Source organism: Luteimonas mephitis DSM 12574, from assembly GCF_000422305.1.
In the GTDB taxonomy this organism is placed as follows: Bacteria; Pseudomonadota; Gammaproteobacteria; order Xanthomonadales; family Xanthomonadaceae; genus Luteimonas; species Luteimonas mephitis.
This window is the reverse complement of record NZ_AULN01000014.1, coordinates 1-227461: the sequence shown is the minus strand read 5'-3', so window position 1 is coordinate 227461 and position 227461 is coordinate 1. Positions and strand designations below refer to the sequence as shown.

The window sequence follows — 227461 nt, the reverse complement described above, 5'->3', positions numbered from 1 at the left end:
GCTTCAACTCCGCCGCGCCCACCCGCATCCGCAACCTGCCGCTGGACCGCGAGTTGCACCAGCTTTCATTAGGCGGCGACTGGCGCCTGGGCGACAAGAACACGCTGGACGCCACCTACACGTTCGAGCGCACCGAACGCACGCATCGCGAGGTCGCGACCACCAACGACAACTCGCTGAAGATCAGCTGGCACAACCGCGCGCTTGACTGGCTGACCTTCCGCGCCAACTACACCTGGCTGCGGCGCACCGGCAGCGAGTACGACTACGATCCGTACGAGTTCACTTTCTCCAGTGCCCTGCCCGGCTATACCGGAGGGGAAGTCGCGCATACCGTCTCGGCGCTGCGCAAGTACGACGTCGGCAGCCGCACGCAGAACAAGCTCGACCTGATGGCGACTTTCACCCTGCCGCGCGAGATGACCCTTTACGCGTCGGTGCGCGGCGACTGGAACGATTACGACGCCATCCTGGGCCGCCGTGGCTACGACACCCTGGGCGGCAGCCTGCAATGGGAATGGCAACCCACGACCTCCACCGTGGCAAGCGCCTGGTACGGCTATGACCGCTCGGTGCTGGACATTGCCAACGTCAATGACGCGGCGCTGACCGCGGATCCGACACTCGGCGGCACCACGTATCCGGATGCCAACCGCTGGTGGGTCAACGATCGCCAGCGCAACCATTACGCCGGTGCCAACCTGACCCAGCGCATGGGCCGGGTGACACTGGACGCGGCGTGGGACTGGACCTATTCGCGCGGCACCACAGGCTATCGCTACAACTCGCCTGGCGCGCTCACCCTGCCGACGCTGGACCCGCTGCTGACCGGGCAGTTCGCGCCGATGATCCATCGCGTCAACGCGCTGACCGTCGGCGTGACGATCCCGCTGCATCCACGTGTAAGCCTGCGCATCTTCGATCGCTATCAGCGCGGCCGGTTGTTCGACTGGCACTACGCTGGTTTCGAGGATGGCCAGGTCTATGACCACCGCGTCTACATCGACGGCGGCCCCGAGAACTACAGCGTCAACATGGTCGGCGCACTGCTGGAGATGCGGCTATGACGCGCCTGCCTCGCCTGCTTGCGTTCATTGCCGCGTGCACCATCAGTGCGCTCGCCATCGCCCAGTCGCAGGACCCGCCAGCAACGGCGGAAGCCGCGGAAGCCGTTGAAACCCCTGCACCCCAAGCGGAACAGGATGCACCCGCTGCCGATCCGGCCGGCGAATCGACCGGCAAGCCGTCCAGCAAGCCTTATGTCGACCTGCGCCGCGCAAAGCCGATTGCCGGCAACGCCGCGGCGGGCCAGGCCAAGTCCGAACTTTGCGCGGCCTGCCACGGACCGCAGGGCATCTCGCCCGTGCCCACGTTCCCGAACCTCGCCGGCCAGCGCGCCGACTTCCTGTATTGGCAACTGGTGGAGTTCAAGCGCAATCCCGATTCGCCGATGTCGCCGCTGGTCGCCGAATTGAGCAACCAGGACATGCTCGACTTCGCCGCCTATTACGCCGGCCTTGCACCAACCGCCACGCCTGCCGAGCCTGATGCCGATGTGGAAGCCGAAGCCGCTCCAGCAGATGCGACGCTGGCCCGGCGTGGGGAACAGATCTACATGTCCGGCGACCCGTCCAGGGGCATTCCCCCGTGCCAGGGCTGCCATGGTCCGGATGCGGGCGGGCATGTCAACGCGCTCCACGCCGATCGCGACGGCCACGCGCCATATGCGGCCTACCCCGCCCTGCGCGGCCAGCAGGCGATCTACCTGCAAACCAAGCTTGCCGAATACCGCAACGGCAAGATGCGCGACTCGACCACGGATTTCGTGATGACCGGCGTCGGCGAACGGCTGGACGACGACAGCATCGACGCGCTGTCCGCATGGCTTTCATCACTGCCGCCCGGGCCATAGAGCGGGCGGAAAACGAACCCTCGCAGCAGAACCATATCGAAGCGGACCGGTGCCGTTTCGGCGGCAGTGGGATTGGCGATCGGGAGGTGTCCACGGTCCCCTGCGCGCATCAAGCCCCGAATCGGGATCGCGGGCTGCCATTACAACCACGAAGTGACTTGCAGCACCTCGCATCGCGGGCATGCGTTGCTAACCTCGCCGTTCCCGGAACGCGAATCACTCCCGATGCTCACCGACCTGCTCCTGGCGTCCATGCATCACCTGCTGGTCTTCGGCCTGGTTGCGATGCTCGTCGCCCAGTCCGTGCTGCTGCGCGGACACATCGACGCGATCGCGCTGGCGAAGCTCGGCGGCATCGACCGCGGCTACGGTATCATCGCGCTGCTGCTGTTGGTGGTCGGATCACTGCGCGTCTTCCAGGGCCTCATGGGCGCGGACTTCTACCTGCACAACCCGTGGTTCCACGCCAAGCTCGGCGCCTTCCTGCTGGTCGGCCTGCTGTCGGTGTGGCCCACGCTGCGCTTCCTGCGCTGGCGCAAGGCGCTCAAGGCCGACCCCGCATTCCTCCCCGCCCAGGACGAGGTCCGCCACCTGCGGCACATCGTCCGCTTCGAGCTGATCCTGATCGCGGTGATCTTCGTCTGCGCCGCCGCCATGGCCCGCTACGGCGGATTCTGAGCCCCATCCATCCGCTATAATCCGCCTCCGCGCCGAAGTGGCGGAATCGGTAGACGCAGCGGACTCAAAATCCGCCGGCCTTAAAACCGTGTGGGTTCGAGTCCCACCTTCGGCACCACGCACGAGGCCACGCCGCAAAGCGTGGCCTTTTTGCTGGCGGCCTAGCCGTATTGCACGGCGGTGACGCTGGTCGTGCTGTCCACGAAAACCGTCAGCGCACTCGGGGTGCCGCCAAACAGGAACAGCGCATAGGCCTTCACTTCCCCGATGGCCACGGCACTGCGCATGGTCCGGAACCATTCGATCGGCCGGTCCTCGTCGGCAAGCACCCAACCGCCGCGGTCGGGCTTGACACTGAGCATGTGACGCTGCATTTCGCACTCCGCAATGCGGAAGATGTGCCCCGGCCCGGCGACGACTTGCTCAAGGTCGCACCCGATGTCCGTTGCTGAGCGGCATCCAATGCCGTTGCATGGGTGGGCCGCCGGGGCGAAGCCAGCATCGCCGGTTCCGCGGGCGAATACAGTCGGTGAACGGCGCGTCGTCGGGTAGGAAAAACCCTACCCCGCGTGGTCCGTGCCGACGGCGACGCGTGCGGGTACTTCATCCGGAGCGCAGTGGACCCGGCTGCACCGCCCGTTGCCGGGCCGGCCGGGCCCGGCAAGGCCATTCGCCTGCGCGGACGGCGCCGCCCCCGGTGCGCTGGAGGGCACCGAACTAGCGGATTTCCTGGATATCGACGACGCGGCCGTCGCGGATCTCGAAATTGACCTGCTTGTTGTCGAGGTAGTACTCCCAGCGCTCGCCGACCGCGGCGCCGTGGCGGTTCTCGAGGGTGACGATGCGGTCCGGCTTGCGCCCCGCCTTGCGGATCACGGTTGCGCCGCTGTCGCCGGTGGCGACCACGGCGTCGCCGAAACGGAACGAGAAATCAGCCATCGCCGGCGCCATGGCGAGCACGAGAAGCATTGCAAGCAACCATCGCATGGATTTTCTCCCTGGCCCGACCACCGGACCCTGCACCTGCGGAACGTCGCGGCAGGCGGCCCGTTGACGAGCACCTCGCAATCATTGTCCCGCTGTCAGGTTACATTGGGCATCACAAGGGGGCAGCACGATGCAACGACAGAACGGTCGGGAACGTCAGTTCCAATGGTTCGCCGGCGCGGCGATCGCGCTGGCAGCCTTTGCCGCGCTTGCGCGGGAGGACTCGCCTGCACCGAGCGTCGACGCGCTCGCGGCAGCGGAAGACGGCACTGGATGCGCGGACCGGTTACGCGCCCTGCTGGCCGCGCAGCGATGGCCGCTGCCGGGCACGCACCTGCGCGCCGCGCGCTGCCTGGTGCGCGCCGGCGACACCGCTGGCGCGTTGGCCGAAGTGCGGCACGCGATCGACCATCCCGCCTTTCGCGAGCACGACAACCTGGTCGCCGACCCCGACCTGGCGCCGCTGCACGAATCGCCCGAATGGCCGGGCCTGGTGGAACAGGCCTCGTCGAAAGCAGCGCTGCCCGAACCCATGGGATCCGGCGTGCACATTGCCTACATGCGTCGCCACCCGCCGCGCGCGCCGCCGAGGGGCCTCCTCGACAGGACGGGGCCGGTGAACGTGGTACTCGTCGTCTGGGTAGCCCCCGATGCCTCGCCTGCGCAGGTGGACGTCGAGGAATCGAGCGGCTTCGCCGAAGTCGACGCGCGCGCCGTCGCGGCCGCCGGGAAGTGGCGCTACCTGCCTGCCCACGCGGGCGGAGAAACCTTCGGCTACCCGATGCGCATTCCGGTCAGATTCGACCCCTGACCTGGTCGCGGCGCCGCGCCGCGCTACCTCAGCTGCCCAGCCGGTCCAGCACCGCCAGCAGTTCCGGTGCCAGCGGCGCACTGAGCACATAGGGAACGCGGCCGGCGTCGAGTGCGAACTCCATCGAGGCCGCGTGCAGGAACAGGCGCTTGAGCCCGATCTGTTCGCGCAGTCGCCTGTTGACGTCCAGGTCACCGTACTTGTCGTCGCCTGCAACGGGGTGGCCGATGTGCTGCGCATGCACGCGGATCTGGTGGGTGCGGCCGGTTTCGATGCGCACCTCGCAATACGAATGCCCACCGCGGCGCTCGAGCACGCGGAAATGGCTCATCGATGCCTTGCCGGCGTCGTTGACCTGGACGTGGCGTTCGCCGCCCTGCCGCAGGCCGACGTGCAGCGGTGCGTCGACGCTCATTACCCCGTCGGGCATGCGCCCGGCCAGCAGCGCGAGGTAACGCTTGCGAAGGCCGGCGCCGTCCTCGCGCATCAGCGCCTGCAGTTCGGCCAGCGCGGAGCGCTTCTTGGCCACCACCATCAGCCCGGACGTGTCGCGGTCGAGCCGATGCACCAGTTCCATCGGCTGGTTGGGACGCAGCGCGCGCAGGGTTTCGATCACGCCGAAACTGATCCCGCTGCCGCCGTGGCTGGCGATGCCCGATGGCTTGCTGATCGCAAGCAGCCTCGTGTCCTCGAACACGATGCTGGCCGCCATCGCCTCGAGCAGGCTCTTGCCCGGCTGGCCCTTGTCGCCAGGCTCGGTGAGACGAACCGGCGGAATCCGCACCTCGTCCCCACCCTCGAGCCGCGTCTCGGCCCTGGCGCGGCCGCCGTTCACCCGCACCTGGCCGCTGCGCACGATCTTGTAGACCAATGACTTGGGCGCGCCCTTGAGCTGGCCCAGCAGGAAATTGTCCAGCCGCTGGCCGGCGCGGTCGTCCGGCACCCGCACCAGGCGCACGCCGCCGCCCGCGCCGGCTCGCGGCGCGCCGGGCGTCACCGGGGAATCTGAATGGGCCATCGGCTCTCTTGGTCTGATACACTCGCGACGCGAGGTAAGGTTCTGATTTCGCGGGGAGTTACTGCCACACGCCAAGTCTCCGGCAAGCGGCAAACCGGGCCGAAAGCCCACCTCCCGGCGGATAGGTCCGCGCGACACCACTGCCCCCGGGGCATTGATGTTACCAGCGACGGCCCATCGGCTCCGCACCCCCGCCCGGCTTGTCAGAGGCCGGTGGCTGAACATGTCCCGTGTGGCGCCGAGGTCCTGCCAATGCAGGTTCGAAGCCGCCGCCGGTCCCGCAACACATTCGAACAGAACAAGCGCTCCCGCGGTCCGCCGTGGTGTCGTAGCGCTGGAAAACCAGGCCGGGGGCTGCGCATGCGCGGCCGCCGGCACGAAGTCTCCAGGCGAAACGCCCCGGCGTTCCGTGCGCCTGCCGTTTTCGGCAGGATCAAAGCGCGCAAGGAACGATCATGAAACGCATGCTGATCAACGCGACGCAGGCTGAAGAACTGCGCGTGGCCATCGTCGACGGACAGGCGCTCTACGACATCGATATCGAGCAGCCGTCGAAGGAACAGAAGAAGTCCAACATCTACAAGGGCCGCATCACCCGGCTCGAACCCTCGCTCGAGGCCGCCTTCGTCGAGTATGGCGGCGATCGCCACGGCTTCCTGCCGCTGAAGGAAATCTCCCGCGACTACTTCCAGGCCGGCGTCGACCACAGCAAGGCCGGGCTGAAGGAACTGCTGCGCGAGGGCCAGGAGGTCGTCGTCCAGGTCGACAAGGACGAGCGCGGCAACAAGGGCGCGGCCCTGACCACGTTCATCTCGCTGGCCGGTCGCTACATGGTGCTGATGCCCAACTCGCCCACCGCGGGCGGCGTCTCGCGCCGGATCGAGGGCGACGACCGCGCCGAGCTGAAGAAGGCGATGGACGCGCTGGAAATCCCGGACGACATGGGCGTGATCATCCGCACCGCCGGCGTCGGCCGCGATGCCGAAGAACTGCAGTGGGACCTGGACTACCTGCTGAGCGTGTGGCGGGCGATCGCCGAGGCCGCGCTGAAGAAGCCGGCCCCGTTCCTGATCTACCAGGAATCGCGCCTGATCATCCGCGCGCTGCGCGACTACATGCGCGCCGACATCGGCGAGATCCTGGTCGACACGCCGGAGATGTACGCCGAGGCGAAGGAGTTCGTCGAGCAGGTGATGCCGCACAACCTGCGCAAGCTCAAGCATTACACCGACGACACGCCGCTGTTCAACCGCTTCCAGATCGAGTCGCAGATCGAGAGCGCCTACGAGCGCACCGTGCGCTTGCCGTCGGGCGGCGCGCTGGTGATCGACCAGACCGAGGCGCTGACCGCGATCGACGTCAACTCCGCGCGCGCCACCAAGGGCGGCGACATCGAAGAGACCGCGTTCAACACCAACCTGGAGGCAGCGGAGGAAGTCGCACGCCAGATGCGCATCCGCGACCTCGGTGGCTTGGTGGTGATCGACTTCATCGACATGTCGAGCAACAAGCACCAGCGCGACGTCGAGAACAAGCTGCAGAACGCGCTGAAGTTCGACCGCGCGCGCGTGCAGCTGGGCCGCATCTCGCGCTTCGGCCTGCTGGAGCTGTCGCGCCAGCGCCTGCGCGCGAGCCTGGGCGAATCCAGCCAGATCGTCTGCCCGCGCTGCGAAGGCCACGGCCGCATGCGCAGCATCGAATCGCTGTCGCTGTCGATCGTCCGCGTCGCCGAAGAGCACGCGATGAAGGAGAACACCGGGCAGGTGCTGGTGCAGGCGCCGGTCGACATCGCCAACTACCTGCTCAACGAGAAGCGTAGCGCGCTGCGCGAGATCGAGCAGCGCCACGAGGCGCCAATCGTGATCGTCGCCGACGAACAGCTGCACACGCCGCACTACGAAGTCACGCGCCTGCGCGAGAACGAGCTGGGCGAGGAAAGCAGCAAGCCCAGCTACCGCCGCGGCACGCCGCGCAAGGCAGCCACCATTGCGCTGACCAAGGCCAACCTCAACGTGCCGCCGCCGGCCGCGGTGACCAACGTGCGTCCGGCCCAGCCAGCGCCGCTGCGCGAGCAGCGTCCCGAGCCGATGCCCGAGCAGGCCGCGGCGCGCCAGGCACCGGCACCCGTGGCGGCACCCGCAAGCAGCGGTGGCGTGATCGGCTGGTTGAAGAGCCTGTTCGGCGGCGACGCGCCCGCCCGCCCCACGCCGGCCGATCGCGATCGCTCGCAGGGCGGACGCGGTGAGCGCAACGAACGCGGCGGCCAGCGCCGCGACGGCCGCGGCGGCAAGCAGGGGCAGGGTCGCGACCGCGATCGCTCGCGCCGTGACGAGCCGCGCCGCGACGAGCCACGCAGCGATGGCCAGCGCCAGCAGGCGCAGGATGGCCAGGGCAAGGCACCGCGACAGAACAAGCAGGCCGGCACCCGCCAGAAGCAGCCGAAGCAGAACCAGCCAAGGCAGCAGGGCCAGTCGCAATCGCCCAGGGCACGGTCCGACGAGCAGCGCAGCGACACCGCCCAGGAAGCCGCAGCTGCCGAGAAGATCGAGAAGATTGCTTCCGTCCCGGAGACGACGCAGGCAGTCGCGATCACGGCCGCGACGACGGCCGCAGCGATCGCCGCCCCGCTCGCGACGGGCGAGGCAAATGCGGCACCGGATCACGACACTGCGCTGCAGTCCGACGCACAGGCCAGTGCGGATCATCCTGATTCAACCGACGCCAAGGCCGAGGAAGGCGAAGGCACGGGTCGCCGCCGTCGCGGACGTCGTGGTGGTCGCCGCCGCCGCCGTGGCAACGGTGACGCGGTTGCCGCGATGCCGGTCGACGACGATCAGGCCGCAGGCGACGATGGTGCCAAGGCCGCCGATCGCTCGCAGCCCGAGTTCGACTTCGACGACGACGTGAAGACGCCACCGCAATCCGCCGCAGAGCCGCAGGCCGCCTTGCAGCAGCCCGGGAAGGCCGCCAGTGCTCCCGCACGCGAGGAAATGCCGGCTGCCGTGGTCGAGACCGGGACCCGCGAATCCGCCGATGCGATCACCCGGACGGCCGAAGAAGCCGCACCGCAGGTGCAGCCGCCGGAGAACGTTGCGACGCAATCCGACGCGCCCCCGGCCGATGCGCCCGCACCCGCGTCTCCGGCCGCGGCAACCGGAAGCGAGCCCCAGGCGCAGGCCATGCCGCAGATCCTGCACGGCAATGCCGATCTCGCCGCGCCGATCACCTCGTCCTCGCAGGACGCTGCCGCCGCAACCGTCGCGGAGGTCGATGCGCCGGCGTCGCAGCCAGCCACCGCCGTCGTGGAACCTGAAATCGTGCCACCGCCTGCAGTGATCCAGGATCCGGCACCGGTCGCCGCATCCACGCCAATCGTCCAGGTGCCTGCAGCGACGACAGCGAGCAGCGACATCCGCACGCCCGGCCTGTTCGACGAGCCCGCCCATGCGGCGCCGTTGCAGCAGGAAGCTGTGGACGACGAGACGGTTGCCGCGACAACGAAGGCAGGCGAACAGGACGACGCCGACAAGCCCGAAGACAAGGCGGCTTCGCACAGCGCCTGAACACGCGGTCGCCCCGAGGTGGAGAGACCATCCACCTCGGGGTGCCGCTCGCCGCAAAGTGACGATGTACCCGGGGAGTACTAGGCGGAAATATCCGCTACGGACTCGACGCAGCGTCGAGTTACCCCGGGCTTGCCGAAGGCCCGCTTCCCGCTGAAGCGGGCTGGCCGGTTCACCAACTCCAGCCAGCCGCCCACGCCCGGAGCGCGGGCATGCTGTGGACCGCGTCAGGCCGCCTGCGTGGGGTCGGTGAGTCCGTACTGCTGCGCCAGCCGCGCCAGCGATATCCCGTCGTGGATTCCCAGCTTCGCGAACAGCCTGGACTTGTGCGTATTGACGGTCTTCGCGCTCAGGCTCAGGCGCCTGGCGATATCTTCCTGGCGCAGCCCCTGCAGCAGCAGCATCGCCACTTCGAGTTCGCGCCGCGTCAATGCATCGAAAGGCGTGGCGCCGCCGCCGTTCAGACCGGCGAGGGCAAGGTTCTGCGCGACTCCGCTGGCGAGATAGCGCTTGCCCTGCGCGGCCTCCCGCACCGCGTTCACCAGTTCCATCGGATTGCCACCCTTGCCGACGTAGGCCGATGCACCGGCCGCGATCACCCGTTTCGGGATCGGTCCATCCTCCAGCACCGACACGATCACCACCCGCGCACCGCACCGGCCCTTCATGAGCCGCTCGGTCACCTCCAGCCCGCTGATGCCGGGCAGGTGCATGTCGCACACCACCACGTCGGGCCGCAATTCGCGGATCCGCGGCAGCGCCGCCTCCCCGGACTCCGCTTCACCGACGACGTCGATGTCCACGGTATCCGACAGGATCAACCGGATGCCCGTGCGCACCAGCGCGTGGTCATCCACGAGGAATGTCCGTATCGCCATTGTCTTCCCTCTCCGTGCCGCTCCCCAGCGGTTGCAACCCAGACTAAGCGTCGCGGGCGGCCCGGACAAGCGCGGTTCGCCGCGACATCCTGTCGGGAATTTCTGACAGGCGCCGCTCCCGGGCGCCCAGCGGGGCAACCGCTTGCCTCTGCGGTCGGCGGCGCCGGCGCCCGCCTTCACGCCTTCCTTGCCCGGGCGTTGCTAGCGTCCCGCGGATTGGCATGCGAGCAAGGGGGAGTGGATGGCGCGCGATTCGGTATCGACGCTGGGCGAGGCGCAACAGTTGCAGATCCTGATCCATGGCGTCGTGGATTACGCGATCTACCTGCTGGAACCGGACGGCACGATCGCGAGCTGGAACACCGGTGGCGAGCGCATCAAGGGATACTCCGCGAAAGAGGTCCTGGGGCGCAACTTCTCGATGTTCTACACCCCCGAGGACAACGAGAGGGGCGAGCCTGCGCGGGCATTGCAGACGGCCGCGATCGAGGGCAAGTACGAGCGCGAAGGCTGGCGGATGCGCAGGGACGGCAGCCGGTTCTGGGCCAGCGTGGTGATCGATCCGATCCGGGATGGCGACGAACTGATCGGCTTCGCCAAGGTCACGCGCGACATGTCCGAGCGGCGCGAAGCGACCCTGGCCATCCAGAAGGCGCAGGATGCGTTCATGCAGTCGCAGAAGGCCGAGGCGATCGGCAGGCTCACGCTCGGGCTGGCGCACGATTTCAACAACATCCTGACGGTCATTACCAACTCCATTGATCGCATCGTCGCCTGCGATGGCGATGTCGCGAAGATCGCGCGTTCGGCCAGCATCGCCCAGCGCGCCGCAGATCGGGGCGCCCTGCTGACCAGGCAGCTGCTGGCGTTTTCGCGCGGCGACCTGACGCGCACCAAGGTGCAGGACGTCAATGCGGTCATCGTCGCCAGCAAGCCCATGCTGTATCGCGCCTGCGACGCCACCATCGAATTCGGGTTCGACCTCGAGCCCAACCTGCCGCAGGTATCGCTCGAGGCTTCGCAGTTCGATGCCGCGCTGCTCAACCTTGTGATCAACGCGCGCGACGCCCTGCCCGAAGGCGGCCGCATCGACGTCAACTCCAGGCTCCGGACCGCGCCGGGCGGGACCCAGAGCGTCGTCGTCAGCGTGCGCGACAACGGCACCGGCATGTCGCCCGATGTCCTGAGCAAGGCGATGGATCCATTCTTCACCACCAAGGAAGTCGGCAAGGGCAGCGGCCTGGGTTTGAGCCAGGTATATGGCACCGTTGCGCACCTGGGCGGAACCGTGGCCATCGAAAGCGAGGAAGGCAAGGGGACCAACGTGATCCTGTCGTTTCCAGTCAATCCCGCGGATGGGTCGGGCGACGGCGAGACGCCTGTCAAGATCCTCATGGTCGACGACGACAAGCCGATCCTCGAAGTGGTTTCCGAAGCGCTGGCCGACGAGGGCTATGCGGTGCTCACCGCGACGAACGGCGAGGAAGCGCTGGAAAAGATCCACAATGATGCGAGCATCGACATCCTGTTTTCCGATGTCGTCATGCCCGGCCTGTCCGGCGTGGACCTGGCAAAGCGGGCAGCCAGCCTGCGTCCGGAGCTCAAGATCGTGCTGGCCTCCGGGCATGCGGAAGGCTGGATCGAGGGATTGCCGCAGGACGTGCACTTCATCGCCAAGCCCTACCGCCTGGGCGAGATCCTGCAAACCCTTTCCAGGCGCGTCGACGGCTGAAAGGCGGCAGGCGCGGAACACGACCTGCGCCAGGCATACCATCCACCGACGAGCATCCGGCGCGACCGATCCCCCGGGAACGCGCGAAAGCTCCGGAAAACGCGTCCCGATCCCCCCGGAACGAGCAGCGCGAGGGAATGCCTCTACCGGAACCCATTCCGGAACGCGTTGGCGGGGCGGGTTGGCGGGTTGGCGGAGAGAGTGTCTGCGCGGAGGGCTCACAAGACCTGCCAAGACCACACAAAATTACGTCACAACAAATTGATATTTATCAAGTTGTGAGATTTTGTGATGGCAAATCGTCACAAGCTCAACCAATGCAAGCGAATTTTCTTTGGTAGAGTTGATGGTAGAAGAGAAAAGTCTCCGCCATATGCCGAAGAAAGCTAAAGAGCTCAGCGCACTTGAAGTCAGTCGCCTGACACGCCCTGGCAATCATGCTGCTGGTGGAGTCACGGGTCTATACCTCTACGTGAACGAGGCAGATGGGCGATCCTGGGTGTTGCGCACCATGGTGGGCGGCAAGAGGAAACATCTCGGCCTCGGGGGGTATCCGTCGGTCACCCTTGCACAGGCACGTGAAAAGGCCAGAGAGGCTCGAGAACAGATAGCCAAGGGCATCGACCCTGTCCACGGGCGTCGGCTGGCGGCCAATGCGCTTCGTGCGCAGCAGGCTTCCCGCCGCACGTTCGATGAGGTGGCAAGCGCTTACATCTCCTTTCAGGAGTCGGGCTGGAAGAACGCAAAGCACCGTAAGCAGTGGAGCAGCACGCTGGAGACCTACGCGTATCCCGTCCTTGGACAAATGTCGGTCGATGCCATCACTGAGCACCATGTCATCGCCGTGCTTGAGCCGATCTGGACTGAAAAGAGCGAAACTGCGTCGCGGCTCAGGGGACGTATCGAGAGCATTCTCGACTGGGCACGTGTCCGGGGGCATCGCGAGGGCGAGAACCCGGCCCGCTGGAAAGGCCATCTCGACAAGGTCTTTCCCGCGCAGAGCAAGATCCATCGGGTCCGGCACTTCAAGGCCATGGCAGCGACGGCCACGCCTGCGTTCGTCCGGCAGTTGGTCGGTCAACATGGATCAAGCGCGCTGGCACTGCGGTTCCTGATCCTCACTGCAGCACGCAGCGGCGAAGTTCGCGGTGCCGAATGGGCAGAGATCGACTTTGAACAGTCCATCTGGACCATCCCCGCCTTGCGCATGAAAGCCAAGCGGGAACATCGCGTCCCCCTCAGCAAGGCCGCGCTTGATGTTCTGGCCGTAGCCAAATCCCTTCCAAGACCCGGCAAACAGATCCTGATCTTCAGCAATCCCAAAGGCGGAATGCTTTCGGACATGAGCCTGATCGCCGTAATGCGCCGGATGGAAGTGGAAGCCGTTCCACACGGATTCCGATCCACGTTTCGGGACTGGGTTGGCGAGTCCACGCAGTTCCAGAGCGAACTGGCGGAGATGGCGCTCGCGCACGTACTTCCGAACAAGACCGAGGCTGCCTATCGGCGAGGAGATGCGCTTGAGAAAAGGCGGGCCCTGATGGATGCTTGGGCGAACCACTGCCAGTCTGAAATTTCCCATGGGTGAGATGTCTGACCGCCACTTCCTTTTCCCTCGCCAGCTCTTTGCGAAAGACAGGATCAATATCTACGACGCGATCAGCCTCGTCGTATACGCCAAGCTGCCTATGAAAGGCGTGTTAAGCGGAAAAGCGCTGGTAGCGGGCTTCTTCGAGCGTGACGGAACCGGGGCCACCAGTGCCCTTGTCGGCAAGCAACAAAGTGAAGAGATTCTCGCCAGATACGCCAAGACGCTCTCCCCCTTACGCTATCCCGTTCCCCCATCCCAATACGAATCCCTACTGGAAGCGATGCTGGAAGCAGGTGAGAACATCTTTCCATTCTTCATCCACGAGCACCATTTGCTGCTCGACAGGCGCACCAGAGCAGCCATGTTCTTGCAGTTCCATCGAGAGCTTATGGAAGATGCCCGGAAAGGCGCCCTGATCCTCCAAATATCGGACGCGAAGCGAACCACTCTGCTGACAGCGGAAGCCTGGATGACGCAAAGCACCCTCAAGACTTTCCTCGACAACCATGGAGTGACGCCGTGGTGGAAGAATGACGGGAATCTCGCCACGCATTCTCGCCTTGAGCCTATTCTGCCCAGCGATTCACTGGATCTGCCGAGCAACTACGCTCAGGAAGCCTACGACGTCCAGCAGCTTCCCTCGTTCGTGTTCGGGAGGATGCTGCTGAAAAGTTCGTACTTGCCGCCCGGCTACAAACGACCAAGCCGGGCTGCGCAGGCATCCCTGGAGTCCACCGAGAAAACGGCCGACTCCAGGGCCTCATTGCCAGAGAGATTAAAAGAGCCTCGGAAAGCGCCCCAGTCTCCAACCACACCTTCCTTGCCAGCTCCTGTTGTCGACAAAACACCAGCAGAACCCACGCTAGCATCACGGCCAAGCACGGCAGATTCGCCACCTGACGGCTTGGACCAGAAGAACACGAGAGATCCGGCCGCACCAGACGAAAACATGCTGGACAAGAGGGGAGTAGCCAAACTCCTTGACGTATCCGTAGGTACAGTCGACAACTATAGAAAAAGACCAGACTTCCCCAAGGAAGTTACCTACGGACCGACCACAATCCGTTGGAAGAGACGCGAAGTGATCGAATGGCGTGACCAGCCAGATTCCAGAAAGAGCCGCTGATCTCGATCAACGTGAAAGAAGGACTCATTGCGAAGCTTCGGACTCCTCACGTCTCATAGCGACGTGAACAGCCTTCTCTTCGGGGAGCATGTTCCTGATGTGCTCTTGCCCTAGATGCAGTTCCGGCTCCCGCTTGATTCCCTGCTCCCTCAAGGTGCGATGATCCACGCGGGCCGAGTGCCCGTTCATCCTCAGATGATCATTGATCGTGTCTGCGACAGTTCTTCGCAAGTCGATGATCTCGCCCAATCGCTGTTCCTTCTCGTACCCGCACCTCGCTTTTCTCCGCCCACCTTTCTCGGGTTGCTTGCTGTTGTATCTGGAGAAGAACTTTTCAGCAGGCCGATCGATCCCATCCGCCATGCGTTCGCATGTCATTACGTGAGCATGAGGATTCGGCTCACCTTGCAGCGATGACTTCGGCGCGTGAATCGCAACCTGATGCGGCCTTTCTGGTGCAACTTTCTCCACCAGATCATTCACCAGTGCAATGTTCTGCTCCAGCGTCAACTCATTGGGCAGAGCAATGATCGCCTCTCGGAACGCGGTACCGTTCTTGCGCTCGTATTGATCGGAAGCTTTCCACAGTTTGGTTGGAGCCCCTCCTGTCCATTCCGGCAGATTTCCATGTCCGGAATAGACCAGATCTCTCCTTGCTCCATGAGATCCAGCCCTGGCTATGTAGTCTGCGTGAGACTTCGCCTCCCCTCTATACCCGTGCTTGAACTCCACATGAAAGCTAGCCATGTCTGCACCATCCATCCTCTGTTCTGATTAAAAACAAGAAAGCCGACGAATCTGCATCCGTCGGCTTGGGTGATGAGGTTTTGGTGCTTCAATGAGAAACGGTTAACTGCGCGCAGTTAAATCCCCCCCATATATCCAGAGCAATTCAACCACTTGCAACACCTTTATCGTCTATCGAATCCAACCACCTCAGAACATAGTGATGGTGGAGTAAAAAAACATCATGCCGTCATAATCATCTGCGAAGACAAGCACAACCATAACGGGAGCGAGACGAACGCTTCACATCAATGGAGAACACGCGCACTACTGATGACGCTTGCATGGAGATAGGCGAACACCGCATCCCGCTTGCTCATCACCTCGTCCTCCGAATAGCCCATATCGGCGATTCCACTGGCCCACAGGTGGTTCTCGATCTCGCCGCGCAACTGCGCCTGCCTGACCGTCACATCTCATGCCACAACGGCAACGGGGCTGAAGCCGGATGGCGGCATCGGGAGGACCTCGCGCTCTCCCACTGGGACCGGTAGGCGGCGGATCAGGTAGGCAGATTCCAAGCGATCGATGAAGTCGTTGACAGGGACATAGAAGCCGGGGATTCGGTCGTTCTCTTCGTCCGTGAACACCCAGTAGGCGAGCCGCCACTTGAAGTAACCGGCTCTGCGAGTCTCGGCCCGATTGGCGTACTGGGCGACGAACAGGCGATACAGGGCCATCTCAGGATGGAAGCTGCGCCGAACCCAGGTGGCGACATCCTTCTGGTTGAATCGGCTGCCCGAGGGTTGACTGGCCACGAAGTGCTCGTACGTGAGGAGTTGCCAGAGGGCCGGATCCACGCCAAAGACCCAGGCGTGTTCATGCGCCCGCAGGCAGGCCGACCGCACTGCAGGCGGTACAGCATCCAGAAGTTCGCCGACGCGCTCCTCTGCGCTGGCCTGGTATTCGCGCAGGATTCGTGCGATCCGGTCTGGCGAGGTGAGTTCGGGGAGCTGGGCCAGGTCTTCGGCATGCTTCGCGCGCATCAATCGCCGCATGTAGACCTTTCGACCTTCCTTGTCCTTGGAATCCTGAGCTTCGCGCATCTTTCGCGCCTCGGCCGCCTTTGCCTGCTGCTCGCGCAATTGGGCGATTTCCCGGTTGCGTGCCACAACCTGCCCGTCCAGCTCTTGCTTGGACGCCTGCCAATCGGCTACCGCCTCGGGACACGAGATCCAAATGCGGTTGGCCGGCTCGCCGAGCACCGCGTGCTCGAAGCCCGCCAGGTCGTGGGGCGTGTCGCGATCCAGTCGGGACAGGTCGATTTCGACCATCCGCCGTCCATGAGCCTGGACTCGCTCAGCCTTACGGTCACCGACAGCGTGGGTCACGTAGATTTCGATCAGCAGCTCGCCCTCCTCATCCCGGGCGTAGACATCTGGCTGATAGGTGCCGAACGATCGCTCGACTTCAAGATCGCGCAGATCAACACGACGGGCCGGACGATCGATTGGCCGACCCCAGTGGAGCTGCCCCTCATCGTCCCGAGCGTGCGGCGGATTGGGCATATCGATCAGATCGCCGTCCCAAGCTGGGATCAGCAATTCCTGGCGTTCGACGATCAACTGCTTGGCGCGCATGTGAATGCCGCTCTCCCGCCCGGTCTGGCATCCGGTATCGATCAGGTGGGCGAAGTGGGGCCGCTTGCGCCGACTCTCCTGAGCTTTGGCGACCAAGGGGGCATGGCATCCAGGGCAGACGCAGCCACATGCCCTGCCCTTCGCGACCTCGCTGGGCGCCCACACGCGGCCGTCCTTTAGTCCGAACGGGACGCGGAACCCGCGGCGCTGGATGTTTGATCCTGCCGGCGCATTGCCAAGCCTGAACGGCTCTGGGATGGTGTCCATTGTGCTTTCCTTGATTGGAGGGAAAGCAAAACTTCGCCTTACGCCATGGACAGAAACAGCCCAAAACCCGTCGAAACAGGTAATCCGCAGGCTGATGCCCTGCGGTTGGGGATTGATTGGCTGGATAGAGAGGGTGGCCAGCAGCGCAATCCGCGGGCATTGCGGGAGGTGATGGGGATCACCCTGACATCCGTATCACGAGGTGAAGCACCTCCCGAGACCGAGGCCACGATCCTTCGGAAGATCCTGCAGCACGAAGACGGAACCAGCGCACCGGCGAAACCTCTCCGAGCAACCGAACTGGAGAATTGGTGGAAGGCCCGGGAGGAGCAACTTCGACAGATGTGCGCCCGCGAAGGCTGCTCCCTGACACCGCGTCTCGTGGTCAAGACGGGCGGCGGGCGCGGCCTCCCTTCCCGCCTGTCCTTCGACTTTTACCCGACGCTTGGAGCAGAGCCGGAAGCGGATACCTCGACGCAGGAGACCACGAATGAGCTCCTGCGCTACCAAATGGATCCAGTCAAGCCGGCCCTGTGGCTCCGCCTGCTCGTCGGCAGCCGACCGTTTCCGATTCAGTCATGGCGCGGCTATCTGCTTTTGGGTACGGCCGCTCTGGACATGGTGCTGATTGGACTTCTCTGGCTGGGGGTATATGCCTTGTGGATGCAGGGTCAGGCAATCACCACCGCCACGCTTGCCCAACTTGGCCTCGCTTTGCTTGTGACGGCGGGGCTCTGGTGGCTGTCGAAGCCGGTTTTCCAACTGCCCACACAGCGAGTCACGATAGCCGGACCTTCGTTCCTGGCGTTGGGTGAGCTCTATGGTCAGCTCCGCACGATGCCGGCGCTCGGTCGAAAGCTGAAATCCCGCGAGTTTGCCGTTGTACGCCACTGGGGCATTTGCCCGATCTGCTCGGCCGAAGTCGACTTGGACTCCGGACGAACAGCGTTTCCAGACCGGCTGGTCGGCCGCTGCCATGATGCTCCGCTGGAGCACGTGTTCTCGTTCGACCCGGTTCGCCTGGTGGGGAAGCCGCTGATCACAACAACGCGCGACGAGACTGCGACGCCTTCCTAAGACCAAGAAAGGAGGTTTGTAGATCGATGCTGATGGAACGCCTGATCCGTCCACGACTACGGAATGATCCGGGCTCTCTATTACCTGGGGTAGAGCTGGATCGCGGCCTCGGCCAGATCCTTTCCTCGTGCGACGATCCCATCCTCGTCCCAGTTCGTACGACCCATGAAGGCCCCGTTGAGACGCAGCACCGTATGGTCGATGAACAGGCCCCTCTTGGTTGCGAAGTCTTTGTTCTGCGCCTGACGATTGACCGACAGGTTCAGTAGCGTCAGGTTGCCAAGGGTGGTGATGGCTCTACCGCGGTGTAGGACAGCTTGTTGGTGATGGGAAAGCGCTCCCCCTGTCTGCTCAAGGTTGCGAGACAACGCGCTTCCATTGAATCTGCCGTTTCCGGTATCGCCCACGAGCTGTCTAGGTTGCAGTGTTTCTGGCAGCGTTCCGGGCTCGAAGTCCCCCATACACTCACCACGAGCCAAAAAAAGAAGGTCCGGCCACAGCCCGCCAGCCCCTATTGGCTGGCGAGCGACTTGATCGCGAGGTATCCCATTGGCTCTCGCCCGTGGCCGTCACACCCAGCCACGCTCAGCCAAAGCCATGGTCTGGTTGCCGCCCACAACGATGTGGTCAAGCAGCCGTACATCCACCAAGGAAAGCACCTGTTTGAGCCGCGCCGTGACGGCTCGATCCGCGGCGGAAGGTTCAACCGACCCAGAGGGGTGGTTATGCCCAACGATGATCGCGGCGCAGTTCGTCTGGATCGCCTGTCGAACCACTTCCCTCGGGTGTACTTCAGCCCCGTCGATCGTTCCGTAGAACAGCTCCGCGTACTCAATGAGGCGGTGACGGCTGTCCAGGAAAGCGGCGGCGAACACCTCCCGCTGAAGCCCCGACAACTTGTCCCGAAAGAAGTCTTTGGCGGTCTTTGGGTCAGAGAACGATGCGCCCCGACTCATCCGCTGCCCCACGACGGTCCGAGCCGCCTCAAGTACTTCGTCAGGGGAGGCCGCCTTGTAGCGCCTGGTTGAGCTTCGAATGTACAACCGTGACTCATGTCCTTTCTCAGCATCCATCATCAACTCCTGTCCATCTTTTTTGATCACACAGAAAGACGGAGGGGCGCCATTGCGCCCCTGCCTGTCTGACTCAACGCTTGCAGATCGGCTACATCAGGGGAGCCGTGAAGGAAGCAGCCTGCTGCACCGCTTCCGGATCCGATGCATCCAGACCCACCGGCTCCAACGGTTCGTGTCCGACCTTGCCGCGGGCAAAATCAGAACCGCCGAAGATTCCCGTGGCCTCTGCGAACTTGACCACGCCATACATGGCAAATCCGCCCACCACCAAGCCGCCGATTACTCGAAGCACCATGTTGTTCACCTCTCTGTTCGTTATTGGCCGCTCACCAGAGCAACCTTGCCCTGCAGGCGCTCCCGCAGATTCGATGGCGCAGCCGGGCTTCCTTTCCCTTCTGCTGCCGGCGCACTTCCTTCCGGGTAGAACTCTTCGACAACGGCCGGAACATCCTCCACAAGATCCTCGAAGGCTCCGCTGGCAAATCCCCGTTTGGCCGCCTCATCCAGAGCGACCTGATCGAACCCCGCCTCTTTGCGGGCCTCATCGACCGCCCTCGCGTCACTGATGGCTTCCTCCAGCGTCTTGCCGTTCCGGACCACCAGGTCGACGTAGTAGATGGCCGCTCGGTAGCTCATCGTCGTGGACTTCCCCCGGAGCTTGAGCTCCAGCGGCATGCACGACAGCCGCCCGCCCGAGACTGCGTCGAAGTACGCGAGCCGAGCCGTGAGGGTCCGGATTGTGTTGTAGGACGTGGTTCTCAGCACGAAGCTGCCCAGCTCGTCGTCGTCCCCGACCCGGACATTCAGCCGGGCGTAGGCCTTGCACTCGCCCATGGCGAAGGAACAACCATCCGGTCCAGGGCAAAGCTCCTGGGTCATGCCTTCCTTGCCAACGCGCCGCGATGTTTCGCCGTTGCCCACGCACACCGGCCTGCCAGTGGACCGATCGAAGAGCGAGTAGTCCGCCCGCAAGTTCAGGGCCGGCTCGTTGAACAGCAGCCGGACCGGGATCGAGCGCAGCTTCCCGCCGGCACCCTTGCGCAGCGTCTCGTCCAGTGGATGTAGCACCCAGCCGTCGCGGTTCTGGACCTGGCTGGTCAGCGTGAACTGGTCGTCCTTCTCCGGCAGCCGCTTGCCGTTGCGCTCGATCACACGACCAATGGAGATCCGCCCGACCACGGGCGGTGTAATCGCCAATCCTTTCAACATGACTTTGCTCCTTCCTCGGTGTACGGGACGATCCGGAATCGGCGTGATCCGGGCCGTTCGACGGTGAACTCGGCCACGATGGCCGGATGGGTCTGGGCGAGCCGCTTGAGATCGACGCTAGTACCGTCCTTGGAACGCCGATAGGTAATCTCTCCCTTGGCAAAGAGCGCCTTGGAAGCGTCACCCATGGATTCCTCCAGTCGCTGGCGCAGCTGCTCGGCCTGCTTGTCCAGCTGGCCGATCTGATCCCGAAGCGAAACCAAGTCGGCAAAGGTGGCGGAGAGCTCGGCATCCCCCGTGAAGTCGACGCTGGTGTCATTGCCCACGTAAAGGCTGCGCAGAGCCCTGGCAGCCGACTCACTGCCGTCTGCCGGCGGCGGCGTGTCCTGCTCCACGTGCTCCCAGAACCGGGCCTCCAACACGATCAAACGAGAGATCACGTCTTCGTCCCGCTCGATCCGGTGGACCTCAAGCTTCTGGCCGCACAGCAGCACTGCCACATCTGCGGCCTGCTTGCCCGTCACCGTCAGCTGGTGCTGGACCTGGATCTGGACGTACTCCGGCACGCCGTCGCGCCATAGCCGGGAGCCATATTCCCCCGCCGTCTTGCACTCCAGGATCTGGACATCCTCCGCACCCACCACCTCACGGTCGATGTTGGCCAGCATGAAGCTGTACGTCGGATGCTGGAGTACGGCATTGAGCCGCCGGACCTTGCGCTCGGTCCGCTCGGCGTAGGCCGCCGCGACGAAGGGTTCCAGCAAGGTGCCCCAGTACATGGGATCGTCCTGCCCCGGCTCTTCGCTCCGGACGATCCGCCCGGTCTTGTCCATCCACAGCTCCAGCTGGCTCTTGTAGGGGCACAGCCCCACCGCGGCTGCGGCGTCGGAGCTCCCGATGCCTCGCTTGCGGACTTCCAACCACTCCTCGCGCTCCATCGAACGCGTGTCGACCAGGCGTACCGCTGCCGATCTGCTCATTTCAGTTCCTCCAAAGTGAAAAGGCCCAGCCTCCTTGCGGAGACCGGGCCTTGTGGGTTGCCAAGCGGGACGCGCCTACGCTGGCGAGACTTTCATCGCGGACGCCACGATTCCCTCCAGGATGGACTGGGCTCGCCCGCACTCCCCGCGCAGCAGCAGATGCCTGCCAAAGGCCTGCCCGAATGGCTCGGCCACTTCGTAGCACCACACGCCGGGAAACTCATTACTGCAGTCCTGCCACGCCTTCCCCAGCAGTGGAGCTTGATCAATGCAGGCCTGGATGTAGGCCAGCTCACCCTCGAATGGCATCTCCGAGTAGCCGATTGCACTCTTGTCCAGCGCTTGCCTGGCTCCGATGGCGATATAGGCGACATCGAGATCGTCGACCGTCATCGCTCAAGCCACCAGCTTCATGGCTTCGTCCCAAGCCCGTTGCTTGAGCTGGGCACCGGCACCGAACCACGCGGCATCCCTGCGGTGGTCATCACTACGGGCCCGTCGATGGTGATCGACGAACTCCGTGACGCTGCTCAGGACGCCCCAGGCCGTTCCACGGGCACTCGCGAGCTCCGAGCCCTTGCCGGCTCCGTCATACAAGGCTCGTGCGACCTTGAAGGCCTGCTCGTTGACCGAGACACCCTGCCCATCCGGGTTGGGATAGGTCAGCACGCGACGCAGAAGACCGTCCACAGAGTCCGGATCCACCGGGCACTCGACCAGGGCCTTCATACGGGCCACGAATCCGTCCCAGGTCGACACGGTGATCCCGAGCTGACGCTTGACCGCGTCCGGGTCGAACTGGCTGCGGTGCGGCACCTTGATGGCGCCCGCGTTGCTGCCCAGGGCGATGGCCAGAGTGTTGTTGCAAACCACCCGCACCGAGGTGAACTGGGCAGTCGTGGCCAGCGTACCGTCGCAGGCAGTGGCCAACAGCAGATAGCCCTCAACCCGGTCCTTCCGTTTCAGGACAGTGCTCTGTCCGGTCCTGGCAAGCGCCCAGAACTTGCGGCCTTCCCGGAGAACGCCGGCCGTTTCGAGCTCGAAGCCGCCAACCTCAGTCAGGTCGCGGTAGAACTCGAGGATCTCGCCGGGCTGGACCACTTGATAGCGCTTGGACACGACAGACAGCGGCGCATGGGTGTCGGAGCGGTACAGGACCTTCTGCTCCGGAAAAGCATTGATCGCACCGATGCCGTTCTTGCCGACGACGTAGCGGACTTCGGACTCTTCGATCTCCCAATCCATGCCCGCCTGCTTGCGCCAGACATCGATCGGCTGTTGCGGTGCCAGCTTGTTGCCGAGGCCGTGCCAAGGCTTCTCGCCGGCGTAGGCCATTGTTTCAACCAAATGCATGGTCGTTTACTCCTTTGGTGACGGCATAAACGCACAAAGCCCGGACATGTCCGGGCCTTGTGGTCTTGGCGCTTGTTGATCAGGTTTCCTTGATGTCTCCGCAGCTACATTTGACGATGCCTACCAACACCGCCGCGGTCACGACAAGGACGCAATAGAAGGGATTGAGCTTCTCGGGGAACACATTCACTCCTCGAATCGACGCATCAGAGCGGATGCGTCAAGCGCGAAGCTGGATTCTTCCAGATTCAAGAGAGTGATAAAGGTTTGAAATATCTTTGGATAGCAGTGCCCCGGGAAGCATGCAGAATCGGCTGCTTCCGGCCATCGGCACTGACAACAGGCTTGGCCGATGACTCAGGATCGGCTGGATCTTACCAATGTCTGCCAGAGCGCAGTGACCCCAATACCTGGCCTCCGACCCATATGGTCCTGTATGGTCCTGCTGCGCGCCGACGAAGGAATGAATTAAGCTCTTTTCAGCTTTTGGGGGAAGGGCATGCTGAGAGCTCATGAATCATGTTCGCAGCGGGCCACCCGTGCAGCCGTTTAAGGCTTCGCGATTCCTCCGAGAACGAAGCTCTTTGGAATGGGAGGAATAGCCTCCCTATCCGGGAAAGGAAGCGCTGAGCTTGCCCAATGAGTTGACCATCCGCTGGACGATGGCAATCTCAAAATCCTCACCGTCTCCGTCGTGAGTGCCTTTGTTCAAGTAGCGCCACGGTAGTTGCAATAGCTCGGTGAAAGCTTCTTGCCGCTGAGCCCATGCCTCCCCAGGGAGGCGCGCTTGTTCGATACCAGTGGCGACGGCCTTAGACAAGCCATCCACCAGATTCCTGAGTTCAGGCTCGCCAGTGGGACCGCGTAGGAGAAGATTGATCTGGCCTAGGTCAGCGTCCCGATTGGTCAAAGACTTCCACGTCTTGGCCGTGAGGTTCTCCAATGCTTGCCGGCTCGATGCCAGAGCCTGGCGTTCGTCGTTATTTTCCAAGCGTTCGATGGCTCGTCGCAGATAGTGCCGATCTGTGCCCCCAAACACACGGGGTTGATGATCACCGTCATGATGCTTGAGTATGTAAAGCGCTGAGGCGCCTTGGCCCAACCTCTGTTGGACCTGATTGATGAACTCGTTGCCATGACAGGTAATCACCATCTGCTTCTCACGCAGACGCGCATCGCCGAAAAGCGTGTCGCGGATGCCTTCGCGGTGGTCATGATCGATAGCATTCACCGCGTCATCGAAGACCAGCAGCGGCAAGTTCAGCTTGATGTTCTTGGCCAACAAGATAGCCAGGCCCAAGCAGCGCAAATGTCCTTCACTCAAGACCGCCAAGGCATCGTGGCTCTTTGCAGGTGTGCCAGCGAAAGAGACCATGATTCGCTCGCCGCCGCGTTGTGGAAGCGTCAGGTCTGCCAAGATGTCGTTCGCGTGGTCTTGAGGGTTGAAGCTGTTGTAAAGCTCCTTGGTGGTATCGCTCAAGTCCGCAAGCAAGCCAGCAGGCAACCCATCGCGATACGCCCTTATGGCTGTTAGGTAGTGCTCATAGCTCACCTGGATACGCACCTCGAGCTCGAGGGCCGTGGCCTCTGCTTCCACTTCCGCAATCAGTTCAGCGTTGGCCTCGGCGAACCCGTCAATCTTGGCTTGCTCTTCCACCACGTGGACATCATGAAGCCGCCTGCGGGTGCGCAGTTCCTCAACCTGCTCTCTCACGTCTTCTAGCTGCTCAACTTCCGCTTGAAGGAGCGCTCTTTGGTTCTGCCGGTGACGGATACCCGCATCACGATCTTCCAGTGCCCGGATGTTTCGCAACACTGCCCGCCAGGTGGCTGGCGTCATCAGTGCAGTGGTCCAGACAGGCACCTCTTCTTCCTGCTCAATCCATTGCACCAGGTCCGCCATATCGTCACCGGTGAATGGCCTGAACCTATGGGCAGTTTTCAGTTGGTCGCGAAGCCACTTTGAGACTCGCGTGCACTTTCCAGCAAGGTCCCGCTGCTCTTGCTGGAGTTGAGCCAAGTCGCGCAACAGCTCAATGCCAGCTGCTGCCTTCTCAAAGGGGTTGCGGGTGACATTGTCCAGCGGTGTTTCGCACGCGGGGCACGCGGCGTGCTCACCTTGGAGGGCGTGCACTGCTCGATAGAGCTCGAGGAAGGACACCTGCTCCGCTCTGCCTGCCAAGTTGGCTGCACTCTGGGTGCGGTTCTTTAGATGCGACCGCAGAGACTTTCTGAACATGGCCACGCCACTGGCGTCAGCTTCAGACAATGCGGGCAACTGTTCTTGCAATGCAGCATGGATTTGCTGCAAGCGCCCATCTTGCCCATGGAGTCCCAACCGCTCTAGAAGTAGAGCCCACGTAAATCCAGCCTCGAAACTTTGCGCCAGCGCTTCTTGCTCCTCGTTGAACGCTTGAAGCGCGGCACCGTTCCCCTTGATCTTCTGCCTTGCCGTCTCCAACGCTGCATTTTTGAGAGCCAGCTCGCCGGCCTTGGGCGTCGCCAGGCGAAGCCTGCTGTCGAGGTCACCAGTGAAGTTCCCCACAAAGCTGTTGAAGCCGTCCAAGCCGAACAGCGCAGCAATGAGCGCGCTCGCCTGCGCGGGTGGCCGTGAGGCTAGGCGTGCGAAGCCTTCAATGCGGTTTTTTTCGATGATGGTGAAGCGCAGTATCTCGGGATTGGGTTCCACGAGCACGCCATCGTCGGCGCCGGCAGACCACAGCCGTGGCGCGACGTGCTCACCAGCATGAAAATTGTTGAAGTAGCCGTCCAGGTTCTCAATGCGCTTGGCGGTGGCCTCCTCGACATAGCCCAGCAGGGCGAACTCGATGGCTTCGCACAAGCTGCTTTTGCCACTGCCATTGGGCCCCAGGAACAACACAATGTTCTTGGACAAGTCGAACTGCTCTTCCCGTCGGAAGCCCCGGAAGGGGCCAACCGAGAGCTTCTTCAGTCGCGTCCAAGGGAGCGGCGCTGCCGCCCCGTTTGCAGGGGTCTCTTCGATGACATCCGTGGTGCCTGCGAGATCTCGCCGAAGGATTGGCGTGAGCGTGGCTGCACGCTGCCCGCCGTTGTTAACGGTGGGAATGATGGTGTCCAGGTTCGCATGCACAATCTTGGCAATGCGCCTGGCGTCTTCACTTGCTTGAGCGTCTCGCAGCCACTGCAAGAAACGTCCATATTCCTCATGCACTGCTGCCATCGACCAATGCCCCTTAGCGAATCCAAATACAAGCATGCGCTACGAGGGACCCGCCCAAGTCGCACCCTTGATACTAGCCCTTGACCAAACGCAAGTTAGCCCTTCCCGCAGTGGGCTCAGCCATTCTCGGCGCTCCACCCTTCAATGCATTGAGCATCAGCCCAAACGTGAGCTCGTTAATCTCGTCAGAAAAGATGGCTAGCTGCTGGGCAACGTCCGCTTTCGACAAGCCTTCTTCGCGAAGTGCACCGAATACCTTTTCAAGCACTAGTGACTTCTCGTGCGGCACGCCTTCAGGCTCCGACTTGCGGTAGCCCGCTTGCGCCAGCTGGATGCAAAGCGTGCGGTAGGTCCAGTCAGTTGTCAGGCCAAGGGCATGCATCCGGTAGTTCAGCGCTGCCACGGAGACTGCCCAGTGCTTCTTGTGCCGGATGAGACTCGATAGCGTCGGGGCACGCGGCGCCATGGCAAGCACGCTCGCCCGCGGCATGAGGAAAGCGGACGCGAAGGCATTTGCCTCGCGCTCCAGGTCGGGACCATGGGGTTGGGCATGTTGGTGCAGCACCAGGTGGCCCAGCTCATGCGCGGCATCAAACCGGCAGTGTTCGGCTGACTTGAACGTATTGAGGAACACGTAGGGCCGGCCGCCACTCCACATCGAAAAGGCATCCACTTCCTTGGCATCGATTGCCAGGGAATAGACCCGGATGCCCTTGGATTCCAGCAGGGCAATCATGTTCTTGACCGGCAACTCGCCGATGCCCCAGTGAGCGCGCAGCATTTCTGCCGCCGTCTCCGGGGTCTGGGAAGAAGACGATGTCGGATAGGCTTCTGGCTCTTGAGCGTGCTTGTGCACGCTAACGGGGCGACTGTCCCCGCCTTCGCGCCCCAAATCCGGAACGTCCGGGTCTGGCAGGTCGAACCGCGCCTCAATCCATTCGTTCAACAGCAGGGCAACAGCGCCCGCACCAAGCGCGGTGTCGCGCTGGCTGGCTGTCATCTTCGAAAGCGAACGGAAGCTCGCCACATCGGGGTGAGGAACTTCCGGGTCCACACCAAAGAAAAAGGCTTCGGGGAACCGAAGCGCTTCTGAAAGTTTTCTAAGCGTGTTGGCCTCTGGTTCTTGGGAGCCCGTCTCGTAGTTGGAGACGGATTTTTCTGTTACCCCAATCTTCTCGGCCAACTCACGCTTCTTCATCCCCCGCCGTTTGCGGGCGAGGGTGAGCCGTAGAGCATTGAACATGGCAGCCTCGTCAAGCTTTGCGGCGGATCTCAATGTCGATGTCAGGACCACCCGGCTGGAGGATTTCCACAAGGTCATCATCAAACGAAATGCTACCGAGCAAGATGCGTTCCGACCACGACGTGATCTTGCCGTCGTTACCGATTTCAGCCGGCAATGACAGTTCGAAGCGGATCTCACCCTTGGACGTATCCGTGTGGTGCATCAAAATCCAGGTCTGGTTGCCTTCCACATCCTCTTTGACTTCCTGCATGAACTCTTCAAAGAGCAGCACCATCTGTCGGTTCGACTCGATGGCATCGACGGTGTGGCGGCCCTTCTTCGAACGATTGGACGGATGGGCATACGGATTTCCCGTTGCCTCGTCCCCGGAAGCAACCGCAATCGCCAGGTTCAAGGTCTCGTTGACGGTTACCGGGAAGCTGCCCACGTCCTGCCGGATCCAATCCAGCGGCCTGAGCTGATCCCGCAATGCGGCAACGACCTCGCCCCACATAACCAAGCCCGGAAAGTTACGGGGATGGTTCAAGGTCAACCGGGTGCGCTGCAGGTGACCCTGATAGATGGCTTCGCGGAGCGCCACCTCGGTGACCCCCAACTGGTCCAGGCGGCTGGCTATTTCTTCGGGAGCGTCGTAAAGGATGTTCGGGAGCATCGGGAGCGCGCCTCAGGGGGACTTCCGATAATCCTCCCTCATTTGAGGAAGGAAAACAAGAAGTTTGAGCTGCACGCTGACCAGAGCCCTGCCATGCTCCGCCAGCATGTCACGCACCCTCACCGCCACGTAGGCCCCATGGTCGTCGCCCGCCTCGACTTCCAGCATGTCCGCCTCGGCGGCGAAGATCCGCCAGAAGTCCGCTGGGCCGGATTCTCGGCGATTAGGACCGGCAATGAGGCCTCCAAGGCGTCAAGGCGGCGGGTCAGTTCGGGCAGGTCCAGGGGCATGGGAGGGTCCTTGGCAAGTCCTAGCTACGCCGACCCAGGCCAGGGCTGCCACCTTGAACCACTGGACTGCCACCCCGACGTCGCTTCCCATCATCTGGGCCAAGCGCCCTTTCTAATCGTTGCAAGGCCGTCTTGGGCTTAGGTCGTGGCGGATCCTTAGGTAAGGCGCTATCCAGTCTATCGAGCTTCTTCTTTACAGATGCAACGTCTGCAGGACCATGCACGCGGGCAAGCTTCTTCTTTGCGCCGCCTCTGCGCGCTTGCGTGTCCACCGCATCCGCTGCATACCTTCTTGGATAAGTTGTTCCAACAGCGTCAGCACTGCGTATTTTCGATCACTTCTTGAAGGCAAAAACTTCCTCCAGTTTCGGCAACCCCTTTAGGATCCTCACCGTCTCGACGCTCACGCGAACGATGCGTTTGACCAAGTTAACGATGTAGGCAGGGTCATTGGACCACTCGTTGGGATCGTTAACGATGCCAGATGGTTTGTCAGTGCCGTATTGGTAGCGCTCCATCACCCACTCAATCGCCGGTTTTCCGTTGACCACGTAATCGTATGCCTCAGGGGGAATGCCTGTAAGCGTGAGGTGGCTGTTGTAGATGATCACAGAGCGATCCTCTACTTTATCCTTCTTACCGAATCGCATCTTGGCCACACGGAAATCAGATTTCGGATCCAAACCGAGTTGACCGGTCGTTTCACCAAGTGGATACGGCTCAACCGTCTCATAATTCAGGTGCCAATGTGACAACTCTCGCCCTGCTTGACTGAAGGACCAGAAATCCTTTGCCATCGGAATCCTTGGCAGGACCTTTGTGAGATCGGCTTGATACCTCTCCCTGTATTCCGAACTGCTCAATACACCATAGACGTAGAAGAAGAGGTCCTCTTTCGAGATGTCAGAGCCATATGCCTTCTGGAACATCTTCAGCGTTCCGTCCGTGATGGCCTCACGCTTGACATAGCCCTCAGAATCCGGGCTGTCGAACAGCTCCTTGTCCTTACCTTCCGCCTTCTCGTAGAAGTAGAGAGGGAAGCACTGGGCGCCATCAGGAGCCAAGTGCAGGTCCGGAAGAACGTTCACCATGAGAGGAGAGAAGTCTTGGCGAGCACCCGGCCCCACGATGGTAATAGCCATATTCTTGTGCCGGGGCGTGGGGAACAAGCGCGGAATCTGCAGAACCATCTCATTCATCGTTTTATCGAAATACATCCACTGCTTGCAAAACGGACGATAGATGGCGGGCACCACACCTGCAGGATTAAACTCGGCCTTCTGCAAGCTGACCAGCCTGTTCTTCAAACCTCGCGACCAGCTAATTTTCTTCGGGTCCTTATTTATGAAAGAGTCGGCAGTCTGACGTTCATCCTTGGCGAGCTTTGCGTTTTTCTTTCCGTAGGCCTCAACTTGGGAGTTATAGAACTCCGTCATGGACTCCATGTTGGACTCGACGGTTTGCTTGTTGGAGTTGGCCACCCATGCATCCCGGTTTGAGACCAAACCCAACGAGTAAAGGGAGAAGATCACAGACTCGCCGCCCACCCCTTTTTCGCCCATGGGCAAGTATTTCTTGAACTCGGGCGTTCTCTGATCCACCCAGTCGTGGGACTCATTGGGCTTGATGTTCTTCCATTGAATGCCGTCCATGCTCGCGAAGTCGGCAATGATTCGAAGCTTGTCGGCTTGGCTGAGGTAGTCGCCAATGTCGTGGTAATGGACAGTCTTCGCAGCGGGCTTGGCAGGATTCTTGACCAGCAGGGTTATCGCCACGCTGGTCTTTGACCCCTCACCAAACACGTTGCCTCGTTCCTTTCGACGACGCTCTCCGGAGGTGCGAGCGTCACCGCGCAAATTGAAGCAATACACCGAACTGAACTCTTCAGATAGACACTTACGCACGCCATCAAACGTATTTTTGTTAACGAATGAGCCATTGCTAACGAAACAGATGACCCCTTTGTCCTTGATCCGATCGCTTGCCCACCGAAGGGCGCGAACGTAGGAGTCATACAGATTTCGCTTCAGCCCCGCGGTGGAGCCGGCCGCATACGTTTTTTCAATGCGTGAGTCCAAAGTCTTGTATCTAATTTTCGCTTGCCCATCATTCGCGGAGTCTTGACCCACTGAATAAGGTGGGTTACCAATGATCACCCGGATGTCGGTCTTCTTCTGACGCGCGGCGCGCTTGTTGTTCTCTGGGAACACTTCTTCAAACTGTCCTTCGCCTTCCATGAGCTGAAAGGTGTCTGTCAGCACGATCCCATCAAAGGGTTGGTAGTCGCCCCCAGCCAGGCCGTGGTAGGCCTCTTCGATATTGATGGCGGCGATGTAATAGGCCAGCAGCACCAACTCGTTGGCGTGCAGCTCGTCTTTGTATTTGCGCCTGGCATCGGCCGGGGAAATCAGGCCCGATTGCAGCAAGCGCACCATGAAGGTGCCCGTGCCCGTGAAAGGGTCCAGCACGTGCACGCCCTTGTCTGCCAGGCCCACGCCGAACTCCTGGCGCAAGGCTGCGTCAGCGGATTTGATGATGAAGTCCACTACCTGCACTGGGGTGTAGACAATGCCCAACCGGTCGGACATCTTCTTGAAAGCACTCTTGAAGAACGTTTCGTAAAGCTCGTAGATGACCCGTTGCTTGCCTTCGGCGTTGTCGATCTTCTCGGCGCGCTTGCGTACCTGGTCATAGAACTTGGCCAGCCCCTCGGTCTCTTTCTCCAATGCTTGCCCTTCCAGGACCTTGAGCATCTTGTCCATGGAGATGGACACGGGGTTATGCTCAGCGAAGGAATAGTCCTCGAACAAGGCTTCGAACACCGGCTTGGTGATAAGGTGTTGGGAGAGCATGTCAATGGCATCTTCCTTCTCAATGGAAGGATTGATGTTCTTGCGCAGACCCTTGAGGAACTTGTCGAAGGCCCTGTGCTCCTTGGAGTTGGGATCCTCGAGCAAAGCCTTGATGCGAGTCGTGTGGCGCTCGGCAATCTGCGCTACGTCCTCGGCCCACTTCTCCCAGTAACGCCGGTCGCCTACCTTCTGGACAATCTTGGCGTAGATGGCATTGCGCCACTCTTCGAGATGCGGGAAGGCAAAGCCAATTTGGGTGGGCGTGCCGGGCTTGCCCTCGCCGTCTTCTCCAGGGCCACCGCCCACACCGATGATCTGCAGGTGGTCATCACGGCTCTTGTTGAGCTCGATCTTGTTGATCAGCGCATTGAAGCGGTCATCGTGAGCTCGCAGGGCTTGCAGCACCTGCCAGACCACTTTGTATTTTTTGTTGTCCTTCAGGGCCTCTTCTGGGGTGAGTTCAGCCGGGATGCCGATGGGCAAGATAATGTAGCCGTATTTCTTGCCATCGGCCTTGCGCATGACGCGGCCCACGGACTGCACCACGTCCACCACCGAATCGCGGGGGTTGAGGAACAGCACGGCGTCCAGCGCCGGCACGTCGACGCCTTCCGACAAGCAGCGAGCGTTAGTGAGGATGCGGCAAATGTTGCCTTCGTCGCTCGTGTCCTCTTTGAGCCAGTCCAACTTGGCATTGCGCCTGAGCACGTTAAACGTGCCATCCACATGCTCAACCTCACACCGAAGCAGTGAGTCGTCGTCCTGACCGTCGATGTATTGGTTGACGATGACCGGGAACTGTTCGGACACCTTGATGCTGGCCTTGATGTCTTTGGCAAAGGCCACGGCCCGGTGCATGGGGTTGGGGTCGGTCTCAGCGGTGTTGTCGCCCTCAACAGGCGCGATGCGCTTGGACAGCCCGTTCCAGCAGCCCACAATCTTCACCGCGTCATCTAGGGTCAGCTCGTTGTTGGCATCGGCCAACTGCGACTGGAATGTCTTGCTCACCGATTTCTCATCGACGGCAAGCACCATTACTTTGTAGTCGGACAGCAGGTCCAAGCCGACGGCTTCGCCGAAGCCCAAGCGATGGAACTCGGGCCCAAACAGGTTCAGGTCATCCATGGACGCGATTTCTGCCCCGCCCTCTTCGGCCTTGGACTTGCTTTCGTCGGCATAAATGCGTGGGGTGGCCGTCATGTAAAGACGCTTGGCCGCCTTGAGGAACTTCTGATCGTGCACGCGCACGAACGCCGACTCGTCGTCATCGGCCAAGGTAACACCTGTGGTGCGATGGGCTTCGTCGCACACCACCAGATCAAAATCGCCCAAGCCCTTCTTCTGGGCCCCTGCCACTACTTCGATGGACTGGTAGGTGGAGAAGATGACGGTGACGCGCTTATCACCCTTGGGCCGCGCTGTAATGGCTTGGATGAGCCGCTTGGTGTCGGTGGTGGCGGGGAAAGCTAGGTCGTGGGCTGAAGAGTCCTCGTTGTGCTTGCCCACCTTGGTGTCAGAGCACACCGCAAAGCTGCGGAAGTCCATGGCGGCTTGCGCGGTCCACTCCTTCAGCGTCTGTGAAAGCAGAGAGATGGAAGGCACCAAGAACAGCACCAGCCCGTCTTTGGGCACCAAGTGCTCCACGATCTTCAAGCTCGTGAAGGTTTTGCCCGTGCCGCAGGCCATGATGAGCTTGCCGCGATCGTGTTCCTCAAAGCCTGCCGAAACTTTCTTCAGTGCCTCAGCTTGGTGCTTGCGAAGCTTGTTCTTCGTGCGCAGCTTCACCACATCAGGCTTCGCCAGCGAGAACTTGGACCAGTCCACAGAAGACTCATCCAAGTCCTGCACACGCAAGCGGGTGACGGGGAGCTGCTGGTCGGTCAAAGCGTCTTCGGCGTGCTTACTCCACCTATCGGTAGTGGAGACCACGATACGGCTGGAGAACCCGGCCTTACCCGACGCCGTAAAAAAGCTGTCGATGTCACCCTTTTGCAGGGTGTAGGTCGGCGCATAGAACTTGCACTGGATGGCAACGAGGTTGCCCGTGTCCCGCTCCTTGGCCACCAGGTCAATGCCGGTGTCGGGCTTGCCCTTGCGGTCGGGCCAGTCGGTCCACAGCCACACATGAGAGAACCGGGCGACGTAGAGGGGGTCGGTGGTGAGGTAGGCCCTGATGAGACGTTCGAACCGGTCGCCCTTGTCCCGGTGGTCGCTGGCAGCCGCAGCCAGTTCCTCCAGAATGTCGTGGATCGTCGTCTCAGCCATGAGGTCCCCAGTCGGTGCACGCAAGTTAGACCCCGATTATGCCCTGCCGCCCCCAGTCTCCAAAGGTGGGGAGACTCGGTCGGCGAGCGGTAGACTGGATCCCTAGTGCCACGGGGGTTGCATGGGGATCGTCGCTGAGTTCGTACGCTACAAGGCCAAGCTGGCCAACCACTTTTGGGCCGTCTCTGCGCTGACTGACACCGAGATGGTGGCCAGCCTGTGGGAGCACCGAATCAAGGTCGTGGGCAGCCGGTGGGTCTACAAGGACCATCTGTCTCGTTGGATCGGAAACGGCAGCAAACTCATGGGCCAGCACCTGGCCACGGCCCTAGCCGAAGGCAGGCCAGTGCGCATCATAAAAGCCACCACGAACAACATCCCGCTCATCGAGGGCGGCGGGGATGGTTCGAAGGCCAACAACACCTTCAAGGCGCGGCCTGAATGGGTGGGCAAGGTGACGGCGTTCGATGGGGACAACTTCACCATCGTTTCCGTTAGGACCTGAAACCTTGAGCAACACACCCGAATCCAAAAGAATTGTCGCTTTCAAGAACGCCCTCATCAAAGAGATTCCGAAAATCCCGAATAACAAGGAATCTGTTGACGCTCTCAAGTCACTACCGCTATCGAGCCTGTTGATCCACTACATCAACTGGAAGATCAGACTCATAGGGCAAAGGCCGAGAGCGATCTCGGGTAGATCACGCTTGCGAAAGGACACTCGTTACATTCTTCTCAAAGAGAACATAAAATCTTTCTTAACGCAGGTAGAGATTGGCGGCGACCTGACCCCTTACCTGTCTTTAAGGGCGTTGAGCAATGGATTTGCCCCGGGCGCCTATGTCTACGACGGGAAAACCGATCCAGATGAGGACAAGGACCATATCCTCAACATCATGGGGCTACATCATTTTCACTTAGGTCTGATTCGCGAAGTGAAGGGTCATCAGAATCGGACGGACACGGTGCTTCTAGCCTTCGTGGACCGTGAGAGGTTTAGCATTCTTGGTCTCTTTGACCATTCGGTCTTTGAACATCTAGATGATGGAACCATGTCTCCCGAGAGGAAACAGCTCTGGAAGTTCTATGACGCCTACCAGTCCAGGATGTTGCCACAAGGTGGATTTGAGCTTGGCGGCTATGGCAGCATGGGCATTACAACCGCTGGCACAGCTGGGATTGCCACAATCGCCGCTCTTCGGCATGCAAAAGTCATTCGCTATGTGGATGAGAAACTTGATGACCGCGATTTCGTTCGCTCTCTTTATGGAAACACGCCTCAGCCAAAGAACCCGAAGCTAGATTGGATTTACCGGAATCTAGATCTAGGTCTGGTTGATGTAAAGGCCAGTTTTTTCGGACACTTCGAGCTTGGTCCCACTTAGCGCTAGCCACCGATAGCCACGCCCGAGAGACTCAGTATGAATGTTGAACGTCACACCGCCCTGGATCTAATGCGCGCCTTCTCTCGTCTCGAGTTCGCCCTCAAGCAGATCCCGGAGTTCGTCAACGGCGCCGTGGGGGAGACGCCGGAAACGCAATGGTCAGCGTTCTACGTCCACGTTCGCCGGCACATCGAGAACAACCTGTCACGGAAGAGCAAGGATCTTCTGTTGGGAACCGGTCCCAACGATCCACCGCCCATGAGGATGCAGGTTAATGCTCAGCGGCGTATCGAGTTCGTGGATGCACCACTGGGAAACGGCCCTGAGGGTGACCGCTTGATGGATGCTGCTCGACGGGTGCGCAACAATTTGGTCCATGGTGGCAAGGAGCATGCTCGGCAACAGCGATACCCAGGCAATGACGATGAGCTGGCACGCGCCGCCATTGACGTCATGTATTTGGCCATGGCATCGCATCAGGAAGTGTCCCAACTGGCCTATTACGATTAATGCCCCTGCTCGACCTTTCCCAACCTGGAACTTGGCCAAGCCGGCTGCGCGAGGTCCTCAACGAGTTGCGCCCGGTGTTCCGCTCCTGGGAGTTGGACCTACCAGACCGCGCCGCGCCTGCGTTCGATGCAGCTATTCGCACGCTGGGCGAAGCTCTCATGCCGCATGCCCTACGTGGTTACCACTTCACCCGCTTGACCGAAGAAGAAGCGGTGCACATTCGCGAAAACGGGCTGGAGGTGCTCAGCGCCGGGTTGCTGGAAAGACGCATTGCGTCCCAGGTCACGCGAGGCAAGCTTGCCGAAGAGCACGCGCAACGTTTGCTTGCGAACAACCAGGTGCGCGATAGCAACCGGTCTGGCAAGGCTTGGTTCTGCTTTTACCCTGCGCACGAAGTCAGCGAGTCTGGCGTTCGCTCCTTACTCGGACACTGGGGCGGTGAAGCACTCTACAACTTCAACGCCGAAGACACGGAGCTTGGCCCTATTCTCAAGTCCTTGGGCAGCCCTGCACTGATTGAAGCGGAAGTGCCCGTGGCGTTCCTTTCCACGACGAATTGCCTGGCAATAGCCGTATCACGACTTGACCTGATTCACCAAGACATCAGGTCAAGTGAGTATCCGGACAAGTTTGAGGACTACTCCACACAAACCTTGGAAGCCTCCATGGTGCGTCGCGTTGTGCTCCATCCTGGCAGCGAGTTCCTTGAGCTCACCCAGTGCCAGCAATGGTATGAGCCGTTGACCTAGGGCCAAGGCGGGTCATCAGACCCACCCTTGGCCGCCATCGAAGTCGTGCCAGTGCCGGCAACGATAAGGTGATCAAGCACCCGGCAGTCTATGTGGAGGTGGATCTTGACCACGGCCGGACCGCGTTCCCGGACCGTCTCGTGGGCCGTTGCCATGACGCGCCGCTGGAGCACGTCTTCTCTTTCGATCCGGTACGCCTTGTCGGATGGCCTCTGCTGGGTGCGCAAGATACTTGCCGGTGTTCAAGACTTTAAGCCCCAGCCTACCCCCGATAAATCAATCTAATCCCCTGCCCTCAGCGAATCCAACGTTTGACCAAGACCGAAAGCGGACTCCGGGACAGATGCAGGCCACCTCCACGCCCGGTCCGGCGCTCTGGATTTGAAACAGCCAAGTGGCGCTAACGTGCGCCTACTCAAACAGATCCATGAATCCACGTTGGGCAGTGTTTTTACGGACGATCGTATTAAGGACCAAGGCAAAGAAGCTGTCTGAGTGGCGCAGCACCTCTTCATTCAGCCTAACGGCATCTGCCGCGGGCCCTCGGTAGTAGTCGCTATGGTGGCCGTCAACGGTGGAGGTGCAGACGATATCCACCCCAATCATCTGTATCACGTGCCGAGATGGTACTTCCTGGTTCCCAGTGATGTGCTTAAAGCGCACGGTCGTAACCCACGATTCGCCTTCGCGGAGGGGGCTGCCCGCCATCATTACCGGAACGAGATGCTGCGCTTCGCTAAGTGAGCGAGTACGCTGTTCAAAGGCAACCGCAGCTTCTCGCATGGAGATGAGAATCGAGTGGCGCTGCGCCGTTTCGCGCTCTTGCATCATCTCTTGATATCGCCCCACGGCTTCCGTCACATCAGCTTGCGCGTTTTCGCGGGGAGTCTGAATCTCATCGAGACGCTCGATGAGATCACCGATCGATTGAAAGCGTAGGTTTGGCGCGTACTGGAAGCCGACATCAAAGAGGCTGCGTATCCGTACCATTCTAGGGTCGTCGCGTGTAGTGGCCGGAAAGGCACTCCACAGGTGCTTATGCGGTGCTTCGCCGTTCCCACCGAACGACAACGTTCGCGGGTACTCCCCTGTCAGGAGATAGAAAAGGATTGCGACCACGAAGGTAACGTCCGACCTCGGATCGTTGCGTTGCTGACCAGCGGTCATCTCCGGCAGACGCATAAAGCGATTTCCAAGCTCCTGCCCCAATCGCGTGTCGCAGCCTTCCCCGCGATCCTCAGGAGGAAGCCAGGCAATTCCAAAGTCGACAAGATACAGCTTCCCCTTCTTATCGATAATAATGTTCTCCGGCTTGATGTCGCGATGCAGGACATTGTTGCCGTGACATCGTTCAACTATTCGCGATAGCGACAACGCAAGTTCCAACGATTCCTCGATCGACAGGGATCTCTTCACGTATTGCTGCAGATTTCTGCCATCAACCCAAGCCTGGACGAGGTATAGCTCTTCGTCATCGGCGGCTTCGCTAACGTTCGAGTCAAAGACTTCGGGCACCCCGTCTCCTTGGACCTTGGTCAGCCCTGCGACCTCCTGCTTCATCCGCCTACGGCGCTCGTCGCGATCCAGCGGGTCAGGGAGCATTTCTTTGAGTGCGCCAAGCCGACCACAGCCGTGTCCACGGACTTGAGTGATGGAACCCTGTCCGCCACCGCGCTTTTCGACGCTTACAACGGCGACCCATCGATCATTCCAAGGGAGAGACAGAGCCTGTGATTCCACGAGGTTTCCAAGGTGCGACGTATAAATGCCATTCTATCGAACTAACAGCTGAGAGAGGCTCGGCGTGAGGTATTGCTATGATGAAATTGAGTACCCGACGTCGATTTAGGCTCTCTGCGGTCACTCCTCTACCCGCGATAAACACCCCTTATCCGCTGCCAGGCCAGCCTGCACTTCTCTGTCAAAAGCTGACGATGGCACTTTTCACAGAAAGGGCCCTAAACCAAACCAATTGTTGCCCATACGCCGCTTGCATGTTAATCGCTCGTGACTCAAGTAGATCTAACATCATCAGCTTTGAAGCGAAATTTAATCCCTTCCCTCTAGCAATTCGATCACAAACGAAATCACGGGCAAGGCAGGTGGCTGATCACCGTCTGGGGAGCGCCCTTCGAAATCGAAGTGGTCCGGCGGATCGCCACTGGCTTCAATCCTGCGGGCCCATCTCGCCTGCCCGGGCATCTTCCGCGTGTCAATCATGAAGGATGCGATCTCGCTTGATTGAAGATGGCGATCAAATCCATTAAAGCGTTTCATCCGCTTCTTCGCGTAGTAACCTAGCAAGTCTTCGATCATATCTGTCCATTCATCTGGACTGGCGCTATTCATTGGATGACCGACGGATCCTAACCATAGGTCTACTGGTAAACTCTTAAACAGTTCCAGATTTTTGAGGCGACTTGACTTAGTACTGCTCGGCCAGCCAGTGACGAAGGGCGCGAACCTCTCAAAAACTACTGGCCCAAGCGATACCGGCATCACCATGTACCGCGCGTAGTCCCTTAGCCCGAATCCACTTGAACGCAACTGGTATTCGCCGATCAGAGATTTCGCTTGGGTATCCCGATAAAGACTTAGTTTTTTCGAATGATCCATCTCCTCCAAAAGGGATCGCTCTTTCTTGGTGGAGTCTCCTCCGGGAATTATGTCGACAGCGGTCCCCACTTTTGCTTGAATTAAAACAGCGGAGCGTTTGGTGACTCGGCTGTTCTTAGTGACAGTCATTAAAATAAGAAGATCTGCCAACTCACACTGCACAGATGCAGTTCGAGTTGTTGCCTTGGCTTGGGGAGTTCCATCAATCCACACTGACTCTGTTCGAACGACAGCGTGCTGATTTTCTGAGGACAGATAGTCCGCCAGATGCAACGTCAGTTCATTAAGCGTCTGTCTGTCATGCAGATGATGCAAGGCGCGCCGTTCAAGGGCTTTAGATTGAGCATAATTCTTGAGAATTTCTCGCCATGCCTTGTTATCAATTCGTGACATATTTAGCTCCTGATTGGGCGCGTGGCCTGGCCCGCGCCTGCTTCGCCAACGGCTGCATCGGTTCGTTTCGTCCTAGCTTACCTCTGATAACTTGGCCTAATCACTGGATCGCGCAGCCTGCTTTCAGCGGCGGTCTACCTTGGCAGCATCGGAGCGATCCGTCATGGATCCCGGCTCAACGTATGGATTGCGTCGATTCAAATAATTCGGTCAGCTGAGTCGAATCACTCGATGACGGAACGCCATTTCTGGCAGTTGACTCAAGCACAAGGGGCCGGTACGTTGTCGTTGCGCTGGCACGCGCACGATACCGTCTTGCGAAGCTCCTAGAGCAGTGCTTGTAATCCTCTGGCCGATGCCTTCATCCCGGCCTACAGCAGTGGCGACGGTGACGCTGCGGACTAGGCCTTGAGGATTGAAGCGCATGGTTATCGCCAGCATTCGACCGTCCACCGTGGACGGCATCAAACAGCTCGCCAAGAAGATTTGCCGCGAGCGCAACATCACCCACACTGAAGCCCTCGAAGCTGCCAGCCGTCAGGCGGGTTACGAGAACTTCGTGCATGCCAAGCGTCGGCTCGTATGGGCCGGCGCACCGCAGGACTTTCCCGTCTACCTCTCCGTGCACTGGCGGGCTCCGCGCGCGCGCAATGGCAAGCCCAAGCACGACGGTCCGCGCGCCGGCCGGGAGATCCTGTGCGTGAATCTCGCTCGCGCCCTGCCCCAAATCGTGGCCAAGCACCGTGTTTCGTACGGCCGTGGTCTCCACGGGTTCCGCATGGAGTACGAAGACCACTTGGAACACCGCACCGACGTGAAGGGGCAGGACGAGGCCCGCAATGCGCTGCTGACCGCGGCACGCAGCTTGCGCTTCATGGAGGCGACAGGCTTACAACCGGTATCAACCCAGAGGTATTACGACCTCCTGCGGAAGTTGGAAAACATGCCCGGCCGAGACCACGAGTCCCAGTGGTTCGATCCTGCGACTGAAGACTATGTTTTTCTCGATGAACCCTATGCCGCTGCGCTCGAGAACCACTCAGCGGAACGCCAGCATTGGCTCGAACGCAACGGCCTGCAGATGATCGCGCCAGAGTGGGAAGGAATTTACTACCCGGGTGCGTGCCTGCCTCGCCTTATTGGCCATGACGTCGCTCTGCTGCAGCATGTCGCCAGTGTGCTAGCCAAGATTCAGCCGGTGACGGAACCGGAGACGTGGCCACACGAAACGGGCCTCTGTGGCGACGACTTCGTTAGTCCGAAGCGTCAGGCTGATGCGAAGCCTCGTCGGCCGCGGCCCGGGCCGTCCTGGCGGGAACACAAAGGCGCTACGCCTTACGGTGGCGCCGCAGGTGTTCCCTCGCGCTGGCGGCCTACAAAGCCGATGCCGCTCCATCTGCACCAGCAACTCGGCCCCTTGATGCAGAAGCTGTGCTCGGGCTTCTCGTGGCGCGTGAGCCAGAAGCTGGGTAACGCACGGTCGCAGTTGGAGGACTGGTCGATCATGGAGCACAAGCATCAGCACGAGGATGCGGTGTATGACCTCTACTACGGCGGATCGAGTACGTCGATCTGCAACACGGACGCCGAACGTCTGGCGGCGCTTACGGCGGCACGGGCAATCGTCGAGCGGGGCTATGACGACTGCAAGCCGCGGCGCGGTCTACTCGTCGTCCTCGATGCCGCTATTGATGAAATAAAGAAGCACTAACGCGACTGACCAACGCCAGCGCCGTGCCCGGCGTCAGCCGGCGCAGCGCTCAGCTGATACCAGCGCCTGGAACCCATATTCCAGCGTAGCCCGCTTATCCAATGCCATCAGACGTCCTTGATGGCGTCCCCGCCCAGGTCGTCCAGGATCGGGCAGTCGGGCCGCTGGTTGCCGTGGCACCGGCGGGCCAGTTCTTCGAGCGTACGCTGCATCGCCTGCATTTCGGCAATGCGCGTGCCCAAGTCCTGGGCATGTTCGAGCGCCAGCGACTTGACCTCGGCGCTGGCGCGCGAGCGGTCCGACCACAGCGCCAGCAGGATGCCGATCTGCTTCATCGAGAAACCCAGTGCGCGCGCCCGCTTGACGAAGCGCAGCCGGTGCACGTCCTCGTCGCTGTAGAGGCGGTAGCCGGCAGCCGTCCGTGCCGCCTCGGGGATCAGCCCGATGCTCTCGTAGTGGCGGATCATCTTGGCAGTCACGCCGGAAAGCGCGGCGGCCTCGCCGATGTTGTGGAAGCCCTGTTCGCGCGCTTCGCCGAGCTCTGGTGCTGGTGGTTTACGCGGCATGATTGGTCTCCCGATCGGTGTGTGACGGCGCCGGACGCCATCGCTTGAGCAACAGCGTATTGCCCAGCACGCTCACTGACGAGAATGCCATGGCGGCACCGGCGAAAATCGGGTTGAGCAGGCCGATCGCGGCTAGCGGAATGCCGACCACGTTGTAGCCAAAGGCCCAGAACAGATTCTGGTGGATCTTGCTGGTGGTGCGCCGGGAGACGTCGATGGCGTCGGCCACCAGCGTGATTTCCGGGCGCATCAGCGTCACCGCCGCGGCGTGCATGGCCACGTCGGTGCCCGAGCCCATCGCGATGCCGACGTCGCTGGCCGCCAGCGCCGGGGCATCGTTGATGCCGTCACCGACCATGGCGACCACGCCTTGCGCCTTCAGCTCGCGGACCACCTCGACCTTCTGCTCCGGTCGGACGTTGGCGTACACCTCGTCGATGCCCAGGCTGCCGGCGATGCTGCGCGCGGCACCTTCGTTGTCGCCCGAGATCATGACCGTGCGGATGCCAAGCCGGTGCAGGCGCGCAACGGCTTCGCGCGCGCCGACACGGGGTTCGTCGCGGAAGGCCAGCAGGCCGTGTACCCGGACCGCATCGCCATCACCGGCCGCGAGCCAGGACAGGGTGTGGCCATTGCTCTCCAGCTCATTCGCGCGGGTGCGCAGTTCGCCGACATCGGCCTGTATCTCCTGCATCAGCGCCAGGTTGCCGAGCCACACTTCGCGGCCGTCGACAAACCCCTTCAGGCCGCGTCCCGGCAGCGCCTGCGTGTCGGATGCCACTGCTGCCGGCGTCGCTTCGCGCAAGACGGCGCGCGCCAGCGGGTGTTCGCTGCCGCTTTGCAGCGCCGCCGCCAGCGAGACCAGCGCGTCGCGTTCGCCCGCGAGCGGGAGCGCCTCGACCAGGCGCGGTTCGCCCGCGGTGAGAGTGCCGGTCTTGTCAAAGGCGACGACCTGGACCTTGTGAGCGAGTTCGAGCGCTTCGGCGTCCTTGATCAGGATGCCCGAGCGCGCCGCGACGCCGGTGCCGGCCATGATCGCAGTGGGCGTGGCCAGACCGAGTGCACAGGGGCAGGCGATCACCAGCACCGCCACGGCGTTGAGGATCGCGGCGTTCCAATCCTGCGTCGCAAGGCCCCAGGCGAGCATCGTCAACAGCGCGACCGCGACCACGACGGGCACGAAGATCGCGCTGACCCGGTCGACGGTCTTCTGGATCGGCGCCTTCTTCGCCTGCGCGTCCTCGACCAAGCGGATGATGCGGGCCAGCGCGGTCTCGCTGCCAATGGCCAGGGTCTCGACTACCACCACGCCTTCGCCGTTGACGGCGCCGCCGGTGACGCGGTCGCCGGCGTCCTTGGCGACGGGGATTGACTCGCCGGTGATGAGCGATTCGTCGGCGTGGGTGCGCCCTTCGCGCACTTCGCCGTCGACGGGGAAGCGTTCGCCGGGACGCACGACCACCAGGTCGCCGACTTTGACGCGTTCGACCGCAACATCCGTATCGCCGGTGGCGGTTCGCACGCGCGCGGTGGTGGGTTTGAGCGCCTGCAGCGCGCGGATGGCCTCGGTGGTCTGGCGCTTGGCGCGCGCCTCCAGGAACTTGCCGAGCAGGATCAGGGTGATGATCGCCGCGGAGGCTTCGAAGTACAGCGCGCTGGAGCCCTGCAGCAGGTGGTAAACGCTCAGGCCGTAGCCGGCCGACGTGCCCAGCGCGACCAGCAGGTCCATGTTGCCGGTGCCGGCGCGCAGGGCATGCCAGCCGGCGCGGTAGAAGCGCGCACCGAGCCAGAACTGCACGGGCGTGGCCAGTGCGAACTGCAGCCAGCCGGGCAGCATCCAGTGCTGGCCGAACAGCATGCCGGCCATGGGCAGCACCAGCGGCGCGGTCAGGATCGCGGCGATGAGCAGGTGGCGGGCTTCCTTCGGCAGCGCGCCGCGGTCGCTGGCGGACGTGGCCGTTGCATCCGGCACCTCCTGCAACGACCGCGCGATGTAGCCCGCGGCCTCCAAGGCGGCGATGAGCTTGGCCGTGTCGGCGTTGCCGGCGGTGCGCACCCGGGCGTGCTCGGTAGCCAGGTTCACCGAAACGTCGAGTACGCCCGGCACCTGCCGCAGGGCGCGCTCGACCCGGCCCACGCAGGATGCGCAGGTCATGCCCTCTATGGCCAGCTCCGTTTCCCCAGCGCCCACGGCGTAGCCCGCCGCCTCGATCGCGCGGGCGATGTCCGCGGCGGACGGCAGTGCGGAACCCCGGACTTCGGCGATTTCCGTGGCGAGGTTGACGCTGGCGTCCTCGACACCGGGTATTTGCTTCAGGGCGCGCTCGACCCGGCCCGCGCACGACGCGCAGGTCATCCCCTCGATGGGCAGACGCAGATCGGCGGCGGCAATGGCGGTGTTCACGGGAAGATTCTCCAGACTGGATGCGCGCAGCCTAATCCTTCCCATAATGGGAGGGTCAAGAGGTGGCCCTGTATTCCCGTCAACCCGACCGGTGAAGTCCAACCGTCGGATGCCGGCATCTGTTGACCTTCCCATGGGGGAAACCCCGAGACTGGCCACCACACCGGAATGGTCCGGTCACGGGAGTAAGACGATGCGAGTCAAGGTAAAGGGCATGACATGCGGACACTGCGAACGCGCGGTCAAAGAAGCCATCGAAACCCACGGCGGCACCGGCGTGGTGGACCTGGCTGCCGGCACCGTGGATATCGTCGGGATCACTGATCCGGCAGTCATCCGTGATGCGATCGAGGCCGCAGGCTACGAGGTGGTGGGGAATGCGTATCAGGCAGAACCCGTGGAGTAGGCACGGCCTTCTACATGTCGGTCGCCTTCCCGGTCTGGCACGCTCTACACTGGGTCGGGTTCTTGTTCGCAGCTGGATGACCAGGCCTGACGAGGAGGATGCATATGCCCCACCAAGAGCACCATCATCAACCGGCGTCTTCCGGGACGACCGTGGACCCGGTCTGCGGGATGGACGTCGATCCTTCCAGCACTCCCCATCACGCGGAGCATCAGGGACACACGTATCACTTCTGTTCGGCAGGCTGCCGCGCGAAGTTCGTCGCTACCCCTGACAAGTACCTGTCGCCGCAAGCGGCTGACATGGACGCCGCGCCTGCTCTTGCAGGCGCGATGTACACCTGCCCGATGCATCCCCAGATCCGCCAGGACCATCCCGGGACGTGCCCGATCTGCGGCATGGCGCTGGAGCCGGAAATGCCGAGTCTGGAGGATGAGGAGAACCCCGAACTGGTCGACTTCTCTCGCCGCTTCTGGTGGACGCTGCCGCTTACCCTGATCGTGTTGGTGCTGGCAATGTTTGGCCACTATTTCGACACGTGGATCCCGACCACGGTTCGGACGTGGGTGGAACTTGTGCTGACGGTGCCCATCGTTCTGTGGGCGGGCTGGCCCTTCTTCGTGCGCTGCGTCCAGTCCATACGCAATCGCAGCCCCAACATGTGGACGTTGATCGGAATCGGCGTCGGTGCGGCGTTCGGCTACAGCGTGGTGGCCACGCTCGCACCGGGCCTGTTCCCCGACTCCTTCCGGGAGCATGGTCGCGTGGGCGTCTACTTCGAGGCGGCGGCGGTCATCATCTCGCTGACGTTGCTCGGCCAGATGCTGGAGTTACGTGCCCGCTCCAAGACCTCGGCGGCGATCAAGGCGCTGCTTGGTCTGGCGCCAAAGACTGCGCGCCGGCTGCGCGATGACGGCACCGAGGAGGACATCGAACTCAGCCACGTCCACGTCGGCGACCGGCTGCGGGTGCGCCCCGGGGAAAAGGTCCCCGTGGACGGCACGGTGCTGGAGGGGCGCTCCAATGTCGACGAGTCCATGCTCACCGGCGAACCGGTGCCGGTCGAGAAGGCCACTGGCGCCTCGGTAATCGGTGCAACGCTCAACGGCAACGGCAGCCTGGTCATCCGCGCGGAGAAGATCGGCTCGGAAACGGTGCTCTCGCAGATCGTCCAACTGGTTGCCCAAGCGCAGCGCTCGCGCGCACCGATGCAGCGCATGGCCGACAAGGTCGCGTTCTGGTTCGTGCTGTCGGTGCTGGGCATCGCGGTGGCGACCTTCCTGGTGTGGGGACTGTTTGGCCCCGAGCCGTCCTGGACATACGCCGTGCTCAACGCCGTGTCGGTGCTCATCATTGCCTGCCCGTGTGCTCTCGGGCTGGCTACGCCGATGTCGATCATGGTCGCCACCGGGCGCGCCGCCAGTGCAGGCGTGCTGTTCCGCGATGCCGAAGCGATCGAGAACTTCCGTCGGATCGACACCCTCATCGTCGACAAGACCGGCACGTTGACTGAAGGTCGCCCGGCTTTCCGGCAGGCAGTGGGCGTGAATGGTCATGCCGAGGAAGAGGTGCTCAGGCTCGCGGCCAGCCTTGACCAAGGCAGCGAACATCCCCTCGCGGACGCGATCGTCGCGGAAGCCCGACGCCGCGGCCTGCAACTCGAAACGCCGGACAGCTTCGAGTCGTCGACCGGCATCGGTGTGCGCGGCGAGGTGGCGGGCCACCGCCTCGCGATCGGCAACACCGAGTTGATGACGGAGCTCGGAGTCGACCCGGCACCGTTGCGTGAGGAGGCAGAGCAGCTGCGTCGTGACGGTGCCAGCGTGATGTTCCTTGCGGTCGACAGCACACTCGCCGGTCTCATCGCGGTTGCCGATCCGATCAAGGACTCGACGGCCGATGCCATCGCCACCTTGCATGAGGCTGGCCTGCGCATCGTCATGGCCACTGGCGACGGCGTCACGACGGCCAACGCGGTGGCACGACAGCTGGGGATCGATGAAGTCCACGGCGAAGTGCGCCCGAAGGACAAGGTCGATCTCGTCAACCGGCTCAAGGCCGAGGGCCACAAGGTGGCGATGGCCGGAGACGGCATCAACGACGCCCCGGCCCTGGCGGGCGCCGATATCGGCATCGCCATGGGCACCGGCACCGACGTGGCCATGTCCAGCGGCCAGGTGACCCTGGTCAAGGGCGACCTTCGCGGCATCGCGCGGGCACGGACGATCTCCAACGCCACCGTGGGCAACATGAAGCAGAACCTGACGTTCGCCTTCCTCTACAACGCGCTGGGAGTACCCATCGCTGCCGGCGTGCTGTATCCCGCGACCGGGCTGCTGTTGAGTCCGATGATCGCCGCCCTGGCGATGAGCCTGAGTTCGGTCTCGGTCGTCGCCAATGCCTTGCGGCTGGGCCGAGCCGGGTTTGGATCGAAGTCCGCCGGCACATGACCCCATGACCCAGATCAATACAGTACTGCCTCAGAAGTCGTAGGATCGCCTCAGCCATGAACGTCTTCCACCGCCGCACGCGCTTTCGTCTATCGCTTCTCGCGATAGTGGCGCTGCTGTGGTCGCAACTGGCGTTTGCGGTACACCCGGGGTGCGCGGAGGCCTTGGACGCTGCGTTGGCGGCCGCGTCCGTGGTCGAAACGACGGCGCAGGGGTGTGAACACCACACTCCTCCAGAGCAGGATCCGGTCTGCCACGCCTACTGCGCCCAGGGCGAAGCGAGCAGTGATACCGCCCGGGTGCCACCGGTGCCCCCGCTTCTGGGGTTGCTCGCGGTGCCCGAGATGGTCCCGAGTGCCGCCACTGCAGCCGCGATGGATGCCAGGGCTGTCCAGCATCCGCTGCCTGCCGTAAAACGACGACCTACCGCCCATCCGGCGGAACTCCTGCTGATTTGATGCCCAGCCACCGCTGCGCTGCACCCGCGGGTGCGGTGCGGTGGTGCGTGTGGCTGCGCCGAACGTGCGCGGCATGTCCCCTCTGTTCAAGGATCCGGCGCTTGGCGCCGGTCTATTCGGACACTCGACATGGCATTGAAGACGCTTCTGCGGCGGGCCTCCGCCCCGCCTGTTCCATCCACCCCATTTTGGCGACTCCGCCTTGCATCGATCGCGGCATTGCTGGTGCTCGGCGCTCTGCCCATGCCCGCCTTGGCGCAGTCGTTGCCCGGCGAGGACGTAGCCTCGGTGCACGCCTGGCTGCGTGAGCACAACCCCGAGTTGCGCGCACTGCAGGCCGAAGCCGAGGCGGCACGAGCCCGGATTCAACCGGCGGGCGCCCTGCCCGACCCCAGCGCCTCGATCAGCTTCCGCAATCTCGATCCGGACCGCCCCTGGCAGTTGCCGGGCGATGATCGCGAGGTCGGCTACTCGCTCCGCCAGCGCGTGCCGCTCTGGGGCAAGCGCGGACTGGCCCGTACCGTTGCCAGACAGAGCGCCGAGGCAGTCGCCCTGGACCGGGACGCGGTTCTTCGTGAGCTGATTGCCGAAGCGGAGGCGGCCTATGTGCGTTATTGGCACGCCGACCAGGCGGTCGCGGTGCTTGACCGCCGGCTGGACCTGTTGCGGCAGGTCGAGGAGATGGCCGGCGTCCGATACGCATTGGGCATGGCGGCGCAGCAGGATTCCATCCGCGCCCAGGTCGAGCAGACGGTCATGCAGCGTGAGCGCATCCAGCGACTGGCCGAAAAGCGCGAAGCGATTGCTGTGCTCAATGGCGTGCTTGGCCGGCCCGCCGATTCCCCGCTGGCGCCCCCTGCGCAGCGGCCGGTCCTGGCCGTCCATTCGGCTGACCTGGGCGATGCGTTGGACGCCTTGGGCAGCAGCGAGCACCCCGCTGTCCTGGCGCAACAGGCGCGAGCACAGGCCGCGCACACGAACGTCGAATTGCAGCGACGCAACCGCTTTCCCGACGTGACTTTCGGTGTCGGCGCCATGCAGCGCGAAGACGGACTGGAAAGCATGGAGGTGATGCTGGAGGTGGAGATTCCTTTCCAGCAGACGGCCCGGCGCGAACGGGAACGCGAATCGCGGCTGCTTGAACAAGCCGCGCTTGCACGCATGGATGCGACCCGCCAGGCGCTCGCCAGCCAGGTCGCCACAGCCTGGGCGCAATGGCGCAGTGCGCGAAAGCGCCGTGAGATCACCGAGCAGACGCTGCTACCGCAGGCGGACGCCGTCTTCCAGTCCGCACTCGCCAGCTACCAGGTCGGCGAGGTGGACTTCGGCACCCTGCTGGAAGCGCTCAACCAATGGCAAGGCGCCGACCTCGATCGTGTGGATGCCCTGCGTGACGAACTGCTGGGCGCCGCCGCCGTGCGCGCCATCGAAGGAGAAACCCCATGACCCGCAACCAGACACTGTCGCTGGCGGTCGCCGCCGTGCTCGCGGCCCTTGCCGCCGGCTGGATGGTCGGCCGCGCCGGCCACGATGAAGCCACCACCCCGATGGCAAGCGATACGTCGAGCACCGATCGCAAGGTGCTGTACTACCGCAACCCGATGGGCCTGCCGGACACATCACCGGTGCCGAAAAAGGACCCGATGGGGATGGATTACATCCCCGTCTATGCGGGTGGCGAGCCCGCATCGGATACCGGAACGGTCACCCTCTCGCCCGGCAAGATCCAGACGCTGGGCGTGCGCACCGAGCCGGTCCTGCGCTCGCGGTTGGCAAGCCTGGTGCGTGCCAGTGGCACTGTGGAGATCGACGAAACCCGGCAGTACGCGATTGCGCCGCGCTTCGAGGGCTGGGTCGAACACCTGTACGCGAACCAGACCGGCATGCAGGTCAGCGCAGGCCAGCCATTGATGGCGGTGTACAGCCCCCAACTTGCTGCGGCCCGACAGGAGTTCCGGCTGGCCGACGCGGCCGCACGTCGGCTCGCACAGCCCGATCCCGCAAGCGCCGCCTCGATGGAGCGCCTGCGCGATGCCGCGCGCACCCGCCTGCAGAACTGGGAAATCAGTGGCGCACAGCTTGCGGGCCAGGACGGCAGCGACAGCATGGTCCTGACCTCTCCTGCCAACGCGGTGGTCATCGACAAGCCCATCGTCCAGGGCGCCCGCTTCCAGCCGGGCGAGACAATCCTGCGACTGGCCGACCTGTCGACCGTCTGGATCATGGCCAAGGTGCCGGCGATGCAGGCGGCGGATATCGCCGCTGGCCAGCCCGCGCGGTTCGAGACCGACACCCTGCCCGGCCAAAGTTTCGCGGGGGAAGTGACATTCGTGCAGCCGGTGGTGGACGCTGCCTCGCGTACGGTCGATGTACGGGTTGCCCTGCCCAACCCGACCGGCGACCTTCGCCCCAACCTGTTCGGCACGGTGGTGCTGGAACAGCCGTCGCAGCAGCCGGTGTTGAGCGTTCCGCGTTCGGCCGTGCTGGACAGCGGCACCCGCCAGACCGTGCTGGTCCAGACCGGACCGGGTCGCTTTGCGCCGCGCGAGGTGACCATCGGGCGCCGTGCCGGTGACCGCATCGAGATCCTTGATGGGGTCGCCGAGGGCGAAGAGATCGTGGTCTCCGCCAACTTCCTCATCGATGCCGAGAGCAACCTCAACGCAGCGCTGGAGGGATTTGGAGCGGCGTCCGACGAACCCGGCGCTACTGCCCCTGCTTCGCCGCCGGAGGATCCGCATGCGGGCCATGAAATGTCATCCGAAGATCCGCATGTCGGCCATGCCCCGGCGCCGGTGAAACCGTCCGTTGCTGACGATGGCGGAGCAAATCCGCACGAGGGCCACTGACATGCTCGGTCGAATCATCGAGTGGTCTATCCGCAACGTCTTCCTCGTGCTGGTGATGGCGCTGGCGCTGGTCGCCGGCGGCATATACGCGCTCATCAACACGCCGCTGGACGCGCAACCCGACCTGTCGGACGTGCAGGTCATCGTGTTCACCGAGGTGCCGGGCCAGGCCCCGCAGGTGGTGGAAGACCAGGTCACCTATCCCCTCACCAGCGCACTGTTGACGGTGCCCAAGTCCGAGGTGGTCCGCGGCTTCTCGTTCTTCGGCGCCTCGTTCGTGTATGTGATCTTCGAGGACGGCACGGATCTGTACTGGGCGCGTTCGCGCGTCCTGGAGAACCTCAGCGTCGCCTCCAAGGACTTGCCGGACGGCGTCACGCCCACGCTCGGGCCTGATGCGACCGGCGTCGGCTGGGTCTACCAGTACGTGCTCAAGAGCGCGCGGCATTCGCTCGACGAGCTTCGCGCGATCCAGGACTGGTATGTCCGCTTCCAGCTGACGACCGCGCCCGGCGTGGCCGAGATCGCCAGCGTCGGCGGCTTCGTCCGGCAGTACTCGGTCACGGTGGATCCGGTGCGATTGCGCGAGTTCGGCATACCACTCTCGCGCGTTTCCCAGGTCATCGCTGAAAGCAACCGGGACGTGGGCGGCCGCGTCATCGAAATGGCCGAGACCGAGTACATGGTGCGCGGACGTGGCTATCTGCGAGGCATCGCCGACATCGAGGATCTCGTGCTGCGCGCCGAAGACGGTGCGCCGGTGCGGATTGGCGACATCGCGCGGGTGGAACTGGTGCCGGAAGAACGGCGCGGTCTGGCCGACCTCGATGGCGAGGGCGACGTAGTCGGTGGCATCGCGGTGGCCCGCTACGGCGAGAATGCGCTGTCGGTCATCGGCGGACTCAAGGAAAAGATCGCCGAAATCGGCAATGGCCTGCCGGAAGGTGTCAGCATCGAGGCGGTCTACGACCGGTCGGACCTGATCGAGCGGGCCATCAAGACGTTGCGCAACACGCTGCTCGAGGAGAGTCTCATTGTGGCGCTGGTGTGCCTGGTGTTCCTGTTCCACGCCCGCAGTGCGCTGGTGGCGATCGTGATGCTGCCGGTCGGCGTGCTGATCGCCATCATCGCCATGCGTGTGCTGGGGATGAACTCCAACATCATGAGCCTGGGCGGCATCGCGATCGCGATCGGCGCGATGGTGGATGCGGCGATCGTGATGATCGAGAACGCTCACAAGCACATCGAGCGCGATGACGGCACGCGCAGCCGCGCGCAACTGATCATCGACGCCTGTCGCGAAGTCGGTCCGGCGCTGTTCTTCAGCCTGATGATCATCACCGTCTCGTTCCTGCCGGTGTTCGCACTGGAAGCGCAGGAGGGCCGGATGTTCCATCCGCTGGCCTTCACCAAAACCTTTGCCATGGCCGGCGCAGCACTGCTGTCGATCACCCTGGTGCCCGTGCTCATGCTGCTGTTTGTGCGCGGCAAGATCTTGCCCGAACACAAGAATCCGGTGAACCGGTTCCTGATCGCCACCTACCGTCCGATCATCGACGTGGTGCTACGGCACAAGGTCGCGACGATCGCCGTCGCGCTGGTCGCGCTGCTGGTCACCGCGTGGCCGGCATCCAGGCTGGGCAGTGAGTTCATGCCCACGCTCAACGAGGGCACCCTGCTGTACATGCCGGCGTCCCTGCCCGGCATGTCGGTAACCAAGGCTTCGGAGCTGTTGCAGCAGCAGGACCGCATCATCAAGACCTTCCCGGAAGTCGAGTCGGTGTTTGGAAAGGCCGGGCGCGCCCTGACCGCCACCGATCCCGCCCCGTTGGAGATGTTCGAGACGGTGATCAACCTCAAGCCCGAAGACCAATGGCGCGAGGGAATGACCACCGACAAGCTGATCGCCGAGATGGACGCGGCACTGAAGTTCCCCGGCGTCGCCAACTCGTGGACCATGCCGATCAAGGCGCGCACCGACATGCTCGCCACCGGCATCCGTACGCCGGTGGGCATCAAGGTCTTCGGCAGCAACCTCGCCGAGTTGGAGAAAGTCGCGCTGGAGATCGAGGCCGCGGTACGGACGGTACCGGGCACCACCAGCGCCTTCGCCGAGCGCCTCACCGGCGGCTTCTACCTGGATATCGACCCCGACCTGGCCCGGCTCGCCCAGTACGGCATCACCGTCGGCGAGGTCCAGGACATCGTGTCCGCCGCGCTCGGCGGCGAGCGGGTGACCACCCTGCTGGACGGGCGTGAGCGCTTCGGAGTCATCGTCCGCTACCCGCGCGACCTGCGGGACGATCCCCACCGGATTGCCACCCAGGTGCTGGTCCCCACTCCGAGCGGTGCCCAGGTTCCGTTGGGCGAGGTGGCCACCGTGCAGGTCCGCAAGGGCGCGCCCAGTATCCGCACCGAGAACGCGATGCTGGCCGCCTACATCTACGTGGACACGCGTGAGAGTGACATCGGCAGCTTCGTGGAACAGGCACAGGAAGCGGTGGCACGGGATGTCACTTTCCCGCCCGGGTACTACGCGAGCTGGAGCGGCCAGTTCGAATACATGCAACGGGCCGCGGCGAAGATGAAGGTGGTGATTCCGGTAACCCTGGCGATCATCTTCCTGCTGCTGTACCTCAACTTCCGGCGGGTGACCGAATCGCTGATCGTGATGCTGTCGGTGCCGTTTGCGCTGGTGGGCGGTGTCTGGCTGATGTGGCTGCTCGACTACAACGTCAGCGTCGCGGTCGCAGTCGGGTTCATCGCCTTGGCAGGCGTGGCTGCGGAAACGGGCGTGGTGATGTTGATCTACCTCGACCACGCGCTGGAGGCCCGGGCGGAACGCCGGCAGGCGGAGGGCGGCACGCTCACCGACCGCGACCTGCAGGAAGCAATTATCGAGGGCGCGGTGGAACGCGTGCGACCGAAGATGATGACCGTGGTGGCGATCATGGCCGGCTTGCTGCCGATCATGTGGAGCACCGGCACCGGTTCGGAAGTGATGCGTCGCATTGCCGCCCCGATGGTGGGAGGAATGGTGTCGTCGACCGTACTGACACTGGCCGTCATCCCTGCCCTGTATGCGCTGATCAAGCGTCGTCAGTTGCTTCGCCGTGGGCATTGAAGCCGCCTGCCCACGGTGGCTGATCGCCAAGCGGCTGCCATTCACTCCCAATACCAGAGGAACACCCGTATGAAACTTCTCACTTCCCTGTTGACCGTTGCACTCCTGGCCGCCTGCTCGCAGGAGACCAGTAGTGCCGATACCGCAGCCAACGCGGCCGCGTCCCCTGAAGCGCAATCAATGGACATGTCCGAGGCCGAGCACCAGGCCATGGACAGCACCACGGATGACGCCGCGGGGACACCGGCAGCGGCGAGCGGTACCGTCGAGTCCGTCGATGCGGAGGCCGGCAAGATCGTGATTGCACACGGTGCGGTTGACGCGCTGGAATGGCCTGCCATGACCATGGGCTTCTCGGCAACGCACGAGCAGATCCAGACCGTGCAGCCGGGTCAGAGGGTCGATTTCGAATTCCTGTCACAAGGCTCGAAGAACACGATCACGAGCATTGCACCTGCGCAATGATGCACCCCGGCCCACTCCCCATCGTGACCGCTGCGAGCGATGGGGAGCGGCAACCGCCCATTGAGGCATTACCCATCACTCATCCCCACTTTTGTAGCTGCGCCACGCCGATCCCAGCACCCGCCAAGCCGAGCGTAGGAACATCACAAGCAACGCCGCGGCGATGAGCAGGTCGGGCCAGCCAGCATCGAACAACCAGACGCCGACGGCCGCGAGCAGAACCGCCAAGCCTTCGTATACATCGTTGCGCGAGCACTCCCATGCCGAGGCCATGTTCACATCGCCATCGCGATACGGCGTCAGCAGCCACAGGCAGATACCGTTGAAAGCAAGATTGAGCACGGCAGCGATACCGATCGCTTCGAAGATCGGCACGCCGGGGTGTGTGAGTCGCCAGCCGATCTGCGCGGCAACGGCCACCGCAGCGCCGAAGATCAGCAAGCCCTTGACCAACGCAACCTTCGCCTTTGCCTGGTGGCTGGCGCCGATGACGGCGAGGCTCAAAAGGTAGGTCAGCGCATCGCCCAGGTTGTCGAGACTGCCGGACAACAGCGACGACGACCCACTATACAGCGCAGCCGACAGCATCATCACGAACGTGGCGATGTTGATCGCCAGCACGATCATCAGTACGCGTCGCTGCCGCGCCTCCATGGCGCGGATGTCGACAGTGCCGCTACAGCACGAATCACCCATGTCAGGTCTCCACAGTCGTAGGTGACAGGTCACCATTGCGATGCAGCCAACGATAGAGCGCCGGCAACACCAGCAACGTGAGCAGCGTCGAGGACACGATGCCGCCGATCACCACCGTCGCCAGCGGCCGCTGCACCTCCGAGCCGGTACCGACATTGAACGCCATCGGCAGGAAGCCCAGCGACGCCACCAACGCTGTCATGAGAACCGGCCGAAGCCGTCCGAGCGCACCGTCGACGATGGCATCCTCCAGCAAATCACCCTGCTCGCGTAGCTTGCGGATGAACGCGATCATGACCAGGCCGTTGAGCACCGCCACGCCCGATAGTGCGATAAAGCCGACACCGGCGGTGATCGACAACGGAATCCCGCGCAGCGCCAGCGCAAACACCCCGCCGGTCAGCGCCAACGGAACGCCGCTGAACACGATTGCCGCATCCTTGGCCGAGCCGAAGGCCATGAACAGCAGTCCGAAGATCAGTACCAGCGTCACCGGTACCACGACAGCCAAGCGACGACTGGCGGAGATCAACTGCTCGAACGTGCCACCGTAATCGATCCAGTAGCCTTCCGGGATGTCGACCTGTTGCTCGACGCGTTGCTGCAGCTCGGCGACGAAGCCACCCAGGTCGCGGTCGCGCACGTTGGCGGTGACCACCACACGACGTTTGCCATTCTCGCGGTTGATCTGGTTCGGCCCGAGGACCTTCTCGATCATTGCCACCTCCCGCAACGGGATGGTCTGCGGGGTGTCATCCGACCACGCCGGATCGCGGCTGGACTCATCGGCGTTGGTGATACCGCCCAGCGGTATGGGCAGGTCTTCCAATGCCGTTGGATCCGCACGCATCCGCTCGGGCAGTCGCACCACGATGTCGAAGCGGCGGTCGCCGTCGTACAGCTCGCTGGCGACCTGACCACCCACGGCCGTGGCGACGGTCTGCTGCACCACACTCGGGTTCAGTCCGTAACGTGCCAATGCCTCGCGATCGGGCACCACCGTCAACAGCGGCAGCCCGGTGGTCTGTTCGGTCTTGACGTCGGCCGCGCCGCCGACCTGTTTGGCCACTGTCTCGATCTGCTCGGCCACCTCAACCAGCGTATCCAGGTCATCGCCGAACACCTTGATCGCCACATCCGCGCGCACGCCGGAGATCAGCTCGTTGAAGCGCATTTCGATCGGCTGGGTGAACTCGTAGTTGTTACCCGGGATCTCCGAAACCGCGTCTTCGATTTCCGCAATCAGCTGGTCCTTGGGCTTTCGTGGATCGGGCCATGCATCGCGCGGCTTCATCATCAGGAAGGTGTCGGCCACGTTCGGCGGCATCGGGTCGGTGGCGACCTCGGCGGTGCCGATCTTGCTGAACACGCGTTCGACCTCGGGGATCTGCGTCACGCGTTCCTCCACCGCGATCTGCATCTTCACCGCCTGTTCGATGCCGGTGCCGGGAATGCGCATTGCGTGCATGGCGATGTCCCCCTCGTCCAGGCTGGGGATGAACTCGCTGCCCAGCCGCGTCGCCAGCAAGCCACTGACAACAACCAATGCCAGCGCGCCACCGAGCACCCAGGTACGGCGGCGCAGCGACCATGCCAGCAGAGGCGCATAGCGCTGCTTGGCCCATTGCATCACCCGGTTCTCTTTCTCCTCCACGCGACCGCTGAGGAAGATCGCGACCGACGCTGGCACGAACGTCAGCGACAGCACCATCGCGCCGGTCAACGCCAGCACCACAGTGATCGCCATCGGGTGGAACATCTTCCCTTCGATCCCGGTCAGGGCGAAGATCGGCAGGTACACCGCGGCGATGATGAACAAGCCGAACAGGCTGGGTCGGATCACTTCTACCGTCGCCGTGGCGGTCAGGTCCTTGCGTTCGTCATCGGTCATGACCCGCCCGAGCCGGTGTTGCATGTCGCCGAAGCGGCGCAGGCAGTTCTCGATGATGATGACCGCGCCGTCGACAATCAGGCCGAAGTCAAGCGCGCCCAGACTCATCAGGTTGCCGGACACGCCGCCCTTGACCATGCCGATGATGGTGAACAGCATCGCCAGCGGGATGACCGCTGCGGTGATCAGCGCAGCGCGGAAGTTTCCGAGCAGAAGGAACAGCACCACGATCACCAGCAGCGCGCCTTCGACCAGATTCTTCGCGATCGTCTTCATGGTCCGGTCGACCAGCTCGGTGCGGTCGTACACGGCGGTCGCCGCCACCCCGGCTGGCAAGCTGGCATTGGCATTTTCCAGCCTGGTAGCAGCGGCCTGGGCGACCTGGCGACTGTTGGCGCCGACCAGCATCGCCACCGTGCCAAGCACGACCTCTTCGCCGTTCTGGGTGGCCGCACCGGTGCGAAGCTCTGGTCCCTCGCCAACCTGTGCCACGTCGCTGACCCGAATGGGCAAGCCCTCGCGCCGGTCCAGGACGATGTTGCGGATCTCATCGAGCCCGCCGACTTGTCCGGGCACGCGCACCAGGTATTGCTGGCCGTTGCGCTCGATGTAGCCGGCGCCCATGTTCTGGTTATTGGCCGCAACCGCGTCGACGATGTCCTGCAAGGTGAAGCCCAGCGCGACCAGCTTGGACGGGTCCGGAGTGATGTGGATCTGCCGCTCGTAACCGCCCATCGTGTTGACTTCGGTGACGCCGGGCGTGTTGCGCATCTGCGGCCGGATCACCCAGTCCTGCAGGGTCCGCAGATCGGTCGCGGTCCATGGCGTGCCGTCGGGCTTTCGCGCCTCGGGTGCCGCGTCGACCGTATACATGAATATCTCGCCCAGACCGGTTGAGATCGGCCCCATCTGCGGCTCCAGGCCTTCAGGGATCTGCGACCGGATCTGCTGCAGGCGTTGGGCCACCTGCTGACGGGCGAAGTACAGGTCGGTTCCGTCCTCGAACACCACCGTGACCTGCGACAGCCCGTAGCGCGACAACGAACGGGTGTAGTCCAGTTGTGGCAGGCCCGCCAGCGCAGTCTCGATCGGATACGTGACGCGCTGCTCGGACTCCAAGGGCGAGTAACCCGGCGCTTCTGTGTTGATCTGCACCTGCACGTTGGTGATATCGGGGGTGGCATCGATCGGCAGTCTGGTGAAGCTCCAGATACCCACGCCGATCAAGGCGAGCGTCGCCACCATCATCAGCCAGCGATGATGGATGCCGAAACGAACGATTCTCTCCAGCATGCCGGGGGCGTCAGTGCGCATGCGACGCTCCCGACTTCTCGATGTCAGCCTTGATCAGGTAACTCTCCTCGACCACGACCTGATCGCCCTTGTTCAGCCCGGCCGTAATCTCCACGCGTTGCCCGTCGCGTTGGCCCACCTCGACCGGCTGCGCCTGGTAGGCCTCGCCGACGCGCACGAACACCACTTCTTCGCCGCCCATGGTCTGCAGCGCCGTTAGAGGCACCATCAACTCGACAGGCTGTTGCTCGACCGTGATCCGCGCTTTGACCGCCGATCCGGGCCGCCAGAGACCATCGCTGTTGTCGATCGTGGCGCGGGCGACAGTGCTCTGGCTCGCCGTCGCCATGCCCGGCAGCACGCGTTCGAGCATGGTGTCGACCGTCTTGCCATCGCTCATGCGGGTGACCGCGACCGGAACGCCCGGCCGGATGTGCTGCGCGTCGGCGCCGAAGATGTGCAGATCGACCCACAGTTGCGACAGATCGGCGATTTCGAACAACGCCATCCCTTCGCCAGCCAAGCCGCCGACCGACGCATTGCGCGCGGTGACGACACCCGAGATGGGCGCTGCAACGCTGTAGTTGCTCAAACTGAGATTGCTCTCGATCGTCGCCAGCGTCTGGCCGGAGCGCACCTGGTCGCCGACATTGGCTCGCAGTGACCGGATCGGACCGGGGAACCTGGCGGTGACCTCTGCGACGCGGCCCTCGATCGGGGTCAGCAGGCCCTGCACCTCGTGTTCGTCGGCGATTACGCCAGGGCCGACCGGCTGAACCTCGATGCCCGACTTCTCGGCGGTGGCAGCGGCGATGATCGTGCGGCCCTCGTAGCTTGGGTATTCCCAACGCAGCATCTTGTCGCCGATGCTAGCCAGCGCCTCGACATCGAACGAATGGGGTTCCGCGACGGTGTCGATCGCGGCCAGGCTGCCGTCTTCTTGCGGAGTGAGGGTGTAGCTGACGGCCTGGCCGCCCAGGCGAGTCACCCGCACCTCGACTTTGCCGGCCGTCGACGGCAGCGGCTCGCCGTCCTGGTACAGCCAGGCCTGGAACCGTGGCGGCGTGCCGTCCTCGGCCATCGCCAGCTCGACCCGATAGCCGTCCTGTTCAAGCAGACGACCGCCGTGTTCGCCGGTTGCGGCTTCCGCTTCAGCGTGTTCGCCGGATGCTTCTGCGGCGTGCTCGCCGGCGGCTTCGTTGGCGTGGTCATCCGCGTCTCCGCCACAGGCGGCCAGTGACAGTGCCAGCGCGAGCGCACTGATCAAGTGAGAAGACTTCACGGGGTAACTCCTTGTTGGGTCTGCGGCGCCGAACCGGCGAGGAAAGCCTGGCCGGTGAGTCGCTGGATTTCGATCAAGGCACGCTGGGCATCAAGCGCGGCCTCCAGTTGTTGTTTGCGCGCGGCGGTGCGCTCGGCCTGCAGCGTCGCCCATTCCAGATAACTGGCTGCGCCGGCGCGATATGCAGCGCGTGTGGCGGCTTCGGCCTTGCCCAGCCGGGGCAGCACGTCGTCCTGCAGGCGCTCGACCTCGACTGCGGCGACGCGGTAACGGCCGTGGGCCTCGGCCAACGTCGAATACAACGACAAGCCCTTGGCTTCGCGTTCGATCTCCAGCCCCGCCAGTTCGGCCTGGGCGGCGCGAATGCCAGGCTGGGCGCGGCTCGCGCTACCCAAGGGGATCGAGACGCTGCCAATCAGGCCGAAGTCGTCGCTGCCCTGGAACCGGCGCACGCCCACTTGCCAGTCCAGATCCGGGCTGGCTTCGCTGCGGGCGAGCTGCAGGCGCGCCTCACGGATGCGGGCTTCGCCGACAAACTGCGCCAGCTCCGGTGTCCGTGCCAGCCAATCGGCGAGCACCGCGAAATCGGCTACCTCGGGCAGCACCAGCGGATCGCCGCCGGCCACCTCAAATGAGGGGGCACGTTCGCCCCACAGCGCGGCCAGGTATTGGCGCGCCGCAGACTGGCGCTGCTGTGCACGGGCGAGATCGAGTTCGCCCCGAGCCAGCGCCGCCTGTGCGGTCAGCACTACGGATTCGGGCGAGGCGCCGGCCTGCAGTCGCTTGCGGGCTTCGGCAACGGTGCTCTGGCGTTGCCCGATGTCGAGCTGCGCGATTGCGCTTTGGTGTTGCGCCGCGATGATCGACAGATACCGACGCGCCACCTCGGCCAGCAGATCCAGCCGTTGCGCCTCGCGTTCTACCGCCAGCGCGTCGATTCGGCTTTGCGCCAAGGTCCGACGCGCATCGAGCTTGCCACCACGCTCCAGCACCGAGGCCAAGCTCAGGGTGATTTCGGCGCTGTCCAGGCCGCTGGCTTCGCCGGTGCCGAATGCGTTCTCGATGCTGGCACCGGCAACCAATGCCGGGCGCAACGATGCTCGCTCCAGTTCGGCCTCCAGCACGTCGCGACGCGTGCCGAACAGGCGCAGGTTGGGATGGGTATTGGCGACGCGCTTGAAGGCGTCATCCAGGGTCAGGGGGTCGGCGGCGTGCGTGGGAAAGACCACGACACACACGACGACGAGCACGGCCAGGGCCGCGGGTCGCAAACGCATGGGGATTGCTCCGAGTTATTCGAGATGACAGGTACCGGCGTCATGCCGGCGGCGCAGTCACGCGAAAATCGGAGGCCTGAACGGTGAGGTCAGCCGCACCTGCGGCGGCATCGGTGTTTTCGTGATGGCCAGACGGCCGTCTGGCCGTGCCACGGGGAGCGGCTTGAACGCTTGCAGCAAGGCCGCAGTCGCACCGCAGCAGTGAGCGAAGTGCAGGAGCAAGTGCAACGTCCAGGCGTCTTCGCTTTGCTCGTCGCCCGGGATCCCTTCCGCGCCGTCAACCGCACGCAAGTCATGGGCGTGCGAGCCGGACGGATCATGCGCCAACTCGTGATACTCGGCGACGTTCGCCAACACCGGTTGCAGCACCAGGCCGAGGGCAAACAGTCCCAGCACAAGAACGCGCAGGAGCGGCTGCCAGCGATGTGGACGCAAGCGGGTCATGGCCGAGCAGGATACCTGCGAGCGCCGGGGTTACACAATTTCACGGATCCAGTCGCGTGAGGGGCGCTCCCTGAACCCCCGATCGCGAGCCGGTCACGGGAGGCTGTTGCCACCCGTGCGCTGCTATCATCCAGTCTCTGCGCGCAGGTTCTGGTGTGCAGATCTTCTCCTTGGGGAGTAGCCGGCCTCCATTCTGGAGGCGCGTCCGTCAACACACTCGGCCCGAATGGGTCGTGGCGAACGCAACCTGACGGTTGGCGAGACCAACGAGCGATGCGCGTAGCTCCGGTCGGGCGCGCGGATCGCATTCGTTCGTCCGCAAGTCCCGACCGTTGGCAACCCATGAATCCCATTTCGATTCTCCTGCTCGGCTTGGCCATGTCCACCGATGCATTCGCCGCCGCCTTGGGACGGGGCGCCGGCATGGTCAAACCACGCCTGAAGGATGCGCTCCGCGTAGGTTTTATCTTCGGCGTCGTGGAAGGCATTACGCCGGTCATTGGCTGGCTGCTGGGTTCTGCTGCCTCGCGCATCATCGAAACATGGGATCACTGGATCGCATTCGGCTTGCTTGCAGCCTTGGGGGTGCACATGATCTACAAGGCGCTGGTGCCGGACAAGGAGACCACTGCGGGCAGCATCAACGGAAGTGGAAGCCTGCTCTTGGTGGCCGTCGCGGGACTGGCTACCAGCATTGACGCGATGGCCGTTGGCGTGGGTTTGGCGTTTGTCGATGTCAACATCGTTGTCGTTGCCGCGGTGATCGGCCTGTGTACCTTCGCCATGGTGACGCTAGGCATCATGGCTGGCCGAGTCCTGGGAGCGGTCATCGGCAAACGCGCCGAAATCGTGGGCGGCATCATTCTTATTGCAGTGGGTTCGACCATCTTGTACGAACACCTCAGCATCGCTACCTCATGAGCCTGGTGACTGACCAGGACGCGCGCAGCGCTGACACGTCCGTCGCATGATCGCGCCAAGCGACAGTAACTTTGTCACCTGAGATTACGTGTCCAGCACCCGCCTCAGGCGGATGCCGGGGAGACCTTCCGGCAACTGCACCACATGTCTTGGCCCGTGGCGAACTCGGCCGGGCTGAGCTTGCCGTCCTTGGAGGCCGAACGCCGGGTACATCACGCCGGCAGCGGCCGGAACACCGATAGCGTTGTAGAGGAAGACGAACTCCTAAACTAGATTTTGAAATCGTCGAAAGCGACCTGCTCCTGCCTGACCTTGAGCTGGTCCAGCAGGCTCCTTGTTGCCGACAACATCGCTGGCGGCCCGCAAAGATAGAACTCGCACGCATGGAGATCGGGATGGCCCTGCAGCAGTCCTTCGTGTGTGGCCTCGTGCACCAAGCCCTGGATCAATCCCGCGCCATGCTCTGCGGCATCCGACAGCACCAGGTGCCAGCTGAAGTTCGGATGGGTGTGTGCCAACTTTTCCATCTCTCCGGCATAGGGCGCTTCGCGCAGATTCCTGGCGCCATACCAGAAGTGAATGCGTTCACTTGCACCGTGGTCGAGCAGAGAATGGATCATTGCGCGCAGCGGGGCCATACCGGCGCCACCACCGATGAACACCTTCTCCTTTGCCCCTGGCTTGAGCGCGAAGTCGCCGAACGGCCCGCTGAAATGCACGCGATCCCCCGGCTTGAGCGAATACAGGTAGGTCGAACCCTTGCCCGCGGGTTGGCGCTTCCTCCCTCGCCCTCCCGGGCTGAAGCGCGCAAGCAAGGTCACCTTTCCGTTAGCCTTCTCCACCGGCAAGGAAAGCGAGTACGACCTGCGCACTGGCTCCCTGGATGTCAACGTCGGCGGCAAGTCGAGCGCAGCCCAGTCCAGGCGATGTTGCTCAGGATGATCGAGATCGTGCCGCCGCAGTGAATACCCCGGTACGTGCACCTGGAGATAGGCGCCCGGCTGGAACTCCGATGGCGCCAACGCGGCATCCGGTTCAAGCACGATCTCGCGCAGGAACGGCGTCACCGGCACCACGCTGGCGACGGTGGCCGTGCGTTCGGTCCACAGCGCAGCGCCGCCCGCGACTTCGACCTGGATATCGGAGCGCACCGGCACGTTGCACGCCAAGCGGTAACCCAACCCCAGGCGGCTCTTGTCCAAGTGCTCGCGGTCGGCGCTGGTCGGCGCAGGCGCATCGCCGCGCACGCGCACCTCACACAGGCCGCAACTCTGGCCCCCGCCGCAATTGGACGGCAACTGCAGGCCATTCCTGCCCAGCGCAAGATAGACCGTGTCGCCCGAATGCGACTCCACCGAGCGCAGCCTGGCGCCACCGGCCGCAAACACGGTCAACTCATGGCGCGGTCGCCAGCGCGATGGAACGAACTCGCCCAAGCGGAAGCTGGTCACCAGCAGCCAGATGCCCGACAAGGCGATCCACAACCCGCCTGCGCCGGCCATCACGATCAGCGGATTGTTGAAATCCTGCTGCCGGGTGTAATCCATGAAGTGCAACATCATGGCGAAATCGAAGATCCGCCACATGGTGCTGCGCCGTTCGAGGATGCGACCATCCTGCCCGGACAGGTATAGCGTCGTGCCGTCGTCGTCGGCGAACGCCACGCGCCAGATGGGTGCGGCATGGCCACGTGCTTCCCAGATCACCTCGTTCATGAGCTCCGGCGGTGAGGCCCGCCCCTCGCCCACGTAATCGGCCGCCGCGATCGCCGCGACCGCTTCAGCGGTCACCGGCACCGGCTGCCCGTCGTCGACGCTTGCCAGCCAGGTTCCATCCTTGTCGCTGAGCCGGAACACCGGCCGGTTACCCAGCCAATGGGTCTCGATCATCTGCACAGGACGCGTGGCGGCGGCAAGGACAGCCTGGGGGGCAACGGCACTCCCGGGCCAGTTGGGCTTGTCGCCCGCCGGCGCGCGGTGATGCACGTTCTCGACGGCATCCTTGTCGAGAAGGCTCATGGTCAGCCCGCTGCCCAGCCAGATCGTGAATTGCAATGCAACGGCCAGGCCGATCCACTTGTGCAGCTTCCGGATCCAGGGCGTCATGCTGCGGCCCTCTTGCGGAAACTGTAGAACAGCAGCCACACGCCGCTGAGCGCGAACAGGAAGCCCACCGATGCCACAACCCGGAACAATGGATTGTGGACGTTCGTCCTATCCTCGTAATCCATGATGTGGAGCATCCAGAGGAAATCGAACAAGCGCCAGAAATCATGCCGCGTGGCCAATAGTTCGCCCGTCTGCGGCGAGAAGTACAGCGCGGTGTTGATGCGGTCGCCGAACGTGGCCTGCCACATGGGAACTTCGCGACTGGCCACCTCCCTGGGCGCCTTGTCTATCAACTGCAGGGACTGCAGCTTTGCTTCGCCCTGATAAGTGGCCATGGCCAACTGTCGCGCCGCGGGCTTGTCGATTGGTCCGATCGTGGCACCGGTGCGAGCATCGACCAGTGCGATGCTCGCACTTTGGCGTACTTCGTAGACTTCGCGCCCCAGCAACTGCCTGAGGCGAAAACCATCCATTCCCGGATAGCGCTTGCTGATCGCGCCCGGATCGATCAGTGCGGCGTCTCGTGCAAGCGCGGGCGCCTTCGAATGCGCCAGGTGGTCGCCATGGATGTAGTCGATCGACATGACGGTCATGTAGAGCCCGCTCACCGTCCACAGCAAGGCCTGTGCGCCGATGAACAAGGCAATCCATTTATGGGCACGGCGTGCCCAGAATGCGGGTTTCATAGGAAGTTCCTGCCGATACAGGCCAAAAGGGAAACCTGTTCCTCCCCGGCACGCGTGCCGGGGAGGAACGAGCCGGTTACCAGCGGTAGGTCAGCTTCGCGTTCCAGCGACGGCCAAGCAGGTCGTAGGTCATGGTGTCGGTGTTGGCATCGGTGTAGCTCTGGATGAAAGGCGCTTCCTTGTCCCAGAGGTTGTCGATTCCGAACGTGACGTCCATTGCCTCGCTGACGGCATATTTCGCCTGGACGTTGTGGTAGGTCAGGCTTGAAACGTGGTCGCCGATATCACCCTTTGCGGCATTGATGTCCTCTGCCGAGCCGATGTACTGGATGCTGTACGACCCCGACCACGGGCCTTGCACCAGGGTCAGTGCGCCGAACGAACGCCAGTGTGTAAAGCTGCCGCGGCCGCCGGTGATGTTGCCGGCATAGTGGATTTCTTCCGCCTGCGGGAACGGCATCACATCGTAGTTCTTGAGGTAGGAGACATCCCAGTTGAACGTGGCATCGATCTCGCCGATGTTGAACTGGTACAACGCACCCAGGTCGATGCCGGAGACCCGCTCACTGGCTGCATTGACCGGTTGCGCGGACAGGTAGTTGATGTCCCCGGTCAGCGGATTGCGGGTGAAGTTCGACGGCGAGCAGAACTGGTGGGCCAGCCCCGGCGTGTTGTAGCAGACCGCCAGCTTGGTCGATCCGTCGATGCGCTGGATGGCGTTGTCGATCTTGATGTTGAAGTAGTCGAGGGTCAGCGTGAGGCCTTCGGCAAAAACCGGCGTCCAGACCGCACCCACTGTCAGGGTTTCGGCGTCCTCCGGTTCAAGGTTGGGGTTTCCGCCCACCGTTGTCTGGATGGCCTTCCCAAGCTGGGAATAGCCGGCAGGTACGCCAGACGCCTGGCAGTTCTGATAGACGACCGAAGAACTCGGCAAACTGGACCACCCGCTGCACGGGTCCGTCGTGGTCAGGCCGCCCTCGGAAACGCCGCCGAACAGTTCCGGCACGTTCGGGATACGGAACGCAGTGGAGTAGTTCGCACGCAGCTTCAGCGATGGCACCACCTGCCAGTCCAGGCCCACCTTGTAGTTCGTGTCGCCGCCGAACAGATCGTAGTCGGAATAGCGCACCGCTGCATTCAGCGCCAGCGATTCGGCGAGGAACGTGTCCTGTAGCAATGGGACGGCGACCTCGACGAAGACCTCCTTCGCCGTGTACTCGCCTGCGATCGAATCTTGCTGGTTGGTGTTGGCGATCCCGAGCACCGTGAGCGGATCCGGATCACGCCAACCACGCTCCTTGCGCACTTCGATACCTGTCGCAACGCCCACCCATCCTGCTGGCAGTTCGAACAACTGGCCGCTCAGGTTGGCGGTAAAGCTCTTCTGGTCGTTCCCGCCGACGTCGCGGGTCGTGTACAGGATGTAGTCGAGGACTTCCTGGGTCACGTCGCCGTAGCCCAGGTAGTCAGCGCACGGGATCGCGGCGCCCGCGGCATTGCTGCAGATCGCCGTGTTGAGCGTATCGTCGACGCGGTCGAGGTTGGCGACCTTGGTCGAACCATCCTGTCCGGTGTTGCGGCCCCAGTTCATCGCGGCCGACCAGTTCCAGTAGTCGCCGAACATGCCTTCCAGGCCCAGCACCACGCGGAACGTGTCGACGTCCTGGTAGAACTCGCGCGGGCCGGCCTCCTTGAGGCTCCTGCGCTCGAGCAGCAGGTCCTGGCCGGTGGGATTGGTCGGCTGGTTGGCCGCGATGTTGATCGGTCGATAGATGCCCAATGTGCCGGGCGTCGCCAGCTGGTCCGACTGTCGGTTGGTGTACATCAACTCCGTGAACGCGGTGACGTTCTCGGTCAGCGAGAAGTTGCCGAATGCGCTGAAGCTGAGTCGTTTGATCGGATTGACCGCATTGAGCATTGAGTACGAATTCTGGTTGTGCTTCTCGGGTGAGTACGGCTCGTAGAAATCGCCGTCTCCGCCAAGCTCCTGGTTGAAGTTGATGCGACTTCCATCAGGCAGCAGGGCGCGGCCGCCGATCGTGCTCGAGCTACCAACGCACTGAAGCTTGCCGTCCACTTCGCCCAGGCCACACGCGGCGCGATCGGCCATGTTGACTGTGCCGCCCTGCGAGTAGTTGATGGCGGTCATCAACGACCCGCGGTCGTTCGACACACCCCACGCCACGTCGACGGCCCCATCCTCACCGTCCTGCTGGAAGGTTTGGCCGTAACGCACCGAGGCTTCGGCACCGTCGAACTTCTTCTTGGTGATGATGTTCACCACACCCGCCACCGCGTCTGCACCATAGATGGCGGAGGCGCCGTCCTTGAGCACTTCGATGCGCGAGATCAGGGCGACCGGAATGATGTTGAGGTCGACCGAGCTGTTTGCGCCGGTGCCGCCGTTGACGATGCGACGACCGTTGAGGAGGACCAACGTACGGCTGATGCCCAGGCCTCGCAGGTTGACCTGGGTGGTGCCATAGCCGTTGTCCGCCCAGTACGCATTGGTCTGGTTGCCTGCAAATCCGGCGGATGCCGGCAGCCGTTGCAGCAATGTTTCGACCGAGGTCGCACCCGATCGCTCGATCATTTCTTCATCGATGACGGACACAGGGCCAACGCCCGAGATGGCTGCGCCCCTGATATGGCTGCCGGTTACGGTGACGGCGTCGAGGGTGGTTGCGTTGGCCGGCGCTGCTTCATCTGAAGACTGCGCGAAAGCATTCGTAACGAGACCGGCAGACAGCAACGCGCCGATCGCCAACGTGAGTTGGTTGCGTTTACAGAACATGGAGAACTCCTCAAGCGGTTGTCATTTGAACTTGTCGGCGAAGACGCGAGCAACGCAGTACGCATGCGTATACGAAGCTCACGGCAATGGAGGCCACCATGCAGGCAGCCGGACAAGTCAACCGATGGGAGGTCGAAAAACGGAAGAAAGAGAGCTTTTACCGACTGTTTTCGGTTCGGGCAATACGGGTGCGGCGGTGAGCCAGACGGGTCCAGCGGGCGGCACCTTGTGAGCAGCCGCAACTTTGAAGAGGCTGCAAGCGCAGTCACATCCTGCGCCAGCACAATCACAACCGCCGTGCTCGCCGCTGCCCTGCCCTGGCGTTTCCGCGTCTGGACAGTGTGGGGTCGATCCAACGACTCGTGATGCGCCACTGTCCGACTCATGGCTGCCGTGACCGTCGTTCTGGACAGGCTGAACGGTGCTCGCTGCCATGGCGGTGGCCTGCCATAGCGTCGCGCTGCCATTCAGGCAAAAAGCCAGAATCAGCAGGTAGCGGAGCATGGGCGAGGGCCTGGACATGGGATGCGCTGACGCTTCTCAGGTTGTCTATACCACCAGATACCACGCCTCCGAACCGGATGTCAAACGATTGAAGGCAAATGACTGCAGCGGCGGAAATTCGGGATATCGAGCGTCTTCCGCATGTTGTATAGACATGTCATGCTCTGGCGATGGAGAAGCCAAAGCCCCAGTACGCCAAATTGAAGCATTACGTTCTTCAGCAGATCACCAGCGGGAAGTGGCCGCCTCACAGCCAGATTCCGAGCGAGAACGAGTTGGTGGCTCAATTCGATGTTTCTCGCATGACAGTGAACCGAGCATTGCGCGAGCTCACCGATTCTGGAGTGGTGACTCGCGTCCAAGGCGTCGGGTCGTTTGTCGCGTTGCCGAAAGTCGACTCGCCGATGTTTGAGGTTCGTAGCATCCGGGACGAGATCCGCGCACGTGGGCAAACCCATGTAGTCAATGTCCTCACTCGAGAGTTGGTTGTGGCACGTGCGCCCATAGCACGAAGATTCGATCTGCCGATCGGTAGCAGTCTGTTTCATTCGCGCTTACTGCATTTCACCGACAACACGCCCCTTCAACTGGAGGAGCGCTTCGTCAATCCCGCATGTGCACCCGGCTACCTGGATATTGATTTCATGGTCGAGATCCCGCACGAGTACTTGACGCGCGTTGCCCCGCTTGAGCGAACCGAACACGAGATCGAGGCCGAAGTAGCCAATGCCAAGATTGCCAAGACATTGCACATTGAAGCAGGCGATCCATTGCTCATCTTGAGTCGGCGCACCTGGTCACGTGGCCGCGTCGCAAGTCTTGTTCGCCTCACCCACCCTGCGGCCATTTATCGATTCGTCGGCACCTTCCAGGTCGGAAAAGGTTCGCAGTCCTGACGGAGTTTCAATGGATACCGGCATTAATTCGACTGTTTCCGGCCCGCGTGTCGTTCGCGCGCCTCGAGGATCAACACTCTCCTGCAAGTCCTGGTTGGTGGAAGCGGCATATCGCATGCTTCAGAACAATCTCGACCCCGAAGTCGCGGAGCGGCCGGACGATCTAGTGGTCTACGGGGGTATCGGAAAAGCTGCCCGCGACTGGTCGAGCTTCGATCGGATCCTGGCGTCCCTGCGATCACTGGAAGCGGACGAAACCCTGTTGATCCAGTCGGGCAAGCCAGTGGGCGTCTTCCGCACACACGTGGATGCACCACGTGTACTGCTGGCCAACTCCAACCTCGTGCCGCATTGGGCTACCTGGGATCACTTCAACGAACTCGATCGCAAGGGTCTGATGATGTATGGCCAGATGACGGCAGGCTCCTGGATCTACATCGGCTCCCAGGGAATCGTGCAAGGCACATATGAGACCTTCGTCGAGCTTGGACGTCAGCATCATGGTGGCGACTGGTCAGGCAAGTGGATCCTTACGGCTGGCCTGGGCGGCATGGGTGGCGCCCAGCCGCTTGCCGCCACCCTCGCCGGCGCCAGCTGCATTGTCATCGAATGCCAGGAATCGCGAATCGATTTCCGATTGCGCACGCGCTACGTCGACAAGAAGGCGTACTCAATCGAGGAGGCCTTGGCGATGGTGGAGAATGCCACGTCTCCTGTGTCGGTCGGCCTGCTCGGCAATGCAGCCGAGCTACTGCCCCGCTTTGTCGAGCTGGCGCGACAGGGTCACGCCAAGCCGGCTGCGGTGACCGATCAGACTTCTGCGCATGACCTGATCAACGGATATCTGCCTGCAGGATGGTCTATTGGGCAGTGGGATGCTGCTCGCGTCGATGTTGAACAGCACAAAGCTCTACAGTCCGCAGCAGCCAACTCATGCGCGGACCACGTTCGCGCCATGCTCGATTTTCATGAAATGGGCGTGCCCACGATTGATTACGGGAACAACATCCGCCAAGTCGCCCTGGACCAGGGTGTCACCAACGCGTTCGATTTCCCCGGCTTCGTACCCGCGTGCATTCGTCCGCTGTTCTGCCAAGGGAAAGGGCCATTTCGCTGGGTTGCCCTGTCTGGTGATCCTGAAGACATCTATCGTACTGACGCCAAGGTCAAGGAACTCTTTCCAGATGATGCTCCACTTCACCATTGGCTTGACCAGGCGCGCGAGCACATTGGGTTCCAAGGTCTGCCAGCGCGCATATGCTGGTTGGGACTGGGCCAACGTCATGTTGCCGCCATGGCCTTCAACGAGATGGTGCGCTCAGGAGAGTTGAAGGCCCCGGTGGTGATCGGTCGTGACCATCTCGATTGCGGCTCCGTCGCCAGCCCGAATCGGGAAACCGAGGCGATGCAGGATGGTTCCGATGCCGTTTCGGATTGGCCGTTGCTCAACGCCATGCTGGCGATTTCGGGAGGCGCGACCTGGGTCAGCCTGCACCACGGTGGCGGCGTCGGGATGGGGTTTTCCCAGCACTCCGGAGTTGTGATCGTGTGCGATGGCACTGATGACGCCGCCAGGCGGCTTGAGCGCGTGCTGTGGAACGATCCCGCGACGGGCGTCATGCGACACGCCGACGCCGGTTACGAGTTGGCACTCAGATGCGCCAACGACCACGGACTCAATCTTCCTTCCATCGCCGGATGACATCTCAATGCTGACACTGACACCCGGACAAATTGCACTGTCACAACTTCGATCGATCGCAAAGCAGTTCACCGCTATCGCTTTGTCTCCTGCAAGCAAGGCTGGAGTCGACGCCGCAGCGCGCACTGTTGCCTCGCTGGTTGCCGCCGGCAAGCCTGCCTACGGAATCAACACAGGCTTTGGATTGCTTGCGAAGATTCATATTCCCGTCGATCAGCTTGAGCAACTCCAGACCAATCTCGTGAGGTCCCACGCCGCCGGCACGGGCCCCCTCCTGGACGATGCGACCGTTCGTCTTGTTCTCGCATTGAAGATCGCGTCCCTCGCGCGTGGCCATTCCGGCGTGCGTTGGGAAATGCTCGAAAGCCTGGTCGACCTTTACAACGCACAGGTCTGGCCATGCATTCCGTCACAGGGGTCAGTAGGTGCATCTGGCGACCTTGCCCCGTTGGCGCACCTGGCCCTGGCAGCGATGGGTGAAGGGTCGGTCCGAGTCGCAGGCGAGGTGATGCCGGCAAGCGAAGGACTGAGGCGCTCAGGCTTGCAACCGATACAGTTGAAGGCAAAGGAAGGTCTGGCGCTTCTCAACGGCACACAGGTCTCCACCGGCATTGCGCTGATGTCATTGTTCTCCGCCGAGCAGACGTTCGCGGCTTCCGTACTGGCCGGTGCTCTGACCGTCGATGCCGCGTGTGGCTCCGACACACCCTTCGACGAGCGCATTCACGCACTGCGCGGCCAACCCGGCCAGATCCAGGTGGCACGGCTGTATCGTGAGCTACTCAATGGAAGTGCGATCCGCGAGTCCCATCGACTGGAAGATTCGCGCGTACAAGATCCCTACAGCCTGCGCTGCCAGCCACAAGTCATGGGCGCCTGCTGGGATCTGCTGAGTCAATCGGCCAAGGTCCTGCTGATAGAAGCCAATGCGGTCTCTGACAATCCGCTGCTTTTCCCGGATACGGGCGAAGTTCTGTCAGGCGGCAACTTCCATGCGGAGCCGATTGCATTTGCCGCCGACCAGATCGCCATTGCAACCGCTGAGATCGGTGCACTGTCCGAGCGGCGCATCGCACTGCTTATCGACACCAACCTTTCGGGCTTGCCTGCATTTCTGGTCAGCAATCCGGGCATCAATTCCGGCTTCATGATCGCCCACGTGACCGCGGCGGCATTGGCCAGCGAGAACAAGACACTCGCACACCCAGCCAGCATTGATTCGATGCCGACATCGGCCAATCAGGAGGACCATGTCAGCATGGCCACGTTCGCTGCCAGGAAATCGGGCGAAGTCGTTTCAAACGTACGTCGCATCGTTGCCATTGAGTTGCTGGCCGCCTGCCAGGGCATCGAGTTTCGGCGACCGCTGCGTTCATCGGAACGACTTGAACAGGCCTTTGACTTGATCCGCACGGCGGTCCCCAAGTACGACGAGGACCGCTACTTCGCACCGGAGATGGCTGCGTCGGATTCATTGATCGCATCTGATCAACTTGCTGCGCTCTTGCGCACCGAGTTTTCCGATCAGTTGGGCTGATGATGGAAGGTTGGAACGGTCGTATCGACGATCCGGAAGACCCTGAAACATTCCGATGGCACCAGGTTGTTCGCCACCTCGACAATCTGGCAACGCCCGGAATTGCACTGGTGGGTTTTGCCAGCGACGAAGGCGTAAGACGTAACCATGGCCGTGCGGGTGCTGTGCAAGGGCCCTTGGCATTACGAAATGCTCTATCGAATCTGCCAGCGATTCAGTCATGCTCCATCTATGACGCAGGTGACATTGCCTGCCTCGACGGCGATCTCGACGGTGCGCAGAGTCGATATGCCGATCGTGTAAGCCGTTTGCTCGCAGATGGTCATTTCCCCGTAGGCATGGGTGGTGGCCACGAGATCGGCTTTGCCAGCTATCTGGGACTCGCCAGGAGCGATTGCCCTGGCCGCATGGCCATCGTCAATCTGGACGCCCATCTGGATTTGCGCGATGGGTCAGCGGCAACGTCGGGAACATCCTTCTCGCAGGCCATACAACATGCCCGCGCACACGAAATTCCATTGGATTACATTTGCCTCGGCGTGAGCATCTCCTCGAATACCCAGCGGTTGTTCCGTGCCGCACAGGAGGCAGAGGTGCGCCTGCTAATGGACCATGAAATGACGCAGTCGAGTTTAAGCAGCAACATCGACCAACTATTGCGTTGGCTTGAGCCGGCCGATTCCATCTACCTGAGCATTTGTCTTGACGTCCTACCAGGCTGCGTTGCTCCGGGCGTAAGCGCACCAAGTGCCCGCGGTGTCCCATTGGAGATCATTGAGCCACTCATCGCCGCCGTCTCCGCAACTGGCAAACTCAAGGTTTGCGATATCGCAGAGCTGTGCCCACGGCTTGATATCGACAACGCTACCGCCCGAGTGGCAGCACGGTTGATCTATCAACTGGCGATTGCGAGAAGTGCATGTCCTCTGGCCTGACTGCACCGTGGATTCGGATAATCGCCTTGAGTTCCTGTCACAAGGCTCGAAGAACACGATCACGAGCATTGCACCTGCGCAGTGATGCACATCCGCTCCGCGCCGATATCTTCGTTGCGCCGGAGAATGACCAGAAGCACCTGGGCAGACTGTACCGCAGGCCGCTCAGGCTAGCTCATCATTGCTCGAGGGTCTCCCTCAGCATCCACGTATACGAACTCAGCGGTCGCCGCTGGAACGCCAAATCGGCTGCGCCGCTAATTTACTCAACACCCCGCCGGTGCTTCGGCGTCGAGGGATCAGAAAGGCGTCCAAATGACCGATGTGGTGCTGCAATATGGCGACAATGCCGATCTGAAGCGCTTGCTCTAAGGATCAAGGATGAGCAGCAAAAATCCGGGGGCTCGCTCCCTAGCAATATCTGGATACCCAATGGCGCTCACCCCGCTGGGTGGCGTGCCGAGAACTCGCGGAGACCTGCACTCGGGCGTTACGAGCTAGCCTGACAGGCGATCGAGTGTCGGACATGAGTCGGTGCCGGACGCATCGCAACACTCTGTAACCATGCGCTCCAGGTCGACCTCCAACTGCCGTAGTTCATCCAGGCGCTGACGTACCTCGACCAACTTCCGCTCAGCGACCAGCCGCGTCCGTTCGCAACTCCGCTGTCCTTTGATCGCCAGCAGTCCGGCGACCTCGTCGAGACTGAAACCCATGGCTTGTGCTCGGCGGATAAACTGGAGCCTACCTACATCTCCGGGGCCGTAACGTCGAACGCTACCTCTCGGGCGCTCGGGCTCCTCCACCAACCCTCGCCTCTGGTAGTAGCGGACCGTCTCGACATGCACGCCTGCGGCCAATGCCAGCCGGCCGATCGTCATCGCGTGTGTCGCCATGGGGTTGACTCCGTACGCAGGTACGGAGATTACCATGTCGCCATGGCCCGACCCTCCGCCCGTTCCTCATTGCCCGCCCTCTGGGGCGCCGCTGTAGCTGTCATCGGGGCATCGGTATGCTGCGTGGTGCCGCTACTACTAGTCTTGATGGGCATCAGCGGTGCCTGGATCACCAACCTGACCGCACTGGACGCATGGCGTCCATGGTTCAGCGCAGCCACATTGATCTGTCTGGGATGGGCATTCTGGGGGCTCTACGGGCCGGCGTCTCGATGCTGTACCGAGGGCGCCTGTGCCGACCCGGTGCGGTTGCGACGACGCCGACTCTGGCTGTGGGTTGCCACAGTGATAATCGCATTGCTTTTGCTCTTCCCGTACTACGTAGGCTGGTTCTTATAGGAGTCCGACATGCGCAAGATCCTTCTCAGCTTGGCCCTAGTGGTATGGGCTGGACTCGCTTGGGCGGCGACGCCGAAGCAGGTCATCTTGGACGTGGAAAACATCACATGTCCGGCATGCAGCATCACGATCGAAAAAGCACTGAACAAGGTGCCGGGCGTGACGAGCCAGCGTCTCGATACGAAGGCCGCGACGGTGACGGTGATGTTCGATGTCGAGCGCACCAACGCGGCGACCATTGCGAAGGCGATTACCGACGCAGGCTTTCCTGCGAGCACCAGGTCGAACCCAAATGATGGCTGAGGTGCAGCGGAAAAGTTTGCTCACGTGCCCGGCATGCAGACACCAGGCCAGTGAAACCATGCCCACGACAGCGTGTCAGTTTTTCTATGAATGCCCCGGCTGCCATGCCGTTCTGAGCCCCAAGGCGGGCGATTGCTGCGTGTTCTGTTCCTACGGCACGGTGCCCTGCCCCCCTATCCAGGAGCAGAAGCCCTGTTGCGGCAGAGCAGGCTGATCTAAGCGGAAAGTGGCTGGGGATCCGTCCGGCGTTGATAAGAGTCGCACCACGTTTGGCGGGTAAGCGGGAAGAGGGGCTGCCCTCTGGGCAACCCCTCAGGCGCCTTAGCTCGTACCGGCTGCCATGCGCTGGCAGCTGTCGGCGCAGCGGATGCAGATGTCGACGCAGCGCTGCATCTCGGCATCGTCGCCCATGTTGGCGCAGGACTCCGCGCACCGGCGACAAACCTCCGCGCAGGCCCCGCAGATGACGGAATGCACCTGTGACCCGCGGAGCATCGCGTCGGCACTGGTGGCACAGATGTCCGCACACACCGCCATCAGTGCAATGTGCTGCGGATCGGCGTGTTTGCCGCCCTTGGTCAGGCAGTAGTTGATGGTCTCCAGACAGATGGCATGGCACTGCTGGCAGTTGTCGATGCAGTCGTTCATGGCGGGGTTGCGATGTTCGGCGGTGTGGTGGGTCATGATGGATGTTCTCCTGGCTGCGGGCGAAAATCGGCGCGTCCGCTTCACCGCCCCATGTACCCAGCCTGGCTGGCCGGATGTCTAGTCGCAGGATCAGTGTTGCGCGAAGGGCGTGGTCGATCCGTCAATGGCGACCAGCTCGACGGTGTACGCGTCGGACGTTCCATCGGGTGATTCCATCCCCGGCGAGCCCTTGGGCATGCCGGGAAGAACCAGGCCCTTTGCGTCAGGATTCTCGGCCAGCAGTCGTCTCACGTCGGCTGCCGGGACGTGCCCCTCGATGAAGTAGCCGCCGACCTGCGCGGTATGGCACGAGCCCTTGCCGAACGGCACGCCCACCTCCTGCTTGATTGCATTGATGTTGTCGACGTTACGCGCCTCGACGGCGAAACCGGCCTTGCGCATGTGATCGACCCAGGCTTCGCAGCAACCGCAATAAGCGCTCTTGTGCACCACCATCGGGACCATCTTGGTTCCGGTGGCGGGGCTATCGGTGGTTGGCGTATCGGCACCTGATGTGGCGACAACTTGCGAGCTGCCAGTTTCCGGCGGGCGAGCGCACGCACTCAGGGCGGTGGCCGCAAGGGCCACCGCAAGAGCCATCGTCTTCAGTTGAACGTGATGCATTTCGATCCTCAAGATTGCTTCGGTCGTGAAGACCAGTGGATATGGACGATGCGCCAGCCCTCCGGCGAGTCCGCCAGCACCATCGTTTCGGTACTCAACAACGTGACCGGCTTGCCGTCCTTGCTTGTGTGCAGCTCGCTCTCGCTCGCTACCCAGGCCGTGCTGCCGTCGACGCGTGCCTTGCGGCGCATGAGTGCGCTGTGCACGCCGGCGAGGAACTTGGCGTCGGACTTGGCGTGATGTCCCAGGTATTCGCTGCGGCTGCGCTCGGCACCGCCGGTCTCGAGGATGATCACGTCAGGGGCAAGCATCGATTCGACGGCGTCGAAGTCACCGGCAGCCAGCGCCTTGCCGAAGGCATCGACGATGGCGACAGGCGCCTGTGCGGTGGCCGGCACATCGATGGCTGCGACCTTCGCAGGCGTCGCGTGGTGGGCATGAGAGCCGGACGGGTCTTGTGCATTGGCAGCAGGCAGGGCCAAACCGAGGAGCAGTGCGGCACCGAGCATAGGAATTACGTTCTTCATGTATGCGTCCTGTTGAGATCAGTGCTGGTGGTCGTCGTGCATTTCGGGCACGGCGGGCTCAGGTGCGGGTGTGGCTGGATCTACGTGTGCGTCGTCGTGGGCACCGTTCATGCTTTTCGCAGCCGCCGGCGCGGGATGCGACTCGACCGTTCCGTCCGCATGGCGGTGCGTCACTGTTGCAGGCTCCGCCGATCGCTCGGGGGCTGCGTCGTCGTCGTGATCGTCCGGAACACCCGGCGGATGGGCATGGTCGGTTGCCGCCGCGCCCATCTGCATGCCGGCATGCTCGTCGGCGGCTCCACCATGGTGGTCGGGGGCGGTGCTCTCGGCGTGGGCGTGTTCGATCGTCTCGCCACCACCGTGGTCGTGACCGCCACTACTGGCCACCATCGCCTGGTATTGCGCGGCATCCATCTTGGGCAACTCCTGCAGGAACGCCGCCATGTTCCAGATGTATTCGTCGCCCATGCTTTCGCCCCAGGCCGGCATGCCACTGGCCTTGATGCCATGCTTGATGACCCAGAACGCGACGGAGGCATCCACGGTGGCTTTCGACAGGTTGGGTGGTGACGGATTCAGACCCCGGCTCAACTCGGTTTCGTCCATTCCGGGTGCAAGATGACACCCCATGCACATGGCGTTGTAGTTGCCGGCTCCCTGCCGGATGCGCTCGGGCTCAGCCAAGTCGCCCGGTGGCTGCAGATCGTTCGCCCGAACCACGATCGAGCGCTCGCGCATCGTATCGAGCAACGCATACACCGGCCGCGTGTGCTGGTCGTCAGCACCCACATTGTAGATGCCCGACCAGGCGAAACCGGCGGTCAGGGCGACGACCACCGCGATAACAGCGATGCCGCCGATAATCCACGATTTGGTTTTCATGAGCGGTCTTCCCCTGTCAGAACCAGATACGGACACCCGCAACCACGCGGGTATCGTCGATGTCTTCACCATCCGCACGGCGCAGGTCCGCGGTGCCGCCATAGGCGCGCTCCCATGTCACGCCGATGTAGGGCGCGAACTGGCGGTGGAACTCGTAGCGCAGGCGGAAGCCAGCCTCGAGCGTGCTCAGGCCGCTACCTATTCCACGCTGCGGATCGTCCTCGCCCCATGCCTCGGCTTCGACGAGCCACTGGCCGATCAAGCGATTGGTGAACAGCGTTTCGTATTCGGCCGCCACGCTGAGTCCGGTCTGCCCGCCCTGGCCCACATAGGCGGTAGCGTCGACCTCGAACTTGTACGGCGCCAGGCCCATCACGCCGATGGCGGCGAGGGTCTGGGAGGGCCCCTCTCCAAAGTCATGGCGAACGCCAACCACGGCATCCCACCAGCGCGCTATCGCGCGCCCGTATAGCACCTCGACATCACCCGACTCGACGTCACCATCGATTGCTTCGCCCTCGCTGCGCACCCAGAGCCGGTCGAGATCGGTGCCGACCCACCCCAGCGCCTCCCATGCCACTGCGCCACTCTCGTCGGCATCCCACGTTTCGAGCCGGTCCAGCAGCGCATAGGAGTGGATGCCCTTGTCATGCACGGCATGGCCGGCGCCACCGGGGAAAGCGGCGGCGCGATCGGCCGGAGTCACCGGAGGGATGGGATCACGCGGCTCGGCATCCGCAGGCAAGTCCTGGTTCATTGCGGAATGGTCCATCCCTTCCATTGTGGAATGGTCCATCCCCTGCATCGAGGAGTGGTCCATCTGCGAGTGGTCCATCTCCTGCATCGAGGAGTGGTCCATCTGCGAATGGTCCGTTTCCGAGTGGTCCATTGCAGCTTGATCTGCGGATTCCTCCGTCGCTTCCTCTGCTGTTGCCTCCTGCGGCTTCGGCATGACGTGGGCGGAATGGTCGACCGGCGCGGTCGGCGGCGTTGCCGGCATCGCGTGCCCCATGGCGGCGTGATCCACCTCGGTAGCCTGCTGCGTTGCCTCGGCGGCCTCCTGCATCGGCATGGCGTGGCCCGCATGCGGATCTTCAGGGCCCGACTCGCTCGAGGCAGCGGACGTATGTTCGGAGTGGTCGGTTTGCTGCGCCAGCGATGGTGCCGAAACGATGGCGAGCGCGAGCGCCAGTGCATGCAGGCGCGGAGTCTTGTAAGTCATGTTGTTCACTCCTCCACCCGCACTTCGCGGAACATGCCCGCTTCCATGTGGTACAGCAGGTGACAGTGGTAGGCCCACCGGCCAAGCGCGTCGGCGCGCACGCGGTAGCTGCGCTTGCTGCCGGGCGGCATGTCGATGGTGTGCTTGCGCACCTGGAAGTTGCCGTGCTCATCCTCCAGATCGCTCCACATGCCATGCAGGTGGATCGGGTGGGTCATCATGGTGTCGTTGACCAGCACGATTCGCATGCGCTCGCCGTACTTGAGGCGCAATGGCTCGGCGTCGGAGAACTTCATGCCGTCGAACGACCAGGCAAAACGCTCCATGTGCCCGGTCAGGTGGAGCTCGATGGTACGGCCCGGTTCGCGTCCGTCAGGGTCGGAGAAGGTGCTCTTGAGATCGGCATAGGTCAGTACCCGACGGCCATTTTCGCGCAGGCCAATGCCGGGGTCATCGAGCCTCGCGGTCGGCGCCATGGTCTGCATGTCGACCAACGGATTGTTCTCGCTGGCGGGGTGCTGTTGCATGCCGCCTGCACCGTGATCCATGCCCGCCATGCTTCCGCCGGCCATTGCGCCACCCGCCATCGACGACATGTCGTGGCCGCTGTGGTCCATCCCTGCCATTGAACCGCCGGCCATGGCGTTGCTGGACATCGACGACATATCGTGACCGCCGCCGCCCATGCCACCATGACCCATGTCGTCCATTGTCAGGATCGGTTTCGGATCAACCGACGGCACCGGTGCTCGCAGGCCTTCGCGCGCCGCCAAGGTGCCGCTGACGTAGCCGGTGCGGCCCATGTCCTGGGCGAAGATGGTGAACGCATCCTGGCCCGTGGGCTCGACGATCACGTCGAACGTCTCGGCGGTGGCGATGCGGAATTCGTCGACGGTCACCGGATGCACGTACTGCCCATCGGCGGCGACCACCGTCATCTTCAGCCCCGGGATGCGCACGTCGAAGTGGGTCATCGACGAGCCGTTGATGAAGCGCAATCGCACCTTCTCGCCGGAGCGGAACAGGCCGGTCCAGTTGCCCAGCGACGTCGTGCCATTCATCAGGTAGGTGTAGGTGTTGCCATTGACGTCCGACAGGTCGGTTGGCGTCATCCGCATCTCGCCCCACGCCTTGCGGTTCTGGATCGTGGCCGCCAGGCCCTGGTCCTGCACATCATTGAAGAAGTCACCGACGGTCCGCTTGGCGAAGTTGTCGTAGTCCGACATCTTCTTCAGCCGGGCGAACAATGCCGTCGGGTCCAGGTCGGTCCAGTCGGTCAGCAGGACCACGTAGTCGCGGTCATAACGGAACGGCTCGGGTGCCAGCGGGTCGATGACCAGGGCGCCATAAAGGCCGGCCTGCTCCTGGAACGCGGAATGGCTGTGGTACCAGTAGGTGCCGCCCTGCCGGACATCGAAGCGATAGTGGTAAGTCTCGCCGCGATCAATGCCGTCGAAGCTCAGGCCAGGCACGCCGTCCATGTTGGGAGGCAGGAGAATGCCGTGCCAGTGGATCGAGGTGGAATGACCGTGGATCGAGTTGCGCGGCAGTTGGTTGCTGACGAACAGGTCGACGGTCGTGCCTTCCTTCCAGCGCAGAATCGGTGCCGGAACGGTGCCGTTGACCGTAATCGCCGGGCGGGTGAGCCCGGTGAAGTTCATCGGCGTCTCACCGATGTTCAGATCAAAGCGGGTGCCCGTGAGCACATTGGGATTGCCGGGCCCGTTGAGTGCGGGTTGGCCTATGGCCCAACTGTGGTTGGGCCATAGGCCCAAACCCGCTACGGCGCCGCCCGCGGCGAGACCCTGGATGAAACGGCGGCGCGACGCCAGCTCGGGCGCTGGGCGTGTGGAATGCGAGGAAGACATCGGTGACTCCAGATCGACAGATTGACCCGTATGCAAGGCAACGGGATGGCCGTCGCGCAGCCGCGACGGTCTGGGGGCTCAAGGGCCCTGGGGCTCAATCAGGCAATCGGAGGTCGGATGAGGTGCGGCAAAGCCGGTTGGGCGTGACCCAACGAGAGCACGCGTACGCTGGTCGCGTGCACGACCTCGGCGTTTGGCACGGCAGGCATGACCAGCGCGAACACCACGTGCTGCGCGCAGGCGCAGACACACTGGCCGGAGTCGCAGCAGTCAGAACCGCCTGACTCATTCGCCAGCGGCGGCATATCCGAAGCCGGACACGACCCATGGCCGTGATGCGCCATATCCATCTGGATCATGTCGGCTTCGGTGTGGCAAGGCATCGACGTATCGTCGAGGCTGGCACTCGCCGTTCGACCCGCTTCGGAATCCGCATGCAATCCATGCAGCTCCATGGTCGTTGACGCAGCCGCATAGCCCACGCCGTTCAGGACGAGGGTCAGGCTGAGCAGAACACGCAGCAGGATTGGGAGTACGGCGGGCATGGCGGCAGGCACTTTAGCCCGAATTGGGGGGTGTTGGGTAAACCATGCGTGAAGATGTGCGCCGTTGACGCCCATCTTCACGGCCGTCCCGCCAACCACCGTGCAGGCTTCGCCTGTCCCACCTATGGAGCCAGCCATGGCCCATCAAATGTCGGACCATCAGGGGAAGCACACGGCCCCCTACTGGCGCTTTCTGGCAATGATCGTCCTCTCGTTCCTCGCGATGTACGCGTTCATGTACGCGATGGTCAACGCTTGGGAGAACGTTCTTCCCAATTTCAACCAGGCCTACATGGCCGGGTTGATGACCGCTCCGATGGCCATCTTCGAACTGCTCCTGATGGGACGCATGTATCCCAACAAGAAGCTCAATGCCGTCCTGATCGCCGTGGCTGCGGTCACGCTGGCGGTGTTTTGGATCTTCATCCGCAATCAAACGGCCATTTCTGACGAGCAGTTCCTGAAATCGATGATCCCGCACCATGCCGGCGCGATTCTCATGTGCGAACAGACATCGCTTCGCGACCCCGATTTGCTTCGGCTTTGCGATGAGATCATCGCCGCGCAGGAGAAAGAGATCGCTGTAATGAAGGCTGAGTTGAGCGAACGAGAATAGAGGGCACCCGGTGTCGAAAGCGGCCGCTCATGACATCTACGAGATGACTGCTTTGAGTCCACCGTCGGAAGCGGCCTTCCCGGCCACCGACCGCAACTAGCCCATGAAGCACGATTGGCTTGGGACGTACTTAGGTGATGCCATATATCCCCAAGTCATCATCAATCAGATGACGACTCGCGGGGGGCTCCACCCATGGCGTTCGGCCAGAATCTGCCATTCTGGCTTCTTCAGGCCATTCTGTGCATTGCAGTACCCAACAAGCGCATGCGTTTCTTGATACAGCTCATGAAATGTCAACGAAATTGGAGTTGACTTCGCTTTATTGTGCTGATGACGAAATTGAAGCGCACCAACCAGCTGTGCGATCAGGAAATTTAGCCTGTCATCCTCGGATGAGGCTCGAATCTTTCCGAGGGCGACCATGTGGGCAGACATGGTCTTGACCTCGTTCACGGATCTGATGGCTTTGTCGTAGTTGTTCATAGTTCGGACACAGCACGTTTGCCCTTTGATTGGATTGCTTGGATATCGCGTGGAAGCAATTTACGCATGGAATGCGTTGAGCTCAATGAGTGGGAACCCAAGCTGGCCTGCCTGTGGCGCCGCTACGATGCGCATGGACGACTCTGTTACGTCGCCTACTAAGATCGGCTCGTGCCGTGACTCGATGCGCTCAGAGATCTCATCGGCAACGTTTCGCAATAGCAGTCACTTCCGAAAGCGGCTCAGGAGTGTCCCGAGACCGACGGCACCCAGAACCCCTACCCCTATAGAGACGTCGCAAAAAAGCACTTTCCTGCTTATCGAGCCCTTCCCACCACCCGACACACTATTGATCCGGCGAAATTTCGTAGGCGCGAACTATGCCCGCGCCCCATGGGGCTTTCCTACCGTTTTGAGGGAAGAGTGATGAGGCTCCAGGCTCTCTTCGGACTCACGGCACGTGCCCAACTTGCCTAGGCCGTGCATGCCGTCGACCTCCCAAATGCGTGCAAAAGCTCCCAAAACCTATCAAACGAGCGCAATTCCCCTGCCAGATCGCTCAAGCTATGACGAAGATGGTAGAGGTTTTGGTAGAAAGTAATATTTTTCTACCCTAAATTATTGTTTTTATTGAGATACTGGCGGAGAGAGTGGGATTCGAACCCACGGAAGGTTTGACCCTTCGCCGGTTTTCAAGACCGGTGCCTTAAACCGCTCGGCCATCTCTCCATTGTCCGTCGGACATTGGGTCGCGCGTCGTCCGGGTCAGCGGATTGTCGCATGCGCGACTGCGCGGGCGTTCGCGTTGCCGCGCTTTGCGTTTTCCATGGCGACGCCCTGCCCGGCTTTCTTGTGCTCGCAGTTCTGGCAGTCCAGGCGCGATTCCTCGATCAGCGCCGGCAGGCGTTCGGCAAGGAAGTCGATGAACACGCGCACTGCCGGCAGCAGCCCGCGGCGCGAGGCGAACACCGCGTGGGCGATGCCCTGCGGCAGGCGCCATTCGGGCAGCACCACCTCCAGTTCGCCCTTGCGCACGGCTTCGGCGCACAGGGTCTCCGGGAGCATGGTGATGCCCAGCCCCTGCCTGGCCAGCGCCATCAGCATCGGGAAATCGAAACCGGACACGCGCGGCTTGAGGTCGATGCGGCGCATTTCGCCGTCGGCGCCCTGCAGCTCCCAGCGCTGGCGTACCTCGTCCTCGCTCATGGTCAGGGTGACGTGGTCGTGCAGCTGTTCGGGGTCGGTTGGGCGCCCGGCGCGATCGAGATACGCCGGGCTTGCGACCAGCAACTCCTGGATCTGGCCGAAGCTGCGCATCACCAGGCTGCCATCGTCGTCGAACTTCGAGCGCACGCGCACGGCAACGTCGAAGCCTTCGTTGATGACGTCCACGCGCCGGTTGCTCACGTGCATCTGCACCCGCACCTGCGGGTATCGGGCGAGAAATTCCGGCAGCAGCACCGGCATCTGCTGCTGCGCCAGCCCGACCGGGATGCTCACCCGCACCACGCCGCGCGGCTCGGCGCTCAGGCGATCGACCACCTCGCGCGCGGCCTGGGCCTCGGCCAGCATCGATTGCGCGTGCCGGTGCACGCTCTGGCCGACGTCGGTCACCGCGAAACGGCGCGTGGAACGCTGCAGCAGACGTACCCCGAGCTCGTTCTCGAGCTGGCTGATGCGCCGGCTCAAACGTGACTTGGGAATGCCAAGCGCACGCTCCGCGGCAGCGAACCCGCCGTGATCGACGACGGCGGAAAAATAGTAGAGATCGTTGAGATCCTGCATGGCGGAAGTTCCATATTCAGAACATTGAGTGATATTTCATCATGTTTATTCCAACCAAGCAACAATCTAGGCTTCCCTTCATCGCGGCGCTGCCGCATCCAGAACCCTACCGCCATGAAACTGCTGCATCTCGATTCCAGCGCCCTGGGCGCCAATTCCGCCACCCGTGAACTCAGTGCGGCCATCGTCGCACGCTGGCAAGCCGACATCGCGGATCTCTCGGTGGAATACCGGGACCTGGATTCCAACCCGGTCCCGCACCTGACCGGCGCATCGCTGGCCGCCACCGATCCGGAGGCCGCGACCGAATCCGGGCAGGTGCTGCAGCAGTTCCTCGACGCCGATATCGTGGTGGTCGGGGCGCCGATGTACAACTTCTCGATCCCCTCGACCCTCAAGGCGTGGATCGACCGCATCGCAGTTGCGGGCAAGACCTTCCGCTACACCGCCAAGGGCCCCGAGGGGCTGGCAACGGGCAAGCGCGTCATCGTCGCCAGCGCCCGCGGCGGCCTCCACAGCGGCGCGCCAAGCGACTTCCAGGAACCCTACCTGCGTTTCCTGTTCGGCTTCATGGGCATCACCGACGTCGAATTCATCCGCGCAGAAGGCCTCGGACTGTCGCCGCAGCATCGCAGCGAGGCGCTGGCGGCGGCGCACGCAGCGATCGGCGCACCACTGGCCAAGGCAGCCTGAGGCCAGGCGACCATCGGCGGACGCGGCGAGGCGGGCCCTCGCCCGTCCGCCTGGTGGAGAAGCGGCTGGCGCATCACCGGCGCACGGCCTGATGAACGCCCTTGCGTCAGAACGCCAGGGGCGGGGCGCAGAGCAAGGTGGCGCGCAGCGCCGGATGAAGACGCGGGCAAGGCGGTGACGCTCGATCTCCCGCAAGCGGGACAAAGGCCTGGCAAGCAAGCACCGGCGTGGGTTCAATGCACGGCGGCGCTCAGGCGATCCGCTCTGTGCCGCCCATGTAAGGGCGCAGCACTGCCGGCACCTCGATCGAGCCGTCGGCCTGCTGGCCGTTCTCCATCACCGCGATCAGCGCGCGGCCAACGGCCACGCCCGAGCCGTTGAGCGTGTGCACCAGCTCGGGCTTGCCGGTGTCCGGGTTGCGCCAGCGCGCCTGCATGCGCCGGGCCTGGAAGTCACCGCAGTTCGAGCACGAGGAAATCTCGCGATACGTGTCCTGCGACGGTAGCCAGACTTCCAGGTCGTAGGTCTTGCGCGCCGAGAAGCCCATGTCGCCGCTGCACAGCAAGACCTTGCGGTACGGCAGGCCGAGTCGTTCCAGCACGGTTTCGGCGCAGCGGGTCATGCGCTCGTGCTCGGCGTCGCTGTCTTCCGGGCGCACCACCGAGACCAGCTCGACCTTCTCGAACTGGTGCTGCCGGATCATGCCGCGGGTGTCGCGGCCGTAGGCGCCGGCCTCGGCGCGGAAGCACAGCGAGTGCGCGGCCATGCGCAGCGGCAGCTTTGCTGCGTCGACGATCTCGTCGCGGACGATGTTGGTCAGCGGTACTTCCGACGTCGGGATCAGGTAGCGCTTGTCCGGAACCGGCTTCGAGGCCGCCTCGCCCTCGCCGACCACGGTCGCGAACAGGTCGTGCTCGAACTTCGGCAACTGCCCGGTCCCGCGCATCGAATCGGCGTTGACCAGCAGCGGCACGTTGGTTTCCTCGTAGCCGTGCTCGCCGGAATGCAGGTCGAGCATGAACTGCGCCAGCGCGCGATGCAGGCGCGCAAGCTGGCCGCGCAGCACGGTGAAGCGCGCGCCGGAGAGCTTGGCAGCGACGTCGCCGTCGAGCCAGCCGTGGCGGGCGCCGAGCTCCACGTGGTCCAGCACCTTGAAGTCGAAGCTGCGCGGCGTGCCCCAGCGCGACTGCTCGACGTTCCCGGACTCGTCCTTGCCCGCGGGCACCGAGTCATCCGGCAGGTTCGGGATGCCCAGGACGATCGCATCGAGTTCGGCGCGGATGCCGTCCAGCTCCGCCTCCGAGGCTTTCAGCTCGTCGCCGAAGCCCGCGACTTCGGCCAGCAGCGCCGAAGCATCCTCGCCCTTCGCCTTGGCCTGGCCGATCGCCTTGCTGCGGGTGTTGCGCAGATTCTGCAGCTCCTGCGTGCGCACCTGGATGCGCTTGCGCGCGGCTTCCAGCCGCTCCACCGCACCGGCATCAAGGTCGAAGCCGCGCGTGGCGCGCAGCCGTTCGGCAAGGGCGGCGGGGTCTTGGCGCAACAGGCTGGGATCGAGCATGGCAGGCGTGGTTCGAAAGGCGGAAGCGGCAATTATCGCGTGTCACGGCCCGGATTGCCGCTGCAGCGCTATGCCAGAATGCGGCCAGCCCCCGAATCCGGTCCGTCGAATGCCCGCTTCCGACAATTCGCCATCGCCCGGCCGCCGTGCAACCCGCTTTGGCCTTACGCCGCGCTGGTGGCTCTACGTGGCCATCGCCTTCGCGCTCGGCGTCGGGCTGTTCCTGCTGCTCTGGGCCGACCAGCGCGGCTCGGAAGACTACTACCGCGCCGACACCAGCCGGACGAGCGTGAGCGGCAGCGAGTTCGAACCGTTGCCACAACCCGACAGCGGCGACGCTGGCCTGGAGCAGGCTCCGCCAGCGCCCGGCGACGAAGCGGCGCAGTCCGCGCGCATCGTCGAAACCGCGCCTGCGCCGCAACCGGCAGCCGCCGCCCAGCCGCCAGTCGCGACGGCACCGGCCGATCCTGCGGTCGCCGACACCGCACCCGTCGCCATCTCCAGTCCACCGCCGGTTTACCCCCGCGCGGCGCTGCGCCGACGCGAATCTGGCGACGTGCTGCTGCGCGTGCATGTGGGCGCCAATGGCGTTCCACAGGCGGTCGACCTGGTCCGTGGCAGCGGTTCGCGCTACCTGGACCGCGCCGCGTCCGATGCGGTGCGCAAGTGGCGCTTCCGCCCCGCCATGCGCGCCGGGCAGCCGGTCAGCGGCCAGGTCCAGGTGCCGATCTCCTTCAATCCGGGCGAATGACGCGCCCCTGAACAGGCGTGCGGCCGTGACACGGCCTCAACGGCCACTGTGGAACGCTCGGTTCGTCTGAACCACGAGAGTGCCACCCCATGTCGGACCCGATGAACAACCCGCGCGGCAATCCACCGCCCCCCGACGAGCCGCGCAAGGGCAGCAGCCCGCTGATCTGGATCCTGGTGCTGATCGCGCTGATCGCGTTTGCCTGGTACTTCTACAACCGCAATGCCGGCACCGAGCCGATCAACGACCTGACCCCGCCGGCGGCCACCAGCGATGCGATGACGCCCGCACCGAGTTCCCCGGTGGAAGGCGCCAGCAAGCCTTCCCGGGAGAAGGCCCGCGCGCCGAAAAAAGTCACCAGGGCGCAGCCGCGGGACCGCGATGCCACCTTGCTCAACCAACTCGCGCCGAGCTATCCGCCCGAGGCGTTCCGCGCCCGCGAGGAAGGCACGGTAGTGGTCAGGGCGCAGGTGGACGAACTGGGCAACGCCAGCGACGTGGAAATCGTGAGGCGCAGCGGCTCGCGCACCCTCGACCGCGCGGCGATGAACGAAGTACGCACGTCGAAGTTCAATCCGGCGATCAGGAACGGCAAGACCGTGGCATCGAGTGTCCAGGTGCCGATCGAGTACAAGCTCGACGAACAGTAGCGCGGCAATCCCGTCAGGCCGCGCGCAGCCCGAAACCGGACTGCCTCGCGAGCGCGTCGAAGCCAGGGAATGAAGTGGCGACGTTGGCGACGTCGACGATCGTCACTTCTTCTTCCGCAAGCTGGCCCGCAACGGCGAACGCCATGGCGATGCGGTGGTCGCCCAGGCTTTCGATGCTCCCGCCGTGCAGCGCGCTGCCCTCGATCAGCACCCCGTCGGGCCGCTCCTCGACGCGGCCGCCCAGCGCACGCAGGCCGGCGGCCATCGCCGCGATCCGGTCCGATTCCTTGACCCGCAGTTCGGCGGCACCACTGACGATCGTCGTGCCCTGCGCACAGGCCGCCGCGATGGCGAGGATCGGAAACTCGTCGATCATGTCCGCGACCAGCACCTCGGGCACCGCGATGCCATGCAGCGGCGCATGGCGGACCAGCAGGTCCGCGATCGGTTCGCCGCCGTGGCTGTCGTGGCGTTCTTCGACGATATCGGCGCCCATCGCGCGCAGCGCGGCCAGCAGGCCGGTGCGGCGTGGATTCAGGCCCACGGCGCGCAGGCGCAGTACGGAACCGGGCACCAGCGTCGCGGCGACGATGAAAAACGCGGCCGAGGAAAAATCCGCCGGCACGGCGATGTCGGTCGCGCGCAGGCGCTGGCCTCCGCGCAGGCGCGCGAACCCCGGCGAGAACTCGATGTCGACGCCGAACGCGGACAGCATCCGCTCGGTGTAGTCGCGGGTCGGGTGTGGTTCGCGCACCGATGTCCCGCCGCGCGCCTGCAGTCCTGCCAGCAGCACCGCGGACTTGACCTGCGCGCTGGCGACGGGCGACTCGAAGTCGATGCCGTGCAATGGCCGCCCGCCGTGGATGCGCAGCGGCGGCAGGCCGTTGTCCTCCGCGTCGATCCGTGCACCCATGCGCGACAGCGGCTCGATCACGCGCCCCATCGGGCGCCGCGACAGGGACGCATCGCCAGCCAGTACGCTGTCGAACGGCTGCGCGGCCAGCAGCCCCGCGAGCAGGCGCATGCCGGTGCCCGCGTTGCCGCAGTCGAGCACGCCGTCCGGCGCACGCAGGCCACCGACGCCGACGCCATGGACGATCCGCTGCGACGGCGACGGCGCTTCGATCCGCACGCCCATCCGCGCCAGGATCGTCGCCGTGGCGCGCGTGTCCGCGCCTTCGAGGAAGCCGTCGATGTGCGATGTGCCGTCGGCCAGCGCGGCCAGCATCACCGCGCGGTGCGAGATGGATTTATCGCCGGGGATCTCCAGCTCTCCGTGCAGCGGCGCTCCGCTGGAGGCAATCCAGTCCGTGCGCTGCGATGCGGTCATCGCGCCACTCCGGAAAATTCGCTGCCCGAAGCCAACTCGTCCAGCGCTGCCAGCAGCGCGCGGTTCTCCGCGGCGCTGCCGACACTGATCCGCGAGCACTGTGGCAGGCCGTAGCCGGCCATCGGGCGCAGGACGACGCCGCGCGCGAGCAAGCCCTGTTCGAGCCGCGCGGTGTCTTCGCCGAATTCGACCAGCAGGAAGTTGGTCTGCGACGGCGACACCGGCCAGCCGCGCTCGCGCAGCGCCGCGGCAAGAAGATCGCGTTGCGTGGCATTGGCTGCCAGCGTTTCGCGCAGCCAGTCGTCGTCGCCCAGCGCGGCCTCGGCTGCGGCCAGCGCAACCGCGTTGACGTTGAAGCTTTCGCGCAGGCGTTCAAGCAGCGCGATCACGTCGGGGTGCGCAACCGCATAGCCCACGCGCAGGCCCGCCAGCGCGTAGGCCTTGCTGAAGGTGCGGGTGACCACGAGGTTGCGATGCGCCGCCAGCAGCGGCAGCGCGGAAGCGAAATCCGGCGCGTCGGCGATCTCGGCGTAGGCCTCATCGATCACCACCAGCGTGTCGCCCGGCACGCGGGCGAGGAATGTGGCGAAGGCATCGTGCGCGAACCACGTCCCGGTCGGGTTGTTGGGGTTGGCCAGGTACACCAGCCGGGTCTCCGGCGTGATCGTCGTGGCGATCGCATCGAGGTCATGCCCGCGCGGCATGCCGGCATCGCGCGGCAGCGCCGGCGCGATGCGCAGGTTGGCGCCGACTGCCTGCGCCGCAATCGCATACACCGCGAAGCCGAACTGCGACATCGCCACGTCCACGCCCGGCCCGGCGAACACCTGCGCCAGCTGCATCAGCAGCTCATGCGACCCGTTGCCGAGAATGACCTGCGCCGCGTCCACGCCGTGCTTCGCCGCCAGCGCGCGCTTGAGGTCGCCGCCGAGCGGATCGGGATAGCGATGCAGTTCGCCCAGTACCGCCGCCGCGGCTTCGCGCGCCCGCGGGCCGGGGCCGTAGGGATTTTCGTTCGAACCCAGCTCCACCAGCCCGCCCGGTGCAAACCGCCGCCGCAGCGCGACCAGGTCGTGGCCCGGATCGTAGGCACGCAGCCCGCGCACGGCCGGCACCACAAGCGATTCGGCCGAAGCATCGCCCGCTGTTCCGAATCCCGAATCCCCACTCCCGGATCCCGGCCTCATCACGGCACCGCAACCGGATACGAACCCAGCACGCGCACGTCGCCCGCATAGCGGTCGATCTCGGCCAGCGCATCCTTCAGCGGCGATTCCTCGGCGTGGCCGCTGACGTCGATGAAGAATGCGTACTGCCACAGCGCGCCGTGGTCGGGCCGCGACTCGATGCGGTTCATGCTGATCCCGCGCCGCGCCAGCGGTTCGAGGATCCTGTACAGCGCGCCGGGCTGGTCGCGGATCGAGACCATCAGCGAGGTGCGGTCGTTGCCCGACGGCGGGAACGAGGCGCGGCCGATCACCAGGAAGCGCGTGGTGTTGTCGCTGCGATCCTGGATCGGGCCGGCGACGACCTTCATCCCGTAGACGTGCGCGGCGTTCTCGCCGGCGATCGCCGCGGCATCGTCGGACTTCTTCGCCCGGCGCACCGCCTCGGCGTTGCTGGCCACGGCCTGTTTCTCCACGCCCGGCAGGTTCTTGCGCAGCCAGTTGCGGCACTGCGCCAGCGACAGCCCGTGCGAGTAGACGCGCTCGATGTCCTCGACGTGGCCGGTGCGCGACAGCAGGTACTGGTGCACGCGCAGCTCGACTTCGCCGCAGATCATCAGCGGCGAGGTGAGGAACAGGTCGAGCGTGGACTGGATCGTGCCCTGCCCTGAATTCTCCACCGGCACCACGCCAAAGTCCGCCGCGCCGGAGGCGACCTCGTCGAACACCTCCTCCACGCTCGCCAGCGGCAGGCCCTTGGCCGAATGCCCGAACTGCTTGTGTACCGCCTGCTGCGAGAACGTGCCCTCCGGGCCGAGGTAGCCGATCTTCAGCGGCTCTTGCTGCGCCAGGCACGCTGACATGATTTCGCGGAACAGCCGCACCAGCACCTCGTCCGACAGCGGGCCGTCGTTGCGGTCGACCACGCGCCGCAATACCTGCGCCTCGCGCTCGGGGCGGTAGTACTCCACCGCCGCCGCGCGCTTGCCCTTGGCCTTGCCGACCTGGTGCGCGAACAGCGCGCGCTCGGCGATCAGCGACTGGATCTCGCGGTCGATGCCGTCGATCTGCGCGCGCACGGCGAGCAGGTCGGGCTTCGCCGCCCTGGATTCCTTCGGCCTGGCCGCACCCTTGGGCGCAGCGGTCCCGGCATCGGCTTTCTTCGCCGGCTTCTTCGTGGTCGCGCGCGGTGGTGTCATCGATTCGTCATTCCGTAGGAGCGCCCCATGGGCGCGATCTTCTTCGCCGGATTCCGCAGGTATCGCGCGCATGGCGCACTCCTGCGCCCAGCTCCGTCAGCCATGCCGCTGCCGGAAATCGTGCATGAAATCCACCAGCGCCTGCACGCCATCCACCGGCATGGCGTTGTAGATCGAGGCGCGAATTCCGCCCAGCACGCGGTGACCCTTGAGCCCCAGCAACCCCGCCGCTTTCGCCTGCGTGAGGAAGCCGGCGGTCAGTGCGTCGTCGTGCAGGAAGAACGGCAAGTTCATGCGCGACCTCACGTTCGGCGCAACCTCGTTGCGATAGAAGCCGCCGGAGCCGTCGATGGCCGCATACAGCAACCGTGACTTCTCCGCGCTGCGACGCGCGAATTCGTCGACCCCGCCTTCGGCCAGCATCCACTTGAACACCAGCCCGGCGAGATACCAGTTGTAGCTGGGCGGCGTGTTGAGCATCGAACCCGCCTTCGCGTGCGAGGCGTAATTGAAGATGTCCGCGCGCGGCTGGCCGGCGCGTTCGAGCAGGTCGCGGCGCACGATCACCACGGTGACGCCCACCGGCCCGAGGTTCTTCTGCGCACCGGCGTAGATCAGCCCGTAGCGCGACACGTCCAGCGGTTCGGAAGCGATGCTGGAGCTGAAGTCGGCGAACAGCGGCACGTCGCCGGTATCGGGCAGCGATCCCCACTGCGGGCGGAACTCGACGCCGTGGATGGTTTCGTTGGCGGTGACGTGCAGGTAGGCGGCGTCCTTCGACAGCCGCCACTGCGATGCCGGCGGAATGTCGCGGAAGCCTTCGGCCTCGCCGCTGGCGGCGATGTTCGCGCTCACGTACGCCTGCACCTGCTTCAGCGCGACCTTGCCCCAGTGGCCGCTGACCACGTAGTCGGCCGCCTGCCCGGGCGCGGCGAAGTTGAGCGCAACCAGGGCCTGCTGCGTGGTCGCGCCGCCGGACAGGAACAGCACCGCGTAGTCGTCGGGGATCGACAGCAGGCTGCGCAGGTCGGCCTCGGCCTCGGCCGCCACCTGCATGAACTCGGGACTGCGATGGCTGATCTCGGCGATCGAGGCGCGCGCGCCGTTCCATTCGAGCAGTTCGGCCTGCGCCTGGTGCAGGACCGGTTCGGGGAGCGCGGCGGGACCGGCGGCGAAGTTGTAGGCGCGCGACATCGGCGGTTCCTGTTGGCTGGATGACCCTGGGCTGGATGGGCGCCCGCCGCCGAGCATCGGGCGTGGCCCTCGGTGCTAGGCTCGGGACGGACGACCACCGGCTGCGCCCCAAGTATGCCGCAGCGCAACACGGATTGGCGGGGGAATTTCCGGCCATTCCGCGCGTCCTATCCATACTGCCGCCCCGGAACCTCCCCATGTCCCTGCGAGACGCCCTGCGGATCCCCGCTTCCGCGATCACCGATGAAACCGTCTACCGGCAGCGCCGGCAGCTGCTCGCGGTCTTCGCCGCGGCACCCGCGCTCACGCTCGCCGGCTGCGCCGAGGCCGAGCCGCCCCCCCCGCCAAAGACAGCCATCACCCCCGCGCAGGCCCGCTCGGGCTTCCGCACCGACGAGGAACTGACCCGCCTCGACGACATCACCAGCTACAACAACTTCTACGAGTTCGGCACCGGCAAGAGCGACCCCTCGCGCGCGGCGAAGACCTTGCGCACCCGTCCGTGGTCGATCGCGGTGGGCGGCGAATGCGCGAAGCGCGGCGCGCTGTCGCTCGACAACCTGCTCAAGGGCCTGTCGCCGGAGGAGCGCGTGTACCGCATGCGCTGCGTGGAAGGCTGGTCGATGGTGATCCCGTGGCTGGGCGTGCCGCTGGGCGAGGTGCTGAAGAAGTTCGAGCCGACCTCGAAGGCGAAGTACGTCGCGTTCACCTCGCTGGCCGACCCGAAACAGATGCCGGGCGTGCGCTACCGCTCGATCAACTGGCCTTACCGCGAAGGCCTGCGCATGGACGAGGCGATGCACCCGCTGACCCTGCTCGCCACCGGGCTGTACGGCAAGCCGCTGCCGCAGCAGAACGGTGCGCCGCTGCGGCTGGTGGTGCCGTGGAAATACGGTTTCAAGGGCATCAAGTCGATCGTCGCGATCGACTTCGTCGAGAAGATGCCGGAGACCGCGTGGCACGACCTGCAACCTTCGGAGTACGGCTTCTTCAGCAACGTCAACCCGAACGTCGACCACCCTCGCTGGAGCCAGAAGACCGAACGCCGCATCGCCGGCAAGGCCAGCAAGCTGTTCGCCGAGCGCATCCCGACGCGCATCTACAACGGCTATGGCGACCAGGTCGCCTCGATGTACGCGGGACTGGACCTGAAGAAGTGGTTCTGAGCGCCGGCGCACCGCGTTATCCGTGCGGGAATAGCGGAAGCCACGGCGCCTCGCGTCAATCGCGGCTTCCGTCGCTCCTGCGAAAGTCCGTGCGGAGCTGACCCATGCCGCCACGCAAGACCCCGGCGTCCATCATCGCCGCCAAGACCGTCGTCCACGCGCTGGCGCTCACTCCGCTGGCGATCCTCGCGTGGCAGTTCTGGGACGTCTACAGCACCAACAGCGATGCGCTGGGCGCGGACCCGGTGGCCGAGATCGAACACCGCCTCGGCCTGTGGGCGCTGCGCCTGCTGATGGTGGCGCTGGCAATCACGCCGCTGCGCCAGCTCACCAACAAGCCGGCGCTGGTGCGCTTCCGGCGCATGCTCGGCCTATATGCATTCGCCTACGCCTGCCTGCACTTTTCCGCCTACCTGGTCCTCGATCTGCGCGGCTACTGGACCCAGGTCTTCGAGGACATCGCCAAGCGGCCGTACATCACCGTCGGCTTCGCCGCATGGCTGTTGCTGCTGCCGTTGGCGATCACCTCCACGCAAGGCTGGATCCGCCGCCTGGGCCGCAACTGGGGCCGCCTGCATAAGCTGGTCTACGCCGTCGGCGTGCTGGCGGTGCTGCACTTCTGGTGGCTGGTGAAATCCGACATCCGCGAACCGGCGCTGTACGCGGCGATCCTCGCGGCCCTGCTCGGCTGGCGGGCGTGGAAGTGGCTGGCGAAGCGGCGCGCCGCGGTCCGGGCACCGGCCCGGCCGGAACGACGTCCCGACGTCGCGCGCCAGGCCGGCTCCGGCGGCAAGCAACCTCGCCCGGGCCAGCAGTCAGCCGCTGCCGAACAGCAGCAGCAGCGCCAGTAGCCCGGCGATCGCCACTGCCGCCAGCAGCAGCCACGGCAGGCGCCAGGGCGACGCCGGCTGCGTGGCTTGCGCGGCCTCCTCGGCGACGGCCGCATTGGCCTGGCGTTCCTGCGCCTGGTCGCGCGCGCCCTTGCCCCGCATCGGCGCCTCGACCACGAAACGATGGTGCGCATCGAACACCACCTGGTCACCCGGCCTGAGCAGCGCGTCGCGCATCGGCTCGCCGTTGACCAGCGTGCCTTCGGCCGAACCCAGGTCGCGCAGCACAATGCTGTCGCCCACAAGGTCCAGGCGCGCGTGGCGGTCGGCGAACGTGGGGTCATCGATACGGATGTCCGCTTCGGGGCTGCGGCCGACCAGGCGCGGATGCTCGAGCGTGAAGCTGCGGCCGTGGTACTGACCGCCAACGCCGCGCAGCACCATGCGCGGGTCGCCGATCGCATCGGATGCCGCCTCCTGCAGCGCCGCACCGGGCAATTCCGGTGGCTCGGGCCCGACCACGCGCATCTCCACGCCGTCGACGTAGACCGCATCGCCCACGCGCAGCATGGCCATGCGCCGGATCTCGCGCCCGTTCACGTGCACGCCGCGCCCGCCCTCGGCCACCGTCAGCCAGACGCCGCGGCGATCGACGCAAAACCTCACCCGCGCCGCCTGCGTGTCGTCGATCAGCCCGAACTGGCCGTCGCGCCCGTCCAGCGGGCCGACGGCATGCACGCCGACGCCGAGCGGCAGCTCGGAATGGTGGTCATCGGCGAGGCGCAGTTTCAGGAGTTCCATGCCGCGGAAATCTAGCATGCCGCCCGGCACTTGGATGGCGCGGCCGGCGGCCACAGAATGCGTGCATCACTCCCACCGGAGCCAGGCATGGCCGGCATCGACATCCAGCACAAGCACTCCCTCCCGCTCGGCAAGGCGCGCAAGGCCGTGGAAGACGTGGCCAGGAAACTGGCCGACCGCTTCGACTTCGAGTACGGCTGGGACGGCGACGACATGCATTTCAAGCGCCCCGGCGTCGACGGCCGGATCGCGGTGGGCAAGGACGACCTGCACGTCACCGCGCGGCTGGGCATGCTGCTCTCGGCGTTCCAGGGCACCGTGGAATCGGAAATCCGCAAGGTGCTGGACGAAAAATTCTCGTAATCAGTCGAAAGGCCGCGGATGCCCGGCGAACAACCGCTGCGACGCCTTGCGTTCGGATCGCTCGATCTCGGCCACGAAGGCGTCGGCATCGCCCAGTTCCTCGAACGCCGCCACGCCGCGCTCCAGGAATCCCTGCAGCTCGCTCAACCCGGCCAGTTTCGCCGGGCCGCGCGAGAACGCCAGCAGCGCGGCGACGCCCGGCAGTTTCAACGCGCGGCCGAAGCCGCTGCCGACGCGGTCGATCAGGTCGATCTGGCGCCCGCGCAGCCGCGGCAGGCCGACCTCGCGGTAGGCTTGCGCGTACAGCGCCTCGTCCAGCTTCCTGCGCCGCGGCGCCAGCGCCTGCAGCGCGTGCGCCATCCGCAGGTCCAGGGCCTGGGTCAGCGCACCGAGTTCGATTGCATCGGCCACCGTGACCAGCAGCTTCTCCGGCAACAGCCGCTGCATCATCGGCAGCACGCGCGCGATGTCGGCGTCGCGGCGGGTGAAATCGCGGTCGCCGTAGACGTCGTCAAGGAAGAACTCCGCTGCCGGCCTGCGGCTGGGATCGGCGAGGAAGTGGGCAAAGCTGGCGCGCAGGCGCGTGGCCTGCCAGCGGCGCAGTTCCGGCAGCCAGCGCAGGCCGTTGCGCGGTTCGCGCGCGGGATCGTGCAGGGCCTGGTGGCAGGCAAGCCTGCGCTCGAGCCGGCTGGAAACTGACGGACGTGGCATGCATGCATTTTCGCAGGCCGCGGGTGAAGAGCACCACCAAGCCGCGCGGCATCGATCGGCTACACTCCGGCCGACCTTCCCATCGGCGCCTGCATGCTCTCCCTCCACCCGGCCCGGCAACGCGGCAAACCTTCCAATCGCGCCCCGGCCCGGATCGGCCTGGCCATCGCCGGCGGCGGGCCGATCGGCGGGATGTACGAACTCGGCGCGCTGCGCGCGCTGGACGAAGCGCTCGACGGCCTCGATCTCACCGACCTCGACAGCTACGTCGGGGTCAGCAGCGGCGCCTTCCTGGCCGCCGGCCTGGCCAACCGCATGTCGACGGCCGAGATGTGCCGCATCTTCATCACCGGCGACAGCGACGACGCCCGCTTCCGCACCGACACCTTCCTGCGCCCGGCCCTGTTCGAATACCTGCAGCGCGCCGCCAGCCTGCCGCGGCTGACGCTCGACTGGTGGCGCAGCATGCTGCTCGAGCCGCGCGACCTGCCCTGGTCGGACCTGGTCAACCGCTTCGGCGGCCTGGTGCCCACCGGCCTGTTCGACAACACCGAGGTCGAACGCTTCCTGCGCGACATCTTCACCCGCCGCGGACGCAGCAATGATTTCCGCGAACTTGACGCGAAGCTGTTCGTGGTCGCGGTCGAACTCGACAGCGGCGAACCGGTGCTGTTCGGCAGCGACAGCTGGAACGACGTGCCGATCTCGCGCGCGGTGCAGGCCAGCGCTGCGCTTCCCGGGCTCTACCCGCCGGTCGAGGTGCGCGGCCGCCACCTGGTCGACGGCGCGCTGCGCCGCACGATGCACGCCTCGGTGCTGCTCGAACGCGGCATCGACCTGCTGATCGGCATCAACCCGCTGGTGCCGTTCAACGCCGGCCTCGGCGACGCCCGCGGCGGCTCGCCGGTCGACGACGACACCGCCGGCCAGCGCCTGGTCCACGGCGGCCTGCCCGCGGTGCTGTCGCAGACCTTCCGCACCCTGTTGCAGTCGCGCATGCAGGTCGGGCTGGCGCGGTATGCGCGGCAGTACCCGGACATCGACCAGATGGTGTTCGAACCCAACGCCCACGACGGCGAACTGTTCCACACCAACGCCTTCAGCTTCGCCGCGCGCCGCCGCGTCTGCCAGCTGGCATGGCGCAACACCATCGACGACCTGCGCAGCCGGGCCGGCGAACTGCGCCCGGTGCTCGCCGCCAACGGCATCCGCCTGCGCGACGAGGTGCTCGACGACGACAGCCGCACCCTGCTCGACGGCCTCGCCGGGCGCCCTCCCCGCAGCACGGAAACGACCGCCAGGCTGCGCCGGGCGCTCGACGAGACCGAACGCGTCATCGCCCGCCGCAAGGCCGCCCGGAAGAACGCCCGCGGCCGCTGAACCGTTCGCCATGTCTCGTGTGAATGCTCTAGACAATGGGGCGATGCTGCCGCGCAATCACACACACGATTCCGCCCGGAGGGCACATGGCCAAGTTCAAGAAAGCCGCGAAGAAGACCGCCAGTTCGCGTTCCAGCTCCAGCGTCGACATGCAGGCGCAGGCCGAGAAGCTTTCGAAGACGTTGAGCGAATCCGCGCAGCAGATCTGGCTCGCCGGCGTCGGCGCATTCGGCCGCGCCCAGGCCGAGGGCACCAAGCTGTTCGAAGGCCTGGTCAAGGAAGGCCTGAACCTGGAACAGACCGCGCGCAAGTTCGCAGGCACCCGCACCCATGTCGTGCGCGACGTGGTCGAGAACCGCGTCGACCAGGCCCGCGAACGCGCCACCGACACCTGGGACCGCCTCGAGAAGGTGTTCGAGGATCGCGTCCAGCGCGCGCTGACCAAGCTCGGCGTGCCCGGCCGTGACGATCTTGCCGACCTGAGCAAGCGCGTCGAAACGCTGACCGCCGAACTGCGCCGCCAAGGCGGCGGCTCGCCGGCCCGCAAGGCCCCCGCGCGCAAGAAGGCCGCCAAGGCCGCGCCTGCGAAGAAGGCGACGACGAAGGCCGCCGGCAAGCGCGCGACGCCACGCAAGAAGGCCCCCAGCAAGGCCTGACGTTTCCGCCACCGCCCGCGCATCGCCGCGATGGCCACCGCCTGGCCCGCCAATCCGTTCAACGACCGTATGCTCCCCTCCCCCTTACGGTTCCGGGTTGGCGGGCTTCTCCATGCCGGTTCGATCATTCCTGCCTGAGAGCGGCTCCCCGGCCGCGCCCGCCTGAAGCAAGGGGCGCGCAACCGGAACGCGCAGCGACTATCCTTTCGTCCCCGCCAGCGGACGAAATCCCGTGATCGAAAGCGCCCAGTGGACCATTGCCCTGGCCGTCGCCGTGCTGATCGGCGTCGCCGGCACCCTTTACTTCCGCCTGGTGGTCATGCGCCGTGACGAGACCGAAGCCGGGCTGGCTGCACTGGCGGCGATGTCCTGGCGCGAGTTCATCCACCTGGTGCTCGATGCGCTTGGCCAGCGCGGCTATTCGCGCGTGCTCAACCACGAGGCACCCTCCGGCGACAACGACTACACGCTGGAGCGCGACGGCAAGCATTTCCTGCTGTCATGCAAGCACGGCAGCGCCTTCGTCCTCAGCAGCGCGCAGGTCACCGAACTCGCCAACGAGATCCGCCTGACCAGCGCCGCGGGCGGCATCCTTGCGACCCAGGGCAGGATCAGTGCCGAAGCACGGCCCACGGCGGCCATGCAGCGCATCGAACTGCTTGATGGCCCGTCACTGTGGCCCGAGTTGCGCGACCTGATCGATCCGCAGCAGCGCGCCATGATCCTCGCAGGCGTCGTGCGCAAGGCGCGCCAGCGCACCTTGCTGTCGTGGTTGCTGGCGCTGGTCGCCGGCATCGCGGTATTCCTGCTGCTGCCAACGCCGGCGCCCGTGGCAGCGCCCGCGCCGGCGGCCACCCACGAGGCCGCCGCTGCCGCCGAAGCCGCTGCCAAGGCAGCGGCGGCAACGTCGATCGCGGCGCCCGCTCCCGACGACGCTGCAGCGCTCGAGAAGCAGCGCAACGACGTGGCCGAGGCGATCTCGACCCTGCCCATGGTCGACCGCGCAGTGTGGTCCACGCAGTCCACGCTGCAGGTCTTCCTGCTCGACACCCGGGTCGACGCAATCCCGCAGATCTGCCCGCTGCTGCTGCACTACGACGCCCTCGCGCCCTCGCGCGTGCAACTCACGCCGCCACCCGGCAGCAGCGAACGGACGCGGTTCAAGCAGTGCAGGAGCTACTGAGGGCCGCTCCTGCAAGGGCCGGCTACGTGGCAATCCTGCCCTTACCAATGCACCCCGCGCATCAGTGAGGCAAACGCGATCTGCTCCCCGCTCGGCTCGGCCTCGCCCCTGAGTGCCTTCTTGTCGCCCTTGGCCGCAGCCGAATCCGGGAACAGTTCGAACGCGGTGTTCATCACCACCTCGTAGGCCTTTGGCGCCACCGCGTTGATCAGCGCCGCGAAGATGCCCAGGCGGGTTGCGATGCGGCTGGGCCGTTCGATGATCGCCTTGACCAGCAGGTCGGCGGCCTCTTCCGGCGTCAGCGTGGGCACGCTGTCGTACATCTTGGTCGGCGCGATCATCGGCGTCTTCACCAGCGGCATGTTGATCGTGGTGAAGCTGATGCCCTTGCCCGACAGCTCGCCCTGCGCGCAGCGGCTGAAAGCGTCGAGCGCCGCCTTCGAAGCCACGTAGGCGGAGAACCGCGGCGAGTTGGCGAGCACGCCGATCGAACTGATGTTGATGACGTGGCCCTTGCGGCGCTGGGTCATCGTCGGCATGAAGCCCATGATGAGGCGGATGCTGCCGAAGTAGTTGAGCTGCATCGTGCGTTCGAAGTCGTGGAAACGCTCGTAGCTGGCCTCGATCGAGCGCCGGATCGAACGCCCCGCGTTGTTGACCAGCACGTCGACGTGGCCATGCTCCTTGAGCACCGTTGCCACCAGCCGGTCGCAGTCGGCCATGTCGGCAAGGTCGGCGGTGTAGGCGAACACCTTGCCGCCTTTCGCCTTCATCTCGTCGCGGGCCTTGAACAGTTCCTCCTTGCCGCGCGCCACGATCACCGTGATCGCGCCGGCCTCGGCCACGCGCTGCGCGGTCGACAGGCCGATGCCGGACGAGCCGCCGGTGATGACCACCACCTTGCCCCGCACCTTGCCCTTGAGCGTGCGGTCGATGAACAGGTCCGGGTCGAGGTGTCGCTCCCAGTAGTCCCACAGCCTCCAGGCGTAGTCCTCGAGCCGCGGCACGGCGATGCCACTGCCCTTGAGCGCCCGCTCGGTCTCGCGGCTGTCGAAGCGCGTGGGATAGGTGATGAACTTGAGGACACTCTTCGGGATCCGGAAGTCGCGCAGCAGCATGCCGATGAAGCGGCGCACCGGCGGCAGGTTGCCCACCGCGCCGCGGATGCTCGGCGGCACGAAGGCGAACATCCGCGCGTCGATGCGCATCGTCATCTCCGGCGCGTGGCCGGCGCGGCAGAAGGTATTGAGCACCTCGCCCACGCGCAGCGGCTCGGGATCGGTCAGGTGGAAGGTGTGGCCATCGAGTTTTGGCTTGTGCGCGATGTGGTCCATCGCGTCGGCGACGAAATCCACCGGCACGATGTTGATCCGCCCACCCTCGATGCCCAGGGTTGGCATCCACGGCGGCAGCATCTCGCGCAGCTTCTTGATCAGGGTGAAGAAGTAGTACGGGCCGTCGATCTTGTCCATTTCGCCGGTCTGCGAGTGGCCGACCACCATGCCGGGGCGGTAGATCCGCCACTTGACCCGCTTCTCCCCACGCACCAGCGCTTCGGAGTCGTGCTTGGTGCGCAGGTAGGGATCGTCCAGCCCCTCGGCCTCTTCGAACATGTCCTCGCGGAAGATCCCCGGGTACAGCCCGGCCACGGCGATCGAGCTGGCATGGTGGAAACAGCCCGCCTCGATCGCGGCGGCAAGGTCGAGCGCGTTCTGCGTACCCTCGACGTTGGCCACCCGTTGCGCCTCGGCGCTGGCGGAAAGATCGTAGATCGCGGCGAGATGGAAGAAATGCTTCACCTTGCCTTTCAGCGCCCGCACCTGCGCGGCCGTCAGCCCGCACCTGGCAGCCGACATGTCGCCGTGCACCACGGTGATGCGCTTGAGGTCCCAACCCATGTTCTTCGCGATGGCGTCGAACTTCTTCTGCGAGTCCTTGCGTACCAGCACGTGGATCGTGCCCTTGCGCTTGAGCAGGTTGGCAACCAGGAAGCGCCCGATGAACCCGCTGGCGCCGGTGACGAAGTAGCTCATGTCCATGCCCTCGTTGAAATCACGCCGCGCGATCGCAGCCATTGGCAGCTAAATTGCCAGAGTGGCGCCGCTGCGACAATTGCCGGCACTCCTGCCATCCCGAATGCAGCAAGGAAGCTCGCCGGCACTCGGGCGCAGGCAGGATCCCGCGCGTCACCCGGGATGACGGCAAGTCGTGGTACCGGTTGACCCTCCCGGGTCCCCGTGCTGTCATGCGAACTCCTCCGGGAGGTCACCATGTCCGATCTGCAAGCACGCTTCGAACAGGCAAAGCAGGACGTCCAGGCACTGTCCGAGCGCCCCGACAACGACACCCTGCTGCGCCTCTATGCGCTGTACAAGCAAGGCTCCGAGGGCGACGTCAGCGGCGCCAAGCCCGGGTTCTTCGACTTCGTCGCCACCGCCAAGTACGAAGCCTGGGGCAAGCTCAAGGGCACCAGCCAGGACGACGCCAGGCAGAAGTACATCGACCTGGTGAAGAAGCTGGGCAGTTGAAGCGCGCCACGCCCCCTCGCGCTGAAGCCCTCCACTCCACGGGGAAGGTCCGGGTGGGGCTGGGTTTCCGGCCACTGGCGATTGGAAGCGAAGCCCGCCCCATCCCCATCCCGACCTTCCCCTTGAAGGGAAAGCAGGCGAACGGGCCGTCCCCTTGAAAGGCAGAAAGAAACAAGCAGCGCCTCCCCTCGAACGGGAAGCAGACAAGCCGCCGATGGGGAAGGAGAAGACCCGGATGGCCCGCGATACGCGCAAGCGCATCCTCGACTGCTCGCTGGCGATGTTCAACACGCAGGGCGAGCCCAACGTCACCACCAACCACATCGCCGACGAGCTGGAGATCAGCCCGGGCAACCTGTACTACCACTTCCGCAACAAGGACGACATCATCGAGCAGCTGTTCGCGCGCTTCGACGCGCGGATGGACGACGCACTGGCCGCGCCGGACGGCCGGCTGCCCGGGCTGGAGGACGTCTGGCTGCAGTTGCACCTGGTCTTCGAGTGCATCTGGGACTACCGGTTCCTGTACCGCGACCTGGTCGAGATCCTCAGCCGCAACCGGCGCCTGCGCGTGCGTTTCGCGCGGATCCTCCGGCGCGCCGACGACAACGCCCACCAGGTGATGCGCGGGCTTTCGCAGGCCGGGGTGATGCGCGCCTCGGCGGCCGAGCTCGATGCCGCGGCCACCAACATCCTGGTCCTGGCCACCTTCTGGCTGAACTACGCTGCCGTGCGCGGCGACAAGGACGAGAACGCCGCGATCCGGGAGGGCATCGTCCAGGTGATGATGCTGCTGGCGCCCTTCCTGCGCGACGCCGAGCGCGTGCACCTCAACAAGCTGACGCAGGCATACATCGACTGAGGGATCGTGGAACAGGCGCGTCGCCCGTGCATGTCCCGGGAGGCGGCCCGTACCTGCAGCCGCGACTTGGGCTGCGAGCTCTCGATCTCCGAAGCGGTGCCGAACAAGGCCTGGGGCCGATGCGCCGGAAAAATGCGCGTGGTCACCGGATTCGGCGGGGCGTCGGGGGCGTAGCCCCGACCTCCTGCAGAATGCGCCTGGTCACTGGATTCTGCTGGGCGTCGGGGGCGTAGCCCCGACCTACTGCACAATGCGCGTGGTCACCGGATTCGACGGAGCGTCGGGGCGTGGCCCCGGCCTACGGCACCCGGCAAGTCATTGGCGCGTCGCGCGGCCGGTGGAATCTGGAGCCCCTCTCCCGCGTGCGGGAGAGGGGTTGGGGCGAGGGCGCTCTTCGCGCGTCGCGGTCGGCACCCGCGCCCGCCCGCAATCAGCGCCCCTTGCCGGCGACGCGCCGCTCGGCCTGCTTGCGTGCCGACGCCGGCCGCGGCGTGGGCTTCTTCCTTGCGGCCGGCTTGTGGGCCGCACGACGCGCCTTCGGCTTGCCAGCCACCGACTTCTTCGGCGCGCGACCGACGCGCTCGAGTACCGGCGCAAGCCCCCGCCCGACGCGCGCTGCAACCTGCCCGAGCATCGGCGCGGCCTGCTCGCGCACGGTTGCCAGCCCGCCGCGCGCAATCGCGGCCGCGTCGTCAACCATGCCGACTGCGCGGTCACGCAGCCTGCGGGCCTCGCTGATGGCACGAGCACCGGCTTCGCGCGCGCTGCGACGCGTCACGACCGTCGCGCCCAACGACGCCAGCCACAGGTGGCGCAGGTTGGTCTGCTTGCCCTTGGACGTGGATTTCCCGACTGCCATTTCATCACTCCTGCGAGCGACCGAACGGCCGCTTTCCGGCGACCAGACTGCGATGTCGCGGTGGAGCAAACACACTATCGGGCGCTCTCGCGCGAAAGCGTCGGCTGGCTGCAGGGACGCGGGCAAACCTCTCCCCGGCCATCCGGGGAAACCGCGCACGACCACGCCAGCCGGGCGCTTTCCCCCTTGCCAGCCGGTCCGCGCCGGGCAATGCTCGCTGCACCGATCAGACAGGAAGCGATCATGGCTTCGAAATCATCATGGGCCGCCTTTCCCCACGACGCCATGGCCTATGCCTACGCCGGCGATGCGCTGAAGAAGGCGTGGCCGAAGCTGCATGCCGGCGACTGCGAGCCCTTCCCCGACGACAAGCGCGCCGCCGCGCTGCTCAAGGCCGCCGGCAAGGCGGCACCGAAGCTCAACGCGGCCGCGCTGGCCACTGCGCTGCAGGATGCCTGGCGCGACTTCCACCACGGCGACTTCAAGGCCGCGTTCGATGCCGGCAACGCGCTTGGCGCGGTAGGCGCGTCGGTGGCGTCCAAGGCACTCGGCATCCACGCCACCTACCTGGTCGACGACGACGCGGAAAAGCTCAGGCGCCTTGAACTGGCCGCGAAGCTCGCCGAAGCCGCGATCAAGGCGCTGCCGGATGAAGCCAACAGCCACTATCGCCATGCCTTCGCTCTGGGTCGCTACAGCCAGGGGCTGTCGATCGCCAAGGCGCTCAAGCAGGGCATCGCCGGCAAGGTGCGCGAGTCACTGGACACGGCCCTGGAGCTGGCGCCGAAGCACGCCGAAGCCCACACGGCGCTGGCGCTGTACCACGCCGAGATCATCGGCAAGATCGGCGCGATGATCGGCGGCCTGACCTACGGCGCCAAGGCGGCCGAGGCCGAGTCGCACATCAAGACCGCGCTCAAGCTCACTCCTGATTCGCCGATCGCCCACATCGAGCACGGCAACGTGCTGATGCTGCTGCACGGCGACAAGAAGGAAGACGAGGCCGCCGCGGCCTACGAGAACGCGGCGAAGCTCAAGCCGCGCGATGCGATGGAGGCGCTGGACGCGGCGTATGCAAAATCGCAGCTGGAATAGGCCAGTTCGACGGTCGCGCCCAGGTGCGCTCCTGCGCGTCGGCGTGATCGGTGAACGGGCGGCCTCGCCCCTGCAGGAGCGGCCCATGGTCGCGAGCTTTTCGACTCCGATGCAGGCGAAAGAAGAGCTCGCGGCCGTGGGCCGCTCCTGCATGGTGTTGGGTTGATGGATGGACCGCCTCACGCCCGCCCGATCAATCCCCGCTTCATGGCCAGCAGCCGCAACTCGTGGTCCGAGTCGAGCCGCAGCTTGGCGTAGATGTTGGTGCGATGCGCATACGCGGTCTTGGAATTGATGCCGATGGTGGCCGCCACCCGCGCAACCGAATGCCCGCGGGCCAGCAGCAGGAACACCTGCGCTTCGCGCGAAGTCAGCTCCGGCAGCGCACCCTGGCTGTCTTCCGAGACCGCGCCGTCATAATCGCGCACGTCCGTGCCCAGGTAGGTTTCGCCACGACCCACTGCGCGGATCGCATCGACCAGCTCGTCCGGCGCCGAGCTCTTGGTGACATAGCCGCGCGCACCCGCGGCGATCGCGTCTTGCACGTACAGCGCGCCGTCGTGCATGGTCAGCACCACGATCGCCAGATCCGGCCGCTGGGCCAACAGGTGACGCAGCATGACCAGCCCGTCACCATCGGGCAGCGAGAGATCGAGCACCAGCACGTCGCAGGTGGACTGCAGCATCCAGGCCGCCAGCTCCTGCGCGCTGCCAACCTCGGCGATCACCGACCAGCCCGGCTCGAGTTCAAGCAGCTGGCGGAAGCCGGATCGCACGATAGGATGGTCATCGACCAGGACAATACGCAGTGTCGACATCGAATTTGCCCCGGGACGCATCGGAAAACGCGGCCATTGAAGCGCAATCGTCATGGTGGCGTCGACCCGCGCTGATCTGGCTGGCGCTTTACCCGCTCGCCTGGCCGGGACTGTTCGCGATCTCCGGGATCTTCTGGTTCCTGCCCGCCGGGCTGCGCCTTGGCACGCTGTGGCTCCTGCCGCGACGGTTGTGGCCGGCGATGGCCGTGCTCGAAATCGCCACGCTGCTGGTCATGGGTCGTGCGCTGGATCTCTATTCATCCATTCCGGCACTGCTGGTCGGCGCGGCCCTGCCCTGGTGCATCTACGCGGTCGTGCTGCGCGGCATCGGCCGCCACGGCCGTGGTACCGCGAGCCACAGGGCGTTGCCGCGGCTGCTGGCGGTGGGATTCGTCGCCGCGGTGTTCAACAGCATCCTGCTCACCGGGATCGACCTTAACGACGATGGCACCTTGGCCAGCGGCCTGCCCTCGATGCTGGTGTCGTTTGCGCTCGGGGACTTCGCCGGCGTCGTGCTGGTGGTGCCGATCATGCTGGTGCTGGCGGACCAGTCCGGGCCAGCACGCCGCCCATGGCCCGAGCTGCTTGCCTATGGCGTTGCACTGGCGCCTGCGCTGATCGTGCTGGCGCTGGCGCTGCTGCCCGTCATCGAGGCGCCGGTGTATCCGCTGGCGATGGCGCTGCTGCCGCTGTTCCTCATCGCTTACCGCTACGGCTGGCGGCCCGCCACGGTTGCCTACGGGCTGTTGTGCCTGGCCATCGTCGGCGCGCGCCTCCCCATGGTGACCACGCTGCGACCCGGCCAGCTTCCGCTGCTGATGGCGATGGTCGGCTGCGCGGTGCTCCTGCTGGGCGTCGTGACCGAGGCCCTGCGGAACAAGCGCATCGAAATGGATGAAATCGTGCGTACGCTGCGCGGCCGCAGCGCGGAACTTGCCCGCGCGGCCAACCGCATGGCCGCGCTGCAGGAGCAGGAGCGGCGACGCATCGGCGTCGAACTGCACGACCAGATCGGCCAGGACATGACCGCCATCGCCACCCGCCTGCGGATCGTCGAGCTCACCGCCACCAATCCGGCCGTGCTCGAAGGCCTGGCCTCGATCAGCAACCTGGTGACCAGCGCCCACGGCCACCTGCGCGAGGTGATCAACGAACTGCACCCGGCGGTGCTCGACCGCTTCGGCCTCGCGCGCGCCATCGCTGAAGGCCCGTTCGCCGAACTGCTGCGCGACCGCGGCGTGCTCTACACCAGCCGCGTCCAGGGTCGGGTCGATGACCTGCCCGACAACATCGCCTCGGCGCTGTACCGGATCTGCCAGGAAGCCGCGACCAACGGCGCCCGCCACGGCTGCGGCGGACGCATGCACGTCCGCCTGACCCTGGTCCCGACCACGGTCGCCGCCGAATTGACGCTGGAAATCGAAGACCAGTTCGGCCCGATCGCCATCGACCCCGAGCGCCCGGGCCGCGGCCTGCTCAACATCCGCGACCGCGCCGACGCCATCGGCGCCGACTACCGCTTCAACCCGGACTCCGGCATGCCACGGCACCGGCTGCATCTGTGGTTGCCGATCCCGGTCGACAAGCCCCTGCCCTCGCCGCCGCGATGAATCCGGCCCCACCCTGCCGAGAAGCGCCATGGCAAGCGGAGACCCGCGAGACTGCCGGCCAGGGTTGGCAATCCCGTCCCCGTCCAAGTAAACTTCGCGCCCGATCCGGGCGGTTAGCTCAGCGGTAGAGCATTGCCTTCACACGGCAAGGGTCACAAGTTCGAACCTTGTACCGCCCACCAAAGACGTCAACGACGAAGGCCACCTTTACCGGGTGGCCTTCGTCGTTGTGCGGACGCCCGCATGGAATGCCGGCCGCGCGGCTCAGTCCGCCAGCGGCAGTTCCAGGGTCTCCTTGATCTCCTCCATGACGATGTAGCTCTTCGACTCGCGCACGTGCGGTAGCGTCAGCAATGTGCTGCCCAGCAGCTTGCGGTACGAGGCCATTTCCGAGATGCGGGCCTTGATCAGGTAGTCGAAATCGCCCGAGACGAGGTGGCATTCCAGCACGTTCGGCAGCCTGAGCGCGGCGCGGCGGAATTCCTCGAAGATGTCCCCGGACTTGTAGGCCAGGCCGATCTCCACGAACACCAGCAGGCTGGCCTTGACCGCCGAGGGCGCCAGCCTCGCGTGGTAGCCGGTGATCACGCCGTCGCGTTCGAGCCTGCGCACGCGCTCGGTGCACGGGGTGGTGGACAGGCCGACGCGTTCGCCCAGTTCGGTGAACGGAATCCGTCCTTCCTGCTGCAGGATGCGCAGGATCTTGCGGTCGATCCGGTCGAGTTCCTTCGCCTTCATGGCCTGTTACCGGGTGCAGGTGCAGGAATATTACCTGCCTGGCTGGCTGAAGTTGGTGATATTCACCACATACCGCCTCTTATACTGGTGCATTCCTTGAATCGCCTGTGCAGGGCTGACGCCCGCCGGCCTGCTTCCGAGGCAACGCAATGCGCATCCTGATCCTGGGTTCGGGCGTGATTGGCGTGACCAGCGCCTGGTACCTGCGCCAGCAGGGACATGAGGTTGTCGTGGTCGACCGCGAGCCGGGGCCGGCGATGGAAACCAGCTTCGCCAATGCCGGCCAGGTTTCGCCCGGCTATGCATCTCCGTGGCCCGCGCCGGGCATCCCGGCCAAGGCCATCGGCTGGCTGCTGTCGCGGCACGCGCCGCTGGCGATCAGGCCGACCGCCGACCCGGCGCAGTATCGCTGGCTGTGGCAGATGCTGCGCAACTGCACCAACCAGCGCTATGCGATCAGCAAGGCGCGCATGGTGCGGCTGGCCGAGTACAGCCGCGACTGCCTCGAGGAACTGCGCCGCGACACCGGCATCGCCTATGAGCAGCGCACCCTGGGCACCACGCAGCTGTTCCGCACCCAGGCGCAGCTCGACGGCGCGGCGAAGGACATCGCGATCCTGCGCGATTACAACGTGCCCTACGAAGTGCTGGACCGCGCCGGCGTGGTGCGCGTCGAGCCCGCACTTGCGGGCGTCGCCGATACGCTGGCCGGCGCACTGCGGCTGCCCGGCGATGAAACCGGCGACTGCCACATGTTCACGACGAAGCTCGCCGCGATGGCCGCCGCCGCGGGCGTGGAATTCCGCTACGGCAAGCCCATCGACGCGCTGCTGGCCGATGGCGACCGCATCGAAGGCGTCCGCATCGGCGGCAAGGCGGAGGGCGCCAACCGCTACGTCGTCGCGCTGGGCAGCTGGTCGCCACGCCTGCTGGCGCCGGTCGGCATCCGGCTGCCCGTGTACCCGCTCAAGGGCTATTCGCTGACCATCCCGATCACCCGCCCGGACATGGCGCCGGTCTCGACCGTGCTCGACGAGAGCTACAAGGTCGCGATCACCCGCTTCGACCAGCGCATCCGCGTCGGCGGCATGGCGGAAGTGTCCGGCTACGACCTGTCGCTGCCGCAGCGCCGCCGCGAAACCCTGGAAATGGTGGTGCGCAGCCTGTATCCGGAGGGCGGCGACCTCGCCGCGGCCGAGTTCTGGGCCGGCCTGCGTCCGTCCACGCCGGATGGCCCACCGGTGGTCGGCGCGACCAGGTACCGCAACCTGCTGCTCAACACCGGACACGGCACGCTTGGCTGGACGATGGCCTGCGGCTCCGCTCGCTACCTAGCCGACCTGGTCGACGGCCGCACGCCGGCGATCGATACCGAGGGCCTCGACATCTCGCGTTACGATCGCCCCTGGCCGCCGGCCCCCGCCGGCCTGCGCTGACCGCCATGCGCCCCACCCGAGCCCGCATCCACCTCGACGCACTGCGCCACAACTACCGCCATGCGCGCGCGCTCGGCGGCGGCAAGGCGCTGGCCGTGGTCAAGGCCGACGCCTACGGCCATGGCGCCATCGCCTGCGCGCGCACGCTCGACGGCGAAGCCGACGGCTTCGGCGTGGCCTGCATCGAGGAGGCGCTGGAATTGCGCGAAGCCGGCATCCGCGCGCCGATCGTGCTGCTGGAGGGGTTCTTCGATGCCGGCGAACTGCCCCTGATCGAACGCCATGCGCTGTGGCCCGTGGTCGCATCGCCGTGGCAGGTCGAAGCCCTCGAGCGCCACCCGCTGCAGCACCCGCTGCAGGTCTGGCTGAAGCTCGACTCGGGCATGCACCGGCTCGGCCTCGCGCCTGGTGAGTACCTCGATGCATGGAACCGCGTGCGCGCGCTGCCGTGGATCGGCGGGATGGTCGCCATGACCCATTTCTCGCGCGCCGACGAGCTCGGCCATCCCGGCACCTCCGACCAGCTCGCGACCTTCGACGCGACGCTGGCCCGGCTGCCGCCCGGCACGCCGGCAAGCGTCGCCAACTCCGCGGCACTGATGGCGTGGCCGCGCACGCGCCGCGACTGGGTGCGCCCGGGGCTGATGCTCTATGGCGCGCACACGCTCGACGCACCCTGCGCGGAGGCCGAGGCCCTGCGCGCGGTGATGGCGCTCGAATCCAAGGTCATCGCGGTGCGCGAACTGGCCGCGGGCGAGCCGATCGGCTACGGCGGCGCCTTCGTCACCACCCGCCCCACCCGCGTGGGCGTGGTCGCGGCGGGCTACGCCGACGGCTACCCGCAGTACGCCACCTCGGGCACGCCGGTGGTCATCGACGGCCGCGCAGGCGAGCTGATCGGCCGCGTGTCGATGGACATGCTGACCGTCGACCTGACCGACCATCCCGGTGCCGGGCTCGGCAGCGACATCGAACTGTGGGGCCCCCGCCTCCCGGTCGCAGATGTCGCCGCGCACAGCGGCAACAGCCCCTATCGCCTGCTGGCCGGGCTCAAGCGCGTGCCACGGGTGGAGTGCGGAAACTAGCGGACACGCTGGCCGCCCCTGCGGTGGCCTTCAGCTCTTCCGCGGGTCGCCCGGTCCCGGCCCGTGCGACGCCAGTCGACGACGCTGTCCGGCACCTGCCTGCCCCTGCCCGTCACCGGCACGCGCCCGCGCCCCGCTGGCGAGGCCCGGCGCACGGCACGAGACTTGCGTGCATGGCCCTTGCATGACCGGCATTCCCAGGAGGTACTCGTGGAACGCGAACTGTTCTCGATCGAGCAATCGGCCCGCGGCTGGGTGGTCCATACGGCCAGCGGCAACAACGAGCCGCCGGACCCGACGCCGCTGCTGGCGCTGGAACACGCCGAACAGCTGGCCGGTGCCCGCTACCGCCGCACCGGCCGTCCGACCGGCGTGACGGTGAGATTGCGCTGCGGAGACACCGTGCTGATGGCCTGCCACGGCTGACGCACCCGGGACGCCGGGAACATGGCCTGACCCGCGAATCCGCGCTCGCTAGCGCGCCTTCGCCTCGCGCATCGCCAGCACGCGATCGGGGGCTGCAAACGAGTCGCTGCGCGCAACCGACCAGAAATTCCGGAACACGGCGTGCTCCGGAATCCGTTCGAGCAGTTCACCCGGCTCCAGGAACCGGTAAAGCGCCGCCAGCGAGCGCACTTCGGTCTGCGAGACCCGGCGCAGGATATGTTCCGGCCCCAGCTGGCGCGGGTGCTCCAGCCCCGCGGCGCACAGCAGGTCGCGCAGCGCCTTGAGGGTGTTGTCGTGGAACTGGAACACGCGCGTCGACTTGTCCGCGGTGTCCAGCTTGCGCCAGCGCTTAGGGTCCTGGGTGGCGATGCCGGTGGGGCAGCGATCGGTGTGGCAGCTCAGCGACTGGATGCAGCCCAGCGCGAACATGAAGCCACGCCCTGCGTTGCACCAGTCGGCGCCCATCGCCATGGTGCGGGCGATGTCGAAGGCGCTGGTGACCTTGCCGGCGGCGCCGATCCGGATCCGGTCGCGCAGGCCGATGCCCACCAAGGTGTTGTGCACCAGCATCAGCGCCTCGTGCATCGGCACGCCGACGTGGTCGATGAACTCCGCCGGCGCCGCACCGGTACCGCCCTCGGCGCCGTCGACGACGATGAAGTCGGGAAGGATCCCGGTTTCCTGCATCGCCTTGGCCACCGCGAACCACTCCCACGGATGACCGATTGCCAACTTGAAGCCGGTCGGCTTGCCGCCCGACAGCTCGCGCAGGCGGGCGACGAATTCCAGCAGCCCCGCCGGCGTGGAAAACGCCGAATGCCGCGATGGCGAGACGCACTCCACGCCTTCCGGCACGCCGCGCGTGGCGGCGATCTCGGCGCTGACCTTGGGCCCGGGCAGCACGCCGCCGTGGCCGGGCTTGGCGCCCTGCGACAGCTTGACCTCGATCATCTTCACCTGCGGGTCGCGCGCATTGGCGGCGAAGCGTTCCTCGCTGAAACGCCCGTCCTGCTCGCGGCAACCGAAGTAGCCGGAACCGATCTCCCAGACCAGGTCGCCACCGTTCTCGCGGTGGTAGGGCGAGATCGAGCCCTCTCCGGTGTCGTGGTAGAAACCGCCGCGCTTCGCCCCCGCGTTGAGCGAGCGGATCGCATTGGCTGACAGCGAGCCGAAGCTCATCGCCGAGATGTTGAAGACGCTGGCGTCGTAGGGCTGCGCGGTGCCCGCACCGATGCGCAGGCGGAAGTCGTGGGAAGGAATGGACGTAGGCAGCAGCGAATGGTTGATCCATTCGTAGTGCTGGCCGTAGACGTCGCGCTCGGTGCCGAACGGCACCACGTCGACCACGTTCTTCGCGCGCTGGTACACCAGCGCGCGCTGCTGGCGCGAGAACGGCACTTCCTGGGTGTCGGCCTGGATGAAGTACTGGCGGATCTCGGGGCCGATCGACTCGAGGAAATAGCGGAAGTGCGCGAGGATCGGGTAGTTGCGGCGCAGCGTGGTGCGCGTTTGCAGCAGGTCCCAGGTGCCGAGCAGCGCCAGCGCACCGAAGATGCCCAGCGGCCAGCGCCACTGCGGATGCCGCAGCGACATCCAGGCCGAGAACAGCGCCAGCGCGATGCTGGCGACATAAGGCAGGTAACGCAGCATCCGGTGGATCCCCTGGCTTGCGGTCGCGACCATTGTTGCAGACCGCCGACACTCGAGGCGACGCCCGGGATCATGCGCTTGCTGGCACGGCACCAGCCGCGAACCCTTCCGGGCGCGTGCATCGTGGCCCTGCACGAGCGGCTTCAGCCGCGGGCCGTTGCCCGCCGGCATTTGCGTCGGGACGACGCCCATGGGCGGGCATGGCGGAAAGCGCGAGATCATTCGCCATGACGCAAGGCAACTTGAAATTCTCTTGACCCCGAGACCATGCATCCGTCAAGGACACAAGCTCGCGTCTGAAACCGCTCCTGCAAGAGCTGCTCTGCAAAAGCGTGGATGCGAAGCGGAAGCATGGTGCCCGGAGTCGGGATCGAACCGACATGGCCTTGCGGCCGAGGGATTTTAAGTCCCTTGCGTTTACCAGTTTCGCCACCCGGGCGGTGTCGCAACGACGTGCTTCGATGCTTGGACGATCGCAATTCACAGCAACGAGGAAATCCGCCGGTCCCGGCCGCCCTCGGCCAGCCGGGTGCGGATGCGCACGGCGGTCCTGGCGGTGCGAGCCGGAATGGATCCGCACGATGGATGGAGGCCTGGGTCGGAATTGAACCGGCGTACGCGGCTTTGCAGGCCGCTGCATAACCACTCTGCCACCAGGCCGGTGACTCGTTGTCCGGGAGGACGATACCCGGATCCCGGACGGGATGCGCTGCTGCAACTTGCGTCCGAAAAAACGAAACCCCGGCGATGCCGGGGTTTCGCTGGATCTGGAGCGGGAAACGAGACTCGAACTCGCGACCCCGACCTTGGCAAGGTCGTGCTCTACCAACTGAGCTATTCCCGCGGAGGAAGCGGAATTTTACCGTCACGTTCCGAACTGTCAACCGGAATTCCTTCTCCCGCGCGCAAAAAAGGCCAGGCCGCGTGCAAATAGGCCAATCCTGACCACAGCGTGAGCAGCGCAGCGACCGCCAGCAGCCAGTCGCCGACGTGGAAAACCAGGTCGCGCATGAACAAATCGTGCCGCGGCACCCGGTCCGGCGACACCGAGTACAGCAGGCACAGCAGCGCCAGCATCTGCGCCACCGTCTTGATCTTGCCGATGGTCGCGACCTTGACCCGCGCGCGCTGGCCCAGTTCGGCCATCCATTCGCGCAGCGCCGACACCGCGATCTCGCGGCCCACGATCACCGCCGCCCACAGCGCCATCCACGCCGTGGGGTGGCCCTGCACGATCAGGAACAGGGCAACGGCGACCATCAGCTTGTCCGCGACCGGGTCCAGGAAGGCGCCGAAGGCCGAGTACTGGTGGTAACGGCGGGCGATCCAGCCGTCGAGCCAGTCGGTGATCGCGGCCAGCGCGAATACCGCCGTGGCTGCGAAATTGGTCCATTTGTAGGGCAGGTAGAACACCAGCACCAGCACCGGGATCATCAGGATCCGCAGCAACGTCAGCCATGTCGGGATGGTCAGCTTCATTACTCGCCTTCAGTCCGGCCGGCGCTCGTCACCGGGGCCCTGCAACCCGTGCAGTGTGGCGTAAATCCGCTCGGCAAGCGCGGAACTGATGCCTTCGACGTGGGCGATCTCGTCCGCGCTGGCGTTTTTCAGGCCACCCAGGCCGCCGAAATGCTTGAGCAGGCTGGCGCGGCGGCGCGGCCCGATACCCGGGATGTCCTCGAGCCGGCTGCTGTTGCGTGCCTTCTGCCGGCGGCCGCGATGGCCGGTGATGGCGAAACGATGCGCCTCGTCGCGCACCTGCTGCACCAGCTGCAGGCCTGGCGATGCACTTCCCGGATGCAGCTCGCGGCCCGGCTGGCCATCAATGCCCGGCAGCAGCAGGGTCTCGTCGCCCGGCCGGCGCGCTTCGCCCTTGGCCACGCCCACCAGCACCGGGCCGTCGATGCCCAGGTCGGCCAGCACGGCCCTGGCCTGCGCTACCTGCCCTGCTCCGCCGTCGATCAGCAGCACGTCGGGCAGCACGCCGTCTGACCGGCCCTCGCGCACGGCGCTCGGGCGTTCGTCGGCGCGCGAACCAGTGGTTCGCAAACGCACCTCCTCACCCTCCACCGCGCGCCGGAAGCGGCGCTCGAGCGCCTGGTGCATGGCCGCGTAATCGTCGCCCGGCTCGATCCCGGCGATGTTGTAGCGCCGGTACTGGCTGCGCACCGGGCCTTCGGCGTCGAACACCACGCACGACGCCACCGTCGCCTCGCCCATGGTGTGGCTGATGTCGAAACATTCGATGCGCTGCGGTGGCTCGGCCAGCCCGAGCATCTCGCGCAGCGATTCCACCCGTGCGCGCTGCGCGGCCTGGCTGCCCAGTTCGGTGGCCAGGGTCATCTGCGCATTGCGCCGCGCGAGGTCGAGGTAGCCGGCGCGGTCGCCGCGCACGCTGGTCTTGACCTGCACGCGGCGCCCGGCGGCGCTGCTGAAGGCTTCCTGAAGCAGCTCGACATCCTCGATCTCGCGATCGAGGACGATCTCGCGCGGCGGCGGCTGTTCGGCGTAGTACTGCGAAACGAACGCCGCCAGCACTTCGGCCGGGTTGTCGCTGCCGTTGGTCTTCGGGAAGAAACTGCGCGTGCCGAGGTTGCGGCCGTCACGGAAGGCCAGCAGCAGCACGCAGGCGTGGCTGCCCTGCATCGCGCAGGCCAGCGCATCGAGGTCGGCGACGGTGCCGTCGACGTACTGGCGCGCCTGCAGCTTGCGGATCATCGCCACCTGGTCGCGCAGGCGCGCGGCTTCCTCGAAGTCCAGGCGTTCGCTGGCCGCCTCCATCGCCTTGTTCAACTCGTCGCTCAGTTCGTCGCTGCGGCCCTCGAGGAACAACGTCGCGCGGCGCACGTCCTGCGCATAGTCGCGCGCCTGCACCAGGCCGACGCACGGCGCCGTGCAGCGCCCGATCTGGTACTGCAGGCAAGGCCGCGAGCGATTGCGGAACACGCTGTCCTCGCAGCTGCGCAGCTTGAACAGCTTGTGCATCAGGTTGAGCGTTTCGCGCACCGCCACCACGCTCGGATACGGGCCGAAGTAGCGGCCCGGCACGTTGCGCGGGCCACGGTGCAGGCTGATCCGCGGCCATGGCTCCTGGGTCAGCAACACGTAGGGATAGCTCTTGTCGTCCCGCAGCAGCACGTTGTAGCGCGGCTTGAGCGACTTGATCAGCTGGTTTTCCAGCAGCAGCGCCTCGGCCTCGCTGCGGGTCACGGTAACGTCCATGCGCGCGACCTGCGCCAGCATCGCCATCGTCCGCGCCGGCTTGGGCGTGTTGCTGAAGTAGCTGGCCACGCGTTTCTTCAGCGCGCCGGCTTTGCCGACGTACAGCACGCTGTCGTCGGCGGCGAACATGCGGTACACGCCCGGCGCTGTGCTCAGGCCGCGCACGAAGGCCTTGCCGTCGAAGTGGGGAAGCGGCGAAGTCATCTGCCACCGGAACTGAGGGTCAGCAGCGCATCGCGCAAGGCCCGCCCACGCGGGCGTACTAGCGCCCCGGGGGCGCGATTGAAGTTCGTCGGCAAGTCATCGCGCCCATGGGACGCTCCTGCGCCCGTTCCTGCCCGGCCCCGCGGCGTCATTCGCCGATGGGAACGTGGCGCAGCGCCCCGGTCTGGATGTCCAGGCGCAGTACCGCGTGGGCGTCGGTGTCGGCGATCCAGGCCACGCGATCGGCGATCACCAGGCCCGACGGCGCGTGCAGCCGCTGCGGCAGCTCGAACGTGGCCAGTTCGCCGCCGCCCAGGCGCAGCATGCGCAGCGTGTCGTTGCCGCTGTCGGCGATCCACAGCACCGGCGCGTCCGGGTCCAGCGCGATCGCCTGCGGCTGCTGCAGGCGCGCTTCCACGCGCGCGCCATCGGCCTGTCCGAAGTTCCAGGCGTCCTCGCCGAGGAGCGTGGTGACCTGGCCGCTGCGCGCGTTGACGCTGCGGATCGCAGAACCCGCGGCATCGCACACGTAGAGCATCTGCTGCACCGTCGCCAGCCCGACCGGCTCGGCGAAGCTGGCACGCTTGCCGGTGCCGTCGGCGACGCCCAGCTCACCGGAACCGGCCAGCAGGCGCAGTTCCCGCTTGCCCATGTCGTAGGTCCAGATCCGGTTGTCGCCGGCGCTGGCGATGTGCATCGCTTCGGCGCTGAGCGCCAGCGCGCGCGGCTGGTCCAGCGCCACGGCGCGCGGATCGGTGACCTCCCCTTCGACCGGCTCGCCCGGGCGACCTGCGCCGCAGATCGTGTCGATGTCGCCGGTACGCAGCTGGATCCGGCGCACGGCGTGGTTGCCGCTGTCGGCGACGTACAGCATGTCGCGCTGCAGGCAGATGCCGTGCGGTCGATTGAACGCCGACAGCTCCATCGGTCCATCGATGAAGCCCGGGCCGCCGCTGCCGAACTGGCGCAGCACGCGCCCCCCGTGGTCGCATTCGAGCACGCGATGGTGGCCGCTGTCGGCCACGTACAGGTAGTTGGCGTTGACCGCGACGCCGACCGGGAACCGCAGCGGCAGCATCGGCTCACGCAGCGAACGCAGTTCGATCGGCGCGTCGTTGCGCGAACGCGGCACGATCGCGTCGTTGAGTGCCGTGACTGCCGAATCGAGTTCGCGCACCTGGCCATCGCCGACCCAGCGCTCGCGGATCCGGCCTTCGCCGTCGAGCAGCACCACCGTCGGCCAGGCTTCGATGCCGTACTGCTGCCACAGCGTCCAGTCCGGATCATGCGCGATCGGGAAGTCGAGCTTCTGCCGCGACAGCCGCTTGGCCACGCGCCGCGCATCGCGCTCGTGCTCGAAGCGCGGCACGTGCACCGCCACCACGTTCAGCCGCCCGCCGTGGCGCGCGCGCAGGTGGGCCAGGTCATTGAGGCGCTGCTGCGACCACGCCGAGCCGGCATTGATGAACGCCACCGCGCAGACCTTGCCGCGCAGCTGCGCCATGCGCAGCGGCTCGGACAGGTTCAGCCATTCCAGGTTTTGCGGAAATTCCGGAGCGATGCTGACGTCCATGGGCAAATCACGGGTCCCCTGTTGCCGGACCCGGATTATGCGTCAATCGGCTCGCAGTCGCGCCACCGCCGCCCGCGCCGCCGCGTCTACCTGCACCCAGACCTGCTCGAAGTGTGATTCGTCGCCGGTATAGGGGTCGGGAATCGGCCCCGCCAGCCCCGCCCACTCCATGAACAGCGCGCTGCGCCCGCCGCCGGCGCGCGGCGCCAGCGCCTGCACGTCGCGCAGGTTGGCGTGGTCCGCGCACAGCAGCCAGTCGAAGTATGCGAAGTCGCGCGCCGACAGCTGCCGCGCACGCAGGCCGCCGATGTCGACGCCGTGGCGGCGCGCGGTGGCGATCGCGCGGCTGTCCGGTGGATGGCCGACATGCCAGTCGCCGGTGCCGGCCGAATCCACTTCCACCTGCGACAGCCCGGCCTCGCGCAAGCGCGCGCGCAGCGCACCCTCGGCCATCGGCGAGCGGCAGATGTTGCCCAGGCAGATCACCAGCAGCCGCTGCGGCTCAACCATGGCGCGCCGCCTGGAAGTGACGCTCGGCGCGCGCGAGGTCTTCCGGGGTGTCGACGCCTGGCGGGAACGGCTCCGGCGTCAGCGCCACCGCGATGCGGTGCCCGGCCTCGAGCGCACGCAGCTGTTCCAGCGATTCAACCTGCTCGAGCCGACCGGGCGGCATCGCGGCGAAGCGGCGCAGGAAGCCGGCGCGGTAGCCATAGATGCCGATGTGACGCAGCCACTGTCCCGGTTCCGGCAGGCAGCTGCGATCACGCGAGAACGCATCACGCGGCCACGGGACCGGCGCGCGCGAGAAATACAGCGCGTGGCCATCGTCGCCACGGACCAGCTTCACCACGTTGGGATCGAACAGGTCCGCGACGTCGGTGATGGCCGCGGCCAGCGTGCTCATTGGCGCGCCCGAATCCGCGAGCGTCGCCGCCGCGGCGTCGATCCCGGCGGCAGGCGCGAACGGCTCGTCGCCCTGCAGGTTGACCACGATCCGGTCGTCGGTCCAGCCGGCGATGTCGGCGCACTCGGCGAGGCGGTCGGTGCCCGACGCGTGGGATTTCGCGGTCAGCGCCACCCGCACGCCGCTGCCGGCCAGCGCCTGCGCGATGCGTTCATCGTCGGCAGCGACCCATACCTCGCTTGCTCCCGCGGCCAACGCGCGCCGCGCGACGTGCAGCACCAGCGGATCGCCGCCCAGCAGGCGCAGCGGCTTGCCCGGCAGGCGCGAGGCGTCGAAGCGGGCGGGAATGGCCACAACAAAATCGAGGGCGGTCATGCGCCGATTCTAGCCGGCGCCCGGCAGGAGCGCCGCACGGCCACGGTCAGGATCCGTGCAGAAGCAATCGCGCCCATGGGGCGCTCCTACGAAGCGGTTGGCTTGAGCGTCGAGAGGCGATCCAGCAGCGCCACCCAGAACGCCTCCGGCAACTCCGCGCGTACCGGAACGCTGAAATGGCGGCCGGTGGCGAACGGCCGGCATTTGACCGCGTCCTTCTCGGTCATCAGCACCGGCAGGTCGCTACCGAACTCCAGGTCCTGCGCGGCATACCGGTGGTGGTCGGCGAAGGCATGCGGGACCACGGCGATGCCGTGGCTGCGCAGCGTGTCGAAGAATCGCTCCGGGTTGCCGATGCCGGCGACCGCGTGCACGCGCTTGCCGACGAACGCCGACAGCGGCATCGGCCGGACGCCGACCAGCGGCTGCGCATGGTCGGCGACCAGCCGCATCGGCCATTCGCCGAAGCCGGCTTCGATCGCGTCGCCGCCGACGTTGAGCACGCGGAAGTCGCAGGATTCGCCGCGCACGGCCGGCTCGCGCAGCGGACCGGCCGGCAGCAGCTGGCCGTTGCCGTAGCGCCGGCGGCCGTCGATCACTTCGATCTCGATGTCGCGGCGCAGCCGGTAGTGCTGCAGGCCATCGTCGCAAACGACGATGTCGCAGCCTGCCGCGACCAGCGCCCGCGCACCGGCGACGCGGTCGGCATCGGCGCGCACGCGCACGCCGGTGCGGCGCGCGATCAGCACCGGCTCGTCGCCGCCGAGCACCGGATCGGTGTCTTCGTCCACCCAGCGCGGGGTCCCGGCGTCGTCGCGGCCATAGCCGCGCGTGGCCACGCCGGGGTTCCAGCCGGCCGCGCGCAGGCGTTCGACCAGCACGATCGCCAGCGGGGTCTTGCCGCTGCCGCCGGCGATCAGGTTGCCGACCACCACCACCGGCCGCGCGATGCGCACCCGGCGCAGCAGGCGCAGGCGGAACAGCCGCATCCGCAGCGCGATCGCGCCCGCATAGGCCTTCGACAGCAGCCGCGCATGCCAGGGCACCGGGCCCTCGAACCAGTAGCGCGGGGCCTTGCCGCGCGCACTCACGGCGCCGCGCTCATGCGCCTGCCGGCTCGCGGAACTGCATCTGGTGCAGGTGTGCGTACAGCCCGCCGCGCGCCAGCAGTTCGGCGTGGGTGCCCCGCTCCACCAGGCGGCCCTGGTCGAGCACCAGCACCTGGTCGGCGTGTTCGATGGTCGACAGGCGGTGGGCGATGACCAGCGTGGTGCGGTCGGGCATGAGTTTTTCGAGCGCGTCCTGCACCAGGCGCTCGGACTCGGTATCGAGCGCAGCGGTCGCCTCGTCGAGGATCAGGATCGGCGCATCCTTGAGCATCGCCCGCGCGATCGCGACGCGCTGGCGCTGGCCGCCGGACAGGCGGCCGCCATTGGCACCGATCCCGCTCTGCAGCCCTTCGGGCAGGCGCTCGACGAATTCCATCGCGTTGGCGCCGCGCACCGCGCGCTCCAGCGACGCCGGGTCGGCGCCGGCCATCTCGCCGTAGGCCACGTTGTCGGCGATGCTGCCGTCGAACAGCATCACCTGCTGTCCGACCAGCGCGATCTGGCGGCGCAGGTCAGCCAGCCGGTATTCCTCGATCGGATGGCCGTCGAGCAGCACCTGCCCGGCCTCGATGTCATAGAAGCGCGGGATCAGCTTCACCAGCGTCGACTTGCCGCTGCCGGAGCGGCCGACGATGGCGGTGACCGTGCCCGGGCGCGCGTCGAAGCTGATGCCCTGCAGCGCCGGCTCCGCCTGCCCGACATAGCGGGCGCCGACGTCGCGGAACTCGATCAATCCCTTCGCGCGATGCAGCGGCAAGGTGCCGGTATCGACCTCGTCCGGCGCATCGAGCACGCCGAACAGGCGCTCGGCCGAGGCCACGCCCCGCTGCAGCATGTTCTGCACGTTGGTCAGCTGCTTGAGCGAGGGAATGATCGCCATCATCGCCAGCATCAGCGCGACGAAGCCGCCGGCGCTCAGGCGCCCGGCCATGGCTTCGCGGCCGGCCACGAACAGCAGCAGCGCCAGCCCCACCGAGCCCATCAGCTGCACCATCGCCGAGGAGATGCTGCGCGTGGACTCGACCTTCAGCGACAGCTTCATGTGCTTGTCGGCGAGCGCGGAGTAGCGCTCGAACTCGGCCTGCCGCGCACCGTAGATCTTCACTTCCTGGTGGTTGCTCAGCGACTGGTCGGCCGATTGCATCAGGTGCGCGGAACTTTCCTGGATGCGGTGGCTGACCTGGCGATAACGCTTGCCCACCTTGTCCATCACCCAGGCCAGCGGCGGCGCCAGCACCAGCACCGCCAGCGTCACCTGCCAGCTGGTCCAGAACATCACCACCAGCGCGGCGATGATCTGGAACGACTGCTGCAGCATCACCTTGGCCGCGTCGATCGTGGCCTGCGCGACCTGGTCGCTGTCCGAGCCCAGCCGCACCAGCATCGACGGCACCGGCTCGGTGTCGAAGCGCAGCCCGGGCAGGCGCAGGTACTTGCCCAGCACCTGCACGCGCATGTCACGGGCGATGCCCCGGCCCGAACGCGCCATGTTGTAGTCGGTGAGGTAGCCGGCGATGCCGCGCAGCACGAACAGGCCGACGATCGCCAGCGGCAGCCATGCGCTGTTCTTCGCGTCCTTGACCACGAACGTCTCGTTGACGATCGGCTCCATCAGCTTGGTGAACGCGCCGCCCGCGGCAGCCTCGATCACCATGCCCACCAGCGCCAGCAGCAGCAGCCCGCGGTACTTCTTCGCGAATGCGGTCAACCGGCGGTAGATCGGCCACGCCGCGGCGGGCTTGGGCCGGTTCACCTGGCCGGCTCCGCGGCGGCGGGCCGCTGTTCGGGCGCGGTGGCATTGGCGATGCGGCGGAAGCCCAGCTGGCCCAGCGCGTCGTAGGCGGTGATCACCGCCTGCCATGGCGTGCGTGCGTCGGCACGGATCAGCACGGTGCGCTCGCGGTCGTCGCCGGCGACCTCCACGATCGTGCGCTTGAGCGATTCGACGTCGGTGCGCAGCGCCTCGCGGTCATCGACGAAATAGCGGCCCTCGGCGTTGATCAGCAGGCTCAGCTGCCTGGCCTTGGCCTCGCTGCGCTCGCCGTCGGCGCGCGGCAGTTCGAGCTTGAGCACCGAGCGCGCGTCGAACGTGGTGGTGATCACGAAGAAGATGATCAGGCACAGGATCACGTCGATCATCGGCACGAGGTTGATGTCCGGGTTGTCCTCGGCGCGGCGGTCGCGGATGCGCATGGAAGGTCAGCCCTGCGGCGCCGCGGCGGCCACGCGCCTGGCGCGGGGATCGATGGCGTCCATCAGCTGGATCGCCTCGTGCTCCATGTCGACCAGGTAGCTGTCGACGCGGGCGCGGAAGTAACGATGGAACATCAGCGACGGGACCGCGACGACCATGCCGGCGGCGGTGCACACCAGCGCCTTGCCGATGCCGCCGGCAAGCTGGTTCACGTCGCCGACGCCGTAATCCATGATCCCGAGGAACATCTGGATCATGCCGACCACGGTACCGAACAGGCCCAGCAGCGGACCGGCCGCGGCGATCGTGCCCAGCGCGTTGAGGTAGCGCTCCATCCGGTGCGCGAGATGGCGGCCGACGTCTTCGACGCGCTCGCGGATTTCCTCGCGTGGGCGGTTGCGCACGTCCAGCGCGGCGGCCAGCAGCGCGCCCAGCGGCGAGTTGCCGCGCAGCGAATCGATGTGGGCCGGGTCGAGGTTGCCGCGCGAGGCCCAGGTCCGGACCTCGCTCCCCAGGCCTGGCGGCAGCACGCTCTTGCGGCGCAGGGCCCAGAATCGCTCGACGATGATCGCCAGCGCGATCGCAGACAGCAGCAACAACGGCAGCATCGGCCAGCCACCCGCCTTCACCAGTTCCAGCACGCGCAGTCCCCCGGCCAGTGGCCGATTCAATCCGGCCGATAGGATACAAGGGCGGCCTGCCCCGTGCCCTCGCCGGCCAGGCGCTGCTGGCGCCGCACCGCATCCCAGGGGCGCGGATGCGACTGCCGTCTCGGTTCCACCGCGACGCCGCCAGCCTGCAGGCGCACGCGAAGCGCTCCACTGTCCTGGGTGTCATGGACACGCGCTCCGGCCCGTTGCCAGCGCTCCACCACCTCGGCCCGCGGGTGCCGGAAGCGGTTGCCGTAACCGGTCGAGACCAGCGCATGGCGGGCATGGGTGGCTGCGACGAAGCCCGGATCGGAGGATTCGCCGCTGCCGTGGTGCGCCACCAGCACCACGTCGGCGCGCAGCGCGTCGGCATCGCGACGCAGCAGGTCGCGTTCGACCACCTGGCCGATATCGCCGGTCAGCAGGGCCGCGCCGTGTGCGGTCTCGATCCGCAGCACGCAGCTCGATTCGTTGTCCAGGTACGGGAAGTACTCGGGCGGGTGCAGGAAGCGGAAACGCACGCCGTCCCACTGCCACTGCATGCCGGCAAGGCAGGCGCGCGTGCGCTCGATCCCGGAGCCCTCCGGCGACCATGCCAGCGGCATCGGGTAGGCGCGCCGCACGGCGGCAAATCCGCCGGCGTGGTCGTTGTCACCATGGCTGACGATGGCTGCGTCCAGCCGCCGCACCCCCAGCGCACGCAGCGAGGGCACGCCGATCCGTTCGCCAGCATCAAAGCCTTCGGGCTGCGCCGGCCCCATGTCGTACAGCAGGCTGTGCCGCGCCGTGCGTACCAGCACCGACAGCCCCTGGCCGACATCGAGCGCCACCAGTTCCGCTTCGCCGGGCTGCGGCAGTCCGCGCGACGGCCACAGCAGCGGCAGCCACAACAGCAATGCCAGCGCCCTGCCCGGCATGCCGCGCGGCAGCAGGCACCAGAACGCACCGAGCAGGGCCAGCGGCAACGCGAACCAGCGCGCCTCCGGCAGCCACCACAGCGCGAAACGGCTGCCGGCAAGCCACTGCAACGCCGGCCACGACAGGTCGAAGCACCACGCCGCCGCGCGCCACGCCCACTCACCGGCACTCGCGTGCAGCGCCTCCAGCGCGGTCCCCAGCAGCGTCAGCGGCACCACCACCAGGCTCCACCACGGGATTGCGACCAGGTTGGCCAGCGGCCCGGCCAGCGACGCCTGCCCGAACAGCACCACGGTCAGCGGCAGCAGGCCCAGCGTCGCCACGCCCTGCGCGGACAGGAAATCGCCAACGATGCGATGCCCTGCATCGGGCAGGCACCACGCCAGCCAGGCCACGCCGGCGAAACTGAGCCAGAAGCCCGCGGTCAGTGCCGCCAGCGGATCGAACAGCAGGATCGCCAGCGCCGCCATGGCCAGTGCATCGACCACCCGCACCGGCCGCCGCAGCGCCCGCGCAGCGACCACCATCGCGATCATCAGCACCGTGCGCACCGTCGGCAATGCGAAGCCGGCGACGGCCGCGTAGCCCATCGCCCCGGCCAGGGCCGCGACCGCTGCGGCCTGCGGGCGCGGCAGCCGCCGTGCCAGCGCCGGGAATACCCGCCACAGCCCCGACGCCAGCAGTGCGAACAGTGCCGCGACCATGCCGACGTGGAACCCGGAGATCGCGATCAGGTGGGTCAGGCCGGTGGCGCGCAGGGTTTCCCAGTCGATGTCGTCCAGCCCGCGCGTATCGCCCAGCGCCAGCGCCTGCACGTAGCGCGACGAGGAGGACGATACCGCCGCTGCGATGCGCCCGGACATCGCGTCGCGCCAGGCGTCGATGCCGGCGGCACCGGACAGCTCCTTCGCGGTCTGCGCATCGCGCACGTATCCGGTCGCGGCGATGCGCCTGGCCAGCGCGGACTTCTCGCTGTCGAACACGCCGGGGTTGCGCAGTCCACGCGGTGCGCGCAGGCGCAGCTCGAACCGCCAGCGGCTGCCGGGGCGAAGCTCGAATCGCTGCGACGGCGCGGTTTGCTTGTAACCGTCGTACCACGACAGCTGCAGCAGCCGGCCGCGCAGCGGCGCCGGCACGGCCACATCGTCGTCCACCCGCAGCCTGAATCGCGTGCGCCTGGCCTCGTCGGCGGGCAGGTCCACCACGCGCCCGCTTACGACGACATCCTGCCGTTCCAGCGACAGCGGCAGCTGCTGCGACAGCGCGTGGATGACATGCAGCCCGCACAGCGCGAAACCGAACAGGCAGGCGCCGGCGATGCGCTTCCAGCCCTCGCGCGACCACAGCCACGCCCCGGCGGCCAACGGCAGCGCGAGCGCAGGCCACGGAGGCAGCGCCGGCAGGCACAGGCAGGCGGTGATCCCGAGCAACAGCGCCACCGCAGTGGCGATCCCGAATGGCGGCGTCCTTGCCGTCGTGTCCATGGTGTCTCCTTGCACCTGGTTGGCTTGTGGCGTTACACCTTGCTGGCGGGCAATTCCCTGAGCCGGCCTTCGTACAGTTCCAGCACCCGGTCGAGCCGGCGCGCGAGGCGACGATCATGCGTGACCAGCACCAGGCTGGTGCGGTGTGCGCGGTTGAGTTCGAGCATCAGGTCGAACACCGTGGCTGCGGTCTTCTCGTCGAGGTTGCCGGTTGGCTCGTCGCCGAGCACGCAACCGGGCCGGTTGACCAGTGCGCGCGCCACCGCGGCGCGCTGGCGTTCTCCGCCGGACAGCTCACCGGGCTTGTGCTCGAGGCGATGGCCGAGGCCAACCGACTCCAGCAGCCCGCGAGCCGTCTTCGCCGCATCGGCCACCGCGGTGCCGCCCAGCAGCACCGGCAGCATCACGTTCTCCAGCGCGGTGAACTCCGGCAACAAATGGTGGAACTGGTAGACGAAGCCCAGAGCATGGTTGCGCAGGCGGCCGCGCTCGGCGTCCGACAGCGCGCTCATCTGCTGTCCGGCAACGAACACCTCGCCCGCCGTCGGCGTGTCGAGGCCGCCGAGCAGGTGCAGCAGCGTGCTCTTGCCGGCGCCGGACGCGCCCACGATGGCCACCGTCTCGCCCGCGTGCACCACCAGGTCCAGCCCGTCGAACACAGGCGTGCGCAGCGAGCCCTCGGCGTAAGTCTTGGCCAGCCCCTCGGCACGGATCACTTCGCCATCATGCACGTGCGATTGCCCCTGCCCTTCCAAGTCACGGCTGTCACTCATATCGCAGCGCCTCCGCCGGCGCCGTGCGCGCCGCGCGCCACGCCGGGTACAGCGTGGCCAGGAAGGCCATCACCAGCGCGACCGCCGCGATGATAGTGATGTCGCTGGCCTCCAGCTGCGTCGGCAGGCCGGTGATGTAGTAGACGTCCTCGGGCATCAACTGCACGTCGAACACGCGTTCGATCGCGCGCAGGATGTGTTCGAGGTTGAGCGTCAGCACGATGCCGCCGATCACGCCGGACAGCGTGCCGATCATCCCGATCAGCGAGCCCTGCACCATGAACACCTGCATCACCCCGCGCGGAGTGAGCCCCAGCGTGCGCAGGATCGCGATGTCGGCCTGCTTGTCGGTCACCAGCATTACCTGCGACGACACGAGGTTGAACGCGCCCATCGCGACGATCAGCGACAGCAGGATCGCCATCATCGTCTTCTCCAGCTTCAGCGCGCGGAACATGTTGGCGTTGTCGCGGGTCCAGTCGCTGACCAGGTACGGCCCCTTGAGCCGCAGCGCGAGATCGCGCGCCACCTCCCAGGCCAGGTCCATGTCGTGCATCTTCAGGCGCACGCCGGTGACCCCGTCGCCCATGCGCATCAAGCGCTGCGCGTCGTGCAGGTTCACCACCGCCAGGCCCTTGTCATACTCCTGGTAGCCGGCCTCGAAGATGCCGCTCACCGTGAACCGCTTCATCTGCTTGACCGCGCCCATCGGCGTGGCGCGCACGTCGGTCAGCACCAGCACCTTGTCGCCCACGCCGGCTCCGATCCACAGCGCGAGCTCGCTCCCGAGCACGATGTTGAAACTGCCGGGCGTGAGGTCCTCGAGCTTGCCCCGCACCATCTTCCCGGCCAGCACCGACACCTTGCCCTCCTCGACCGGATCGACGCCGCGGATCAGCGCGCCCTGCTTGCGGGCGGCGGACAGCAGCGCCTGCGTCTCGATGTAGGGTGCGGCGCCGGCCACCCGTGGATCAGTGCGGGCCACGGCGATGGCCTGCTGCCAGTTCTCCATCGCATCGCCGCTGGCAGTGACGGTGGCATGCGCGGCCATCTGCAGCATGCGGTCGCGGATCTCGCGCTGGAAACCGCTCATTACCGCCAGCGTGGTGATCAGCGCAGCCACGCCGATGGCGATGCCGAGGATCGAGGCCAGCGAGATGAAGGAGATGAAGCCGTTGCGGCGCTTGGCCCGCAGGTAGCGCAAACCGATGGCGACGGGGATGGGTTTGAACATGGGGTCAGGTCGACGGAGCAGACGCTATGGTGCCACCGATGCCGCCCCGCGCGCAGGCGCGGGGCCCGGCGCGGCCAGCCGCAGTTCACGGCGACGCGCGGCCGGCAGGGTATCGGGGAAGAACACATGCCTGCGCCAGACGCCGTCCGCGTCACGCCATCGCAGGAACGCAATCGGGCCGCGCCAGCGCACCGACAGGTCTTCAACGGGTTTGCCGTCGACCGTGGTGCGGGTGCCGGCAACGCCGGGGATCACGAACTCACCGGGCGCCACGCGGGTCTCGCGCCAGGCGAGCCATGCGCCATGGGCCAGGGCAGCGAGCGCCAGCGGCCACGCCGCGACCGCGGGCATTTCCGAAGCCAGCACAGCGAAGGCGGCAGCGATCGCCAGCAACGACAGCAAGGCGGCCAGCAGCGGCGACGCGCGCCCCTCAAGCCGGCATCCGGCCGCCTCAGCGTGCGGGCGGAAGTGCGCGGATGCGCTGGACGAGTGTGTCGAGTGCGGCATCGGGGGCGGTCTCGTGGCCAAGGAACCAACGCCAGAGCTTATCGTCCTCGCAGGCCAGCAACTGTAGGAAAAGCCCGCGCTGTGCTTCGGAAGATGCCGCCCATTGCTGGTCGAGCCAGCGGTTGAGGAGCTGGTCGAGTTCGCGCATGCCGCGCCGGCTGCGCCAACGCAGGCGCCGCAGCTCGGCTTCGTCGGCGGGCGACAGGCTGCTCATCGCAGGAACAGCAGGTACGCCAGCCATGCCCACAGCACCCACAGCGCCACGCTGCCGGCCAGGTAGGCCTGGAACCGGTGCATGACCTTGTTGTAGCTGCACTGGATGGCGCTGTGGACAACGCGCAACAGCACGAACAGCCAGGCCAGCGCCAGCGTCGCATCGGTGGCAAGTCCGGAAACCGCGGCCACGACCAGCGCCAGGTAGAACAGCACCGGCAGCTCGAACAGGTTGCGGAAGTTGTCGGCTGCGCGGCTGTCGGTCAATCGCGCGGCGGCCTGCGCCGAGGTGGCAACCGCCTGCGGGTGGATGCGTTCGCGCTTCATCTGCGCGATGCTGGTGGTGTACATCCGCAGCCAGACGACGAGGGTCAGCACGACCATCGCGAAGGCGGGCAGGAAGATGGCACGCGGCATGGAGGCTCCTTCGTGGACTGGCTCGCTACTTTGCAATTCCGGGGCGATGCTTTGTCATTGGGACGGCGCCCTGCCGGGAACTTCCCAGGTTCCATCCTGCCGCAATCGCTTTGAGTCCCTCTCCGTGCGGGAGAGGGGTTGGGGGGTGAAGGCACGGCGAAGCGACGATGGCCCCAACCACCTCCTTCTCCGCCCCCTCATCCGGCCCTTCGGGCCACCTTCTCCCGGAGGGAGAAGGAAAAACTTCGGCTGCCCTACTGTTGCCGCGCCAGCATCAGCTGCTTGATCTCGCCGATCGCCTTGGCCGGGTTCAGGCCCTTCGGGCACGTCCGGGTGCAGTTCATGATGGTGTGGCAGCGGTACAGCTTGAACGGGTCTTCCAGGTCGTCCAGTCGCGCGCCGGTATCCTCGTCGCGGCTGTCGATGATCCAGCGATAGGCCTGCAGCAGGATCGCAGGACCGAGGTAGCGATCGCCATTCCACCAGTAGCTCGGGCACGCGGTGCTGCAGCATGCGCACAGGATGCATTCGTAGAGGCCGTCGAGCTTGGCACGGTCTTCCTTCGACTGCAGCCGCTCGCGATCCGGCGGCGGCGCGCTCTGGGTGCGGATCCAAGGCTGGATCGACGCGTACTGGGCGTAGAAGTGGGTCAGGTCCGGGACCAGGTCCTTGACCACGTCCATGTGCGGCAATGGATAGATCGGGACGTCACCCTTGCCGCTGCCGCAGTCCTCGATCGCCTTGGTGCAGGCCAGGGTGTTGGTACCGTCGATGTTCATCGCGCACGAGCCGCAGATGCCCTCGCGGCAGGAACGGCGGAACGTCAGCGTCGGGTCGATCTCGTTCTTGATCTTGATCAGCGCGTCCAGGACCATCGGCCCGCACTTGTCGAGGTCGATCTCGTAGGTGTCGGTGCGCGGATTCTCGTTGTCGTCCGGGCTCCAGCGATAGACCTTGAACTCGCGCACGCGGGTCGCGCCGGCAGGCGCGGCGAAACGCTTGCCCTTGTGGATCTTCGAGTTCCTGGGGAGGGTGAATTCGGCCATGGCTTGCAATCCGGGATTGGAAATTGGGGATTGGGGATTCGGAGAAGCGGTTTTCGCGAAGCTGCTGCTTTTACGAATCCCCAATCCCCAATCCCGAATCCCGGCTGTCAGTAAACCCGCTTCATCGGCGGCACGACCTCGACTTCGTCGTCGAGCGTGTACATGTGCACCGGGCGATAGTCGATGCGGGTCTTGCCCTCGTCATCCACCCAGCACAGTGAATGCTTCTGCCACTGCGCGTCGTCTCGCTCGGGGAAGTCCTCGCGCGCATGCGCGCCGCGGGATTCCTGGCGGTTCTCGGCGGCGACGATGGTCGCCAGCGCCTGGCCGAGCAGGTTCTGCAGCTCGAAGGTCTCGACCAGGTCCGAGTTCCAGACCAGCGAGCGGTCGCTGACCTTCACGTCGGCGAACGACGCGCGGATCTCGCGGATCTTCTCGACGCCCTCGGCCAGCGTTTCGCCGGTGCGGAACACCGCCGCGTCGGCCTGCATGGTGCGCTGCATGCGATCGCGGATCACGGCAGTCGGCGTGCCGCCGTTGGCGTGGCGCAGGTGGTCGAGATTGGCCAGCGAGCGGTCGCAGGCATCGCCTGCAAGCGGCTTGTGCGCGGCACCGGGCCTGATCGTCTCGCCGCAGCGGTTGGCCACCGCGCGGCCGAACACGACCAGGTCGAGCAGCGAGTTCGAGCCCAGGCGGTTGGCGCCGTGCACCGATACGCAGGCGGCCTCGCCGATCGCGTACAGCCCGGGAACCACGTGGTCCGGATTGCCATCCTTCAGCTGCACCACTTCGCCGTGGTAGTTGGTCGGGACGCCGCCCATGTTGTAGTGCACGGTCGGGATCACCGGGATCGGCTGCTTCTCGACGTCGACGCCGGCGAAAATCCTCGCGCTCTCGGAGATGCCGGGCAGCTTCTCGTGGATGTCGGCGGGGTTGAGGTGGGTGAGGTCGAGGTGGATATGGTCCTTGTGCTCACCGACACCACGGCCTTCGCGGATCTCAAGCGTCATCGCGCGGCTGACCACGTCGCGCGAGGCCAGGTCCTTGGCGTTGGGTGCGTAGCGCTCCATGAAGCGCTCGCCGCTGGCGTTGCGCAGGATCCCGCCTTCGCCGCGCACGCCTTCGGTGATCAGGCAGCCGGCGCCGTAGATGCCGGTCGGGTGGAACTGCACGAATTCCATGTCCTGCAGGCCCAGCCCCGCGCGCAGCGCCATGCCGCCGCCGTCGCCGGTGCAGGTGTGCGCGGACGTCGCGGAGAAGTAGGCGCGACCGTAGCCGCCGGTCGCCAGCACCGTGCCGTGGCCGCGGAACAGGTGCAGCGTGCCTTCGCTCATGTCCAGCGCCAGCACGCCACGGCAAACGCCCTCGGCGTCCATGATCAGGTCGAGCGCGAAGTACTCGATGAAGAATTCGGCGTGGTGCTTCAGCGACTGCTGGTACAGCGTGTGCAGGATGGCGTGGCCGGTGCGGTCGGCCGCGGCGCAGGTGCGCTGCGCGGTGCCCTTGCCGTATTCGGTGGTCATGCCGCCGAACGGGCGCTGGTAGATCTTGCCTTCCTCGGTGCGCGAGAACGGCACGCCCTGGTGCTCAAGCTCGATGATCGCCGGGATCGCCTCGCGGCACATGTACTCGATCGCGTCCTGATCGCCCAGCCAGTCCGACCCCTTGATGGTGTCGTAGTAGTGGTAGCGCCAGTCGTCCGGACCCATGTTGCCCAGCGCGGCGGAAATGCCGCCCTGCGCCGCCACCGTGTGCGAACGGGTCGGGAACACCTTGGTGATGCAGGCGGTGCGCAGGCCCTTCTGGGCGAGGCCGAAGGTAGCGCGCAGGCCGGCACCGCCGGCGCCGACCACGATCATGTCGTACTTGTGTTCGGTGATCTTGTATGCGGAAGTCGTCATGGGGGACTCAGGCGAGCAGCGCGATGCGGACGATCGCGTACAGCGACGCCAGCGCGCCGAATACGCACGCGAACGTCACCACCAGTTGCAGGGCGACTTCGAGCGCGCGGGTGTGCACGTAATCCTCGATCACCACCTGCATGCCGAGCTTCGCGTGCCAGAACAGCGCCAGCACGAACGCGGCCAGCAGGATCGCGTTGTAAGGCCTGGCCAGCGTGGCCTGCACCGTGCCCAGGTCGGCGCCGATGAACGACACCAGCGTGCCCACCAGCCACGGCACCAGCAGCGCCAGCCCGATCGCGGTGACGCGCTGCCACCAGAAGTGCCCGACCCCGGACTTGGCCGAACCCAGGCCGCGCGCACGCCCGATCGGGGTGCGGTAGTCGGGACTTGCGGATTTCGCCGCCTGCGAATCGTTCATGCCCCACCCCGCAGCGCGAAGAACCAGATCAGCGCGGTCAGCACGACCGTCAGCACGAATACCGTGTAGCCCGAGCGATACACCTCGGGCAGTTCAAAGCCCCAGCCCGCATCCCAGAGCAGGTGGCGGATGCCGTTGAGCAGGTGGTAGACCAGCGCCAGCGAGAAGCCGAACAGCACGAGCTTGCCGAACGGCGAGGCCAGGCAGGCCGCGGCGCTGGCGTAGGCATCGCCACCGGCCGCCACGGCGAGCAGCCACCAGGCCAGGGCGAAGGCGCCTGCGACCAGGACAATGCCGGTGGCCCGGTGCAGGATCGACATGGTCATCGTGATCTGCCAGCGATAGACCTGCAGATGCGGTGACAGGGGGCGTTCGCGATTGGCCATCGTGCCTCGTTCTCTCGCTGGGCGGCCTCGGCCGCGTGGCTGGCGTCCTGCCAAGGGTGGTTGGCGTCCCCGGGGCCGGGCACGCGATCGACACGTTCTGGCAGAGCACCCGGATCTCGCTGCGCTTGACCCGGACTACGAATGCAGGGCCTCAGAAATCGATGCAGCGTCCGTTTTTCTCCCAGTCACCATAACGCGTCGGGTCGGGGCCTTCACGGCCGCCGATTTCCTGCGCGGGGGTCGCTTCCGGGACAGACTGTTCGGCCTGTTCCGGAGCGGGTGGCTGGGTGGTTTCGCCTATCATTCCGGGGTCTCGCAACTCCTGCAGTCTAAGTCCCGGCCCCCGTTTGGACAAGTTTGCCGCACTGCCACAAGCCCCGGATCAGCCCATGTTCGCCCTGCCCGACCACCACGTTGTCACACTGCGCGGCCGCGATGCGCTGGCGTTCGCGCAGGCACAGTTCATGAGTGATGTCGCCGCCCTTGCCGACGGCCACTGGCAGTGGAGCGGCTGGCTGACGTCGAAAGGGCGCGTGATCGCGCTGTTCGCGCTGTTGAAGGCCGACGGCGAAACCTTGCGGCTGGTGCTGCAGGACGTCGACCCCGAGGCGTTCGCCGCGCAGCTGCAGCGCTTCGTGTTCCGCAGCAAGCTGGTGATCGAACCGGGCGGTGATCTGCGGGTCGGCGGCACGTTCGAGGCGCACTCAAGTGCGGCCGGCCCGCGCGCGGCGATCGATCACGAAGGGTTCGCGCTCGACTTCGGCGGCGATGGCGGCGTGCGCACGCTGCACGCCGGCGCCGGCCTGGCGGCTCCCGCGGATGCCGACGCGCTCGCCCGCTGGGCCGCGTTCGACCTTGCCCATGGCCTGCCGCGGCTGCCTGCTTCGCAGGCCGAGCAGTGGACGCCGCAGCAACTGTCGCTGGAACGGCTGCGCGCCTACAGCGTGAAGAAGGGCTGCTATCCCGGCCAGGAAATCGTCGCGCGCACCCATTTCCTCGGCCAGGCCAAGCGCGGGCTTGCCCTGTTCGAGTGCGACGCTCCGCTCGAAGCCGGGCAGCAGGTCACGGAGCAGGACCGGACTTTCGGCACGATCGTGGCGACGGTGGAAACGCGCGGGCAGTCCCTCGCGCTGGCGGTGCTGCCACTCGAACCAGCTGCCAGCGCCCCCTTGGCACAAGGCCATCCGCTGCGCCCTGCAAGCCTGCGCGGCGGCCTCGCACGCTGACCGGTAGCCCGGCCTTGCGCAGGCCGCGACAAGCGTCGCATTCCCGCCATGAGGCGCTGCTATGCTCGGCCATGGGGAAGCCCCCGGCGGTATGCAGAGCGCGGCCACGGCCGGCCGTCGCCTGGACCGCCCGGACAAGGACATGGGGAGAGTTCAGATGAGCAGGATGAGTTTCGCGGTACCCGCCGTATTGATCGCAGCCACGCTGCTGGCCGGATGCAAGACCCGGGAACCAGCGCCCGAACCCGCACCGCCACCGCCCGTCGTGCAGGACCAGAAACTGTCCGCCGACGGCCTGTTCGCCTTCGGCAAGGCCAGCCTCGACGACCTCAGCGAAGCCGGTCGCGGCCAGCTCGACGCCTTCGCGGCAAGCCTGCTCGGTGGCGCGCCTTACGAGATCGTCCACGTCATCGGCCATAGCGACCGCATCGGCAATGCCAAGGCGAACCTGGCGCTGTCGAACCGGCGCGCAGCCAGCGTGCGCGAATATCTCGTCCAGAAAGGCGTCCCCGCAGACCGCATCACCGCGGTCGGGCGCGGCAGCGTGGAGCCGGTGGTCGAATGCGATGACCGGGACCGGGAGGCGCTGATCGCCTGCCTCGCACCGAACCGGCGCGTCGAAATCCGCGTGATCGCCGCGCACTAGGCGCTGCAGGACGGCTGGGCGGCGCCCACGGACCCGCCCTTACCTGCAAGGGCGGGAACGGCGCAGCCGCACCGCGTTCGCGGTACTCTCGCTTCCGCGATGAGCAGGCCCGACCACCAACGCGAATCCCGTCCCGGCGCAGTCGAAAAGCGCGTCCTGCGCCGCCACCTCGGGCGCCAGGTCGAAGCCAGCGACATGGTCGCCGCCGAAGTCCCGGTCGCCTTCGCCTGCAACGGCGTGCCGTTCGCGGTGATGATGGCCACCCCGGACGACCTCGACGACTTCGCGCTCGGTTTCGCGCTCGGCGAAGGGATCGTCGCGGACGCCAGTGAAGTCACCGTCGAATCGATCGAGACCTCGCTCGAGGGCATCTCGATCACGCTGTCCATTCCGCCGGGCCGCGCCGACGCGCTCGCCGGGCGCCAGCGCAGCCTTGAAGGACGCAGCGGCTGCGGCGTCTGCGGCACGGCCCAGATCGAGGCGGTGCTGCGACCGCCGCCCGTGGTCGGCACGGGCGGGACGATTACGGTCGAAGCCCTCGACCGCGCCCTGCGCGAACTGCAGGGACAGCAGCCTCTCAACGCGTTGACCGGCGCCACCCACGCCGCCGGCTGGGCGAACGCCGAAGGCTGCGTTGCGCTGGTGCGCGAGGACGTGGGCCGCCACAACGCGCTCGACAAACTGATCGGGGCGATGGCACGCGCAGGCATCGATCCCGGGGCCGGTTTCGCGGTGGTCACCAGCCGCGCCAGCTTCGAGATGGTGATGAAAGCCGCCCAGGCCGGCATCCCCGTGCTGGCCGCGATCTCCGCCCCGACCGCGCTGGCGATCGCGCTGGCCGAGACCGCCGGCCTGACCCTGGTCGGTTTCGCCCGCGAGCACGGGCACGTGGTGTATTCGCATCGTCGCCGGCTGCGCGGCAAGATCGCGGGAGTCGCGGCATGAGCACGAAGAAGACCATCCGTCCGTACGACCGCCCTGCCGGCGGCTGGGACGCACTGCGCACTGTCGCCAAACACCTGATCGAACAGGACGTGCCGGTGCACGGCGCGAAGACGCTGCTGTCGGCCAACCAGCCCGACGGCTTCGACTGCCCCGGCTGCGCCTGGCCGGACCGCGACCACACGTCCACGTTCGAATTCTGCGAGAACGGCGCCAAGGCCGTCGCCGCCGAAGCGACGAAGCATCGCGCCACGCCGGAACTGTTCGCGAAGCATTCCGTCGCCGAACTGGCGCGCTACAGCGACCACTGGCTCGAGGACCAGGGCAGGCTCACCCGGCCGATGCGATACGACGCCGCGAGCGATCATTACCTGCCGGTGTCGTGGGACGAAGCATTCGCGTTGATCGCCGGCCACCTCAACGCCCTGCCCTCGCCGGACGAGGCGATCTTCTACACCTCCGGACGCACCAGCAACGAGGCCGCGTTCCTGTACCAGCTGTTCGTGCGCGAATACGGCACCAACAACTTCCCGGACTGCTCGAACATGTGCCACGAGCCGTCCGGCACGGGCATGACGCCGCAGATCGGCGTCGGCAAGGGCACGGTCACGCTGCACGACTTCGAACTTGCCGATGCGATCTTCATCTTCGGCCAGAACCCGGGCACCAACCATCCACGCATGCTCGGCGAACTGCGCCGCGCATCGAAGCGTGGCGCGGCGATCGTGTCGTTCAATCCCCTGCGCGAACGCGGGCTGGAACGCTTCGCCGACCCGCAGGACAAGCTGGAAATGCTGCACGGCGGCTCGACGCGGATCTCGTCGGACTATTTCCAGCTGCGCATCGGCGGCGACCTGGCCGCGGTCAAGGGCATCATCAAGCATGTGCTGGAGGTCGACGAGCAGGCGCGGCGCGATGGCGGAGCGCGCGTGGTCGACGTCGATTTCATCACCCGCCACACCACCGGCTTCGCGGCCTTTGCCGCCGACGTCGCAGGCGAAAGCTGGGACACGATCGAAACCGAGTCGGGCCTGTCGCAGGAACAACTGCGGCGCGCCGGCGACATCTACCTGTCCGCCGGCAGCGTGATCTGCTGCTGGGGCATGGGCATCACCCAGCACAAGCACTCGGTGGCGACGATCCAGATGCTGGTCAACCTGCTGCTGCTGCGCGGCAACCTCGGCAAGCCTGGCGCCGGCGCATGCCCGGTGCGCGGACACAGCAACGTGCAGGGCGACCGCACGATGGGCATCTACGAAAAGCCCGCGCCCGCGTTCCTCGACCGCATCGTGCAGGTGTTCGGCTTCGAGCCGCCGCGCGCACCCGGCTTCGATACCGTCGGCGCGATCGAGGCGATGCTCGACGGACGCGGCAAGGTGTTCTTCGCCATGGGCGGCAACTTCGCCACCGCCACGCCCGACACCGAGGCCACCCATCGCGCGCTGCGCAACTGCGACCTGACCGTGCACGTGGCCACCAAGCTCAACCGCAGCCACCTGGTGCACGGGCGCGAGGCGCTGATCCTGCCCTGCCTCGGGCGCACCGAGATCGACGTGCAGGCGGGCGGTCCGCAATCGGTCACCGTGGAAGACTCGATGAGCATGGTGCACCTGTCAGCGGGCATCAACGCGCCGGCATCCGACGAACTGCTGTCGGAACCGGCCATCGTCGCGCGCCTGGCGCAGGCCACGCTGGGCGCGCGCAGCAAGGTGCGGTGGCAGTGGCTGGTCGCCGACTACGACCGCATCCGCGACCGCATCGCCGAGGTGTTCGACGACTTCCACGACTTCAACATCCGGGTGCGCGTGCCCGGCGGTTTCCGCCTCGCCAACAGCGCCGGCGAGCGGCGCTGGAACACCGCCAGCGGCCGGGCCGCTTTCATCGCCCATGCCGTCCCCACGGACCTGCCGGTGCATCGCGCCCGCGAGTCACGCGACCGGCCCGTGTTCACCCTGACCACCGTGCGCTCGCATGACCAGTACAACACCACGATCTACGGCCTCGACGACCGCTATCGCGGCGTGTTCGGCGAGCGTCGCGTGCTGTTCGCGAACGCCGCCGACATCGCCGTGCTGGGCATGAGCGCCGGCGATTGGGTCGACCTCGAAAGCCTCTGCGACGACGGCGTGCGCCGCCGGGCACGACGATTCCTGCTGGTCGCCTACGACATCCCGCGCGGCTGCCTGGCGGCGTACTACCCCGAAACCAACGCGCTGGTGCCGCTGTCGAGCTTTGCCGACCACGCGCGCACGCCGACTTCGAAATCGATCCCGGTGGTGGTGTCGGCGCACGACGAAGCATCTGCCGCGCCGGGCGGGACACCGCGTGACATCCCGCTTGCCATCGAAGACTGAGCCGGCAGCCGTCGGCGACGCCACCCTGGCCCAGGCCCTGCTGGCCGAACTGGCGCGCGAACCTGACGGCATCTCGCTGCCGCGCCTGTGCAAGCGGCTGGGCCTGCGCATGAGCGTGCTGATGCGCGAACTGGCGTGGCTGGGCGAAGAATCGATCGGCGGCCAGCCCGGCCCCGGGCTGGTGCGCGTGGAGCGTCGAGGCGAGCGCGATGTGGCGATCCTCATCGCACGCAGCAGCGATATCGACCCGCTGTAGGAGCGGCTTCAGCCGCGAACCCTGCAAGCGATTGAAGCCGTCCCCGGAGCGGGGTGCGCCGGCAAAGCTCGCGGCTGAAGCCGCTCCTACGTGGGATGAAAGGCGCCCGGCCTCAGCCGGCGTGCTTCTTCACCCACGCCACGTAGCGATCGACGTAATCCTGCAGGAACTTGCGGGTGTCGTCACTGCCGATGTGGCCGTCGTCGTCGATCAGCCCGTCCTTCATCTGCATGAAGACTTCCGGCTGTCCCAGCGTTGGCGCGTCGAGGTAGGCCAGCACGTTGCGCAGGTGCTGCTGCGCGAGCGCCGTGCCGATCGCGCCGATCGAGATGCCGAGCACGCCGGCCGGCTTGCCGGCGAACGAGTTGGTTCCCCACGGGCGCGAGCCGATGTCGATCGCGTTCTTCAATACGCCCGGGATCGAGCGGTTGTACTCGGGCGTGACGAACAGCACCGCGTCGGCCGCCTCGATGTCCTGCTTCAACCGTGCCGCTTCGGCCGGGTAGTCGGCGTCGAAGTCCTGGCTGTACAGCGGCAGGTTGTCGATGCGCACGTGGGCAAACTCGAAGTCGTCCGGCGCGAGCTTTTCGATCGCCCTGGCCAGCCTGCGGTTGAACGAATCCCTGCGCAGGCTGCCGATGAATAACGCGACGCGGGTCTTGCTCATGGGAACTGCTCCGTTGGGAAACGGGAGTTGCCACTATCGCCACAACCAGGTTGCGGACGCGTCAAGATTTCCCGCCGCCGCCATTCCCCCGGGGCGCTTCCCGCGGCGACGACGATTCCCGCGCGTCGTGCGCGGCCGAAGTCACCGGACCCCCGCCTTCACGGGGATGATGCGTCCATCCTGGCCTGCGACGAGCGACGCTCAGGCCAGCGTATCGGCCGCGGCGACGATCTCCTCTTCCGAAGGGATCACGAGGAAAGCGGCACCGGCCAGCGGCGTGAACGTATCGGCGCCGACCACGCGCCGGAACGGACGCCCGCCATAGCCGCCCTCGGTGATGGCGGTGATGATGCCCTCGCCCACGCCGGCGCTGCGCCTGCCCTCGTCGACGATCAGGATGCGCTTCGCGCTCGCCGCCTGCTCGCGGATGAAGGATTCGTTGAGCGGCACCAGCCAGCGCAGGTCGACCACGCGGACCTTCCAGCCGTGCTTCTTTTCGATCTGCCGCGCCGCGCGCAGGCTCATCGGCACGCCGTTGCCGAAAGTGAACACCACCAGGTCGTCGCTGTCCTGGTCGTAGACGCGGCCCTCGCCGAGGGTCATCGCCTGGTCCGGCGCGGGGTATTCGGTCAGCCAGCCGCCGTCGCCCGCGTCGTACAGGTCCTTGGCCATGTACAGCGCGATCGGTTCGAGGAAGGCACACACGCGTCCGTCCACCTTCGCCAGCGCCGCCAGCGTGCGCAGCATCGTCGCGGCGTCGTCGCCGCGGCTCGGGCAGCCGACCACCAGGCCGGGAATGTCGCGCAGCGCGGTAATGGAGTTGTCGTTGTGGAAGTGCCCGCCGAAACCGCGCTGGTATCCCAGCGATGCGATCCGGACCACCATCGGGTTGCGGTACTGGCCGTTGCTGAAGAACTGCAGGCTCGCCGCCTCGCCGCGGATCTGGTCGCAGGCGTTGTGGAAGTACGCCAGGTACTGGATCTCCGGCAGCGGCAGCATCCCCATGTTGGCGTAGCCCTGCGCCAGGCCGAGGATCACGGTTTCATCAAGCAGCGTGTTGAACACGCGGCGCGCGCCGAAGGCCTTCTGCAGGCCCTTGGTGACGGTATAGACGCCGCCCTTCTGCGCCACGTCCTCGCCGAACAGCAGCGTCTCGGGGTACTTGGCGAACAGGTCGTGCAGCGCGTTGTTGATCTGGATCGCCAGGTGCCGCGGCGCCTGCTTCTCGGGCAGCTTGTCCTTGCCGCCGAACACCTCCTCGCGGCGCTGGCCGTAATCGGCGCGCGCAGCTTCCATCGCCACAGCCTTCGGCGAGTACGGCGCCAGCGGCGCCATCACTTCCTCCAGCGACGACAGGCGCGGGCGGCGGTCGGCATCCTCGGCGGCGGCGAAGCACTTCTTCCTGGTGTCTTCGTACAGCGCGAGCACCTCGTCCTTCGACATCAGCCCGGACTCGAGCGCGATCGCCGCCGAACGCAGCAGCGGATCGGTCGCCTCCACCGCGCACAGCTCTTCCAGCGAGCGCCATTCGATCTCGAAGTCGGTGCCGGCGTGGCCCATGATCCGGGTCGTGCGCAGGTGCAGGAAGGTCGGGCGGCGGGTGCGGCGGCAGTGTTCCACCGCCTTCTGCACGTCGCCATAGCCCGCGGCGAGGTCTAGGCCGTCGGCGGCGAAGTAGTCCAGGTCGCGTCGGCCGGCGAAGTTGCGCGCCACCCAGCCATCCGGCGTCTTCACCGAAATGCCGATGCCGTTGTCCTCGCACACGAACAGCACCGGCGCCGGCAGCTTCTGGTAGGCGGTCCAGGCCGCGGCGTTGAACGCGGTCTGCGCGGTGGCGTGGTTGCTGGACGCGTCGCCGAACGAGCAGATCGCGATGCTGTCGTCGGGGATCGGCAACTGGTGGCCGATGCGGCGCGCCTGCTCGATCGCCACCGCGGTGCCGAATGCCTTGGGCAGGTGCGAGGCGATGGTGGACGTCTGCGGCAGCACCCAAAGCGGCTTGCTGCCCCAGACCTTGTGGCGGCCGCCGGACGCGGGGTCTTCCTTCGACGCCGCGAACGACAGCGCCGAATCCATCACCGGATCCATGCCCGGCAGCTTGCGGAAGCGCTCGGCCATGAAGCCGCCGGAGCGGTAGTGCAGGAACGCCGGATCGGTGTGCCGCGTGAGTCGCGCCACCATCGCGTTGCCCTCGTGGCCGCTGGAGCCGATGGTGTAGAAGACCTTGTTCTGCACCCGCAGCACGCGCGCCATCAGGTCGAGGTGGCGCGAGACCAGCTGCGACTCGAACAGCTCGCGGAAGCCGCGCGCGTCGAGCGCGCTGCCGTCGAGAATGGCGTCGCCGGGCGATGGCTTGGCGTCGCCGCGGCCGTTCCAGTCGCGCACGAATTCACTGAAGTTGACGTCGCAGATCTCGGCGCGGTTGAGGCCGCGCATGCGGGCGGGGATGGATTGTGCGGTCACGATGTCTTCCGTATGCCGGGCCTACGCGCCCGGCGGATTCTGCTGCGCGTGCCCGGGCTTCCGGGCGCCGGGGGCGTAGCCCCGGCCTGCGCGTTCAATCGATCCGCGCGAATCGCGCGGCAACTCCTGCCTCTGGCGCCGGCATGGCGACGAACCCCGGCGTCGCGCGCACTTGCGCCAGCCAGTCGCGGATCGCCGGGTAACCGCCAAGGTCGAAGCCGCCCTCGCTGGCGACGCCGGTGTATGCGAACAGCGCGATGTCGGCGACGCCATAGTCGTGGCCGGTGAACCAGGCGTGCCCGGCCAGGTGGCGCTCCATTACCGCCAGGGCCGCGTGCCCGCGCTCCAGGCAGCGCGGCAGTTCGGCTGCACGGCGCGGCGAATCCGGCGGCGTCCAGCCGCGAATGAAGCGGGCGACCGCGATGTAGGGCTCGTGGCTGTACTGCTCGAAGAACATCCAGGCCAGCGCCTGGGCGCGCTGCCAGGCATCACCCGGCAGGTACGGCGTGCCTTCGGCAAGCCAGCAAAGGATCGCGTTGGACTCGGCGAGGATGCGGCCGTCGTCGAGCTCGATGACCGGCACCCGGCCGTTCGGGTTCTTCGCCAGGAATCCGGTCGTGCGCGTCTCGCCCTTCGAGCTGTCGACCTCGATCCAGCGGTAGTCGCGGCCAAGCTGCTCGAGCAGCAGCCTGACCTTGTGGCAATTGCCTGAGGACGAGAACCCGTGGACGGTGATCACCCCGTCGCTCCCGCGCCTCGCGCGTTCCACTGCGCGCGGGTCTGGCCCCAGATTTCGGTCTGGTGGTCCTCGTACGGCGGCGGCATCCGGCCGGGTCCGCGATTGCTCGAACCCAGCCGCCGGGCCAGTGCCTGCGACGGCAGGTTCGCCGGATCGATGCAGTGGATCACGTCGTCCCAGCCGAGGTTGTCGAAGGCCCAGTCGATGGCGGCCACCGCGGATTCGGTCGCATAGCCGTTGCCCCACGCCGCGCGCCGGAACGCCCAGCCGATCTCGTTGCCCGGCCACCCTTCCGGCCGCCACGGACCCAGCTGCCCGAGCCACTCGCCGCTGGCCTTGTCGAGCACCGAGAACATGCCGAAACCCTGCACCAGCCACGCGCCCGGCTGCTGCAGGAACTTGCGCCACGCGGCGCCGCGCACCATGTGTCCGCCGATGTAGCGCGCCGCCTCCTCGTCGCCGAGGAGTTCGGCGTAGCCGTCGAAGTCCTCGATCCTCGGCGGGCGCAGCATCAGGCGTTCGGTTTCGATGCGGATGTCGGTCACGCTCATTTGCGACTCCCGGAACAAGGTGGGCACGGCTTCGGCCGCAAGCGCTTTCGCCGGCCTTCCGCCGCACATGAAAAGCTCGCGGCCGAGGCCGCTCCTACAGAGGCACGGGCAAGGTCAGAACGCGTTGATGCCGGTCAGTTCGCGGCCGACCACCAGCTGGTGCACGGTTTCGGTGCCCTCGTAGGTGATCACCGATTCCAGGTTCAGGGCATGGCGGATCGGGCAGTGCTCGGTGGTGATGCCGGCGCCGCCGAGCAGGTCGCGCGCCTCGCGCGCGATGTCGATGGCCATGCGGCAGTTGTTCCACTTCGCCAGCGACACCTGCGTGGGCTGCATCCTGCCCGCATCCTTCAGGCGGCCGAGCTGCAGCGACAGCAGCTGCGCGGCGGTGATGCGGCGCGCCCAGTCGGCCATCTTCAGCTGCGCGCTCTGGGTCGCGGCCACAGGGCGGTCGAACAGGATGCGCTCCTTCGAATAGTTCAGCGCTTCGTCAAGGCAGGCGATGGCGGCGCCGATCGGACCCCAGGTGATGCCGTAGCGGGCCTGGGTCAGGCAACCGAGCGGCCCCTTCAGGCCCTTCACGTTCGGCAGGCGGTTGGCCTCGGGCACGCGCACGTTGTCGAAGAACAGCGCGCTGGTCACCGACGCGCGCAGGCTCATCTTGTGCTTGATCTCCTGCGCGCTGAAGCCGGCGAAGCCCTTCTCGACGATAAAGCCCTGGATACCGTCGTCGGTCTGGGCCCAGACGATGGCGATGTCGGCCAGGTTGCCGTTGGTGATCCACATCTTGCCGCCGTTGATGACCCAGTCGCCGCCATCCTTCCTGGCATTCGTCTTCATGTTGGCCGGGTCCGAACCACCGTGCGGCTCGGTCAGGCCGAAGCAGCCGATCACCTTGCCGGCGGCCATGTCGGGCAGCCAGCGCCGCTTCTGCTCCTCGGTGCCGTAGGCGAAGATCGGGTACATGCACAGCGACGACTGCACGCTGGCGAAGCTGCGCAGGCCGCTGTCGCCGCGCTCGAGCTCCTGGCAGATCAGGCCGTAGCTCACGCCGTTGAGGCCGGCGCCGCCGTATTCCTCGGGCAGGGTCGCGCCGAGCAGGCCGAGGCCGGCGATTTCCGGGATCAGTTCGGTCGGGAAGCGCCCCTGGTCGAAGCATTCGCCGATGATCGGCAGCACGCGCTCGTCGGTGAACCGGGCCACGGTGTCCTGGACGGCGCGCTCCTCCTCGCTGAGCAGGGAGCGAACGTCGTAGAGGTCGTAGGGGTGCAGGGCCATGGCGGGTTCTTCGTCCGGAAAAACCGTCATTTTAGCCGGTTGTCCGGGCCAGGATGCGGCCTGTCGGCGTGCCGGGACAAAAAGAAGGGGCCGGATCGCTCCGGCCCCCTTGATCTGCGTCACCAGCCAGCGCGGGATGCTTACCCGTGGCCGTTGTCGCCGGCCGCCGCAGCGGTCTGCGTCACCACCTGGCCATCGATCACCGGCAGGCGCTCGCCCGGCTTCTGGTCCATGCGGATGGTGCGCTCCTCGCCGTCGTAGCGGTAGGTCACGTCATACCCCACGGTCTTGTCCTGCGTGCCCAGCGAGATCCGGCTGCCCGGCTTGCTGCCCATGCGCATCGTGTCGGTGGTGCCGTCCGGGTTGCGGTAGGTCACGTTGTAGCCGACCACGCGGCTCGACTCGGAGGTGTCGGTAACGGTATGGCACTGGCGTTCGGTGCGATTGACCACCTTGCCGCCGACGTGGTTGCGGTCGACGCGGTTGCCGACGAAGCCGCCGGCCACGGCGCCCGCCGCGGTCGCGGCCTTCTTGCCGTTGCCGCCGCCGACCTGGTTGCCGATCAGGCCACCGATGACCGCACCGGCCACCGTGCCGCCGACATTGCCGTCGCGCTCGGGCAGGCGCTCCTGCACCACGACGTCGTTGCAGACTTCGCGCGGAGTCGAGTTGGTGGAGCTTTCACGCACGGGATCGGTGCCGATCACCGTGGCGTAGAGCTTTTCCTTCTCGGTGACCGGCTTCACGCCCACCACGTCGGCGTAGGCGACGCGGCCGCTGTCCGGGATGCTGTTGTCCAGCGGCGCCGCGTCGTCGAGCGCGGTGTCCTGGTCGACCAGGCCGGCCGCGGCGTCGATGCGGCCGGCCTCGTTGGCCGGCGCACGCGCGTGCTGGAACGCGGCGACCGAGACGCCGCCCACCAGCAGTGCGGCAATGGCAATGGCGATGGTGTTCTTGTTCATGAGTCTCTCCTGATGGCGGATGTCCCGCTCGTATGCCCGGCAATTTCAGCACCTGGCACCTGAACGGGGCTTCTTCGCGATCCACTGAAACTGACGCCATGATGAATTCCGCGGCGCGCGACGGCCGGTGGTAGCGTGTCAGCCCCCATCTGTTGCCTCCCACGCCGGCCTCCGGGAATCCCGCCATGCCAAACCCCCTCCTCGCCCCGCTGCTGCGCTGGTTCGGCCGGCTGAGCTATCCGAAGCTGTTCCTGCTGACGGCGGCCCTGTTCGTCGGCGACATGCTGGTGCCGGACGTGATTCCGTTCGTCGACGAACTGCTGCTTGGACTGGGCACCCTGCTGCTGGCCAACTGGAAGCGCATCAAGCCCGCTCGCGGCGGCACCATCGACGGCCAGCCGGGCCATCGCGACTGACGGCGATGCTGGTCGACAGCCACTGCCACCTGGATGCGCCCGAGTTCGATCGCGATCGCGACGCCGTGGTTGCACGCGCACGCGCCGCTGGCGTCGCCCGCCAGGTCGTGCCGGCGATCCATGCCGCCAGCTGGCCGAAACTGCGCGACACCTGCGCCGGTGCGGAGGGGCTGTTTCCCGCCTACGGGCTGCATCCGATGTTCCTTGCCGAGCACCGCCCGGAGCACCTGCCGCGACTGCGCGAGTGGATCGAACACGAGCGCCCGCTGGCCATCGGCGAATGCGGACTCGACTACTTCATCGAAGGCCTCGACCACGATGCGCAGCAGCGCTATTTCGATGCCCAGCTCGTGCTGGCGCGCGAACATGGGCTGCCGGTGATCGTGCACGCGCGGCGCGCGGTCGACGCGCTGATTGCATCGATCCGCCGGATCGGCAGTTCCTCCCAAGTTGCGGGCAACGCGCTGCGCGGCGTGGTGCACAGCTGGTCGGGCAGCCCGCAGCAGGCCGCCCGGCTCTGGGACATGGGCTTCATGCTCGGCGTCGGCGGCCCGGTCACCTACGCGCGCGCGCATCGCCTGCGCAAACTGGTCGCGCAGATGCCGCTGGAACACCTGCTTCTGGAAACCGACGCACCCGACCAGCCCGACAGCGCGATCCGCGGCGAACGCAACGAACCGGCGCGGCTGCGCAACGTCTGCGACACCGTCGCCGAACTGCGCGGCATGGCGCCTGAACAGCTCGCCAAAGCCACGACCGCGAACGCCGAACGCCTGTTCGGCCTGCCGCCACGGTAGGAGCGCCCCATGGGCGCGATGCTTTCCCCGGCAAGGCCATCGCGCCCATGGGGCGCTCCTACGAGGCCGGCTGTTTCCTGAGCAACAGTTCCAGCGCCTTGCCCGCCGCGGCAAACGCGAACGCCCCCGTGATGTGGGTCGCGGCACCCAGTCCCGCGCCGCAGTCGAGCTTGAGCGCGGCATCGGCGCCTAGCTGCGGACGCAGGCCGCACACGCTGCCGTCGGCCTGCGGATAGCGCACGTTCTCCAGCGAATACACCGCCGGCACGCTGAAGTAGCGCTTCGGCCCGGTCGGGAACCGGAACTCGGTGCGCAGCTTGCGCCGGATCAGGGCCAGCATCGCGTCGTGCTCGGTCTTAGACAGGTCACGCACGCGCACCAGGGTCGGGTCGATGCGGCCGCCGGCCGAACCCACCGTCACGATCGGCTGCTTGCGTCGCCGGCACCAGGCGATCATCTCGACCTTGCTGCGGAAGCTGTCGCAGGCATCGAGCACCACGTCGAAGCCTTCGCCCAGCAGCGACTCCATGTTCGATGGCGTAAGGAAGCTGGCCACCGGATCGACCTTGGCCTGCGGATTGATCGCGCGGCAGCGCTCGGCCATCGCGTCGGCCTTGCCGCGGCCGTACTGGCCTTCCAGCGCCGGCAGCTGGCGATTCGTGTTGGACACGCACAGGTCGTCGGCGTCCACCAGCGTCAGCGAGCCGACGCCGCTGCGCGCCAGTGCTTCCACTGCCCACGACCCGACCCCGCCCAGTCCGATGACGGCCACCCGCGATCCCGACAGGCACTCGAGTGCGCCGCGACCGTAGAGACGGTCGATGCCGGAGAAGCGTTCCTGCCACGATGCATCCATCCGCACAGTTTACCGGCGCCGGCTGCGTGGTATCGTCGCCCCAGCCAACGAGGAGCCCACCATGTCGACCACCCCCGAAGCCAATCCGGCAACACCGGCCAAGCCCTCCGCCGCCAGCCGCTACCTCTTCGTGTTCCTGGTCGGCCTGGCGATCGGCGCCATCGCCGTGGTGATGATCCTGCGCGCCGTCGAGGCCAGGAAGACCTGGCAGGACCGCTATCCGGTCGCGGCGATGGACCTGTTCCAGGCACACATGGCGCAGCTCAAGGCCAGCACCGAGGCCAACCGCTGCAGCGCCACCGACATCCTGCCGCACCTGCAATCGTTGCGCACGGTGGCCAACGACATCGAGCCCGCATTCGGCGACCTGCGCGAGGATGCGCGCTTCAGCAAGCACGCCAGCGACCTGCGCGCGGTGCTCGACTCGACCCTGGCCGCGCCACCGCTCAACTGCGCGGGCGTCAGCGCGGCGACCGCCAAGATCGGCGAAGCCTGCAAGGCCTGCCACCAGGATTTCCGCGGCTGATCTCCTGTTGCCGCGGCGGCGGGCGCCACGGCGCGAGCGTTCCGCAAACGGCCCTGCGCATGCGCGGCGCAGCGCATGCCCCGCCGCGATCGACATGAACCCGTTCTGACGCGGATCACGCTGCATCGGCGTGGCACGCGTCGATTGATCATGCGTTCACGGCACGCTGCCTACTGTTCGTGGCCATGAAGCCATGCGCTTCATCCCCCCACGACAGGAGATCGGCATGAATATCCGCTTGCTCGGCGCCACCGCCCTCATTGCCGCACTTGCCACCGCAGGCTGCGCCACGTCGCCGGGTTACGGCGGCGGTTACGGCAACTCGCCGTCGTACGGCAACAGCGGCGCGTACGGCAGCCGCGTTTGTACAGACTGCGGCACGGTCACGCGCATCGAGGCCGTCGCCCGCGGCCAGAACGTCCCCAACGCAACCGGTGCGGTCCTCGGCGGCATCGTCGGCGCGGTCGCCGGCCACGAGATCTCGGACAAGACCGGCGGCAGCAAGGGCAACCAGAACATCGCCGCGGTCGCCGGCGCGGTAGGCGGCGCGGTCGCCGGCAACGCGATCCAGAACAACGTCCAGCAAGGCACCACGTACCGGGTCACGGTGCGCATGGAGGACGGCAACCTGCGCACCGTGCAGCAGAGCGACCTGGCCGGAATCCGCGAAGGCTCCTATGTCCGCATCAACGGCGGCCGTGCCGTGCTGCGCTGAGCGATCACAGGCGTCATGACGACGAAGGCCCGCCGGATGGCGGGCCTTTTTTCGTACCGGCGCGAGGGCCGGGCACGGCACCCGGCCGATTGCTGTTCCCGCAGCGGCACATGCGTGGCGCACCAACCGCGCATTTGTGAGAATGCAACCGCGCGCACGGGACCGCCCCCGGACGCCGTGGAACTCCCTGCCGACAGTCCGCGCCACCAAAGGAAATCCAATGGACCTGCATGCCCTGTGGTACGTGCTCGCTGCCCTGATGGTCGTGGTCGGCCTGGCCGGCATCGTCCTGCCGGCCCTGCCCGGCTTGCCGCTGGTGTTCGCCGGCATGCTGCTGGCAGCCTGGACCGATGGCTTCGAGCGCGTGGAGTGGTGGTGGCTGCTGGTGCTCGGCGTGCTGACCGCGCTGTCGCTGCTGATCGATTTCTGGGCCACCGCGGCAGGAGCCAAACGCGTCGGCGCCAGTCGCAAGGCGGTGGTGGGCGCAGTGCTCGGCACGGTGGTCGGTCTGTTCATCGTCCCGCCGTTCGGCCTGTTCGTCGGCCCCTTCGCCGGTGCCCTGCTCGGCGAGCTCTGGCACGGACGCGCAGTGAACAGCGCGAGCGTCAGCCAGGCGACCAGGGTCGGCTTCGGCACCTGGATGGGGATCGTCTTCGGCATCGTGCTCAAGCTCGGCCTGGCATGCACGATGTTCGTGCTGTTCGCATGGGCCTGGTACGCCTGACCTTTCACGCGGCAAGACAGCTGTCATTGCGACATTGGCCGCGTCGCGCCGCCCAATGAAGGCGGGATACGGCTGCCTGGCTTCACGCAGTCATCCCGTCCCCGCCCCACGACGACCAACGCAAGCCTCCCTCCATCGCAGAATGTGCAACCGCCCGTGACCCGCTTCCTCCTGCAACTCGTCGCCCTGACCGCCTGCCTGCTGCTGGCAGCTTCGTCGCCCGCGCTTGCCACGCTGCAATCCGCGCAAGAAGCCGGATCGCAAGCCGGCGCAGCCGCCGGCGGCGACGCAACCACTTCGCCAGTCGCCGGCAGCGATGCGGCCGCCAGCCGCCGACTGCAGGCAAAGCTCGGCACGGATGAGGACCTCAAGGACGTGACCGCCAGCGTCGACGATGGCGTCGCGGAACTCGACGGCCGCGTCCTGCAGCCAACGCACAGGAAGGAGGCCGGCGAGATCGCCACGCAGACGCCCGGCGTGGCCACGGTGGTCAACAACGTCGAAGTCGACGACAGCCTGGGTGCCCACTTCCATGCCGCATGGAAGCAGGTCACCGGCAAGCTGGTCGCGATCGCGGCCCGCGCGCCGTTGCTGGTCGTGGCGATCGGGATCGTGTTGCTGGCCGCATGGGCCGGCGGCGTGCTGTCGCGCAACCTGCGGATCCTGCGCCTGCGGACCGAAAACCCGTACATGGACGGCCTGATCCGGCGCTCCGTGCGGATCACGATCACCATCATCGGCGTGCTGCTGGCGCTGAACCTGCTCGACATGTCGACGATGGTCGGCGCCGTGCTCGGCTCGGCCGGCGTGGTCGGGCTGGCGCTGGGCTTTGCCTTCAAGGACATCGCCGAAAACTACATCGCCGGCGTGCTGCTGAGTGTGCGCAAGCCGTTCTCGCCGGGCGAGCACATCCGCATCGACAGCTACGAGGGCAAGGTGGTGGCGCTGACCTCGCGCGCGACCATCCTGATGACGCTGGACGGCAACCAGCTGCAATTGCCCAACGCGCTGGTGTTCAAGTCGGTAATGCTCAACTTCTCGCAGAACCCGAGGCGGCGCTTCGATTTCAGGGCCACCATGGACGCCGCGCATTCGATCCGCCAGGCGCAGGCGCTGGCGCTGGATGCGTACTCGCGCATCGACGGCGTCCTGGACGACCCGGCGCCATCGTGGACCGTGGTCCAGAACTCGCCCGCCGGCATCGAGCTGCAGTTCTTCGGCTGGGTCGACCAGCGCAGCAGCGACCTGGGCAAGGTGCGCGGCGAGGCGATCCGCCTGGTCAAGTCCGCGTTCGCGCGCGCCGGCATCCAGCCGCCGCGCACCGTCTACCACGTCGTCCTTTCGCGCGAATCCGAAAACCCGGCCGCGCCCCCGTCGCCGGTCGAGCCGGCGCACGGCGCGAGCGTCGACACATCGGTCAACCGCGACATCGACGACCAGCTCGCCGATGCGCAACGCGCGGACGCTGCATCCTCGGGCAACATGCTCGACCACGACAAGGACGCGCCATGACGCCTTCACGCGCCGCCCTCGCACTGTTCCCCCTTGGCCTGGCCGCGGCGGCAGGCCCTGCCATCGCGCAATCAGCAGGCACACCGGCAGCCGGCAACATCGATGCGTGCGCGCTGGTCGAGGTCGATGCCGACCGGCTCGCCTGCTACGACCGCGTGGCCGGGCGCCACAGTCGCAACCCGGCCATGGCCGACGCCGCCGCGGAACTCGCACGCCAGAACCGCGAGGCCGCGAGCGAGGCCGAGGCCGCCGCAGCGACGCGTGGCGACCGTGCACGCAGCGCCGCCAGCGACCTGTTCGCCTCCGAGCCCGAGGACGCCATCGCCAATGCCGGCAAGGGCTCGCTGCTCGACAGCCGCTGGGAGCTGGCCAAGGATTCCAAGCTCGGCACCTTCAACTTCCGTGCCTACAAGCCTGTCTACCTGCTGCCGGCCTTCTGGAGCAGCGACCAGAACGAGCTGCCGCACTCGCCCAATCCACGCAACACCGCGACCGAGCCGCAGGTGCTGGACGCGATCGAGGCCAAGTTCCAGATCAGCTTCAAGACCAAGGCTTGGGAAAACCTGTTCGGAGACAACGGCGACGTCTGGATGGGCTACACCCAGAGTTCGCGCTGGCAGGTCTACAACGGCGAAGCCTCGCGCCCCTTCCGCGAGACCAACTACGAACCGGAAATCCTGCTGGTGTTCCGCAACAACTACAGCCTCGGCGGCTGGAAGGGGCGGATGGCGGCGGTCGGCATCAACCACCAGTCCAACGGCCGCGCCGATCCGCTGTCACGCAGCTGGAACCGGGTGATGTTCAACGTCGGCCTGGACCGCGACAACTGGGCAGTGACGTTCCGTCCCTGGATCCGCGTTTCCGACGGCAGCGACGACGACAACCCGGACATCGAGGATTACATGGGGCGCGGCGACGTGACCATCGTGCACACCATCGGCGGGCACGAGCTGTCGCTGATGGCGCGGCACTCGCTGCGCGGAGGCGACCGCTCGCACGGGGCGATCGGGTTCGATTGGGGGTTCCCGATCCACAACACGCTGCGCGGGCACGTGCAGGTGTTCGACGGCTATGGCGAGAGCCTGATCGACTACAACCACCGGTCGACCTACATCGGGTTGGGGATTTCGCTGCTGGAGTGGTTCTGAGGGGTTCCCCGCCTCTTTTCGTCTCTTCCTCGATGACTGGAGGCAGAACGGCAGGATCGCCGTTTCGCACGGCGCAGTGCGCGCAGTGCGAACGTGCTGGATGGCACGAGGGCCGTGGCGGGAGGTCGGGCAAAGGCTGCGATCAGGACTGGCGAACGACACGATCGCCGTGCGTTTCGCCGCGCGCCGCTGCCTACCGCGCACTGCGCCAGCGGCGGTGTTCCACCATCAGGCATTCGTCCTGCACCACGTCGATGCCGGCCGCCAGCAGGCGTGCGGCGAAGGCGTCGTTGCGGATGCCGGTCTGCAGCCACACCAGCCTCGGGCGCGCGGCGATCAGGTCATCCAGGTGCGGCATCAGGTCGATGGGCTTGCGGAACACGTCAACCACGTCCACCCGCACGGGGATGTCCGCGACCTTGCGGTACACGCGCTGGCCGAGGATCTCGGAGACCTCCGGGTAGTAGACCGGCACCGGCACTATCTCGCACCCGGCGCGGTGCAGGTAGGCCGGCACGATGTGCGCGGGCCGGTCGGCGCGCGATTCCGGCTTGATGCCGAGCACGGCGATGCGCCGCAGCCTGGGCAACAGGCGGTCGAAGGCGATGTGGTCCTTGATCAGCGTTCCGGGCATGCGCGGCGCTTCCGCTGGCGGGCCTGTCGACGTGGTGGCGGCCGCCTGCCGATCAAGCACCCGCCACGGGATTGTGCATGCCGGGATGTTCGCGCCGCGTGCGGGCGGCCCGCCGCCGTGGTCAGCCTTCGACCACCACCGGGATGCGCCCGATCCGCGACCGCCACTCGCGCGGGCCAGTCTTGTGCACCGACTCGCCGGCCGAATCGACCGCCACAGTCACCGGCATGTCCTGCACGGTGAACTCGTAGATCGCCTCCATGCCCAGGTCTTCGAACGCCACCACGCGCGCGGCCCTGATCGCCTTGGACACCAGGTACGCCGCGCCGCCGACCGCCATCAGGTAGACCGACCTGTGCTTGCGGATCGCCTCAATCGCCGCATCGCCGCGCTCGGCCTTGCCGACCATGCCCAGCAGGCCGGTCTGCGACAGCACCTGCTCGGTGAACTTGTCCATGCGCGTGGCGGTGGTCGGGCCGGCCGGGCCGACGGCCTCGTCGCGTACCGGGTCGACCGGGCCGACGTAGTAGATGAAGCGGCCGCTGAAATCGACAGGCAGCTCCTCGCCACGATTCAGCATGTCGACCATGCGCTTGTGCGCCGCGTCGCGGCCGGTGAGCAGCCTGCCGTTGAGCAGCAGCACCTCACCGGGCTTGAAGCTGGCCACTTCCTCGCGCGTGATGGTGTCCAGGTCCACCCTGCGCGCATTGGCCGGGTTGTAGGTCAGCGTCGGCCAGTCTTCCAGCGACGGCGGGTCGAGCATCACCGGGCCGCTGCCATCGAGGGTGAAATGCGCGTGTCGCGTCGCCGCGCAGTTGGGGATCATCGCCACCGGCAGGTTGGCCGCGTGGGTCGGGTAATCCCTGATCTTGATGTCGAGGACGGTGGTCAGCCCGCCCAGCCCCTGCGCGCCGATGCCCAGCGCGTTGACCTTGTCGAACAGTTCGATGCGCATCTCTTCCAGCCGGTTCGACGGCCCGCGCGCCTTGAGGTCGACGATGTCGATCGGCTCCATCAGCGATTCCTTGGCCAGCAGCATCGCCTTCTCGGCGGTGCCGCCGATGCCGATGCCGAGCATCCCCGGCGGGCACCAGCCGGCGCCCATGGTCGGCACGGTCCTGAGCACCCAGTCGACGATCGAGTCGGACGGGTTGAGCATCGCGAACTTGGATTTGGCCTCCGAACCGCCTCCCTTCGCCGCGACGATCACGTCCACCGTATTGCCCGGCACCACCTTGACGTTGGCCACCGCCGGCGTGTTGTCGCCGGTGTTTTTCCTGCGCCCGGCCGGGTCGGCCAGCACGCTGGCGCGCAGCTTGTTGTCGGGGTGCAGGTAGGCGCGGCGCACGCCCTCGTTGGCCATGTCCTCCACGCCCATGGTCGCGTCGTCCCAGCGCACGTCCATGCCGATCTTCAGGAACACGGTGACGATGCCGGTGTCCTGGCAGATCGGCCGGTGGCCTTCGGCGCACATCCGCGAATTGATCAGGATCTGCGCGATCGCGTCCTTCGCCGCCGGGCTTTCCTCGCGCTCGTACGCCGCGCTGAGATTGCGAATGTAATCGACCGGGTGGTAGTAGCTGATGTACTGCAGGGCATCGGCGACGGACTGGATCAGGTCTTCCTGCTTGATGGAAGCCGGCGGTGTCATGGTCAAGGCAGTGCTCGCGGGGGCTGGCAAGAACAATGCGGATTTTAGCCCACCGGCTGCCCCGCGCACTTCCGGAAACGATGCCGCCGGCGCTCACGGCACCGCCGGGTGCGGAAAGCCGCCTTCCATCGCCCGTCCACCCGGGCCCGTGCGAACGCTTAAACCCCCGCCCTTCATGGCGCATCCCAAGGACTATGCTGACCACCATCGTGACCGCACTGATGCCCGCTTCCGCACCGCCCATGGACGACGACCACGCCCTGGTGCGTGCCTCGCTGCGCGGCGACGCGTCCGCCTTCGAGACCCTGTACCGCCGCCACGTCGGCCGCGTGCACGGGGTGATCTCGCGCCTGCTCGGACGCCAGCGTCAGCGCGCCGAGGACCTGACCCAGGAGGCCTTCGTGCGCGCATGGCAGGCGCTGGGGACGTACCGCTTCGAAAGCGCGTTCGGCACCTGGCTGTACCGCCTGGCCGCCAACACCGCGCTGATGGAACTGCGCTCGCGCCGCGGCGATCCGGCGATGGACGACGAAGATGCATTCGAGCGCATGGGGCATCCGGATTCGGCCGGCCACACCACGGCGCTGGCGATGGACCTGGATCGCGCCGTCGCCACCCTGCCGCCGCGCGCCCGCGCGGTGCTTGTGCTGTACGACGTGGAAGGCTGGACCCACGAGGAGATCGCCGATGAACTGGAGATGGCCGTCGGCACTTCCAAGGCGCAACTGCATCGCGCCCGCGGCCTGCTGCGGGTGCGGCTGGGAGAACACGCATGAACATTGAACACAGCCACGAGCACGGACGCGACGGCGACGCACCGCTGCCGGAAGAACTGCGCCGCTCGCTGCGCGCCCTGCGTCGCGACGAGGTGCCCGGTCGTGACCTGTGGCCCGGGATCAGTGCCCGCATTGCCGTGACGCGAGTCGCCGGCAGCGACGTCCGGCACGCGCCAGTGACGCCCGTACCGGCATCGCCACCAGCCGCGCGGTCCTCGCGCATGCAGCGCAGCCGGCGTTCGCACCGGTTGTTCGGCCTGGCGACCGCCGCTTCGCTGGCCGCGGCGCTGGCGATCGGCTGGGGCTTGCTCATGCCCTCGCAGGATGCACCGTTGCCGGGCACGGCCGCGTCCAGCCCGATGCTCAGGGAGGCCGCACACATGACCCATGAATACCGCACCGCCTGGCGCGCGTTCGATGCGCGGCGCCCGGCCGGCGTCGACGCCAGCGCACTGCGCGAGATCGACCGCAACGCGGCGCTGGTGCGCGCCGCGCTGCACCAGGACCCGGACGCTCGCTACCTGTTCGAACGCCTGCAAAGCCTCTATGCGCTGCGCCTCGACCTGTCGCGGCGCCTGTCTTCCCTGCCGACCCCAGTATCCACCTGACCGGAGATCCCCATGTCCATCCGATTCCTGCTGCCGCTGATGCTCGCAGCCCTGCCGCTGGCCGCACTGGCCTCAACCCCGATCAACGAAACCCGCCCGCTCGACGCCGACGGCAAGGTCGAGATCTCCAACCTCAAGGGCCGCATCGAGGTGCGGGTCTGGGACAAGCCGCAGGTGCGCATCGGCGGCAGCCTCGGACGCGGGGTGGAGAAACTCGAGATCGGCCCCGGCGGCCGCGAGCTCGAGATCAAGGTGCGCTACCCGCGCCGCACCAACGACAACAACAGCGAACCCACCACCCTCGTGGTCGACGTCCCCACGCTTGCCAGCCTCGACATCGACGGCGTCGCGGTCGAAATCAGTGTCACGGGCACCGCCGGCCGCAGCCTGGAGATCGACAGCGTCAGCGGCAATGTCAGCGTTGCCGGCGCACCGCGCGCGGCCGACATCGAAAGCGTCAGCGGCGACCTGCGCCTGACCCTGAACTCCTCCGACGTCGAAGTGCAGAGCGTCAGCGGCAACGTCAACCTGCGCGGACGCCTGGACGGCGAGGTCAAGGCCGAAACCGTCTCGGGCAACATCAGCGTCGACAGCCGCGGCGAACGCCTGCGGCGCCTGTCGAGCAACAGCGTCTCGGGCAACGCCAGCCTGCAGGTGGGGCTTGCCGACGGCGGCAGCATCAAGTCCGAATCGGTCAGCGGCAACATCAAGCTGGTCGCGCCGAAGTCGCTGTCGGCGCAGGTGAAGGGCGAGAGCTTCAGCGGCCACCTGCGCGCGCCAGGCGCGAAGATCGACAAGCCGCAGTTCGGGCCGGGATCGAGCTTCGACCACCGCTACGGCGCCGGCAGTGGCGACATCCACCTGGAAACATTCTCCGGTTCGGTCGAAGTATTGCTGCAGTAGTACGCGCGCCACCGCCGCCGCGGCACGCACCCGCCATCGCCACGCCCGCACCGACGCGGGCGTGGCATTCTTGGGTCCGGCCCGCCTGAAGACTTGCACCTGATGTCGACACCGCCCTGGCTCGGACGCAGGCACGAGGTCCCGGTGATGAACCTGCGCGAGCGCTTCGCCGCGCTGCGCAACCTGCCTCCGTTCCTGCGCGACATCTGGCGCACCAGCCCGCTGCTCGCCCTGTCGAGCCTGCTGCTGCGGCTGGCGCGCGCGCTGCTGCCGATCGCCACGCTGTATGTCGGCAAGCTGATCGTCGACGAAGCGGTGCGGCTGGTCGCGCTGGGCACCGGCGCGCAGGACTTCGCCCAGATGTGGCAGTCCGGCGTGCTCCACCACCTGCTGGGCCTGCTGGCGATCGAGTTCGCACTGGCGGTGGCGTCGGACATCCTCGGCCGCATCGTCGGCCTGGTCGACTCGCTGCTGTCCGAGCTGTACTCCAACGCCACCAGCGTGCGGTTGATGGAGCACGCGGCCTCCCTGGACCTGGAGGACTTCGAGGACGCCGACCTGCAGGACCGCCTCGATCGCGCCCGGCGCCAGGTGTCCGGGCGCAGCTCGCTGATGTCGCAGCTGCTCGGGCAGGCGCAGGACATCGTCACCATCATCAGCTTCGCCATCGGCCTGCTGGTCTACGCACCGTGGCTGATCGTGCTGCTGCTGGTCGCGCTGGTGCCGGCGTTCGTCGGCGAGATGCACTTCAACGCGCGCAGCTACGCGGTCAACTATCGCGCCACGCCGGAGCGGCGGGAACTCGACTACGTACGCCAGATCGGCGCCAGCGCCAGCTCGGCCAAGGAGATCAAGAGCTTCGGCCTGAACACATTCCTGATCGAGCGTTATCGCACGCTGGCCTGGTCGATCTACCTCGCCAACCGCCGCATCGCCATCGGCCGCGCGGGCTGGGGCGGGCTGTTCACCACCATCGGCACGCTTGGCTACTACGCCGCCTACGCCTACATCGCCTGGCGCACGGTGCATGGCGAATTCAGCATCGGCGACCTGACCTTCCTGTCGGCCTCGTTCCGCCGCCTGCGCAACCTGCTCGAAGGCCTGCTGTCGAGCTTCTCGCAGGTCGCGGGACAGGCGCTGTACCTCGACGACCTGTTCTCGTTCTTCCAGATCAAGCCGGAAATCCTGTCGCCGGCAAACCCGCGCCCGTTCCCCACCCCGATCCGCGAAGGATTCGTGTTCGAGGACGTCGGCTTCCGCTATCCCGGCGCCGAGCGCTGGGCGGTGCGCCACCTCGATTTCACCCTGCACGCCGGCGAAGTGCTGGCCCTGGTCGGCGAGAACGGCGCCGGCAAGACCACCTTGGTCAAGCTGCTCTCGCGCCTGTACGACCCGGACGAGGGCCGCATCCTGCTCGACGGCCACCCGCTGGCCGAGTACGACCTCGACGAACTGCGCGCCAACACCGGGGTGATCTTCCAGGACTTCGTGCGCTACTTCATGAGCGCTTCGGACAACATCGCCGTGGGCCGCATCGAGGCCCGCGACGACCACGCCCGCATCGCCGACGCCGCGCACCGCTCGATGGCCGACGAGGTCATCGAGCGCCTGCCTGCCGGCTACGACCAGATGCTCGGCAAGCTGTTCAAGGAAGGCGTGGACCTGTCGGGCGGCGAGTGGCAGAAGATCGCCATCGCCCGCGCCTACATGCGTGACGCGCAGCTGCTGATCCTCGACGAACCCACCGCGGCGCTCGACGCGCGCAGCGAGTTCGAGGTGTTCCAGCGCTTCAAGGAGCTGTCAGAAGGCAAGAGCGCGGTGCTGATCTCGCACCGCTTCTCCAGCGTGCGCATGGCCGACCGCATCCTGGTGCTCGAGCAGGGACGGATCGAGGCCAGCGGCACCCACGAGCAGCTGATGGCGCAGGGCGAGCGCTACGCCGAGCTGTTCGAGCTGCAGGCGGCCGGGTACCGCTGAGCGGCGCCAAACGGACTCGGAGGAGTGGCTCGAGTCGCGAGTTCCTCGCCGGGAAATCGGACGCCCTCCAAGGTTCGCGGCTCAGGCCGCTCCCATCGGTTTTGCCGGCATTCCGGGTGCGGCCGGGGTGGCCCGACGGATGAAAGGGCCCTTGACGCAGCACGGGCTAGGCTGCGTGCATGGACACGAACGAATCCGCGCACGACAACGACCCCGGGGCCCACCAGCCGCGGGGCATCGCCCGCACCACGCAGATCCTGCGTTTCCTGGTCAAGTACCGCAGCGCCGGCGTGTTTTCCGGCCTGGACCTGGATGCCGCCGACGGCGTCGCCGACGGCGAACCGCCCGCGACCGAAGGCAAGCCCGAGGAGTTCGTCGATGACCTCGAGGCGCTGGGCCCGACCTTCATCAAGATCGGCCAGGCGCTCTCCACGCGGCCCGACATGGTGCCGCCGCCGTTCCTGGTCGCACTGGAGCGCATGCAGGACGACGTCGCGCCGATTCCCTTCGAACAGGTCCGCGCGGTCGTCGAGTCCGAGCTGGGCGTGCGCATCAGCAAGGCATTCGCGCAGTTCGACGAACAGCCGCTGGGCTGCGCGTCCCTGGCGCAGGTGCACCGCGCCACGCTGCGCGACGGCCGGCTGGTGGCGGTGAAGGTGCAGCGGCCCGGCATCGTCGACATCATGCGCGCCGACCTCGACGCCCTCGCCCACCTCGCTGGCGGCGCGGACCGCATGACCGACATCGGCCGGCGCTTGCGCTTCGCCGACTGGGTGCAGGAGTTCCGTCGCACCCTGCTGGCCGAACTCGACTACCAGGCCGAAGCGCAGAACCTCGAGCGCTTCGGCCAGCACCTGCAGGGCTATCCGGAACTGCTGGTGCCGGCACCGGTGTGGGACCTGACCGCCAGGCGTGTGCTGACGATGGAGCTCGTGCAGGGCACCAAGGTCACCGAGATCTCCGGCCTGCGCCGCACCGAGCACGACATGTCCGGGCTGGCATCGGCGCTGATGCGCGGCTACCTGGACCAGGTGTTCGTGCACGGCGAGATCCACGCCGATCCGCACCCGGGCAACCTGCTGGTGACCAACGACGGCCGGCTGGCGCTGTTCGACCTCGGCATGGTCGCGCACGTGCCGCCGAAGCGTCGCGAGCGTCTGCTGAAGCTGCTGTTCGCCGCCGTCGACGGCCGCGGCGAGGAAGTCGCCGCCGAGGCGATCGCGATGGGCACCCGGCTGGAGGATTTCGACGAGGCGCGTTTCCTGCGCGAGGTCGGCCAGATGGTCGCCACGTATGCCGCCCGCTCCGGTGCGGGATCGCTGTCGGAAGGCCGTCTGATGATCGACCTGGTCGGCCGCTCCACCATGTGCGGCTTGCGCACGCCCCCGGAAATGAGCCTGCTGGGCAAGACCCTGCTCAATCTGGAACAGGTGTCCCACGCGCTCGACCCGGAGCTCGACGTCAAGGCCGTGATCGAGCGCCACCTCGAGCACGTCATGCGCGAGCGGCTGAAGAAGGCCCTGTCGCCTTCGAACCTGGCCAGCGAGTTGATCGACGTGCAGGCGCTGCTGCGCGAAGCTCCGCGCAAGGTTTCCGACGTGCTCTCGCTGCTGGCCGAGAACCGGATGCAGGTGCGCATGACCGGTCTGGAAGAATCGCACCTGATGGAAAACCTGCAGAAGATCGCCAACCGGGTCAGCGCGGCGCTGGTCACCGCCGCGCTGATCGTGGCCTCGGCGATGATGATGCGGGTCGACACGGACTCCCGGCTGTTCGGCTATCCCGCCATCGCGCTGGTGCTGTTCATCGTCGGCGCCGGGCTGGGGATTTCGATCGTGGCCAGCGCGCTGTTCGGAGATCACAAGGCGCGCCCGCGCGAGGAACGCGGGCCTCGCTGACGGACGGGGAGCTGATGGCGCAGGGCGGAGCGCTATGCGAAACCGTTCGAACTGCAGGCCGCAGGGTATCGCTGAGCCGGGCATGCCACGCCGGGCCTGGACGGGCCGCGCGTGGGCGCGCGTGGGCGCTCCCACCTTGATCGGGATCAACGCATCCGGCTGCCGATCGGCCACACTAGGCACATGCGGCATTCCACGCTCGCCGCCCCACCGGATCCCCTGCCATGGAGAACGCCATGAACATCCTGCTCGCCGTAGACGGCAGCGCCGCCAGCGACCGCGCGACCAAGCATGTCGTGCAGCTTTCGAAACAGTTCGCCAAGCCGCCGAAGCTGACCCTCGTCAATGTGTCGCTGCCCTTGCTCAAGGCCGCAAGCAACAAGCTCGGCCGCAAGGCCACGGCGGAGTACTACGACAGCAACAGCGAGTACGCGGCGCACAAGGCGCGGCGCATGCTGCAACGCGCCAAGCTCGAGTTCACCGAGGTCTTCCTCGTCGGCGAGCCGGCCGATGAAATCGCGCGCCACGCCGACAAGCACGAGGCCGACCTGATCGTGATGGGCTCCCGCGGCCAGACCGCGCTCAAGAGCCTGCTGCTGGGTTCGGTTGCCACCAAGGTCCTGGCGCAGTCGAAGGTGCCGCTGACCGTCATCCGCTGACGCCTTCCCCGGGAGCGGCCGGCTGCGCCTGCGGCCGCTCCTGCGGGCTTTCCCCGCCGTCCGGCAACCGCCCCTGCCCTTGCTCCGGCGCCGGATAGCGCAGCACGCCGTCCACCATCCGCGCATCCGGGCTCAATGGATGCACCGTTGCCTTGCCCGGCGCCATCAGGTGCAGGACCTGCCAGCCGCGCGCGGTGAAGTCGTCGGCGATCAGGCGCCGGTGGCAGCGCCACCACACCGCCTCGGCGCACATCACCGCAACGCGTCGTTCGCGCGCCAGCCGCATCAGTCGCTCGCGCGCGAGGACGAACTCCGGCTCGGCCATGTAATCGGCGTACGCACGGAACGCCTCGACCCGCCACGCGCCGTTGGGCGAATCCGCTCGTGGTTTCCGCCGCCCGCCAAACTCCGGCATCGGCACGTAGTCGATGTCCGCCGCTTCCAGCGCCGGCCCCATCGCCAGCGGCGAGAACTGCGGGTTTCGCCGCGAACCGGCAAAGCGGCGGACATCGGCCAGCACCTCGATGCCGGCCTCGCGCAACATGCCGGCGAATACTTCCCACTCGCGCGTGGAATGGCCGATGGTCCAGAGCGTGCCGGTGGTAAGCGTCATTCCAGCATGGTGCGCCAGCGATCGTGATCTCCCTGTCGACCGGCGCCGCGCGCAGGCGACCGCGTCGCCGCCGCCATGCGATTCCAGGGCACCGCATCTTCCAGGTCGCCGCCAGGACCGGCCGCCGCGGCGCGCATTCCCGTGGCGCCGATTCGTGTCCGTGCTTCAGTCGAACGCCTTGCGCGCACGCACCCCGAGCACCCAGCCCCGCCCCGGCGCCGGTTCGTAGTAGCGGCCGTTGCCGTCGTTCACGATCACCGAGCCGACGTATGCGCGGTCGAACAGGTTGTCGATCCGCGCGTAGCCGCGCCACTGCAGGCCGAACGCCTCGAACCGGCGCTCGGCGGCAAGGCCGAACACCGCGTACGCCGGCGCGCTCTCGTCGCTGCCATCGTCGACGTACACGCGATCGGCGAAGCGTCCGTCGAGCACCAGGTCGGTATCCGCGCCGATGCTCCGCCGCAGCTCCGCCCAGGCCGCATGGCGGGATAGCCCCGGGATGCGATGCCCATCCTCGATCAGCACGTCGCCGTCGCCGCAGGGCATCGCGGCACAGGTGGTGAAGTCGCTGCCGTAGCGCGCGTCGAGGAGCGTGTACGCGGCCGCGTAGCGCCACTGCGGCGAGAACGTGCCGGACAGCGACAGCTCGGCGCCGCGGCGGCGCGTGATCCCGGCGTTGGCGTAGATGCTGCGCCCGCCCCGGTTGGCCACTGCCACCAGCTCGCCGCGCGTGCGACTGTCGAACAGCGCCGCCGAGTATTCCAGCCGCGCGCCGCGGCCGCGCACGCCGACCTCCGCGTTGCGGCTGCGCGCCGCGCGCAGGTCGTTGAGGCCGCTGGCGCCGTCGGCGCGGTACGCCAGCTCGGAGAACGTCGGCGTCTCGAAGCCGGCGCCCGCGTTCGCGTACACGCTCGCCGTGGGCGTAAGCCGGAACAGCACGCCGGCCACCGGCGAACTGCGCGAGTACTGCAGGCGCCCGCTGTCGTCGGGATTGTCGGCGGTGACGTAATCATCGTCGGATGCAAAGCGCACCTGGCTGTGGCGCAAGCCGAGGTTGATGCGCCAGCGCTCGGCGGGCTGCCAGTTGGCCTGCGCATAGGCATCGCGCCCGCTAACCCGGTTGTCTTCGTCGCGCCGCAACGCACCGAACACGCCAAGCCGCTGGCCAACGAAGTTCTCGTAGCCGCGACGACGCTCGCCGGACACGCTGTATTCGACGCCGGCCACCAGCGAGAACGGTCGCTCCAGCAGCTGCGTGCTCCAACGCCAGCGCAGGTCGGCGCCGCCGTACCGGCGGTCGAGCTCGATCGCGCCCCCGCCCTGCAGCGGGTCGGCCTGCACGAACACCGGGATCGACAGCACCTGCGTGGTGTCGCGGGTGCCGCCGTACGCGGTCAACGACAACGCGTGGTGCGCCGACAGCGGTTGCTCGACATGCAGGCCGGCCTGGTCCTGGTGCACGGTCTTGCGGGTGTCGAAGTCCAGCGCGCCCTTGCTGGCCGCACGCCGGTCGCCGCGCGACTGCGCGCCGGTGAGACCCTGCGGGTCATCGGCGCGCAGGTCGTGCGAGTTGAGCAGCACGGTGTAGCGCCCGTCGTTGCCGAACGCGCCCTGGAGCACCGCCTGTCCCGTCGCCTGTCGCGACCTGCTGTGGTCGCGGAAGCCGCTGCCGTCGACATGGTCCATGTCCACCAGCACGCCGCCGTCGCGCTCACCGGGCCACGGCGCATGCCACGACACCAACCCGCGGTGCAGTCCGTCGCTGCCCGCGTCCATCCCCACCGAAAATTCCGGTGTCGCCGGTGGGTCGGCACTGAACACCGAGATCACGCCGCCGGACGAATTGCCGTACAGCGCCGAGAACGGTCCGCGCAGGACCTCGATGCGGCCGGCGGATTCGAGCATGAAATGCGATACCTGCCCCTGCCCGTCGGGCATCGTCGCCGGGATGCCGTCGCTGTACAGGCGCACGCCGCGAATGCCGAAAGTGGAACGCGCGCCGAAACCGCGGATCGAGACCTGCAGCCCCTGCGCCTCGTTCTGGCGGTCGCGCGCGACCACGCCGGGCACCCGCTGCAGCGATTCGGACAGGCTCAACCCCGGCTGCGCACGAAGCAGGGCGCCGGCATCGACCACGTCGACCGCCGCCGGCACCAGCAGCGCATCGTCCGGCTGGCGCGTGGCGGTGACGACCACGCGGTCGAGTTCGGCCGCCGCGGCCGCATCGGCACCGGTCGGCGGTGCCGCAGGCGCGCCGCATGGCACGGCCAGCGCCAGGCACGTCCACGCCGCCCTTCCAGCCCAGCCGAGCAGGCGCCAGTCTCCCATGGGATCTCCGCAGCAAATCAGGCACACAAGTATGGCCGCGACCAGCCATCCTGTAGCAGCAGCCCATGGCCGCGAGCTCCTGCTTGCGAGCCGGATGCCGCTGCTCCCGCCGCAGCCCGGGCTGCCACGGCGCGGTCCGCGGCATATCGGCTAAAATGCGCGCCTCGCAGTTCACCCCCCCTCCCCGCATGTCTCCCGCATTTGGCACCGAAACGGTGCTGGATGTCCGTCACTGGACGGACGACTACTTCAGCTTCACCACCACCCGCGACGACGGTTTCCGCTTCGACAACGGCCAGTTCGTGATGATCGGGCTGGAAGTCCCGCAGGCGGACGGCTCGTCCAGGCCACTGCTGCGCGCGTACTCGATCGCCAGCTCCAACTGGGAAGAGCAGCTGGAGTTCTTCAGCATCAAGGTGCCCGACGGCCCGCTGACCTCGCGACTGAAGGACATCCGCCCCGGCGACAGCCTGCTGATCGGCCGCAAGCCCACCGGCACCCTGCTGCTCCACGACCTGCACCCGGGCCGCAACCTCTACCTGCTGGGCACCGGCACCGGCCTCGCCCCGTGGCTTGCGATCGTCAAGGATCCGGAAACCTACGAACGCTTCGACCACGTCGTGCTCTGCCACGGCGTGCGCAACACCGACGACCTCGCCTATCGCGACTACATCGCCAACGAACTGCCGCGGCACGAATTCCTCGGCGAGCAGATCGCGCAGAAACTGCTGTACTACCCCGCGGTCTCGCGCCAGGACTTCAGCTTCGACGGCCGCGACCAGCGCGGCCGCCTGACCACCCTGCTCGACAGCGGCCGCATCGCCGGCGACCTCGGCCTGCCCCCGCTCGACGCCGAACACGACCGCGCCATGATCTGCGGCGGCCCGCAGATGCTGGCCGACTTCCGCAGCCTGCTCGATGCCCGCGGCTTCACCGCGGCGCCGCGCATCGGCGTGCCCGGCCACTACGTGTTCGAACGCGCCTTCGTCGAGAAGTAGGTCGGGGCTACGCCCCCGAGCTGCGGCATTGCGTCCGGCGTGTTTGGCACGCCCCGCTCCGCCGGATATGCTCGCGCCATCGGACGGGGAGCGGGAATGAAGACGATGCTGATAGCGGCCTGCATGGCCGCCGTGCTGTGCCTGTTGCCCGCCGCGCCGGCCGGCGCGGGCCAGGACCTGCCTGCGCAGCCGCGCCCCGGCGACGTCCCGCCCGATGCGCTCGGCAACGACCGCGACGGAAACCCGGTTACTGTCAGCCAGCACCGTGGCAAGGTCGTGATCGTCACCTTCTGGGCGTCGTGGTGCGGGCCGTGCCGGCGCGAATTGCCGATGCTGGGCAAGGTGCAGGCCGTGGTCGGGCGCGAACACCTCGAGATCATCGCGGTGAACTTCAAGGAAGACCGGCGCGACTTCAACGCCGTCGTGCGCGCCAACCGCGACATTCCCCTGAACTTCATCCGCGACAGCCATGGCCGGACCAGCGACACCTATGGCGTCACCACGCTGCCGAACATGTTCATCATCGGCGTCGACGGCAAGGTCGCCTACGTCCACCGCGGCTATTCGGAGGAGATGATCGACGGCTTCATCCAGGAGATGCTGGGGCTGCTGCCGCCCGAGGCGCTGAACAAGCCCGCCTACACCTGAATCCCCGGCGCACCCGCGGCGCGGGCGCGGGCGCCTATCGCTCTCCGTACTTGAGCCAGATGTCGGCCAAGGCTTCGTTCTCGAACACGCGCGCCTCGATCCCGGCATCGCGGGCGAAGATCTCGCAGAACTCCACCTGCTGCAGCCCCAGCGGCTTGACGTGGGCGATCCGCAGCCGCTCCAGGCCCTCGCCCTGCAGGCCGGTCACCACGCGCAGCCAGTCGTCCTCGCCCAGCGGCGTGCCCACCAGCTCGTCGACCAGCAGCAGCGAAACCGCCTTGCGTTCGCGCGCCGCCCCGGCGATTTCGCGCCAGTAGGCCAGCGTGGTGTCGATGCCGGACTGCCCGGCAACGTGCACGCGCAGGCCCTTGCCGTGCGGCGTGATCGCGATGCGGTACTGGCGTTCGGCAGCCGCCATGGCTCAGGCCAGCGCCGCTTCGATGTCATCGGCCAGCGATTCCGGCTTGTCGGTCGGCGCATAGCGCGCGATCACCTTGCCGTCGCGGCCCACCAGGAACTTGCTGAAATTCCACTTGATCGCATCCAGGCCGAGGAAGCCACCCTTCTCCTGCTTGAGCCACTTCCACAGCGGATGCGCGCCGTCGCCGTTGACGTCTACCTTCGAGAACATCGGGAAATCCACGTCGTAGGTCAGCGAGCAGAAACTGCGGATGTCCGCCTCGTTGCCCGGCTCCTGGTGGCCGAACTGGTCGCACGGGAAACCCAGCACTACCAGCCCGCGGGCGCGGTAGTCGCGCCACAGCCGTTGCAGCCCCGCGTACTGCGGCGTGAATCCGCACTTCGAGGCCACGTTCACCACCAGCAGGACCTTTCCGGCGTAGTCGGACAGTGATTTGTCGTGTCCGTCGATGTCGACGGCGGAAAAATCATGGGCGGTGGTCATGGCGGTGCGTTCCTCGCTTGGCTGCCGCCATCAAACATCGCCGCGCGCCGGCTGGCAAGCGCGCCGGCCGGCGACGCCGGGTTGCAGGCAGGCACGATGGCTCCTTCGCTACAGCCGCGATGCAACGAGGCGGATATCGGCATTGGCCCACGCCCTGTCGAAATCTTTCCGCACCGCGGCGGCTTCACCGGTCTTTCCCTGCAACTCCAGGCTCCGCGCAAGCCCGAACAACGACCAGCCGTTGCCCGGATTGCGCTGCAACTCCTCGCGATAGACCTGCTCGGCTTCGCCCGCGCGCCCGGCATCCAGCATCACCGCGCCCAGCGTGTGCCGGACCGGCGCGTGCCAGCCCGGCGGCTCGTCGTAAGGAATCGCGTCCTCGATCGCGACCGCTTCGCGCAGCGCCGAAATCGCGGCCGCATGCTCGCCGCGCGCGGCCGCCAGCTCCGCGGCGACGCTGCGTTCGGCGATCTTCACCGCATGCGCCAGCGGATAGCGGTCCCACATGGTGAGCTTTTCCATCGCCGGATCAACGGCGTGGCGGCGTAGCGCGTCGAGATGTCGCTGCGCATCGTCCATGCGTGACTGCCGCACCGCCGCCATGCCCTGCGCGTAGTGCCAGATCGCGGTGACGTAGGGCAGGTCCGGCGCCGGATTGCCTGCCGCGGCGATCTCGTCCCAGCGGCCGAAACGCACCCGGTCGAACCACGGCGTCATCCAGTAATGCTGGAGGCCGGCGAAGCCTTCCTCGCGCATCAGTTCGGGCAGGTCGGTGCGCTCGGCGGCTTTCGCCGCGGCCTCGCGCGCAAGCGCGCCGTTGCCTTCCATGCTCGACGCGAACCACAGGAAATGATGGTTGTGCGGCACGTATCCCAGCGGATACACGCCCTGGGTGTTGCCGCGGCACACGGCCAGGTAGGCATCGTCGGCCTCGACCGCGCGCTGGTTGGCCAGCACCGCGTCGTGCCAGCGGCCCACCCGCGCGTAGATGTGCGAGGGCATGTGCACCAGGTGGCCGGAGCCGGGAACCAGCGTGCGCAGGCGGTCGGCCGCCGCCGCGCCGCGCTCCGGATTGGCCGAAGCCTCCACCGCGTGCACGTACAAGTGCAGCGCGCCGGCATGGTCGGGGTCGCGGGACATGACCGATTCCAGGGTCGAGACGACTTCCGCGGTATGGCCCTTGGGCCTGTACTGCGCGTCGTAATAGTCCCAGGGCTGCAGGTCCATCATCGCCTCGGCATGGAGCACCGCGGCGTCCAGGTCGTCGGGACGCTGCCGCACCAGCTCGCGCGTGGCCGCGGCATACGCTTCGTCCAGCGCCCGACGGTCTTCCGGCGGGTTGTCTGCGTAGCGCGCGGAAAGCGTCTGGATGAAGGCGCGTTCGCGTTCGCTCGCTTTCGGTGCGAGCGTCCGCGCACGCTGCAGGCGCGACCAGGCATCCGCGTTGTCCTGCGGGTCCATGGTCGCGTTGACGTGCGGCCCGAGCACCAGCGCCGCTCCCCACCAGCACATCGCGCACGCGGGGTCGAGTTCGGTGGCCTTGAGGAACGAACGCTCGGCGGCGTCATGGTTGAAGCCGAAGGCCAGCATCAGGCCTTGGTCGAACCAGCGCTGCACCTCGGGATGCGTGCTGCTGACCGGGAAGTGGTGGTTGCCGAGTCCTTCAAGCAGGTTGGCGCCGATCAACGCCATCTCCGGCGGCGACACGGCGGGCGCCGGCACTGCCGCGGCTACTGGCGTTTCGGCCTGCCTGCAAGCGCCAATCGCGAGCCCCAGCAATGCCGCGGCGAACGGAAGCACGAAGGGTCTTGGCTTGTTCATGCAGTACCTCGCAAGGAAAGATGAACGGCTGGACCCTGGCTTCCGCGCCCGCCGGCGCGACAGCCCGCCGCAACCGGACCCCAGCCAGGCCCGGCAGCGCCCGCGCAGGCGCGATGACCGGCAGCCAGGCATCCTGGTGCCACGAGGGGTGACACCCGGAACAGGGGAACCCGGCTACCGGTCAGGGAAGGCAACGAGAATCGTTGCGCCGGCAGGCCGCGCGTCGCGACCGCGTTGCGGAAATCCGACGAATGGCCGCCGTGCCGCAGGCATCCCGGCCGGGAAAAAGTAGCAGTGCCCCGGCGGACGGCGCGGACTACCCTGCCGTTTTCGCCCCGGGGAAGCGAAACATGCCCACCGCCGCCGAACTCAAGGCCCGCCACCGCGGCATCCGCGACGCCCAGCCCGAAGCCCTGCGCGTGCGCATCCACCGCGCGATCAGCTGGCTCGCCCGCGCCGAACGGGAAACCGGCGATCCCGACGCCCGCTTCCTGTTCCTCTGGATCGCCTTCAACGCCGCCTACGCCAGCGAATTCAGCTTCGAACACAGCGAACGCGAGCAGGCCCGCATGTTCGTCGCCCAGCTGCTCGCCATCGACCCCGGGCACCGCCTGCACCACGTCCTCTACGACCAGTTCACCGGCCCCATCCGCACCCTGGTCGAGAACCGCTTCGTCTTCGAACCGTTCTGGAAAGCCCTTCGCGAGCATGATTCCAGCGAACGCTGGGCCGAACAGTTCGCCGGCAGCAAGCGCGTGGCGATGAAGGCGTTGATGGCGCAGGAAACCGCGGTGCTGCTGTCCATCGTCCTCGATCGCCTCCACGTGCTGCGCAACCAGCTGGTGCACGGCGGCGCCACCTGGAACGGCGCCGCCAACCGTGCCCAGGTCGGTGACGCCGCCCGCATCATGGGCGCGCTGGTACCCACGGTGATCCTGCTCATGATGGAAGGCGGGGTGGCGGACTTCGGGGAGATTGCGTTTCCGCTGCTGGCAGGGTGAGATGCACGGTCGCCAGGCGGCCTTCTCCAGTGGAGTCCTGTTCGTGCGCAAGAGCGTGGTGATTTCCTCCATCGCGGCAATCGCCGCCTTTGGCGCGTTGTGCCTGCTGTTCTCCGGCGCGCCCGACAATGCGGGCCTGCTGGCGTCCGTCAGCCCGGTCGCCGCGGTGCGCGGCCTCTCCTTCGCGCTGTCATTCGCCGCCGGCCTGCCCGCGCCGGCTGCGATCCTCGTCGCCATCGCGGCATTGGCCCTGGTTCCGGTCGCGGTGTTCCTGGTCACACGTCGCCTCCTGCGCCGTTTCGATCGCTAGGCCGTTCGACATCCGGCCTGGGGCAAGGCGCGAAGCCAGGCAGGCGGGAACCACTGGCTGGCCGTTGCGGGCTCGATGGATCGCCCGGAAAACCCGACGACTCCAGGCCGGCCCCGGCCGTCCGCCCGCCATGCCCCGATTGGCCTCGCGCGCGCTGGCTCCTCGTTTCCCCGATTACCCGCGAATCGCCTGCAGGAGGATGGCAATGGCCATGCCGCCGCGACGCCCGCCTTCATCCAGGCTGCGCTGTTGCGCCGCCCTCCTGCTCGCCGTGGTCGCGGTGCTGCCGGCCGCGCAGGCGCAGGCACAGGCACAGGCGCATTGGGGGCACGCGCTCGGCAAGGTGCATTTCCCGGTGTCGTGCAGCGCGCCGGCACGGCGCGATTTCGACCAGGCGCTGGCATTGCTGCACCACATGACGTATCCGCAGGCACGCGCCGCGTTCGCCGCCATTGCCGCGCGCGAGCCGGATTGCGCGATGGCGCACTGGGGCGTGGCGATGACGCTGTTCCAGCCGCTGTGGCCGACGCGGCCGACGCCCGCCGACCTCGCGCGCGGCAGCGATGAGGTGGCGGCCGCACGCGCCGCAAGGCCGCCCACGGCACGCGAGCGGGGTTTCATCGATGCCGCCGCGGCGTTCTTCGACAACACCGGCGAACCGGGCTACTGGGACCGCATCAAGCGCTGGGAGGCGGCGACGCAACGCGTGCACGCACAGTTCCCGGGCGACGACGAGGCCATCGTCTTCCACGCGCTGGCGATCCTCGCGGTGGCGCCGGCCAACCAGGACGCCCGCGTCAATGCCGACCGCGCCGCCGCCCTGCTGCTGCCGGTCTACGAGCGCAATCCCGACCACCCGGGCGCGATGCACTACCTGGTGCACGCCAACGACACGCCGGGGCGCGAGCGCGAGCTGCTCGGGATCGTGCGCAAGTACGAAACCATCGCCCCCGACAACCCGCATGCGCTGCACATGCCCACCCACATCTACACCCGCCTGGGCGACTGGCCCGCGGTGATCCGCGGCAACCAGCGCGCCGCGCAGGCCGCGCTGGCGCACCCGGCCGGCGACCAGGGCCAGTACGTCTGGGACGAGTTCGCCCACGCCATCGAGTACATGGTCTACGCCTGCCTGCAGCAGGGCGACGACGCCAACGCGCTCGCGCAGCTGCGCCGCCTCCACGACACGCCGCGGCTGGAGCCCAGCTTCAAGACCGCCTTCCACCTCTCCTCCACCGCCGCGCGCTACGCGCTGGAGCGCGGCGACTGGGCATCCGCCGCCGCCCTTCCCGCCCGCGTGCCCGATACGCTGGCGTGGGACAAATCCCCCTGGCCCGAGGGCGTCACCTGGTTCGCACGCGGCGTCGGCGCGGCCAGGCAGGGCGACGCCGAGGGCGCGCAGGCCGCGGTCGCGCGGCTGGCGCAGCTGGAAGACGCGGCGCGGGCCAGTGGCGAGGACCTGTTCGCCCGCAGCATCCGCGTGCTGCGCCTGGCAGTGGAAGGCTGGCGCGCGCAGGCGCTGGGCGAGACGGCGCGCGCACGCGACCTGCTCGCGCAGGCCGCCGCGCTGGAGGCCGCGACGCCCAAGCACGCCGTCACGCCCGGCCCCACCCTGCCGGCCGAGGAGCAGCTCGGCGACCTGCTGATGCAGCAGCACCAGCCCGCCGCGGCGCTGGCCGCCTACGACCGCGCCCTGAAGGCCTGCCCCGAACGCTTCAACAGCCTGCTCGGCGCCGCCCGCGCCGCGCTCGCCAGCGGCGATCGCGCACGCGCGCGCAGCATGCTCGACCATCTGCTGGCCATCTCGAAGGACGGCCCGCGCCGGCAGGCGGCCGAGGCCTGGGGGCGCGAGGCGCTGGAGATCCGCTGAGCAGGCGCCGCGGAACGACCATGGCCGCCATTCCTGCGAACGCGTGAAACTGGCGCCGTCGCCTTCAATCGCCTCGCGCCACGGGATTCACCCGGCCCGACAGCGCCCAGCCGCCCCGGTGTCGTGCCCGTGTCGGCCCCCTGTCGTCACGCACGCACCGCCTGCGGCGGGATGATGGCGGCCACCCGAGCCCCGATGCCCAGGAGCATCCATGCACATCGACAGCGCCCGACTGCGGGAACTGCGCACCGCCCGCCAGTGGTCGCAGGAACAACTGGCCAGCCTCAGCGGCCTGAACCTGCGGACCATCCAGCGCCTGGAATCGGGCGCGAAGATCTCGACCGAATCCCTGCGGGCACTGGCCGCCGTTTTCGAGGTGCCGGCCGAGAGCCTGCTGGTGGGCGACCCGACCCCCAGCCAGCCGGCGCTCAGGGCCATGCGCGAAGGCGTGCTGCGCGGCCTGGAGTTCACCGGCACCACCCGGCGCGCGGACTTCTGGTGGTTCGCGCTTGCCGTGGCGATGGTGCTCGCGTTCGCGGAACTGCTCGCCGAGGTGACCGGTCCGCTGCCGCTGCAGATCGCCTCGCTGGCGGTGCTGCTGCCATGGATCGCCGCCTGCACCCGCCGCCTGCGCGATGCCGGCCTCAACCCCTGGTGGCAGCTCATCAGCCTGGCGCCGGTGGGCGGCATCCTGGTGCTGCTGTACCTGCTGACCTACCCGACCAAGGCGGGCGAGCCGGCGGCGGCTGAGGTTTGAGCCAGCCCGCCCACCGCGCCCTGGGGCCGGCGTGCAGGGTCGCAACAAATGCGACGCTTACGGGTCATCAACCTCTTCCACGCCACAGGGGAACCCACCATGACCGCCCAAACCACCGACACCGTCCTGTATCGCGGCGAGGACTACGACCTGATCGGCCTGATCGCGGCCGAACCCATCACCCCGCAGGACTTCGGCATGACGCCGGCGATGATCAGTACCGCATGCTACCGGGGCTATTTCTGTACCTACGCCATCGAAGACGACCGGCTTTTCCTGGTCGAGATGACCCTGCGGGAGCGCGACGGCCGGTACTTGCCGATTGGCGGCATCCAGCCCGTTGCGGACGCACGCGAAGCCACCTGCAGCTACAAGGACCTGCGGATCCCCGTCGATTACACCGGCAGCCTGCGCCTGGCCAGCGGCTTCGTTCGCGAGTGCTACATCCACATGGGCTACCAGAAGGCCAGCGCGTTCGAGACCGTGTTGGACTTCAGCCTGGACGCGGGCCGCGTTGTCCGCGTACACGACCGCTCCGCGGAAGCTGCCCGCAAGCGCGGCGCGTTCAAGAAGCACTTCGAGGAGAACGTCGCGCGGGGGATCCAGGAGTCGTTCGATCTCGACATGGATATCTGGTGAAGACTGAAGGGCCGTGGGAACCCCGGGCCGGAAGAAGCGGCAGCGCCAGGGGGCAGGATCGGGAGTGATGCCGTTCCCGGGGTGGATGTGGCGCAAAAAGCGGCGATCCCGGGGTTCTTTTCGGGGGTGGATGCCCCTTGTCGGGCCGCGGGGGCGGGAGGGCTCGGGCGAAGCGCCGGGCCCTTACCCGGCGCTCTGCGCCTCCCTCTCCCGCGAAGCGGGAAAGGATTGCAAGGCGGTCTCCCGCGCGGTTCGAACGCGCGCCCCCTCTGCCGCGGGGCGGGAGGGGGTTGAATCGGGGGCTTGATCCGGTGCGGTCGGGGCTTGTGCCTTTGGGCATGCGGCTGCGGGAGGCGGCATACGGTAGGCTTCTAAGTCCGATTCGATGAGGAACACCCCCGATGAAGCACCCGCTCGCCGCTGCGCTGGCCGTCGCCATGGCCGTCGCCGCGCCCGCTTTTGCCCAGGACTCCGCCATGCCCGAAAAGGCCGCCATTGCCGCCCACGCCGACCCGTTCGCCGCCGACAGCCCGCTGCCGCTGCATTACCCCGAATTCAACAAGATCGCCGACAGCGATTTCGCCCCGGCGTTCGACCGCGGCATGGCCGGGCAGCTGGCCGAAGTGCGCAAGATCGCCGACAACGCCGAGCCGGCGACGTTCGACAACACGATCATCGCGCTGGAGAAGTCCGGCCGCGAGCTTGACCGCGCCACCTCCGTGTTCTTCAACCTGGTCGGCACCGACACCAATCCGGCGCGCGAGAAGCTGCGCGCCGAGTACGCGCCGAAGTTCTCCGCGCACGGCGACGCGATCCGGCTCGACCCGAAGCTGTTCGCGAGGATCAAGTCGCTGTACGACCAGCGCGCGTCGCTGGGCCTGGACGCGCAGGGCGAGCGGCTGGTGGAGCGCTACTACACCGACTTCGTCCGCGGCGGCGCCAACCTGGGCGATGCCGACAAGGCCCGCCTGAAGGACATCAACGGCCAGCTGGCCAAGCTGGGCACGCAGTTCAGCCAGAACGTGCTGGCCGAGGTCAACGACTCGGCCGTGGTGGTGGACGACAAGGCGCAGCTCGACGGCCTGACCGACGAGCAGATCGCCACCGCCGCCGAGAAAGCGAAGGAACGCAAGCTCGACGGCAAGTACGTCATCACCCTGCTCAACACCACCGGCCAGCCGCCGCTGTCGCAGCTGACCAACCGCGCACTGCGCGAGCGCATCCACAAGGCCTCGGTGGTGCGCAACAGCCGCGGCAACCAATACGACAACACCGGCATCGTCGCGCAGGTACTCAAGCTGCGCGCCGAGAAGGCGAAGATGCTCGGCTTCGACACCTACGCCGCCTACGTGCTCGACGACGAGACGGCGAAGACGCCGCAGGCCGTCAACGACATGCTCGGCAAGCTGGCACCGGCCGCGGTGGCCAACGCGAAGAAGGAAGCGGCCGACCTGCAGGCGATGATCGACCAGGAACAGAAGGCCAAGGGCGAGCCGACGTTCCAGCTCGAGCCGTGGGACTGGGCGTTCTATACGGAAAAAGTGCGCCAGGCCAAGTACGACTTCGACGAGTCGCAGCTCAAGCCGTACCTGGAGATGAAGAACGTGCTGGAGAACGGCGTGTTCTTCGCCGCCAACCAGCTGTACGGGATCAGCTTCAAGGAGCGCACCGACCTGCCGAAGTACCACCCCGACACGTTCACCTACGACGTGATGGACAAGGATGGCTCGCAGCTGGCGATCTTCATCTTCGACCCGTACGCGCGCGCGTCCAAGCGCGGCGGCGCGTGGATGAACAGCTACGTCAGCCAGTCCGGGCTGATGGGCACCAAGCCGGTGGTGGCCAACCACCTCAACATCCCCAAGCCCGCCGACGGCAAGCCGACGCTGCTGACCTGGGACGAGGTGACCACCACGTTCCACGAGTTCGGCCACGCGCTGCACGGCATGTTCTCCAACGTGGAGTACCCGTACTTCAGCGGCACCAGCGTGCCGCGCGACTTCGTCGAGTTCCCGTCGCAGGTCAACGAGATGTGGGCCGACTGGCCGAGCATCCTCGCCAACTACGCGAAGCACTACCAGACCGGCGAGGCGATGCCGCAGGCGCTGCTGGACAAGGTGATGGCGAGCCAGAAGTTCAACCAGGGCTTCGCCACCACCGAGTACCTGGGCGCGGCGATGCTGGACCAGAGCTACCACCAGCTGCCGGCAGACCAGATTCCGGATGCGGGTTCGATCATGGCGTTCGAGGCCACGGCGCTGGCGAAGGACGGCATCGCGTACGCGCCGGTGCCGCCGCGCTACCGCACGCCGTATTTCAGCCACATCATGGGCGGATACGCGGCGGGCTATTACGCCTACATCTGGTCGGAAGTGCTGGACGCCAACACCACCCAGTGGATCAAGGACAACGGCGGCCTGAAGCGCGAGAACGGCGACCGCTTCCGCGACACCCTGCTGTCGCGCGGCGGCAGCAAGGACGCCTCGCAGCTGTTCGTCGACTTCACCGGGCACGGACCTGACATCAAGCCGCTGCTGATCAAGCGTGGCCTGATGGAAGCGCCGGCCGAAGCCGCGGACGACGCGGGCAACGACGGCTGAGGATCGCCGCTCCTGCCGGAAACGGAACCGCCCGGGTCATGCCGGGCGGTTTTTTTTGGACCTTCTTCCGACTCCGGAAAACGCTGCATCCGCGAGATGCGAAGCGCAGGCGCGGATGCGTGCGGATGCGAGTGCCTCTGGACGCGAATGTCCTCCGGTGCCGGCCTGTGGCCGACGCCTCCCTCTTGATTTCGCAACCAGGGACACTCGCATCCGCATTCCGGCTTGCCGGTGGCTCCACACGCGCAAGGCAGGCGCCCAATTTCCCGGCGAGCCTGCAATCCGATCGGCCCGAAGTGGCCGGCGGGCCTTCGGGGTGAAATCAAGGAGGAGGCATGCGCCGCAAGGCGGATGCCGGAGGACATTCACCCCGAAGGCCTGCCGGCCGCGCCGGGACCCGCACGGGGCCAGCGCGGCATGCAATCAAACAAGACCGATCCCTCATTCCCCGGCCGGAAGAAGATCAGGTATGTGCCCCAGGGCATGGAACACTCCACCCCAGCCGCTCTCCCACAGTCGGCAAGAGGCTGGAGCCGCAGCGGCGATTGCCCGACAGGCAACCCTGCTTCCGCATCCGTGAAGGGCCCCAGCGACCCTGGTGCTACTTCGCGCAGCCCTCGAGCTTCAGCCGCTGCCCCTGGTGGATCGCGTAGCGCGGGGCCTTGAGGCCATTGGCCCTAGCCAGCACCTTGGCATCGCAGGAATACCGCTGCGCGATCGAAACCAGGGTGTCGCCGCGGACGGCGCGGTGTTCGCGCGGCCTGGCGGCGGGGGTCGCGACACCGGTGGCGACGGTGGTCGGGCCTGCGGCCATCGGAGTCACCGTCGGTCCGCCGGTGATCGGGGTGGCCGCGCCGACGCTGACCACGGCCGCCGCCGGGTTACTCATCACCAGTTGCCGGGCGAGTTCGGCGCGGGCGCCGTGGACGCAGTGGCGGTTGTAGAGGCCGGCGATCTGCGCGGTCGCGCGCAGGGTGGTGCCGGCCGGGAGCCAGCTGTCGGCCTGGTAACGCGGGTTGAGGTTGCGCAACACGCGCATGAAGCCGTCACGGGTGCCGCCGTTGCCGAGGCAGATGGTCAGTTCGTAGATCGACGCGGGCTTTTCCAGCTTGAGCTGGTCCGGGCGGGTGCGCACGCGCGGGAAGTGCAGGCCGTACTGCTTCGGGTGCAGGAACAGCCACGCCGCGGCGATCACCATCGGCACGTAGTCGCGGGTTTCGGCGGGGAACTGGTTGTAGACGTCGGCGTCCCAGAAGCCGCGGCCGCCGCTGCCCTGGTACACGCGCAGCGCCCTGCCCTCACCGCCGTTGTAGGCCGCCAGCGACATCTCGATGCTGTGGTTGAGCTGCCCCAGGCGCTCGTTGAGGTAGGCGGCGCTGGCCTCGGCCGCGGCGCGCGGGTCGTAGCGGGTGTCGAAGCCGGAGCCGTCGTCGCCCAGGCCGAAGCGCTTGCCGGTGGCGTACATGAACTGCATCGGCCCGGCCGCGCCGGCGCGCGAAGTGGCGTGGACCTTGCCGTTGGACTCCTTGGCCATGATCCCGAACAGCAGCGCCTCGGGCAGGCCGGCACGTTCGAACGACGGCCACATGGTCTGGCGCAGGTATTCGTAGTTCTCGTAGCTGTCCATCAGCGACGGGCGCATGTCGGTGAGCCAGCGGCGGATGCCGGCCTGTACCGCGGGGTTGTACTGCACCATGCGGTCGAAGCGGTGGCCACGGTCGTCAAGCAAAGAGGCCGCGCGCGCGGCTTCGGGCACGTCGGCGGCCAGGCCGACGTCATCGGCATGGTCGGGATCCGGGTCCATCGGGTCGCCGTCGTCCTCCCAGTCCGCATCGCCGGCCGCCTCGGCATCGGCGTTGAGCTTGAGCAGGCGCTTGAACGCCGCCATCTGGTCGTTGAGCTGGCAGCCCTTCTGCTTCATGCAGGCCGCGACGACGTCTTCCATGTCCTCGATTGCGGCGTTGCTCTGTTCGATCGCCCCGGGCTCGGCGTTGCCGGCCTTCACCAGCGCTTCGCGGTAGCGCTGCTCGGCGGCAGCCATGCGCTGGTTGAGGGTGTCGACGGCGGCGGCATCGCGTTTTGACAGCGCGGCGGCGTCGAAGGACAGAACGGACAAGGCAATGGCGGCAAGCGGCGCCCAGCGGGCGAAAGAGACGGCAAGGACGGGCATGAGGTGCAAGACGTTCCGGAAAATGATGACGACACGCAGGGTAGCGTCGCGGGATGAAGCGCGGCAACCGTTCGCCTTCGCTAGAATCGCCACATCTTCCGCTGAGGCAACGCGATGGACCCCATTCTCGTCGGCAAGGCCGTCACCACGCCCACGTCGCTGCCCGCGAGCCAGGGCAAGGTCTGGCTGCAGCCGAAATTCGGCAACCGCCACGGGCTGGTGGCCGGCGCCACGGGCACCGGCAAGACGGTCACCCTGACGACCATCGCCGAAGGCTTCTCGCGGATCGGCGTGCCGGTATTCATGGCCGACGTGAAGGGCGACGTCGCCGGCCTCGCCGCGGCCGGTGCGCTGAACGAGAAACTGCAGGCGCGGATCGCCGAAATCGGCATCGACGGCTACACCTCCGAAGCCAGCCCGGTGATCTTCTGGGACCTGTACGGCAAGCTCGGCCATCCGGTGCGCAGCACGGTCAGCGAAATCGGGCCGACGCTGCTGGCGCGGATGCTGGAACTCAACGACACCCAGTCGGGCGTGCTGGAGATCGTCTTCAAGCTGGCCGACGACAACGGCTGGCTGCTGCTCGATCTTTCCGACCTGCGCGCCCTGCTGGCCCACGCCAGCGAGACGCGCAAGGAAATCTCCGGCAAGTACGGGCTGATCAGCACCCAGTCGGTGGGCGCGATCCAGCGCGCGATCCTGCAGATCGAGCAGCAGGGCGGCGACCTGTTCTTCGGCGAACCGGCGCTGGAACTGACCGACCTCATGCGCACCACGCCCGACGGACGCGGCGTGATCGGGATCCTCGCCGCCGACCAGCTGATCATGAAGCCGCGGCTGTATTCGAGCTTCCTGCTGTGGCTGCTGTCGGAGCTGTTCGAGCAGCTGCCGGAAGTGGGCGACCTGGACAAGCCGAAGCTGGTGTTCGTGTTCGACGAGGCGCACCTGCTGTTCGACGACGCCCCGCCCGCGCTGCAGCAGCGCATCGAACAGGTGGTGCGGCTGATCCGTTCCAAGGGCGTGGGCGTGTACTTCTGCTCGCAGTTCCCCGACGACGTGCCCGACAACATCCTTGGCCAGCTCGGCAACCGCGTGCAGCACGCGCTGCGCGCGTTCACGCCGCGCGACCAGAAGGCGGTGAAGACCGCGGCCGAAACCTTCGTTTCCAATCCCGACCTCGACGTGGCCAAGGCGATCGGCCAGCTCGGCACCGGCGAAGCGCTGGTGTCGACGCTGCAGGACAAAGGCGTGCCGATGCCGGTCGAGAAGACGCTCATCGCGCCGCCGCGCTGCCGGATGGGTTCGATCACCGACGCCGAACGCGCGACCGTGCGCGCCGGCAGCCCGGTGGGCGCGAAATACGACAGGCCGGTCAACCGCGAATCGGCAGCGGAGATGCTCGCCGCGCGCCGCGCCGAGCCCGCGACCGAACCGAAGACGTCGCAGAAGCCTTCGCGCAGCGCACAGGCCGACGACGGCGAGCGCGGCATGGGCGACGTGGTCAAGGACGCGCTGTTCGGCACCAAGCGCCGCCAGGGCATGATCGAGACCATGGCCAAGCAGACCGCGCGCACCGTGGGCAACCAGATGGGCCGGCAGATCCTGCGCGGCGTGCTGGGCAGCATCTTCGGCGGCAAGCGCTGACCGTCCTTCCGCCTCGACACCGATTCCCCCGATGGAGCATCCGATGACCTACCGCACCGCGTTCACCCTCGGCCTGTGCGCCGCCGCCCTTGCGCTGGCCGCCTGCAAGCCTTCCAGCGACACCGCGGCGCCTGCGGATGCCATGGCGCCTTCCGAGGCGGTCGCGCCAGAGGCCGCCCACGACACCGCCACCGACGTGCTGAAGGAAGTCGACAACAGTCCCGCGCCGGAAGGCCTCGACGTGCGCGCGTTCGCCGGCAGCTTCAAGGGCACCCTGCCCTGCGCCGACTGCCCGGGCATCGACAGCACCATCGAACTCAAGGCCGACGGCAGCTACGCCACCCACGATGTCTACCAGGAGCGCGATGCCAGCTTCGACAGCACCGGCACCTGGACCGTCGAGGAAGCGGGCAAGCGAATCCGCCTGGACCCCAACAGCAAGGACGAAGTGGACCGCCTGTACGAAGTCGTGTCGAACGACGAGCTGCGGATGCTAGACGGCGACGGCAAGGCGATCGAGAGCGGCCTGGACTACAGCCTGCATCGCAGCCGCTGAGGCGGCCCGGCGGGCGCCACGCCAGTCGCGGGATCCCGCGGGGAGCACCGGCTGCCGCGGCATTGGCCGTCGGGCAGGGGATCTGGCGTTGGTGCCGACGCATGGGCGACGGGGGCAGCCCGTTCGCGCCGACGCCGTGGCCGGACGTCGCCGACGCCCCCTTTTCGCCGGCCGCCGCGCCGAGGGCGCAAGAGGAGTTCGTCATGAACCGTTTCAGCCGTGCACTGCGCGCAGTCCTGGTTTGCACTGCGATCCTGGCGGTCGCATCCCCTGTGCTCGCACAGGACAGTACCGCCATCGTCTCCCTCTATCGGGTCGCGCCCGGCAAGCATGCGGAGTTCCTGAAGTGGATGGCCGCGCGCGAAGCGGCCGCCAAGCAGGCCGGCGCCCAGCCCACGCAGTGGTACGCGCACCTCGATGGCGACAGCTGGGACTACATCGCCATCGCACCCGATCATGACCCGGTGCGCGACGGGAAGGCCGACGCGATCGCCAGGCAACAGGGCCTGGCGATCGGCATGAAGGCCAGCCTGGAGCTGCGCGGACTGATGGCGTCGCACACCGACACCATCGCCGCCGGTCCGTTCACCGCTGAGCAGCTGGTGCAGGAAGCCGGCAAGCCCTGAACAGGCGTCTCGCCGCGGGCCTTGTGCGCCCACGGCGACTTTGCGATAACACGATGCCCTGCATCGTGTTGTCGCATGTCCCGCTGGCGTCCACCCGCTGAAAAAAGCACCGCGCTGATTACCGCGCCCGGGCACGCGCGCCTGAAGGCCGAACTCGACGACCTGTGGCGGGTGCGCCGCCCGGAAGTGGTGAAGGCGCTCGCCGCCGCCGCGGCCGAGGGCGATCGCTCGGAGAACGCCGAGTACACCTACCGCAAGAAGCAGCTCGGCGAGATCGATCGCCGGGTGCGCTATCTGTCGAAGCGGCTGGAAACGCTGCGCGTGGTGGACACGGTGCCCACGGACCGCGAGGCGGTGTTCTTCGGCGCGACGGTGGAACTCGAGGATGCCGCCAGTGGCGACCTGTCGCGCCATCGCATCGTCGGCCCCGACGAAACCGATGCGAAGCTGGGCTGGATCAGCATCGACTCGCCGCTGGCGCGGTCGATGCTGAAAAGGCGCATCGATGACGAGTTCGAGGCGCAGCTGCCGGGGGGCATGCGGCGGTTCTTCATCGTCGCCGTGGACTATGGCGAACCGTAGGTCGGGGCTACGCCCCCGACGGCTTTTGATACCCCCGCGCGAATATCCCGCGGCTGAAGCCGCTCCCACGGGAACCGGTTTGCAGGATGCCAACCGTGTCCTTGCGGGAGCGCGCTCGGGCACGAACGGGTTGCGCGGGTAGAGCCATATCGCGCCCAGGTGCGCTCCTACAAAAGCGTGAGCGCGGCCTGCACGCTTCAGGGCAGCCGTTCGAGCTCGTACACACCGCCGTTGGCGTCGGCGGTGAAGTAGCCGGTGGACGACACCGCATCAGATTCCGGCAGCGGTGTGCCGCGAGGCACGTGGCAGAACACCAGCCGCCCGGTGGCGCCGCACTGGATCTCGTGGCCGCCCGCAACGCCAGGGAACAGCTTCGCCAGGCCCGCCCAGCCCATCTCCTGCATCGGCTGCGGCTGGCCGTCGAACCACGCGGTCCAGCCGGCGCTATTCGCCTCGATGCGCAGGGGCGCGGGCATGTCGGGCGCCGCCGGCTCGCCCGCGGGACGGTAGCTGCCGCTGAGCAGGTCTGCCGCCTGCGCCTGCGCGGCGGCGGCCAGCGCCAGCAACGCAGCCAACGCCACCGCCGCGGGCAGAGGCGTCACGCGTTGTAGTCCACTTCGCCGTACAGGTCGTGTTCGTCGCTGCCCATGATGCGCACGTCGACGAACTCACCCGGCTGCAGGCCGGCGTCGCGGCCGTCCTGCACCTGCACCAGGCCGTCGATCTCCGGCGCGTCGGCCATCGAGCGCGCGATGGCCAGCTCGCCGTCGATCGCATCGACGATGCAGCGCTGCACGCTGCCGACCTTGGCTTCGAGTTTCGCGGTGGAAATATCCGCCTGGCGCTGCATGAAGCGCGCCAGGCGCTCCTGCTTCACGTCCTCGTCGACCGGGTCCGGCAGGTCGTTGGCCCTGGCACCCTCGACCGGCGAGTAGGCGAACGCGCCGACGCGGTCGAGCTGCGCTTCGTCGAGGAAGTCCAGCAGTTCCTCGAACTCGGCCTCGGTCTCGCCGGGGAAACCGACGATGAAGGTGGAGCGGATGGTGATGTCCGGGCAGATCGCGCGCCAGCGCTGGATGCGCTCGAGGGTCTTGTCGACCGCGCCCGGCCGCTTCATCAGCTTCAGCACGCGCGGGCTGGCGTGCTGGAACGGGATGTCGAGGTAGGGCAGCAGCTTCGGCGTGCCCTCGGCATTACGCTCGGCCATCAGCGGGATGATGTCGTCGACGTGCGGATACGGGTAGACGTAATGCAGGCGGGTCCACACGCCGAGTTCGGACAGGCCTTCGCACAGCGCCTTCATCCGGGTCTGGTAAGCCCTGCCCCGCCATTCGCGCTCGGCGTAGCGCACGTCGACGCCGTAGGCCGAGGTGTCCTGCGAAATCACCAGCAGTTCGCGCACGCCGCCGCGCACCAGCCGTTCGGCTTCGCGCAGCACGTCGTCGACCGGGCGCGAGACCAGATCGCCACGCATCGACGGGATGATGCAGAAGCTGCAGCGGTGGTTGCAGCCTTCCGAAATCTTGAGGTAGGCGTAATGGTGCGGGGTGAGCTTGACGCCGATGTCGTCATCCATCGCGCGGCGCGGGACCAGGTCGATGAACGGGTCGTGCTTCGGCGGCAGCGCGCTGTGCACCGCGCCCATCACGCTGGCGTAGTCCTGCGGGCCGCTGATCGACAGCACGCCGGGGTGCGCCTGCCGGATCACGTCTTCGCGCTTGCCCAGGCAGCCGGTGACGATGACCTTGCCGTTCTCGGCCATTGCCTCGCCGATCGCGTCGAGCGATTCGGCCACCGCCGAGTCGATGAAGCCGCAGGTGTTGACCACCACCACGTCGGCGTCGTCGTAGGTCTGGACGATGTCGTAGCCCTCAACCTTGAGCTGGGTGAGGATGCGCTCGGAGTCGACCAGGGCCTTGGGGCAGCCGAGGCTGACGAAGCCGACGCGCGGGTTGCTGGCGATGGTGGCGGGCGTGGACATGCAGGTACTGCGAGGCGTGAAGGCCGGCAATTATAGCGGCGGGGCCGGCCCGGCCTGTCGCACCCGGCCATCGCGCTTCCGCGCTTCCGCGCTTCACGGCCCGGCGGCGGCGCGGGAGCGTTTCGCCAAAAAAGCAGGGGCGCCAAGGCGCCCCTGCCGGTTCACGCAGTTGCCTGCAGGCCTCAGTCGAGGAACTCGCAGCGCCCGAACCTGGCACCGCTGGCCACCTTGGCCTTCAGCCCGTTCGGGAAGTTGCCCGGCCGCCGCCGGGCTGCCGCTTCGGCAACAACGCGCGCTGCGCCGCCGTTGCCGGGGCTGCCCGCACGCGGCGCTAGAATGCCTTCCAGCTACCGGAGACCGCCGCGTGGGCCAGCACATCGACATCAAAGTCCCGGACATCGGCGTTGTCGGCGGCTGGCTGGCCCGGCCGGACGGCGCGCCGCGCGGCGCGCTGGTGGTGGTGCAGGAGATCTTCGGCGTCAACGCGCACATGCGCTCGGTGGCCGATGGCTATGCCCGCGACGGCTTCCTGGCGCTGGCACCGGCGTTCTTCGATCCGGTCGAACGCGGCGTCGAGCTCGACTACGGCGAGGACGGCTTCCGGCGCGGACGCGAGCTGGTCGGTGCGCTGGGATTCGACAGGGCGCTCGCGATCGTCGACGCCGCCGCGCGGTTCCTGCGCACGTCGCTGGACAACGCGCACGGGGAGGCATCGGCAGCCGCCGCTGGTCCGCAGCGGCCGCGGGTCGGCGTGGTCGGGTTCTGCTGGGGCGGCAGCGTCGCCCTGCTCGCCAATACCCGCCACGGCCTGCCCGCGGTGAGCTATTACGGCGCCCGCAACGTGTCGTTCCTCGACGAACCCCTGCGCGCGCCGATGATGTTCCACTTCGGCGAGCGCGACGGCAGCATTCCCGCGCCCGACATCGCGAGGCATCGCGATGCGTATCCGGCGGCGGCGATCCACGTGTATCCCGCCGGCCACGCCTTCAACCGCGACGTCGATCCGCGCGCCTGGGAGCCCGCCAGCGCGCGGCTCGCCCACGAACGCACGCTGCAACTGTTCCACGACGCGTTGCACTAGCAGCGCACGGAGACCGCCATGCCACGCAAGCCCGCCCACCACGACCGCTACCAGCTGCATCCGCAGCTGGCGGCGGACACCCATCCGGTCGCCTCGTTCGCGCTCAGCGAACTGCGCCTGATGGACGACAGCAACTACCCGTGGCTGGTGCTGGTGCCGCGCGTGGTCGATGCCGGCGAACTGATCGACCTCGACGCCGGGCAGCGGCGCCAGCTGGGCGACGAGATCGACCAGGCCTCGCGCCTGCTGCGCGACGCGTTCTCGCCGTTCAAGCTCAACGTCGCCGCGCTTGGCAACCTCGTGCCGCAACTGCACGTGCACGTGATCGCGCGCTTCGAACACGACCCGGCTTGGCCGGCGCCGGTGTGGGGCCGGGTCGCCGCGCGGCCGTACACGCCGGAGGCGCTGGTCGAACGCATCAACGTGCTCAACGAGTACCTTCGCGCCTGATCGCCCCGGCTGCGCCATGCAGCCGCACGCTTCTTCCCGCTCGCCCTGACCGCCCCTGGAGCCGTCCATGCGCACGATCCCGACCGTCACCCTGTCCGCCGCGCTCGCCGTCGCCATGCTCGCCGGCTGTGATCGCCAGCCCTCGCCGCAGCCGGTCGCGACGCCGCCGGCAGCCCCGCAGGACGCTGCCGCCAGCACTCCCGGCGATGCAGCGTGGCAGCCGGCCGTCGACGGTTTCATCGAGCAGTACTTCGAATTCTTCCCGGTCTTCGCCGCCAACGCGGGCAAGCACGAGTTCGACGGCCGGCTGCCCGACTACAGCCCCGAATCGATGCAGGCCACGATTGGCTGGCTGCACGCGCAGCGCGACACCATCGCCGCGTTCACCGACGCTGCGCCGGGCAAGCCCGGGCTGGACGACACCCAGCGCTTCCAGCGCGACTACGTGCTGGCGGTGATCGACGCCCAGCTGTTCTGGCTCGAGGAGTCGGGCTTTGCGCACAGCAATCCGGGGCTGTACACCGGCGACCTGTCGCCGAGCATGTACCTCACCCGCCAGTACGCACCGCTGCCGCAGCGCATGGCCGCGTTCGTGCAGTACCAGGAGGCGCTGCCCAAGGCGATCGAACAGATCCGCGGCAACCTGAAGCCGCCGCTGCCTGCGACCTATGTCGACCTGGGCGCCAACACCTTCAAGGGCTATGCGGAGTTCTTCCGCGACTCGGTGCCCGCAATCTTCGCCGGCGTCGACGACGCCGCGCTGCAGGCACGCTTCAAGGCCAGCAACGCCGCCGCTGTCAAGGCCGCGCAAGGCATGGCGGACTGGTTCGCCACGCTGAAACCCACTGCCACGCAGGACTTCGCGCTCGGCGCGGACAGGTTCTCGCGGATGCTGTCGGCCACCGAGCGCGTCGACATCCCGCTGGACCGGTTGAAAGCGATCGGCGAGGCCGACCTGGCGCGCAACCTGGCTGCGCTCGAGTCCGCCTGCGGGCAGTTCGCCAAGGGGCAGTCGCTGCAGGCCTGCGTGGCGAAAGCCAACGCCGACAAGCCCGAAGGCGGCGCAGTGGAAGGCGCGCGCAAGCAGCTGGCCGGGCTGCGCCAGTTCATCCTCGACAAGGACCTGGTCAGCATCCCCGGCACCGAGCAGGCCGAAGTCGCCGAGGCGCCGCCGTTCAACCGCTGGAACTTCGCCTACATCGAGATCCCCGGCCCGTACGAGAAGAACCTGCCGTCGGTGTACTACATCGCCCCGCCCGACCCGTCGTGGCCGAAGGCCGAGCAGGACGCGTACGTGCCCGGCAAGGACGACCTGCTGTTCACTTCGGCGCACGAGGTCTGGCCGGGGCATTTCCTGCAGTTCCTGCATTCCAACCGCGCCGACTGGACGTTCGGCCAGCTGTTCGTCGGTTACGCGTTCGCCGAGGGCTGGGCGCACTATGCCGAGGAGATGATGTTCGACGCCGGGCTCGACGGCGCCACTCCGGAAGTCCACATCGGCCAGCTCGGCAACGCGCTGTTGCGCGACGTGCGCTTCGTCTCCGCGATCGGCCTGCACACCGGCGGCATGACCGTGGCGCAGTCGGAGCAGATGTTCCGCGACAAGGCTTTCCAGGACCCCGGCAACGCGCGCCAGCAGGCCGCACGCGGCACCTACGACCCGGCCTACCTCAACTACACGATGGGCAAGCTGATGATCATGCAACTGCGCCAGGACTGGACCTCGACCCGCGGCGGCCGCAGCGCCTGGCGCGCCTTCCACGACCAGTTCCTCGGTTACGGCGGCCCGCCGGTGCCGCTGGTGCGCGCGCAGATGATGGGCGGCAAGGCGGAGGCGAAGCTGTGGCAGCCGGCGGGTACGGGTTCCGCCACACCGGCGAAGTGACCGCGGCTTCCGTCGGCCCGAAGGCCTGCGGCCCGCAGCGGGCCCGTAAGGTCGCGACGGCGCGCGCGATCGAACAACAACACGCACCCGAACCTGACGCAGGACCACATCGCCGCCACAACGAAGAAGCCCCGGAGTTCACACCCCGGGGCTTCGTGGTTTCCAGCTTGCGCAGGACTCAGTCGGCGTGCACCACGCGGGTGCCGGCGATCAGGTCATGGCCGCAGCGGCGGTCGTTGCGGAAGATCATCAGCACGTCCACGAGCGCGACCACCGGTCCGAGCAGGGGAATATTGCTCGCGAGCTGGACCGGAAAGTAGCGCAGGCCCAGCAAACGCCCAAGCGGCGGCTTGCCGCCCTGCATGTCGACGATCTTGATCTTCAACACCTTCTTGCCCCACGTCTGGCCGCTTGCATTGAGCGGAATGCCCTGCACGATCGCAAAGACCACCAGCCCGACCACCGCCCACATCAGCGTGGTTCCCAGGCCAACCTGCTCGCCAGCCTGGGCCGCCGCCATCGCCGTCGTCCAGTAGCCACCCATGTACATCAGCGGCATCACGATCACCATCAGGATGATGGCGTCGATGATCGCGGCCCCGAGCCGCGCACCGCGCCCGGCCAGTTCATCGCCCGAAGAAAACTCGGCTACCGCCGCATCCGGCCCGCGATAAGGATTCTGTTCGTCCATCTGTTTCCCCTCTGCCTGGTTGGTTTGGATTACACGGTCATGTGCACGTGGATCAGGTGCGCGGCAGCGTCACCCCGGTCTGCCCCTGGTACTTGCCGCCGCGGTCCTTGTAGGAAGTCTCGCACACCTCGTCGGACTGGAAGAACAGCATCTGCGCCACGCCCTCGCCGGCATAGATCTTGGCCGGCAACGGCGTGGTGTTGGAGAACTCCAGGGTCACGTGGCCTTCCCATTCGGGTTCGAGCGGGGTCACGTTGACGATGATCCCGCAGCGGGCGTAGGTGCTCTTGCCCAGGCACACCACCAGCACGTCGCGCGGAATGCGGAAGAACTCCACCGTGCGCGCCAGCGCGAAGGAGTTCGGCGGGATGATGCACACGTCCGACTCGATGTCGACGAAGCTGCCCGGGTCGAACGCCTTGGGGTCGACGATGGTGGAATTGATGTTGGTGAAGACCTTGAATTCGCGCGAGCAGCGCACGTCGTAGCCGTAGCTGGAGGTGCCGTAGCTGACGATGCGGTGGCCGTCTGCGGCGTGCTTGACCTGGTGAGGTTCGAACGGTTCGACCATGCCGTGTTGTTCGGACATGCGGCGGATCCAGCGGTCGCTCTTGATGCTCATTTGGAGAAGATCCCGGATGCAGGTCAATGAAGCGGGACATTGTAGGGGCAACGCCTTGCTCCGCAGGAGCACCCCATGGGCGCGACCAGGCTTCGCCGATAAAGCCATCGCGCCCATTGGGCGCTGCTGGGACGGGCGGGATGCTGACGCAACCCTGCCGGCGGGGGCGTAGCCCCGACCTACAGCAGCGACGCGGAAATCGGCATCGCCGCGCGCGGGCGCTTGTCCAGTTCGGCGATGACGTTGCGGGCAAGCTGCCGGTAGGCGTCGGCCGCAGCCGACCCGGGCATCGCCGCGACGATCGGGGTGCCGGCATCGCCCTGCTCGCGGATTCCGGTCTCCAGCGGCAGCGAACCCAGCAGCGGCACGCCATAGGTCGCGGCCATCCGCTCGCCGCCGCCCTGGCCGAAGATGTGCTCTGCGTGGCCGCAGTTCGTGCAGACGTGCACGGCCATGTTCTCGACCAGTCCCAGCACCGGCACCTGCACCTTCTCGAACATCTTCAGCGCCTTCTTCGCGTCCAGCGTGGCCACATCCTGCGGCGTGGTCACGATCACCGCGCCGGCCACCGGGATCTTCTGCGCCAGGGTCAGCTGGATGTCGCCGGTACCCGGCGGCAGGTCGATGAGCAGGTAGTCCAGTTCGCCGTCGACGCCACCCCACAGGGTCTCGCCGAGCAGCTGCGTGAGCGCCGAGGTCGCCATCGGTCCGCGCCAGATCATCGGCGTGTCCTGTTCGACCAGCAGCCCGATCGACATCGCCTCGATCCCGTGCGCCCGCATCGGCTCGATCGTCTTGCCATCCGGGCTGTCGGGACGGCCCGACAGGCCGAGCATCGTCGGGATGCTCGGGCCATACACATCCGCGTCCAGCACCCCGACCCGGGCACCCTCGGCGGCCAGCGCCAGGGCCAGGTTCACGGCCGTGGTCGACTTGCCGACCCCGCCCTTGCCCGAACCGATGGCGATGATGTTGCGGACCCGCGGCAGCGGGCTGAGGCTGGGCTGGACGGCGTGGGCGCTGACCCTCCGGTGGGTGTTCAACAGACGGCTCCTTCAACGGCGGCCCACAAGTTTAGCGCCGCCCTCGCCTGGGGACTGCGGGCAAAACCAGCCACGCTCCGGGCCGGCTGGAAAGTCGGCCTGCCTTTCGACAGTCAGCCGTGACAACCCTCGTTACATTTGTGTTAGTTTCAGCTCGGGGATGACACAGGGCCATTCCGAAACCGGCTCAATGCCGCGCAAAGCATTGTTTTTATTAACATTCTGGGGGAAACAAAGATGTCACGACGCAAGACTGCTTCACCTACCCGCAGCCGCCTGAGCACAGCACTGTTCGCAGCGCTGGCACTGCCGCTGGCGGGCTCCGCCTTCGCGCAGGACGCAGCGACTACAGCGCCGGACGACGCCAAGACCCTCGACAAGGTCGTCGTCACCGGTTCGCTCATCCCCACCTCGCAGATCGAAACCGCGACGCCGGTGTTGACCATCACCGCCGAAGACATCCAGGCCCGCGGCTTCAACAGCGTGACCGATGTCCTGCAGAAGAGCTCGTTCGCCACCGGCGGCATCCAGGGCGCGCAGACCTCGGCCTCCTTCACGCAGGGCGCCGAGACGCTCAGCCTGTTCGGCCTGGATCCGGGCTATGTGAAATACCTGATCGACGGCCGGCCGATGGCCAACTATCCCGCCCTGTACAACGGCAGTTCCACCTTCAACAACATCAGCGGCATCCCCGTCGACCTCGTGGACCGCATCGAGATCCTGCCCGGCGGCCAGTCCTCCCTGTACGGCTCGGACGCGATCGCCGGCGTCATCAACATCATCCTCAAGAAGCGGATGGACGGCACCGTGCTCAACGTGCGCGGCGGCTGGTATGCTCACGGCGGCGGCGCCAGCACCCGGGTCACGCTCTCCCACGGCTTTGGCAGCGACGATGGCCGTTTCAACGGTCTTTTCGGCCTCCAGCACCAGGAGCGCGACCCGATCTGGGGCTACCAGCGTGACCGGACCAAGCAGTTCAACGTCAACGGCTACAGCGCCCCGCTTGCCAGCCGCGACTACCTGGTCTTCAGCCCGTTCACCAGCTACAAGTTCATGGATCCGGCCAACTGCGCCAACGTCACCAGCGGGTTCGGTGGCACCGAGGGCCTGCAGACGCGCCCCGGTTTCGGCGACGAGAACTACTGCGGTTCGATGTTCACGCCGGGCTACCGGACCATCATGAACGAGAAGAAGAGCACGCAGGTCTACAGCCACGCGACCTTCGACATCAACGACAACGCCCAGCTGTACGGCGATGTGCTGCTCAACCAGGAAAAGACCAGCTACCACGTGGGTTCCAACTTCACATGGTGGGGCACCAGCGTGAAGTGGGGTTACTTCTACGACCCGGACCTGGATGACTTCCTCAACCTGCAGCGCGCCTTCACGCCCGAGGACATGGGCCCCGGCGGCTTCCGCAACACCATGAGCAACGACAAGAGCAAGTCCTACGCGGTCACGTTCGGCGTGGACGGCACGTTCGGCGGCGAATGGGATTACGACATCGGCTTCACCCGGACCCAGTACGACCTGGACGAGACCAGCTGGGTGCGGTTCGCCGGCCCGATGGACGACTACTTCCAGGACCACGTGCTCGGACCGCAGCTCGGGCTTGATCCGTATTACGGCGCGTATCCGGTGTTCCAGCCCAATTACGGCGCCTTCTACACCATCATGCCGGTTGAGGATTTCAGGAGCATCACCGGGTTCGCGACTTCGAAGAGCAAGACGTCCGACAACATGCTGCGCGCGCAGGTCACCAACAGCGCACTGTTCTCCCTGCCTGGTGGCGATGCAGGCATCGCGATCGCGCTGGAAGGCGGCAGCCAGAAGTGGGATTACTCCCCGGCTCCGGGCTTCCTCAACGGCGACATCTGGGGCCAGACGTCAGTGGCCGGTGGCGGCGATCGCACCCGCTATGCAGGTACGGCAGAAATCCGCCTGCCGGTCTGGGACATGCTGACGGTCACGGCATCGGGTCGCTATGACGCCTTCAAGGCGGCCGGCAACACGGTATCCAAGCCCACCTACAGCCTCGGCCTGGAATTCCGCCCGATCGACACCCTGCTGCTCCGCGGCAAGTACGGCACCGCGTTCAAGGCACCGACGCTGTCCGACATGTTCATGGGCGAAAGCGGCTACTACTCGTCGGTTGTCGACTACTACCAGTGCTCGCTGGCCGGCTTCGGGCCCGACGCGGTTGAAAATTGCCCCAACCAGTTCTCCAGCCGCCAGTTCTTCGGCACCCAGTCCGGCAACCCGGACCTCGATCCGATCAACGCGAAGGTCTGGAGCGCAGGCGCGGTCTGGTCTCCCGTCGAGCGGATGTCCATCAGCGTCGACTACCTGCATTGGGACATCGACGACGAGGTCACCCAGCAAAGCGCCAATGCCCTGTCGCTGCAGGACTACCGCTGCCGGACCGGCATCGACGACATCAACTCGGCGCTGTGCCAGGCCGCCTTGTCGCAGGTCACCCGCAATGCGCAGGGCTTCATCACCGAGATCTTCACGCAGAAGATCAACGTGTCGAACGAGACCCTCAACGCCGTGACCCTCGCTGCGACCTACCAGTGGGATACCGCGAATCTTGGCTCGTTCCTGGCCCGCAGCTCCTTCACCGAGAACCTGAAGCACGAGTACCAGCAGTACGCCGGTGATCCAATTATCGACCTGATCAACGATCCGTACTGGAGTTCGGACCCGGTGCGCAAGGCCGATGCCTCGCTCAGCTGGACCAAGTCCCAGTTCAACACCACGCTCTACGCCAACTGGTTCGCGTTCACACCGAACTATGCCGCCCAGATCACGGACAAGGGCTATGGCGGCAACCGGGCAGGCAAGGGGCCGTCGCACATCAGCTGGAACCTCAGCCTCGGCTACAACCCGATCCCGCAGCTGCAGCTGTCGTTCATGGTCAACAACCTGTTCGACAAGATGCCTCCGATGGACTGGAGCTATCCGGGCACCAGCGGCGCTCCCTACAATGGCAATAACTACGACGTCTATGGACGGGCGTACTACATGGAAGCCAAGTACATGTTCGGCGCCAAGTAACCGGCCCCGAACATTGGTTTGAAATCAAAGCCCCGTCTCTGGCGGGGCTTTTTTTCGCGCCCTGAACGGACTGGAGCGTCGCCCATCCCCTGTGCCGCGCGATGCGGTATAAAACCCGCTGCGGGTGTGAAGCGAGCACCCAGGATCGGGTCACCCCTCAACTCCGGAGCGAATCCATGCGCAAGTCACTGTTTGCAACCCTCGTCGCCCTGCCGCTGCTGGTGCTGGCCATGGCGGCCTCCGCCCAAAGCTCCCCGACTGGCCGCTGGAAAACCATCGATGACGAAACCGGCAAGGTGAAGTCGATCGTCGAGATCACCCAGGCCGCGAACGGCACGCTGCAGGGCACGGTGGTCGAGGTCCTGCAGTCCGACCGCGGCCCCAACCCGACCTGCGACAAGTGCAAGGGCGCCAACAAGGACAAGCCGGTGAAGGGCATGACCATCCTCTGGGGCCTGAAGAAGGACGGCGACGAGTGGAGCGGCGGCACCGTGCTCGATCCCGCCAAGGGCAAGACCTACAAGTCGAAAGTGGAGCTGCTCGAAGGCGGCAAGAAGCTCGGCATGTCCGGCTGCATCGCCTTCATTTGCCGGCAGCAGGTGTGGGTGCGCGAGTAGCGCAGTCTTCCCGCCTGCTCGAAACATCGTGACCCGGCTTCGGCCGGGTCATTTCGTTTCAGGGTCATCGCCCGCGAACTCCAGCCCCTGTAGGAGCGGCCCATGGCCGCGAGCTCTTTGTCGACGATGATGGTGATTGAACAAGAGCTCGCGGCCATGGGCCGCTCCTACGAGGGCACCGGGGTGCCGCCCCGGCCCGCCATGCGATAATCACCGGTCGCCTGCCACCATGACCACCATGCCCCGCAACGCCCTTGTCACCAGCGCCCTGCCCTACGCCAACGGCCCGCTGCACCTGGGCCACCTGGTGGGCTACATCCAGGCGGACATCTGGGTGCGCGCGCGGCGAATGGCCGGCGGAACCGCGCATTTCGTCTGCGCCGACGACACCCACGGCACGCCGATCATGCTCGCCGCGGAGAAGGCCGGCACCACGCCGGAGCGGTTCATCGCCGCCATCCAGGCCGGGCACGAGCGCGATTTCGCCGCGTTCGGCGTCGCCTTCGACCACTACGACTCCACCCATTCGGCCGGCAACCGCGCGCTGACCGAGGCGATCTACGGCAAGCTCGACAACAACGGCCACATCTCGCGGCGCTCGGTCGCGCAGCTCTACGATCCGGTGCGCGGCATGTTCCTGCCCGATCGCTACGTCAAGGGCATCTGCCCCAACTGCGGCACGCCGGACCAGTACGGCGACAACTGCGAGCATTGCGGCGCGACCTATTCGCCGACCGAACTCAAGTCGCCCTACTCCGTCGTCAGCGGTGCGACACCGGAACTGCGCGAGTCCGAGCACTTCTTCTTCGAAGTCGGCCAGTTCGAAGCGTTCCTGCGCGAGTGGCTCGCGGGCGACGTGGCCGTGCCGGGCGTCAAGGCCAAGCTGCAGGAATGGCTGGACGGCGAAGGCGGCCTGCGCGCCTGGGACATCTCGCGCGACGCGCCCTACTTCGGTTTCGAGATCCCCGGCCACCCGGGCAAGTTCCTGTACGTCTGGCTGGACGCGCCGATCGGCTACCTCAGCAGCTTCCAGGCGCTGTGCGAACGCAATGGCGCGGATTTCTTCGAGTTCATGGCGCCCGGCAGCGAAGCCGAACTGCACCATTTCATCGGCAAGGACATCGTCAATTTCCACGGCCTGTTCTGGCCCGCGGTGCTGCGTGGCGCAGGCATGCGCGTGCCCACGCGCCTGCACGTCAACGGCTACCTGACCGTCGACGGCGCCAAGATGTCGAAGTCGCGCGGCACCTTCGTGATGGCGCGTACCTGGCTCGACAGCGGCCTGCCGGCCGAAGCGCTGCGCTACTACTACGCGGCCAAGTCCTCGGGCGGGGTCGACGACCTCGACCTCAACCTGTCGGATTTCGTCGCGCGGGTGAACTCGGACGTGGTCGGCAAGTTCGTCAACCTCGCCAGCCGCTGCGCCGGCTTCATCGACAAGCGTTTCGGCGGTCGCCTCGCTTCCGCGCTGCCCGAACCGGACATGTATGCACGCTTCATTGCCGCGCTCGCGTCGATCCGCGACGCCTACGAGCGCAACGAACCGGCAACCGTGCTGCGCCTGGCGATGGCGCTGGCCGACGAAGCCAACCGCTACATCGACGAGCGCAAGCCGTGGGTGCTGGCCAAGCAGGAAGGCGCCGACGCCGACCTGCATGCGGTGTGCACGCAGGGGCTGAACCTGTTCCGCGTGCTGGCCGGCGCGCTGCGGCCGGTGTTGCCGGCCATGGCGCGCGACATCGAGGAGTTCCTCGATGCACCACTGGCGACGTGGAGCGACCTCGATGCACCGCTGCTCGACCACGCCATCCGCGCGTACTCACCGTTGTTTACCCGCATCGACCCGAAGCAGATTGCCGCCATGACCGAAGCCAGCAAGGAAGACCTGAAGCCCGCCGGGAAGCCGGAAGCTGTCGCGGGAGCGGCGGGAGCCGCGACTGCGGTTGCAGCGAAAACGCCTGTCGCAGCCCCCGCCGCTCATGCGGAAGCCGGGTCGATGCCTGCCATCATCGGCATCGACGACTTCGCCAAGCTCGACCTGCGCGTCGGCAAGGTGCTGGCCTGCGAACTGGTCGACGGTTCCGACAAGCTGCTGCGCTTCGAACTCGACGCCGGCGAACTGGGCAAGCGCCAGATCTTCTCCGGCATCCGCGCCAGCTACGGCGAACCGGAGGCGCTGGTGGGCCGCAACGTGGTGTTCATCGCCAACCTCGCGCCACGCAAGATGCGCTTCGGCGTCAGCGAAGGCATGATCCTGTCGGCCGGGTTCGACGCCGGGCAATTGGCGCTGCTGGCAGTCGATGAGGGCGCACAGCCCGGCATGCCGGTCCGGTAGGCGCCTGCGCGATTCCACCAACGGGGTCGCGACGGCCTTGCGCGAAGCCGCCCGCGCATGAAGGCCGGCTGCCCCATTCGCGCCTGCAAGCAATGAAGCAAGTTGACGCCTCGAAGAGAACAAGACACTTGGGGCAAGTCGCCATCCGATCTGCATGTCCAGTTCCCTGACCGAACGACTCGACCGCCTGCTGCCGCAAACCCAATGCGGCCAATGCGGTTACGCCGGCTGCCGGCCGTACGCCGAGGCGATGGCGGCGGGACAGGCGGACATCGATCGCTGTCCGCCGGGCGGCGACGCCGGCGCACTGGCGTTGTCACGCGTGCTCGGCGTGCCGGCAAAACCCCATGACCGCAGTCGCGGCGAGCACAAGCCGGCGATGGTTGCGCTGGTCGTGGAAGCCGACTGCATCGGCTGCACCAAGTGCATCCAGGCCTGCCCGGTCGACGCCATCATCGGCGGCTCGAAACAGATGCACGTGGTCATCGAAGACCTGTGCACCGGCTGCGAACTGTGCGTGCCGGCGTGCCCGGTCGACTGCATCGTGATGCTGTCCGCCGCGGGCGATGCCTGATCAATCTTCGATGCCTGCACCGCGAAGCAGCTCGCGCAGCTCCGCAAGCTCGTTCTCGTAGCGACGCCAGCGCCCGACGGACTTCCGGTTGATGGGCTCGCGCACCTGCACCGCGCTGGCCGTGGCGACCGGCGCCTGGTTCTCTTCGAACGCCAGGCAGGCATCTTCCCAGGGGAGCCCGCAGAATCCCAGCAACTCCCTGGCACTGGCTTCCAGATCGTCGACGATCGCCTCGTAGCTGATTTCAAGGATCCTGCCCGGCATGGCACGGTGCCAGTGGGCGATCAGCTCGCGATACAGGATGTAGTACCGCCCGGTATCCATCAGGTCGAACGAGTAGTCGTAGTAAGGGGACTTGAGCGCAAACAGCTGCCGGAAGTTGCTCAGGCACGTATCCATCGGATCGCGGCGCAGGCAGATCATCCTCGCATTCGGCAAGGCCCTGGCAATGAATCCCGCATAGAGGAAATTGTGCGGGAGTTTGTCGATGAAGCGCGGCGCCACGCCGGTTCCGGCCGGCCGCGTACTCTCGACATACCGGTCGCCCAGCAGTTCCATGTCGACGTTCGCCGCACGCGTGATCGTGTCGGCGTCCAGCAGATGGTTGGTGCGGCTTCCGGACATGCGCTTCAGCACCAGCCCGAATTCCTGCAGCTCTCCGGCGGAACGAACCTGCGAATGGCTCGACAGGATCCGGTCGACCAGCGTGGTTCCAGAGCGCGGCATGCCGAAGATGAAGATCGGCTCCGCGCTTTTACTGCCCCGCTCACCCGGCCGCGGCCCGGGAACCGACATCAAAGCCTTGAACATCTCCCGGTCGCGCTCCACCGAACGGGCGCGTTGCGATCGCTGCGAACCTTTCCCCTGCACGTAGTGCCCGAACGCCTTCGCGTACTGGCCCAGGTCCTCGCGTTCCTTGGCCAGCGCCAGATTCAGGTAAAGACGGGCTTCCGGCACTGCATCGTGTTCAGCCAACAGCGTCTCAAGCGCATCGACATGGTTCGAACCCGGCGACTGCCGGCGCTGCTGTGACAGCGCGAGGTGCGCCTTCCAGCAAGTCGGGTCGAGGGAGATACAGGCTTCGTATTCGCGCTCGGCGGCTTCGATATCTCCCGAGTACATCAACGAAGTCGCCAGATTGAAGCGGTACCCCGCCTGCGCCGGCATCAGGCTGGCGGCCTTGCGGAACACCTGCGCGGCCTTGGCATGGGCATGGGCCTGGCTGAAGATGACACCCAGCGTATCGAGGGTCAGCGGATCTTCCGGGGACAGCAGGAACGCCGCATCCGCCGCCTGGCATGCCTCGTTGAGCAGGCGGGCCGTGGCGAACGCCCGCGCCAGCTGGGCGAAGTAATCCGCACGCCGTGGATTGAGGATCGTCGCCCGCCTGAGAAACGTGATCGCATCGCGCAACTGCTGCAGCTGCAGGGCCGCGACGCCCGCGACAAAGTGGACGCCGGCATGGTCCGGGGCTTGCTGGAGCAACTGCGAGCCGAGGCTTCTGGCCTCCTGCCACTGCCCGCGGTTCAACGCTTCGATGGCGCGCGCGTAGACCTGGGCCGGTTCACTCACGGCCACCACCAGCACATCGGATGCCGCAGGATCACGCCCGATCCGCCCTGCCGGGCCAATCGACGCCAGTCGCCCGGCCTCATTTCGCGGAGCCGCCCGCGTTCGCCACCGGCTTGCACATCGAACAGATGCGCTCGACCTGGTAACCCTTCGCGCGCAGCTTCTCCACCACGCCATCCTCGCCGAGCAGGTGCAGGGCGCCGACCACCACCAGTGTGTCGTCGGTCCCCGGCGCTGCCAGCAACTGCTCGATCTTCGGCAGCCAGGCGTCGTTGCGCTCGACGTTGATGTGCCGGTACAGCTTCGGGAACCGGTCGCGCATGTCGACGCCCATCTCGTTCCAGATCGCGTCGGCGTCGCCGGCGCGCCAGTAAGCGTGCAGCACCTGCAGGTCGTCGTTGGCGGCCTGCGACAAGGCCTCGTCGACGAACTGCAACTGCTCGTCCCTGTCCATGCCGTCGAGCAGTGCGATCTGCTGCGCGGCGGTCTCGAAGCCGCCGGTGCGCTTGCCGGCGAAGCCGGCGGCGGCGATGAAGTGCTGGTCCAGGCCCAGCTTCGGGTCCAGGCCCTGCTTGCCCATCTCGGTCATGCTGATCATCAGGCCGACGAACCACGGCTCGAACATCTGCATCCGCTGGGGGGTCAGCCCGGATGCCTGGAGTGCAACGGCATTGGCAGCCTGCCAGTCGCGCAGGCGCGCGGCGGTCTCCGGCGGCAGCTGGCTGTCGAGCGTGGTGCCATCGGTGCGCACCGCGGCCTGCATCATCTGCACCGGAAGCTGCGGCGAGTTCATTTCTTCCGGCGGCAGCTCGAAGAACACCGCCTCGGCATCGGCGAACGCGTCGTTGACGTCGCCCGACAGCGGGTAGTCGTCCGGCTTGAGCAGGTGGAAGGAACCCAGCAGGTAGACCGTGTTGTCGGCGTCCGACACCTGCCACAGCAGCGGCAGCGGCGAATCCCCGGGCGGCACGAACACGATCTCCGGCTCGGCAACGGGCGCGGGCGCCTCGGCCAACGGCACCTGCGCGCAGGCCAGGCCGGAGGCGATGGCGATGACGGCAGTGATCCAGGACTTGCGGAGCATCGGCTGCGATGGCCGTATCCCCGATGCCTTGCGGCCATCGAACATGTTCAATGCGCCGCTCCGACGTATTTCTTCTCGCCCGCCATGACCGCCAGGTCGAGGCGATTCTCCGGCGGCGGCAGCGGGCACGTCGCGAACGCGGTGAATGCGCATGGCGGGTTGTAGGCCTGGTTGAAGTCGACCACGACGTTGCCGGCGGCATCGGGCTTGTCGGCGTACACGAAGCGGCCGGCACCGTAGCTGCCGTGGCCGTTGGTGCGGTCGGCAAACACCAGGAACAGGCGGCCGTCGCCTTCGTCGAGCGCGTCGATGCGCCAGGTCTTGCCGTCGCGCTGGAACTCCACCGCGCCGGGGCTCGGCTCCTCGTTGATCGAACCGATGATGTCGGCCACCGCGATCGTCTTGCCCGGGGGATTGGGGACGAACTTGCCGGTGATCTTCCACGACGGATCGGCCGGCCAGTAGTCGAGGCCGGCGAACTGCGTGCGGGTTTCCGCATCCGCGTGCTTGACCCTCAGCGCATGGCGTCCGTCGCGCTTGATCAGGGTAACCAGGCCCTTGCCCTCATCGAAGCCGATGACGCTGGGCGCTTCGGACATGTCGTCGTGCAACTCCACGCGCCTGGTCAGCGGCTGCCCGTCGAGCGTCATCGCCACGCCCTTCTCGGGGGTGAAGAAGATCCGCTCTCCTTCCTGCTGCAGCAGGCCCAGTTTCGGCGGACCCTTGGCCAGCCGGATGCCGCTGGTCGCATCGCTGCCGACGAAATGCGCCTTGAGTTCGATCCAGTGCAGGCCGATCAGGCTTGTCCAGCCATCGGGCTTGCGCAGGCTTTCGTCGCGTTTTGCGCGCCAGGCATTCTCTTCGGCCATGAAACTTGCATCGGGTTGCATCATCGTGTCTCCGGCAGGCGCCTGCGGCGAATCGCTGCAGCCGGCAAAGGTCAGTACGCAGCCGGCGAGCGCCAGCCCCAGGGTCAATTGCTTGCGCATCGTCAACGTCCTCGCAGGAACCAGCGGTCGATCTCGGGCAGGGTGAAGCGCGCCCACGTCGGACGACCGTGGTTGCACTGGCCCGAGCGCTCGGTGGCTTCCATCTCGCGCAGCAGCGCGTTCATCTCGGGGATGGTCAGCCGCCGGTTGGCGCGGACCGCGCCGTGGCAGGCCATGGTCGACAGCAGTTCGTCGCGCGCGGCGCGGATGCGCAGGCTTTCGCCGTGCTCGCGCAGGTCGGCGAGGACGTCGCGCAGCAGGGCCTCGGTGTCACCGTGCGCAAGCAGTGCCGGCACGCTGCGCAGCAGCAGCGACTGCGGGCCGGTGCGCGAGAGTTCGAATCCCAGGTCGGCGAGCGTGGCGGCCTCGCGTTCGGCAACGTCCGCCTCGCGCTCGCTCACTGCCACGGCCTGCGGCACCAGCAATGGCTGGGTGCGCAGGCCTTCGCCGTCGTGTGCGGACTTGAGCTTCTCGTAGCCGATGCGCTCGTGCGCGGCGTGCATGTCGACCACGATCAGGCCGTCGCCGGTTTCGGCCAGCACGTAGATGCCGTGCAGCTGCGCGATGGCGTAGCCCAGCGGCGGGACGCGTTCGTCCGCGACCGGCGGCAGCATCGGCGCCGCCACATCGTGTCCTGGCGCGACCGCCGCGCCGGGCGCCGCGTACAGCTGCACGTAGGCGGACCGGGCTTCGTCGACGCGCAGCGACAGGTCGGGCTGCGGTGCACGCATGGCCCAGGGCGGCAGCGCCCCAGCCGATGCGGCTTCCATTCCCGGCGGCTGGGAAGCGCCGGTCGAGACCGCGACACCTGCGCCGGCGCGCGTTTCGGCGAGCGCGCCCTGCAGCGTGCGATAGACGAAATCATGCACCAGTCGCGCATCGCGGAAGCGCACCTCGTGCTTGGCCGGATGGACGTTGACGTCGACGCGGGTGGGGTCGAGCTCGAGGAACAGCACATAGGCCGGCTGGCGACCGTGGAACAGCACGTCGGCGTAGGCCTGCTTCACCGCGTGGGCCACGCTGCGGTCGCGGATGCTGCGGCCGTTGACGTACAGGTATTGCTGGTCGGCGCTGGCGCGCGAATACACCGGCTGCGCGATCCAGCCATGCAGGCGCAGGCCGGCGCCCTCGTGTTCGATGCGCAGTGCGTGTTTGGCGAACTCCTCGCCCAGCGTTTCCCCGAGACGCTCGCCGGACGACATGCCCGGGAGACCCGATTGCCCGTCGCCCCTGTAGCGGCGCGACGGCTTGCCGTTGTGGGACACACGCAGCTCGACGTCCGGGCGCGCCAGCGCCAGCGAGCGCAGCCATTCCTCGACGTGTCCGAGTTCGGTGCGTTCGGCGCGCAGGAACTTGCGCCGCGCCGGCACGTTGTAGAACAGGTCGCGCACCTCGACCGTGGTGCCGCGCGGATGCGGTTTCGGCGCCACCGCGCCGACCTTCCCGCCGTCGACCTGCAGGCTGGCGCCATGCGCGGCGTCGTCGCGGCGCGAGGACAGCATGAAGCGGCTGACCGAGGCGATCGACGGCAGGGCTTCGCCGCGAAAGCCGAGCGTGGCGACGGCCTCGAGGTCGTCGAGCGACGCGATCTTGCTGGTCGCATGCCGCGATACCGCGAGCGGAAGCTCATCGGGCGCGATGCCGCCGCCATCGTCACGGATGCGGATCAGCCGCACGCCGCCTTCCTCCAGGTCGATGTCGACCCGGCGCGCGCCGGCGTCGAGCGCGTTCTCGACCAGCTCCTTGACCACGGACGCAGGCCGCTCGACGACCTCGCCGGCGGCGATCTGGTTGATCAGGGTGTCGGGAAGCTGGTGGATGCTCACCATGGCAATGATAACGGCCACGGGCTTGCATCGTGGGGGATCGGGCGAAGCCCTGGGTCTCGCCACGGATCGGGGCCGATCAGCTCCGATATGGCGGAAAGCAGGTGCGCTCGCTGGGGGTACGAAATATTCCTCTCGGGAACGATCTTCTTCCGGGGAGGAAAGTGCTGCGTCCGTTGGACGGCGGGGCGCCGGGTGCTGTTGCCCTCGCGTGCGAATGTCCTCCGGCGCCGGCCTGTGGCCGACGCCTCCTCCCTGATTTCGCACCCGAGGGCAACCGCACCCGCGTTCCGAGCTGCGCTGTGGCCGTATTGCAAGCGAAAGGCAAAGGCTCGATGTCCCGGCCAGCCTGCGATTTGATCGCCCCGGCGCGGCCGGCAGGCCGTCGGGGCAAAATCAGGGAGGAGGGATTCGCCGCCAGGCGGATACCCTGGACATTTGCCCCGACGGCCTGCCGGCCGCGCCGGAATCCATCAGGTTGCGGCAGCGCGTGTGATCCGGCAGGAAGCCGAAGCTCCCTTCATCCTGAAATCAGGCAAAGGCCAAGCGAAAACCAGAAATGTCTTATCCGTACTTGTCCGCGTAGATCCGCGGCGAGACGCGCTTGCCTTCAGGGACTTCCGCCCGCTCCGGAATCGGCCTGCGCCGAGGCGCGCGCCGCGTACAGCGTGCCCGGCGGCGGCTGGCGCAGGAAGTAGGTGTCGACGCCGCGCAGGATCGCGGTCGCCAGCTTGCGCTGGTAGGCCGGGTCGGTGAGCAGGCGCTCTTCGGTCGGGTTCGAGATGTAGGCGGTTTCGACCAGCATCGACGGCATGTCCGAGGTCCGCAGCACGGCGAAGTTCGCGCGTTCCACGCGGCGCGTGTTGCCGACGTCGCCGAGGCTGTCGAGCACGTGGCGCGCGGCGTCCTCGGAGGCCTTCATGTGCCCGGACTGGGTGAGGTCGAGCAGCACCGAGGCCAGCGTGTTGCCCGACTGCGGCATGCGGCCACCGATCAGGTCGGCGGCGTTTTCCTTGTCGGCCAGCCAGCGCGCGCGCTGCGACGACGCGCCCTTGAGCGACAGCACGTACACCGACGCGCCCGATGCGCTGCGGTTCTCGGCGGCGTCGGCGTGGATCGAGACGAAGATGTCGGCCTTGGCCGCGCGCGCCAGCTGCGCGCGCCGGTTGAGCGGGATGAACACGTCCTTGTCGCGGGTCATGTAGGCCGTCAGGCCGGGCGTGGCGTTGATCTGCCTCGCCAGTTCGCGACCGACGGCCAGGGTGACATCCTTCTCGCGACGGCCGCCCTGGCCGATTGCGCCGGGGTCCTGTCCCCCGTGGCCCGGGTCGATCGCAACCACCAGCGGCCGCATGCCGCTGCGACGGGCCAGCGGAGGCGGCACCACGGTGGCCGCTGCGGCGGACGCCTGCTGCGGCTGGGTCACGGGTGCAGGCACGCCGGTGGCGATCCGGGTGGGGATGCCGGTGGCGATGGTGCCGGACGCCTGCTGCACGGCCGGCGACGAAGTGGACGCCTGTGCGGACGGGACAGGCCCGGACAAGGCAGGCTGCGGAGTTGGCGCGGAAGACGCCGCGTTGGCGGCGATGGAGGCGACCAGCCGCGAGGTCGCCGCCGCCGATGCGAGTGCCGGATCAGGCTGCGGTGCCTGCGCGGGCGGATCAGGCTGCGGGGCCGTGGCCGTACTGCCGGAAGTTACCGGCACCGATGCGCTTGCCGCGGCGATGCGTGCGATCGGATCTCCGGCGTTGTCCCCCGGCCATTCCAGCACCAGGCGCGCTCCGCCCGCGACGGTTTCGAAGTGCGGCTTCAGCAGCACCACGGGCGCGCTCAGGTCGAACACGATGCGGGTCGTGCCCGGCACCGGGTGCCCGGTACGGACGTCCTTCACCAGTCCGGCCGCCGCCGGCAGCTTCAGGCCGCGCACCGGCTCGACGCCGGGCAGGTCCACCACCAGCCGATCCGGATTGGACAGGCTCAGGATCCTGTACTCGACCCGTGCGTCCAGCGAGATCTCGGCCCGGGTTCCGGTTGCGCCCGAGGACACCTGCAAGCTGTTGATTTCAGAGGCGTGCGCAAGATTCCAGCACAGCGCTGCCAGCAGCGCCAGGCCGAGAATGACTTGCTGGACGGAGATCCCCTTCGCTCGCATGGGCGCTAGTCAAGCACCAAGCTGCGGGTTTTGCAACAATTTTTCCCTTATGAATCCGTAGCCTGCCGGCCTTTGCTACGGGTTCTATTCAGGAAGCGGCCGCAAGTCGCTCCGAATTTCCATCCGCTTAACCCACTCGCCCCCGGCGGTGCTCATGGCGAGCAGCCGGACGGCCCTGCCTTGCCCGCGCACGGCCAGTTCGACCTGCAGGTCGGCGACCGGCAGGCTGCCGGCGCCGCGCTCGGGCCATTCCACCAGCCACAGGGCCGCGCCGGCCTCGTCCAGACCGAGGAATTCCAGTTCCCCCGCGCCCGCGATCCGGTACAGGTCCAGGTGCATCGCCTCGCCTTCCGGAATCGGATAGCGCTCCACCAAGGTGTAGGTCGGGCTGCGGATCGGCCCCTCGACGCCAAGCGCGCGCAGCCACGCGCGCGCCAGCGTGGACTTGCCGGCGCCGAGGTCGCCGTGCAGGTACACCACCGCTTGCGCCGGCTGGGTGGCCGCCAGCGCGCGGCCGAGTGCATCGGTCGCCTCGGCGTCGGGCAGGAAACGTTCGATGATGGTCTCGCTCATGGGTTGGCCAGCCGCCGCAGCGGCGCGAACAGGTCGGAGGGCAGCAGCCCGCGTTCGCCGCCGTCCAGCGCCGCGGCATCGCCCGCTGCGCCGTGCAGCAGCGCGCCGCAGCAGGCGGCATCGAATGCGTCCAGGCCCTGCGCGCGCAGCGCGGCGATCACGCCGGTCAGCACGTCGCCCATGCCGCCGACCGCCATGCCGGGATTGCCCGCATCGATGATCCGCGCCGTGCGTCCTGGCGCGGCGACCACCGTGCCGGCCCCCTTGAGCACGACCGTGCAGCCATGGCGCTCGCACATTGCGCGCGCATTCGCGAGGCGGTCGGCCTGCACCTCGCGCGTCGAGATGCCCAGCAGTCGCGCCGCTTCCCCGGGGTGCGGCGTCAGCACCGTGTCCGCATGCAGCGGGCGCGGGCTTGCCGCGAGCAGGTTCAGTGCATCGGCATCGATGACCAGCGCCTTGCCGCTGTCGACCACGCGCGAAAACAGCGCACTCCCCCACTCCTCCTGGCCCAGGCCGGGGCCGATCGCGACCACGTCTGCCGCGATTGCCAGGCCGTCGATTTCCCCCGCCGCGTTGACTGCATGCGCCATCACCTCCGGGCGTCGCGACAGCAGCGCCGGCACGTGTTCTGCGCGCGTTGCAGCGTCGACCAGCCCGGCGCCGCTGCGCAGCGCCGCTTCGGCACTCAGCATCACCGCGCCGCCCTTGCCGTGGTCGCCGCCGACGCACAGCACGCGGCCCGATTGGCCCTTGTGCGAATTGCGTGGGCGCGGCGGCAGGAAGCGTTGCAGGTCACTGGCACGGAGCATTTCGGCGACGGCCGAGTCCGGCGGCAGCATGTCATCGTCCACGTCGAGCGTGGCAAGCTCGCATGCGCCGACGTGATCGAGCGCGGCGCCGGTAGCCAGCCCCGCGTGCGCGCCGATGAACTGCAGCGTGCGCGTGGCGCGGACCGCAACGCCGGGGACATTGCCGGTTCCGGCGTCGACGCCGCTGGGTGCGTCGAGCGCCAGCACGGGTGCGCCGGCATCGTTGATCGCGGCGACGAATGCCGCAGCCGTATCCGCAAGCGGGCGCACCAGGCCGATACCGAACACGGCATCGACCACCAGCTCGGCCCCGCCGATTGCGCCGGAAAAATCAGCGACCTGCCCGCCTGCGTCGCGACAGGCCTGCTCCGCACGCTGCGCCACTGCGCTGCGCGGTGCCACCCCGGGCAGCCGCAGCACGCGTACCTCGCGCCCGGCTTCAAGGGCATGGCGGGCCAGCACGTAACCGTCGCCGCCGTTGTTGCCTGGACCGCAGGCCACCACGATGCGCCGTGCCTGCGGCCAGTGCGCCAGCGCGCAGTGCCAAGCGGCCAGGCCGGCGCGCTGCATCAGGGTGAAATCGTCCCCGGATCGCGCCGCGGCCCGCCTCTCGGCCTCTCGCAGCGCGGCATTGTCGTACAGGGGAAAGGGGCCGCTCATCGCCGCGATTCTATACTTGCCGCGCCGTGTCCCAGTCCGCCGCCAACCCGTCCACACCCGACTATCCCGCGCTCGCCGCGCGGATCCGCCTGCTCGCGCGCGAAGCCGGCTTCCAGCGCTGCGGCATCGCCGGCATCGAACTGGGCGACGACGAGCAACACCTGCGCGACTGGCTGGCCAACGGCCTGTACGGGTCGATGGAATGGATGGCGCGGCATGGCGACAAGCGCTCGCGCCCGGCGGAACTGATTCCCGGCACCCTGCGGGTGATCTCGGTCGGGCTGGACTACGGGCGCAATGACGACGACAGCGCTTGGGACACGCTCGCCGACGGCCAACGCGCCTACGTCGCGCGCTACGCGCTGGGGCGCGACTACCACAAGCTGATGCGCGGCCGGCTGCAGAAGCTGGCCGAACGCATCGGCGAGGAGGTCGGTGCGTTCGGCCACCGCGTGTTCGTCGACTCGGCGCCGGTGCTCGAGCGCGCGCTGGCGCGCAACGCCGGCCTGGGCTGGATCGGCAAGCACACCTGCCTGATCGACAAGGACGGCGGCTCGTGGTTCTTCCTCGGCGAAATCTATGTCGACCTGCCGCTGCCGGTCGACCCGCCGGCCACCGCGCACTGCGGCACCTGCGTGCGCTGCATCGAGGTCTGCCCCACCGGCGCGATCACCGCGCCGCACCGGCTCGACGCGCGGCGCTGCATTTCCTACCTCACCATCGAGCATGAAGGCAGCATCGACGAGGACCTGCGGCCGCTGATCGGCAACCGCATCTTCGGCTGCGACGACTGCCAGCTGGCGTGTCCGTGGAACAAGTTCGCCAGGCGCACCGACGAGCCGGACTTCCGCGCCCGCAACAACCTCGACCGGGCGACGCTCGCCGAGTTGTTCGCCTGGACGGAAGACGAGTTCCTGCAGCGCACCGAGGGCTCGGCGATCCGACGCAGCGGCCATGCGCGCTGGCTGCGCAACATCGCCGTCGCGCTGGGCAACGCGCCGACGACACCGGACGTGCTGGCGGCGCTGGAGTCGCGCCGCGACGAAGCCGATCCGGTCGTGCGCGAGCACGTGGCGTGGGCGCTGGCCCGGCATGGCCGCGCGTAGCGCGGCGCGCGCCATCCGGTCAGCGCCAGATCAAGCCGCCTGCGCGGGGATCGAGTTGTTCGTGTGGGTCAACGCGTTCTGGCGGTCGACGTAGACCAGTGTCGGCTTGAACTTTTCCGCCTCGGCTTCGTCGCAGCTGCCGTAGGCGCAGATGATCACCAGATCGCCCGGCTGCGCGCGATGTGCGGCCGCCCCGTTGACCGAAATGATGCCGCTGCCTTCCTCGGCGCGGATCGCGTAGGTCGCGAAGCGCTGGCCGTTGTTGACGTTGTAGATCTCGATGCGCTCGTACTCGCGGATGCCGGAGATGTCGAGCAGGCGGCCGTCGATCGCGCACGAGCCCTCGTAGTGCAGTTCGGCGTGGGTGATAGTGGCGCGGTGGATCTTGGCTTTGAGCAGGGTCAGTTGCATGGACGGGGCCGTGGGGAGGCGGGAACGCGTCGATTTTACAGGATGCGGGCCAGGCGCCCGCAGCCAGTGGCAAAAGGGCGACCGCAGTCGCGCCTGCATGCACCGTGCGTGCTAGATCGTGAACTCGAGGTTGTCGATCAGGCGCGTGCTTCCCAGCCGCGCCGCAACGAGTGCCACGCGCGCGCCGGATCCGTCGTCGGGCTCGGCGAGGTGAATGTCGCGCAACACCGCGTAGTCGACCAGGAAACCCGCTGCGCCCAGCGCCGCGCGGGCCTGCGCTTCCACGCCCGCACGCGCCATGCCCGCACGCGCGGCGTCGCGCATCGCCAGCAGCGTGCGGTGGATCGTCGGCGCGGCCCGGCGTTCCTCCGCGGACAGGTACTGGTTGCGCGAACTCATCGCCAGGCCATCGGGTTCCCGGACGATGTCCGCCGGCAGCAGTTCGACCGGGAAGGCGAGATCACGCACCAAGTAGCGGATCACCGCCAGCTGCTGGTAATCCTTGCGGCCGAACGCGGCCACGTCCGGCTGCACCTGGTTGAACAGCCGCGACACCACCGTGACCACGCCGTCGAAGTGCCCGGGGCGGTGCGCGCCGTCGAGTACGTCGGTGATCCCGGGCACGCGCATGCGCACGGCGTGGTCGGCGCCGAAGGGGTACATCTGCTCGACGGACGGCATCCAGACCAGGTCGCAGCCCGCGGCTTCCAGCCCGGCGGCGTCGGCCTCCGGCGTGCGCGGGTAGCGGTCGAAGTCCTCGTTGGGGCCGAACTGGGTGGGATTGACGAACACGCTGGCGACCACGCGATCGGCGTGTTCGCGTGCGAGTTTCACCAGCGAGAAGTGGCCGGCGTGCAGGTTGCCCATGGTCGGCACCAGGCCGACGCGCAGGCCTTCGCGCTTCCACGCGGCGATGCGCGCACGCAGGGCCGGAAGTTCGCTCACGGTTTCGATCATGGCCTTCGCTTTCGCAGGAGCGCCCCATGGGCGCGATTGGCAGTCCTGGTAAACCCGGTCGCGCCCATGGGGCGCTCCTACAGGTAGGAATGTGCTTCGTCGGGAAAGCTGCCGTCGCGCACCGCGGCGACGTAGGCCTTCACCGCACCGGCAACGGAACCGCCTTCGGCGAGGAAATCCTTGACGAACTTCGGCCGCCGGTGGCCGCCGTTCAGGCCGAGAACATCATGCAGCACCAGCACCTGGCCGTCGCAGTGCGGGCCGGCACCGATGCCGATGGTGGGGATCGGGACCTCGGCGGTGATCGCCTGCGCCAGCGGCGTCGGCACGCATTCGAGGACCAGCAGCGTTGCGCCGGCTTCGGCAACCGCCGCGGCGTCCGCGCGCAGCTTGCGCGCGGCTTCGTCCTCGCGGCCCTGCACCTTGTAGCCGCCCAGGCGCAGCACCGATTGTGGAGTGAGGCCCAGGTGCGCGCAGACCGGGATCTCGCGCTCGACAAGGAAGCGGATGACGTCGAGCTTGTGGCCGGCGCCTTCGAGCTTGACCATTCCTGCACCGGCCTGAAGCAGGCGCGTAGACGCATCGAGCGCGCGCTCCGGCGTCGCGTCCGCCTGGAACGGCAGGTCCGCGACCAGCAGCGCGCGCGACACGCCGCGGGCGGCGCAGGCGGTGTGATAGGCGATGTCGTCGACCGTGACCGGCAGGGTCGAGTCGTGCCCCTGCACCACCATGCCCAGCGAATCGCCGACCAGCAGCAGGTCGATGCCGTTGTCATCGAACACGCGCGCAAAGCCCGCGTCGTAGGCGGTGAGCATCGCCAGCTTGTGGCCGCCGCGCTTGGCTTCGGCCAGCGCGGGAACGGTCAGGGGCTTGCGATCGTCGGGGGCGTACATGGGCAGGGTCCGGTGAAGCGCCGCAGGCCGCGACGCAGGCGCTCAGGGTAGCGCCTCGATCCCCCTGGCGGCCACGGCCGCGAGCGCGGAACGCGCCGTTCCATGGCCGGGAATCACGACCTCCGGTTCGATCTCGACCAGCGGCACCAGTGCAAACGCGCGTTCATGCAGGTGCGGATGCGGCACGCGCAGGCCGGGCTCGTCGATGGCGCCTTCGCCGAACAGGAGCAGGTCGAGGTCGAGCGTGCGCGGGCCCCAGCGCAGTTGCGCATCATCGCGCTCGCGGCCGAACTGGCGCTCGACCTCCAGCAGCGCGTCGAGCAGCCCGCGCGCGTCGAGCCGGGTTTCCAGCTTCACCGCCGCGTTGACGAAATCGGCCTGCTCGACCCGGCCCCAGGCCGGCGTCCGGTACAGGCGCGAGGCCCGCAACTGCCGCGTGTCGGGCAGGCGATCGAGCGCGGACAGCGCCTCGCGCAGGGTCGCCGCGGCGTCCCCGACGTTGCCGCCGAGTCCCACGAAGGCGATCGTGGCCGGGTTCATTCCGCGGACGCGGCAGGCCTGCGACGACGCCGGCGCCGGCGCGGGGCGGCGGGCGCGTCATCGCCCTCGCCTTCCGGTTCCGGGTGCAGCGCGATCGCGTTGTCCGGATCGTTCTGCGCGTCGCGCCAGAAGGCGACGTCGTCGGCGTGCCCGTCGGACGCGACTTGGCGCAGCGCGAGGAAATCGAACGCCGCGCGGAAACGTGGATGGGCGATCGTGCGCATCACCCGCTTGCGCTGGCGCTGTCCGGACTGGGTGGACGACAGCCGCGACTGCAGCAGCCAGATTTCCTGCATCGGCAGCGAGAACCGGCGCGGCAGCGCGATCGTGGCCAGCTGGTGCACGGTGACCCGGTCGGCGGCGCGGCGCTGGGCTTCGACCGCCTGCATGCCCTGCGCCTGCAGCGCGATCAGCGCGCGGCAGTAGGCCGGCCACAGCAGCAGCGCGAACAGGAACGCCGGCGAGACCGGCTCGTCCGCGCGCACCCGCGCATCGGTGCCGCGCAATCCCTCGATGACCACGCGCCGCAGCGCGCCGCTGCGATTGGCCTTGAGCGCCGCGGCCGACTCCGGGAACAGCACCGCCAGCAGGCCGAAATGTTCCAGCCCGAGGAAGCACTGTTCCGCGTACCCGGACAGGAACAGCTTCAGGCATTCCTCGAACAATCGCGCCGGCGCGGCCTCGCCCAGCAGCGGTGCCAGTTCGGGGATGGGCGCCGCGGTGGCGTCGTCGATGCTGAAACCGAGCTTGGCCGCGAAGCGCACCGCGCGCAGCATCCGCACCGGGTCTTCGTGGTAGCGGGTCGCGGGGTCGCCGATCAGCCTGAGCACGCGGTTCTGCACGTCCTCGAAGCCGCCGACGTAGTCGTGCACCGAGAAGTCGTCGATCGTGTAGTACAGCGCATTGGCGGTGAAGTCGCGCCGCACCGCGTCGTCCTCGACCGTGCCGTAGACGTTGTCGCGCAACAGGCGGCCATCGTCGTGGACCTGGCGGTCGCCGCTGCCGTCGTCGCTGTTGGCGCGGAAGGTCGCGACCTCGATGATTTCGCGCCCGAACACCACGTGCGCCAGGCGGAAGCGGCGGCCGATCAGGCGGCAGTTGCGGAACAGGTGCTTGACCTCTTCGGGCGTGGCGCTGGTGGCGACGTCGAAGTCCTTCGGATTGCCGCCGACGATCAGGTCGCGCACGGCGCCGCCGACCAGGAAGGCCTGGTGGCCGCCCTCTCGGAGGCGGTAGAGCACGCGCAGCGCGTTGGGACTGATGTCCTTGCGCGAAATCGGGTGTTGGTCCCGCGGAACGACACGCAGGGTTACGGCAGCAGGTTGGGTCTGGGTCGGCATCGGGCAGCCAGGGATCTCCGGGGTTGGCTACCGCTTGGCGGCATCCGTATCGTTGCTATACTAGCAAGCTGCACGGCACCAGACGGATGCCGTGCGGGCCGGCCGTCCAGCCGGCGTCGCCCCGGCGACACCCCGCTCCCTTCGTCTAGAGGCCCAGGACGTGGCCCTCTCAAGGCTAAAACACGGGTTCGAATCCCGTAGGGAGCGCCAAATATTCTGTCGTGTCCGAAGCCAACCTTCGCAACGCGACTGGGTCCATGAACGAAGCGACTCTCGCCTGACACCTCCCCCCTCTCCCGCTTGCGGGAGAGGGATGGGGTGAGGGCAGGTCGCCGGCCGTGCGTCCGAAGCCAGTCCGCGCAAGGTGCGGAACGCAACCAGACGCGACTCACGCCCGGCACGACCGCCCTTCTCCCGCTCACGGGAGAAGGGCGCGGGATAAACAAAAGCCCGCGCAGAGATGCGCGGGCTTTTGTTTGTGGGCCTTTCACTCCTGCATTCCACTGATTTCCCGTGGGAGCGGCTTCAGCCGCGAGCCCTTGAATTGCGATCAGGCCCAGACCAAAAAGCTCGCGGCTGAAGCCGCTCCCGCGAAGGTTCCCACGGGCTTTGGCCCGCCCGCAACGCGCAAGCCGCTAAAATGGCCGCGCCATCGAACCCGAGTCCCCGCCATGCCCTTCGTCGTCACCGAGAACTGCATCAAGTGCAAGTACACCGACTGCGTCGAGGTCTGTCCGGTCGACTGCTTCCACGAAGGACCCAACTTCCTGGTGATCGACCCGGACGAGTGCATCGACTGCACCCTGTGCGAACCCGAATGCCCGATCAACGCCATCTACCCGGAGGACGACGTCCCGGCCGGGCAGGAGCAGTTCGTGGCGCTGAACGCCGAGCTGGCCAAGGCCTGGCCGGTGATCACCACGCGCAAGGACGGCCTGCCGGACGCGAAGGACTGGGAAGGCAAGCCGGACAAGCTGCCGCTGCTCGAGCGCTGAGTTGCGGCAGGACGCTGGCCAGCCTGATCAGCGCAATCCCACCTTGTAGGAGCGGCTTCAGCCGCGAGTTTTTCGTGCGACAGGCATTCCGACCCAAAAAGCTCGCGGCTGAAGCCGCTCCTACAAGGGCTTGCGCCTGGGCTTGCCTGTCGACGGCAGCTTGACCGGCTGCCGGTAGAGCGCGACTTCCGCCGGCACGCGCCGTGCCAGCACCTGCAGCAGGTCCGCGGCTGCAGCGCTGCGGGTCGCCTGCCCTTCCGGCCCCAGCGCATCGACCCGGGTGCGCAGCCCCTGCCCGGGCGTCTCGATCACCAGCGCGCGGGTGCGGACAAGGAAGCGCTCGCCGCGATAGCTGACCACGTACAGGCCCAGCATCTGCGCGCGTCCCTCGTATCCGACGCCATCGAGCCCCACCAGGATCTTGCCGATCGTGTTCCAGGTGTCGAGCATGCTTTCGGCGACGGTGAACGCACCGCCATCGGCGGGAACGGGCGCGGCCACGGGCTCGGGCCGCATGTCCGCGCCGCCGCGGCATCCGCCTACCAGGACCGCAAGCGCCGCGGCCATGGCCATGAACGCAGCGCGGCCCGTCACCGGGCCGCGTGGCAAAACGATGGAGCGGGTGGTCATACCCGGCCGGGGATCAACCCGCGCCTAGCGCCGCCTTCAGCGCAGCCACCAGCTTGACCGGCGCTTCGCCCGACGCGGGCATCCCGCGCGGATCGACCGCCGACACGTAGGCGCCGGCCTGGACCTTGGTCACCCGCAGCAGGAACTGGCTGCCTTCGTAATCGACGTCGTAGGTGCCCAGGATCTGCGCCTTGCTGGCGATGGTGACGCCTTCGGTCGATGCCAGCACTTCACCGATCTTGTCGAACACCGCATCGCGATCGCCCTGCACGGTGAAACCGGTGTTGTCCGGCACCGTCGACGCAGCGGGCGCCGCCATCGATGAACGGCTGACCGATTGCGTCGCATCGCCGGGCAGCTTCATCGCACCGGCGGTATCGGGCAGGTTCAGGTCCGGCGGCACTTCCAGCGGGCGGTTTTCCGGGCTCTGCGCATAAAGATCGTTGCCCTTGCGGAACCAGCTGCAGCCGGAGGCGGCGAGAACGGCCACGGCCAGCGCGGCAACGGCAAGGAAGCGGATCGAGGGGGCGGAATGACGCATCTGGATCTCCTGCGGGTCAGGCCGCGAGTGTATCGCGGCCGGAGTGGGCTGTTCACGCGAATCGGACCAAAGACGCCGGCCCGGCGATGCTTCGTCAGCTGGCGTTGCCGGTGCCGGCGAATTCGCCCTCGATCCGGGCGATCGCATCCGACATCCGCTCGGCCAGCCCGGCGTGTGCCGGCGACAGTTCGGTCAGCGGCAACCGCAGCCCCCGGCCCAAGCCCTGGCGGGCCAGCAGCGCCTTGAGCGGGATCGGGTTGGATTCGACGCCGAGGAAGTCGTAGAGCTCGTGCAGGCGGGCATCGAGCGCCACCGCCTCGGCTTCGTCGCCTGCGCGCGCGAGGTCGCACAGTCGGCGGAACGCTCCCGGCACCACGTTCGAAGCCACCGACACGATGCCGTCTGCGCCCGCGAGCATCGCGCGCACCGCGGTCGGATCGTCGCCACTGAGCACTGCGAAATCGTCATTGCGAAGTTCCAGCAGCGCCTGCATGCGTTCGGGTTCGTTGCGCGCTTCCTTGATGCCGACGATGTACTCGTGGCCTGCCAGGTCGGCCGTGGTCGCGGGCAACAGGTCGCAACCAGTACGCCCGGGCACGTTGTAGAGCACCACCGGCAGCGCGCCGTCGTCGGCCACTGCGCGGAAATGGGCGACCAGGCCGGCCTGGGTGGGACGCACGTAGGGCGGCGTGACCACCAGCGCCGCCTCGGCGCCGAGCGCGGCGGCGCGGCGGGTCTGTTCGATGGTCTTGGCGGTGCTCGACAGGCCGGTGCCGGCAATGACCGGCAGGTGCCCGCCCAGTTCCTCCACCGCCGCGCGCAGCAGCGCATCGTATTCGGCGTCGAACAGCGTAGCGGCCTCGCCGGTGGAGCCGGCGACGACGACCGCCTGCGTCCCCGCCTGGCGCTGTGCCTGCAACAGGCGGCGCCAGGCGTCGAGGTCGAGTTCGCCGGCGGCCGTGAACGGCGTCGCGAGCGCGGTGATGCTTCCGGAAAGTCGCACGCTGGGGTCCGCCGGGCTTGGATTCATGGGGTTCGCGTGGGGATTCTCGCACTCCCGCGCGGGCGCTCGATCTGCTGGCGAATGCCGCTGATCTTGCCATTGATCTTACTTGCGGCGCGAAAGCACGGGCAAGTATGCTGGCGGCTGCATCCCGGCCACGCCGGGCCGCCGTTGACGACCTTCTCGCCCCGGACGCCGCCTTGACCGATCCAGACACCGCTGCACGCCCCGCGCCGAACGAGAACTACCTGCTGATCAACGCCTACACGACGCATCCGCAGTCGCCGTTGCTCCCGGTCACGCGGCGCATCTCCGACAGCGGTTGCAACCTGGTCGACACGCGCCTGTCCACGGTCGGCCGCGACGTGTCGGTCACCGCGCTGGCGACCGGCTCGTGGGATTCGGTCGCCAAGCTCGAGGCGATGCTGACCCGGCTCGAACGCGAGGAAGGCCTGAAGCTGGTCTGGTACCGCACCGGGCCCAAGCCCGTGCAGTCCAACCTGCTGCCGTACATCGTCGAGGTGGTGGCTTCGGACAAGCCGGGCATCCTGTTCCAGCTGGCCGATTTCTTCGACCGCCAGACCATCACCATCGAGAGCCTGCACTGCTCGCGCTATCGCGCGATGCAGACCGGCGCCGACATGTTCTCCGCGCAGGTCACCATCGGCGTGCCGGCCGACATGCACATCGCGGCATTGCGCGACGACTTCCTCGAGTTCTGCGACCACCTGAACCTCGACGCCATCATGGACCCGATGAAGTTCTGATGCCCGACACCTATGCATTGAACCCCGGCGACAAGGTCCCGGCGAAGCTGCCACTGGCGCTGTCGAACGGCGAAACCGCAAAGCTGGGCGACTACGCCGGCCAGTGGCTGGTGCTGTACTTCTACCCGAAGGATTCAACGCCGGGCTGCACCACCGAAGGCATCGACTTCAACGCGTTGCTGCCGAAACTGCGCAAGCTCGGCGCGACCGTGCTGGGCGTCTCGCGCGACTCGCTGAAAAGCCACCAGAACTTCTGCGCCAAGCAGGGCTTCCGTTTCGAACTGGTCAGCGATACCGACGAAACGCTGTGCCGGGCCTTCGACGTGATCCACGAGAAGAACATGTACGGCCGCAAGGTCCTGGGCATCGAGCGCAGCACGTTCCTGATCGACCCGAAGGGCCGGATCGCCGCCGCGTGGCGCAAGGTCAAGGTGCCGGGCCACGCCCAGGCCGTGTTCGATGCATTGAAGGCAGCCCAGGCACAGTGACATCCCCGATTTCCACCCCGCTCCACTGCCCCGCCCCGCGGGACGCGGTGGCCTGCTGCTGTCCGCTCGTCAACACGCCACCCGCCAGGACCACCCGATGACCAAAGGCAAGCGCATCTACGTGCTCGATACCAACGTGCTGATGCACGACCCAACCGCGCTGTTCAAGTTCGAGGAACACGACGTGTTCCTGCCGATGCAGGTGATCGAGGAACTCGACAACGGCAAGAAGGGCACGTCCGAGGCCAGCCGCAACGCGCGCCAGGTCAGCCGCTTCATCAACGAGCTGATCGAGGCCGAGGGTGCGGACAAGATTGCCTCCGGCCTGCCCCTCAAGCGCCCGAACGGGCTGCAGCTGCGCGGCGCCGAAAGCATCGGCCGGCTTCGCTTCCAGCTCGGCGCGCTCGAATCGCGCAAGCGCGGTGGCGACAAGGCCGACAACGACATCATCGATTCGATCCTTGCCTTGCGACAGGCCGAACCCGGCACGCCGGTGGTGTTCGTCTCCAAGGACATCAACCTGCGGATCAAGGCAGCGATCGCCGGCATCGTCAGCGAGGACTACGAGAACGACCGCGCGCTGGACGATTTCAGCCTGCTGTACACTGGCGCCAACCCGCTGCCCGAGGACTTCTGGCAGCGCCACGGCAAGGACCTCAAGTCCTGGACCGACAAGGGCCGCACCTTCTACGAAATGGAGATCGGCGAAGACGAGGAGTGGTATCCGAACCAGTTCCTCTACCTCCCCGGCGACGAGCAGACCGAACTGCGGGTCTCGAAGGTCGACGGCAAGCGCGCGACCCTGCAGGTGGTCGACGATTACCGCAGCAACTCGCACTCCGTCTGGGGCATCAGCGCGCGCAACCGCGAGCAGAACTTCGCGCTCAACGCGCTGATGGACCCGGAGATCGACTTCGTCACCCTGCTCGGCACCGCCGGCACCGGCAAGACCCTGCTGGCGCTGGCGGCCGGGCTGGCGCAGACGATGGACCAGCAGCGCTATCGGGAAATCATCATGACCCGCGCCACGGTCAGCGTCGGCGAGGACATCGGTTTCCTGCCCGGCACCGAGGAGGAAAAGATGACGCCGTGGATGGGCGCGCTGACCGACAACCTCGAGGTGCTCACGCACAACCAGGAAGGCGGCAGCTGGGGCCGCGCGGCGACCAACGACCTGCTCGCTTCGCGGATCAAGATCCGTTCGCTGAACTTCATGCGCGGGCGCACGTTCCTGAGCCGCTGGCTGATCCTCGACGAGGCGCAGAACCTGACGCCCAAGCAGATGAAGACCCTGATCACCCGCGCCGGCCCGGGCACCAAGATCGTGTGCCTGGGCAACGTCGAGCAGATCGACACGCCCTACCTCACCGAGACCACGTCGGGCCTGACCTACGCCGTCGACCGCTTCAAGAGCTGGGCGCACAGCGCGCATGTCACCCTGCGCCGCGGCGAGCGCTCGCGGCTGGCGGATTACGCCTCGGAAGTGCTGTAGGGCAGGCGCGCGCCTGCACCGGCCCCCCTCATTCCCGCGCAGGCGGGAATGAGATCAGCGCCCGGAAAATCCAGAATACAAGGCGGCATCCCCGAGTGTTCTTGCCGGGAATCCATGAACATTGGCGGCCCTGCCTGAAAGCTCGCGGCTGAGACCGCTCCCACAAAGTGGAAGGCCGTCATCCCCGCAGGCTGTCGGGGATCGATGCCGTCGCCGGCTTACGATCCTGCGCGCTGCGACTCGATGTACTGCAGCGCCGCTGACAGGTCCTTGAAATAGCTGGCCGGGTCGTCGCGGCGCACGATCCCGACGCGCATCAGCTTGCGCAGCACGCCCAGGTTGGCGCCGCTGGGCAACACCGCGATGCCGCGCCTGCGCAGGTTGTCGAGGGTGGACTCCAGCCGCTTCAGGCCGGTGGCGTCCATGAACGGCACCCGTTCCAGCCGCAGTACCACGTAACGCGGCGGCTCGCGCGTCCACGACAGTGCGCGCTCCAGCGAGTCGACCGAGCCGAAGAAGAACGGCCCCTCGATCGCGTACACCGCCACGTCCTCCGGCAGCGCTTCGAGCCCGGCTTCGGCGAGTTCCTGCGCCAGGCTCGCCTGCCCGTGCTCGACCACCTCAACCGAAGCGCTCATCCGGCGCATGAACTGGAACATCGCCAGGATCACGCCGATGTTCACCGCCACCACCAGGTCGGTGAGGATGGTCAGCGCGAATGTGATCAGCAGGATCGCGACGTCCGCGCGCGGCGCCTTGCGCACCAGCCGCAGGAAGCGCCGCGCTTCGCTCATGTTCCACGCCACGACGAACAGGATCGCCGCCAGCGCGCACAGCGGCACCTTGCCCGCGTACGGGGCGAGGACCAGCAGGATCAGCAGCAGCGTGATCGCATGCACCACGCCGGCCAGCGGCATCGTGCCGCCATTGCGGATGTTGGTGGCGGTGCGGGCGATGGCGCCGGTCGCGGCGATGCCGCCGAACAGCGGCGAGATGATGTTGGCCACGCCCTGGCCGATCAGCTCCTGGTTGGAATCGTGCTTGGTGCCGGCCATGCCGTCGGCCACCACCGCCGAGAGCAGCGACTCGATCGCGCCGAGCATGGCGATGGTGAATGCAGAGGGCAGCAGGAGCAGCATCCGGTCGAAGCCCATGTCCGGCAGCTCCAGCTTCGGCAAGGCGCGCGGGATTTCACCGAAGGTGGATTCGATAGTGGCCACGCCGCGCAGGTCGAACACCGTCACCACGGCCGTGGCCGCGATCATCGCCAGCAGCGGCCCGGGCACGCGCGACAAGCCAGGGATGCGCGGCCCTGCCACCGCCAGCGCCAGGCTGCCCAGCGCCAGCAATGCGGTCGCCGGATGCAGTTGCCCGAACGACTGCAGCAGCTGCCAGGTCTTGAGGTAGAACGGCCCCTCGCCCGGTGCCGGCAGGCCAAAGAAGTACTGCCACTGGCCGATCCAGATGATCACCGCGATGCCGGCGGTGAAGCCGACGATCACCGGATCGGGGATGAAGCGGATCACCGCGCCGAGCCGTGCCAGCCCCATCACCACCAGCATCACGCCTGCCATCAACGTGGCCAGCAACAGCCCGCTGACGCCGAATTGCGCCACCACGCCGGCCAGGATCACGATGAACGCGCCGGTGGGCCCGGCGACCTGCACCCGCGAACCGCCGAACAGCGAGACGGCAACGCCGGCAATGATCGCCGTATACAACCCCTGCTCCGGCTTGACCCCAGACGCGATCGCGAACGCCATCGCCAGCGGCAACGCGACCACGCCGACGATCACGCCGGCGACGATGTTGGGCATCCAGTGGGCGCGGCGGAACAGCCCCGCGCGCCAGGCTTCGACGACCGCGATCATGCGCCGTCCCCCGACTTGAGCCGCACACCGCGTCCGCCGGATGGACTCGCGGTGTTCTCGCCGATCAGTTCCAGGCCCGCGCCGTCGAGTGCGGCGACCACCTTGGTCAGCGAATCGACGTTCCCGCGCACGTTGCCGGTACTCGTCTCCATCCGCTGGATCGTCGGCAGCGAAACTCCTGCCAGCCGCGCCAGGGTGCGCTGGTCCACGCCGAGCAAGGCCCGCGCCGCCCGCATCTGCGCCGCCGTGATCATCGGTTCACCTTAGTCTTCATGCATGCTTGTTGATGTTTAGAACATCACAAAGACCGTATGATACTGCAGCAAATGCGACGCATGTAAAGTCGCGCGCAGACATTCCGCCTGCCATCCACGCCCCGGATACAACGCCCGCCATGCCCAGATCCACCAGCGCCCTGACCATCGCCGGCTCCGATTCCGGCGGTGGCGCGGGCATCCAGGCTGACCTCAAAACATTCGCCGCGCACGGCGTGCACGGCCTGTCGGCGATCACCGCGCTGACCGCGCAGCACACCCGTGGGGTGACCGCGGTGCACGTGCCGCCGGTGGCGTTCCTGCGCGCGCAGATCGATGCCTGCCTCGAGGACTTCGACATCGGCGCGGTGAAGCTGGGGATGCTGGCCTCGGTCGAGGTGATCCACGCGGTGGCCGACGCGCTGCAGGCCTGGCGGCCGCCGCACGTGGTGCTCGACCCGGTGATGGTCGCCACGTCCGGCGCGCGGCTGCTGGAAGCCGATGCGCTCGACGCGCTGCGCACCCGGCTGCTGCCGATGGCCACGGTGCTGACCCCGAATACCCCGGAGGCGGAACTGCTGCTCGGGCGGCCCATCGCCGACGGCGCCGCTGCGGACGAAGCGGTCGTTGCGCTGCGTGCACTGGGCGCGTCCGCGGTGCTGCTCAAGGGCGGCCATCTCGACGAAGGCGACACCGTGACCGACCGCTACGCCGACGCCACGACCACCGCCCGCTGGCAGCAGCCCCGCATGGACGTCGACGGGCACGGCACCGGCTGCACGCTGGCATCGGCGATCGCCGCCAACCTGTGCCTGGGGATGACCGCAGAAGCGGCCTGCGGAGCGGCGATCGGCTACGTCCACGTCGCGCTGGCACACGGCCACGCGCCGGGACGCAGCGCGGTGCGGGTGCTGGACCATTTCGGCGCGCGGCGCACGTGACCGGCACGATCGAAGCGGTCGAACTTCCGCTCGCAGCCGCCGACGGCCACCGCTACTCCCTGCTCGCTTGCATCCCGGCACGCCCGGAACGCGCGCTGCTGTGGCTGCCCGCGCTCGGCGTGGCAGCGAAGCACTACCTGCCGCTGGCCGAGGCCCTCGCCGCGCGCAGCGTGGCGGTGTTCGTGCACGAATGGCGCGGCAACGGATCGAGTTCATTGCGCGCCGATCGCCGCCACGACTGGGGGTATCGCGAACTCCTCGTCGCCGACCTGCCGGCTAGCGAGCAGGCCATCGAACAGCGATTGCCCGGCCTGCCGCGCATCTTCGGCGGCCACAGCCTTGGCGGGCAGCTGGCCTGCTGCCGGCTTGCGCTCGACCCGCGGGCCGCACGGACGCTGTGGCTGGTCGCCAGCGGCGCGCCGTACTGGCGCGCGTTCCCGTCGCCCACGCGCTGGTGGCTGCCGCTGGCCTATCGTTTCCTGCCGTGGCTGGCGAAAGCCTGTGGTGCCCTGCCCGGCCGCCGCATCGGCTTCGGCGGCAACGAGGCGCGCGGGCTGATCCGCGACTGGGCACGCACCGCGCTGGGCGGGCGCTACGCCGCCAGCGGTCTGGACAATGATCTCGAAGCCCGCATGGCCGCGATCGAAGTCCCGGCACGCGCCGCGATCATGTGCGACGACTGGCTGGCACCCGAATCGTCGCTGCGCTTCCTGCTGTCGAAACTGCCGCGGTCGCCGCTGCAGGCAAGGACATTCGACGCCAGCGCGCTGGGGACGCGGGCCGACCATTTCGCCTGGATGCGTGAACCCGCCGCCGTGGCCGCGTTCCTCGCCAGCCCGTAGGAGCGCCCCATGGGCGCGATCTTCCGGGCAAGTCCATCGCGCCCATGGGGCGCTCCTACGGGCCGAGGCCGAGCTTCACGGCCTAGTCATGGCAAGCGGTTCAACCGGCAGCAAGCGCGTCCCACTCGTGCTGCGATGCGACTTCGCCTGCCGCAGCCTCGTCGACCGCGGCACTGCCATAGCCGTCCGGATTCATCGACTGCCAGCGCCAGGCATCGCGGCACATCGCCTCGACGTCGAGCTCGGCGCGCCAGCCCAGCAGTCGCTGCGCCAGCGAAGGATCGGCATACACCTGCGCCACGTCGCCGGCGCGGCGCCCCACGATCTCGTAGGGGATCTCGCGCCCCGAGGCTTTCGCGAACGCACGCACCAGTTCGAGCACGCTGACGCCTCGGCCGGTGCCGAGGTTCACCGTGAGGCTGCGATCTTCCCTCGCGAGGTAATCGATGGCGTCGGCATGCGCGCGTGCCAGGTCCATGACATGCAGGTAATCGCGCACGCCGGTGCCGTCGACGGTGGGCCAGTCGCCGCCGAACACCTGCAGGCGCTCGCGGCGACCCACCGCCACCTGGCTGACATAAGGCATCAGGTTGTCGGGGACGCCGCCCGGGTCCTCGCCGATCAGCCCCGACGGATGCGCACCCACCGGATTGAAGTAGCGCAGGTTGGCGGCGTGGAACGACGGGTCGGATTCGCACAGGTCGCCGATCAGCTGTTCCATGACCAGCTTGGTGCGGCCGTACGGGTTGGTGGTGCGCAGCGCGGCATCTTCGCGCACCGGCACGCTGTCGGGGTCGCCGTACACGGTCGCCGACGAGCTGAACACCAGTCGCTTCACGCCCGCCGCCTGCATCGCCTGCAGCAGGTGGATGGTGCCGGCGATGTTGTTGTCGAAATAATCCAGCGGCCGCCGGCAGGAGTCGCCCACGGCCTTGAGCGCGGCGAAATGCACGACCGCGTCGAAGCGCGGGCCGTCGAACAGCGCATCGAGGTCCGCGCGGACCCGCAGGTCGGCCTGCTGGAAGAAGACCGGGGCACCGATGATCCGCCGCAGCCGCTCGAGCACCCGGGGCGAACTGTTGGCGAAGTTGTCGGCCACCAGCAGGTCGTGGCCGCGCCCGGCCAGCACCGTGCAGGCATGGCTGCCGATGTAGCCGGCCCCACCGCATACCAGGATCCGCATCTTCCCCACCCTGCAAGTGCATTGCTTCGACAAACGCGGGAAGCGCGTGATTCCGGCAAGCACGTCGCGCGAACGGCGGCCGATGGCCTCGCATCGGCGATCAATGCGTTTATCAGGTCACCATCCACTTCTTGTCGCCCCGGGCCGGTCCGATAGACTGCCCCGGTCGACCCACCGGGCCCTTCGATGACTTCGCCAACATGACCGCGGCGCTTCCTGCACAAGACGACATCCGCATCGCCGTGATCGGGCTGGGCTACGTGGGGCTGCCCCTGGCAGCCAGCTTCGGCCGCCGTTACCGGACCCTCGGCTTCGACATCGATGGCGGCCGCATCGCCGAGTTGCGCCAGCACCACGACCACACCCTGGAGATGTCCGCCGACGAACTTCGCGCGGCGGACAAGCTCAAGTTCAGCAGCGACCCGCAGGCGCTGGCCGGCTGCAACGTATTCATCGTCACCGTTCCGACGCCGATCGACGACTACAAGCGGCCCGACCTGCGTCCGCTGGAGTCGGCCAGCCGCACGGTGGGCCGCGCGATCGGCCGCGGCGGCGTGGCGATCTACGAGTCGACGGTGTACCCCGGCGCCACCGAGGAAGTGTGCGTGCCGATCATCGAAGCCGAGTCTGGGCTGAAGTTCAACCAGGACTTCTTTGCCGGCTACAGCCCCGAGCGGATCAACCCCGGCGACCGCGAACACCGGCTGGAAACCATCCTCAAGGTCACCTCCGGATCGACCCCGGAAGTGGCCGATTTCGTCGACGCGCTGTACGCCAGCATCATCACCGCCGGCACCCACAAGACTTCCAGCATCCGCGTCGCCGAGGCCGCCAAGGTCATCGAGAACACCCAGCGCGACGTCAACATCGCGCTGATCAACGAGCTGTCGCTGATCTTCCACCGCTTGGGCATCGACACCCACGAAGTGCTGGAAGCCGCCGGGACGAAGTGGAACTTCCTGCCGTTCCGCCCGGGTCTGGTCGGCGGCCACTGCATCGGCGTGGATCCGTACTACCTGACCCACAAGGCCCAGCAGATCGGCTACCACCCGGACGTGATCCTGGCAGGGCGCCGGATCAACGACTCCATGGGCAGCCATGTCGCGCAGCGCGTGGTGAAGCTGATGCAGCAGCGCGGCTTCCAGACCACCAACGCGAAAGTGCTGGTGCTGGGGCTGGCGTTCAAGGAGAACTGCCCGGACCTGCGCAACACCCGGGTGGTGGACATCATCCGCGAGCTGAAGAGCTACAACGCCGATGTCGACGTGCACGATCCGTGGGTCGCGTCCGCGCACGCCGAAGCCGAGTACGGGCTGGCACTGGTCGACAAGCCGGAACCCGGCCGCTACGACGCCGTGGTGCTGGCAGTGGCGCACGACCGTTTCGTCGCGCTGGGGGCCGAAGGCGTGCGCGCATTCGCCAGGCCCGGCGCGGTGCTGTTCGACGTCAAGCGTGCGCTTCCGCGCGAGAGCGTGGACGGCTGCCTGTAACCGAAAACAGGGGCAGCCCTGCACCAGCTTCCCGTACAGGCGGCTTCGCCCGCGAGCCTTCCTCGAGAGCGCCCGGCGCCGCAGGTGCACGTTCACATGCTCCGTTGAACGGGATCCCGCGAGGAGCGACTGCCGGGCATCCGGTCCAATTGACGGCATCCCGGTCCACAGTTCGAGGCTGAACCCATTCCTGCAAGGACGCTGCCCGTTGCCTCCTGCCGGTCGCCTGCTACCGTTTACCCTCTGTCACCGCTCCACGAATCCAAGACACCACCATGCGCATCCTCGTCACCGGCGCCGCCGGCTTCATCGGTTCGAAACTCAGCGAACGCCTGCTGGCGCGTGGCGACGAGGTGCTCGGCTACGACAACCTCAACGATTACTACGACCCGCGGCTGAAGGAAGCGCGGCTGGCGCGGCTGATGCCGCTGCCCGGCTTCTCGTTCCTGCGCGCGTCGCTGGAGGACCGCGCCGCGCTCGACGCCGCCTTCGTCGACTTCAAGCCGCAGCGCGTCGTCAACCTCGCCGCCCAGGCCGGGGTGCGTTATTCGCTGGAGAACCCGCACGCCTACGTCGAGAGCAACATCGTCGGCTTCATGAATATCCTGGAAGCCTGCCGCCACAACGGCGTCGACCACCTGGTCTATGCGTCGTCGAGCTCGGTCTACGGCAACAACCGCAAGCTGCCGTTCGCGGTCGAGGACAGCGTCGACCACCCGGTGAGCATGTATGCCGCCACCAAGAAGGCCAACGAACTGATGGCGCACACCTACAGCCACCTGTTCAACCTGCCGACCACCGGCCTGCGCTTCTTCACCGTGTACGGCCCGTGGGGCCGACCGGACATGGCGCTGTTCCTGTTCACCCGCAAGATCCTCGCCGGCGAGCCGATTGACGTGTTCAACCACGGCCACCACACGCGTGACTTCACCTACGTCGACGACATCGTCGAAGGCGTGATCCGCACCCTCGACCAGGTCCCGGGGCCCGACCCGGCGTACGACCCGCTGGCGCCTTCGCCGGCGACGTCCAGCGCGCCCTACCGCGTCTACAACATCGGCAACAACCGGCCGGTGGAGCTGCTGCGCTACATCGAGGTGCTCGAGGAGTGCCTCGGCCGAAAGGCCGAGAAGCGGCTGCTGCCGCTGCAGCCGGGCGACGTCCCGGACACGTATGCCGATGTGGACGCGCTCCAGCGCGATACGGGCTACTCGCCGTCGACGCCGATCGAGACCGGCGTGGCGCGGTTCGTCGAGTGGTACCGGGACTTCTATCGCGCGTGACCGCGCCGGCTCCGCCGGCGCACCATCCAATCCCGTCGCCGTCTGGCCGCCCGCGCACGCACTTCGCGTTCGTATCGACAGGCTTCGAGGAGTACCACTGAGATGCGCCACCTACACGGAATGATGCTTGCCGCCGGCCTGTCAATACTGCTGGGTGCGTGCGCCAGCGGTGGCAAGGCCGCCTCCGGGCCTCCGCCCGCCGCCGCCATCAAAGCGGTCGAATCCTACATGATCGGCGTCGACGACATCGTGCAGGTGACCGTCTGGCGCAACCCCGACCTCGGCATTACCGTGCCGGTGCGCCCGGACGGCAAGATCTCGGTGCCGCTCGTCGGCGACGTCGCAGCCGCCGGCAAGGCTCCGGCCGATGTTGCACAGGACATCCAGGAGAAACTCGCCACGTACGTACGTGATCCGCAGGTAGCGGTGATCCTCACCGACCTGCGCAGCCATGAATACCTCTCGCGCGTCCGCGTCACCGGGGCGGTGCGCCAACCGGTCTCGATCCCGTATCGCCCCGGCATGACTGTGCTCGACGCCGTGCTGGCCGCAGGCGGGGTCACAGAGTTCGCCGCACCCGACCGCTCAGAACTGCATCGAAAGAGCAGCGAGACGGCATCGGCCTACTCGGTGCGGCTTGACCGGATCCTCGGCAAGGGTGACCTGTCGACCAACTACCCCGTCTCGCCTGGCGACGTCATCACCATCCCCGAACGCGTGCTCTGATGGCCCAGATCGCACTGCCGTCGCGACGACCCGCCCTGGTCGCCGCAGCAGCCAACACGCTGCCGCCCAACGAACTGATCCCGATCCTCCTGACCGAGGGGCGCAGGCGGATGGTGTCGATGGTCGCGATCTTCGCCACCATCGCACTATTGACCCTGCTGGTCGGCCTGCTGCTGCCGAAGAACTACAGTGCGTCCACCACCATCCTGGCGCAGGAAAGTGACATCATCCAGCCGCTGCTCGAAGGCCGCGCGGTGGCCACTGGCGTGATCGACCGCGCCGGCATCGCCCGCCAGGTGATCTACAGTCGGCGGGTGATGGAATCGATCCTCAAGTCCGGCGGCTGGCTCGAGAACAACCCCTCGCCGCTGCAGCGTGACCGCCTTCTGGAAGACATCCAGAGCCGCATCCGCATCACCGCCCCTCGGGTGAACCTGGTCGAAATCGAGTACCGCGATTCGGATGCCCGGCGCACCTTCGAGGTGACCGACCAGCTCGCTGCGCTGTTCATCCAGGAGTCGCTGGCCACCAAGGAACGCGAAAGCCGCGATGCCTACGAGTTCATCAACAAGCAGGTCGAGGACTACCACAAGAAGCTGACCGACGCCGAGAACAACCTGCAGGCCTACCGCGGCCAGAACGCCGATGCACAGCCCGGCACCGCAACCGACGTCAACACCAGGATCAGCTCGCTGCGCACCCAGGTGGAACAGACCCGCATGACCCTGCTTGAACAGCAGTCTCGGCAACAGTCACTGGCGTCGCAGCTGGCGGGGGAATCCGCGGTCACCGCGGTACAAACCCGTGATACCTTGTATCGCTCGCAATTGATGGAGCTGCAGACCCAGCTCGACAGGCTGCTGCTGACCTACACCGACCAGTACCCGGACGTGGTACGGATCCGCCACCAGATGGCCGACATCCGCCGTTCGATGGAGGCCGAACAACAGTCCGGCACCAGCAGCCAACAGCGCGGCAACGCCTTCGAAGACACCCAGCTCAATCCCCACTACCAGGAACTGCGCAGCCAGCTGGCCCAAGCGCAGCGCGATGTCGCGGCGACCCAGTCGCGCCTCGGGATCTCCCAGTCCATGCTCGATGGCGAACTCGACCGCAGCCGCCGCGTCGCGGCATCGGAGAGCGTGCTCGCCGAACTCACCCGAGACTACGAGGTCAATCGCGACCTGTATCAGGATCTGCTGCGGCGGCGCGAGAATGCGCGCGTCTCGATGGAGCTCGATCGCGAGAAGCGTGGCCTGACACTGCGCGTGCAGGACCCCGCTGTGATGCCGCTGCGCCCCACCGGCCTGCGCTTCATGCACATCGCCTTGGCGGGGCTGATGTTCGCCGTGGCCGTGCCGCTGGGGCTGCTGTTCCTGCTGGCGAGGTTCGACCCGCGAATCCGCTCGGCGCGCACGCTCCAGCGGCAAACCGAACTTCCTCTGCTGACCGTGGTGCCGCTGTACAACACCCGGCATGATCGCCGCACCAGGTTCATGCGCACCGTGACCAGCTTCGCCATCGTGACAATTGTGGTGGTCGCCTATGCAGCCATCTATGGCTACAAGCAGATGCACGGCTGAGATGCAAGACATGAATAGAAACGACAACGACCACACAGCGCTTTCCGGCACGCACGGCAGCCGTGAGCCGGGCACCGATGCGCCACGCCGCTCGATCATGCGCGCGGTGGAGTCGCAGGCACTCAGCACGCGCGTCCTCGAGGACCGCAGGCTGATCCATCGCAACGATTCCGTGCGCGAGCATGCCGATGCCTTCCGCGAGCTGCGCACCAAGATCCTCGCCGCCAGCGGCAACCGCAACAGCGTCACGCTCGTGGCTCCGATCGCGCACGGTTGCGGCGGCAGCTTCGTCTCCCGTAACCTCGCCGTGGCCTTCGCGTTCGACGAGACGCGCTCGGCGCTGCTGATCGATTGCGACTCCCGCCATCCCGCCCAGCAAGCGGCGCTCGATATCGAGGCGAGCGGAGGCGGCCTGATGGACTACATCGACGACCCGGCGATGGACATTTCGCGGGTCGTCTACGCCACCGGCATCCCGCGACTTCGCCTGGTTCCGAGCGGCCAGGTGCGCGAGGCTACCGGCGAGCGATTCACATCGTTCCGGATGCGCGCGATGGTCGACTCGCTGCGCAGCCGCTTCGACGATGCGCAGCTGATCATCGACAGCCCTCCCGTGCAGGGCTCGCCGGACGCGCGGATCCTCTCGGCCCTGGCCGACCACGTCGTGCTCGTCGCGGGATACGGGCGCGTGACCACCGAGCAGATCAGCCAGGCGGCGGCAAGCTTCGAGCCGGAAAAGCTGGTTGGCGTGGTGTTCAACAACACCCCATAGCGAAGGGAAGGCAGTGCCATGAGCACCAGACGCACCGATAGGGCAGGACATCGGTTCTCCATGCTGGCGGTGGGACTGCTTGCCGCGACCACTGCTGATGCCGCGCAAATCGATTACACCATCGACGCCGGCATACAGCAGGACGACAACGTCACGCTTGCCACGAACGATCCCATCGAGCAGCGCTTCCTGCGCGCCGGGATCGGGTTCGGCGTGCGCCAGGAGTCATCCGCGTTGCAGCTGAGCCTCGACGGCCGCGCCGAGTACCGCAACTACCGCGACGACGTATTCTCGGACACGCTCGACGGCACCCTCACCGGACGCCTGAACTGGGTCGCGATTCCCAGCCGCCTGCACTTCACAGCCGAGGACAACCTCACCGTGCAGCCGGTGGATGCGCTGATCCCGAACGCACCGGGCAACCGCCAGCAGGTGAACGTGCTTTCGGTCGGGCCGACCATGCTGTTCAAGTGGTCGCGGACGCTCGACGGACAGGCCGACCTGCGCTACATCGACAGCCGTGCGGAAATCACCGACGAATTCAATTCCCGGCGCTATGAGCTGTCGTTGCGCGGGATCAAGCAGCTGAACGCCATGTCGAGGCTGTCGCTCAACACGCAATTCCAGGACGTTGATTTCGACGCCGATGCCTCACCCGATTACCGGCGCGCCAATGCCTATGCGCGCTACGCGCGCACCCTGTCGCAGTTCGACCTCGGCATCGACGCCGGCTACTCGTGGATCCATTACCGCACCAGCACCCGCGAGGATCCATTGCTACGCTTGAACCTCGGATGGCGCCCCACCCAGCGCAGCGAGTTCACGCTGGCCGCGATCAGCCAGTTCTCCGACACCGCCAGCGATGCCCTCGCCGGCATCCCGCCCAACGCGACCGTTCCGGAGTTCGTCCCGGTCGGCGACACGGTCATCAACGCTTCGGCGTTCCGCACCCGGCGCCTGTCGCTGGATTACAGCTATACCGGCACACGCCTGCAATTCCAGGTTGGCCCGTACATCGAAACCCGGCGCTACATCGACGCGGACATGTACAACGAGGACGGCGAAGGCGGACGGTTCGATCTCAGCTGGCGCCTGCGGCCTCTCACGACGCTGGGCGCGCTGGGCAGCTACGAGGTGCACGACTACACCGTGCTCCAGCGCAAGGACAAGGTTCTGCGCACCAGCGCCTATGCGCAGCGCGACTTCTCCCGCCACTGGAGCAGTCGGCTGGAATGGATCCGCTACGAGCGAACCTCCTCGCTGGCGGCCCGGGATGTGGCGCAGAACACCATCTATCTCAGCGTCATCTACCGCAACCGCTGAAGCCGACGACGATGCCTGCCGACCGCCAGTTTCGACACGCAACGTGGCGACGCGCGGGGCCGGGGATAGCGCTCCTCGTGCTGGCCGTTGTGTTCGCCGCGGTCGACAGATGGGGAACCGGCGATGCCCAGGCCCGGGTCGAACCGGCCGTTGACGACATCGCGCTGCAGTCCGAACCGGCACCCGCGCCAGTGCAGGACAGGCCTGCCACCGAGCCGCCTGACGCGCCGGCCGGTCTTGCGATGGACTTGTCGTTCGTGGATCGCACGTCAGCGGCGTACTCGCAGTTCCGGAATTGGGTCGACCTCGCCGTCTCGGGCCGACCCGGTTACGCATTCTCCGCCAGTGATGCGGCACTGATGCATCAGCTCACCGGAAACGCGAAGTATTGCGCGCTGGCAGTGAACATGATCGAGGAACAGGTCGCTGCCGCCGAAGCGGCGATCGCCTCCGGCAGCAAGCCGGAGGTGGCCCGCGATTCGTACCTGTATGTCGGCGAGATGATCGCCGACCTGTCCACCACCCTACAGGTCTGCGCCGCGCGCGTGTCATCCGCACAGAAGACCCGCTGGTCGAACTACGCCCAGCAGGCCGTGTGGAACGTCTGGAATCCGAGCGCCGCCACCTGGGGCGGACGCAGTTTCCCTTGGTCGGGCTGGTCCACCAGCAATCCCGGCAACAACTACTACTACAGCTTCATCGAGGCCACGATGTACTGGGCCCTGGCCAGCGGCAACAGCACCTGGATGAACCTGCTGCGCA

The 227461-nt window shown here is 66.5% G+C and carries 207 protein-coding genes, 7 tRNA genes, 3 pseudogenes and 1 riboswitch (1 of these 218 cut by a window edge); of the genes and pseudogenes, 101 read left to right on the top strand and 116 right to left on the bottom strand.

Translation table 11 applies throughout. The annotated features are described in order from the left end of the window. From H570_RS0105925 to H570_RS0105910, 4 genes are all read left to right on the top strand, one after another. Nucleotides 1-1067, top strand: the 3' portion of a protein-coding gene (locus H570_RS0105925; protein WP_027079936.1) for an MtrB/PioB family outer membrane beta-barrel protein. The gene continues 1459 nt to the left of window position 1, outside the view; 1067 of the gene's 2526 nt are visible here — the last part of the coding sequence; the start codon falls outside the window, past its left edge; its stop codon occupies nucleotides 1065-1067. Beyond that, nucleotides 1064-1912 carry a c-type cytochrome gene (locus tag H570_RS18130; RefSeq protein WP_051176165.1) on the top strand — a complete coding sequence of 283 codons (849 nt, stop codon included), beginning with the start codon at nucleotides 1064-1066 and terminating at the stop codon, nucleotides 1910-1912. The genes H570_RS0105925 and H570_RS18130 overlap by 4 nt, the downstream gene beginning before the upstream one ends. 225 nt (nucleotides 1913-2137) lie before the next feature. Continuing rightward, nucleotides 2138-2590 carry a DUF2214 family protein gene (locus tag H570_RS0105915; RefSeq protein WP_027079935.1) on the top strand — a complete coding sequence of 151 codons (453 nt, stop codon included), beginning with the start codon at nucleotides 2138-2140 and terminating at the stop codon, nucleotides 2588-2590. 31 nt (nucleotides 2591-2621) lie between these two features. After that, nucleotides 2622-2708: transfer RNA gene (locus H570_RS0105910), tRNA-Leu, on the top strand. 43 nt (nucleotides 2709-2751) lie between these two features. Here H570_RS0105910 and H570_RS0105905 read toward each other — a convergent pair. After that, entirely contained in the window at nucleotides 2752-2964 is a 213-nt protein-coding gene (locus H570_RS0105905; RefSeq protein WP_156899870.1) for a hypothetical protein, read from the bottom strand. A gap of 343 nt (nucleotides 2965-3307) precedes the next feature. Continuing rightward, nucleotides 3308-3577 carry a hypothetical protein gene (locus H570_RS0105900; RefSeq protein WP_156899869.1) on the bottom strand — a complete coding sequence of 90 codons (270 nt, stop codon included), beginning with the start codon at nucleotides 3575-3577 and terminating at the stop codon, nucleotides 3308-3310. 130 nt (nucleotides 3578-3707) lie between these two features. Between H570_RS0105900 and H570_RS18125 the strand changes: the two genes are divergently transcribed. Beyond that, the gene (locus H570_RS18125) at nucleotides 3708-4388 is read left to right on the top strand and encodes a TonB family protein (RefSeq protein WP_051176164.1); all 681 of its coding nucleotides are present in this window, start codon (nucleotides 3708-3710) and stop codon (nucleotides 4386-4388) included. Nucleotides 4389-4416: 28 nt separating this feature from the next. On the opposite strand, the gene H570_RS0105890 is transcribed toward H570_RS18125, so the two are convergent. Then, entirely contained in the window at nucleotides 4417-5406 is a 990-nt protein-coding gene (locus H570_RS0105890) for an RluA family pseudouridine synthase (protein ID WP_051176163.1), read from the bottom strand. A 455-nt stretch (nucleotides 5407-5861) separates the two neighbouring features. Between H570_RS0105890 and H570_RS16590 the strand changes: the two genes are divergently transcribed. Then, nucleotides 5862-8969 carry an Rne/Rng family ribonuclease gene (locus H570_RS16590; protein ID WP_051176162.1) on the top strand — a complete coding sequence of 1036 codons (3108 nt, stop codon included), beginning with the start codon at nucleotides 5862-5864 and terminating at the stop codon, nucleotides 8967-8969. Between the two features lie 227 nt (nucleotides 8970-9196). Here H570_RS16590 and H570_RS0105880 read toward each other — a convergent pair whose 3' ends face one another. Further along, a complete protein-coding gene (locus H570_RS0105880) occupies nucleotides 9197-9847 on the bottom strand; it encodes a response regulator (RefSeq protein WP_027079931.1) in 651 nt (216 codons plus the stop codon). Between the two features lie 241 nt (nucleotides 9848-10088). On the opposite strand from H570_RS0105880, the pseudogene H570_RS0105875 reads away from it, so the two are divergent. The 4 genes and pseudogenes from H570_RS0105875 to H570_RS18845 form a co-directional block, all read left to right on the top strand. After that, nucleotides 10089-11189 (top strand): annotated as a pseudogene (locus H570_RS0105875) (ATP-binding protein); the annotation flags it as partial. Nucleotides 11190-11240: 51 nt separating this feature from the next. Further along, on the top strand, nucleotides 11241-11579 hold the full coding sequence (locus H570_RS19360) for a response regulator (RefSeq protein ID WP_245559556.1): 339 nt from the start codon (nucleotides 11241-11243) through the stop codon (nucleotides 11577-11579). A 346-nt stretch (nucleotides 11580-11925) separates the two neighbouring features. After that, nucleotides 11926-13167, top strand: coding sequence for a tyrosine-type recombinase/integrase (locus tag H570_RS16585; protein WP_342664541.1), 1242 nt, complete (start codon nucleotides 11926-11928; stop codon nucleotides 13165-13167). 1 nt (nucleotide 13168) lies between these two features. After that, entirely contained in the window at nucleotides 13169-14296 is a 1128-nt protein-coding gene (locus H570_RS18845) for a helix-turn-helix transcriptional regulator (protein WP_169447739.1), read from the top strand. A 24-nt stretch (nucleotides 14297-14320) separates the two neighbouring features. Here the strand turns inward: H570_RS18845 and H570_RS0105860 are convergent, their stop codons facing one another. From H570_RS0105860 to H570_RS16580, 3 genes are all read right to left on the bottom strand, one after another. Then, nucleotides 14321-15058: a MobA/MobL family protein gene (locus H570_RS0105860; protein ID WP_211219082.1), complete on the bottom strand. Its 738-nt coding sequence runs from the start codon at nucleotides 15056-15058 to the stop codon at nucleotides 14321-14323. A gap of 272 nt (nucleotides 15059-15330) precedes the next feature. Next, nucleotides 15331-15495, bottom strand: coding sequence for a hypothetical protein (locus H570_RS18840; RefSeq protein WP_156899867.1), 165 nt, complete (start codon nucleotides 15493-15495; stop codon nucleotides 15331-15333). 3 nt (nucleotides 15496-15498) lie between these two features. Further along, nucleotides 15499-16929: a competence protein CoiA family protein gene (locus H570_RS16580; protein ID WP_051176161.1), complete on the bottom strand. Its 1431-nt coding sequence runs from the start codon at nucleotides 16927-16929 to the stop codon at nucleotides 15499-15501. 45 nt (nucleotides 16930-16974) lie between these two features. Between H570_RS16580 and H570_RS0105845 the strand changes: the two genes are divergently transcribed. Further along, nucleotides 16975-18006: a hypothetical protein gene (locus H570_RS0105845; protein WP_156899866.1), complete on the top strand. Its 1032-nt coding sequence runs from the start codon at nucleotides 16975-16977 to the stop codon at nucleotides 18004-18006. A gap of 80 nt (nucleotides 18007-18086) precedes the next feature. On the opposite strand, the gene H570_RS0105840 is transcribed toward H570_RS0105845, so the two are convergent. The 12 genes from H570_RS0105840 to H570_RS0105785 form a co-directional block, all read right to left on the bottom strand. Beyond that, a complete protein-coding gene (locus H570_RS0105840) occupies nucleotides 18087-18467 on the bottom strand; it encodes a GmrSD restriction endonuclease domain-containing protein (RefSeq protein ID WP_084499854.1) in 381 nt (126 codons plus the stop codon). Between the two features lie 108 nt (nucleotides 18468-18575). Then, the gene (gene radC, locus H570_RS0105835) at nucleotides 18576-19109 is read right to left on the bottom strand and encodes a RadC family protein (protein ID WP_425411548.1); all 534 of its coding nucleotides are present in this window, start codon (nucleotides 19107-19109) and stop codon (nucleotides 18576-18578) included. Nucleotides 19110-19170: 61 nt separating this feature from the next. Continuing rightward, on the bottom strand, nucleotides 19171-19386 hold the full coding sequence (locus tag H570_RS18835; protein ID WP_156899865.1) for a hypothetical protein: 216 nt from the start codon (nucleotides 19384-19386) through the stop codon (nucleotides 19171-19173). A gap of 11 nt (nucleotides 19387-19397) precedes the next feature. Beyond that, nucleotides 19398-20291, bottom strand: coding sequence for a recombination directionality factor (locus H570_RS0105825; protein ID WP_027079924.1), 894 nt, complete (start codon nucleotides 20289-20291; stop codon nucleotides 19398-19400). Next, a complete protein-coding gene (locus tag H570_RS0105820; RefSeq protein ID WP_027079923.1) occupies nucleotides 20285-21271 on the bottom strand; it encodes a YqaJ viral recombinase family nuclease in 987 nt (328 codons plus the stop codon). Before H570_RS0105820 ends, H570_RS0105825 begins: the two co-directional genes overlap by 7 nt. Nucleotides 21272-21346: 75 nt before the next feature. Beyond that, the gene (locus H570_RS0105815) at nucleotides 21347-21664 is read right to left on the bottom strand and encodes a hypothetical protein (RefSeq protein WP_027079922.1); all 318 of its coding nucleotides are present in this window, start codon (nucleotides 21662-21664) and stop codon (nucleotides 21347-21349) included. A 3-nt stretch (nucleotides 21665-21667) separates the two neighbouring features. Further along, nucleotides 21668-22624, bottom strand: a complete 957-nt coding sequence (locus tag H570_RS0105810) for a DUF932 domain-containing protein (protein ID WP_027079921.1) — start codon at nucleotides 22622-22624, stop codon at nucleotides 21668-21670. A gap of 607 nt (nucleotides 22625-23231) precedes the next feature. Further along, on the bottom strand, nucleotides 23232-25826 hold the full coding sequence (locus H570_RS0105805; protein ID WP_027079920.1) for an AAA family ATPase: 2595 nt from the start codon (nucleotides 25824-25826) through the stop codon (nucleotides 23232-23234). 73 nt (nucleotides 25827-25899) lie between these two features. Beyond that, a complete protein-coding gene (locus tag H570_RS0105800) occupies nucleotides 25900-27150 on the bottom strand; it encodes a helix-turn-helix domain-containing protein (RefSeq protein ID WP_245559545.1) in 1251 nt (416 codons plus the stop codon). After that, nucleotides 27080-27724, bottom strand: a complete 645-nt coding sequence (locus H570_RS0105795) for a hypothetical protein (RefSeq protein ID WP_027079918.1) — start codon at nucleotides 27722-27724, stop codon at nucleotides 27080-27082. Before H570_RS0105795 ends, H570_RS0105800 begins: the two co-directional genes overlap by 71 nt. A gap of 12 nt (nucleotides 27725-27736) precedes the next feature. Continuing rightward, nucleotides 27737-27892: a hypothetical protein gene (locus tag H570_RS18830; RefSeq protein ID WP_156899864.1), complete on the bottom strand. Its 156-nt coding sequence runs from the start codon at nucleotides 27890-27892 to the stop codon at nucleotides 27737-27739. A 457-nt stretch (nucleotides 27893-28349) separates the two neighbouring features. Continuing rightward, a complete protein-coding gene (locus tag H570_RS0105785; protein ID WP_027079917.1) occupies nucleotides 28350-33131 on the bottom strand; it encodes a DEAD/DEAH box helicase in 4782 nt (1593 codons plus the stop codon). Between the two features lie 121 nt (nucleotides 33132-33252). Between H570_RS0105785 and H570_RS0105780 the strand changes: the two genes are divergently transcribed. The 4 genes from H570_RS0105780 to H570_RS0105770 are packed head-to-tail and all read left to right on the top strand — an operon-like array spanning nucleotide 33253 to nucleotide 35775. Beyond that, entirely contained in the window at nucleotides 33253-33636 is a 384-nt protein-coding gene (locus H570_RS0105780; protein WP_027079916.1) for a hypothetical protein, read from the top strand. Nucleotides 33637-33640: 4 nt separating this feature from the next. Next, a complete protein-coding gene (locus H570_RS18825; protein WP_156899863.1) occupies nucleotides 33641-34516 on the top strand; it encodes a hypothetical protein in 876 nt (291 codons plus the stop codon). Between the two features lie 36 nt (nucleotides 34517-34552). Then, the gene (locus H570_RS0105775; RefSeq protein ID WP_027079915.1) at nucleotides 34553-35026 is read left to right on the top strand and encodes a hypothetical protein; all 474 of its coding nucleotides are present in this window, start codon (nucleotides 34553-34555) and stop codon (nucleotides 35024-35026) included. Then, nucleotides 35026-35775 (top strand): hypothetical protein, encoded by a 750-nt coding sequence (locus H570_RS0105770; RefSeq protein ID WP_027079914.1) that lies wholly within the window; start codon nucleotides 35026-35028, stop codon nucleotides 35773-35775. Before H570_RS0105775 ends, H570_RS0105770 begins: the two co-directional genes overlap by 1 nt. 411 nt (nucleotides 35776-36186) lie before the next feature. On the opposite strand, the gene H570_RS0105760 is transcribed toward H570_RS0105770, so the two are convergent. Both H570_RS0105760 and H570_RS18820 read right to left on the bottom strand, forming a co-directional pair. Continuing rightward, a complete protein-coding gene (locus tag H570_RS0105760; RefSeq protein ID WP_169447738.1) occupies nucleotides 36187-37515 on the bottom strand; it encodes a serine/threonine protein kinase in 1329 nt (442 codons plus the stop codon). Nucleotides 37516-37824: 309 nt separating this feature from the next. Beyond that, nucleotides 37825-38784, bottom strand: a complete 960-nt coding sequence (locus H570_RS18820; protein WP_156899862.1) for a hypothetical protein — start codon at nucleotides 38782-38784, stop codon at nucleotides 37825-37827. 424 nt (nucleotides 38785-39208) lie between these two features. Here H570_RS18820 and H570_RS0105750 point away from each other — a divergent pair, with 424 nt between their 5' ends. After that, nucleotides 39209-40495: a DUF5623 domain-containing protein gene (locus tag H570_RS0105750; RefSeq protein WP_027079911.1), complete on the top strand. Its 1287-nt coding sequence runs from the start codon at nucleotides 39209-39211 to the stop codon at nucleotides 40493-40495. Nucleotides 40496-40602: 107 nt separating this feature from the next. Here the strand turns inward: H570_RS0105750 and cueR are convergent, their stop codons facing one another. Next, the gene (gene cueR / locus H570_RS0105745; protein WP_027079910.1) at nucleotides 40603-41061 is read right to left on the bottom strand and encodes a Cu(I)-responsive transcriptional regulator; all 459 of its coding nucleotides are present in this window, start codon (nucleotides 41059-41061) and stop codon (nucleotides 40603-40605) included. Further along, entirely contained in the window at nucleotides 41051-43465 is a 2415-nt protein-coding gene (locus tag H570_RS0105740; RefSeq protein ID WP_036135321.1) for a heavy metal translocating P-type ATPase, read from the bottom strand. Before H570_RS0105740 ends, cueR begins: the two co-directional genes overlap by 11 nt. Nucleotides 43466-43658: 193 nt before the next feature. Between H570_RS0105740 and H570_RS0105735 the strand changes: the two genes are divergently transcribed. From H570_RS0105735 to H570_RS19355, 7 genes are all read left to right on the top strand, one after another. Then, complete coding sequence (locus H570_RS0105735) at nucleotides 43659-43871, top strand: heavy-metal-associated domain-containing protein (RefSeq protein WP_036135319.1); 213 nt, start codon at nucleotides 43659-43661, stop codon at nucleotides 43869-43871. A 104-nt stretch (nucleotides 43872-43975) separates the two neighbouring features. Beyond that, nucleotides 43976-46321, top strand: a complete 2346-nt coding sequence (locus H570_RS0105730) for a heavy metal translocating P-type ATPase (RefSeq protein WP_084499845.1) — start codon at nucleotides 43976-43978, stop codon at nucleotides 46319-46321. 56 nt (nucleotides 46322-46377) lie between these two features. Then, nucleotides 46378-46779 (top strand): hypothetical protein, encoded by a 402-nt coding sequence (locus tag H570_RS0105725; RefSeq protein ID WP_027079906.1) that lies wholly within the window; start codon nucleotides 46378-46380, stop codon nucleotides 46777-46779. 129 nt (nucleotides 46780-46908) lie between these two features. Next, nucleotides 46909-48225, top strand: a complete 1317-nt coding sequence (locus H570_RS0105720; protein WP_084499843.1) for a TolC family protein — start codon at nucleotides 46909-46911, stop codon at nucleotides 48223-48225. Beyond that, nucleotides 48222-49628, top strand: a complete 1407-nt coding sequence (locus H570_RS16575; RefSeq protein WP_084499841.1) for an efflux RND transporter periplasmic adaptor subunit — start codon at nucleotides 48222-48224, stop codon at nucleotides 49626-49628. The genes H570_RS0105720 and H570_RS16575 overlap by 4 nt, the downstream gene beginning before the upstream one ends. A 1-nt stretch (nucleotide 49629) precedes the next feature. Then, a complete protein-coding gene (locus H570_RS0105710) occupies nucleotides 49630-52752 on the top strand; it encodes a CusA/CzcA family heavy metal efflux RND transporter (RefSeq protein ID WP_027079904.1) in 3123 nt (1040 codons plus the stop codon). Nucleotides 52753-52821: 69 nt separating this feature from the next. After that, the gene (locus H570_RS19355) at nucleotides 52822-53217 is read left to right on the top strand and encodes a copper-binding protein (RefSeq protein ID WP_036135316.1); all 396 of its coding nucleotides are present in this window, start codon (nucleotides 52822-52824) and stop codon (nucleotides 53215-53217) included. A 75-nt stretch (nucleotides 53218-53292) separates the two neighbouring features. Here H570_RS19355 and H570_RS0105700 read toward each other — a convergent pair whose 3' ends face one another. From H570_RS0105700 to H570_RS0105680, 5 genes are read right to left on the bottom strand one after another with little or no spacing between them, the layout of a single operon-like run. Further along, on the bottom strand, nucleotides 53293-53913 hold the full coding sequence (locus H570_RS0105700; RefSeq protein WP_027079903.1) for a cation efflux transmembrane domain-containing protein: 621 nt from the start codon (nucleotides 53911-53913) through the stop codon (nucleotides 53293-53295). Nucleotide 53914: 1 nt separating this feature from the next. Next, nucleotides 53915-57097, bottom strand: a complete 3183-nt coding sequence (locus H570_RS0105695) for an efflux RND transporter permease subunit (protein WP_027079902.1) — start codon at nucleotides 57095-57097, stop codon at nucleotides 53915-53917. A 10-nt stretch (nucleotides 57098-57107) separates the two neighbouring features. Next, nucleotides 57108-58364 (bottom strand): efflux RND transporter periplasmic adaptor subunit, encoded by a 1257-nt coding sequence (locus tag H570_RS0105690; protein WP_425411549.1) that lies wholly within the window; start codon nucleotides 58362-58364, stop codon nucleotides 57108-57110. 11 nt (nucleotides 58365-58375) lie between these two features. Further along, nucleotides 58376-59656 (bottom strand): TolC family protein, encoded by a 1281-nt coding sequence (locus tag H570_RS0105685; protein WP_027079900.1) that lies wholly within the window; start codon nucleotides 59654-59656, stop codon nucleotides 58376-58378. A 57-nt stretch (nucleotides 59657-59713) separates the two neighbouring features. After that, nucleotides 59714-60100, bottom strand: coding sequence for a hypothetical protein (locus H570_RS0105680; protein WP_051176159.1), 387 nt, complete (start codon nucleotides 60098-60100; stop codon nucleotides 59714-59716). A 158-nt stretch (nucleotides 60101-60258) separates the two neighbouring features. Continuing rightward, nucleotides 60259-60434, top strand: a riboswitch (yybP-ykoY riboswitch). Between the two features lie 8 nt (nucleotides 60435-60442). Here H570_RS0105680 and H570_RS0105675 point away from each other — a divergent pair. Beyond that, nucleotides 60443-61021, top strand: coding sequence for a manganese efflux pump MntP (locus H570_RS0105675; protein WP_027079898.1), 579 nt, complete (start codon nucleotides 60443-60445; stop codon nucleotides 61019-61021). A gap of 269 nt (nucleotides 61022-61290) precedes the next feature. On the opposite strand, the gene H570_RS18120 is transcribed toward H570_RS0105675, so the two are convergent. The 4 genes from H570_RS18120 to H570_RS19580 all read right to left on the bottom strand — a co-directional run bounded on the left by H570_RS18120 (nucleotide 61291) and on the right by H570_RS19580 (nucleotide 67113). Next, nucleotides 61291-63126: an NADH:ubiquinone reductase (Na(+)-transporting) subunit F gene (locus tag H570_RS18120; RefSeq protein ID WP_051176158.1), complete on the bottom strand. Its 1836-nt coding sequence runs from the start codon at nucleotides 63124-63126 to the stop codon at nucleotides 61291-61293. Next, nucleotides 63123-63815 carry a PepSY domain-containing protein gene (locus H570_RS0105665; protein ID WP_027079897.1) on the bottom strand — a complete coding sequence of 231 codons (693 nt, stop codon included), beginning with the start codon at nucleotides 63813-63815 and terminating at the stop codon, nucleotides 63123-63125. The genes H570_RS18120 and H570_RS0105665 overlap by 4 nt, the downstream gene beginning before the upstream one ends. A 76-nt stretch (nucleotides 63816-63891) precedes the next feature. Further along, a complete protein-coding gene (locus H570_RS0105660) occupies nucleotides 63892-66609 on the bottom strand; it encodes a TonB-dependent receptor (protein ID WP_027079896.1) in 2718 nt (905 codons plus the stop codon). A 117-nt stretch (nucleotides 66610-66726) separates the two neighbouring features. Continuing rightward, a complete protein-coding gene (locus H570_RS19580; RefSeq protein WP_169447737.1) occupies nucleotides 66727-67113 on the bottom strand; it encodes a CopL family metal-binding regulatory protein in 387 nt (128 codons plus the stop codon). A 170-nt stretch (nucleotides 67114-67283) separates the two neighbouring features. On the opposite strand from H570_RS19580, the gene hutC reads away from it, so the two are divergent. The 4 genes from hutC to hutG are packed head-to-tail and all read left to right on the top strand — an operon-like array spanning nucleotide 67284 to nucleotide 72183. Beyond that, nucleotides 67284-68009 carry a histidine utilization transcriptional repressor HutC gene (gene hutC, locus H570_RS0105655; protein ID WP_036135313.1) on the top strand — a complete coding sequence of 242 codons (726 nt, stop codon included), beginning with the start codon at nucleotides 67284-67286 and terminating at the stop codon, nucleotides 68007-68009. Between the two features lie 10 nt (nucleotides 68010-68019). Then, nucleotides 68020-69711, top strand: coding sequence for a urocanate hydratase (hutU, locus tag H570_RS0105650; protein ID WP_027079894.1), 1692 nt, complete (start codon nucleotides 68020-68022; stop codon nucleotides 69709-69711). Between the two features lie 7 nt (nucleotides 69712-69718). Then, the gene (hutH, locus tag H570_RS0105645) at nucleotides 69719-71248 is read left to right on the top strand and encodes a histidine ammonia-lyase (RefSeq protein ID WP_036135311.1); all 1530 of its coding nucleotides are present in this window, start codon (nucleotides 69719-69721) and stop codon (nucleotides 71246-71248) included. Continuing rightward, a complete protein-coding gene (gene hutG, locus H570_RS18490; protein ID WP_084499838.1) occupies nucleotides 71248-72183 on the top strand; it encodes a formimidoylglutamase in 936 nt (311 codons plus the stop codon). The genes hutH and hutG overlap by 1 nt, the downstream gene beginning before the upstream one ends. A gap of 497 nt (nucleotides 72184-72680) precedes the next feature. Here hutG and H570_RS0105635 read toward each other — a convergent pair whose 3' ends face one another. Further along, nucleotides 72681-73079 carry a MerR family transcriptional regulator gene (locus tag H570_RS0105635; RefSeq protein WP_027079891.1) on the bottom strand — a complete coding sequence of 133 codons (399 nt, stop codon included), beginning with the start codon at nucleotides 73077-73079 and terminating at the stop codon, nucleotides 72681-72683. On the opposite strand from H570_RS0105635, the gene H570_RS18485 reads away from it, so the two are divergent. From H570_RS18485 to H570_RS19350, 3 genes are read left to right on the top strand one after another with little or no spacing between them, the layout of a single operon-like run. After that, a complete protein-coding gene (locus tag H570_RS18485; RefSeq protein WP_342664540.1) occupies nucleotides 73026-73478 on the top strand; it encodes a mercuric transporter MerT family protein in 453 nt (150 codons plus the stop codon). The genes H570_RS0105635 and H570_RS18485 overlap by 54 nt on opposite strands. A gap of 9 nt (nucleotides 73479-73487) precedes the next feature. Continuing rightward, on the top strand, nucleotides 73488-73781 hold the full coding sequence (locus H570_RS18480; protein ID WP_084499834.1) for a heavy-metal-associated domain-containing protein: 294 nt from the start codon (nucleotides 73488-73490) through the stop codon (nucleotides 73779-73781). Then, the gene (locus tag H570_RS19350; RefSeq protein WP_483804014.1) at nucleotides 73690-73995 is read left to right on the top strand and encodes a GDCCVxC domain-containing (seleno)protein; all 306 of its coding nucleotides are present in this window, start codon (nucleotides 73690-73692) and stop codon (nucleotides 73993-73995) included. Before H570_RS18480 ends, H570_RS19350 begins: the two co-directional genes overlap by 92 nt. A gap of 107 nt (nucleotides 73996-74102) precedes the next feature. On the opposite strand, the gene H570_RS0105625 is transcribed toward H570_RS19350, so the two are convergent. From H570_RS0105625 to H570_RS0105595, 7 genes are all read right to left on the bottom strand, one after another. After that, on the bottom strand, nucleotides 74103-74465 hold the full coding sequence (locus H570_RS0105625) for a four-helix bundle copper-binding protein (protein ID WP_027079889.1): 363 nt from the start codon (nucleotides 74463-74465) through the stop codon (nucleotides 74103-74105). A 93-nt stretch (nucleotides 74466-74558) separates the two neighbouring features. Beyond that, nucleotides 74559-75104 carry a DUF411 domain-containing protein gene (locus tag H570_RS16560; protein WP_342664539.1) on the bottom strand — a complete coding sequence of 182 codons (546 nt, stop codon included), beginning with the start codon at nucleotides 75102-75104 and terminating at the stop codon, nucleotides 74559-74561. Beyond that, nucleotides 75101-75619 carry a YybH family protein gene (locus H570_RS0105615; protein ID WP_036135308.1) on the bottom strand — a complete coding sequence of 173 codons (519 nt, stop codon included), beginning with the start codon at nucleotides 75617-75619 and terminating at the stop codon, nucleotides 75101-75103. The genes H570_RS16560 and H570_RS0105615 overlap by 4 nt, the downstream gene beginning before the upstream one ends. 18 nt (nucleotides 75620-75637) lie before the next feature. Then, on the bottom strand, nucleotides 75638-76501 hold the full coding sequence (locus tag H570_RS16555) for a c-type cytochrome (RefSeq protein ID WP_084499830.1): 864 nt from the start codon (nucleotides 76499-76501) through the stop codon (nucleotides 75638-75640). A gap of 16 nt (nucleotides 76502-76517) precedes the next feature. Beyond that, a complete protein-coding gene (locus tag H570_RS0105605; protein ID WP_027079886.1) occupies nucleotides 76518-77723 on the bottom strand; it encodes a copper resistance protein B in 1206 nt (401 codons plus the stop codon). A 5-nt stretch (nucleotides 77724-77728) separates the two neighbouring features. Continuing rightward, nucleotides 77729-79591 (bottom strand): copper resistance system multicopper oxidase, encoded by a 1863-nt coding sequence (locus tag H570_RS0105600; RefSeq protein ID WP_027079885.1) that lies wholly within the window; start codon nucleotides 79589-79591, stop codon nucleotides 77729-77731. Between the two features lie 98 nt (nucleotides 79592-79689). Then, nucleotides 79690-80136 (bottom strand): CopL family metal-binding regulatory protein, encoded by a 447-nt coding sequence (locus H570_RS0105595; protein ID WP_027079884.1) that lies wholly within the window; start codon nucleotides 80134-80136, stop codon nucleotides 79690-79692. A gap of 136 nt (nucleotides 80137-80272) precedes the next feature. On the opposite strand from H570_RS0105595, the gene H570_RS0105590 reads away from it, so the two are divergent. After that, nucleotides 80273-80752, top strand: coding sequence for a DUF305 domain-containing protein (locus H570_RS0105590; protein ID WP_211219081.1), 480 nt, complete (start codon nucleotides 80273-80275; stop codon nucleotides 80750-80752). A gap of 165 nt (nucleotides 80753-80917) precedes the next feature. Here the strand turns inward: H570_RS0105590 and H570_RS18810 are convergent, their stop codons facing one another. From H570_RS18810 to H570_RS16550, 3 genes are all read right to left on the bottom strand, one after another. After that, nucleotides 80918-81238 (bottom strand): hypothetical protein, encoded by a 321-nt coding sequence (locus H570_RS18810; RefSeq protein WP_156899859.1) that lies wholly within the window; start codon nucleotides 81236-81238, stop codon nucleotides 80918-80920. A gap of 639 nt (nucleotides 81239-81877) precedes the next feature. After that, nucleotides 81878-81967, bottom strand: a tRNA-Ser gene (locus H570_RS0105585). Between the two features lie 36 nt (nucleotides 81968-82003). Beyond that, the gene (locus H570_RS16550) at nucleotides 82004-83023 is read right to left on the bottom strand and encodes a LysR family transcriptional regulator (protein ID WP_084499827.1); all 1020 of its coding nucleotides are present in this window, start codon (nucleotides 83021-83023) and stop codon (nucleotides 82004-82006) included. Nucleotides 83024-83137: 114 nt separating this feature from the next. Between H570_RS16550 and H570_RS0105575 the strand changes: the two genes are divergently transcribed. Continuing rightward, a complete protein-coding gene (locus tag H570_RS0105575) occupies nucleotides 83138-83716 on the top strand; it encodes an FMN-dependent NADH-azoreductase (protein ID WP_027079882.1) in 579 nt (192 codons plus the stop codon). Nucleotides 83717-83966: 250 nt separating this feature from the next. Here the strand turns inward: H570_RS0105575 and serS are convergent, their stop codons facing one another. Continuing rightward, the gene (gene serS, locus H570_RS0105570; RefSeq protein WP_027079881.1) at nucleotides 83967-85274 is read right to left on the bottom strand and encodes a serine--tRNA ligase; all 1308 of its coding nucleotides are present in this window, start codon (nucleotides 85272-85274) and stop codon (nucleotides 83967-83969) included. A gap of 109 nt (nucleotides 85275-85383) precedes the next feature. Between serS and H570_RS0105565 the strand changes: the two genes are divergently transcribed. Both H570_RS0105565 and H570_RS18115 read left to right on the top strand, forming a co-directional pair. Next, nucleotides 85384-86025 carry an energy transducer TonB gene (locus H570_RS0105565; RefSeq protein ID WP_051176157.1) on the top strand — a complete coding sequence of 214 codons (642 nt, stop codon included), beginning with the start codon at nucleotides 85384-85386 and terminating at the stop codon, nucleotides 86023-86025. An 89-nt stretch (nucleotides 86026-86114) separates the two neighbouring features. Beyond that, nucleotides 86115-86675, top strand: a complete 561-nt coding sequence (locus tag H570_RS18115; RefSeq protein WP_027079879.1) for an energy transducer TonB — start codon at nucleotides 86115-86117, stop codon at nucleotides 86673-86675. A gap of 13 nt (nucleotides 86676-86688) precedes the next feature. Here H570_RS18115 and aroA read toward each other — a convergent pair whose 3' ends face one another. From aroA to serC, 4 genes are all read right to left on the bottom strand, one after another. After that, nucleotides 86689-88005, bottom strand: coding sequence for a 3-phosphoshikimate 1-carboxyvinyltransferase (aroA, locus tag H570_RS0105555; protein WP_027079878.1), 1317 nt, complete (start codon nucleotides 88003-88005; stop codon nucleotides 86689-86691). Then, nucleotides 88002-89120, bottom strand: a complete 1119-nt coding sequence (hisC, locus tag H570_RS0105550; RefSeq protein WP_211219080.1) for a histidinol-phosphate transaminase — start codon at nucleotides 89118-89120, stop codon at nucleotides 88002-88004. Before hisC ends, aroA begins: the two co-directional genes overlap by 4 nt. Nucleotides 89121-89191: 71 nt before the next feature. Further along, nucleotides 89192-90370 carry a prephenate dehydratase gene (gene pheA / locus H570_RS0105545; RefSeq protein ID WP_027079876.1) on the bottom strand — a complete coding sequence of 393 codons (1179 nt, stop codon included), beginning with the start codon at nucleotides 90368-90370 and terminating at the stop codon, nucleotides 89192-89194. 96 nt (nucleotides 90371-90466) lie between these two features. Then, complete coding sequence (gene serC, locus H570_RS0105540) at nucleotides 90467-91564, bottom strand: 3-phosphoserine/phosphohydroxythreonine transaminase (protein ID WP_027079875.1); 1098 nt, start codon at nucleotides 91562-91564, stop codon at nucleotides 90467-90469. Nucleotides 91565-91761: 197 nt separating this feature from the next. Between serC and msrP the strand changes: the two genes are divergently transcribed. Further along, nucleotides 91762-92730 carry a protein-methionine-sulfoxide reductase catalytic subunit MsrP gene (msrP, locus tag H570_RS0105535; RefSeq protein ID WP_027079874.1) on the top strand — a complete coding sequence of 323 codons (969 nt, stop codon included), beginning with the start codon at nucleotides 91762-91764 and terminating at the stop codon, nucleotides 92728-92730. A gap of 104 nt (nucleotides 92731-92834) precedes the next feature. After that, entirely contained in the window at nucleotides 92835-93581 is a 747-nt protein-coding gene (gene msrQ, locus H570_RS16540; RefSeq protein ID WP_084499821.1) for a protein-methionine-sulfoxide reductase heme-binding subunit MsrQ, read from the top strand. Here the strand turns inward: msrQ and H570_RS0105525 are convergent. Then, entirely contained in the window at nucleotides 93546-94361 is an 816-nt protein-coding gene (locus tag H570_RS0105525) for an FHA domain-containing protein (protein WP_027079873.1), read from the bottom strand. The two genes, msrQ and H570_RS0105525, sit on opposite strands and share 36 nt — an antisense overlap. A gap of 87 nt (nucleotides 94362-94448) precedes the next feature. Between H570_RS0105525 and H570_RS0105520 the strand changes: the two genes are divergently transcribed. Next, complete coding sequence (locus H570_RS0105520; RefSeq protein WP_027079872.1) at nucleotides 94449-94724, top strand: polyhydroxyalkanoic acid system family protein; 276 nt, start codon at nucleotides 94449-94451, stop codon at nucleotides 94722-94724. Here H570_RS0105520 and H570_RS0105515 read toward each other — a convergent pair whose 3' ends face one another. Continuing rightward, complete coding sequence (locus H570_RS0105515) at nucleotides 94725-95435, bottom strand: DUF8198 family protein (RefSeq protein ID WP_027079871.1); 711 nt, start codon at nucleotides 95433-95435, stop codon at nucleotides 94725-94727. It lies immediately after the preceding gene. Nucleotides 95436-95528: 93 nt separating this feature from the next. On the opposite strand from H570_RS0105515, the gene H570_RS0105510 reads away from it, so the two are divergent. The 3 genes from H570_RS0105510 to H570_RS0105500 all read left to right on the top strand — a co-directional run bounded on the left by H570_RS0105510 (nucleotide 95529) and on the right by H570_RS0105500 (nucleotide 98654). Next, nucleotides 95529-96815, top strand: a complete 1287-nt coding sequence (locus H570_RS0105510) for a patatin-like phospholipase family protein (protein WP_027079870.1) — start codon at nucleotides 95529-95531, stop codon at nucleotides 96813-96815. 86 nt (nucleotides 96816-96901) lie between these two features. Beyond that, a complete protein-coding gene (locus H570_RS16535; protein ID WP_036135305.1) occupies nucleotides 96902-97471 on the top strand; it encodes a phasin family protein in 570 nt (189 codons plus the stop codon). Between the two features lie 232 nt (nucleotides 97472-97703). Further along, nucleotides 97704-98654 carry a restriction endonuclease gene (locus tag H570_RS0105500; RefSeq protein ID WP_027079869.1) on the top strand — a complete coding sequence of 317 codons (951 nt, stop codon included), beginning with the start codon at nucleotides 97704-97706 and terminating at the stop codon, nucleotides 98652-98654. Between the two features lie 41 nt (nucleotides 98655-98695). Here H570_RS0105500 and H570_RS0105495 read toward each other — a convergent pair whose 3' ends face one another. Beyond that, on the bottom strand, nucleotides 98696-100729 hold the full coding sequence (locus H570_RS0105495; protein WP_245559543.1) for an SDR family oxidoreductase: 2034 nt from the start codon (nucleotides 100727-100729) through the stop codon (nucleotides 98696-98698). A gap of 195 nt (nucleotides 100730-100924) precedes the next feature. Between H570_RS0105495 and H570_RS0105490 the strand changes: the two genes are divergently transcribed. Next, entirely contained in the window at nucleotides 100925-101182 is a 258-nt protein-coding gene (locus tag H570_RS0105490; RefSeq protein WP_027079867.1) for an acyl-CoA-binding protein, read from the top strand. Nucleotides 101183-101417: 235 nt separating this feature from the next. Beyond that, entirely contained in the window at nucleotides 101418-102044 is a 627-nt protein-coding gene (locus H570_RS0105485; RefSeq protein ID WP_027079866.1) for a TetR/AcrR family transcriptional regulator, read from the top strand. A 430-nt stretch (nucleotides 102045-102474) separates the two neighbouring features. On the opposite strand, the gene H570_RS0105480 is transcribed toward H570_RS0105485, so the two are convergent. Further along, nucleotides 102475-102903, bottom strand: a complete 429-nt coding sequence (locus H570_RS0105480) for a hypothetical protein (protein WP_027079865.1) — start codon at nucleotides 102901-102903, stop codon at nucleotides 102475-102477. 243 nt (nucleotides 102904-103146) lie between these two features. Here H570_RS0105480 and H570_RS0105475 point away from each other — a divergent pair, with 243 nt between their 5' ends. Continuing rightward, a complete protein-coding gene (locus H570_RS0105475; RefSeq protein ID WP_027079864.1) occupies nucleotides 103147-103998 on the top strand; it encodes a hypothetical protein in 852 nt (283 codons plus the stop codon). 179 nt (nucleotides 103999-104177) lie between these two features. Here the strand turns inward: H570_RS0105475 and H570_RS0105470 are convergent, their stop codons facing one another. Then, nucleotides 104178-104816: a response regulator transcription factor gene (locus H570_RS0105470; protein ID WP_027079863.1), complete on the bottom strand. Its 639-nt coding sequence runs from the start codon at nucleotides 104814-104816 to the stop codon at nucleotides 104178-104180. Here H570_RS0105470 and H570_RS0105465 point away from each other — a divergent pair. Together H570_RS0105465 and H570_RS0105460 are read left to right on the top strand one after the other, a co-directional pair. After that, nucleotides 104807-106426, top strand: coding sequence for a histidine kinase (locus tag H570_RS0105465; protein WP_156899858.1), 1620 nt, complete (start codon nucleotides 104807-104809; stop codon nucleotides 106424-106426). The genes H570_RS0105470 and H570_RS0105465 overlap by 10 nt on opposite strands. A gap of 107 nt (nucleotides 106427-106533) precedes the next feature. Beyond that, a tRNA-Val gene (locus tag H570_RS0105460) sits at nucleotides 106534-106608 on the top strand. 82 nt (nucleotides 106609-106690) lie between these two features. On the opposite strand, the gene H570_RS0105455 is transcribed toward H570_RS0105460, so the two are convergent. Further along, nucleotides 106691-107164 carry a winged helix-turn-helix transcriptional regulator gene (locus H570_RS0105455; protein WP_027079861.1) on the bottom strand — a complete coding sequence of 158 codons (474 nt, stop codon included), beginning with the start codon at nucleotides 107162-107164 and terminating at the stop codon, nucleotides 106691-106693. A 149-nt stretch (nucleotides 107165-107313) separates the two neighbouring features. On the opposite strand from H570_RS0105455, the gene H570_RS0105450 reads away from it, so the two are divergent. The 3 genes from H570_RS0105450 to H570_RS0105440 all read left to right on the top strand — a co-directional run bounded on the left by H570_RS0105450 (nucleotide 107314) and on the right by H570_RS0105440 (nucleotide 110111). Beyond that, the gene (locus H570_RS0105450) at nucleotides 107314-108600 is read left to right on the top strand and encodes a D-amino acid dehydrogenase (RefSeq protein ID WP_027079860.1); all 1287 of its coding nucleotides are present in this window, start codon (nucleotides 107314-107316) and stop codon (nucleotides 108598-108600) included. Between the two features lie 5 nt (nucleotides 108601-108605). Continuing rightward, on the top strand, nucleotides 108606-109685 hold the full coding sequence (gene alr / locus H570_RS0105445; RefSeq protein ID WP_027079859.1) for an alanine racemase: 1080 nt from the start codon (nucleotides 108606-108608) through the stop codon (nucleotides 109683-109685). Nucleotides 109686-109895: 210 nt separating this feature from the next. Next, entirely contained in the window at nucleotides 109896-110111 is a 216-nt protein-coding gene (locus H570_RS0105440) for a hypothetical protein (protein WP_027079858.1), read from the top strand. Nucleotides 110112-110159: 48 nt separating this feature from the next. On the opposite strand, the gene H570_RS0105435 is transcribed toward H570_RS0105440, so the two are convergent. The 24 genes and pseudogenes from H570_RS0105435 to H570_RS18465 form a co-directional block, all read right to left on the bottom strand. Further along, a complete protein-coding gene (locus H570_RS0105435; RefSeq protein ID WP_027079857.1) occupies nucleotides 110160-111782 on the bottom strand; it encodes an FMN-binding glutamate synthase family protein in 1623 nt (540 codons plus the stop codon). Nucleotides 111783-112134: 352 nt separating this feature from the next. After that, nucleotides 112135-112221, bottom strand: a tRNA-Leu gene (locus H570_RS0105430). Nucleotides 112222-112368: 147 nt separating this feature from the next. Continuing rightward, nucleotides 112369-112442 (bottom strand) — tRNA-Cys (locus H570_RS0105425). Between the two features lie 108 nt (nucleotides 112443-112550). After that, nucleotides 112551-112626, bottom strand: a tRNA-Gly gene (locus H570_RS0105420). Continuing rightward, nucleotides 112617-113261, bottom strand: coding sequence for a CDP-diacylglycerol--glycerol-3-phosphate 3-phosphatidyltransferase (pgsA, locus tag H570_RS18470; protein ID WP_027079856.1), 645 nt, complete (start codon nucleotides 113259-113261; stop codon nucleotides 112617-112619). The genes H570_RS0105420 and pgsA overlap by 10 nt, the downstream gene beginning before the upstream one ends. Nucleotides 113262-113270: 9 nt before the next feature. Further along, nucleotides 113271-115208 carry an excinuclease ABC subunit UvrC gene (gene uvrC / locus H570_RS0105410; RefSeq protein ID WP_027079855.1) on the bottom strand — a complete coding sequence of 646 codons (1938 nt, stop codon included), beginning with the start codon at nucleotides 115206-115208 and terminating at the stop codon, nucleotides 113271-113273. 148 nt (nucleotides 115209-115356) lie between these two features. Further along, a complete protein-coding gene (locus tag H570_RS0105405; RefSeq protein ID WP_027079854.1) occupies nucleotides 115357-116781 on the bottom strand; it encodes a thioredoxin-like domain-containing protein in 1425 nt (474 codons plus the stop codon). A 42-nt stretch (nucleotides 116782-116823) separates the two neighbouring features. Then, the gene (locus H570_RS0105400; protein ID WP_027079853.1) at nucleotides 116824-117291 is read right to left on the bottom strand and encodes a low molecular weight protein-tyrosine-phosphatase; all 468 of its coding nucleotides are present in this window, start codon (nucleotides 117289-117291) and stop codon (nucleotides 116824-116826) included. After that, complete coding sequence (gene kdsB / locus H570_RS0105395) at nucleotides 117284-118060, bottom strand: 3-deoxy-manno-octulosonate cytidylyltransferase (protein WP_027079852.1); 777 nt, start codon at nucleotides 118058-118060, stop codon at nucleotides 117284-117286. Before kdsB ends, H570_RS0105400 begins: the two co-directional genes overlap by 8 nt. A gap of 86 nt (nucleotides 118061-118146) precedes the next feature. Further along, nucleotides 118147-119151, bottom strand: coding sequence for a tetraacyldisaccharide 4'-kinase (lpxK, locus tag H570_RS0105390; RefSeq protein ID WP_027079851.1), 1005 nt, complete (start codon nucleotides 119149-119151; stop codon nucleotides 118147-118149). Nucleotides 119152-119161: 10 nt separating this feature from the next. Next, entirely contained in the window at nucleotides 119162-120922 is a 1761-nt protein-coding gene (msbA, locus tag H570_RS0105385) for a lipid A export permease/ATP-binding protein MsbA (RefSeq protein WP_027079850.1), read from the bottom strand. Next, the gene (locus H570_RS0105380) at nucleotides 120919-121362 is read right to left on the bottom strand and encodes an ExbD/TolR family protein (protein ID WP_027079849.1); all 444 of its coding nucleotides are present in this window, start codon (nucleotides 121360-121362) and stop codon (nucleotides 120919-120921) included. The genes msbA and H570_RS0105380 overlap by 4 nt, the downstream gene beginning before the upstream one ends. Before the next feature lie 6 nt (nucleotides 121363-121368). Beyond that, on the bottom strand, nucleotides 121369-122004 hold the full coding sequence (locus tag H570_RS16525; RefSeq protein ID WP_036135300.1) for a MotA/TolQ/ExbB proton channel family protein: 636 nt from the start codon (nucleotides 122002-122004) through the stop codon (nucleotides 121369-121371). Further along, nucleotides 121898-124430 (bottom strand): annotated as a pseudogene (locus H570_RS16520) (DNA internalization-related competence protein ComEC/Rec2); the annotation flags it as partial. The gene H570_RS16525 and the pseudogene H570_RS16520, both read right to left, overlap by 107 nt. Before the next feature lie 17 nt (nucleotides 124431-124447). Further along, a complete protein-coding gene (gene lolD, locus H570_RS0105365; RefSeq protein WP_027079848.1) occupies nucleotides 124448-125188 on the bottom strand; it encodes a lipoprotein-releasing ABC transporter ATP-binding protein LolD in 741 nt (246 codons plus the stop codon). Next, a complete protein-coding gene (locus H570_RS0105360) occupies nucleotides 125181-126422 on the bottom strand; it encodes a lipoprotein-releasing ABC transporter permease subunit (RefSeq protein ID WP_027079847.1) in 1242 nt (413 codons plus the stop codon). The genes lolD and H570_RS0105360 overlap by 8 nt, the downstream gene beginning before the upstream one ends. Nucleotides 126423-126446: 24 nt before the next feature. Further along, nucleotides 126447-126824, bottom strand: coding sequence for a hypothetical protein (locus H570_RS0105355; RefSeq protein WP_245559542.1), 378 nt, complete (start codon nucleotides 126822-126824; stop codon nucleotides 126447-126449). Nucleotides 126825-126873: 49 nt separating this feature from the next. Beyond that, complete coding sequence (locus tag H570_RS0105350) at nucleotides 126874-127143, bottom strand: FAD assembly factor SdhE (protein ID WP_027079845.1); 270 nt, start codon at nucleotides 127141-127143, stop codon at nucleotides 126874-126876. After that, nucleotides 127140-127559, bottom strand: coding sequence for an MAPEG family protein (locus tag H570_RS0105345; RefSeq protein ID WP_027079844.1), 420 nt, complete (start codon nucleotides 127557-127559; stop codon nucleotides 127140-127142). The genes H570_RS0105350 and H570_RS0105345 overlap by 4 nt, the downstream gene beginning before the upstream one ends. A 254-nt stretch (nucleotides 127560-127813) precedes the next feature. After that, the gene (locus H570_RS0105340; RefSeq protein WP_027079843.1) at nucleotides 127814-128605 is read right to left on the bottom strand and encodes a succinate dehydrogenase iron-sulfur subunit; all 792 of its coding nucleotides are present in this window, start codon (nucleotides 128603-128605) and stop codon (nucleotides 127814-127816) included. 107 nt (nucleotides 128606-128712) lie between these two features. Further along, nucleotides 128713-130506, bottom strand: a complete 1794-nt coding sequence (sdhA, locus tag H570_RS0105335; protein WP_027079842.1) for a succinate dehydrogenase flavoprotein subunit — start codon at nucleotides 130504-130506, stop codon at nucleotides 128713-128715. Nucleotides 130507-130513: 7 nt separating this feature from the next. Then, on the bottom strand, nucleotides 130514-130927 hold the full coding sequence (gene sdhD, locus H570_RS0105330) for a succinate dehydrogenase, hydrophobic membrane anchor protein (protein WP_051176155.1): 414 nt from the start codon (nucleotides 130925-130927) through the stop codon (nucleotides 130514-130516). Further along, on the bottom strand, nucleotides 130924-131313 hold the full coding sequence (gene sdhC, locus H570_RS16515) for a succinate dehydrogenase, cytochrome b556 subunit (RefSeq protein WP_036135297.1): 390 nt from the start codon (nucleotides 131311-131313) through the stop codon (nucleotides 130924-130926). The genes sdhD and sdhC overlap by 4 nt, the downstream gene beginning before the upstream one ends. A gap of 151 nt (nucleotides 131314-131464) precedes the next feature. Continuing rightward, on the bottom strand, nucleotides 131465-131617 hold the full coding sequence (locus H570_RS18465; RefSeq protein WP_084499812.1) for a DUF1674 domain-containing protein: 153 nt from the start codon (nucleotides 131615-131617) through the stop codon (nucleotides 131465-131467). A gap of 85 nt (nucleotides 131618-131702) precedes the next feature. Between H570_RS18465 and ygfZ the strand changes: the two genes are divergently transcribed. From ygfZ to H570_RS0105300, 5 genes are all read left to right on the top strand, one after another. After that, nucleotides 131703-132539, top strand: a complete 837-nt coding sequence (gene ygfZ, locus H570_RS0105320) for a CAF17-like 4Fe-4S cluster assembly/insertion protein YgfZ (protein WP_027079840.1) — start codon at nucleotides 131703-131705, stop codon at nucleotides 132537-132539. Between the two features lie 157 nt (nucleotides 132540-132696). Next, nucleotides 132697-133185: an OmpA family protein gene (locus tag H570_RS16510; RefSeq protein WP_211219079.1), complete on the top strand. Its 489-nt coding sequence runs from the start codon at nucleotides 132697-132699 to the stop codon at nucleotides 133183-133185. Between the two features lie 99 nt (nucleotides 133186-133284). After that, nucleotides 133285-134130, top strand: a complete 846-nt coding sequence (gene fdhD, locus H570_RS0105310; RefSeq protein WP_027079839.1) for a formate dehydrogenase accessory sulfurtransferase FdhD — start codon at nucleotides 133285-133287, stop codon at nucleotides 134128-134130. Next, complete coding sequence (locus tag H570_RS0105305) at nucleotides 134127-136481, top strand: FdhF/YdeP family oxidoreductase (protein WP_027079838.1); 2355 nt, start codon at nucleotides 134127-134129, stop codon at nucleotides 136479-136481. Before fdhD ends, H570_RS0105305 begins: the two co-directional genes overlap by 4 nt. Continuing rightward, nucleotides 136465-136737: a hypothetical protein gene (locus H570_RS0105300; protein WP_245559541.1), complete on the top strand. Its 273-nt coding sequence runs from the start codon at nucleotides 136465-136467 to the stop codon at nucleotides 136735-136737. The genes H570_RS0105305 and H570_RS0105300 overlap by 17 nt, the downstream gene beginning before the upstream one ends. A gap of 112 nt (nucleotides 136738-136849) precedes the next feature. Here H570_RS0105300 and H570_RS0105295 read toward each other — a convergent pair whose 3' ends face one another. The 6 genes from H570_RS0105295 to H570_RS0105270 all read right to left on the bottom strand — a co-directional run bounded on the left by H570_RS0105295 (nucleotide 136850) and on the right by H570_RS0105270 (nucleotide 143397). Beyond that, nucleotides 136850-137404 (bottom strand): NADPH-dependent FMN reductase, encoded by a 555-nt coding sequence (locus H570_RS0105295; protein ID WP_027079836.1) that lies wholly within the window; start codon nucleotides 137402-137404, stop codon nucleotides 136850-136852. A 201-nt stretch (nucleotides 137405-137605) separates the two neighbouring features. Continuing rightward, on the bottom strand, nucleotides 137606-139840 hold the full coding sequence (locus tag H570_RS0105290) for a thiamine pyrophosphate-dependent enzyme (protein ID WP_036135295.1): 2235 nt from the start codon (nucleotides 139838-139840) through the stop codon (nucleotides 137606-137608). A gap of 121 nt (nucleotides 139841-139961) precedes the next feature. Then, entirely contained in the window at nucleotides 139962-140603 is a 642-nt protein-coding gene (locus H570_RS0105285) for a glutathione S-transferase family protein (protein WP_027079834.1), read from the bottom strand. After that, on the bottom strand, nucleotides 140603-141157 hold the full coding sequence (locus H570_RS0105280; RefSeq protein ID WP_027079833.1) for a GNAT family N-acetyltransferase: 555 nt from the start codon (nucleotides 141155-141157) through the stop codon (nucleotides 140603-140605). Before H570_RS0105280 ends, H570_RS0105285 begins: the two co-directional genes overlap by 1 nt. 114 nt (nucleotides 141158-141271) lie before the next feature. After that, on the bottom strand, nucleotides 141272-142435 hold the full coding sequence (locus tag H570_RS0105275) for an acyl-CoA dehydrogenase family protein (RefSeq protein ID WP_027079832.1): 1164 nt from the start codon (nucleotides 142433-142435) through the stop codon (nucleotides 141272-141274). Between the two features lie 140 nt (nucleotides 142436-142575). Beyond that, a complete protein-coding gene (locus H570_RS0105270; RefSeq protein WP_027079831.1) occupies nucleotides 142576-143397 on the bottom strand; it encodes a glycine zipper 2TM domain-containing protein in 822 nt (273 codons plus the stop codon). Between the two features lie 185 nt (nucleotides 143398-143582). Here H570_RS0105270 and H570_RS16505 point away from each other — a divergent pair, with 185 nt between their 5' ends. Next, on the top strand, nucleotides 143583-143813 hold the full coding sequence (locus H570_RS16505) for a DUF6116 family protein (protein ID WP_051176153.1): 231 nt from the start codon (nucleotides 143583-143585) through the stop codon (nucleotides 143811-143813). 5 nt (nucleotides 143814-143818) lie between these two features. Further along, the gene (locus H570_RS0105260; RefSeq protein ID WP_036135293.1) at nucleotides 143819-144610 is read left to right on the top strand and encodes a TatD family hydrolase; all 792 of its coding nucleotides are present in this window, start codon (nucleotides 143819-143821) and stop codon (nucleotides 144608-144610) included. Between the two features lie 58 nt (nucleotides 144611-144668). Here the strand turns inward: H570_RS0105260 and H570_RS0105255 are convergent, their stop codons facing one another. Further along, the gene (locus H570_RS0105255) at nucleotides 144669-145466 is read right to left on the bottom strand and encodes a tRNA threonylcarbamoyladenosine dehydratase (protein WP_027079829.1); all 798 of its coding nucleotides are present in this window, start codon (nucleotides 145464-145466) and stop codon (nucleotides 144669-144671) included. 61 nt (nucleotides 145467-145527) lie between these two features. On the opposite strand from H570_RS0105255, the gene H570_RS0105250 reads away from it, so the two are divergent. From H570_RS0105250 to H570_RS0105230, 5 genes are all read left to right on the top strand, one after another. Next, complete coding sequence (locus tag H570_RS0105250) at nucleotides 145528-145992, top strand: hypothetical protein (protein ID WP_027079828.1); 465 nt, start codon at nucleotides 145528-145530, stop codon at nucleotides 145990-145992. 226 nt (nucleotides 145993-146218) lie between these two features. After that, nucleotides 146219-146707, top strand: a complete 489-nt coding sequence (locus H570_RS0105245; protein ID WP_027079827.1) for a glycine zipper 2TM domain-containing protein — start codon at nucleotides 146219-146221, stop codon at nucleotides 146705-146707. Nucleotides 146708-146927: 220 nt separating this feature from the next. Further along, nucleotides 146928-147431, top strand: coding sequence for a DUF456 domain-containing protein (locus H570_RS0105240; protein ID WP_027079826.1), 504 nt, complete (start codon nucleotides 146928-146930; stop codon nucleotides 147429-147431). 156 nt (nucleotides 147432-147587) lie between these two features. Next, nucleotides 147588-148943, top strand: a complete 1356-nt coding sequence (locus H570_RS16500) for a mechanosensitive ion channel family protein (RefSeq protein WP_051176152.1) — start codon at nucleotides 147588-147590, stop codon at nucleotides 148941-148943. Continuing rightward, the gene (locus H570_RS0105230) at nucleotides 148940-150091 is read left to right on the top strand and encodes a phospholipase A (protein WP_027079825.1); all 1152 of its coding nucleotides are present in this window, start codon (nucleotides 148940-148942) and stop codon (nucleotides 150089-150091) included. Before H570_RS16500 ends, H570_RS0105230 begins: the two co-directional genes overlap by 4 nt. 193 nt (nucleotides 150092-150284) lie before the next feature. Here H570_RS0105230 and H570_RS0105225 read toward each other — a convergent pair whose 3' ends face one another. After that, on the bottom strand, nucleotides 150285-150725 hold the full coding sequence (locus tag H570_RS0105225; RefSeq protein WP_036135409.1) for a CoA-binding protein: 441 nt from the start codon (nucleotides 150723-150725) through the stop codon (nucleotides 150285-150287). Nucleotides 150726-150846: 121 nt separating this feature from the next. Next, complete coding sequence (locus H570_RS0105220; RefSeq protein ID WP_036135407.1) at nucleotides 150847-152376, bottom strand: fumarate hydratase; 1530 nt, start codon at nucleotides 152374-152376, stop codon at nucleotides 150847-150849. 194 nt (nucleotides 152377-152570) lie between these two features. Here H570_RS0105220 and H570_RS0105215 point away from each other — a divergent pair, with 194 nt between their 5' ends. From H570_RS0105215 to H570_RS16485, 6 genes are all read left to right on the top strand, one after another. Beyond that, on the top strand, nucleotides 152571-153152 hold the full coding sequence (locus H570_RS0105215) for an RNA polymerase sigma factor (protein ID WP_027079822.1): 582 nt from the start codon (nucleotides 152571-152573) through the stop codon (nucleotides 153150-153152). Then, nucleotides 153149-153760 (top strand): hypothetical protein, encoded by a 612-nt coding sequence (locus H570_RS18110; RefSeq protein WP_051176151.1) that lies wholly within the window; start codon nucleotides 153149-153151, stop codon nucleotides 153758-153760. The genes H570_RS0105215 and H570_RS18110 overlap by 4 nt, the downstream gene beginning before the upstream one ends. Nucleotides 153761-153772: 12 nt before the next feature. Then, nucleotides 153773-154663, top strand: a complete 891-nt coding sequence (locus H570_RS0105205) for a DUF4097 family beta strand repeat-containing protein (RefSeq protein ID WP_027079821.1) — start codon at nucleotides 153773-153775, stop codon at nucleotides 154661-154663. 102 nt (nucleotides 154664-154765) lie between these two features. Then, a complete protein-coding gene (locus tag H570_RS0105200; RefSeq protein ID WP_027079820.1) occupies nucleotides 154766-156640 on the top strand; it encodes an ABC transporter ATP-binding protein in 1875 nt (624 codons plus the stop codon). Between the two features lie 179 nt (nucleotides 156641-156819). Next, on the top strand, nucleotides 156820-158538 hold the full coding sequence (locus H570_RS16490; RefSeq protein WP_051176150.1) for an ABC1 kinase family protein: 1719 nt from the start codon (nucleotides 156820-156822) through the stop codon (nucleotides 158536-158538). Between the two features lie 236 nt (nucleotides 158539-158774). Continuing rightward, a complete protein-coding gene (locus H570_RS16485) occupies nucleotides 158775-159197 on the top strand; it encodes a universal stress protein (RefSeq protein ID WP_036135399.1) in 423 nt (140 codons plus the stop codon). Here H570_RS16485 and H570_RS16480 read toward each other — a convergent pair. Together H570_RS16480 and H570_RS0105175 are read right to left on the bottom strand one after the other, a co-directional pair. Continuing rightward, nucleotides 159187-159810, bottom strand: coding sequence for a DUF488 domain-containing protein (locus H570_RS16480; RefSeq protein WP_084499806.1), 624 nt, complete (start codon nucleotides 159808-159810; stop codon nucleotides 159187-159189). The two genes, H570_RS16485 and H570_RS16480, sit on opposite strands and share 11 nt — an antisense overlap. A gap of 165 nt (nucleotides 159811-159975) precedes the next feature. After that, on the bottom strand, nucleotides 159976-162138 hold the full coding sequence (locus H570_RS0105175; protein ID WP_051176148.1) for a TonB-dependent receptor family protein: 2163 nt from the start codon (nucleotides 162136-162138) through the stop codon (nucleotides 159976-159978). Between the two features lie 188 nt (nucleotides 162139-162326). On the opposite strand from H570_RS0105175, the gene H570_RS0105170 reads away from it, so the two are divergent. Together H570_RS0105170 and H570_RS16475 are read left to right on the top strand one after the other, a co-directional pair. Then, nucleotides 162327-163136, top strand: a complete 810-nt coding sequence (locus tag H570_RS0105170; protein ID WP_027079818.1) for a ferredoxin--NADP reductase — start codon at nucleotides 162327-162329, stop codon at nucleotides 163134-163136. A gap of 96 nt (nucleotides 163137-163232) precedes the next feature. Then, the gene (locus H570_RS16475) at nucleotides 163233-163784 is read left to right on the top strand and encodes a TlpA family protein disulfide reductase (RefSeq protein WP_036135291.1); all 552 of its coding nucleotides are present in this window, start codon (nucleotides 163233-163235) and stop codon (nucleotides 163782-163784) included. Nucleotides 163785-163818: 34 nt separating this feature from the next. Here the strand turns inward: H570_RS16475 and H570_RS19505 are convergent, their stop codons facing one another. The 3 genes from H570_RS19505 to H570_RS0105150 form a co-directional block, all read right to left on the bottom strand. Then, on the bottom strand, nucleotides 163819-164202 hold the full coding sequence (locus tag H570_RS19505; protein WP_027079817.1) for a hypothetical protein: 384 nt from the start codon (nucleotides 164200-164202) through the stop codon (nucleotides 163819-163821). A gap of 3 nt (nucleotides 164203-164205) precedes the next feature. Beyond that, complete coding sequence (locus H570_RS0105155) at nucleotides 164206-164688, bottom strand: glutathione peroxidase (protein ID WP_027079816.1); 483 nt, start codon at nucleotides 164686-164688, stop codon at nucleotides 164206-164208. A gap of 108 nt (nucleotides 164689-164796) precedes the next feature. Then, nucleotides 164797-166509 carry a tetratricopeptide repeat protein gene (locus H570_RS0105150; protein ID WP_027079815.1) on the bottom strand — a complete coding sequence of 571 codons (1713 nt, stop codon included), beginning with the start codon at nucleotides 166507-166509 and terminating at the stop codon, nucleotides 164797-164799. A gap of 350 nt (nucleotides 166510-166859) precedes the next feature. On the opposite strand from H570_RS0105150, the gene H570_RS0105145 reads away from it, so the two are divergent. The 6 genes from H570_RS0105145 (at nucleotide 166860) to H570_RS0105120 (ending at nucleotide 173686) form a co-directional block, all read left to right on the top strand. Continuing rightward, nucleotides 166860-167510 (top strand): HEPN domain-containing protein, encoded by a 651-nt coding sequence (locus H570_RS0105145; RefSeq protein ID WP_027079814.1) that lies wholly within the window; start codon nucleotides 166860-166862, stop codon nucleotides 167508-167510. Between the two features lies 1 nt (nucleotide 167511). Then, nucleotides 167512-167820: a hypothetical protein gene (locus H570_RS0105140; protein WP_027079813.1), complete on the top strand. Its 309-nt coding sequence runs from the start codon at nucleotides 167512-167514 to the stop codon at nucleotides 167818-167820. Nucleotides 167821-168025: 205 nt separating this feature from the next. Beyond that, complete coding sequence (locus H570_RS0105135) at nucleotides 168026-169690, top strand: tetratricopeptide repeat protein (protein ID WP_051176147.1); 1665 nt, start codon at nucleotides 168026-168028, stop codon at nucleotides 169688-169690. 211 nt (nucleotides 169691-169901) lie between these two features. Continuing rightward, nucleotides 169902-170447, top strand: a complete 546-nt coding sequence (locus tag H570_RS18105) for a DUF805 domain-containing protein (protein WP_051176146.1) — start codon at nucleotides 169902-169904, stop codon at nucleotides 170445-170447. A gap of 99 nt (nucleotides 170448-170546) precedes the next feature. Continuing rightward, on the top strand, nucleotides 170547-171086 hold the full coding sequence (locus H570_RS0105125; protein ID WP_027079810.1) for a hypothetical protein: 540 nt from the start codon (nucleotides 170547-170549) through the stop codon (nucleotides 171084-171086). Between the two features lie 401 nt (nucleotides 171087-171487). After that, entirely contained in the window at nucleotides 171488-173686 is a 2199-nt protein-coding gene (locus H570_RS0105120) for a M3 family metallopeptidase (protein ID WP_027079809.1), read from the top strand. A 601-nt stretch (nucleotides 173687-174287) separates the two neighbouring features. On the opposite strand, the gene H570_RS0105115 is transcribed toward H570_RS0105120, so the two are convergent. After that, nucleotides 174288-175856, bottom strand: coding sequence for a transglycosylase SLT domain-containing protein (locus tag H570_RS0105115; RefSeq protein ID WP_027079808.1), 1569 nt, complete (start codon nucleotides 175854-175856; stop codon nucleotides 174288-174290). Nucleotides 175857-175970: 114 nt separating this feature from the next. Between H570_RS0105115 and H570_RS0105110 the strand changes: the two genes are divergently transcribed. The 4 genes from H570_RS0105110 (at nucleotide 175971) to greB (ending at nucleotide 179264) form a co-directional block, all read left to right on the top strand. Next, on the top strand, nucleotides 175971-177500 hold the full coding sequence (locus H570_RS0105110) for a helicase HerA-like domain-containing protein (RefSeq protein WP_027079807.1): 1530 nt from the start codon (nucleotides 175971-175973) through the stop codon (nucleotides 177498-177500). A gap of 43 nt (nucleotides 177501-177543) precedes the next feature. Continuing rightward, nucleotides 177544-178056, top strand: coding sequence for a copper resistance protein NlpE (locus H570_RS18100; RefSeq protein WP_169447736.1), 513 nt, complete (start codon nucleotides 177544-177546; stop codon nucleotides 178054-178056). Between the two features lie 203 nt (nucleotides 178057-178259). Further along, nucleotides 178260-178682, top strand: coding sequence for a hypothetical protein (locus H570_RS0105100; protein ID WP_156899857.1), 423 nt, complete (start codon nucleotides 178260-178262; stop codon nucleotides 178680-178682). A 75-nt stretch (nucleotides 178683-178757) separates the two neighbouring features. After that, the gene (gene greB, locus H570_RS0105095) at nucleotides 178758-179264 is read left to right on the top strand and encodes a transcription elongation factor GreB (RefSeq protein ID WP_027079805.1); all 507 of its coding nucleotides are present in this window, start codon (nucleotides 178758-178760) and stop codon (nucleotides 179262-179264) included. 197 nt (nucleotides 179265-179461) lie between these two features. On the opposite strand, the gene H570_RS0105090 is transcribed toward greB, so the two are convergent. Continuing rightward, a complete protein-coding gene (locus H570_RS0105090) occupies nucleotides 179462-179866 on the bottom strand; it encodes a hypothetical protein (RefSeq protein ID WP_156899856.1) in 405 nt (134 codons plus the stop codon). Further along, entirely contained in the window at nucleotides 179863-181245 is a 1383-nt protein-coding gene (gene rimO, locus H570_RS0105085; RefSeq protein ID WP_027079803.1) for a 30S ribosomal protein S12 methylthiotransferase RimO, read from the bottom strand. Before rimO ends, H570_RS0105090 begins: the two co-directional genes overlap by 4 nt. 364 nt (nucleotides 181246-181609) lie before the next feature. On the opposite strand from rimO, the gene H570_RS0105080 reads away from it, so the two are divergent. The 3 genes from H570_RS0105080 (at nucleotide 181610) to H570_RS0105070 (ending at nucleotide 184661) form a co-directional block, all read left to right on the top strand. Next, on the top strand, nucleotides 181610-182326 hold the full coding sequence (locus tag H570_RS0105080) for a dienelactone hydrolase family protein (RefSeq protein WP_051176144.1): 717 nt from the start codon (nucleotides 181610-181612) through the stop codon (nucleotides 182324-182326). Between the two features lie 18 nt (nucleotides 182327-182344). Further along, on the top strand, nucleotides 182345-182776 hold the full coding sequence (locus tag H570_RS0105075) for an HIT family protein (protein ID WP_036135289.1): 432 nt from the start codon (nucleotides 182345-182347) through the stop codon (nucleotides 182774-182776). Nucleotides 182777-182843: 67 nt separating this feature from the next. Then, on the top strand, nucleotides 182844-184661 hold the full coding sequence (locus H570_RS0105070; protein ID WP_027079800.1) for a DUF885 domain-containing protein: 1818 nt from the start codon (nucleotides 182844-182846) through the stop codon (nucleotides 184659-184661). A gap of 178 nt (nucleotides 184662-184839) precedes the next feature. Here the strand turns inward: H570_RS0105070 and H570_RS0105065 are convergent, their stop codons facing one another. The 3 genes from H570_RS0105065 to apbC all read right to left on the bottom strand — a co-directional run bounded on the left by H570_RS0105065 (nucleotide 184840) and on the right by apbC (nucleotide 187017). Next, on the bottom strand, nucleotides 184840-185352 hold the full coding sequence (locus tag H570_RS0105065) for an RDD family protein (protein WP_027079799.1): 513 nt from the start codon (nucleotides 185350-185352) through the stop codon (nucleotides 184840-184842). A gap of 52 nt (nucleotides 185353-185404) precedes the next feature. Continuing rightward, on the bottom strand, nucleotides 185405-185974 hold the full coding sequence (gene dcd, locus H570_RS0105060; protein WP_027079798.1) for a dCTP deaminase: 570 nt from the start codon (nucleotides 185972-185974) through the stop codon (nucleotides 185405-185407). A gap of 179 nt (nucleotides 185975-186153) precedes the next feature. Further along, nucleotides 186154-187017 carry an iron-sulfur cluster carrier protein ApbC gene (apbC, locus tag H570_RS0105055; protein WP_027079797.1) on the bottom strand — a complete coding sequence of 288 codons (864 nt, stop codon included), beginning with the start codon at nucleotides 187015-187017 and terminating at the stop codon, nucleotides 186154-186156. A gap of 237 nt (nucleotides 187018-187254) precedes the next feature. Here apbC and H570_RS0105050 point away from each other — a divergent pair, with 237 nt between their 5' ends. From H570_RS0105050 to rnfB, 4 genes are all read left to right on the top strand, one after another. Further along, nucleotides 187255-190074, top strand: a complete 2820-nt coding sequence (locus tag H570_RS0105050) for a TonB-dependent receptor plug domain-containing protein (RefSeq protein WP_156899855.1) — start codon at nucleotides 187255-187257, stop codon at nucleotides 190072-190074. A gap of 176 nt (nucleotides 190075-190250) precedes the next feature. Next, complete coding sequence (locus H570_RS0105045) at nucleotides 190251-190691, top strand: DUF2147 domain-containing protein (protein ID WP_027079795.1); 441 nt, start codon at nucleotides 190251-190253, stop codon at nucleotides 190689-190691. A gap of 238 nt (nucleotides 190692-190929) precedes the next feature. Then, entirely contained in the window at nucleotides 190930-193026 is a 2097-nt protein-coding gene (metG, locus tag H570_RS0105035) for a methionine--tRNA ligase (RefSeq protein WP_027079794.1), read from the top strand. A gap of 154 nt (nucleotides 193027-193180) precedes the next feature. Continuing rightward, complete coding sequence (gene rnfB / locus H570_RS16460; RefSeq protein WP_051176143.1) at nucleotides 193181-193600, top strand: Rnf electron transport complex subunit RnfB; 420 nt, start codon at nucleotides 193181-193183, stop codon at nucleotides 193598-193600. Here rnfB and H570_RS0105025 read toward each other — a convergent pair whose 3' ends face one another. The 7 genes from H570_RS0105025 to H570_RS0104995 form a co-directional block, all read right to left on the bottom strand. Continuing rightward, nucleotides 193601-195172 (bottom strand): tetratricopeptide repeat-containing sulfotransferase family protein, encoded by a 1572-nt coding sequence (locus H570_RS0105025; RefSeq protein WP_027079793.1) that lies wholly within the window; start codon nucleotides 195170-195172, stop codon nucleotides 193601-193603. Between the two features lie 79 nt (nucleotides 195173-195251). Next, a complete protein-coding gene (locus H570_RS0105020; RefSeq protein ID WP_027079792.1) occupies nucleotides 195252-196256 on the bottom strand; it encodes a TraB/GumN family protein in 1005 nt (334 codons plus the stop codon). Nucleotides 196257-196303: 47 nt separating this feature from the next. After that, on the bottom strand, nucleotides 196304-197245 hold the full coding sequence (locus H570_RS0105015; RefSeq protein ID WP_036135287.1) for a DUF1684 domain-containing protein: 942 nt from the start codon (nucleotides 197243-197245) through the stop codon (nucleotides 196304-196306). A gap of 2 nt (nucleotides 197246-197247) precedes the next feature. Then, nucleotides 197248-199071, bottom strand: a complete 1824-nt coding sequence (gene mutL / locus H570_RS0105010; RefSeq protein ID WP_027079790.1) for a DNA mismatch repair endonuclease MutL — start codon at nucleotides 199069-199071, stop codon at nucleotides 197248-197250. A gap of 610 nt (nucleotides 199072-199681) precedes the next feature. After that, nucleotides 199682-201223, bottom strand: a complete 1542-nt coding sequence (locus H570_RS0105005; protein WP_051176142.1) for an N-acetylmuramoyl-L-alanine amidase — start codon at nucleotides 201221-201223, stop codon at nucleotides 199682-199684. 84 nt (nucleotides 201224-201307) lie between these two features. After that, nucleotides 201308-201796: a tRNA (adenosine(37)-N6)-threonylcarbamoyltransferase complex ATPase subunit type 1 TsaE gene (tsaE, locus tag H570_RS0105000; RefSeq protein ID WP_156899854.1), complete on the bottom strand. Its 489-nt coding sequence runs from the start codon at nucleotides 201794-201796 to the stop codon at nucleotides 201308-201310. Then, complete coding sequence (locus H570_RS0104995) at nucleotides 201793-203268, bottom strand: NAD(P)H-hydrate dehydratase (RefSeq protein ID WP_027079787.1); 1476 nt, start codon at nucleotides 203266-203268, stop codon at nucleotides 201793-201795. The genes tsaE and H570_RS0104995 overlap by 4 nt, the downstream gene beginning before the upstream one ends. Nucleotides 203269-203294: 26 nt before the next feature. Here H570_RS0104995 and queG point away from each other — a divergent pair, with 26 nt between their 5' ends. Continuing rightward, nucleotides 203295-204374: a tRNA epoxyqueuosine(34) reductase QueG gene (queG, locus tag H570_RS0104990; RefSeq protein ID WP_027079786.1), complete on the top strand. Its 1080-nt coding sequence runs from the start codon at nucleotides 203295-203297 to the stop codon at nucleotides 204372-204374. 30 nt (nucleotides 204375-204404) lie between these two features. Here the strand turns inward: queG and panD are convergent, their stop codons facing one another. From panD to pcnB, 5 genes are all read right to left on the bottom strand, one after another. Then, nucleotides 204405-204785 (bottom strand): aspartate 1-decarboxylase, encoded by a 381-nt coding sequence (panD, locus tag H570_RS0104985; protein ID WP_027079785.1) that lies wholly within the window; start codon nucleotides 204783-204785, stop codon nucleotides 204405-204407. A 111-nt stretch (nucleotides 204786-204896) separates the two neighbouring features. Further along, on the bottom strand, nucleotides 204897-205742 hold the full coding sequence (panC, locus tag H570_RS0104980) for a pantoate--beta-alanine ligase (RefSeq protein ID WP_027079784.1): 846 nt from the start codon (nucleotides 205740-205742) through the stop codon (nucleotides 204897-204899). 77 nt (nucleotides 205743-205819) lie between these two features. Next, a complete protein-coding gene (panB, locus tag H570_RS0104975; protein ID WP_027079783.1) occupies nucleotides 205820-206635 on the bottom strand; it encodes a 3-methyl-2-oxobutanoate hydroxymethyltransferase in 816 nt (271 codons plus the stop codon). Nucleotides 206636-206677: 42 nt separating this feature from the next. Then, complete coding sequence (folK, locus tag H570_RS0104970; protein ID WP_027079782.1) at nucleotides 206678-207175, bottom strand: 2-amino-4-hydroxy-6-hydroxymethyldihydropteridine diphosphokinase; 498 nt, start codon at nucleotides 207173-207175, stop codon at nucleotides 206678-206680. After that, nucleotides 207172-208515 carry a polynucleotide adenylyltransferase PcnB gene (gene pcnB, locus H570_RS0104965; protein WP_051176141.1) on the bottom strand — a complete coding sequence of 448 codons (1344 nt, stop codon included), beginning with the start codon at nucleotides 208513-208515 and terminating at the stop codon, nucleotides 207172-207174. Before pcnB ends, folK begins: the two co-directional genes overlap by 4 nt. Before the next feature lie 134 nt (nucleotides 208516-208649). Here pcnB and H570_RS0104960 point away from each other — a divergent pair. Together H570_RS0104960 and fdxA are read left to right on the top strand one after the other, a co-directional pair. Then, nucleotides 208650-208725, top strand: a tRNA-Glu gene (locus tag H570_RS0104960). A 461-nt stretch (nucleotides 208726-209186) separates the two neighbouring features. Next, complete coding sequence (gene fdxA, locus H570_RS0104955; protein WP_027079780.1) at nucleotides 209187-209510, top strand: ferredoxin FdxA; 324 nt, start codon at nucleotides 209187-209189, stop codon at nucleotides 209508-209510. Nucleotides 209511-209630: 120 nt separating this feature from the next. On the opposite strand, the gene H570_RS0104950 is transcribed toward fdxA, so the two are convergent. The 3 genes from H570_RS0104950 to dapA form a co-directional block, all read right to left on the bottom strand. Next, nucleotides 209631-210026, bottom strand: coding sequence for a hypothetical protein (locus H570_RS0104950; RefSeq protein WP_156899853.1), 396 nt, complete (start codon nucleotides 210024-210026; stop codon nucleotides 209631-209633). A gap of 127 nt (nucleotides 210027-210153) precedes the next feature. Then, the gene (locus tag H570_RS0104945; RefSeq protein ID WP_027079778.1) at nucleotides 210154-210681 is read right to left on the bottom strand and encodes a hypothetical protein; all 528 of its coding nucleotides are present in this window, start codon (nucleotides 210679-210681) and stop codon (nucleotides 210154-210156) included. A gap of 94 nt (nucleotides 210682-210775) precedes the next feature. Next, complete coding sequence (dapA, locus tag H570_RS0104940; RefSeq protein ID WP_027079777.1) at nucleotides 210776-211684, bottom strand: 4-hydroxy-tetrahydrodipicolinate synthase; 909 nt, start codon at nucleotides 211682-211684, stop codon at nucleotides 210776-210778. A 134-nt stretch (nucleotides 211685-211818) separates the two neighbouring features. Between dapA and H570_RS0104935 the strand changes: the two genes are divergently transcribed. From H570_RS0104935 to H570_RS0104925, 3 genes are all read left to right on the top strand, one after another. Continuing rightward, entirely contained in the window at nucleotides 211819-212451 is a 633-nt protein-coding gene (locus H570_RS0104935) for a glycine cleavage system transcriptional repressor (protein WP_027079776.1), read from the top strand. Continuing rightward, nucleotides 212451-212939 carry a peroxiredoxin gene (locus H570_RS0104930; RefSeq protein ID WP_051176140.1) on the top strand — a complete coding sequence of 163 codons (489 nt, stop codon included), beginning with the start codon at nucleotides 212451-212453 and terminating at the stop codon, nucleotides 212937-212939. The genes H570_RS0104935 and H570_RS0104930 overlap by 1 nt, the downstream gene beginning before the upstream one ends. Before the next feature lie 97 nt (nucleotides 212940-213036). Beyond that, complete coding sequence (locus H570_RS0104925) at nucleotides 213037-214431, top strand: PhoH family protein (protein WP_027079774.1); 1395 nt, start codon at nucleotides 213037-213039, stop codon at nucleotides 214429-214431. A 218-nt stretch (nucleotides 214432-214649) separates the two neighbouring features. Here the strand turns inward: H570_RS0104925 and H570_RS0104920 are convergent, their stop codons facing one another. Both H570_RS0104920 and H570_RS0104915 read right to left on the bottom strand, forming a co-directional pair. Next, nucleotides 214650-216302 carry a SulP family inorganic anion transporter gene (locus tag H570_RS0104920; protein WP_027079773.1) on the bottom strand — a complete coding sequence of 551 codons (1653 nt, stop codon included), beginning with the start codon at nucleotides 216300-216302 and terminating at the stop codon, nucleotides 214650-214652. Beyond that, nucleotides 216299-216556, bottom strand: coding sequence for a helix-turn-helix domain-containing protein (locus H570_RS0104915; protein WP_027079772.1), 258 nt, complete (start codon nucleotides 216554-216556; stop codon nucleotides 216299-216301). Before H570_RS0104915 ends, H570_RS0104920 begins: the two co-directional genes overlap by 4 nt. Before the next feature lie 140 nt (nucleotides 216557-216696). On the opposite strand from H570_RS0104915, the gene thiD reads away from it, so the two are divergent. Both thiD and H570_RS0104905 read left to right on the top strand, forming a co-directional pair. Continuing rightward, nucleotides 216697-217497, top strand: coding sequence for a bifunctional hydroxymethylpyrimidine kinase/phosphomethylpyrimidine kinase (gene thiD, locus H570_RS0104910; RefSeq protein WP_027079771.1), 801 nt, complete (start codon nucleotides 216697-216699; stop codon nucleotides 217495-217497). Continuing rightward, complete coding sequence (locus H570_RS0104905) at nucleotides 217494-218339, top strand: alpha/beta hydrolase family protein (RefSeq protein WP_245559540.1); 846 nt, start codon at nucleotides 217494-217496, stop codon at nucleotides 218337-218339. Before thiD ends, H570_RS0104905 begins: the two co-directional genes overlap by 4 nt. A 100-nt stretch (nucleotides 218340-218439) precedes the next feature. Here H570_RS0104905 and galE read toward each other — a convergent pair whose 3' ends face one another. Further along, entirely contained in the window at nucleotides 218440-219522 is a 1083-nt protein-coding gene (galE, locus tag H570_RS16455) for a UDP-glucose 4-epimerase GalE (RefSeq protein WP_084499800.1), read from the bottom strand. A gap of 200 nt (nucleotides 219523-219722) precedes the next feature. On the opposite strand from galE, the gene H570_RS0104895 reads away from it, so the two are divergent. The 7 genes and pseudogenes from H570_RS0104895 to H570_RS16445 all read left to right on the top strand — a co-directional run. Beyond that, complete coding sequence (locus tag H570_RS0104895; protein ID WP_027079769.1) at nucleotides 219723-221012, top strand: nucleotide sugar dehydrogenase; 1290 nt, start codon at nucleotides 219723-219725, stop codon at nucleotides 221010-221012. Between the two features lie 275 nt (nucleotides 221013-221287). Further along, nucleotides 221288-222295, top strand: coding sequence for an NAD-dependent epimerase (locus H570_RS0104890; RefSeq protein WP_027079768.1), 1008 nt, complete (start codon nucleotides 221288-221290; stop codon nucleotides 222293-222295). A gap of 102 nt (nucleotides 222296-222397) precedes the next feature. Continuing rightward, entirely contained in the window at nucleotides 222398-223021 is a 624-nt protein-coding gene (locus tag H570_RS0104885) for an XrtA/PEP-CTERM system exopolysaccharide export protein (RefSeq protein ID WP_084499798.1), read from the top strand. Further along, nucleotides 223021-224604 (top strand): XrtA system polysaccharide chain length determinant, encoded by a 1584-nt coding sequence (locus H570_RS0104880; protein ID WP_084499796.1) that lies wholly within the window; start codon nucleotides 223021-223023, stop codon nucleotides 224602-224604. The genes H570_RS0104885 and H570_RS0104880 overlap by 1 nt, the downstream gene beginning before the upstream one ends. Before the next feature lie 97 nt (nucleotides 224605-224701). After that, the gene (locus H570_RS16450) at nucleotides 224702-225376 is read left to right on the top strand and encodes a P-loop NTPase family protein (RefSeq protein WP_211219078.1); all 675 of its coding nucleotides are present in this window, start codon (nucleotides 224702-224704) and stop codon (nucleotides 225374-225376) included. 18 nt (nucleotides 225377-225394) lie between these two features. Continuing rightward, nucleotides 225395-226699, top strand: a complete 1305-nt coding sequence (locus H570_RS0104870; RefSeq protein ID WP_156899852.1) for a porin family protein — start codon at nucleotides 225395-225397, stop codon at nucleotides 226697-226699. A gap of 11 nt (nucleotides 226700-226710) precedes the next feature. Next, nucleotides 226711-227461: pseudogene (locus H570_RS16445) on the top strand (hypothetical protein); the annotation flags it as partial.

What these genes read in the sequence shown, in the direction of transcription:
- H570_RS18130 (WP_051176165.1), top strand. Translation starts at nt 1,064, where the DNA reads ATGACGCGCCTGCCTCGCCTGCTTGCGTTCATTGCCGCGTGCACCATC.
- H570_RS0105915 (WP_027079935.1), top strand. Translation starts at nt 2,138, where the DNA reads ATGCTCACCGACCTGCTCCTGGCGTCCATGCATCACCTGCTGGTCTTC.
- H570_RS0105905 (WP_156899870.1), bottom strand. Translation starts at nt 2,964, where the DNA reads ATGCAGCGTCACATGCTCAGTGTCAAGCCCGACCGCGGCGGTTGGGTG.
- H570_RS0105900 (WP_156899869.1), bottom strand. Translation starts at nt 3,577, where the DNA reads ATGCGATGGTTGCTTGCAATGCTTCTCGTGCTCGCCATGGCGCCGGCG.
- H570_RS18125 (WP_051176164.1), top strand. Translation starts at nt 3,708, where the DNA reads ATGCAACGACAGAACGGTCGGGAACGTCAGTTCCAATGGTTCGCCGGC.
- H570_RS0105890 (WP_051176163.1), bottom strand. Translation starts at nt 5,406, where the DNA reads ATGGCCCATTCAGATTCCCCGGTGACGCCCGGCGCGCCGCGAGCCGGC.
- H570_RS16590 (WP_051176162.1), top strand. Translation starts at nt 5,862, where the DNA reads ATGAAACGCATGCTGATCAACGCGACGCAGGCTGAAGAACTGCGCGTG.
- H570_RS0105880 (WP_027079931.1), bottom strand. Translation starts at nt 9,847, where the DNA reads ATGGCGATACGGACATTCCTCGTGGATGACCACGCGCTGGTGCGCACG.
- H570_RS19360 (WP_245559556.1), top strand. Translation starts at nt 11,241, where the DNA reads ATGGTCGACGACGACAAGCCGATCCTCGAAGTGGTTTCCGAAGCGCTG.
- H570_RS16585 (WP_342664541.1), top strand. Translation starts at nt 11,926, where the DNA reads ATGGTAGAAGAGAAAAGTCTCCGCCATATGCCGAAGAAAGCTAAAGAG.
- H570_RS18845 (WP_169447739.1), top strand. Translation starts at nt 13,169, where the DNA reads ATGTCTGACCGCCACTTCCTTTTCCCTCGCCAGCTCTTTGCGAAAGAC.
- H570_RS0105860 (WP_211219082.1), bottom strand. Translation starts at nt 15,058, where the DNA reads ATGGATGGTGCAGACATGGCTAGCTTTCATGTGGAGTTCAAGCACGGG.
- H570_RS16580 (WP_051176161.1), bottom strand. Translation starts at nt 16,929, where the DNA reads ATGGACACCATCCCAGAGCCGTTCAGGCTTGGCAATGCGCCGGCAGGA.
- H570_RS0105845 (WP_156899866.1), top strand. Translation starts at nt 16,975, where the DNA reads ATGGACAGAAACAGCCCAAAACCCGTCGAAACAGGTAATCCGCAGGCT.
- H570_RS0105840 (WP_084499854.1), bottom strand. Translation starts at nt 18,467, where the DNA reads ATGGGGGACTTCGAGCCCGGAACGCTGCCAGAAACACTGCAACCTAGA.
- H570_RS0105825 (WP_027079924.1), bottom strand. Translation starts at nt 20,291, where the DNA reads ATGTTGAAAGGATTGGCGATTACACCGCCCGTGGTCGGGCGGATCTCC.
- H570_RS0105820 (WP_027079923.1), bottom strand. Translation starts at nt 21,271, where the DNA reads ATGAGCAGATCGGCAGCGGTACGCCTGGTCGACACGCGTTCGATGGAG.
- H570_RS0105815 (WP_027079922.1), bottom strand. Translation starts at nt 21,664, where the DNA reads ATGACGGTCGACGATCTCGATGTCGCCTATATCGCCATCGGAGCCAGG.
- H570_RS0105810 (WP_027079921.1), bottom strand. Translation starts at nt 22,624, where the DNA reads ATGCATTTGGTTGAAACAATGGCCTACGCCGGCGAGAAGCCTTGGCAC.
- H570_RS0105805 (WP_027079920.1), bottom strand. Translation starts at nt 25,826, where the DNA reads ATGGCAGCAGTGCATGAGGAATATGGACGTTTCTTGCAGTGGCTGCGA.
- H570_RS0105800 (WP_245559545.1), bottom strand. Translation starts at nt 27,150, where the DNA reads ATGATGACCTTGTGGAAATCCTCCAGCCGGGTGGTCCTGACATCGACA.
- H570_RS0105795 (WP_027079918.1), bottom strand. Translation starts at nt 27,724, where the DNA reads ATGCTCCCGAACATCCTTTACGACGCTCCCGAAGAAATAGCCAGCCGC.
- H570_RS18830 (WP_156899864.1), bottom strand. Translation starts at nt 27,892, where the DNA reads ATGCTGGAAGTCGAGGCGGGCGACGACCATGGGGCCTACGTGGCGGTG.
- H570_RS0105785 (WP_027079917.1), bottom strand. Translation starts at nt 33,131, where the DNA reads ATGGCTGAGACGACGATCCACGACATTCTGGAGGAACTGGCTGCGGCT.
- H570_RS0105780 (WP_027079916.1), top strand. Translation starts at nt 33,253, where the DNA reads ATGGGGATCGTCGCTGAGTTCGTACGCTACAAGGCCAAGCTGGCCAAC.
- H570_RS0105775 (WP_027079915.1), top strand. Translation starts at nt 34,553, where the DNA reads ATGAATGTTGAACGTCACACCGCCCTGGATCTAATGCGCGCCTTCTCT.
- H570_RS0105770 (WP_027079914.1), top strand. Translation starts at nt 35,026, where the DNA reads ATGCCCCTGCTCGACCTTTCCCAACCTGGAACTTGGCCAAGCCGGCTG.
- H570_RS18820 (WP_156899862.1), bottom strand. Translation starts at nt 38,784, where the DNA reads ATGTCACGAATTGATAACAAGGCATGGCGAGAAATTCTCAAGAATTAT.
- H570_RS0105750 (WP_027079911.1), top strand. Translation starts at nt 39,209, where the DNA reads ATGGTTATCGCCAGCATTCGACCGTCCACCGTGGACGGCATCAAACAG.
- cueR (WP_027079910.1), bottom strand. Translation starts at nt 41,061, where the DNA reads ATGCCGCGTAAACCACCAGCACCAGAGCTCGGCGAAGCGCGCGAACAG.
- H570_RS0105735 (WP_036135319.1), top strand. Translation starts at nt 43,659, where the DNA reads ATGCGAGTCAAGGTAAAGGGCATGACATGCGGACACTGCGAACGCGCG.
- H570_RS0105730 (WP_084499845.1), top strand. Translation starts at nt 43,976, where the DNA reads ATGCCCCACCAAGAGCACCATCATCAACCGGCGTCTTCCGGGACGACC.
- H570_RS0105725 (WP_027079906.1), top strand. Translation starts at nt 46,378, where the DNA reads ATGAACGTCTTCCACCGCCGCACGCGCTTTCGTCTATCGCTTCTCGCG.
- H570_RS0105720 (WP_084499843.1), top strand. Translation starts at nt 46,909, where the DNA reads ATGGCATTGAAGACGCTTCTGCGGCGGGCCTCCGCCCCGCCTGTTCCA.
- H570_RS16575 (WP_084499841.1), top strand. Translation starts at nt 48,222, where the DNA reads ATGACCCGCAACCAGACACTGTCGCTGGCGGTCGCCGCCGTGCTCGCG.
- H570_RS0105710 (WP_027079904.1), top strand. Translation starts at nt 49,630, where the DNA reads ATGCTCGGTCGAATCATCGAGTGGTCTATCCGCAACGTCTTCCTCGTG.
- H570_RS19355 (WP_036135316.1), top strand. Translation starts at nt 52,822, where the DNA reads ATGAAACTTCTCACTTCCCTGTTGACCGTTGCACTCCTGGCCGCCTGC.
- H570_RS0105700 (WP_027079903.1), bottom strand. Translation starts at nt 53,913, where the DNA reads ATGGGTGATTCGTGCTGTAGCGGCACTGTCGACATCCGCGCCATGGAG.
- H570_RS0105695 (WP_027079902.1), bottom strand. Translation starts at nt 57,097, where the DNA reads ATGCTGGAGAGAATCGTTCGTTTCGGCATCCATCATCGCTGGCTGATG.
- H570_RS0105685 (WP_027079900.1), bottom strand. Translation starts at nt 59,656, where the DNA reads ATGCGTTTGCGACCCGCGGCCCTGGCCGTGCTCGTCGTCGTGTGTGTC.
- H570_RS0105680 (WP_051176159.1), bottom strand. Translation starts at nt 60,100, where the DNA reads ATGACCCGCTTGCGTCCACATCGCTGGCAGCCGCTCCTGCGCGTTCTT.
- H570_RS0105675 (WP_027079898.1), top strand. Translation starts at nt 60,443, where the DNA reads ATGAATCCCATTTCGATTCTCCTGCTCGGCTTGGCCATGTCCACCGAT.
- H570_RS18120 (WP_051176158.1), bottom strand. Translation starts at nt 63,126, where the DNA reads ATGACGCCCTGGATCCGGAAGCTGCACAAGTGGATCGGCCTGGCCGTT.
- H570_RS0105665 (WP_027079897.1), bottom strand. Translation starts at nt 63,815, where the DNA reads ATGAAACCCGCATTCTGGGCACGCCGTGCCCATAAATGGATTGCCTTG.
- H570_RS0105660 (WP_027079896.1), bottom strand. Translation starts at nt 66,609, where the DNA reads ATGTTCTGTAAACGCAACCAACTCACGTTGGCGATCGGCGCGTTGCTG.
- H570_RS19580 (WP_169447737.1), bottom strand. Translation starts at nt 67,113, where the DNA reads ATGCTCCGCTACCTGCTGATTCTGGCTTTTTGCCTGAATGGCAGCGCG.
- hutC (WP_036135313.1), top strand. Translation starts at nt 67,284, where the DNA reads ATGGAGAAGCCAAAGCCCCAGTACGCCAAATTGAAGCATTACGTTCTT.
- hutU (WP_027079894.1), top strand. Translation starts at nt 68,020, where the DNA reads ATGGATACCGGCATTAATTCGACTGTTTCCGGCCCGCGTGTCGTTCGC.
- hutH (WP_036135311.1), top strand. Translation starts at nt 69,719, where the DNA reads ATGCTGACACTGACACCCGGACAAATTGCACTGTCACAACTTCGATCG.
- hutG (WP_084499838.1), top strand. Translation starts at nt 71,248, where the DNA reads ATGATGGAAGGTTGGAACGGTCGTATCGACGATCCGGAAGACCCTGAA.
- H570_RS18485 (WP_342664540.1), top strand. Translation starts at nt 73,026, where the DNA reads ATGCACGCCTGCGGCCAATGCCAGCCGGCCGATCGTCATCGCGTGTGT.
- H570_RS0105635 (WP_027079891.1), bottom strand. Translation starts at nt 73,079, where the DNA reads ATGGCGACACACGCGATGACGATCGGCCGGCTGGCATTGGCCGCAGGC.
- H570_RS18480 (WP_084499834.1), top strand. Translation starts at nt 73,488, where the DNA reads ATGCGCAAGATCCTTCTCAGCTTGGCCCTAGTGGTATGGGCTGGACTC.
- H570_RS19350 (WP_483804014.1), top strand. Translation starts at nt 73,690, where the DNA reads ATGTCGAGCGCACCAACGCGGCGACCATTGCGAAGGCGATTACCGACG.
- H570_RS0105625 (WP_027079889.1), bottom strand. Translation starts at nt 74,465, where the DNA reads ATGACCCACCACACCGCCGAACATCGCAACCCCGCCATGAACGACTGC.
- H570_RS0105615 (WP_036135308.1), bottom strand. Translation starts at nt 75,619, where the DNA reads ATGAAGAACGTAATTCCTATGCTCGGTGCCGCACTGCTCCTCGGTTTG.
- H570_RS16555 (WP_084499830.1), bottom strand. Translation starts at nt 76,501, where the DNA reads ATGAAAACCAAATCGTGGATTATCGGCGGCATCGCTGTTATCGCGGTG.
- H570_RS0105605 (WP_027079886.1), bottom strand. Translation starts at nt 77,723, where the DNA reads ATGACTTACAAGACTCCGCGCCTGCATGCACTGGCGCTCGCGCTCGCC.
- H570_RS0105600 (WP_027079885.1), bottom strand. Translation starts at nt 79,591, where the DNA reads ATGTCTTCCTCGCATTCCACACGCCCAGCGCCCGAGCTGGCGTCGCGC.
- H570_RS0105595 (WP_027079884.1), bottom strand. Translation starts at nt 80,136, where the DNA reads ATGCCCGCCGTACTCCCAATCCTGCTGCGTGTTCTGCTCAGCCTGACC.
- H570_RS0105590 (WP_211219081.1), top strand. Translation starts at nt 80,273, where the DNA reads ATGGCCCATCAAATGTCGGACCATCAGGGGAAGCACACGGCCCCCTAC.
- H570_RS18810 (WP_156899859.1), bottom strand. Translation starts at nt 81,238, where the DNA reads ATGAACAACTACGACAAAGCCATCAGATCCGTGAACGAGGTCAAGACC.
- H570_RS16550 (WP_084499827.1), bottom strand. Translation starts at nt 83,023, where the DNA reads ATGCAGGATCTCAACGATCTCTACTATTTTTCCGCCGTCGTCGATCAC.
- H570_RS0105575 (WP_027079882.1), top strand. Translation starts at nt 83,138, where the DNA reads ATGAAACTGCTGCATCTCGATTCCAGCGCCCTGGGCGCCAATTCCGCC.
- serS (WP_027079881.1), bottom strand. Translation starts at nt 85,274, where the DNA reads ATGCTCGATCCCAGCCTGTTGCGCCAAGACCCCGCCGCCCTTGCCGAA.
- H570_RS0105565 (WP_051176157.1), top strand. Translation starts at nt 85,384, where the DNA reads ATGCCCGCTTCCGACAATTCGCCATCGCCCGGCCGCCGTGCAACCCGC.
- H570_RS18115 (WP_027079879.1), top strand. Translation starts at nt 86,115, where the DNA reads ATGTCGGACCCGATGAACAACCCGCGCGGCAATCCACCGCCCCCCGAC.
- aroA (WP_027079878.1), bottom strand. Translation starts at nt 88,005, where the DNA reads ATGACCGCATCGCAGCGCACGGACTGGATTGCCTCCAGCGGAGCGCCG.
- pheA (WP_027079876.1), bottom strand. Translation starts at nt 90,370, where the DNA reads ATGACACCACCGCGCGCGACCACGAAGAAGCCGGCGAAGAAAGCCGAT.
- serC (WP_027079875.1), bottom strand. Translation starts at nt 91,564, where the DNA reads ATGTCGCGCGCCTACAACTTCGCCGCCGGTCCCGCCGCGCTCCCCGAA.
- msrP (WP_027079874.1), top strand. Translation starts at nt 91,762, where the DNA reads ATGTCCCTGCGAGACGCCCTGCGGATCCCCGCTTCCGCGATCACCGAT.
- msrQ (WP_084499821.1), top strand. Translation starts at nt 92,835, where the DNA reads ATGCCGCCACGCAAGACCCCGGCGTCCATCATCGCCGCCAAGACCGTC.
- H570_RS0105525 (WP_027079873.1), bottom strand. Translation starts at nt 94,361, where the DNA reads ATGGAACTCCTGAAACTGCGCCTCGCCGATGACCACCATTCCGAGCTG.
- H570_RS0105520 (WP_027079872.1), top strand. Translation starts at nt 94,449, where the DNA reads ATGGCCGGCATCGACATCCAGCACAAGCACTCCCTCCCGCTCGGCAAG.
- H570_RS0105515 (WP_027079871.1), bottom strand. Translation starts at nt 95,435, where the DNA reads ATGCCACGTCCGTCAGTTTCCAGCCGGCTCGAGCGCAGGCTTGCCTGC.
- H570_RS0105510 (WP_027079870.1), top strand. Translation starts at nt 95,529, where the DNA reads ATGCTCTCCCTCCACCCGGCCCGGCAACGCGGCAAACCTTCCAATCGC.
- H570_RS16535 (WP_036135305.1), top strand. Translation starts at nt 96,902, where the DNA reads ATGGCCAAGTTCAAGAAAGCCGCGAAGAAGACCGCCAGTTCGCGTTCC.
- H570_RS0105495 (WP_245559543.1), bottom strand. Translation starts at nt 100,729, where the DNA reads ATGGCTGCGATCGCGCGGCGTGATTTCAACGAGGGCATGGACATGAGC.
- H570_RS0105490 (WP_027079867.1), top strand. Translation starts at nt 100,925, where the DNA reads ATGTCCGATCTGCAAGCACGCTTCGAACAGGCAAAGCAGGACGTCCAG.
- H570_RS0105485 (WP_027079866.1), top strand. Translation starts at nt 101,418, where the DNA reads ATGGCCCGCGATACGCGCAAGCGCATCCTCGACTGCTCGCTGGCGATG.
- H570_RS0105480 (WP_027079865.1), bottom strand. Translation starts at nt 102,903, where the DNA reads ATGGCAGTCGGGAAATCCACGTCCAAGGGCAAGCAGACCAACCTGCGC.
- H570_RS0105475 (WP_027079864.1), top strand. Translation starts at nt 103,147, where the DNA reads ATGGCTTCGAAATCATCATGGGCCGCCTTTCCCCACGACGCCATGGCC.
- H570_RS0105470 (WP_027079863.1), bottom strand. Translation starts at nt 104,816, where the DNA reads ATGTCGACACTGCGTATTGTCCTGGTCGATGACCATCCTATCGTGCGA.
- H570_RS0105455 (WP_027079861.1), bottom strand. Translation starts at nt 107,164, where the DNA reads ATGAAGGCGAAGGAACTCGACCGGATCGACCGCAAGATCCTGCGCATC.
- H570_RS0105450 (WP_027079860.1), top strand. Translation starts at nt 107,314, where the DNA reads ATGCGCATCCTGATCCTGGGTTCGGGCGTGATTGGCGTGACCAGCGCC.
- alr (WP_027079859.1), top strand. Translation starts at nt 108,606, where the DNA reads ATGCGCCCCACCCGAGCCCGCATCCACCTCGACGCACTGCGCCACAAC.
- H570_RS0105435 (WP_027079857.1), bottom strand. Translation starts at nt 111,782, where the DNA reads ATGCTGCGTTACCTGCCTTATGTCGCCAGCATCGCGCTGGCGCTGTTC.
- pgsA (WP_027079856.1), bottom strand. Translation starts at nt 113,261, where the DNA reads ATGAAGCTGACCATCCCGACATGGCTGACGTTGCTGCGGATCCTGATG.
- uvrC (WP_027079855.1), bottom strand. Translation starts at nt 115,208, where the DNA reads ATGACTTCGCCGCTTCCCCACTTCGACGGCAAGGCCTTCGTGCGCGGC.
- H570_RS0105405 (WP_027079854.1), bottom strand. Translation starts at nt 116,781, where the DNA reads ATGGACGTCAGCATCGCTCCGGAATTTCCGCAAAACCTGGAATGGCTG.
- H570_RS0105400 (WP_027079853.1), bottom strand. Translation starts at nt 117,291, where the DNA reads ATGGTTGAGCCGCAGCGGCTGCTGGTGATCTGCCTGGGCAACATCTGC.
- kdsB (WP_027079852.1), bottom strand. Translation starts at nt 118,060, where the DNA reads ATGACCGCCCTCGATTTTGTTGTGGCCATTCCCGCCCGCTTCGACGCC.
- H570_RS0105380 (WP_027079849.1), bottom strand. Translation starts at nt 121,362, where the DNA reads ATGCGCATCCGCGACCGCCGCGCCGAGGACAACCCGGACATCAACCTC.
- lolD (WP_027079848.1), bottom strand. Translation starts at nt 125,188, where the DNA reads ATGAGTGACAGCCGTGACTTGGAAGGGCAGGGGCAATCGCACGTGCAT.
- H570_RS0105360 (WP_027079847.1), bottom strand. Translation starts at nt 126,422, where the DNA reads ATGTTCAAACCCATCCCCGTCGCCATCGGTTTGCGCTACCTGCGGGCC.
- H570_RS0105350 (WP_027079845.1), bottom strand. Translation starts at nt 127,143, where the DNA reads ATGAGCAGCCTGTCGCCCGCCGACGAAGCCGAGCTGCGGCGCCTGCGT.
- H570_RS0105345 (WP_027079844.1), bottom strand. Translation starts at nt 127,559, where the DNA reads ATGCCGCGTGCCATCTTCCTGCCCGCCTTCGCGATGGTCGTGCTGACC.
- H570_RS0105340 (WP_027079843.1), bottom strand. Translation starts at nt 128,605, where the DNA reads ATGGCCGAATTCACCCTCCCCAGGAACTCGAAGATCCACAAGGGCAAG.
- sdhA (WP_027079842.1), bottom strand. Translation starts at nt 130,506, where the DNA reads ATGACGACTTCCGCATACAAGATCACCGAACACAAGTACGACATGATC.
- sdhD (WP_051176155.1), bottom strand. Translation starts at nt 130,927, where the DNA reads ATGAACGATTCGCAGGCGGCGAAATCCGCAAGTCCCGACTACCGCACC.
- sdhC (WP_036135297.1), bottom strand. Translation starts at nt 131,313, where the DNA reads ATGGCCAATCGCGAACGCCCCCTGTCACCGCATCTGCAGGTCTATCGC.
- H570_RS18465 (WP_084499812.1), bottom strand. Translation starts at nt 131,617, where the DNA reads ATGATAGGCGAAACCACCCAGCCACCCGCTCCGGAACAGGCCGAACAG.
- ygfZ (WP_027079840.1), top strand. Translation starts at nt 131,703, where the DNA reads ATGTTCGCCCTGCCCGACCACCACGTTGTCACACTGCGCGGCCGCGAT.
- H570_RS16510 (WP_211219079.1), top strand. Translation starts at nt 132,697, where the DNA reads ATGAGCAGGATGAGTTTCGCGGTACCCGCCGTATTGATCGCAGCCACG.
- fdhD (WP_027079839.1), top strand. Translation starts at nt 133,285, where the DNA reads ATGAGCAGGCCCGACCACCAACGCGAATCCCGTCCCGGCGCAGTCGAA.
- H570_RS0105305 (WP_027079838.1), top strand. Translation starts at nt 134,127, where the DNA reads ATGAGCACGAAGAAGACCATCCGTCCGTACGACCGCCCTGCCGGCGGC.
- H570_RS0105295 (WP_027079836.1), bottom strand. Translation starts at nt 137,404, where the DNA reads ATGAGCAAGACCCGCGTCGCGTTATTCATCGGCAGCCTGCGCAGGGAT.
- H570_RS0105290 (WP_036135295.1), bottom strand. Translation starts at nt 139,840, where the DNA reads ATGCGCGGCCTCAACCGCGCCGAGATCTGCGACGTCAACTTCAGTGAA.
- H570_RS0105280 (WP_027079833.1), bottom strand. Translation starts at nt 141,157, where the DNA reads ATGAGCGTGACCGACATCCGCATCGAAACCGAACGCCTGATGCTGCGC.
- H570_RS0105275 (WP_027079832.1), bottom strand. Translation starts at nt 142,435, where the DNA reads ATGGCCCTGCACCCCTACGACCTCTACGACGTTCGCTCCCTGCTCAGC.
- H570_RS0105270 (WP_027079831.1), bottom strand. Translation starts at nt 143,397, where the DNA reads ATGAACAAGAACACCATCGCCATTGCCATTGCCGCACTGCTGGTGGGC.
- H570_RS16505 (WP_051176153.1), top strand. Translation starts at nt 143,583, where the DNA reads ATGCCAAACCCCCTCCTCGCCCCGCTGCTGCGCTGGTTCGGCCGGCTG.
- H570_RS0105260 (WP_036135293.1), top strand. Translation starts at nt 143,819, where the DNA reads ATGCTGGTCGACAGCCACTGCCACCTGGATGCGCCCGAGTTCGATCGC.
- H570_RS0105255 (WP_027079829.1), bottom strand. Translation starts at nt 145,466, where the DNA reads ATGGATGCATCGTGGCAGGAACGCTTCTCCGGCATCGACCGTCTCTAC.
- H570_RS0105250 (WP_027079828.1), top strand. Translation starts at nt 145,528, where the DNA reads ATGTCGACCACCCCCGAAGCCAATCCGGCAACACCGGCCAAGCCCTCC.
- H570_RS0105245 (WP_027079827.1), top strand. Translation starts at nt 146,219, where the DNA reads ATGAATATCCGCTTGCTCGGCGCCACCGCCCTCATTGCCGCACTTGCC.
- H570_RS0105240 (WP_027079826.1), top strand. Translation starts at nt 146,928, where the DNA reads ATGGACCTGCATGCCCTGTGGTACGTGCTCGCTGCCCTGATGGTCGTG.
- H570_RS0105230 (WP_027079825.1), top strand. Translation starts at nt 148,940, where the DNA reads ATGACGCCTTCACGCGCCGCCCTCGCACTGTTCCCCCTTGGCCTGGCC.
- H570_RS0105225 (WP_036135409.1), bottom strand. Translation starts at nt 150,725, where the DNA reads ATGCCCGGAACGCTGATCAAGGACCACATCGCCTTCGACCGCCTGTTG.
- H570_RS0105220 (WP_036135407.1), bottom strand. Translation starts at nt 152,376, where the DNA reads ATGACACCGCCGGCTTCCATCAAGCAGGAAGACCTGATCCAGTCCGTC.
- H570_RS0105215 (WP_027079822.1), top strand. Translation starts at nt 152,571, where the DNA reads ATGCTGACCACCATCGTGACCGCACTGATGCCCGCTTCCGCACCGCCC.
- H570_RS18110 (WP_051176151.1), top strand. Translation starts at nt 153,149, where the DNA reads ATGAACATTGAACACAGCCACGAGCACGGACGCGACGGCGACGCACCG.
- H570_RS0105205 (WP_027079821.1), top strand. Translation starts at nt 153,773, where the DNA reads ATGTCCATCCGATTCCTGCTGCCGCTGATGCTCGCAGCCCTGCCGCTG.
- H570_RS0105200 (WP_027079820.1), top strand. Translation starts at nt 154,766, where the DNA reads ATGTCGACACCGCCCTGGCTCGGACGCAGGCACGAGGTCCCGGTGATG.
- H570_RS16490 (WP_051176150.1), top strand. Translation starts at nt 156,820, where the DNA reads ATGGACACGAACGAATCCGCGCACGACAACGACCCCGGGGCCCACCAG.
- H570_RS16485 (WP_036135399.1), top strand. Translation starts at nt 158,775, where the DNA reads ATGAACATCCTGCTCGCCGTAGACGGCAGCGCCGCCAGCGACCGCGCG.
- H570_RS16480 (WP_084499806.1), bottom strand. Translation starts at nt 159,810, where the DNA reads ATGACGCTTACCACCGGCACGCTCTGGACCATCGGCCATTCCACGCGC.
- H570_RS0105175 (WP_051176148.1), bottom strand. Translation starts at nt 162,138, where the DNA reads ATGGGAGACTGGCGCCTGCTCGGCTGGGCTGGAAGGGCGGCGTGGACG.
- H570_RS0105170 (WP_027079818.1), top strand. Translation starts at nt 162,327, where the DNA reads ATGTCTCCCGCATTTGGCACCGAAACGGTGCTGGATGTCCGTCACTGG.
- H570_RS16475 (WP_036135291.1), top strand. Translation starts at nt 163,233, where the DNA reads ATGAAGACGATGCTGATAGCGGCCTGCATGGCCGCCGTGCTGTGCCTG.
- H570_RS19505 (WP_027079817.1), bottom strand. Translation starts at nt 164,202, where the DNA reads ATGGCGGCTGCCGAACGCCAGTACCGCATCGCGATCACGCCGCACGGC.
- H570_RS0105155 (WP_027079816.1), bottom strand. Translation starts at nt 164,688, where the DNA reads ATGACCACCGCCCATGATTTTTCCGCCGTCGACATCGACGGACACGAC.
- H570_RS0105150 (WP_027079815.1), bottom strand. Translation starts at nt 166,509, where the DNA reads ATGAACAAGCCAAGACCCTTCGTGCTTCCGTTCGCCGCGGCATTGCTG.
- H570_RS0105145 (WP_027079814.1), top strand. Translation starts at nt 166,860, where the DNA reads ATGCCCACCGCCGCCGAACTCAAGGCCCGCCACCGCGGCATCCGCGAC.
- H570_RS0105140 (WP_027079813.1), top strand. Translation starts at nt 167,512, where the DNA reads ATGCACGGTCGCCAGGCGGCCTTCTCCAGTGGAGTCCTGTTCGTGCGC.
- H570_RS0105135 (WP_051176147.1), top strand. Translation starts at nt 168,026, where the DNA reads ATGGCCATGCCGCCGCGACGCCCGCCTTCATCCAGGCTGCGCTGTTGC.
- H570_RS18105 (WP_051176146.1), top strand. Translation starts at nt 169,902, where the DNA reads ATGCACATCGACAGCGCCCGACTGCGGGAACTGCGCACCGCCCGCCAG.
- H570_RS0105125 (WP_027079810.1), top strand. Translation starts at nt 170,547, where the DNA reads ATGACCGCCCAAACCACCGACACCGTCCTGTATCGCGGCGAGGACTAC.
- H570_RS0105120 (WP_027079809.1), top strand. Translation starts at nt 171,488, where the DNA reads ATGAAGCACCCGCTCGCCGCTGCGCTGGCCGTCGCCATGGCCGTCGCC.
- H570_RS0105115 (WP_027079808.1), bottom strand. Translation starts at nt 175,856, where the DNA reads ATGCCCGTCCTTGCCGTCTCTTTCGCCCGCTGGGCGCCGCTTGCCGCC.
- H570_RS0105110 (WP_027079807.1), top strand. Translation starts at nt 175,971, where the DNA reads ATGGACCCCATTCTCGTCGGCAAGGCCGTCACCACGCCCACGTCGCTG.
- H570_RS18100 (WP_169447736.1), top strand. Translation starts at nt 177,544, where the DNA reads ATGACCTACCGCACCGCGTTCACCCTCGGCCTGTGCGCCGCCGCCCTT.
- H570_RS0105100 (WP_156899857.1), top strand. Translation starts at nt 178,260, where the DNA reads ATGAACCGTTTCAGCCGTGCACTGCGCGCAGTCCTGGTTTGCACTGCG.
- greB (WP_027079805.1), top strand. Translation starts at nt 178,758, where the DNA reads ATGTCCCGCTGGCGTCCACCCGCTGAAAAAAGCACCGCGCTGATTACC.
- rimO (WP_027079803.1), bottom strand. Translation starts at nt 181,245, where the DNA reads ATGTCCACGCCCGCCACCATCGCCAGCAACCCGCGCGTCGGCTTCGTC.
- H570_RS0105075 (WP_036135289.1), top strand. Translation starts at nt 182,345, where the DNA reads ATGCCACGCAAGCCCGCCCACCACGACCGCTACCAGCTGCATCCGCAG.
- H570_RS0105070 (WP_027079800.1), top strand. Translation starts at nt 182,844, where the DNA reads ATGCGCACGATCCCGACCGTCACCCTGTCCGCCGCGCTCGCCGTCGCC.
- H570_RS0105065 (WP_027079799.1), bottom strand. Translation starts at nt 185,352, where the DNA reads ATGGACGAACAGAATCCTTATCGCGGGCCGGATGCGGCGGTAGCCGAG.
- dcd (WP_027079798.1), bottom strand. Translation starts at nt 185,974, where the DNA reads ATGAGCATCAAGAGCGACCGCTGGATCCGCCGCATGTCCGAACAACAC.
- H570_RS0105050 (WP_156899855.1), top strand. Translation starts at nt 187,255, where the DNA reads ATGTCACGACGCAAGACTGCTTCACCTACCCGCAGCCGCCTGAGCACA.
- H570_RS0105045 (WP_027079795.1), top strand. Translation starts at nt 190,251, where the DNA reads ATGCGCAAGTCACTGTTTGCAACCCTCGTCGCCCTGCCGCTGCTGGTG.
- metG (WP_027079794.1), top strand. Translation starts at nt 190,930, where the DNA reads ATGCCCCGCAACGCCCTTGTCACCAGCGCCCTGCCCTACGCCAACGGC.
- rnfB (WP_051176143.1), top strand. Translation starts at nt 193,181, where the DNA reads ATGTCCAGTTCCCTGACCGAACGACTCGACCGCCTGCTGCCGCAAACC.
- H570_RS0105020 (WP_027079792.1), bottom strand. Translation starts at nt 196,256, where the DNA reads ATGCTCCGCAAGTCCTGGATCACTGCCGTCATCGCCATCGCCTCCGGC.
- H570_RS0105015 (WP_036135287.1), bottom strand. Translation starts at nt 197,245, where the DNA reads ATGCGCAAGCAATTGACCCTGGGGCTGGCGCTCGCCGGCTGCGTACTG.
- H570_RS0105005 (WP_051176142.1), bottom strand. Translation starts at nt 201,223, where the DNA reads ATGCGAGCGAAGGGGATCTCCGTCCAGCAAGTCATTCTCGGCCTGGCG.
- tsaE (WP_156899854.1), bottom strand. Translation starts at nt 201,796, where the DNA reads ATGAGCGAGACCATCATCGAACGTTTCCTGCCCGACGCCGAGGCGACC.
- H570_RS0104995 (WP_027079787.1), bottom strand. Translation starts at nt 203,268, where the DNA reads ATGAGCGGCCCCTTTCCCCTGTACGACAATGCCGCGCTGCGAGAGGCC.
- panD (WP_027079785.1), bottom strand. Translation starts at nt 204,785, where the DNA reads ATGCAACTGACCCTGCTCAAAGCCAAGATCCACCGCGCCACTATCACC.
- panC (WP_027079784.1), bottom strand. Translation starts at nt 205,742, where the DNA reads ATGATCGAAACCGTGAGCGAACTTCCGGCCCTGCGTGCGCGCATCGCC.
- panB (WP_027079783.1), bottom strand. Translation starts at nt 206,635, where the DNA reads ATGTACGCCCCCGACGATCGCAAGCCCCTGACCGTTCCCGCGCTGGCC.
- folK (WP_027079782.1), bottom strand. Translation starts at nt 207,175, where the DNA reads ATGAACCCGGCCACGATCGCCTTCGTGGGACTCGGCGGCAACGTCGGG.
- pcnB (WP_051176141.1), bottom strand. Translation starts at nt 208,515, where the DNA reads ATGCCGACCCAGACCCAACCTGCTGCCGTAACCCTGCGTGTCGTTCCG.
- fdxA (WP_027079780.1), top strand. Translation starts at nt 209,187, where the DNA reads ATGCCCTTCGTCGTCACCGAGAACTGCATCAAGTGCAAGTACACCGAC.
- H570_RS0104950 (WP_156899853.1), bottom strand. Translation starts at nt 210,026, where the DNA reads ATGCGGCCCGAGCCCGTGGCCGCGCCCGTTCCCGCCGATGGCGGTGCG.
- H570_RS0104945 (WP_027079778.1), bottom strand. Translation starts at nt 210,681, where the DNA reads ATGCGTCATTCCGCCCCCTCGATCCGCTTCCTTGCCGTTGCCGCGCTG.
- H570_RS0104935 (WP_027079776.1), top strand. Translation starts at nt 211,819, where the DNA reads ATGCTGGCGGCTGCATCCCGGCCACGCCGGGCCGCCGTTGACGACCTT.
- H570_RS0104930 (WP_051176140.1), top strand. Translation starts at nt 212,451, where the DNA reads ATGCCCGACACCTATGCATTGAACCCCGGCGACAAGGTCCCGGCGAAG.
- H570_RS0104925 (WP_027079774.1), top strand. Translation starts at nt 213,037, where the DNA reads ATGACCAAAGGCAAGCGCATCTACGTGCTCGATACCAACGTGCTGATG.
- H570_RS0104920 (WP_027079773.1), bottom strand. Translation starts at nt 216,302, where the DNA reads ATGATCGCGGTCGTCGAAGCCTGGCGCGCGGGGCTGTTCCGCCGCGCC.
- H570_RS0104915 (WP_027079772.1), bottom strand. Translation starts at nt 216,556, where the DNA reads ATGATCACGGCGGCGCAGATGCGGGCGGCGCGGGCCTTGCTCGGCGTG.
- thiD (WP_027079771.1), top strand. Translation starts at nt 216,697, where the DNA reads ATGCCCAGATCCACCAGCGCCCTGACCATCGCCGGCTCCGATTCCGGC.
- galE (WP_084499800.1), bottom strand. Translation starts at nt 219,522, where the DNA reads ATGCGGATCCTGGTATGCGGTGGGGCCGGCTACATCGGCAGCCATGCC.
- H570_RS0104895 (WP_027079769.1), top strand. Translation starts at nt 219,723, where the DNA reads ATGACCGCGGCGCTTCCTGCACAAGACGACATCCGCATCGCCGTGATC.
- H570_RS0104890 (WP_027079768.1), top strand. Translation starts at nt 221,288, where the DNA reads ATGCGCATCCTCGTCACCGGCGCCGCCGGCTTCATCGGTTCGAAACTC.
- H570_RS0104885 (WP_084499798.1), top strand. Translation starts at nt 222,398, where the DNA reads ATGCGCCACCTACACGGAATGATGCTTGCCGCCGGCCTGTCAATACTG.
- H570_RS0104880 (WP_084499796.1), top strand. Translation starts at nt 223,021, where the DNA reads ATGGCCCAGATCGCACTGCCGTCGCGACGACCCGCCCTGGTCGCCGCA.
- H570_RS16450 (WP_211219078.1), top strand. Translation starts at nt 224,702, where the DNA reads ATGCGCGCGGTGGAGTCGCAGGCACTCAGCACGCGCGTCCTCGAGGAC.
- H570_RS0104870 (WP_156899852.1), top strand. Translation starts at nt 225,395, where the DNA reads ATGAGCACCAGACGCACCGATAGGGCAGGACATCGGTTCTCCATGCTG.